Source organism: Mesomycoplasma ovipneumoniae (assembly GCF_038095995.1).
Lineage (GTDB): Bacteria > Bacillota_I > Bacilli_A > Mycoplasmatales > Metamycoplasmataceae > Mesomycoplasma > Mesomycoplasma ovipneumoniae_F.
On sequence record NZ_CP146005.1, the window covers coordinates 576,716 to 807,401 of the forward strand.

The following is a 230,686-nucleotide window of genomic DNA, read 5'->3' on the forward strand; positions in this document are numbered from 1 at the left end:
TTCAACTCCAGAAGATACAATAAATTTTCACCCCGGAGTTGTTCTAGGATTTTTCAACATTGGCGGATCACATCAGCGTCAAATCATGGAAAAAATGATCAAAACTGGTGAAATTCACAACTTAATTGATGTTGATATTAATAAAACAACATACAGAAACAATGTCGAAAAATCAATTTTTTCACCGAAATTTACGGGATTTTTTAAAATTCAGCCAACTAATTTTACCCAGGATTGTGCCCATATTTCGGCAATTTTACAAAACACAATTATCTGAGGTCCTCCTGGAACTGGAAAATCTCAGACAATTGCAAACATTATTTCCAATGTTATTGCACTAAATCGAACTGCGCTTGTTAGCTCGCAGAAAAAAATTGCTCTTGTTGTTTTAAGAAAAAGACTAAAAATGATGTCATTTTTCTGTCTTTTTGTCATTAATGAAAAATTGGAAAATTATAAAGATTTTTACAAGCCAATTGAAGAATATATTGAAAATATTGAAAATTTCAATATGGAATCAAAACTTAAAGAAATTAAAGTTTTTTCCGATGATGATCGCCAATATTTAGAACTCTTAGAAAAAATTTTCCCTAAAATTGAAACTTTAACAAATACACTTGATGCCTATAAAACAATTGAAAAAGCAAACAATTTTTTTAAACTAAGTATTGCTGAAACTCTTTTTAAACTAAATAAATCGATTAATATCAATCCAAAAAGATCGCCACATTCAAGAACTAGTCTAAAATTACATATTATTGAGTCCAAACTCAAACGTAAATTAAAAATTTATGAAAAAGCAATGCATATGGCTTCTAACGAACTTCGCCAAGATGTTGACTTAATTCTTGAAAACCTAGCTAATTATGATGACAATTTGGAAAACATCTATAACAAAATTTCAAAATTAGAAATTTCTAATTTTGAAAATCTCGAAAAGTTTCTCAATTTTGTAAAAAAACCAAAAGTTGAAGTTCTTGATGACAAAGCTTTATTTATTTTCCATGCAAAAAAAGTCTTTGAAGTTTTAGCAAAATTAAATAATGACCCTGAATTTCAACAGCTCTACACTCGCTTCAGACTTAGTGTTAAGCAAAAAAAGAAAATGTCTCCTTACAAGTTTTTACTAAAACATGCCGAAATTATTAAGATTTTGTTCCCAGTTATTATTACAACTCCTGACATTGAACTTGTAATGTTTGAAAAACGTTATTTTGATTACATTATTATTGATGAAGCTTCACAAATGTTTTTAGAAGAAGCACTCCCACTTTTATTTTACGGAAAAATTAAAGTTCTTGTTGGTGACCACCAACAAATGCAACCAATTCGTTGGTTTGCTTCAAAAATGAATGATGAATCAGAAGATGATGCCTTTGCAAATATTGAATCAATTCTCGAATATGCTCATTCCAAAGGTGTTTTTAACATTATGTTAGACAAAAATTACCGTTCACATCATGCTTCCTTAATGTCTTTTAACTCCCGTCATTTTTATGATTCAGAGCTTAAAATTGCCAATAATCATAATTTTGAAGGCAATGATGTAATTGAAGTTCATAATGTTAATGGTCAGTGAGACGGTCAGCAAAATATTGTTGAGGCAAAAGCGGTTGTTGATATTGCCCAAAAAAATATCAACAAGTTTTCGACAATGATAATTTTGGCTTTTAACAAAAATCAGCAAAATGCAATTGAAAAAATAATTTTTGAATCCTATCCAGAAATTGAAAAATTAATCTATACTGATAAAATTATTGTAAATAGTCTTGAAAATATTCAAGGAGATGAGGCTGATTTAGTAATTGTCTCAGTTGCCTACGACCAAAGTGCAAAATTTGGTTCAACTTATATAGCGCGAAAAGGTGGAAAAAACGCCCTAAATGTTGCTACCTCTCGTGCCCGTCAAAAAATGATAATTTGCAAGTCAATAAATGCTGACGAAATTCAAAATACTTCTAACTCTGACGATCTAGAAATTTTTAAATCATGAATTAATTTCCTTGACCTTGATGTTCAATCACAAATAAATTATTCACGTAAAAATAAAGTACAACTTTCACTTTCAGAGTTAAAAAATGTTGCAAAATCAAGCTTTTTTGCTGATTTTCAGCAAGAATTTGCCGAAGAATTTTTAGGACTTTTCCCAAGTTTAGAGTTAAAAACCAACTATGTTGTCGGAACCGAGCAAATTGATGTTGCTATTTTTGATCAAGGCAAATTTTTACTTGGAATTTATTTAGATTCGCTTGAATATCGCAAACCTAAAGAGTATATTGAATATTTTGATGCAATCAAATTCATTCAACAAAAAAAATATCCAATTATTATAATTAATTTTGTTGAATGAAAACTCAATAGAAATAAAGTAACCGAAAAACTCAAAAAAGAAATTATCAATTTGAAGGAAGATGATCTTGTTTAAACCGGAATTATATCAGGCTGATGATTTAGTAATTGGCTGTGATGAGGTCGGTGTTGGCGAGTATTTTACAAATTTAACTGTTTGCTGCGCTGTTTTTTGCCAGTCAGAAATTGAAGGACAACTTATTGAAAAAATTGTTGACTCAAAACTTTTAAATGAAAAGAAGATTAGTGAACTTTTTGAAATTTTGGACCAAAAAATTACTTATAAATTTATCTCTTTAGAGATGAAGGACTATAATGATCTAATCCAAAAAGGACTAAACTCGCATGAAATCAAAGCTTTTTTGTATTTTAAAGTGCTTAGAGAGCTAGTTTTAATTTTTAAAGATGTTCCAATTGATAAAATTTTCATTGATGGTTTTGTCTCGGCGCAAAAATTTAGTCAATATTTTGCTAAAATAAGTAAATTTTTCAATATTGAGCCATGAAATTTTGAAAAATATCCCTTAATTTTAGAGAAAAAAGCCGACACAAAAATTAAGCAAGTTGGAGCTGCTTCGATAATTGCAAAACATGTCTTAAGTCAAAAATTCAACAAACGGCAAGAAAAATGAAAAGCAATTTTTCCGGCTGGTTCAAATCAAATTGAAAAAATTGTTAATTTTTGCCTTGGGCAAATTCAGAAACACGGGACAATTTTCCTTGAAGAAAATGTAAAATTACATTTTAGCATTACTGATAAAGTCTATACGAAACTAAAGGAAAAAAATGGAAAAAATAGCTAAATTATTTCAAGAAAATTCAGAACAAATTATCTCAAATGTCGGTACAGCTGGCGGAGTTGGTCTTGGTGGCTGAATTGGCATAACTATTGGTGTTGGAATTATTTTATTTATTATTGGCGGAGTGATTGCCTTAATAGTCTCAAAAAAAATGTTTGAAAAACAAATCCGCGAAAATCCACCAATAACTGAAGGCATGATTCGCGCAATGTACATGCAAATGGGTCGAAAACCATCTGAGGCACAAATTAGAGCGGTTATGCGATCAGTAAAAAACGCTAAAAAGTAGGAAATAATGAAAAAGAAAGTTATTTTAATTATTATTGACGGCCTTGGATTGCGACCTGAAAGTCAAGGAAATGGTTTTGCACTTGCAAAAACACCGGTTTTTGATCACCTTTTTGACAATTATCCAAATAGTTTGATCGCCGCATCAGGTCAAGAAGTTGGACTCCCTGAAGGACAAATGGGAAATTCAGAAGTTGGCCATTTAAATATCGGAGCCGGATTTATTGTCTATACCGGAATTTCAATTATAAATAATGCTTTAAAAACCGGCGAGTTTTTCAAAAATGAAAAATTTATTAAGGTTTTTGAGCATAGTATCAAAACTGATACACCCGTGCAAATTATGGGACTTTTTTCTCCAGGGGGTGTTCACTCACATCAAGATCACCTTTTTGCCCTAATTGATTTTGCAGCCGAATTTGGTGTTAAAAAACTTAATTTACACCTTTTTGGTGACGGACGAGATGTTGCGCCTGAATCAATTAAGCCAAATCTTAATTTATTAATAAAGAAATTGAAAAATTTTGAAAATTACAAAATTGCTTCAATTTCTGGTCGTTTTTACTCAATGGACCGCGATAAAATGTTTAACCGTGTTGAATTAGGATATAATTCTATTCGCGGAAAAGCCGAAAATACCTTCACAAATCCAATTGATTATGTTGATTCTCAATATGAAAAAGGAATTAGCGACGAATTTTTACAACCAGCAATAAATTTGCAAGTTAATAAAAATGATTTTCTTAATGACAATCATGGTGTTATTTTTTTCAATTTTCGACCTGATCGCGCAAGACAACTTTCGCATTTAATTTTGCAAACAGATTTATATACTTTTAAACCAAAATATCCTGTAAAAATCGACACTTTTGTGTCAATGATGAAATATGAAGGGATAAATTGCGATATTGCTTTTGAGGAAATGAAAGTCAAAAATCCACTTGGAAAAGTAGCTGATGAGGCAGGATTAAAACAACTTCGACTCGCTGAAACGCAAAAATATGCCCATGTAACTTTCTTTGTTGACGGTGGCGTAGAACTTGAATTAAAAAATTCTGACCGAATTCTTGTTGATTCATTAAAAGTTGAGTCTTATGCTGATTATCCGCAAATGTCGGCCGTCGAAATTACTGATAAATTAATCCAAGTTGGGCAAAATTATGACCTTATTATCGTCAATTTTGCAAATCCAGATATGGTCGGACATACAGGAAACTTAAAAGCAACTATAAAAGCGGTTGAAATTTTAGATTCACAGATTGGTCGAATTCACAGCTGAGCAAAAGAAAATAATTTTCATTTTTTCATTACAGCCGACCATGGTAATGCCGAACTTACTGAGGATGAAAATAATAAACCCTCAACAAAACATACCGTATTTCCCGTTATGTTAATTTCAAGTGATAAAAGTTTGAAATTAAAAAATGGAAGATTGGCAAATATTGCCCCAACAGTTCTTGATTATTTAAATATCAAAAAACATCCTGACATGGATCATGAATCCTTAATAATTAAGCAAAACTAAACTTTTACAGACTAATTTTTCTTCTTTAAAACCAAAATCATTTTCCTTTTGATTTTGGTTTTTTTAAAAAGTTAATTGCCTATTTTAAAACCTGACAAAATCAATTTATGGATAAAATAAAAAACCATAAAAAAATGCAACTACTATTTAAACTCAATGCAAATAGAAAACTCGTTTTTATTTGCAGCGAGCCTAAAAAAACATATGAAGTTTTGAAAGAACAATAACCAAAAGCCCTAAATTTATAGATTTCTAAACGGGTAAATTTAAGGCATCCCATCATATTTAAAAATATAATGGATAATTCGCATTTGCTGATTTTTTTATGACAAAAAACATAATTAATTCCCCTTAATTCTAATTTCTAAATTTATTAACTATTCTTAAGTGAGCTTAATTATAACATAATTTTATTTTTGACCAAGCATTTTTTTTTTTTTTACAAAAGGTTAATTTAAAACTATAAAATTAAGATTTTAGCCTCAAAAAACCTGGATTTACGGGTATTTTTGTGTGTTTACCCCACTAAAAAGTGAATTTTTACCATCTAACTGTCAAACTAAGGTGCTTTTTTTAGAAAATTAAAAATTTATAATTTTTTAATATTTTTTAGTATTTTTTACGAATTCCTAGAAAATATTAAGAAAAATGGTATAATTTGTACTATTAAAATATTAAACAAAATAAGAGGTGTAAATGGCACGCAAGCTAACAAAATTAAGAAATTTATTTATCCTTTCGACCCCTATTGTTTTTTTAGTAGCAACAAGTTGTGGCGTTAGCCAAACAAACGAGGGAGAAAAAGAAGGTCAAAAACCCCAACAGATGAGCGAAAAAATCGCTGACAAATTAGGGTCAAGTCTAAGCTTTGACGTAAATGGTAATCATGTTTTTACTATTAAAAATGACAAATTCAAAGGTGCAACAGAAGTAGTGGCCCATTTTGAAGGTAAAAGCGATGATCCAGCTATTACTCTGCCAATAACTGCCGAAGTTAATGCAAGTATAAATAATTCAACCGCAACTTTTAACACAACCGGAAAATTACTATACGATTACAAGTGATCACTCAAAAAAATTAAAGTTGGTTCTGAAGAAATTTTGCAAGATCAATTCCCTGATGATTTAAAAGGTGACGTTTGGTTTGAGAAAAAAATTGCGATAGTTAAACAAGATGCTGCGCTTTGAATTGATCCTCAAATCCAACTTTTAAAAAATTGAATAAACACTAATGCAAATGTTGAGTTAAAAGCTGAATTTATCAAAAATAACGAGAGAAAAGTTGTAGATACCAATTTCAATAGTTCGTTAAATAAATTTCGAGCTGACTTACAAGAAGGTTATAAATTTAATAGAATTCTAATTCAATCTAAAAATAACTCCTTTGCAACAATTAGTTTACCTTATAAACCTTTGGAGCAAAAAGAAAACACACCGCAACAGATGAGCGCAAAAATCGCTGACAAATTAGGCGCAAGTCTAAGCTTTGACGTAAATGGTAATCATGTTTTTACTATTAAAAATGACAAATTCAAAGGTGCAACAGAAGTAGTGGCACATTTTGAAGGCAAAAGTGATGATCCAACTATTACTCTGCCAATGACTGCCGAAGTTAATGCAAACATAAACAATTCAACCGCAACCTTTAACACAGCCGGAAAATGACAATATGACTATAAGTGATCGCTCAAAAAAATTAAAGTTGTTAAAAATGGTAGCTCTGAAGAAATTTCGCAAGATCAATTCCCCGATGATTTAAAAGGTGACCTTTGGTTTGAGAAAAAAATTGAGATAGTTAAACAAGATGCTGCGCTTTGAATTGATCCTCAAATCCAACTTTTAAAAAATTGAATAAACACTGATGCAAATGTCGAGTTAAAAGTTGAATTTATCAAAAATGACGAGTCAAAAGCGAGAAAAGTTGTAGATACCACTTTCAATAGTTCGTTAAATAAGTTTCGAGCTGACTTACAAGAAGGGTATAAATTTAATAGAATTTTAATTCAATCTAAAAATAACTCCTTTGCGACAATAAGTTTACCTTATAAACCTTTTTAATATAATTTCTAAAATAATAAAAAAAGCAATTTCATTCGAGAAATTGCTTTTTTTATCTTTAAGTTATGAAGATTAAATTAAGTATTAAATTAATTCAAAGTGTTTTAATTGTGATTCTAATACATCAGCAGGAACATAACCTTCAAGACGATGTACAAGTTTGTGATCTTTATAAAATAATGTTGTTGGAGTTCCATGGATTTGGTTATCACGCGCAAATAAAATATTTTCACGCACGTTAACTCTAATTATAACTAGACCATTTACTCCGTATTTATCGTTCATTTGATCTATTGAAGGTTCATAAAGAACACAGGCTCCGCATCCAGGTTGGTGAAATACGAGAATTGCAGCTTTGCTTGTTAAAATTTTTTGATTAATGTCATCGGTTGAGTGAATATCAAAGATTGGCATAATACCTCCTTTTTTATATAAATGATACCACATTATTGTTTTTTTGCAAGATATAAATAGAAAAATTAATAGGATTTTGCAAATAAGACAAATTTAGTAGTTTTTTTACCGCTAAATATTGAATTAGCGCTTTTTGGTATATTAAATATTGAATTTTTTGGCAAAATACAACGAGCTGTTGCGGTAGTTTCATCTTGAATTTGTTGCTCTTTTGCTGAAGTCTCACTAAAAGGAGCAATAACAAATTTCCCTTTTTGTATTTCAGTTTGAAGCTCTTGATATGAAGTTACAAAAACTGTATTTTCAACTATGCGTGTTTTGGCTTTTTCAAACAAGTTTTTTTGAATTTCATCAAGAATTTTAGGGCATTTGCCTTTTAATTCATCAAGGCTAAAATAAATTTTTTGGCGGTTATCACGGCGAACAAGGCAAATTTGATTTTTCTTTACATCATTTGGCCCAATTTCAATTCGAATTGGTGAGCCAGAAACTTCAGACTTATTTATTTTAAAGCCAATTTGCTCGTCTGATTCATCTACTTGATAAGTAATTTTTCTTTGTTTAAGAATTCTAGCTACTTTTTTTGAAAAGTCTTTTACTTCTGGATGTTTTTTTGCAAAAAATTCAAGAATATCAACCTTATATGGGGCAATTTTTGGCGGCAAAACTAAACCATTATCATCACTATGAACCATTACAAGAGCGCCAATTAGACGGGTTGAAATCCCTCAAGATGTTTGATATGGCGTTTCAAATTCGTTTTTGTTGTTTTTAAACTGAATTCCAAAATTTTTAGCAAAATTTTGGCCTAAAAAATGTGATGTGGCTGATTGAAGTGCGCGGAAATTTTGCATCATTGATTCAATAGTGTAAGTTGTAACAGCGCCGGCAAACTTTTCACGATTAGTTTTTTTACCAAATATTGTTGGTATAGCAAGATAATTTTCTAAAAAGAATTTATAATATTTAGCTATTTTTTTGGTAAAATTTTGCGCCTCTAATTTATCTGAATGAATTGTGTGACCTTCTTGCCAAAGAAATTCAGTATTTCTTAAAAATGGATTAGTAGTTTTTTCTCATCTTAAAACTTGAGTTCACTGATTTAATTTTAACGGTAAAATGTTATTTGCAGCAATTTCATTTTTAAAATAATCAGCAAAAAGGAGCTCACTAGTTGGTCTTATATAAATATTTTCGGCTAATTTTTTTTGGCCTACATGAGTTATCGTTAATAATTCAGGTGCAAAACCCTTAATATGTTGTTTTTCTTTTTCTATAAAACTTTCAGGTATAAGAAGCGGGAAATAAACATTTTTTACACCTTGGGAAGCAAAAAATGCATCAACTATTTTGGTTATATTAGTTCAAATTGCATATCCAAAAGGTTTGAAGTAAAGCGTTCCTTTGATTGGACCGTAACTCATTAAATTCGCCTGAGTTATAACGTCAACATATCATTTTGCAAAATCTTCACTACTTGGCGTTATCTTTTCAGGTCGTTTCATAAAATAAATAAAAAAAAATGGTGAATTAACATTTGGCTGCCCCAGTTAGATTCGAACTAACGAATGACGGTACCAAAAACCGTTGCCTTACCGCTTGGCTATGGGGCAAAATGGTGGGGGGTGAGGGATTCGAACCCCCGAATCCGAAGAAAGTGGGTTACAGCCACCCGCATTTGGCCGCTCTGCAAACCCCCCGATCCGTTGCAGCTTTTTAATTATAACATATTTTTTTTGATTTGATAATTTTTTTTTATTTTTTTTTTTTTTTTCGGACTAGCGATATTTAGCCACGTCCTCAGTTACTATTTGGAAGACATCATTTACTAGTTTTTCTTGCTCTTCAATTGGAAGATTTGGGTCTAATTTAATTTGCTTATAAGCAAAAATAAAAGAAGGATGTAAAAAATTACCTAATGGACGTCCTATTTTGTAAAGTTCAATTCATCTATCTTTTAATTTTTTAGCAAGTTTTTCATCATCATGTCTTATTTTATATTCGTTTGCTAATTTTTGATAAGATAAAATTTTAAAAATAGCAAAAGTAAATCAAAAATTTTTAACAAATTCAGATCACTTAATAAGAATAAAAAATCCAAGGCCAAAAAAATAACTTAGTGCCGGAAACCAAAAAATATAATATAAAATTTGACTATAAGGATTTAATTGGGCTAAATTTTGACTAATTATTTCAGAATTAACATTTAAAACTATTAATTTATGGCTAAAAATCGGGCTAAGTAAAAATATTAATCTTACAATATAATTTAACAGTAAAAAACTTGAATCGGCAATATAATAAAAAAGTAATTTCCTTGGTTTGTTGCGGTTTTTTAAATTATTAAAATAAACTAAAGTTTGAATAATTACTAAAAATAGAACAAATGAGCCAACAAATGCTAAATACTGTCAGAATTGAAAATTATTAATTCCGGCAAAAAATAATCAAAAAATAAGCATTAACATCGAAACTAACAAGGTTGAAATTGAATAATAAATTGACTTTGCAGTAAAAGAGATATTATTTCAAAGTTTTTCAACAGGATTTATTTTAGTTTTGGTTCTTTTTTCATGCTTTTGAAAAATATCTGAATTAAGTTGGTAAAAACTTGAAGTTCAAGCTGAGTGCTTTTCGCGATATTGCATTTTTTTATTTAAATCACTAATTTCAGCAACAGCTCTTGAGTCGGACAAAAAGTAAAAAAACTGATTTTCGTCATCGTGCAAAAGTCATGAAAAATTAATTTGGTTAGATTTTTTTGGTTTTGTAACTTTTTGAAGTAAATTTTTTGACTCTTTTGTTTGCTCTTGGGTTGTTTCTGAATTTTGCTGTGATTTTAGATAATTAGGTTTATAACTAACGTATTTTTCTGGTTGCTGTTCATATTGAGGGCTATTTTGGGCCTGAATTTCGATGTCTTTTTGATCTACAAATGTTTGACTGTCATCTCCTTGAAATGGATTGGCGGTGTTAGTTTTTAAATCTTGACTGTGATTTGGTTTTTGAAAATTACTATAATGTTGATATTTGCGATCACGGGAAGCAAAATGCGAATTATGAGATTTGTTAGTGCCATAATTTTTTGAACTATAAAAATTAGACTGATTTTGGTCGTTTATTTTTTGATTATTTTTTTCTTGGTCATGATTTTGATTCATTAAATTCTCCTGGGTGACTATTTAACCTATTTATTTTACAAATTTAATTTAAATCTAAAAAGTTAATTTAATATTAGCACCTTTTTCAATTTCTTCATTAAATTTTACCAATTTATAACTAATATTAATTATTTTTTTCTTTTTAATTAAATAAGGTAAAAAAACGCATGTTTTTAATGATTCGGCATTTTTATTCTTATAAGAACTTATATTAATAAATTTAAAAATTTTACAATACAAAATTCAGACATCAAAAACACACTAATTATATAATATATAATAAGCAAAACAGTTAAGCTAAATTTTGCTTGTTTTGAGTCAATAAAATTGCATTTTTTGACAAATCTATAATTTAATTTAAAATTTTAAAAATAAATCATTATTTTAAAATTTTTTTCAAAATGCTGGTTTATTTTAGGAATTAATTTTAATAACTGAAATAATTTTTAATTTCACCATAAAAATACCCTTTTTAGCCCAAAAAAAATGAGCTTTTGATCATAAAAGTTGTATATTTTTTAAATTTTTTGTTGATTTTAGTAAAAATCACTCCCACTTCACTCCACTAATAAAATGCAAAAAATTTAAAAAATACCGCCTAAAAACCGTCATTTTTTTTCAAGTAAAAAATGATAAATAAAAAAAATTAATTTTTTTTTGTTTGAAATGGGATTTAGTGTATAATTGTGGTTGACAGTGGAGATAAAAAATGTTTGGAACTGTTTTCAGAATATTAGATGAAAAAAATAGAATTGTGCTACCTCCTGCTTTTCGTGATGAACTTGATGGTGACTTCTATATTTCAGCTAATTTGGACAAAATTCTCGAAATCAGAAGCCAAGCCGAATTTGATATTATTGCCCAAAAAATTGGAAAAGCAAACTCATTAGATCCACGACTTCGTGATTTTGCGAGATATTTTTTTGGAAATACCGTCAAAGTTTCTGTCGATAAGCAAGGTAGGTTTTTAATTCCCAAAAATTTACTTGACTTGGCCGCTGTCAAAAAAAGAATCTATTTATTAGGGGTTAATAACAAAATTGAAATTTGGCCTGAAGAAAGATACGATCAATTTTTTGCAAAGTTTTCTGACAGCAATGTCACCGCTGATTTAGAAAAAGAATTGCTAAAATCGGGAGTAGAATTATAAAATGCACATTCCAGTTTTGTTAGAAGAAGTTATCTTAGCTCTTGAAATTAATCCCGAAGGATTTTATGTTGATTTAACTTTAGGGCGTGGCGGACATTCCAAGGCGATTCTTGAAAAATTAACAACGGGAAAACTGATTGTTTTTGATAAAGATATCCAAGCCATAGACGAAACTAAATCTAAATTAACTGCAATTAGTCAAAATGTTAATTTTATTTGTTCAGATTTTGTAAATTTTGATTATCACTTAGAAAAATTGGGAATTGATTATATAGACGGGTTTATTGTTGATTTAGGTGTTTCTTCACCTCAAATTGATAATCCTGAGCGTGGCTTTTCTTACTCTAAAGATGGCAATTTAGATATGAGAATGGACACAAGTCAATCTCTTGATGCTTCTTGAGTTTTAAATCAATATTCTGAAGAAAAACTAGTTCAGATTTTTTACAAATACGGACAAGTAAAATTTGCACGGCAAATTGCAAAAGCAATCATTGAAAATAGACCTTTGAAAACCACTTTTGATCTTACTAAGATTGTCAAAAAAGTTATTCCAGCACTGGCGTTATCTAAAAAAAACTTTGTAAAAAATGTTTTCCAGGCTGTGCGAATTGAAGTAAATAACGAACTTGAATCTCTGCAAATGTTGTTAAAAAAGTTACCCAAATTCTTAAAGCACGGTTCAAAAGTTTTAATTATTAGCTTCCATTCGCTAGAGGATCGATTAGTAAAAGATGCATTTTTAAATTTAGTTAGCAAATCTAAGCAAGATTTTTTTAAAAAAGGCGATCCAGAATTCTCAACGAAAGTTTTTCGACCATCACCAGAAGAAGTTTTGCTAAATCCAAGAGCAAAATCGGCTAAATTACGAGTTTTAATTAAAAATTCATAAAAAAGAAAAAATTGAAAAATAGGTAAAAATACTATGGAAAGATGTAGTAAAATTATGCTAATGGGATTAGGTGATTTTGGATCTAAAATTGTTCAAAACATCAATTTAGATCAAGCTAGCTTTCCAAAATTTTTTATAAATTCACGCGATGAATATTCTAATTTCAATTTTAGTGATCAAAATTCACTAATTCTTAGTCAATCAAATTTTGGATATGACTGAAAAAAAGCAAACCAAGCAGTAAAAGATAAAAGTTTAGAAATTCAATCAATTCTTGCTGGGGTCAAAATTCTCTTTTTGATTGTAGGATTAGGCGGATCAACTGGATCAGGAGCAGTTTTAGAAGTAGCTGAAATTGCTCAAAAAATGAATATAATTATAATAGTTTTAGCAACAAATCCTTCTGAAAATGAGTCAAAATTTAGACGAGAAACAAGTTTTGACGTGCTTCAAAATCTAAAAAAAATTGTTGATTCATTGATTTTAATTTCACCAGAAGAAATAAGTTTAACTTTTCCGAGTCTTATGGTTGAAAATGTTCTTCAATTAATAGTCCTAACTATTCAAAAGAAAATTTCAATTCTAACAAAAGCTATTTGTCAACAAAATGCATTAATTCATGTTAACAGTTCAATAATCGAGTCAATTTTATCCAATAATAACTTTGTTTTTGTCGGATATGCAAGCGAAACTGGTCCAAATAGGGCAATAGTTGCAACTGAAAATGCCTTTAAAAACCATTTTGTCGAATTTGATCTCTCATCCTCCGAGGAAATGTTAATTACAATTAGTGCTAATAATTCAATTTTACAAACCGAAATTAACGATGTTCTTAATACAATTAGAAAAAATTTCAAACCAGACTTAAAATTTTCTTATGGCGTGTATACAAACACAAAATTAGATAAAGAAATTGAAATTGGTATAATTGCAAGTCAAAAAAAGCATAGTTATGAAAGCAAAAAAGCAGCAAAATTAAATCTTGCCTTCGATAACAAATTTAGTATTTTCTAAGCAAATTGATTTTGATTTAAACTTTTAGTAAATGCTTATAAAACACCTTTAAAAATTATAAAATTTAGTACGCAAACAAAATTTTATAACAAAAAGGTGTTTTTGTATTATTTTTTTTAAAAAATTTTTTTTATGGCCAAATCGACGGAAATATAGTATAATAATATTGTAGTTTTACTATTATTTTATCAACTAAATTATTATGTCAAAAATCAATAAATATATATCTGACTATTTTCTTGATAGTCAAAAAATACTTGCAAAATTTAATCCGAAAAATATTGTTATTTTACAGTTTTTCCAACGTAAGGATTTTGCCGTTATTGGCGGAATGGATGAAGTTTTAAATTTTTTAGTAGATAATACTGACTATAAAAAATATAAAATTCGTTATTTAAAAGATGGAACTCGTGTAAAAAAACGTGAAATAGTGCTTGAATTAGAGGGCCCTTTGCATCTTTTTGGTCATGTTGAAGGAATTATTGACGGAATTTTAAGCCGCTCAACTTCGATAGCAACTAATGCTTATTTATGCAAAAAAGCAGCAAATGAAAAAGAAATAATCTTTATGGCCGATCGTTCTGATCACTATTTGATGCATCAAATTGACGGAAAAGCAGCAAAAATAGGCGGTATTTCAATATTTAGCAATTTAGCTCAGTCAGGAAAAAGTGCTACTAAAAATTTTGGTTCAATGCCTCACTCTTTAATTCAGAATTTTGATGGCGATCTTATTAAAACCTCGCAAGCTTACCGTAAAATTTTCCCAGACCAACCCTTGGTAGCTTTGGTAGATTTTAACAACAATGTAATTGAAGAATCCTTAGCTGTTTTGGCTGAATTTGGACAAGATTTAGCCGGAGTCAGAGTTGATACTTCTTCAAATATTGCCGATCAAATGTTTGAAGATCCTAAAAAAGACGATTTTGGAATTAATGCAAAATTAATAAAAAAACTACGTGAAGAGCTAGATAAAAATAACGGTCAACACGTAAAAATTATCGCTTCATCAGGACTAAACCCTATGAAAATTAGAGAATTAGAAGAACAAAACGCCCCTGTTGACTTATACGGTGTTGGCGAGTATATGCTTCAAATTCGAAATCATTTTAGCGCTGATGCAACAGTACTAAATGGGAAAAAACTAGCTAAATTTGGTCGTTTTTATCGTAAAAATTCAAAATTAATAACTTTTGAATATGAAAAATAATCTTGAATTGAATAATTTGGGTTATAATGATGACCTTAAAATTTGACAAGACAAGACAAGCTTTAATTATTCAGTTGATACTATTTTGCTAGGAAATTTCATCACCTTAACTAAAAAAGTAAAACTAGCACTTGAAATAGGAACAAATAACGGTGCACTCGCAATTTTTGTTGCTCATCGAAAAAAAGACTTAATTATTGATGCAATTGAAATTAATGAAAAAGCCATTAATTTAGCTAAAAAAAACGTTGAAATCAATAAAAAAGAAAGTCAAATTAATTTAATTTGTGCTGATTTTAATCAGTTTTGAGTTGAACATAATAAAAAACAGTCACGAAAATACGACTTAATTTTTGCTAATCCTCCTTATTTTAAGGTCGGAACCAAAAAAATCCGCAATGTTAGTCCTGAGTTTAAAAATGCAATTTATGAATTTAGCCTTAATTTATCGCAATTAATTCTCGGGGCAAGCAAAATTATTCAACACAAAGGAAGACTATCACTAGTTTTACCAATCGAGAGATTTATTGATGTGATAGAATTTTTGCGTCAGGGTCGATTTGAGCCAAAGCGTGTTCAATTTGTAATGGCAAGAGTGGGATCTAGTCCCAAATTTGTTCTGATTGAATCAGATTTTAATGCTCAGTGAGGAACCCAATTCCTACATAATCTCTATTTACACCCTAATAATAAAAATGAACACGTTTATCGCAAAGAAATTCAGAAACTTTATGTAGCCCGAAAGGTTAAAAATGGCTAAAAAATTTTACATCACAACTCCTATTTACTATGCTAGCGGAAATCTCCATATTGGTCATCTTTATAGTTCGACTTTAGCATGAGTAGTCAGAAATTTTAAAAAAATGCAAGGTTTTGAGGCACTAATGCTAACAGGATCTGATGAACACGGTCACAAAATAAGTCGTCTAGCCCATCAGTCAGGTCTGGATCCCCAAAGTTTTGTTGATCAAAACGTTGAAAAATTTAAAATTTTATGGCAAAAATTTGGCATTGATTATGATTATTTTTTAAGAACAACTAGTCAAGCTCATAAAAATTTTGTTAAAAAAATTTTTTACAAAATGCATGAAAATAATGATATTTTTCAAGGTCAATATCAAGGACTTTATTCTGTAAGTGACGAAGAATTTTTATCTCAAGTTCAATGTATCGAAAAAAACAACGAATTTTTCCACCCAGTTAGCGGTGCAAAAATGGAATTAGTCGAAGAAAATTCTTATTTTTTTGCCATCAGTAAATTCCAAAAATGGCTAGAAAATTATTTAGATGCTAATCCTAATTTTGTTTCAGACAAAAAAATCGCAAACGAGCTAAGGCAAAATTTTTTCCAAAAAGGTTTAGAGGATTTATCTGTTAGCCGAAAAAATTTAAAATGAGGAATAAATCTTGAAAAATTTCAAGATCAAACTATCTATGTTTGACTTGATGCTCTTTTTAGTTATTTATCAATTTTTGACGACCAAATTAATTTTGACTCACCACAGAGTCAAAATTTTTGAAACCAGGCCGAAGAAATTGTTCATGTTGTTGGAAAAGAAATCGCCCGTTTTCACTGTATTTATTGGCCAATTTTTTTAAAATCATTAAATTTCCGATTGCCATCAACAATTTTGACTCACGGCTGACTCATAACTCCTGAAGGAAAAATGTCAAAATCAAAAGGAAATGTAATTAATCCTCTTGAATTACTTGATGAATTTGATGCTGAAATTATTAAATTTTATTTTGTAAGTCAAATAAGTGCCGAAAATGATAGTATTTTTGACAAAAAATTATTAGAAAGTCTATATAATTCATTTTTTGTCAACACATATGGAAATTTAATTAGTCGAACAATTGCGCTTGTTTTGAAATATTTTAATAATGGTTTAAAATTTAAAATTGAAGATTTAGACTGAACAGATATTAGTTATTATGAAAAAATTTTGGTAAGTTTTGACTCATTTTCCGAAAATTTGTCAAATTTTCAGCTTGAAAAGGGCTTTAAGCTAATAATTGAGCTAGCAAAAAATTTAAACGGTTATTTTGATATCAAACAATTATGGAATGAAAAAAACTTAGATAAATTAGGCGCAAGTTTACTTTTAGTTTTAAATGGAATTTACACGATTTCAGCGTGTCTAAACTCTGTTATGCCTAAAACCGTCGGAAAAATTATTGATTTTTTAGGGATAAAAACCACAAGTTTTGAATTAATTACAAAATTAGACAAATTTGACAATATTATTTTTGAAAAACTGGAAAAACCTTTTTTCCCAAGAAAAAAATCTTAATAGCCAAATTTTCAGCGAAAATTATGTTTATCGTTTAGAAATTGAATTAATGGCACTATGTTTATCAAAAAAAGTGAATAAATTGGAAATGAAACTGTTGATTTTAGAATTATTGGTGTTAAATAAAAGAAAAAATAATTTTCAATAAGTCTATCTCTTCCAGTTCGATTCAAGAAACGATTATAATATTGCACAAACGCAAACGGATGTCATAATCAACGAAAAATGAGAAAGCAAATACCAAGGACAAAAAGCGTTATTATTGCATTTTTAAATTTTTGAGTCGGTTTTTTTCAATATAAAATTACTAAAAATGTTGTAAATGCTAATAAAATAACACCAAAAATCCCTATTAATAAAAGCACTAATTTTTTATTAAAAAGTCTTTTTCAATCTTTTGCGACTCTTTGAATTTCAGACTCGCTCATAAAAAAATAAAAAATAAATACCGAAAAAGTTATTAAATAAGTTAAAATTAATAAGCAAATTAATACTTTTTTATTTTTATTTGCAAAATTAAAAGCCAGCGAGGAGAAAATTGCAACTAAAATCGGAACAATTCCATATTCTGGGGTTCAGAAAAAAACGCGACTTGTAAGCAAAAGTTTTCCAAAATCGAACGTAAAAGCAACAATCGCACCTTTGAACCAACTTAAAATTATTCCTATCAAAACGTAAAATGGAAGTTCAAATGCTATGTTAAATCTACGTGGAAGACTAGTTTTAAATATAAAAGCAATAACTAAAAACATCGCCATTAAATATCCTGAAATTACAAGTTCAAAGCTTGTAAATCGAAATATTTTATGGTTGACTCTGAAAAATTCTTTAATATTTGCTCTAAATGTTGTTAAATTCATTGTTTTAATGGTAAATTATAATAAAAATTTAGTATAAAATATTATAATTTAAAAATAAAAAAAAGGATTAAAAAAATGATGGAAAAAAACTCGTTTCAAGAACTTTATCCAGAAAGAATAATCAACATTCAAGCCTATAAATATAATGGGTTTTTGTATCGCCAATGATCAAATGCAAGAGTAATTTCAAATTCACTCACTCATGTTGTTGTTAGTTTAAATGGCAGCATTGTGAAAAAATATGGCACAAAATCATGACGCTTTTCTGAACCGACTATTTTTGTTTTTCCAAAAAAAACAATGCATAATGCAATTATTACTTTTAAACCGGGTCAACATTTTAGTTATCATTACTATATAAATTTAGCTTCAGATTTTATTTTTGAAGAAAATACAATCAAATTTGTTGATTTTGATATCGATATTAAAATTTATAATAAAAAAAGTTTTGATATTGTTGACCGGGAAGAATTCCTTGAAAATAAGGAAATTTTGAACTATCCGGCAAAATTAGAAGGCATACTTTCAAACGAAATTAGCAAGATATTTCTCCTATTTTTGCAGAAAAAATCATTCTTTAGTAACGAGTATCTTCAAGTTTTTATTGATCTGTGTCAACGGCAAAAATGTTGAGTGCGTTAGTTGCGGCGTTAAATTCTGCTTCTTTAATAGATTTTCCGTAGCCAATACCGTATTTTTTCTCTTCCCAAATTAGGTCAACACGAAAAGTTCCATCAGCAAGGCGAGTTGGTAAATAATTGATTTTACTAAGCGAAGAAAAAGACTGAATTTTCTCTTGAAAAATTGACTTTGGATCTTTATACTCTTTTTCGCATGCAAAATTTACACCATTATACAAATATTTTGCCAAAAATTCATTAAGCTTTTCAAAACCTTGATCAAGCAAAATTGCTGCTGAAAATGCTTCAAAAACATCGGCTTTCAACTTGTTATTTTCACGAATTTCAGATGCACCTTTACCTAAAAATACAAGCTCAATTAGACCTAAATCTTGGCAGACTTTAGCTAAATAATTTGTCGAGGTAAGTACCGCGCGAAGTTGAGTTGAATTACCTTCATTTTTATAAAAATTATCATAAATTGCCCGAGTTACAGCATAATGAATTGCCGAATCTCCCAAAAATTCTAACATTTCATAATGTGGTGTTGAGGGATTTGTAAAGTTGTAACTTTTATGTGTTAATGATTGAATATAAATATCTATTGAATTTGGTTTAATATCTAATTTTTGCAAAAATTCGTGAATTTTTTTATTAGATTGCATTGTTCTCCTTTTAAAATTACGGACAATTTAATATTTATTTTTTGAAGTTTAGCGTAAAATGTTGATCTTGAACTATGTGTGGTTGACTTGAATGAAAGTGGCCAAATTCGAGATGTAAAGTAAGTTTTTTATCTTCATCAAAAAATTTTGACATCATTGAAATAAAACTAACCTGTATTTTAGGGATATTTTCAGGCAAAGGTAAATCACTAATAGAGCTAAAATTAAGAATTTTATCTTTTACTAACTGTTTTATAACAAGATAATTAATTTCTTGATCTTTTAGACAATTTTTTGCGCCATTATCACAAGCAAAAGGAAATTCATCAACATTTTTGCTTTTAATTTGCTTAAAAATTTGCTGATATTTTGCTTTAAAGTCTGAATAAGAATAATTTTTATCAACAAGTTCAAGAAGATAAGGGTTTTTTTTGGGATTAACTTCATCCTGAAAACCAGGTTTTGAATTAATAGGACTAAATTCTATTTTAGTATCCCCGCAAGAAACTAAAAAACCTAAAGCCACAAAAGTCAAAAAAATGCTTTTTTTCATTAAAATACTTTCTCTTAATAATATATTAATAAAATAAAAAATTAACTAAATTTTACCATATTTTGGAATTTGATGTTTTATTTTGCCTCATATTCTATGTTTTATTTTTGTCTTTTTAGTATTTTTATATATAATTTATTAAATTATCCATTAATGTAAAAGGGAGTCATGACAAGGAAAAAAAAGATTTTATTTTCAATTTTTGCGTTATTTTTTCTAAGCGCAGCTTCAGTTACTGCTTTTTTGACCTACAATTATTTAAATCAACCGGCGGCTCCTGTAAAAAAAATTAGTGGCATTGATTTACTACTTGAATCAGACAAAGACAAAAAAGTTGACAGCGAAAACAAATTTAGCAAAGATTACTTAGCTGAACTTGACCAGTTTAATGATTTTTTTAGTGATCAAAATCAAGATTTAAGTCAAGAATATGGACAAAGAGAAAGTTTTTTTGAACAACTTTCTCTTTTAGATCTTAAAAAAATAACAGAAAATAAGATTATTTTTCCTGAAGGCTATGAGCGCTTTAAATTTAATACTGAAAATAACTTTGTCACAAAAGAAAGTGAAGAAAATTTTCTTGGCCCAAAAAATAATAATTTATTAGTTTATGACTTAAATTATCCTTTAGTTAATAATTTAATTGAAGAAAACAATAACTTTAAATCTAATATTTTGAATCAAAAATTTACAATTTTTGATTCAAAAGCACGAAATCAAATATTTAAACTTAATAGAATTGGCACATATGCCCAACCCTTAAATAATTCCAATGAATATGATTGAATTTACCAAAAAAACGTAAAATTTAAGACCGGAACTGCTGCAATATTAGATTCTAATAATGAAAAAACATTATTAATTACAAATAATCACGTTTTAAGACCACTGGAAAGTTATAAATACAACGATGAAAATTTCGAAATTAGAACCCAAAAAATAAGATTCTGAAATACCTTAGGCGGAAATTTTCTTGAATGATATCAAAATGGAAAAATTTATAGCATCGACAGGGATAATATAGCATTACTTTTTTATGTAAAAAAAATTTATGAGGAAAAAATTAGCAGCTTTGATCAAGTTCAAATTTTAGAATTTCTTATGAATTTCTATAATGATTATTTTGAAATTCCTTCTGATTTTGATAATCAAAAATTTGATGTTGGAGTTTTTTATTTTAAATACAAAAAGTTTATTGATGATTTAAGAAAATTAGCTACATTTTATAAAGAAAATAAAACCGATATTTTAGCAAAAATTCAACAAAATCAAACCATACCTGACCCTAATAGTGCTAAAAATAATTCAATTGAGTCAAAATTTGAAAATTTTCTAGCAACTTATCAAAATTTTATTGATTTCTGAGAAAAAATGGTCAAAGAAAAACCTGTTCAAATTTCAGAAAAAGTTTGAAAAAAAGGTGATTCAACCTATGATTTTAATGTAGGACTTTTTTGACCAAAGTCAAAACCTATGAAAAATAATTTCAAAGGCGTTTATGCCTCTGATCCACAGCAAAATTTTTCACGCTTATCATTGTACTTTTATACAAACAACGGACCTGGCGCTTCTGGTTCAGGAGTTTTTAACGAAAAAGGCGAACTCCAATTTATTAATGGATTTGGTTTAATTAACAATTTTTACGATAATAATTCACGAATAGAAAAAAATTATTACGACAAATTAAACACAAATATTTCATTATCAGGTGGAATCCCTCTTGTTACTGAAGATTTTAATTTAACAAAATTAATAAAAGAATTTTATCCTTCTAATCAAAAGAAGGGGTTTACCCCAATTCAAAACGATAAAATTATTGTAATAAATAAAAAAGCGTAAGTTTTTTTATTTAAACTTACGCTTGGTTTCATACCGGCGCACCGGTTGCTAGAATTATTATGAGATGGGAATTAAACCAATATTTTTAAAATATTTTTACTTATCTTAAAAATCTCATAATATATATGAAATCAATATTAATTATACCACAACTTTTTTAAAAAGAAGAAATAAAAAAAATGACTTGCGCAAGAAACAGTAAATTAGTGTATTTTTACTATTTTTCTTTTTTCAAAACGAAAAAATTGTTGTAAATAAAAAATAAAAAAGCGTAAGTTTTTAAATTAAACTTACGCTTGGTTTCATACCGGCGCACCGGTTGCTAGAATTATTATGAGATGGGAATTAAACCAACATTTTTAAAATATTTTTACTTATCTTAAAAATCTCATAATATATATGAAATTGATATTAATTATACCACAACTTTTTTAAAAAGAAGAAAAAAATAAAAAAAATAAAAATGACTTGCAGGAGCAACAGTAAATTAGTGTATTTTTACTATTTTTCTTTTTTTATTTTTGGTTCAAATTAAAGGAAAAAAGAAAATTTGCAAAATTATATTTGTAAACTTTATGTGGAAAAAGTAGCGAAAATTCCTTAATATGATATAATTTTTTTAATTTACAGGTGGTTTTTATGAGCAAAATAACTAAACAGCAACTTGGCGCAAAAATTTGAGAAGCTGCCAAAACGCTACGAAAAAATCTTGAGGCCTATGAATATAAGGACTATATTTTAGGCTTGCTTTTATATAAATTTTTATGCCAAAAACAAATTGAATATTTAATTGAAGATGGTGTTAGTAAAGATGATCTTTATCTTTTTGATAATAAATTAGATTTTACCAATTTCGATTTCGAAAAAACTAAAATCGAAGATAAAGATGAAATTGATAAAATTAGAGATTTAACTAAAGATTCAATTGGTTATTTTATTGAATATCATAATTTATTTAATTATTGAGTCGAGAATAAAAACGATTTTAATATTGATGTTTTTCAAAGAGCATTTAATGACTTTAATGATGCCGTTAATAAAACTGAGAAAAATAAATTCGGGCCATTATTTAAGAATTTATTTTCTAAATTTGAAAATGAATTGGACAAGCTCGGTAATAATACTGGAGAAAGAACTGATAATATCCTTGGGCTTATTGATATTATCAAAGACATCCCAACGACTAGACAAGAATATGATGTTCTTGGGTTTATTTATGAGTATTTAATTGCCCAATTTGCCTCAACTGCCGGGAAAAAAAGTGGTGAATTTTACACTCCTCATGAAGTTAGTGACTTAATGTCGCGAATTGTTGCATATCACCTAAGAGAACGCGATAAGATTACTGTTTATGATCCAACAAGTGGTTCAGGTGGTCTGCTTTTAAACATTGGTAAAGAATTTAAAAAATATAATAGTAGTAAAAGTCCAGTTACTTATTATGCCCAAGAAGTTAAGAGTGAAACTTTTAACTTAACAAGAATGAACTTAATTATGTCAAACATAAACCCCACCGAAATCAAAGTTCGCAACGCCGATACTCTTGAAGATGATTGGCCTGATTTTGATAACGGAGATCCTAACGCATATACATTATTACGTGTCGATGCTGTTGTCTCAAACCCTCCATATTCACAAAAATGAGACCCAGAAAAAGCAAGTCATAAAACAAGATTCGATGAATACGGTATTCCTCCCAAAAATAAAGCAGACTATGCATTTTTATTGCATGACTTATATCACATAGAATCTAACGGAATTGGTGCGATTGTATTACCACATGGAGTTTTATTCCGCGAAAATAAAGAAGGCGAAATTAGAAGAAAACTAGTTGAAAAAGGTCACATTGATGCTATAATCGGTCTTCCTGGAAATATGTTTTACGGAACCGGAATTGAAACTGTTATTATCATTTTAAAGAAAACGCTACGTGAGAATAGAGATATTCTTTTTGTTGATGCCTCAAATATGTATATTAAAGATGGCAAAAATAACCGCTTTAATAAATCACATATCAAAAAAATTGCCGATATTATTAACGAGCGCCGTGAAACTGAAATTTCAAAAATAATTAGTTTTGACGAAATAGAAAAAAATAATTTTAACCTAAATATTTCAAGGTATATTGAATTAAATCAAGAAAAAGATTATGACCTATTTTCATTAGTTTTTGGCCCAATTAGCAAAAAGGAACTAAAACGTTTTGATAACTTTTTCCTCAATTTCCCTAAAATCAAGGAAAAAATGTTTAAAGAAAGCCAGCAAAACAGCGATTATTATGATTTGCTTTCGCAAGACTATATAAATATTATTTATAATGACAGTGATTTTCAAAATTATCTTGAATCATTTCAAACTAAAGTGGTTGATTTTATTAATTTTTTCAATGATAAGATACCTAATATTAACTCAATTAAGGGTATTGACTTAGTTAAGTTTGAAAAAGATATAACTGAGTATGTTTTTTCATCTCTAAAATTTCCATTAATTGATATTTATGATGTTTACCAAATTGTAATTGATAATTTTGAAAATGTTCAAGAAGATTTAGAACTTTTGAAGGAAAAATTTGGTAATTCTGATAGTCTAAATATTAAAGAATTTCTAAAAGATCAAATTGAAGACTTGCCTGGTAAAAATAAGACTTGAAAATCAAGGTTTTTTAGTAACAATTTAATTGAGCAAAAATTTTTTCCAGATTCTTTTGCTAAATTAAATGAGATTCAAAGTCAAATCGATCAACTCCAATCAGAAGTAGAAGATCTTCAAAAAACAATTGATGACGAAGATAAAAACAACACTTATAACTATTGCAGTGGCGAAGACAAAACTTGCAAAATTTATAATGATAAAAAAGATGCTTTTGATCAAAGTTGTATTAAAAAATTAGCTAAAGAATTTAAAAACTTAAACGAATCATTTGCTCTAGATTCTTTTGAGTCAGTAATAATTCAAATTAGTGAAAAATATCCAGGTATCGAAAAGATCAAAAAAGATTTAACTAACATAAAAAATGAGTTAAACGATAAATCATACAAACAATATTTGAATTTGGATGAAAATAGTTTCTATGAGTTATTAATTTCAAAATGGTGAGATAATTTTATTAAGATTTTCAAGGAAAAAAACGAGGAATTCGTTGATGAGAAAATCTCAGGAATATCCGAAATGTTAAACAAATATAAACACACTTTTGGTGATATTCAAAAAAAAGTTTCTGATTTGGAAGCAAAAATGTGTACTTTTTTGGATGAACTTGAGGGAAATCCCGCAGACATGGAAGCTATTAAAACATTATCTAATATTTTGAAGGCAAATTAATGTCCAAAAATAAAAATATTCCTGAAATTAGAATAGGTGGATTTAACCAACCCTGAGTTAAAAAAAGATTGGGTGATGTTTTAAAACACGAACAACCATGAAAATATATCGAGTCATCAACTAAATATTTTAATTATGGAATTCCGGTTTTAACTCCGGGGAAAACTTTTGTGCTTGGTTATGCAAAAGACTCAAAAAATATTAAAAAAGCATCAGGAAATTCACCAATAATTTTATTTGATGATTTTACAACTCAATCTCGCTTTATCAATTTTGATTTCAAAGTTAGAAGTTCAGCGCTTAAATTTATAACTAACAAAAACTCAAAAGATAATCTTAAATTGGTAGAAAAATCTCAGACAATTAGTTTTTTACCTATGATTTTGATTACACCGCTTTTGTTAATTTTTTCTAGCATGTTCATTTTAAAAATTTGGACAAATAATTTACCTCATATAATAACTTGGAGTTTTATATGATAAGCAACTTTGAGGTCTTTCATAGTTATACCAATGAATAAATGAACTTATTTTTTGATAAGCAATAGCCACATTTTCAAAATTTTGACCCTCAATATTAATTAATTCGCGTTGAAAAACTGCATAAAAATATTCAATAGGGCGGTTTGCAAGAGCATTTCCTTTTGGTGACATTGATTGTTGGATACCATTTTGCTTCAAAAAATTAGCAAATTTGTAGTTTGCATATTCCACACCATGATCTGAATGGAAAAATTTTGGTTTAATATTATACTTTTTAATTGTTTGTTTCACTAAGTTTATAGTTTCTTCTGAAAATCTTGTTTTAGAAATCGAAAAATTGAGCAAGTAATTGGATTTTGTTTCAATAATTGAGTGTAGGTAAAATCATTCGTTGTTAATTTTGATAAATTTAATATCAGCAAACCATTTTTCACCAAAATTTTCTGAGGAAAATTCACCTTTGATATGATCTTCAGTCCAAATTCGTGTAAACTTTTTCTCTTTTGGCGCCGGTTTTCCTTGCCTTTTATAAGCAATTGATTTTAATCCTAAAAATTCGTAGTGTTTTTGAAACACGTACGTGCTTACATAATTTCCCTGATTTATGTAAATATTATATAGGATGTCTCGGCCTTTTACCTTTCGATTCAAATGGAAATTTTCACGAATTCACTCAAGTAATTTTTCATCATAAATCATTTTCTTTGGTGGTTTTTTTACCCTTATTTTCTCATAAATAGAAGTGCGATTAATGTTAAAAACACTACAAATTCTAGTGGAATTTTCGATTTTGTTTTTATCTTTTTCTTGCTCTTGTTTTCGTTTTTTGAGTTCCTCAAGAACAATTGCGGGGTCAATTCCGTATCTTCTAAGAACATTCTCCATTATCTCTTGATAAACTTCACGATCATTTTCAGAAAGGTCGTTAATTGTATATTTCTTCTTTGGTTTGCGTGGAGATTTGATTTTTCCACGAGTACTAATTAAACTTTTCATATCATTATTATAAAACTTTTTTTGCCAATTTCTTATCAAATTATTAGCGTATATATGCAACATTCATTCTTTATCCGCTTTTTTACTTTTAGATTTGTTTTTGTAAATTTCTCTAAATTCTTCTGCAAAATCCAAAATTGCGTTTTTTAAGCCTCTAGATTCGGCAATTTTGATGTATTTAAATTTCTCTTCAATTGTGAATTTGTATTGTTTCATTTTGACACACCTTTTTTCGAATAAGTCTGAAATTGGTGTACTAATTTACTCAAAAGATAATCTTTATTTTAATTATTTAATTCTACAAAAAATAAATTACAATGTGGGGCACCACGGACGTCACTGACTCCCACTTTTTGTTAATTTTGTATTTTTTCAACCTATTTATCTTGAGCAACAAAAAATTTCGCAACTTTTTGAAACTTTTGAAAATTTAGTTAATAAACTTGAAGAAACAATCCTCCTTCTGAAAAATCTTAAAAATGATTTTACTAACAAAATGTTTGCTAATTTTAGTTCAGATTTTCCTTCAATTAGATTCAAAGGTTTCAAATCAGCCTGAATTACTGATCAAGTTAAAAATTTATTTGAGCTTTCCCGAGGCCAATCACTAACCAAAAACCAAATAAAAACTAGACCTGTAGAAGAGAGAGAGAGAGAGAGAGAGACCGCGGATACATCTACCCGGTATATTCATCACAAACAGAGAATCATGGAATATTTGGCTATTACAACGAATATTTGGAGCAAAAAAGATAATTTTTTCAACTCACGGAAATCCTGGATCGGCTAAATTTATTGAAGAAAAATTTTTCGCTACCTCTAATTGTGGAATTTTGACTTCAAAAAAATATGCTGAAAGTACACTTTTTGCAATTCAGTTCGAAAAAAATTCCAAAAAATTTATTTCTCAAAGCACAATCCCGCATTTAATTAGCTCAAATGTCCTCAAAATTGAGCTAAAATTCACCATAGATGTTGGCGAGCAGCAAAAAATTTCGCAACTTTTTGAGACTTTCGACTCTCTAATTCTTGCCTATGAGCAAAAAGTTGCCTATTCTGAAAAAATTAAAAAAATTTTATTAAATAAAATGTTTATTTAGGTGATTATGTATTTTAAAGACGAATCAGAATTTGAACAAGAAATAATTAATCAATTACAAAAACATGGCTGAAAAGGTTTAATAGATCATTCTAACCCCGAAAAGGGTTTTTCTCATGTTTTAAATAATATAAATGAACAAGATTTAATAGAGAATTGAAAAAAAATTCTGTTTTATAATAATAGGGATAAGCTTAATGATATTAAACTTACCGATGAAGAAATGGATGAAGTTATTAGACAGATCCAAAAACACAAAGACTTTTATGAATTAAACACATTAATAACTAATGAGTTTATAAGTATCAAAAGAACATTCAATAAGCCAAGTGGTGAAAAAGAAATTAGAACAGTACAATTAAGAATATTTTCAAAACATGATATTGGTAAAGGGAATAACATTTACCAAATTGCACGTCAAATAACCGCTACCAGTACAAAATTTATAAAACATCGAGCTGATTTAATGCTTTTATTTAACGGGATGCCTTTAGTTCATATTGAATTAAAAAATCATAAACCAATTAATGACGCTATACAGCAAATAAAAAATTATGCCGATTCTGGATTTTATAATGGTATTTTTAAATTAGTGCAAATTGTGGTTGCTATGAAACCTAATGAAATGTTGTATTTGCCAAATACAACTAAAACTGAAAATATTAAAAAACAAAATTTTTTAAAATGAGCTAATAAAGATAATGAAGTTATAAATGATTATTCAGTGTTAATTGATAAATTTTTCAGTATTCCCACAGTCCATAAAATGATTGCTGACTACACAATCGCCGACAAAAATGATATGAATCTTAAAATTTTGAGAAGTTATCAAGTTCATGCGGTTGAGAAAATTAGAAAGAAATTCGAGCGAAAGCAATTTTTTAACAATTCAAGAAAAATCGACCAAGGCGGATTTGTTTGGCACTCAACCGGTTCAGGAAAAACACTTACTAGTTTTAAATTAGCAACTCTTATTTTACAAAAACAATTTAGTGATATTGTATTTTTTGTTGCTGATCGTATCGAACTGGTCAACCAAACTTCAAAAAAGTATGATAAGTGAAATCCTTCGAAAAAAATTGAGGTTAAAGTGCCAAAAACAACTAAAGATCTAATTGATGAACTTCGTGAAGATTCTATTAGTCATAAAATAATTATAACTTCAATTCATAAATTATCAAAGGCGGCAGAATCTTTAAAAACAAAAAATGACAAGGTGTCATCAAAAATTGCATCAATAAGAAAAACATTCATTTTTGATGAAGCGCACAGATCAACTTCTGGCGACATGCTTAATAAAATAAGGTCGGAATTTAAAAAAAATTCAGTTATTTTTGGCTTTACAGGAACACCAATTTTAACTAATAACACAAAAGAGGGCATAAGTACTCAGGAAATTTTTGGCTCAGAATTGCACAATTACAAAATGTCGGAAGCTATTAAAGATAATAAAGTGTTAAAATTTTATTGTCAATACCGTTTTTTGAATAATATACTTGCCCCAAGACTTGAAGAAATTCAAAAAAAAGTGGACGACAAGATTGAAATTAATGAGTATAACCAAGTTCTCAACGAAGATCCGAAAATAATTGAACTTGAGGAGAAAATTTTTACTGAGTTCGAAAAAAGGTATAATACTGGTTACAAAAAAGAGGTTGCAAAAGATATTTTAAAGCAATGAAAAAATATAAGTGATAAGGGTTTTTATTCAGCAATTTTTACCGTTAAATCAATTACTAGTGCTATTAAATATTTTGAAATTTTTAGAGATGAAATTAAAAAACAAGGATTAAATTTAAAGATTACCGCACTCTTTGATGATTTAGTCGATTCATCTAAGGATGATTTTTTATATCGAGTAGAAGCCAAAGATGAAATTTTAAAACAATATAATCAAGATTTTAATGCTAATATTAAATCTCCTGAGGAATTTAAAAAGGATATTCAGGAGAGGTTAGAAAAAAAACGACAGCGATCATCTGGATCAAAAGATAACACTGACCCATATCAATTAGATTTGTTAATTGTTGTTTATCAACTTTTAACAGGTTATGACTCAAAATACATAAACACCGTTTATTTTGATCGCGTTGTTGAAAATGAACATTTAATTCAAGCGGTTTCAAGAACAAATCGTATTGAAAACCCTAATTTTAAACCTCATGGAAATATAGTTTTTTACAACCGACCACATTATATGCATAGTGCTATGATGAAAGCTTTAAAATTGTATGATTGTGGTGATCCAAAAATGGTTGATCCTGTAAACATTGAACAACATTTAAATGAAATAAATGCCAATTTTAATGGTCTAAAGCAGCTTTTTATTAAATGAGATTGCGATGATTTTAACTGTGTTCCCGATTTAGATGATGATAATAAGGATGATTTTCGTAAATTTTTAGAATATTTTAACAAAATTCGCTACAATTTAAATATTGTCTTTATCCACAATTTTTCTTGGGAAGAAAACAAAAACAACCAAAAAATTTTGTTAAATGAAGAACAGTGGGAATTAATAAAATTCAGATATAAAAATGTTGATTGAAGCAAATTCATCGCTTCTAATCCTGGTCAAGAATATGAAGATCTTATTATTGAAAAAGAGGATATTCCCACAAGTTTTCATACTGTTACATATGAAACATACATTCAAGGTATGGACGATAATTTTTCATTAAGTTGGGATAAATTTTTACAAAAATATAAACACCAGCTAATAACTAATTTTGAAAAAACTGATCAAGAACTTGCAAAAGATTGCTTAAAGAAAATGTGAGAAAAAGGAAAATCTTTTGATATCAAAGATTGTGTTAAACAAAAACAAAGAGAGAATTTGGATAAAGAAATAATTGAGTTTACAAAATCAACGGGGGTCAATATCAATAAACTTAAAGAAATTATTAACGATAATGGAGATATTAATAAAAATAACCAACTTACTGAATTAATTCAAGTCGAATTGACTTATGAAGTAAAAAAGTATATCGCACAAAAGTTAAATAGGAAAAATATTGAAAATGTTAAACCGGTTAATCTTCGTGAATTAGTTAAAGAATTTATCAAAGAATGTCGAGCTAAAAAAGCTAAAATTTTAACTTAAAAAGCAAAATTATGAAATTTTTAAACTACTTTTTAGTTTAAAACACTGGCAAAAATCATAAAAAATATAACTACTATTTAAACTCAATGCAAATAGAAAACTCATTTTTATTTAAATTGAGCCTAAAAAAATATGTGAAGTTTTGAAAGAGCCATAATTAAAAGCCTTAAATTTGTAGATTTCTAAACGGTTAAATTTAAGGCATTCCATCATATCTAAAAATATAATGGATAATTCGCATTTTCTGATTTTTTAGACAAAAAACATAATTAATTCCCCCTTAATTCTAATATCAAAAATTTATTAATTATTCTTAAGTGAAGTTAATTATAACACAATTTTTTGCTAGACCAAGCATTTTTTTTTTTTCCGAGTTTCCCAGTTTTAAGACAAAAATTCACTTTTTAGTGAATATAAATATGAAGAAACACCCGTAAATCGGTGTTTTTTTAATGTAAAACCTTAATTTTATAAGTAGCATTTGGTAGCATTTTAAGTAATTTTATGGTATAATTATAAATTATGAAAAAACAAAAATTAACTAAGTTGGTTTAGTATCGATGTTGCAAAAATTAAGACAAAGGGTTGAATTTAACACTTTAGATCAGCAAATTATATTTAAAAAACACGATGGTGTCCCTAGCGATCCAAACATTTGAAATAGATATGATTTTTACTTTGATATCTTAATAAATCACTAATAAAATTGTAACCAACTTTTACCAAAAAACTTAAAAAAGTCCCTAAAACCGGATACTTTTTTAAAATTACCTTATGAAACTGGGAAACTCGGGATTTTTTTTTTTTTTTTTGAAAAAGGTTAATTTCAAAATAATAAAAATCCCCTTTAGTTCAAACTCAAAGGGGTAATTTATTTGTTTAATTAGGCTTTTTTTAAAATTATTTAAATTTACTAGTTTAAATAAGCATCTACAAAAGATTCTAATGTTTTATCACGAGCAACTTTAACTGCATTTTCATCATCGCCAAAATCAGAATTTTTTACAACCGCAAAAGCCTTAATTAAAACTTTTGCTTTTGAATCTGGGAAAATTGGCCTTGGAAAATCTGAATCACTGGGTTTTTCTACACTCACATCAGGATTAGGTCCAATTTGGAAATAATCAAGATTGTAGGTGTTAAATTTATTTGGTGAAGTTTTTCCTTGTTCATCTTTGTTAAAAATAGTTTTTGAATAAACCTTATCAAATTTAGGTCTTTGACTTGAAGATGAATATCCACTTACCTCTAAGGTTCCAGATCCATCGCTTTCTTTGTTCATTGAAATCTCAACAACAATTGTTGATCCATCTTGAATAAACTGGGTGTCTGATTCAAAGTTATTTTTCTGGTTAAATTTACGGTAAAGTAGTGATCGATTTTGCAAAGTAATTGTTGTCTCATCGCTGCTCTGTCTTGTTAGTTCGGCAAACTGATCGGGCTTAATTTCTTTTAGAACTTCAGGTGGTAAAATCAGGGCTTGTTGGGATCTGACGGGTTTGGCTTCTTCACCGCCGCCACTTGCAAAATTAAATTTAAAGTCATAATCAATTCCTAAAATATATGCAAATTGTGGATTTGCATTTTTGATTTCTTGAGCTTCAGAAACGGCTGGTGGGTTTGTTCCGCTGTCAGTTCCAGTATCGTTTTGTCTTAAAAAAGATCCTCTTGACCGAGTGTTTTTTACTCTTTGGACAAAAATTCCTTTACCTTCTTTTGATGAAACTAGGTAATGCTTGTTAAAATCGTTAATTCCGCTAATTTTAAAGGCCAAAAAGAATGAACCCTTGTCAATATTAGTTGGATTTTGTGGGGCTGTTTGTGAACCTGTTGATCCTAAAGGTGCTGATCCCGCTGCCCCCGAATCAGGAGTTGCACTAGTTTGACTAGGTTGGAATTTTATTGTTTTTGTGATTGAATATCCGTCATTTTCTTTAGTTATTTTCCCTTTAAATTTCAATTCGGGACGACCAAAATCACTAAGAATTGACTCGCCATCATCTTGAAGAACAACATCATTTTTACCGTCAATAAAAACTAAAGGATTAAATTCGCGAGTAATATCATAAGCAGTTTTTTCACTAAAAATATTGGAAATAACTATTTTTGAATCAGCTAGGTTTTGGCCGGTTTGTTTATCAATAAGACTAAAGTTTAACTCTAAAGCTTTTGAAAGTGGGGTTGAATTTAGTTCTAATTCAACATTTTGGGCATTGTTTTTTGCTAAAAGCAGTGTTTTTAGGATTGAAACACCTAGTCCAAAAGTTTTTTGACTGCCTGGGTTGTCAGTTAGTTGACTGTTTTCAGAATCAGAATTTTGGGGCTTAATTTCGGCGTCTTTTTTGATTTGTTCTTGTAAATCTTTGGTAAATTGCTGGATTTCTTCGGGAGTTCCAGTTTTTCCTTTTTCTAAAAAGTAAGTATTAGCAGCAACTTTTTCAATAATTTTGTCGTCTTGGTCTTCAGAGTTATTTTTAATTATATCAAAAATTTGGCTAACATATAAATTAATTTGAGTGGCCGTGATTGTCGGACTATTTTCAGGTTTTTGAAAGGAAAAATTAGTTGATTTTGCAAGACTTCCTTGGGCTTTTGCAATTTTGCGCTCAAGCGGTCTTAAATCAGGTTGAAAGTCTATTTCTAAGTCAAAATTTGGGACTTTTAGTGCTAAATTTTGATTTTTTGTCGGACTAACCTTAACTAAAAAGCGAACTTGTTGAGCCTTTAAAAGTTCATCTTTTTCAGAGTCGTCAACTTTTTTCAAAGAAGGTATGATTTCTAGATCCCAAATATCGCTATCATTTGCGCGGAATTTAAAAGATTTTAGGAAATTAGATTCAAAAAATGAACTAAAATTAAAGTCGCTATTTGCTTTTTGGTATAAAACTTCTGCTAAAGATTGATCTTTATTAATTAAATCAGCTTGAACTTGCGGTTTTAGTTTGAAAATATCTTGACCACTTTGGGCGATAAAAACAGATAAGTCTTCAAAAATTTGGGACAAATTGGAGAGTCCTTGAATTGGAAGTTCAAAATTTGTTTTTGTGTTTGTGTCTAAATTTTGAATTTCTAAATTTAGACTTAAAGTCGCTTTTGAATCATCAAGTGCTGAAAAACTAAGATTTTTGTCTTTTAAAACAGGAGTGATAATTTGCTTTGAATTTAAAAAAGTAGGCAAATTTTGTCCGTTAATTAGGTTTAGTCCGATATTGTTTTCAATAAAAGCACGTTCAAGTGCCCGAGCTGGACTTAAATTTTTCAAGAATTTTGAATAGGAGTCTTGAATTTTTGCTTTTAGTTCACTTGGGCTAACTAATTTTCTGGATTTTAAAATTAGTGAAGATTTTTTTGTGTCAATATCAAAATTTTCGAGCTGATTTGAGTCAGATTTTGTGCTAAATCCGGTTAAATTAATTTTTTTAGTAACTGTTGCATTAGTTTTAGGGTCGCTAACAAAAACTAAAACATCATTGATTGCGCTATTTTCAACCTTTACATCTTTTAGGTCAAAACTAATTTCAAAACCGTTATTTTTTAGTTCATCAAAGCTAAAAACTGTCGCTAAATCCAAACTATATAAAGGATTTGTTGCTAATTCAAGCGCTAATTTTGCTGATAAATCACTAAAATTAGTTTGAATTTTGACCTTATCTAGCAGTCCAAAAACTTGTTGTTTATCAATTGAACTAGCAGAATCAAGTTTGAAATCTTTAGGTTTTTCAGCAACTTTTTCAAAATATGATTTATTATAACTATTAAATCCAAGGGCAATACCGACAACCGTTGAAGCAAAAATTGTCGTTCCTAAGCCAATTGTTATTATTTTAATATGCTTTTTTGCAATCATTTTAATTCCTTATTTTAACTTTGCTCTGTGGTTTCTGGTGTTGAATCGCTTGAAGTTTGACTCGCGCTAACTTGTTTGATTACAGTAATATTGAATTTTTTTGAATAACGATATTTTTCTTCTTTTGGCTGTTCGATAGGTGGGGTAGCCGGAGTTTGCTCAGCTACTGGAGGCGCCGCTGGAGCTGGTTCTGCTGGGGTTTCTTCAGAAGTTAAAACTTGTTTTGTTTCAACAGTTTCAGAATTGGTTGATCCACCATCACCTTCTTGACTAGTTTGACCTTGATCTGAAGTGCTTCCATTATCTTCTTGTTGTTGACCAGTTTGGCTTTCTGCTGAAGTGCTTTCAGTATCACTTTGTTCTTGATCAGTTTTGGGCTGTTCTGAACTTGATTCATCATTTTTTTCTTTTTGATCAGTTTTTTCTTCGGCAGTAAGTTTTTCTAGATAAGATTCTGGAATTCCTACTTGAATTGTGATAAGTTTTTTATTTGGATCCTTTAAAATATCATCCTTAATTTCGATGTTAATTTTTAATTTAGGACTATCTTTTTCTGTTGAAGTAAATAAACTAGTGAAACTTTGTTTAAGAATTTGGCTAATTTCTGCACCAAATTTTGGTAATTTTTTTGTAAGTTCATCTTCTTCTTGTTGAGGTTCGACAGGGGTTTGAGTCTCAGTCTCAGCTTTAGTTGGCTGAACTTCTTCAGTTTTTTGTTCAGTTTCAGATTCTTGAGTTTGTTGTTCAGCTTGAACTTCTTGCCCTTGTTGAACTTGCCCAGTCTGTTCACCTTGTTGAGTTTCTTGAACTTGTTCAGTTTTATCAGTATCACTAAAAGGTTTTGCAAACGATTTTGATTCTAAAATTTGTGAAGAAAGAATAGAAACTAAAGCCGCTTGAACCGCAGCTACACCTGACCCACTTGTTGTCGTGCTATTTGCATCAGTTAATTTTTTAAAATCTTCTTCACTAAGGTGAATTGTTTGGTAAGAAACAGGAATTGCATCGATTATTTGGTCGAGTTTTTTAGTAACTTCGTTAATTTTTGCAGTTTTTTCGTCAATTGTTTTGAGTATTAGCATGGTTTTTGGGCTTTCAAAAAGTGGAGTGCTAATTCTTCCAAATTCATCCCTTATTCCTAATTTATAATAATAGTTAATAGCCTTATATTTTTTTGAAATATCTTTGCTTTGGACAGAAGGGTTTTGTTTTTTAATTTCCTCAAGATCGCTCAGTGAAATTTCATCATTTGGCTCAAAAATAATTTCTGAATCTAGAAGAGCAATTTCTGACCAATTTTGATAATTATTTAGGAGACCTGCTTTGTAATAAAAGGCACTAATTACATCTGCTAAAGTTTCAAAATTAGCGATATTTTCGTCAATTTTTTCAAATTTTGCAATTTGATCGCTTTTTTGGGCAAAAAGGTTTAGGCTTGTTAATGATTCAAGAATTTTTTCATCATTTTTTAAAGTTGAAATTTTGGACTTAACATCTTTAGGTAAAAATAATGTTGATACAAATCCTGAATTTTCAAGGTTGGTATATTGATTGTTAAAGCTAAATTTCTTAAAATTGCTTGAATTAAGTCTAACTTGTCTTGCACTTTCAAAAATTTTATTTCAATCAAATTTATAATCTCTATCAAGATCAACAAAATTAAAAATTAGACCTGATATTTTTAAAAAATCAACAAATGCTTGAACTACAAGTCTAGGATTTTGTTTTGCTAAAAATGAATAAAAAGCACCAGTTTCATTAGGATTTTGCAAAAACTGAGTCGAATCTAATGAAATTGTACCGGTTTTTTGCGCATGTAGTGAATTATCAGTCTTAAAACTATTTGCATAGTCAAATGGGAAAATTAATGTTCCGGTTCAAGCTTTGATTAGACTTTCATGATTTGAATAATTATAATTATAACCACTTATACTTTGAAGATGACGACTTAATTTTTCAAAATCATTATTTTGAATTAGTTGATCAATTTCTTTTTTACTATAAGGATTGTTAGAATCTAGTAAAAAGTATTTGTATTTTGGTTGTTTTTTGGTATGAGTATTACCTTCAGCTTCGGTAGTAGATTCGGTTTGAGTTGTTGTGTCAGATTGGGAAGTTGTGTCTGTTGCTGCAGGTTGGGTGGCTGTTGTAGATTGGCTTTCGGTGGAAACAGTATCATCTTGTACAGAAACTTGTTTTGCCTCTGATTCTTCAGTTTTTTCAGTTTTTTTAACTTCAGAAAGTTCTTTTTTATCCTTAGCAGTATCATCTTTTTTGAGCATTTTTAAATCAAAATTTTGATTTAAAAAAAGAAAATAGCGTCCATCGTCAATTTTTTGGTCGCTATTTTCATCAATAATGCTAAAGTTTTCTAGGTTAAGAACACCTAATTTTTCTTCAACTATTTCCGATGATTCTTTACCGTAAAATTTCTCAGAAATTTGAATTCTATAAGGTAATTTTAAGTCAAATTTACTGTCATTTTTAGAAATTTCAACATTAAAAGGATCAAAAACTAAATTAACACCTTGATTAGGTAATTTATTTGATGAATTTTTTAGTCCAATATTCAAAGGTTTTTCTAAAACTTGATTGATTATTTGAACGATTTCTTTATTAATTTTTTTGTTTTTTATGTCAAAGTTCGATAAGGTGAATTTTGTCTGTAATAAATTTAGAAAATCTAGAACACTAATATTGACTAATTTTTTAGATTCAGTATTTGATAACTCAATACTTTCTATTAAAGATTTTGAAGTTGTAAATAATGAGTTTCCTTCATTATCAACAATTCTAACTGGTTCAATTCAACTTTTAACTTCAGGAAAATCAAGTAGTTTTTGAGCTTCTAAACTAAATTCAGCTTTCAAAAATAAATTTAAAAAACCTCTACCATCAACAAAGGCATATTCATTTGTTAACTGATTTTTTTCAAAGGTAAAATTAAAGATTTTATTATTAGAATCAGGAATTAAATTTTCCTCACTATTGTATATATCAAATAAAATATGCTTGATTTGTGGTAATAATTTACTTATTTTATTTTCAAGCTCCTTTGAAGTACGGGCTAAATTCAAAAAACTTAATATATCCTCAGCTCGCCTTAGAAAAATGTTGTCATTTAAAGTCGCCTGGGTATTTCCCGAATCAGCTGAGAATTCTTTGGTTGAGTTTTTATCTTTTAGACTAGAAAATTTAGTTTGAAAAAGTTTGATAATTTTTTGTAATTTAGAGCTAAAATTTGATCGTAAAAATTGTGATTTTTGCAAAAAACTAATTTCTTGAGAATAAATATCTGATTGCACAAAACTTTGGTCAGGCAACTTTTGTTTAACTTGATATTTAATTTCAAAACTTCGACTATCATCATTTGCTGTAATATCAACAAATTTTAGGTGTGGTTTATGAATATCAACTTCATCAGTGAGATCAATTTTTTGGTTTAGATCATTTGTTTTTTGAAAAACATCAACAAGGCGACTAAGATCGAGATCCTTTTGTTTGTTTCCGTTTTCATCAAAAATTATGTTTTTTATACTATAATAATCATCATTAGCAGATAAATCACCTAATTTAAATGAGACTAAGTTAATTTTTTTGGCAAAATTTTGAACATTTTCTCGCGGATTACCCGAATAAGAAATCCGAGTAGTTAAAACGGCAGTAGCCGTAAAAACCCCAACTCCAAAAAGACTAACTGCTATTCCCGTTTTTGACAAAATATTTTTTCTCAAAACATTAAATAGTGATTTTTGTTTAGGTTTACTCATAATCATATAATTATACCTTAAAGTAAAATTAAATCTACATTAATTTAAAAAATTAAGCCCAATTTTTGCATTCAAATCACTATGAACGGCGTCAAACTGCAAACTCAAGAAAAATAACTATCAAAACAAAAACATTGAATTTTAAATCTAACACTCATGAATGCAAAATCTGCTTATTAATCAAACTAAAAAAGCTAAAATTTTAACTTAAAAAGCAAAATATAAAATTTTTAAACTGCTTTTTTAGTTTAAAACACTGACAAAAATCATAGAAAAATACAACTACTATTTAAACTCAATGCAAATAGAAAACTCGTTTTTATTTGCAGCGAGCCTAAAAAAACATATGAAGTTTTGAAAGAACAATAACCAAAAGCCCTAAATTTAAAGATTTCTAAACAGGTAAATTTAAAGCATTCCATTATATTTAAAAACATAATGGATAATTCGCATTTTCTGATTTTTTTATGCCAAAACATAAGTAATTCCCCCTTAATTCTGATTTCCAAACTTATTAACTATTCTTAAGTGAAGTTTATTATAACATAACTTTATTTTTGACCAAGCATTTTTTTTTTTTTTGCAAAATGTTAATTTTAAAATAATAAAAATTAAGATTTTAGGTCAAAAAACACGGATTTACCGTTATTTTTTAATATTTGTATTGAATAAAAAGTGAATGTTTTCCATCAAACTGGGAAACTCAGGAGTTTTTATATCGGCTAAGTTATTTACTCAGCTCTTAAAAAATAAATTGATAAAAAATTCAGGCAACTTTTGCTAATAAACAAAATTTTTCTAACAAAATATTTATTTTTGAATAAACAAAAATAAAAAAAGCTAAAAATTTAAAAAAGAATTTAAAATTTTTAGATTCGAAGTTTTTTGCCATTGAAAAGATCAGCAAACATTTTCTCATCATCGCGAGTTTTCTCGCTATAACCACCGCGAAAATCTGTTTTTGAAATTTCTTCAAAATAGTAATTTTTCTCTCTAGAATTTCAAGAAAAATCAAAGTGGCTTTCTAAAATCAATTTCTTTTCTTGCAGGGTATATAAATCCGAATTTTCTACAAAATCGTCAAAATACTTAAATTCATGAGTTGTTTCTTCTTGAAATTTTTTAAGGAAATGGGTGAAATTCACCCAGTGTCTGTGCTATAAGCCGAACGATAATACGGTTTAAACCAAAAAACTGGCTTTTTTGAGTCAAATTGGGAAATTATTTCATCAAAAAGTCCATATTCTTGTCCACCAAAGTAAAAAATTTCGAAATTTTCAAGTTTTAATTTTGCTCAGCTTGGCAAAATAAAATAATCAGGTTTAGCAAGATTGAGATTCTCAGTGTCCATATGATATCTAGGACCAAATAAAATTTGCAACAAATAGATAAATTCAATTTTATTTGTTCATTTATTCAAATTATCATAATAAAATTGACCGTTTTTACCAAAAAGGTTGATGCAAAATTTTCGATATTCCGGACCAAATTTATCAAATCAACTAAGAATAAATTTATCGCGATTTTCAATGTTTAAATCAAGCTTTTTAATCCCGTATTTTTCAAATTTTTTAAGTAAATTTTCGTAAGTTTCAAAAGTAAATACATTTTGAATTGGTTCAATTTGGGTTTTTTCGCAAAAATTATAACCCTGTTTTAACAACAAATTGTAGATATTTTCTACATTTTCTCCTAAATATTGTTTGTTTGTATCTACAAATTTTGAATTATATTCGTATCTTTTTGATAAAAAATCAAAGATTTTTTCATGGTAATTTGCTAAATTTTTTGGTTTTGCATAAGGAACACTTTCCTGAATTTCCTTAATAATTAGAGCTTCAATTTTTTTTAGTTCATCTTTTGATTTGAACATTTTTTTAAAAACCGCAGGAAAGGAAATTGAAAATTCACATTTTTCTTTGTCACCAAAATTTTCAAAAGCAACGATTAGTAGTCTAAAATCTTTAGTCTCATAGGGAGTGTCCGAAAAATAGGGTTCTCATTTATACTCATCACTTAGATTTTCTTTTTTTCGACAATAATCTTCGTCACCTCATCTACGCGACAAACACCTAATTTCATCATAAAAATCAAAGTGTTTCAGTTTTTTCGAAAAAAAGACTGTTTTTGGAATATCTTCCAGTCTTAAATTATAAACATAATCATCACGTTTGTAATCTAAGCCAATAATAGTTTCAATTGGATTGTCTGCAACCTCACAAAAATCCATGACATATACTCATAAAAAGTCTGGAATTGCTTCATATTTTTCATAGGGATCATAGGAAAAATCATTATCGGAAAATATGTCTTCAACTGAGCGATAAGTTTTAAAATCAATATCTAAATATTTTAGATTTCTTAATTGTTTTATTGATTGTTTTCTTAATTGTTTTCTTAATTGTTTTCTTGCTATAGACATCAAATCTAATTGGTTTTTCATATAAAATCCACCTTTTCAACATTTAACATTTTTATTATTAGTATACTGATTTATAAAAAAGAAGGTTTTTCAACACGAGTTTGATTTTGAAGTTCTCTAAAGTCAACAACATGAACTTTAAATTTTAGTTTTGGCACACCATTTTCAAAATAGAGCTCATTTTTTTGTTAACAAATTCAAGTGATAAACTATTTAAAATTAGCCGACCGTCTTGATTAATTTGAATTTCAATATCATCTGATTAGGAGGGACTGAATTAGTGCTTGTTTTGTTTAGATATGTTTGGGCTTTTTTAATATTTGCATTAATAACAAGCGAATTTTCATGGTTTTTGGTTGGAAAAATTTCGGCTAAATCACCAAAATTTAGTGATTTTTTTGAATTTAACAAATCTAAATAACGGGTTGTGAGTTTAAAATCTGAATAGCTTTTTGTACTTTGAAAATGTCAAAGTATGCTAAAAACACTTAGACTTAATAATCAAAAAGTAATAATATTAACAATGAACTTAAAAAGTTTCAGTTTTTTATTCATGTTTTCTCACTTTTTATATACTATATTCAAATTCTTTACTCAATGAAATTATAGCATACACTAAAACTTTTTAGGGAAAATTTCATTAAAAATTCAGCGTCTTAAAAAAATTGATAAAAATTCAAGCAATTTTTGCAAATAAACAAAATTTTTCTAACAAAATTTTTATTTTTGAATAAACAAAAATAAAAAACCTAAAAAATTTTAAAAAAAAAGAATTTAAAATTTTTAGTCTCGAAGTTTTTCGCCGTCGAAAAGATCAGCGAACATTTTCTCATCATCAAGAGCTTTCTCGCTATAATCACCGCGAAAATCTGTTTTTGAAATTTCTTCAAAATAGTAATTTTCGTCTCTAGAATTTCAAGAAAAATCAAAGTGCCTTTCTAAAATCAATTTTTTTTCTTGTTGGCTATATAAACTCGAATTTTCTACAAAATCGTCAAAATACTTAAATTCATGAGTTGTTTCTTCTTGAAATTTTTTAATTGCATCACGATATAAAATTAGTTCTTCCATAGAAGATTCAATTACATTTTTATTTAAATAATTTGATTTTGATGGAGAAGCAAAAACAAACTGCGGATCTTGGTTATTTCGCAGAAAAATATCTTGTTCAAGTTTAACTAATTTTTGTTTAAAATAATATTTTAAAATTTCGTATTTACCTTGGTAAATATCATCATATAAATTTGAATGGCCAAATCAGTAGTAAATTTTTTGCTCGTCAACATACAATAAAATGAAATTTTTTAATGCTATTGGGGAAATTCGGCCGGTGTTGGTGCTATAAGCAGAACGATAATTCGGTTTAAACCAAAAAACTGGTTTTTTTGAGTCAAATTGGGAAATTATTTCATCAAAAAGTCCGTATTCTTGGCCGCCAAAGTAAAAAATTTGGAAATTTTCCAGTTTAAGTTTAGTTCAGCTTGGTAAAATAAAATAATCAGGTTCATCAAGGTCGACATTCTCGGTGGGAAAATAATATCTAGGACCAAATAAAATTTGCAGCAAATAGATAAATTCAATTTTATTTGTTCATTTATTCAAATTATCATAATAAAATTGACCATTTTTACCAAAAAGGTCGATGCAATATTTTCGATATTCAGGACCGAATTCCCGAGTTTCCCAGTTTGATAAGGTAATTTTAAAAAAGCATCTGGTTTTAGGCAGTTTTTTAAGTTTTTTGGTAAAAGTTACTTACAATTTTTTTTAGTGATTTATTAAGATATCAAAGTAGAAATCATATCTATTCTAAATATTTGGATCGCTAGGGACACCATCGCGATTTTTAAATATCATTTGCTGATCTAAAGTGTTAAATTCAACCCTTTGCCTTAATTTTTGCAACATCGTTACTAAACCAACTTAGTTAATTTTTGTTTTTTCATAATTTATAATTATACCATAAAATTACTTAAAATGCAATTAAATGCATTAATAAAATTAAGGTTTCACGTTCAAAAAACACCGATTTACGGGTGTTTTTTCATATTTAGGTTCGCTAAAAAATGAATTTTTGTCTTAAAACTGGGAAACTCGGGATGCAATATTTTCGATATTCAGGACCGAATTTATCAAATCAACTAAGAATAAATTTATCCCGGTTTTCAATGTTTAAATCAAGCTTTTTAATCCCGTATTTTTCAAATTTTTTAAGCAAATTTTCATAAGTTTCAAAAGTAAATACATTTTGAATGGGGTTAATTTTGGTTTTTTTTACTAAAATTATAATTCTCTTTTAATAACAAATTGTAGATATTTTCTACTTTTTTGCCTAAATATGCTTTATTTATATCTAGAAACTTTGAATTATATTCATATCTATTTGATAAAAAATCAAAGATTTTTTCGTGATAATTTGATAAATTTTTTGGCTTTGCATAAGGAACACTTTCTTTGATTTCCTTAATTATCAGATTTTCAATTTTTTTTAGTTCATCTTTTGATTTGAACATTTTTTGAAAAACTGCAGGAAAGGAAATTGAAAATTCACATTTTTTTTGTCACCAAAATTTTCAAAAGCGACGATTAGTACTCTAAAATCTTTAGTCTCATAGGGAGTGTCCGAAAAATAGGGTTCTCATTTGCATTTATCACTTAGATTTTCTTTTTTTCGACAATAATCTTTATCAGTTCATCTACGTGACAAACACCTAATTTCATCATAAAAATCAAAGTCTTTCAGTTTTTTCAAAAAAAAGACTGTTTTTGGGATATCTTCTAGTCTTAAATTATAAACATAATCATCACGTTTGTAATCTAAGGCAATAATAGTTTCAATTGGATTGTCTACAACCGCGCAAGAATCCATGACATAAACTCATAAAAAGTCTGGAATTGCTCGATATTCATTATTACAATCATTGGGAAAATCTTCATCGGAAAATATCCGTTCAATTAAGCAATAACTTTTAATATCAATTTCTAAATATTTTAGTTCTTTTAATTGTTTTTTTGCTTTAGACTTCGAATCTAATTGGACTGCCATATAAAAAATGTACCTTTTCTACACTTAACATTTTATCCCTGTCTACATGTTTCTTTTTAAGCCTTACTCTTCTTACATGATAACTTGGGAAAAATTTTTGTATATGATTTTGGATTAGATTGTTTATCAGGAATCTCAAAAGCATTTTTAGGGTACTTTCAATCAATAGAATCATGAGCAAGTCCACTTCCAGTAACAAAAGGCCTTTAGTAAAATCGGGATCCTTATTTAAATTATTATTTTGTCTTCGTAGCCATCCGTTTCCTACAATCAAATTTGCTGTATCTCTTGTTTTTTCAGCCAAATTTATCATAACTCGTCAATTATATGAATAAAAATCAATAGGTTAATTTAGTTTCTTATCCATAATTTTAAGGTCATCAACATTTTTATTATTTTTTACTGAACTAGGCAAGAAAATATCAATAATAATTTTGGTTAATTCTGATTGGACTAGCAAACTTCCAACCGCTAAAAGTCAGGCGCATTTTTACAAGTAAACATAAATTCAACTAACAAAATTGCTATTTTTAAATAGATAAAAAAGAAAAACAGGTTAAAAATTTTAAAAATAAAGTTAAATCTTTTATCATTAAATTTATTAATTAACAAAAAGACCTACGATTTTCCTTTTATCTCAATAAATTTTTTACTTTTATGACCACGAAAATCTACTCTTGCAATTTCATCATAATATTCAGTCCAATCATCAGAATCTCAAGAAAAGAGAAGGTGTTGTTGTAAAATTAATTCTTTTTCTTGTTGGGTATATAAATTAGTATTTTCTAGAAAGCGTCTAAAATACTCAAATTCATGATCTGTTTCTTTTAGAAATTTATTCAAGGAATCTCGATATAAAATTAATTCTTCCATAGATGATCCAATCACATTTTTAGTTAAATTATTTTGCCTTGGTGGTCATGAGACATAGAACTCCGGATCCTTACCATCACGCAGAAAAATATCTTGTTCAAGTTTGACTAATTTTTGTTTGAAATAATATTTTAAAATTTCGTATTTACCTCCATAAATATCATCATATAAATTTGAATGGCCAAATCAGTAATAAATTTTTTGACCATCAACATTCAATAAAATGAAATTTTTTAATGCAATTGGCAAAATCCGTGCTTCACCAGCTCCATAGGCGGAATAGTAAAATGGTTGAAATCAAAAAACTGGCTTTTTTGAGTCAAATTGGGAAATTATTTCATCAAAAAGGCCATATTCCTGCCCGTCAAAGTAAAAAATTTCGAAATTTTCAAGTTTTAATTTTGCCCAACTTGGTAGAATAAGAAAATCAGGCTCATCGGGATAAAAATCTAGATCTTCAACTCAATATTTAGGACCAAATAGAATTTGCAACAAATAGATTAATTCGATTTTATTTGTCCAATTATTCGCAATATCATAATACGTTTGGCCTCTTTTACCAAAAAGTTCGATGCAATATTTTCGATATTCTGGGCCAAATTTATCAAATCAACTAAGAATAAATTTATCACGATTTTCAATATTTAAGTTAAGTTTTTTGATCCCGTATTTTTCAAATTTTTTAAGCAAATTTTCATAAGTTTCAAAAGTAAATACATTTTGAATTGGTTCAATTTGCGTTTTTTCACCAAAATTATAATTCTCTTTTAATAACAAATTGTAGATATTTTCTACATTTTGTCCTAAATATGCTTTATTTATGTCTAGAAATTCTGAGTTATATTCATATCTATTTGATAAAAAATCAAAGATTTTTTCGTGGTAATTTGCTAAATTTTTTGGCTTTGCATAAGGAACGCTTTCCTGAATTTCCTTAATAATTAAACCTTCAATTTCTCTCAATCTGCTTTTTGATTTAAATATTTTTCAAAAATAAGCAGGATAAGAAATTGAAAATTCACATTTTTCAATATCATCAAAGTTTTCAAAGACAACAACAACTTTTTTAAAATCTTTACCATCGCGTAAAGCAGATGCAGAATAAAGATCAGATTTATAAACAACATTTTCTTCTTCGTTTATTTCGCAATATTCAACGTGGTGACAGTCGCCAATTAAACACTTAATATCGTTATGAAATTGGAAATCTTCGAGTTTTTTGGAAAAAAACGAACTTTTTGGGATATCTTCCAGTTTTAAATTATAAATATAATCTTCTTGTTTATAATTTAAGCTAATAATTCTTTCAATTGGATTAGGATTGTAGGTTTCTTTAAGGTAATCGTATAAAAAATTTGGAAATGGATAATTCTTATAATAACAATCAGACGTTGAATCCACATCATCATCAGTCATATTGCCAATTGAACAACGACTTTTAATATTAATTTCTATATATTTTAGTTTAATTAATTGTTTTTTTGCGTTAGTTACTAAATCTAATTGCCTTTCCATATAAAAAATGCACCTTTTCAACATTTAACATTTTTTTTCTTGGTATAAATTCCGACTCAATACCCTTTTCCTCATCCCCTATCATTCTTAATCTCCTTACATGATAATTGGGAAAATATATTTTTATGTATGATGGTATTTTTTTATCTTTACTTTTATCAATATCAAACTCATTTTTAGGGTCGGTTCAATCAATAGCATCGCTAGCTAGGCCTTCTCCAACAACAAAGTGATCTTTAGTAAAACCGATATCTTTATTTAAATTATTATTTGGATCAATTGACCATCTATTTCCCACAATCAAATTTGCTGTATCTCTTGTTTTTTGAGCCAAAGTTCACATAACTGGCTCATTAAATGAATAAAAATCAATAGGGGACTTTAATTTTTCCTCCATATTTTTACGGTCATAATAATTATCATTAATTTCAGCTTTTACTGAACTAGGCAGGAAAGTATCAATAACAATTTGGGTTAATTTTGACTGCATTGTCAAATTTGAAACGGCTCAAAGTCAGGCAGCAGGTTCTGGGATTGCTTGTTCACTAATAACAAAATATGATTTTAAGCCTTTGGTGTGAAAATTAAAAAATCAAGCTGGATGGATTCCAGTGTATTGTCTTAATTTTGTCTCATCTTTTACAACAGAAAGTCTTAAAATCTTTATATTTGCCATTGCTTTAATTCTAGACTTACTTTTTCCTTTTGTCAATTTATCTAAATCAACTTCAATTGAGTCAGTATCTCTTCAAACAATAGGGTTATCATCAGCTGGCGCATGAACAGGGCTATAATCAGCTGGCGGATAGTAACTTTCACGGTTCCCAAATCATCTACCTACATCATCAACAACCTTTGGAAAAGTTTCCACAGCTACCGCAGCAGCTGTGGAAACTGCTACTGCGGCAATGGCAGCTGCGACAGCATTTGAAATAAATGGAATAAAAGGCAAGAGGAAAAAGAAGGTTTTTTCAACCCGAATTTGATTTTGAAGCTCTCTAAAGTCAAAAACATGCCCTTCTAATTTTAGTTTTGGTACACCTTCTTCAAAATAGAGTTCGGCTTTTTTGTTAACAAATTCAAGTGAAGCACTATTTAAAATTACCTCACCTTCTTGATTAATTTGAATCTGAATATCATCTAGATTAGGTGAGTCTGAATTAGTACTTGTTTTGTTTAGATGTGTTTTGGCTTTTTTAATATTTGCATTGATTACAAGCGAATTTTGTTGGTTTTTAGTCGAAACAATTTGCACTAAATCATCAAAATTTACCGGTTTTTTTGAATTTGATAAATCTATATCACGAGTTTCAAGTTTAAAATCTGAATAGCTTTTTGTATTTTGAAAATGTCAAAGCGGGCCAAAAACACTTAGACTTAATGATGAAAAAGCAATAATATTAGTTATAAACTTAAAAAGTTTTAGTTTTTTCTTCATTTTTTCTCCTTACTATTAAAATTCTTTAATATAAAATTATAACGTGTATTTGAGAATTTTTGTGAAAATTTCATTTAAAAAGAATAAATTAATACAAATTAGCACGCTAATTTTAGGCGTCTTCAAGAAGGTGTGTCAAAATCAAGCAATACAGATTCATAGTTCAAGACAAATTTAAGAACATTAAAATTGACAAATCTAAAGGTTAAAAATTGCAATTTTGCATTTTTAAGAAACAGTTTAATAAGAAATTGCCAAGAAAGTTTGATAAATCTATGAAAAATAAATCTCTGTTAGCACAAAAAGAAATAAAAAATTAAGGGTCTTTCTGAAAAATGATAGTGGAATTTATCAAGAAAAATGGAAAATGTTCTTAGAAAGACGGGTTGATGCTTAATTATTTGTGTCTGAATTTTTTTAGCAATTTGTTATTTAAAAAGATTTTTTTGTCTAGCTCTTTAAAACTGATAAAATATGGTCAATTTCAAGCTGATCAGTTGATGAAAATCAAAAATCAGCTTGATTAAATTCACTAAATTGATCCAAAGAAACAACAACTGATCTCATTTTTGCGCTTTTTATTGATAAAAACCCTGAAAGAGAATCCTCAAAGCCAATGCAATTTTCGGGATTTAGAGACAATCCTTCTGAAGCCAATAGAAAAATATCAGGCGCTGGTTTAGGTTTTTTGATTTTTTTAGGATCGGCAATATAGTCAAAAAAAGCAATAATTCCAAGTTTTTCTAAAATTAAAGGGGCATTAAGGCTACTTGAGGCTAGTGCAATTTTCAATTTTTTACTTTTTACACTTGTTAGTAAATCTAATATTCCTGGCAAAAGATGGTCTTTATTTAGATTTTCAAGTAATTTTAAGTAAATTTCATTTTTTTTAAAACAGAGATTGTCAATTTTTTGTTCATCTCAGGTCAGTTTTTTTAGTTCTAAAATTGCTTTTAGTGTTTCTTTTCTTGAGAGTCCTTTTAATTGGGCATTTTCAGTCTCACTAAAGTCAATATTTTCGGCTAAAAGTGATTGTTTTCAGGCTAAAAAATGTAATTGGGCAGTATCTGTTATTATTCCATCCAGATCAAATATTAGTCCTTTAATTTTCATGGTTTGTTGCAAAAAAATGCACGCTTTCTATAAGTTCTTCTTGATTATTTATTCAAATTTTTACAGGTTTTTTATTAAAATTTTCAACCCTAAAAGTCGAGTGATCAATTCTTACTTGTAAATTTGCACCTTGAAAACTAAAGTTATAAATTAATGAATTTCACTCTTTTGGTAAATTAGGTTTTAAATGAATTTTATGATCAAAATAAGTTAGACCACCAAAGCCAAAAACAACCATTTGTCAAATTGCAGCAAGCGATCCGGCATGAATTCCAGCATCAGAACTTTTCATGTTTTGGCCTAAGTCAATGTTAATTCCGTATTGAAAAAGTTGATAAGCTTTGTCGATTTTGTTAAGTCTTATTGCTTCAATTGCATAAGTTGCCGCCGAAAGTGAGGAGTCATGTGTTGTAATTTGTTCGTAAAAATCAAAGTTTTTTGCTCTAATTTCTTCAGAATAGCGCTCGGGAAATAGATATAAAAGTAAGACAACATCAGCTTGTTTAACTAGTTGAGATGCAAGAATTTTTTGTCCTTTTACAAGTGAAAAAAGTTTTTTTCCTGCATCACCAAGCATTTTAAACTCGCTAATATCATTTCGTTCTAGCTCTAAAAAGCTGTCATTTTCGGCGATAATTAGCTCTGAATTTGGCTTTTGTTGGACTAAATTTTGTCCAACAATTTTGATTTTTTCAAAATCAATTTTATAAGGAATTTTTTGAATTACTTGAGCAAATACTGGGCTATTTTTTATTTTTTCAAAATAAAAAAGTGCTAGATCAAGGTTATATTTTGCCATTGCATTAATATAGGCCGAATTGTTAATATTTCCTTTGTATTCATTTGGACCCATTACATCGTTAATTTCAAATTTTCCGTCAGTAGTTTTTTCAGCCCGGTTAGTGTAAAACCAAGCAGTATCAAAAATTATTTCATAGCCGTATTTTTCCATGAAATCTTGATCCAAAGTAACAACAAAATATTGTTGAATTGCATATGCAATGTCAGCTGAGACGTGAATTTCTTGACGGGCAGAGGCAATTGGGACTTGTTTTCCAGAAATTATATCAACCTGACCTCAAATTGGACAGACTTCACCATCTTTAGGAAGGGCCATCTCTCAGGGAAATTGGGCTCCTTCAAGGTTAGATTCTTGAGGTCTGAGTTTAACAGAAGCAGCTTTTTTTCGGGCAGCATCTAAGCCTTTATAACGATAAATTAATAAATTTCTGACAACACTGGGTTCAACAAAAAGATAATTAGGATTAATAAAAAATTCTGAATCTCAATAGGTATGACCTTGATATCCTTCGCCAGTTAAACCTTTGGCCCCTGCATTAATTTCGGTCGAATTTTTACGAAAAAGTCCATTTAGATGATAAAGGCCAAAATCAAGTCCTAGCTGGTCAAATTGGGAATTTGAATCAATTTTGACAAGAAATTTTTGTCATAAATTTTTGTCAAGAGCTTGGCTTGATTCTAAAAAAGATTCATGAAAATCGACCTCTAGTAAAGTTTTTAGTGTTAAATTTGCTTGTTTTTCGAGCTCAATATCTTCAATTAAATTTTCGGAGTCATCAATGGAAGTATGAACTGACATTAATTTTATCAGACTTATTTTTGTCCCTTTTTTGAATTTTCCTTTGATTCGAAACAGTATTAGTCGTCTTGAGGCATCAACTTGAAAATTATCATCTCCAGGTTTTATTCTTTGGCCGTCGACTTCAAAATGGCAAACTAAATTATGAATAACTAACAAATTTGAGCTAGTTGAACGCTGTTTTAACTGCAGAGCATTTTCAAAAGGGCGAAATTTTTCACCTTCGGCAAAATGTTGAGTTCCTGTGTTTGTGTTTTGGGCATTTATTTGTGGGCGAAATTCAATTTGAACATATTCATTTTCAGGGTTGACTTCAAGAATTTCAACCTCAATTTTTTGGGCATAAAAATTGAGGTTCTGATGTGAAACAAAACGAAAAGTGTCGATTTTTATAGTATTTTTTTGGCGGCTGAGTTTAACTGAACGCGAAAGAGATCCATTTTTTATATCAAAAACTTTTTGATATTGGTCCTCAGAATCAAGAATTAAGGGCTGTTCATTTATAAACATTGGGGTTGTAATTAAGTCAGCCAAATTACAAATTTCCGGAACTTCATGTTCAACATCTTTGTTAAAAACACCACTTACAAAAAATCCTGGTTTATTATAATAATCAGGTTCTTCGTCACTACTTCTGAGACCTAAATATCCATTTGTTAAGGCAAAAATTGATTCAGTTTTTCCTGTAAATCTTCGGTCAAAGCCATTTTGAATAACTAGTTTTTTCAAATTATCATATGTTAAAAATTGGTTAGTTTTCATTTTATTCCTTAATTAAAATTGACTCAAACGGGCGGAAAAAATCCTCAGGTTTTTTGAGATCCTGATATGAAGAAAGCAAGGGTTTTTGCTGAATTTTTTCGGCAAAAGGTAGTTCTTTTTTTGTTAAATTTAAGTAAAAAATTAATTTTTCACCTTTAAATTCACGGCTAATTTTGCAAATTCCGTCTTTGGTTATTTCTAGTTTTGCTGTTCCGTCAACAAGCAAATCTTTTAAGTCATTTTTATAAAGAAAAATTAATTTTTTATAAAAATTTAAGATTGAATTTTTATCTAAAACTTGAGTCTCAACATTCATTCGCGGGTCATCAAGGCTTGTGTTAATTCAGACTTTTTGGCTTGAAAATCCGTTGTTTTTACCTAAATTTCAGCGTAAAGGACCTCTTCCTGAATCGCGACTGTTAATATTTGCATAAATTAGCATTTCTGACTCAGAATAAATTTTTTCTCTGTCAACAAGTGAAGCAAAAGCATTTTTCATATCAATGTCAACAAAATCTTGTCTATTTTCAAAGTAAGAATTGGTCATTCCAATTTCTTCACCATAGTAAATTATCGGAATTCCGCGCATTGAAAAAAGTAAAAGAGCTAGCGATTTTGCTGATTCTTTCCAGAAAAATGGATAGTCTCCTCAACGAGAAATTGCCCTGGAAGTATCATGATTTGAAAGAAAATTGCTCATTAAACTCGGACTAATTTCTTCATTGTGTTGAAAAGGGATTTGGGCGTTAATAAAATCTTGATAGTCTCAATTTGGATTAAATCCGTTTCTACCAGTTTTGTTTGACCAGCCGATTCATCATCATGAAAAGTTAAAAAAATTGTTGGCCAAAGGTGACTTTCCAGCCCCATATTTTATTAATTCTTCAACAGTTATTCCGCTAGCCTCGCCAAAAGTGTAGGCATCAGGCTTATTTTCAAAGGCAAGTTCGTTAAATTTTTCAAGATATTCTTGGGCGCCTTTGCATCAGGAAAAATACGGATTTTGTTCAACATTTTCAAAATTTTTAGCAACATGTTTGATGGCATCAAGACGAAAACCACGAACTCCAAGGTCATACCAAAAATTAATAATGTCAACAAAAGCAGCTTGTGTGTCTGGGTGCGCTCAATTTAAATCAACTTGGTCTGTGCTAAAAAGGTGAAAATAATATTTTTGAACATCTGGCTGTCATTCTCAGGCAGATCCACCAAAAATTGAAGTTGCTTTTTGTTCTTCAGGGCTTAATTTTTCTCTTCAAATAAAATAATTATGCTCTTTATTTTCAGGAGATTCAATTGCCTTTTTAAATCAGGAATGCTGACTTGAGACATGATTTAAAACCACGTCAATTATTATATCTATATTTAATTCAGCGGCTTTTTTTGTCAGTTTAGCAAAGTCATTAAGACTACCAAATTTAGACCAAATTGACTTATAATCAAGAACATCATAACCCGCATCAACAAAATTAGTCTCATAAAATGGGGTTAGTCAAATTGCGTCAATTCCTAAATCACTAAGATATTCAAGTTTATTGTAAATTCCAAGAATATCGCCATTTCCGTCATTATTTGAATCAAAAAATGATCTGACAAAAATTTGGTATACTACTTTATCTTTTAAATTTGTTTTCATTTTAGTAAAAATTTATCCTTTTTGTTAGCAAAATAGACTGATGAGGTTGAATTAAATTGTTAATATTATTCAATTTTGAATTAAAAAGTATCTCAAAGTCATCAAAATTATACTCATACTGATTGTTTGAAAAATTGTGAATAATTTTAACGGCCTCACCTTCTAAGTCAATTTGATAAATAATTAATCCTTTATTTTTGTCAACAGTTTCAAAATTTAGACAATCTTTAATTTGCTGGTTTGTTTTTAGCCTAAAAAACTTGGTTTTTTGCCGAAATTCGTTAATTTTGGCAAAAAAATTAAAAATTTGTTCTTCTATTTGCTTATTTTTTAAAATATCAAATTTTAATCCGTTAGTAAAATCTGTTGTCTTATAAGAATTAAAATCAAAAAAATCAGCATTTAAAAACTCAAAAGGTGGATTTTTTTGATTTAAATTTGGATGGCAAGCTTGATAAGTTGCGCCAGAAAAATCGCAAACTTTTGAAAAGCAAAACTCACTTCCTGAACTAAAAAGCACTTTTCCTTGGACAAAAGAGACTAACATCAAGGCTTGTCGATAAGTTTCAATAAATTGTTTTTTTCCGATTTTTGGAGATGAAGATAAAATTTTATCAGCTAAAGTCGGCCCGTCATGACAGGTTAAATATGCTAAATTTAGGCTAATTTCATTAGCAAAAAGATCATAGCGTTTTTTAGAATGGTAAAAATCTTTAAAATCAAAATCAGCAATATTTCCTGGAATTGAAGAGACATAAGCGCCGAATTTTACAGCATTTTTTGATAAAATGAGACCTTTGTCATTTGGTGAATCACTACCTCGAACAGCGTTTCGAATTGTGTCATTAAAATATCCAAAGTCAAAATTATTACCTTCTTTTCCTTTTGTTAATCTTTTAGAAAAGGGCAAATCACTAAAATCTCAAGCTTCTCCGTATAATAAAATGTTAGGATTAATTTTTCTTAGCTCAGTATCGATAATTTTAAGTGATTTTTTATCTAAAAATGAAGCTAAGTCAAAGCGAAATCCATCAACTTTATAATATTTAACAAAAAAAATGAGTGAGTCTAAAATTAGCCTAAAAGCCATCGGTTTTTGGGAGTCTAAGGGCGCAAATCCAACTGGAAAAATTTCAGCATTTTCGCGATAAAAACGACCTGGGGCAACATTTTCAAAAACTGAATTTTTAAAAGTGTGATTATAAACAACATCGAGAATTATTCCAATATTGTTTTTGTGAGCCTGATCAACAAAATTACGGAATTCTACAATTTTTACATAAGGGTCTTGTGGATTTGTTGAAAAACTAGAATTAAGTGAAAAAAAATTAATTGGGTCATAACCCCAGTTATAAGCACTATAATGGCCTTTTCCGTCGCCTTGGTGGAGAATAGGAACACTTTTTTGGGCAAAAGTATAGCAAGAATGGAGTGGAAGTAATTGTAAAAAGTTTAAATTCAGCTTATTTAAGTAAGAAAAAATACCATTATCAATCGCTCCAATAAAAGTTCCAGGATATTGGACTTTTTTTGAAAGCGAACTAAAATCGCGAACATGGAGCTCGTAAATCTGGGCATCAATTTTGGGCTCAGCCTCAAATAAGTTAATATCTGAAGGCATTTGGCCGGTTTTTTCTGAAAAAATATCAATTAAAAAGGCTTTAGGAGTTTCATTTTTAGTTCAATCAAAAGGAGCAAGGCTGAATGCATATGGATCAAGTGCGAAAGTTGTTGTTGAATTAGAGTGTTCAACCTTCAAATTATATGAATATGATTCAAAATTTTTGCTAATTTTGCAAAACCAGGCTCCTTTTGTTTTTTTCATTTTTATTGTTTTAAGAGGGGTTGAATCTTCAAAATGTTTATAAATTAAAAATTCAACTGAAATTGCATCAGGAGATCAAAAATAAAAATGAAACTTTTCATCCTTCAAAAACAAGCCAAGCGGTCCTAGGTATATTTTTCCGCGCGAATTTTTGCGAATTAGACTTTTTTCATAGTCAAAAAGCATGTTTACACCTAAATAATAAAAAAATTTGGCAAATTATTGGCAAAAATTTAAATAATTTAATATAACTTGCCGAAAAATAAATGCAAAATTTAAATTTTTATATTTAAATAATAAAAAAATTGCATTCTACTATTTTAGCATAAAAAAATTCTTTTTATTTTTTTTTAATTATTTTTTCAGGCCGTCTCTAAACAATGATTGCTTGAGATATTTTTTTTAGCCGCCTTCTAAGCTGACCTAGAAAATACCATTCCTTAGATAATCAAATAAACCAAACTAAAAAAGCTAAAATTTTACTTGAAAAGCAAAATTATGAAATTTTTAAACTGCTTTTTTAGTTTAAAACACTAGCAAAAATCAAGTTATAACAAAATAACAAAAATCACAAAAAAATACAACTGCTATTTAAACTCAATGTAAATAGAAAACTCGTTTTTACTTACATTGAGCCTAAAAAATATATGAAGTTTTGAAAGAACAATAACTAAAAGCCCTAAATTTGTAGATTTCTAAACGGTTAAATTTAAGGCATACCATCATACTTAAAAATATAATGGAAAATTCGCATTTTCTGATTTTTTTATGACAAAACCATAACTAATTCCCCCTTAATTCAATATCAATTTATTAATTATTCTTAGTGATGCTTATTATAACATAATTTTTTCTTAGACCAAGCATTTTTTTTTTTTTTTTGCAAAAGCCTAAATTCAAAATAATAAAAATTATGATTTTAGGACAAAAACACGGATTTACCGGTATTTTTGCCTATTTGTATTCACTAAAAAGCGAATTTTTGCCATCAAACTGTCAAACTCAGGAAAAACTGGTTTTAATAGTTGCAATAATTATACATTAATTTTGCAAAAAATAAAGAAAAATATTGATTTTTCACAAAAAAATAATTTTATAAGAATTTTTTTGTATTTTTTGAATTTTTTAATAAAAAATTATTTTTTTTGATAAAATTAGAAAAGAGTACGTATAGACATATGACAAATTCAAAACCAACGTTAAAAACAAGGTTTCGGTATATTTTTTTAGGAAAACTGCCTCTTGAACGAAAGTACCGCCCTAAAATCATCGAATACTTTTATTTATTTATTGGAAATTTTGTAATTTCTACTTTTTGAGTATTAGTTTTATTAGCTTTTGGGAAATATGAGTGGAAAATTTCCCAAAATTGAAGTCTAATTTTATCTAACGAATTTAGTAGTTATTTTTGAAAATTCATAATATCTATTAGCATAACAGCTTGAGTTGTCAATATTTTCTTATGTATTCACTTGATTTACATTCTTTCAAAAACTGAAGATTATAAATGGGTAGTATTTTTGTCAATTTTCACTAATGTTTTTCCATTTTTTAGCTTTTTTAGCTTAATTATTTCAGTTTTTGGCTTTTATAAACACAAAATTGTTTTTAAATAGATGTAAAAGTGTTTTTTTTGAAAGGAATTATCATGAAGAAAATAACAAAATCAATTTTTGGAATGGTTTCTTTTAGCCCTATTGCCTTAATAGCTTGTGGGGGTCCTGTAAACGAATTTGCACATAATAAAGAAATTATTGTCGCAGTTGACCCAGCCCAGACAAATTATTGAAAACAAAATATTGAAGAATTTAACAAAACTGATTCAGCAACAAAAAACGGCTTTAAAATTAGAACTATTTCTAAAAATGTCTTTTCAGCACTAGATTTTTCAACAGTTGGACACACAGACACAAACAATACGCCCGATATTTTTTATGCACCTCAAGACCGAATTACCGACTTAGTCCAAGGTGGGGCAGTTTCTTATTTGAATGATTTTTTACCTAATTTATTTGACGAAATTACAGCTCAAATTGGTGCAACAGCAACAGAAAAAGAAAATATGAGAAATTTCGGGACTGTTTTTGGCCTAAAAAATAACAGAGTCCACTCAGAATTTGTTGGAATCCAACACAACAAAGAAGGAATTGTTCTAGCCTCAACAGAAAATGAAGACCAAACTCGGACAATTTTGTCAAATGCAGACACAGATTCACTTGCTGAGCTTGTTGAAAAAGGCGAAGGTCTGTTTAGAATCCAAGACTTCTGGTACGGAAATGGTGTTCTCGCCGGTGCGCTTGAAAAAATTGCTCAGCGTGAAAATTTAAAAGACGAAGACGGAAAACCCTTGAATTTAATGTCCAAATTATTATATACTAAAAATAATCAATTTACTTCTGGTCTTCTTCATAGTGATATTGATCCGGTTGTTGATTCGAATTTAAAACCGGAAAACAATGAATACCAGCAGTATTTCCGTGAAGCTTTTAAATCAGTGGCAAAAATTTACTACCCAGTTTTTAAAGCTGCTTATGAAAGTGAAGCTGATTATAAAAATTCAATTTGGTCGAAAAAAGGAATTTCACAGGCAGATTTAGCACAAATTATTAAATCTGATATGAATGTTACCCAAAATACAATTTTTCGGCTAATGAAAGAAAAGAAACTAAAATTTGCAATTATTGGAACTTGAGATGTGCAAAACTCAGAAAAATCTGCAAATGCCAAGTCTTTTTTTAACATCACCAAAGCAACTAATGAAACTGATTTTAAACAAGCCCTAGGTTCATGATCTTTTTTGATCAATTCACGAAATAATTCATCATCTCCTGAGCGAAAACAAGCCCTAAATGATCTTTTTAAAATAATGTTTTCGGCTAAAACAAACACCGCTTATTTCCAAGATGATTCAAAAATTCCGTTTGTAAAAGCCCTAACAAATCAAATCAAACAGGAAGTTGAAAAAATTAATCAACCTCTTAGTCTAAAATTTGAAACACTTAAAAAAGACTTAGGATATACAGACGATAATGAAATTGAAAATGCAATAAATGCCCAAATTCAAAAAACAGCAAATCCAAAATATATTAACCAAACAGTTGAGTCAAACTGAGATAAAACAACAAACCAAGATGCTAGCTCAGAAGAAAATTATCTCACTTTTGGTGCACGAATTGAAACAGAAAATCTTGATCCTAGTCTAGTTGAAAGTGCTAATAAAATTAACAGTTTAATTGAAAAATACCAAAAATTTGTCGCAATCCGTAATACTTTGGCAACAATTTTTGGCCAAACAGATTTATCTAAATTCACCGGAAATGGTGAGAGCTGACAAATTGATCAGAGTTTTTTCAAAGTTGGAATTAAAGATGCAAAAGCTGGAAAATACGATCTTGATATTTCCCAAAGTGATACTACCGCGCACGTACGTAAAGTTGAGGCTTTCCTTTTTGGTGCAAATGGTGATGAGCAATCTGAAAAAGACCAAAAAATTGAAAAATACAGTAAATTAATTCTTGAAAATAATCACGACCTTACAAAACTTGAGGCAAGTATTGCTGCTGAAATTAAAGAAATTCAAGAAAAAGCAAAATTAATTGCCAAAAATCCAGCTGCTGATGCAACAATTGAAAAAATTGCGCGTGCTTATTTAAATAATTATGTTAGTGCTGCCCTAATTCGCTCATTTGTTAGCCCTGAGACAATTAAGCAAACAAAAGCACAAAAAACTACCACAAAATCAGGTCAAACTGTTGACAAATACACCTTAGGTGATGCTGAAAAAATTATTAGTGAATACTTAAAATCAAAAAGTTTTGACAAAATTCTTAACGTAATTGACTCAGATAAGACAATTGAAAACCAAGGTGTTGGAATTCTTAATACCGATAATTCCCGTTTTGATCGCTCAAATCCACAATTTAGTTCAACAGTTTGGGGTGCTTGAAATGATCAAACTTTTGGTTCAGAAGTTTTCCACAAAAGTGTTTTAAGTAAAATTAAAAACGAAGAAGATTTTGCCAAAATATTTTTTGACAAAGTTGCAATTGAATACTACAAAAAAATTCTTCTTGCAAACCAAGGAACTAGCAGGGTTATTGTAAATTTTAGTTAAAAATGGGGCCTGTTTTTAAATTTAAGATTAACATACCAAAGGCACATTTTTATTTGCTAATTAGTTTAAGTGCTTTTTTATCAATCGCACTTATTAGTTGAATTTTAATCCCTTTTGTTTTTGGGACACATTTAGATCAAATCAGTAAAACAGATCAGGAAAATCAACGCGAAATTTTAGCCTCAAATTTAGCAGCCGGAAAATTAAGTGCTTATATTGGGACAAATTTATTTGTGATTTTCTTTGGGATTTACCTTTTTATGGCTTATTCAAAAGTAAAAATTGGCTATTTATTCTACTTTTTTTGGATTTTTGTCTTTTCTTCAATGGCTGGCTATCCTTTTTTCCAAGGAGCAGAAAAATTAAACAGTGCTGAATTAATAAGCGGAATTTTTATCTCTATTTTTTGTGGGTTGATTGTTCTTGTGTTGATTTATTCAGTCTACATTTACCGACTTAAACGAATTATTTCAAAATACAAATTAGCAAATGGCGGTTTTAATGCATAAATTACAACTCTATAATTATTATGGCAAGAAATTTGACACTATTATTGATATTGAAGCTAAAACGCTAAAATCTTATTATCATAGTGCAAAAATTACTCACTCAAGATTTTTAGATAAGATCAAAGTTCAAGAAAACATTGAAAAAGAGCTATTTTTACGGGCCCGGCAAACAATTCGCGATAACCTAAAACGCGAATTACATAGTCAAAAAATTGCCTTTAAAAATGAACTAAAAGTTCTCAAAGACGCTTATATTAAACTTAATTTTGCAGTTTCAGTTGAAAAATTGCTCAGTTTTGAAATTAAAAAAATCCAAAAAGAGCTTAAAAATCTTCGCAGTTGATTTAAAGATTTTTCAAAATCACTCAACCAAACAGAAGATAGCCCGCAGGTTAAAGTTGAATTATTTGAAAAAACAAAAAAATCAACCTTAGAATCTGAAGTTGACTTAATAAAAAAGCACTTTATTTTTCAAGTCTGCCTAAATTATGTTAGAAAATACCAAGATTTTGACTTTGATCTAAACAAAATTAGCCAATTTCTTGATGAAGACGGCAAAAAATTCTTAGCTCAGTCAAAACTAAAAAGTGATTTTTTTGTCAATTTTTATCAGCAAATTAAACAAAAACAAGAAGAACTCTTAAAAAAATCAGCTTTGGCTAAAAAAAATTATACTGAAACCAAGCAGTTACAAACTGACTTATATAAAAAAAGAAAGTCAAATTTAGAACTCAAAGCAAAACAAAAAATAATTTCGCTCGAATATAGTTATAAAAATGCAATTGATTTCCTAAAACAGCAAGCAAATCAGCAAAATGCAGCCCAAAGAGAATTAATTAGCGAAAAAAAGCAAGAAATTATCGCTTTTGAGTCCAAAAATATTAGCAAACTAAATGAATTTAAGCACGAAATTAATTCCCAAATTAGTAAAATTAGTGCTCAAAAGCAAAAATATCTTGCCTTTAGTTTGTCCCAGACAAAAATAAATTTCCTTGATCAGGCGATTAAATTATTTTACGCCATTGAAAAAAATGAAAATTTTGAAATTCCAGATTTAGATATTCCCCTTGAGAATCACAGCCAAATTTTAAAAGACAAACTAGATTTTTTTAATAAATTAAAAGATGAAAATCAACAACTTTTTGATTTAATTAAAAGTCATTATTTTGGTTTTTATGGTAGTTTTTTGATAAAAAAACTGGCAAAATCAAGTCTAAAATGGCAAATTTTGCTCCAAAAAGCTAAATATTTAAAACAATATTCATACAAAGGCCATTATCTTCAGGATCTTGGCTGGGCAACCAGAGAAAAAACAATTGAAGACTTTAAGACACGGATAAAATTTATAAATGAAAAAATTCTTGCAAAATACGAGCTAAAAGTTTTAAAATCAAGTCCAGATTTTAAAACTCAGCAAGAAGAAATTAAAACAAAAATCAGTGAAATTAAGCAAAATTATGTTGAGAGTGTTGCCAAAAACAAAAAAAGGCTCCAGCAAAACGAAATCGCCAAAACAGCCTTTAAAAATTTGCAAAAACAAGCCAAAATTGCAAAAACTGACCAAAAAAAAACACTGTTTTTGGGTTCAAAAATAACAAAATTCAAACAAATTCTCAAAACAAATAATTACCGTTATTTTAACGAGCTAAAAGTTAACAAAAAAATTTATGAATCAAAAGCAAATGAAGCACTAAAATCTTATCCTGTTGAGACAATAAAAAACGTCCGTTTTATTAGCTTCTTTTTGAATTTAATCTTCCCAGGACTTGCTGAATTATTTGTATTTCGCCAGTTTATCAAAGGTTCTTTACTTTCAATTGTTGGAATAATTTGTTATGCTTTTATAATTCCCTTTTCATTTGGGGCTTACTGGTCAAAAATGGGCGGAATTCCGGGCTTTGCTGACTTAGGAGCAAATTTACACTCGCCCCGGGATGGTATTTTTACTGATGCACGTTTTTACCTTTTTGGTGGCGTCCTGTCGGTAATTTTAATGGCTTTTGTGCTAATTTACTTTCTAATTGGGGCAATTTCGGCCTGAAGAATTGCAAAGGCAATGGAAGCTGGCGTTGTTCCGGGAAAATGACTCTATTCAAAACAGTGACTACAGACTACCGGATTTCCGTGAATGATTTCACTAATTGGCCATGCTTTAATGATTTTTATCGTTGCTGCACCAATAATTACTTCAGTTTTAATTTCTTTTACTGACTATGGTTATAATCATGCCGCCCCAGGTCAGACAGTTAATTGAGTTGGACTTAAACAATGAGGAAAATGGTGAGATTATCGCCAACTTGGACTGTTTCAATCACTAGCTTCAGTTCTTGGTTGAACAGCAATTTGGACAGTTTTATCAACACTTTTTCCGATTGGTTTAGGAATTTTAATTGCAATTTTAACCAATTCTTCCCGAATTAAAGGTAAAAAGATTTTTCGCTTAATATTTATTTTACCCTGAGCAGTGCCTGCCTTTGTTTCTTTGTCTTTTATTCGTTCAATGTTTGCTGCTGATTCAAAAGGTTATATTAATTTAATTTTAATTAATTTAGGACTTATTAAAGACGGAATTTCTTGACTAAACCAAATTGGTACGGCTCGAGTTTTACTGATTGTTGTTCAGACTTGAATTAGTTATGCCTTTATTTTTATGCTTGTTACCGGAAATCTACAGGCAATTTCGGGCGAAATTTACGAAGCAGGCGCCGTTGATGGGGCTTCAAAGTCACAAATTTTCTGAAAACTAACGCTTCCACAGCTACTTCTGGGAATTGCGCCAATGTTAATTGGACAATTTGTCGGCGCCTTTAATAACTTTACAACAATTTCAATTTTTACAGGCGGCGGTCCTGCTTATGCAAATGCCTCCCCATTTGGTGAGGCCTCAACAGACATTATTATTTCTTGGGTCTTCAAACTAACAACTCAAGGAATAAAAATTGACGGACACCAAGCTTTTGCCGCCGCACTTTCAACACTGGCAGCGCTAATTAGTATTAGTTTTGCCCTTCGTGGTTTTATAAAATCAATGCAAAGGAGATAAAATTATGAACTTATTAGTGTCAAAAATTGCTAGTTATGAGTTTGTTGCCAAAAATGCTAGTCCAAAAAAACGTCTAAATTTAAGTGATGAGCGCGATATTAAGCCAATTGAGTTACTTTGAATTTTTCTTAATTATTTAATTTTAATTTCTTGGTCTGTTGTTGTTTTATTCCCAATAGTTTCGCTAATTATTGCCACTTTTAATGTTGCTAATACTCGACTTATTACAATTACGCCGTTTGTTTTTGGTTTTGATAATTTCACTTATTTATTTACTTCTGAACGGTCTTATTTTTTCTCTTGGTACGGAAATACGCTAACAATTGCGCTTTTAACGATGGTTATTTCAACTACTACCGTTGCTTTAAATAGTTATGCTTATTCACGTTTTCGCTTTAAAGGTTCAAAACATTCTTTGACAATAATTATGTTATTGCAAATGATTCCGGCAACTTCTTCGTTAATTTTTCTCTATATTTTAGTCCAAATTGGCCAAATTGGCGGAATTTCACCAATATTTATGTTAGTGATTATTTACTCAGGTGGGGCAGTTTCTGGACATACTTTCATGCTCAAGGCTTATTTAGATAGTATTTCCCGCGAACTTGATGATTCAGCAAAAATTGATGGCTGTTCAAATTTTGGTGTTTTTTTCAAAATTTTATTACCAGTTTTACGACCTGCAATAATTATGGTCGCACTTTGATCTTTTTTAACACCATTTACCGATGTTATTTTGCCAAGATTTGTGCTTTTCAATATTCAAGACTTAACTCTTGCTGTTGGGCTTGAAACATTTATTAATGTCGAGCCAAAACATGTCAATGCTGGTGCTTATGCAGCTGGGGCTCTACTTGCAGCTCTTCCTGCGCTTGGTTTATTTATGTATTTACAAAAATACATAATTGGCGGACTTTCTGAAGGAGCTGTTAAAGGTTAATTATGGAAAAAAATAAAAAACTTTTTGAACTTGAAGATCTTAATTTAGATTTAAATCAAATTGATTTAAATAAAATGGTTGCAAAAATTGGCCAACAACAAGAAGAAACAAAAGGCGCCAAAATTGTTCTTAATAATGTCTCAAAAAAATATGAAGGTAATGACAAATATACACTCGAGGCAATTGATCTTACAATTGAAAGTGGTAATTTTTGCATCTTTTTAGGACCTTCAGGTTCAGGAAAAACAACGCTTTTAAGAATGATTGCCGGTCTAAATTCAATTACTCAAGGTGATTTAATTTTTAATGGCAAACGATACAATAACCTCCCGCCCCATCAGCGAAATATTGCAATGGTTTTCCAGTCTTATGCCCTTTATCCGCATTTGAATGTTTATGATAATATTTCTTTTGGACTCAAAATTGCAAAAGAAAGACGCGACATTATTGACTCAAAAGTAAAAAATGTTGCCCAAATTTTAAAAATCAGCGACTATCTATACTCAAAACCGCGTGATCTTTCTGGTGGTCAACGTCAAAGGGTTGCAATTGGACGGGCAATTGCTCGTGCACCGCAAGTTTTTTTAATGGACGAACCACTTTCAAATTTAGATGCAAAATTGCGTGAATCAATGCGCCGTGAAATTGTAAATATTCACAGAATGCTTAAAACTACAAGTATTTATGTAACTCATGATCAACTTGAGGCAATGACGATGGGAAACCAAATTGTAGTTTTTAATGACGGTAAAATTCAGCAAAATGGAACAGGAAAAGAATTATATTTTAAACCTAAAAATACTTTTGTTGCCACATTTATCGGTTCGCCAACAATGAATTTATTTGATTGTGTTGTTGAGAACAACCAAATAAAGGCAAAAAAGGCGCCAATTTGATTTGAAGTTGATCAAAAATTGGCAAATTTATTAAGTCAAAATCAAGAATTACAAGTCGGTTTTCGTTCAGAAGATATTTATCTAAACCAAAATCAAGCCCAATTTGACGGTATTATTACTAATGTTGAGCTAATTGGTAAAGATCAACTTGTTGCAATTAAAGTCAGCGATCAACTTGAATTAATTTCCAACCAGAACAATATTTTTGAATACTTTTTAGATCAAAAAGTTAAAGTTAGCTTTAATTTAGAAAGGATTCACATTTTTGATGCAATAACAAAGGAGCGAATTGATCTTGATAACTAATTTAGAATCACGAAGTGCCAAAATTTACTTTTTTATTGCACCCTATTTTACTCGTAAAGTTTTACAATTAATAAGTAAAATTTTGCTTTTAATAATTATAATTTTCTCATTTGTGCAAATTTGGCAGTTTCTTGAACGAATCGATTGGGAAATTGATTTTGTTTCAAAAGGTAGTTTTTCTAATTTAACAACTCAAGAAATTACTGAAATTGCTAGAAGCAAATCAACTTCATTGCCACTTTGACCAATTTTTATTAGTCTAATTTCACTTGTTATTGTTTTTGGTTTTATTCTGTTCTTTTTAATTTTAACGCAACATATTTATTTATGAAAACAATTTGGCGATCTCAAAGGATTTTATAAATTTATTTTTACTTTATCCATAATTATTTTTATTTTAAGTTTCTTTATTGTCGCCCTTCAACCGGCTCAAGTTGAGCAAAATGTTAGTGTAAAAATTGGCGAAACCACCGTCACAGATTCAATTTTTTCTGATTTTCCTAATTATACAAAAATGTGAATAAGTCTAATTTTTAGCTTTTTAATTTTGATTTTACAAATAAGTGCAAAATCAAAATTTGGTGCTCTTGAAAAAGACAAAACTTTAGCAAAAAAGCCTTTTGAAACAAAAAGTCTTGAAGCAAAAATAAACCAAATTATCCAAAAAAATTCCAACAGCTAATTGTATTTTAAACATTTTCCCGAGTTTCTCAGTTTGATGAGATAATTTTAAAAAGGCGTCCAGTTTTTGGGCGCTTTTTTAACTTTTTTTGGAAAAAGTTAATTACAATTTTAAAACACTGGCAAAAATCAATTTATTGATAAAACAACAAAAATCACAAAAAAATACAACTACTATTTAAACTCAATGCAAATAGAAAACTCATTTTTATTTACATTGAGCCTAAAAAAATATGTGAAGTTTTGAAAGAGCCATAATCAAAAAGCCCTAAATTTATAGATTTCTAAACGGTTAAATTTAAGGCATTCCATCATATTTAAAAATATGACGGATAATTCGCATTTTCTGATTGTTTTATGGCTAAAACATAACTAATCCCCCTTAATTCAATATTAAAATTTATTAATTCATTCTTAGTGAAGATTATTATAACATAATTTTATTTTAGACCAAGCATTTTTTTTTTTTTTTTACAAAAGGCTAATTTCAAAATAATAAAAATTAAGATTTTAGGTCAAAAAACACGGATTTACCGGTATTTTTGCATATTTGTATTCAATAAAAAGTGAATGTTTTCCATCGAACTGCCAAACTCAAGAATATACTAGCTTAGATCTAATATTTAAAAAAATCACCAAATGGCGATTTTAAAAATATCTGTGTGTTACATTTATATTCTTAATTTGAGAAAATACGACTAGATTTTATCTAATCGTCTTTTTTATGAAAGTATTTTTCATTTACTTCATCTTCAAATTTCTTTATTAAGTTTTGATGATTTTTTAAAAACCATTTTTTGTGATTTTCAAGATATTTTTTTCTAATACTAGAATCATTTAAATCGTTAGGCACCCTTTTGATTCTTTCATCTTCACTATCAAAACCTGTAAAATCTTCTTCTAATCTTTCCTTACACATTTGAACATACTCTTCATTAATTTCTATACCTATACCTCGTCTATTAGTTTGCTGGCAAACTCTAAGCATTGTTCCGCTACCAACAAATGGGTCAAGTACAATATCATTTTCATTCGATGAAGCTAAAATCATTCTTTCATACAAGGCTTCTGGTTTTTGTGTGGGATGTTTTTTTCTATTCTTATTACAATAATGCATATGAGAAAATTGCCATACATTTCCCGGATTTGAACCCCTCATATTATTTATTGAACGGTAAAATTTTTGTGGAACTCTTATATCATCTAAGTTAAAGGTAAATTTACTTTTATGCTTGGTAAACATTAGTATATCATCGTGTCTAGGAGAAAACCCTTTTGTTTTCCCTATTCCTTGTGTATAAAACCAAGTTATCCAAGAATTAAAATGCATATTCAACTCTTTTTCAAGTATGCTATAAATATATGATATATATCTCATACCCATAAAAATATATATAGTTCCATCATCTTTTAGTACTCTTTTTGCTTCGGTAAGCCACACTGTCTTAAAAATTCTAAATACTCTTCAAATTCCAAATTATCTTTATTATTTCCATAATCTTTATTCAAATTGTATGGCGGATCTGTGACAATTAAATTAATACTTTTAGATTCAATTTTTTTAAGTTCTTCAATTGCGTTTCGCAAATTATTTTTAAATTTTTATCCATTTATTTTTAATTGCCTCTCTATAGAAATCTTCAAATGTTCTTGTGCTACTATGTAAATATTTTTTATCTAATAATTGACACATTTCCCAAGTAGTTCTTCTTTTAAAACTAACATGATGAATATCTTTTATTTGTATTTGACCAGTACCTAGAGCTGGATTATAGCTTATGTCATTATCTCCTATAAATTTTAAGTCATACGCATTAAAGTCAACAACTTCCATAATGCCATCCATCAATTGTGTTCGTTCATTTCTTTCTGAATAAACTTTATGCTTAATCGACAATACTATAAACATATAATCAGGATCAACTACATAAGCTGTCCTAATCCTAGAAAAAGAAGTAATATTAGGACCTTTCCCACTATCAACAATATCATTCGCAGTCGCCTTTACATCAATATTTCCTGTAAGAACTTTAACATTATCTTTCTTAAACTCAAGTATAATATCTGCCATTCCTAATCTTTCTTGCACTTCTACATTTATTAAATTGTATTTATTATTTCGAACATTTCTAATGTCGACAAAAACCTCATTTGCCCAAACTTCGATCATAGGACCTGCAATTTTGTTTATATTTTCTAATGATAGTCCTAATTTTAAATTTGTATTTATTATAATCTTATCATCACCAGAATTTTTTCGTTCTTGTAATATATTTATTATTTGTTCAATAACAAATTTTGAATCTTTTTCATATTCCTTAGACTCTATAGGAATTTTAAACTCTAAATCTTCATATCTCATAATTGTTTTTTCCTCCATTTTAAATAATTTTAATAACATCTTCAATTTTACAATTTAATTCTTCACATATCCTTTCAATATTTTTAAGCGATATATATTCCCGAGTTTCCCAGTTTGATGAGATAATCTTAAAAAGTTTCGGGTTTTTCGTGGTTTTTCCCGAGTTTCCCAGTTTGATAAGGTAATTTTAAAAAAGCATCTGGTTTTAGGCACTTTTTTAAGTTTTTCGGTAAAAGTTAATAACAATTTTATTAGTGATTTATTAAGATATCAAAGTAAAAATCATACCTATTTCAAATATTCGGATCACTAGGAACACCATCTCGATTTTTAAATGTTATTTGCTGATCTAAAGTGTTAAATTCAACCCTTTGCCTTAATTTTTGCAACATCGTTACTAAACCAACCTCAGTTAATTGATTGTTTTCAAATAACTTGTTATCACTAATATGTTTGTTGATTTTAAATATTATAGTTTTTAAAATAACTAGTGAGATAAAACACAAAAGTGTATGAGCTAGAATGTGCTCGTCAATTCTTAAAAATACGGGCCGAATATTCAACAAACCTTTTAGACTTCTAAAATTAGCTTCAATATTCCACTGTTTTTGGTATTTTTCAACTATATCTAAGACATTTAAATTCAGTATATTTGTTTCATAAACATAGTAGCCATCAAATTGTTTGTCTTTGTCAATTTTACTTTGATCTAATTCAAATTTCATGTTTGAAATTTCCTTAAAATATTTAGGTTTTTTACCAAACAATTTGTTTACTTCAATAAAACCGTCTTTATTTTGTTTTTTAATAAAACTTTCGATTTGCTCTTCACGAGCTTTTCTGTCTTTTATCGCTCTTTTTGTACTGTAAGTAATAATTCTTCTTCTAATATTTTCAGTGTATCTTTTATTTTTATAAGATGAATAAAATTCTTCTTTTTTATACTTAAAATCCGCATTTACATCAACATAATCCCTTGGATCTAGTAAATAATTTTTGAATTTTTGAGTCCCTACCTTTGCACGATATGAAATAATAAAATTATAGTTTCTTGATTCAAGAAATCGAATATTTGCAGCAGTTGACATGCCGCGATCAGCGATTATTGTCATATTTTTGATATTATATTTGGATTCAACATCTAATACAAAAGGGATTAATGTACTAGAATCGCCGGTATTTCCTTTAAAAACTTTAATATGAAAAGGAATACCATTTTTATCACACGCTAAGCCAATGACAATTTGGTCTTCTTTGAATTTAGCATCTTTAGAATAGCCAGGAATTCTTAATCCATTTCTTTCAAATGTCTCAAAATAGATTGTTGATGAGTCAAAATAAAATTCACTGTCCCTTTTTCCAAGTTCGCTTGTTACCATTTTGTTGACACTATTTAAAAGTTGATTTTGTGACTCAAAGACAAGATCTAGGAGTCTATAAAAGCTATTTTTGGAAGCATTTATTTGATTTGAGTAGTCATCCTTTTTATCAAAAGCATTAATAATGCTGCCAGGATCAGTGATCCGTTTTGAAATTAAGTAGTTAAAAATTTCTTTCATATTTTTATGTCTACTTTTAGGAAGTGACTCAAAAATATTGTGCTTTTCAATAAGTTTTTCAATTAATTCCCCACCAACAAAAACCGAACCTTCGATTATTGCGGAATTTTTAATAGAATCAAGTAAAATAGCCTTGACTTTATCTTTGTCATCTAAATTTGAAAACAATTTCAATTTTTCTTTGATAATTTGAACAGCATTTGGATTAATTTTTTCCAAATTCCGCTCATTTCCTAAACTAAATCAACGTTTTGGACCTTTGGAATAACCTTGTGTTCAGCCAACATATTTATATGGTTTATCTTTTGAAGATCCTCAAACACTAAATAAAAACAAATTTTGTTTTTTCATAATGTATAATTATACCATAAAATTACTTAAAATGCTACCAAATGCTACCAATAAAAATTAAGGTTTTACATTCAAAAAACACCGATTTACAGGTCTTTTTTCATATTTATATTTACTAAAAAGTGAATTTTTGCCTTCAAACTGGGAAACTCGGGACAATTTAATTCTTCACATATCCTTTCAATATTTTTAAGCGATATATATTCCCGAGTTTCCCAGTTTGATGAGATAATCTTAAAAAGTTTCGGGTTTTTCGTGGTTTTTAAACTAAAAAAGCAAAATTATTAAATATTTAAACTGCTTTTTTAGCTTAAAACACTGACAAGAATCAATTTATGGATAAAATAACAAAAATCATAAAAAAATACAACTACTATTTAAACTCAATGCAAATAGAAAACTCGTTTTTATTTGCGTCGAGCCTAAAAAAACATATGAATTTTTGAAAGAACAAAAACCAAAAGCCCTAAATTTATAGATTTCTAAACGGGTAATTTAAGGCATACCATCATATTTAGAAATATAATGGAAAATTCGCACTATCTGATTTTCTTAGACAAAAAACATAATTAATTCCCCCTTAATTCAATATCAAAATTTATTAATTTATTCTTAAGTGATTGTTATTATAACATAATTTTTTCTTAGACCAAGTATTTTTTCTTTTTTTAATAGTTGAAAAAATTCATACAACTAATTTTTACCTATGATTTTAATTGTTCAACTTTTGTTAATTTTTCTGTTAATTCATTTAGTTCTAGGACTTAAATTTTGTTGCTTAATTATAAAAAAACCTCGTTTTTACGAGGATTTTTTATAATTAAAATTTGTGATTATACATATTCGGATCTAAATTTTTCAAAAAGTTTATTATATTCTTCTTCACTTTGAGGTGTGTCAAATAAAACAAAACCTTTAAAGGTGATTCCAGTTTCAGATGTTCTTAAAGGTAGATTGTCAATTTGTTCTTGAAGTTGTGATTTGGTAGTTCCAAAAGTAAAACCTTTTTCAAAATTTAATTTTGCACCTTCTGGTATATCGCGGCTTCAGGTAAAAATCGGTTTTTTAGCATCATCAGATTCACTAGAATAAAACTTCATATTCATAACAGATTTGCTATCTTTTTTTTCAATATCTACACGTAAAATAATAGTGGATTCAGAATTATTAAGAAAATCTTGAAGTATTGAGAGACGATTTTTTGGATCAAGTTCCAAGCTAGGTTCAATGGTTTCTTCACTACTTTTTCCTAATTTTAATTCTAATTTACCATTATATGTTGATTGAAATCCTGTTTTTTTGTTGTTAAAATTTATACTATGCCCGGGCTTGGGGTTAGGTTTAGGAGCAAATTCAGCACCAATTTTAAAAACACCTTGGACAAGGAATTCCTTTTCAATAACTAAGTTAAAATCATTTTCTTGTTCACCTGTTTTTAGTAAAAAATATTGAAGAACATCTATCTGAGGTAATTTACTTGGTTTAAAAGCATAAAGCAAGGAAGTGCCGTCTTTTAATTTTAGATCTGTATTGTTATTTACAGTTTTGTGCAAGGAAATGCCACCTTCAGCTAGATAAATGCCTTGTTCCTGTTCATCTATATGTACTTTTTCTTTTGATATTTTTGAAGGCGCTTCGTTTGCATTAAACCTTAAATTTGGATTATTAACAGCTGAAATTGATTTTAAAACTTGCTGTTTTTGGCCATCTTCTAAATATTGTTCTTCTGTTTCAATATTAGTTTTTCAATCTAAAAATAGGTGTGTTTTTACGGTATCAGAAAAAGATTTATAAAGTTTATTATCTTTATTTACATCATCAACTTCAACTGTTAAATTTCTTTCAATTCCATTAGGAGTTTTAATCTTAAGATTTATTTCATAGGTTTCATCTTGATGATTTGCAGAAATAGAAATAGAAGTGCCCTCAGGAAGATTAGATTTTTCAAGATTTCCAAGAAGTTTTCTTAGGTAATCACCTAAAGATTGATCACTTGGAGGGGTTGGAGAAGGGGCAGGAGTTGGTTCTTCTGTATCTTGGAATAAGGTCGGTAAAGCACTAACATTTGTATCAACAGTTGTAGAAGCATCTGAGCTATCAGCGTCCTGTTCAGTGTTTGAAACTATTGGGGTTTGAGTAATTTTGTTACTTTTTGTTGCAAAAAAATTAAGAGCATCGAAAAAAGGGGCTAGCTGGGTTGTTATATCTTTTATATCGTAAGTTCTATTTAAAAAAGGTCTGATTTTATCATCAATTGTTGAAGCAAAAACTGTAATTGGCAAATTTTTCTTGATTTCAAAGCTTAAATTGTCAATATCTTGTGATCCTTGTTGGTCAAAACTCTCGATTGCGTTTTTAAAATATGCGCCATAAATTTCCTCGTTTGCATCAAATTCTAGTTCAAAATTGAAAGTATAGGTATTATTTTCGCCAAGTTTTAGACCTAAAGGAAGTAATGTTTCATCACTAAAATTACCTTCAATATTTAGTCCAACATTGACAATATTAGAATTTTTAGGGTCATTTTTGTTTTCTTTTACTGAAAAAGTGACACTTTTTGGGCTAAAATTAGGGATTAAATCTTTAATATCTTCTAGAAATGTTTCATTTTCATTTTCATTTGAACTTGAAGTAAATCAAGAATTAAACTGCTCAAGATTTAAATTTTGAGGATTTTGGGCAAAATATTCTGATACACTAAGATTGTTTTGCACTAAATGTTTAGAAATAGTTGAGTTAAATTTATAATTTTTTTTAAAAATTTTTAATAATTCAGAAGATTTTTTTTGATCTGTTTTCTTAGGTACATCAACAAAATTAAGTGTTAATTTGCTACTTTTTTGTGTTTTTTTATCAAATAAACTTAATGCTAAGCCAATTTTATTATTAACATCATCAACATTTGTAAAATTTAATTTTTCATCTTGCAATTCGGGTTTTATTTCAAAATTGGAAGGAAAAACAAAAACCGGCTCAGAATTTATGTTGAACGAAATTCCGCCAAATTTAGAAAATGTTGCAAACAGTGCTGAACTTGAATTTTTTGTTTTTTCAAAATTTTCCTTAAATTCATTATAAAACAAAATAGCAATTTCGGTAGCGGTTTTTCCTTCTAAAGAATCTTGATTTAGAAGACTAATTGATGCACTCAAATTTTGAGCTGAAAAATTCAAGGTTTTATCTTGATCTGAAAAATCTAAGTCAAAACTTGCTGTATAATTTATACTTTTACTTGAATTTGAAATATTAACAGCAAGATTTTTTATTTTATTTGACTCAATTTTTACTTCTGATTGACTCCTTGGAACAACCAATCTGAAATTGAAATCTGGATATTTTTGACTAATTTGGCTAAAATCAATTGCATTATTTAAGTCAAAATTATATGCAGTATCAAAATGCAAATTTAGTGCATCAGAAGCGCTTAATTTTTTAGCAAATTTTGACTTAAGTTTTAAGTTAGCAACTAAACTATCAAATTCAGTCGTGTTAAATTCTGAATTAACGTTTAAATTTGTAGCATTTGCTAGTTTATCGTCAAATTCCGATAATTTTGAATTATTAAGTTAATATATTAATTTCAGACACATTCAAAAAAGGTGTGTCAAAATGAAACAATACAAATTCACAATTCAAGACAAATTTAAATACATCAAAATTGCCGAATCTAAAGGCTTAAAAAATGCAATTTTGGCTTTTGCAGAAGAATTTAGAGAAATTTACAAAAACAAATCTAAAAGTAAAAAAGCGGATAAAGAATGAATGTTGCATATATACGCTAATAATTTGATAAGAAATTGGCAAAAAAAGTTTTATAATAATGATATGAAAAGTTTAATTAGTACTCGTGGAAAAATCAAATCTCCACGCAAACCAAAAAAGAAATATACAATTAACGATCTTTCTGAAAACGATCGTGAAGTTTACCAAGAAATAATTGAAACTGTTCTTAGAAAATACGGGGTTGACCCCGGGATTATTCTTGAGGAGCTCAAAAAACGAAAACAAGAACAAGAAAAAGATAAAAACAAAATCGAAAATTCCACTAGAATTTGTAGCGTTTTTAAGGTTAATCGCACTTCTATTTATGAGAAAATTAGGGTGAAAAAACCACCAAAGAAAATGATTTATGATGAAGACTTACTTCAGTGAATTCGCGAAAATTTTATTTTAAATCGAAAGGTAAAAGGCCGAGACATCCTATATAATATTTACATAAATCAGGGAAATTATGTAAGCACGTACGTGTTTCAAAAACACTACGAATTTTTAGGATTAAAATCACTAGCTTATAAAAAGCAAGGAAAACCAGCACCAAAAGAGAAAAAGTTTACGCGAATTTGGACTGAAGATCATATCAAAGGTGAATTTAGCTCAGAAAATTTTGGTGAAAAATGGTTTGCTGATATTAAATTTATCAAAATTAACAACGAATGATTTTATCTACACTCAATTATTGAAACAAAATCCAATTACTTGCTCAATTTTTCAATTTCTAAAACAAGATTTTCAGAAGAAACTATAAACTTAGTAAAACAAACAATCAAAAAGTACAATATTAAACCAAAATTTTTCCATTCAGATCATGGCGTGGAATATGCGAACTACAAATTTGCTAATTTTTTAAAACAAAACAATATCCAACAATCAATGTCGCCAAAAGGCAATGCCCTTGCAAACCGCCCTATTGAATATTTTTATGCAGTTTTTCAACGAGAATTGCTTAATATTGAGGGCGAAAATTTTGAAAATGTGGCTATTGCTTATCAAAAAATAAGTGAATTTATTGATTGGTATAACAATGAAAGGCCTCAAAGTTGCTTATCATATAAAACTCCAAGTTATTATATGAGGTAAATTATTTGTCCAAATTTTTAAAATGAACATGCTAGAAAAAATTAACAAAAGCGGTGTAATCAAAATCATAGGTAAAAAACTAATTGTCTGAGATTTTTCTACTTATTTAAGTAAACAAATCCCTTAAATTAGTTAATAAACAAACATTTTAGTGATAAAACTTGTTTTTAAATTTTTAAAATATTGGGCTTTTTGTTCATAAGCGGCAATTAGTGAGTCAAAAGTTTCAAAAAGTTTCCAAATTTTCTCTTGCTCAAAAGTATCAGCAACTTTTATAAAATAATTTTCAATTTCATTAAGCCGAAAAATATGTCTAACAGATTTGTTTGTACTTTTTAGCATTAATTTTTTAAAAATCTCAGTCTTAAATCAGATCAAAAAATAATCAGAATTATAGTCTTTTTTGAGCCTAAAAACTTCATACATCGGGCTGATTAAACCAGGTATAGAATTTTTATATAACGCTAGCGAACCAACTTGAATTCTTGATGGATTAAATGCAAAAGAATTTTTTGTAATTATTTGTGAGTTGTCTTTGTTTGCAAAAACAGCTTTTCCACCTTTTTTAAAAAGTTCTTTTTGACTTACAAATCCAAGTTTATTTGAAACTGAGTAACTTATAAGCTTTAAATTATTTGAATTTTTGTTTTTATAAGTTTGAAAAAGATCACTAATTTGCTCAGTTTTTCAGGGTTGACTCAGCCCCTTAAATCTAATTGAAGGAAAATTTGAGCTTAAATCAGTAAACATTTTTTTAGTTAGACTATTTTTAAGATCTTTCAAAAGATGAATTTTTTTTTCAAGTTTGTTTAGTAGGTTTTCAAAAGTCTCAAAAAGTTGCGAAATTTTTTGCTGCTCGGTAATATCTGGAGTGAATTTTATCTCAATTTTGAGTACATTTGAGCTAATTAAATGCGGGATTGTACTTTTAGAAATGAATTTTTTGGAATTTTTTTCGAACTGAATTGCAAAAAATGTACTTTCAGGATACTTTTTTGAAGTCAAAATTCCACAATTAGAGGTAGCAAAAAATTTTTCTTGAATAAATCTAGCCGATCCTGGATTTCCGTGAGTTGAAAAAATTATTTTCCCTTGCGCCAAAAACTCGTTATAATAGCCTAAAATCCCGTGATTTTCTGTTTGTGATGAGTAAACCGGATAGATGTAGCCGCGGTCTCTCTCTCTCTCTCTCTCTCTCTCTCTCTGTGTGTGTGTGTGTCAATCTCTACGGGTCTAGTTTTTATTTGGTTTTTGCTTAACGTTTGTCCTCGGGAAATCTCAAATAAATTTTTAACTTGATCACTAATTCAAATTGAATTGAAGTTTTTGAATTTAACTAGCGGTATAATTGGCTTTTTATTCATTAATTAGTCCTTTAAATATTCTAAATTATAATAAAAAATCCACCTTTAAATAGTAAAAGTTGGGTTTTTTTATATTTAAAAATTTTAGTAGTCTAAATTAAGATGAAGAATCTGAAGAGGATTTAATACTTATCTCACGCAAGGCAAATTTACCTCTCGAATTTCCCAGTTTGATGAGATAATCTTAAAAAGTCTCCGGTTTTCACGCTTTTTTAATTTTTTTGGCAAAAGTTAATTGCCTATTTTTTACTTATTTATTAAAATATCAAAGTAAAAATCATCTTATTTCAAATATTTGGATCACTAAGAAGGTGATCAAACTGTCAAACTCAAGAAAAATAACTATCAAAGTAAAAACACTAAATTTTAAATCTAACACTCATGAATGCAAAATCTACTTATTAATTAAAAAAAGTAAACTAAAAAAGCTAAAATTTTAACTTAAAAAGTAAAATTATGAAATTTTTAAACTACCTTTTTTAGTTTAGAACACTGACAAAAATCAAAAAAATACAACTACTATTTAAACTCAATGCAAATAGAAAACTCGTTTTTACTTACATTGAGCCTAAAAAAATATACGAAGTTTTGAAAGAACAATAATCAAAAGCCTTAAATTTGTAGATTTCTAAACGGTCAAATTTAAGGCATCCCATCATATTTAAAAATATAATGGAAAATTCGCAGTATATAATTTTTTTATGACAAAAACATTCTTGATTCCTCCTTAATTCAATAGCAAAATTTATTAATTATTCTTAGTGAGGTTAATTATAACATAACTTTATTTTTGACCAAGCATTTTTTTTTTTTTTTTGCAAAAGGTTAAATTTACAATAATAAAAATTAAGATTTTAAGTCAAAAAACCCCGATTTACGAGTATTTTTACATATTAGCATTCAATAAAAAGTGAATTTTTGCCATCAAACTGGGAAAATCAGAAATATTCTAAATTAAGATGAAGAGGATTTAACACTTATTTCACGCAAGGCAAATTTACCTTGTGATGCTTGTTTTTGTCTTAGGTCTTTAGTTTTTTCTTGATAAAACTTAATTAGATCTTGTTTAATTTGTTCAGAATCGACAACAATTTTACTAAAAGGATAAGCGTTATTTACTGATTCAACAAAGGCTTTGAGTTGTTCTTTTGCATCTTCACTAAGATTTCCGCTTATATTAAATGTAACATTTTGCTGATTTTGGCCAGTTTGATCACGAAAATAAATTCGCCCAGTAGGACTGTCATAACGCTCAGAAATTCCACTTAATTTGTCGGTATATTTTGAGCCTTCAAAGTCTGAAACATTAGCTGAAAAAGTTAGACCTAGATTAGTGCTAGATCCAGAATTAATATCGACGGCAAAATAAATATCAGTAAATCTTAGCTTTTTAAAGCCTTCATAATCTTGAGATGCATATTTATCTTCTTTTCAGTTTTTAATGTTATCATTAAAAATTCGGTCAATTTCGTCAAATTTAAGGTTTTTAATTGTTTTAATATTTGTTTCAGAAAAATCTAGTTTTGGAGGATAGCCACCTTTACCACCATGGCGACCTTGGAATGGACGTTGGTAAATTTTGGAGCCAAAAGCTAATTTTAAACCTTCGGTGATTTTAGCTTCATCGTCTCCTTTATCCCAACGGAGTGTGTCAAATAAAATTGATCCAGGAATTTGCTCATCAGGCGTGTTTTTGTGAAAATCAGCGGCATTATTATAATCAAAACTAATAAAATCAACATCAGCAACGGCATTTGGATTAATTGCTCAGTTATCGGCGATTGCTTTTTCGTTAGAATAGAGTTCTAATTCTTTAAGTTTTTTGCCTCGAAGTGCTGACAGACCATTTATTGCTTTTTGGTCATCTAAAAATAAAGTTAGTTTTTGGACATTATTTGGTAAGGCTTGCAAAATTTTATCGATATTTTGGTCTTTATTTTTTGTGCCGACATTTTTAAGAACAACAGCATCAATTTTGTTAACGACATTTGATTTTAGAAAATCTTGGAATTTTTCAAAAGCATTTTTGTCATTTGCATCAATTGAAACAGCAATAATTTGGGACTTTACAGCTTTATGTTTATTTTGGGCATTTTGAGTATATCGGTAAACTTTTATTGATCCAGAACCTGAACCGGCAACTTTGTCAATTTCGGCTTTTCATTCATCATTAGAAGAAATATCGGCTTTGTCTCAACCCTCATAGTTTTGATTAGCAATTCCGTGTGGATTACGTTGAACTCAACCTTCATTACTTAAAAGACGATTTTGGTTTCGTTGACGATAAAGTCCATTTTTTCCTGTAATTGGATTGTCATCAGGATTTACAAAAATTCAGCCGTGATGGTCATTAGGATCAACAGTCATTCCTCGCTCAATTGATTTGTAATCAATCTCAGAAAATTTTGGGCCTTCTATTGCTTGCTGTTTTAAAAATTTTAAGTAATTATCTTCTCTAGTTTTGTAATTATTTGCTACTCAAATTTGGTATCTTAGACTTTCTTCAAATACTTTTTTTTGTTCATCGGTACCATTAGGGTAATAACGCTTAAATTCATGCTTTAACTGGCGTTCTAGTTCGGCAATTTCAGCTACTCGTGCGGCAATATTTACTTCAGTTCTTCGTGTTGAAGCAGCCAGACCTAAACGCCAGTTGGCTTTTGCTTGCTCGACTGCTCCGGGCGAAACATTAACAGATTGAGATTGTCTTGGCGAAGTTTGGACTCTTTGGGTAGTGGTTGCTGTGCTATGAACAGGTGAACTTGCGGTTCTTGAAACACTTGGAGCTGGGATTGGGACGGTTGATTCAACTCGACTAATTATTCTTCTTGTTATTTTTGGAGCAGGTTGAGGCTTAGGAGTAGCAATAGCAATTTTTTTAACTTGTTTTGGAATTTCAACTTTTGGTGGGATTTTTTCAACTTTTTGCGGTTGGACTACCGGGGCATCTGATTCAATTTTTTTAGGTTCAGGTTTTTGGACTGGTATAAATTTAGAATTTGTAACTGGCGAATTAAAAGCGGTATCATTTGGGATATTTTTAAGAATTATTGATGGCGCTTCTGGCGAATAAGCAACCAAAGGAGATTCTCAGTTAAAATTATTTACTACTTCATTTAATGCAAAGGAAAAGCTAACGGCAATAGCGCTTGCTGCTGCTCCTATTAGATATTTTTTGCGCTTTGAGACATAAAAAATTTGCATTTTAACCTCCTAAAAACAAAGAAACAAAATTAGGCAAATTTTGAATTTAAATTTTAGCTAATTTTGTTTTTAGATAGATTTAGAAATTATTATAAATGATTTTTTAAAAAAACAAAACTTTTTGTCCAAAAAATTTTTAAGGATTTTTTGGGGCGTTTCAGTCTCAATCGGTAACCCTTCCAAGTTTCACAGTTTGATGAGATAATCTTAAAAAGTGTCTGGTTTTTCGTGGTTTTTTAACTTAAAAAGCAAAATTATGAAATTTTTAAACTAGCTTTTTTAGTTAAAACACTGGCAAAAATCAATTTATGATAAAACAACAAAAATCACAAAAAAAATACAACTACTATTTAAACTCGATGTAAATAGAAAACTCGTTTTTACTTACATTGAGCCTAAAAAAAATATGAAGTTTTGAAAGAACAATAAAAAAAGCCCTAAATTTATAGATTTCTAAACAGGTAAATTTAAGGCATTCCATCATATTAAAAATATAATGGATAATTTGCGCTACCAGAACACATTAGACAAAAAACATAACTAATTCCCCCTTAATTCTTATTTCAAAATTTATTAATTATTCTTAGTTAGGTTTATTATAACATAATTTTCCCGAGTTTCCCAGTTTCATAAGGTAATTTTAAAAAAGTATCCGGTTTTAGGGACTTTTTTAAGTTTTTTGGTAAAAGTTGGTTACAATTTTATTAGTGATTTATTAAGATATCAAAGTAAAAATCATATCTATTTCAAATGTTTGGATCGCTAGGGACACCATCGTGTTTTTTAAATATAATTTGCTGATCTAAAGTGTTAAATTCAACCCTTTGTCTTAATTTTTGCAACATCGATACTAAACCAACTTAGTTAATTTTTGTTTTTTCATAATTTATAATTATACCATAAAATTACTTAAAATGCTACCAAATGCTACTTATAAAATTAAGGTTTTACATTAAAAAAACACCGATTTACGGGTGTTTCTTCATATTTATATTCACTAAAAAGTGAATTTTTGTCTTAAAACTGGGAAACTCGGGAGGCATTCCATCATATTAAAAATATAATGGATAATTTGCGCTACCAGAACACATTAGACAAAAAACATAACTAATTCCCCCTTAATTCTTATTTCAAAATTTATTAATTATTCTTAGTTAGGTTTATTATAACATAATTTTTTTCTAGGCCAAACATTTTTTTTTTTTTTTGCAAAAGGTTAATTCTAAAATAATAAAGATTAAGATTTTAGGTCAAAAAACACGGTTTTACCGATATTTTTTCATATTTATATTCACTAAAAAGTGAATTTTTGCCATTAAACTGTCAAACTCAGGAATATTCTAAATTATAATAAAAAAATCCACCTTTGAATATTAAAAGGTGGATTTTTTTATATTTAAAATTTTAAGTATTTTTAGGATGTTTTAGTTTCAATCGGCAATCCTTCAAGTGAGCCACTAAGTTGGGAAGCCAAAGAAGAATCAACTTGGATTTTACTAAAAGAATTTACCCGTTTTGCCGCTTTAAGGAAGTATTCTAAATCAGCTTTAGCACTTGCAGAATAATTTCCTTTAAGAACTAAAGTTGCACCCTGAACTTGTTTTCCGTCTTTGTCTTTAATGAAAATGTTTGAAAACTCAACAGGTCCAAAATTAAGTCTTTTTTGGAATTGGCCATCAAATTTATCGAGCTCAACGGTATAAGTTTTTGGTCCAGAAGTAGAACCATTAGAGTCAATTCCAAAGGAAATGTCTCGGAACTTTAAGAAAAAGTTAGCTTTTTCTGGTTCACCTGTATCGGTTTTTCATGTTGATATTTGGTCGTTAAAGTCTTTGTTAGCTTCGTCAAATTTAATACCACTAAAAGTTTTTATTTCAGTTTTAGAAAAATCAAGGTTAGGTGGATAGCCCCCACGGCCACCAAAAACTCCTTGGAAAACTCGCTGATTAATTTTTGATCCAAAAGCGATTTTTAGTCCTTCGTTGATTTTGTCAGGACTTCCTAGCTCTTGCGTTCAAATAAGTGTATCAAAACGAATTGAACCAGGCAATTTTGCTCCTGGATTATAAAGATTTATACTTGCCTTATCAACAAAGTCTCATTTAATAAAGTCAACATTTTTAAGCCCGTTAGGATTAATAGATCAAGTTCCGGTTTCTTTTTGGGCATTTGAATAAAGCGATAATTCAGTAAGTTTATGATTTTCTAATTTTGAAAGAGCCTCAAGTCCTTTGTTGTCTTCAACAAAAAGGCGCAAGGAGGTAATTGAAGCAGGCAGTTTAGAGATAATTTGTTCAATTGTTGAGGTATATTTGCCTTTGACATTTTGAAGGACAACTTCTTTTAGGTCAGATTGGGATTGGGCTAGAGTTGCAAGAATGCTGTCGAATTTTGACAGGGCAGTTGGATCTGAAGAGTCTAGATAGAGCGATTTGAATTGGGTTAGACCATTAGTTCCAGCGGTGTTATCGGCATTTTTCTTGTATTGGATTAAGCGAATAGCATTGGTACCATTAGGAATGCCGGCAGTTAAGAGAGCTGAATTAAAATTGCTATCCTTTACATGTGAACTAGGATCATTCAGTCCGCCAGATCAACCTTGACGTGATAGGCTACTTAAAACTGTTGAGTCTTGGTTTGGCCATGGGCTATCATAAGGTGCAATTCCTCTTGCATTATCAGCTTTAATTGCTTTTTTAACGATATTATTTCTAGGTTCTCATCCGTCAGTATCTCTATCGGGAGTATAACCTTTTTCAAGCAGACCAATTTCTTCTTTAGTTAGGCGTCCTTGTTCAAAACGGGCTCTACGTTCAGAGTGGTACTTTAAGTCATATTGTTGACGTTCAAGTTCATATTTTTTTTGGTTAATTTGGTAATTATAGCTTTCATTTCAAACTTTAAGGCGGTGATTATATTCTTCTGTGCCTTCCGCTTTTGACCCTGATCAGTAAACTGACAAATGTTCTTGATTTTTCTGTCTTTCTAATTCTTTAATTTCAGCGGTTATTCTTGAAATATTTGAATTAGCAGTAGTTACATTAGTTGAAGCCCGAAATTGAAGGTTTTGGAGAGCTTGACCATATTTTCCAGTATCAACTTGTTGATAAGTAGCTGAAGGAGTAGGAGCAGGCGGGGTAAAAGTAGGAGTTACCGGTCGACTTTGGACTGCTGGGGTAGTAACTGTTTGAACTGTTCTTACTCTTTGAACCGGACGAGGAGTTGGGCGGGCGATAGTTCGAATTGAGGTAACGATTGGTGAGATTGGTCTTGGTTTTGCTTTTGGTGTTGACTGGGGAACAGGGTTGTCAATTTTTTTAACTGTTGGGGGTTGGACAGTTTCAACTGGTTTTGGGACAACTATTTTTGGTCCTGGACTTGGAATTGGCGCTTCAGGTAGATTTTGTTTTTTAGGCGGGTTGATAAAATTTGTATTTGCCACAGGAGAAAAATTAACATCATTTGGGGTGTTTTTTAAAACTGTTGAAGGAGTTGATGTTGAATAAGAAACTTCTAAAGGATCAAAAATACTACCCGAAAAAACACTCGGAATATAAGCTGCACTAGCAACAGAAAGTCCGAGCAATGAAACGGCAATTATTTTTTTTCTTTTTGATAAATACAGTACCATGATATCTCCTTTTGCAAATTACTTTGTTTAACTTTGCTTAACTTATTTTACTTTCGCTTTGTTTTACTTATTTAATTAAATTATAATATAAATTATAAAAAAGGTGCTAAAAAATTTAAAAAAATTGGGCTAATTTTTTCAGTTTTGCTTTGATAAATATTGGTGAATTTTTTCAACATAATCAGTCTTTTCAAAGCTAAGATCAAGATCATCGCGACCAAAATGTCCATAAACTGCAAGATTTTGGTAAATTGGCTTTCACAGTCCAAGTTGACTAACTAAATTAGCAAGTCGAAGATCAAAAACATCTCTAATAATTTGACTAATTTGATCCGTGCTAAATTTAGAGTTTTTAACATAAGTAATATTAACTAAATCAGGAAATTCAGAGCCAATTTGGTATGAGAGTTGAATTTCAATTTCATCTGCTAAATTAGCAGCAACTAGATTTTTTGCAATATAACGGGCAATATAAGCCCCACTTCGATCAACTTTTGTATAGTCCTTTCCACTAAAAGCTCCACCGCCATGATGAGCTGCATCTCCGTAGGAGTCAATAATTATTTTTCGCCCAGTCAGACCACTATCACCAATTGGCCCACCGATTGTAAATTCACCAGCTTGATTAATGAAAGTTTTAAAATCAGAATTTAGACCATATTCTTTGGCAGTTGGGATCATAATTTTATTTAGTACAAAATCGCGAAAGCGAGTTATGTCATAATTTTTTAAATGCTGAATTGACATTAACATTTTAGTTATTTTTGGTTGGCTGTTTTGGTCATAGATAACTTCGACTTGGGATTTCATGTCAGCGAGGGCTTCTAAAAACTGGCCATTTTTACGGTAAAATTCAGCTTTTTGAACCAAAGAGTGGGCAAGGCTTTGGGCAAGAGGCATAAAATTTTTAGTCTCATTAGTGGCAAAACCATAAACAATCGACTGATCACCTGCGCCAAGGCTATTTTGAGAACGATTTACAAGACTAGAAATTTCCTTTGACTGGTTATTTACATTCGAAATTATTGTAAAATCATTTTCGGTATAGCCAATTTCAAACAGAATTTCCCAAGCAGTTTTGACAAAATCAACATAGCCTTTTGTCGAAATTTCACCGCCGATAATAATAAGTCGATTTGAAGCCATTACTTCAATTGCCGCCCTTGAGTTTGGATCTTGATCTAAAAGTTTATCAAGAATTGAGTCAGCAATTTGGTCACAAATTTTATCAGGATGACCTTTTCCAACAGATTCGGCGACTGAAATTTTCGATATTTTCATTTTTTTCCTTTGGTTCTAAAATTAATAGCTATGAATTAAGCAGTTTTTTGTTTTGCTTGCAGAAATTCTTCAAAAGAGAGTGATTTTTGCCGTTTTGTTGTCAGTTTTCCGTTATTTATTTTGATAATTAAGTCGGCAAGAGGTTCCATTTGGGGATCATGAGAAACCATGACAATTGTTGTTTTATATTTTTTATTAATGTATTTAAGAATTCTTAAAACTATATTTGTGTTATTTTCATCAAGAGCACCGGTTGGCTCGTCAGCGAAAATTATTTTTGCGTTTTTAACAAGAGCTCTTAATATTGAAATTCGCTGTTGTTGACCACCGGACATTTGTGATGGGAATTTAAATTTTATATCATCTAGTTCAAATTCAGTAAATAAATCCTGGATATCTAAAAGTTTTGTTTTATCACCTTGAAGATAAGCGCCAACTTGAACATTATCATACCCATTTATATTTCCAAGAAGATTATATGATTGGAAAATAAATGAAACTTTTTGACGACGGAATTTTGTAAGCTCTGAATTTTTAAGATAGGCTAAATTAACCGAGTCAACAATTATATCACCTTCAGTTGCCCTATCAAGCCCTGACATTAAATTTAATATTGTTGACTTTCCTGATCCGGATTTACCATTTAAAATAGCAAAATCACCCTCGGCAATACTAAAACTAATATCTGCAAAAACTTTTGTAACAACAGAGCCAAAAAGATAATATTTTGATACGTTTTTAAAATCTATTATCGAACCAGGTAAGTTAGCGTCTTGAATTTTACCAACTTTAACTCGTGGAGTATCATTTGCTCAGCGAATTAATTTTAATTGCTTTGCTGATAAATTTTCTGACTCAGTTTCTTTAATTATTTTTAAGGCTTGTGTTTGTCTTTCAACTTTTTTTGCCTTTGAAAAAAAACTTAATGACATATTTACTCCTGTAATTGCTAGTTCAACTAGTTTTTATAATATATTTAAACTTTTACATTAAAGGCTAAATTATAATACAAAAGTTAAATTTTAAAAGATATTTTAAAATTTAATGCAAAAAAGCTATTAAACTAAAATAAAAAAAGTGAATTTTAGAAGAGTGAAAAACAAGCCATGCCAGGGATAAAACAAACTAATTTTAATTCTTAATTTTCTATTCTTATTGAGTATATTTATTATACCAGAAAATTTTAATTTTGGTAATAATTTTTTTTCCCGAGTTTCCCAGTTTCATAAGGTAATTTTAAAAAAGTATCTGGTTTTAGGGACTTTTTTAAGTTTTTTGGTAAAAGTTGGTTACAATTTTATTAGTGATTTATTAAGATATCAAAGTAAAAATCATATCTATTTCAAATGTTTGGATCGCTAGGGACACCATCGTGTTTTTTAAATATAATTTGCTGATCTAAAGTGTTAAATTCAACCCTTTGTCTTAATTTTTGCAACATCGATACTAAACCAACTTAGTTAATTTTTGTTTTTTCATAATTTATAATTATACCATAAAATTACTTAAAATGCTACCAAATGCTACTTATAAAATTAAGGTTTTACATTAAAAAAACACCGATTTACGGGTGTTTCTTCATATTTATATTCACTAAAAAGTGAATTTTTGTCTTAAAACTGGGAAACTCGGGATTTTCTATTCTTATTGAGTATATTTATTATACCAGAAAATTTTAATTTTGGTAATAATTTTTTTTTATTTTTTTAAATTGTTTTTTAAGGTAAAATTTAATTAATTAAATAGCAAATAAAAACCAAATGGAGGTAAAAATGACAGAGGTTTTATATATAAAGTCACATTTAAACCAAAATTCAACTTCTAACAATGTTGCAAAACTTTTTATTGAACATTATAAAGAGCAAAATCCTGATGCAATTATTAGTGAATTTGATCTTAATGATTATAAAGTTGGACAAATTTCCCTAAATTCAGAAAATTTTTCAAGTTTTTGAAAAGAAGTTGATGCTGATTTTTGAATTGAAAAACTAAAACAAGCCAAAAAAGTAATTATTTCATCACCGATAATAAATTGAGGCTATTCAGCCCAAATTAAAAATTTTTTTGATGCAGTTTGTCTTGCTGATCGTACATTTTCTTATAAATATTCAAAAAAAGGTGGAGCAATTGGTCTTCTTGATAATATTGAAAATGTCCAAATTATACTAAGCTCACATTCAAAACAAGAAGAACTACCAAGTCCAAATCCAGCTGAGACAATCATTGGTACTTTTAATTTTCTTGGTGCTAAAAAAATTAATAATCCCCTTATTATTGAACAGTCTTATAAATATAAAGAAAATGGCTTTGATGAGACTCTTGTAAATCAAATCAAAGATACAGCCAAAAGTTTTTAAAAAAATAAAAATAGGAAAATTATGAATATTCTAGTTTTAAAGTCATCAGTTAATGAAAGAAAAGGATCATATTCTTCGACTCTTTCAGATCTTTTTGTTAAATTTTATAGGGAATTTAATCCTGAGGATCAAATCGAAGTTCTTGATCTAAATAAATTTGCGATTGCTAACATTAATTTAACAGAAAAAAATTTTCAAAATGGTAGTTTTTACCAAAATGCACAAGCAGAGTTTTGAATTGATAAATTAAAAAAAGTAGATAAAGTTGTTTTTTCAACTTCAATGACAAATTTTAATTATTCAGCCACAACTAAAAACTTTTTTGATGCAATTACAATCCCAAATCAAACCTTTAGTCTTAATAAAGAAACTGGCGAGTATCACGGATTATTAGATAATATAAAAAATGTACAAATTCTTACAGCCCAAGGAGCCCCAATTGGTTGATATCCATTTGGAAATCATACTGCCTTAATTAAACAAATTTTTGAATTTTTAGGTGCTAAAATTGTCTCAAGCCCTTTTGTTCTTGCTGGAACAAAAGTAGTGCCAGCAAATCAGCTATCAATTAGCGATTTTGTTGAGCAACATCAGACTGAAATTAAAAAATTAGCACAAAATTTTTAAAATATAGAAAAACAAGTATAATTTTATAATTGATTTAAAAAAAATTATAAGGACTAACATGAAAAAAAATATCCATCCTGTTCAACACGATTTAGCTCTAACTTGTTCAACTTGTAATTCAGAATTTACTATCAAAACAGTAGTTGATAAATTTACAATTGATATTTGTTCTGGTTGCCATCCTCAGTTTACTGGTGATAGATCACTTAGTCGAACTACCGGAAGAATTGAAAGATTTCGTCGTATGGCAGCAAAAGCGCAAAAAAATCCTGTAAAAAAATAGTTAATAATTTTAAATATGATTACAAAATTAAATAAATTACAAGCAAATCTAACTGTTTTGTATACTAATTTGAAAAATTTTCATTGAAACCTACAAGATGTAGATTTTTTAGTTATTCATAAATATACAGACAAATTAGCAAAAAAAACAATTGAATTTGTTGACGAAGTCGCTGAAAAAATCCGTTCACTAGGACAAGTTGCAATTTCAAGTTTTGATGAAATTAGTCAAAATTCAGATTTAGAAATATTTAATTCAAAAATTTGAACTTCTGAAGTAGCACTTGAAAAAATTGGCAAACAAATCAAGCTAATTCTTGAAGTTTGCAAAAATATCCAACAAGACGAGTCAAATTTTGAAATTCAACATTTAATTTTCCCGTTAATTGATGAACTGGTTCTTTACTATCATAAAGAACTTTGAATAATTCATGCACAAAAATCAAATAATTAATCTTATTTATGATTCAGAACCGATAAGAATTGATATTTTAGTTGCTAAATTAACTAATTCTTCGCGGGCTATTGCTCAAAATTTAATTTCAAATAAAAAAGTTTTAATTGATAATATTGTAACTTCTAAAAAAAATTTAGTTGTAAAATCTGGACAAACTATTATGATCATAAATGATTATATAAGTCCACAACCATCATTAAAAGCTGCTAAAATTGATTTTGAAATTATTTTTGAAGATGAAGATATTCTTTTAATTAATAAGCCAAAAAATTTAGTTGTTCATCCTGGTGTTGGTAATTGAGACGGAACACTTGTAAATGGAATTATTAATTTTTTAAAAAATAATCTCAGTGATCTTGATAAAGTTCGACCAGGAATTATCCATCGCCTTGATAAAGATACAAGCGGTCTTATTTTAGTAGCTAAAAATGCAAAATCACATTCATATTTTGCTGATCAATTAGCAAAAAGAGAAATTCAAAGATTTTATAAAGCAATAGTGGTTGGAAAAATACCTCATAAATTTATTAAAATAAATTTACCAATTGCTCGTGATTCTAAAAATCCCTTAAAAAAGACAGTTAGTTATTTTAATTCCAAACAGGCAATAACTAATGTTGAATTAATTAAGCATTTTGTTTATAAAAATCAAAATTTTAGCCTAATAAAATGCCAACTTGAGACTGGCAGAACTCATCAAATTCGCTTACATCTTGCTCATATAGGTTTTCCAGTTTATGGCGATCCAATTTATGGAACCAAAGTTGATAATTTAGGCCAAAGATTGCATGCTTACAAATTAATTTTTAGACACATTGACGGAAAAGAACTTGAATTTAGCACTGATCTGCCAAAGGAATTTATGATTGCCTTTAATGAAAAAATCTAAAAATTTTATTATCTTAGAGTATTTCATTAAAAAAAGAAACAAAGAAAAATTTTAAGCAAAAATTTACTATATAATAAGGATATCCCTAGTTTCCCAGTTTGATGAGATAATCTTAAAAGAGTGTCCGGTTTTGGGCGCTTTTTTAACTTTTTTGGCAAAAGTTAATTACCTATTTTTTACCGATTTATTAAGATAACTGGAAAACTCAGGACAAGTAACTACCAAACGAAAAACACTGAATTTTAAATCTAACACTCACAAAAGAAAAACCTACTTATTAACCAAAAAAGCAGGCTAAAAAGCAAAATTATGAAATGTTTAAACTACCTTTTTTAGTTAAAAGCTGACAAAAACAATAAAAAAATACAACTACTATTTAAACTCGATGCAAATAGAAAACTCGTTTTTATTTGCATCGAGGCTAAAAAAACATATGAAGTTTTGAAAGAACAATAACCAAAAGCCCTAAATTTGAAGATTTCTAAACAGTTAAATTTAAGGCATTCCATCATATTTAAAAAATGATGGATAATTCGCATTTTCTGATTTTATCATGCAAAAAACATAATCAATTCCCCCTTAATTCAATATCAAAATTTATTAATTCATTCTTAGTGATGGTTATTATAACATAATTTTTTCTTAGACCAAACATTTTTTTTTTTTTTTTGCAAAGCTTATTTTAAAATAATAAAAATTAAGATTTTAGCCTCAAAAATCGCGGATTTACGGGTATTTTTGCATATTTATGTTCACTAAAATTGAATTTTTGCCATCAAACTGGCAAACTCAGAAAAAAAGAAACAAAGAAAAAAATTTGAAAGCAAAAATTTACTATATAATAAGTATATATAGTAAATTTTTTTACTTCAAAGAAATGGGGTGATTTATGAAAATAAATAACAAAAATATTAAAAAAATTATTGGTCTAAGTTCATTAACCAATTTAACATTTGCTAGCTTGTTGATTAGTGTTCCAGTAATTACACCCGAGTTTCCCAGTTTCATAAGGTAATTTTAAAAAAGTATCCGGTTTTAGGGACTTTTTTAAGTTTTTTGGTAAAAGTTGGTTACAATTTTATTAGTGATTTATTAAGATATCAAAGTAAAAATCATATCTATTTCAAATGTTTGGATCGCTAGGGACACCATCGTGTTTTTTAAATATAATTTGCTGATCTAAAGTGTTAAATTCAACCCTTTGTCTTAATTTTTGCAACATCGATACTAAACCAACTTAGTTAATTTTTGTTTTTTCATAATTTATAATTATACCATAAAATTACTTAAAATGCTACCAAATGCTACTTATAAAATTAAGGTTTTACATTAAAAAAACACCGATTTACGGGTGTTTCTTCATATTTATATTCACTAAAAAGTGAATTTTTGTCTTAAAACTGGGAAACTCGGGAAAATAAATAACAAAAATATTAAAAAAATTATTGGTCTAAGTTCATTAACCAATTTAACATTTGCTAGCTTGTTGATTAGTGTTCCAGTAATTACAGTTGTTTCCCTGAAAAATTGGCATCAAAAAGATTCAACAAGTCTGACTTATAATGAAGAATTTAATAATTTTTTAGATACAGAAGCTAATAACGTTATTAGCCAATTGGAGCAAAATTCTAGCGTTAATTTTTTAAATGTTCAAGATGTTGACCAGGAAGCACGAAAAATTGGCAATCTTGGTAGATTTAAAAAAGATTTCAATAATTTTATTAATAAAGTAAAAGCAAATCCAAGGGCAAATCTTGAAAAACTTGCAAAAGATACTTTAGCTACAAAAGGCATTAATTATGACCAATTAAAAAAACAATATCAACACAAAGTCAAAATGCCAGCAGTAACATTTTCATACAAATACAAACCACAAAACCGTTGATCTATGGGTAATGTCCCATTCCCTTGAGATCCTAGAAAAATAAGCTTTCGCAGAGTACCAGCCTCCGGAGTTCCACAAAACAATGATACTTATAATAGATATTCAGCCGGAGTATGAAGGTCACATGTAAAAACTGCTTCATTTGCAGCAATAAATTTTGGACTAGCCGTGGCTTATGGTTTTGCTCTTAATTTTGTTGCTGCTGTTTCAGCCGGTGCAGCAGGGTCAATGCTTAGTTATCTTTCAGTAAAATACAAAGAACTTTATGATCAACTACAAAAAGCTAAATTAGTACACCAATTTCAGACTTATTCGAAAAAAGGTGTGTCAAAATGAAACAATACAAATTCACAATTGAAGAGAAATTTAAATACATCAAAATTGCCGAATCTAGAGGCTTAAAAAACGCAATTTTGGATTTTGCAGAAGAATTTAGAGAAATTTACAAAAACAAATCTAAAAGTAAAAAAGCGGATAAAGAATGAATGTTGCATATATACGCTAATAATTTGATAAGAAATTGGCAAAAAAAGTTTTATAATAATGATATGAAAAGTTTAATTAGTACTCGTGGAAAAATCAAATCTCCACGCAAACCAAAGAAGAAATATACAATTAACGACCTTTCTGAAAATGATCGTGAAGTTTATCAAGAGATAATGGAGAATGTTCTTAGAAGATACGGAATTGACCCCGCAATTGTTCTTGAGGAACTCAAAAAACGAAAACAAGAGCAAGAAAAAGATAAAAACAAAATCGAAAATTCCACTAGAATTTGTAGTGTTTTTAACATTAATCGCACTTCTATTTATGAGAAAATAAGGGTAAAAAAACCACCAAAGAAAATGATTTATGATGAAAAATTACTTGAGTGAATTCGTGAAAATTTCCATTTGAATCGAAAGGTAAAAGGCCGAGACATCCTATATAATATTTACATAAATCAGGGAAATTATGTAAGCACGTACGTGTTTCAAAAACACTACGAATTTTTAGGATTAAAATCAATTGCTTATAAAAGGCAAGGAAAACCGGCGCCAAAAGAGAAAAAGTTTACACGAATTTGGACTGAAGATCATATCAAAGGTGAATTTTCCTCAGAAAATTTTGGTGAAAAATGGTTTGCTGATATTAAATTTATCAAAATTAACAACGAATGATTTTACCTACACTCAATTATTGAAACAAAATCCAATTACTTGCTCAATTTTTCGATTTCTAAAACAAGATTTTCAGAAGAAACTATAAACTTAGTGAAACAAACAATTAAAAAGTATAATATTAAACCAAAATTTTTCCATTCAGATCATGGTGTGGAATATGCAAACTACAAATTTGCTAATTTTTTGAAGCAAAATGGTATCCAACAATCAATGTCACCAAAAGGAAATGCTCTTGCAAACCGCCCTATTGAATATTTTTATGCAGTTTTTCAACGCGAATTAATTAATATTGAGGGCGAAAATTTTGAAAATGTGGCTATTGCTTATCAAAAAATAAGTTCATTTATTCATTGGTATAACTATGAAAGACCTCAAAGTTGCTTATCATATAAAACTCCAAGTTATTATATGAGGTAAATTATTTGTCCAAATTTTTAAAATGAACATGCTAGAAAAAATTAACAAAAGCGGTGTAATCAAAATCATAGGTAAAAAACTAATTGTCTGAGATTTTTCTACCAATTTATCAACTACAAAAAGCTCCTTTTGATATTAGCGATAAAATCAAAGGACAAATGGCAAGCCATGCAAATGCAATTGGTATTGCAGGTAGCGTTAACAAATGACTTCGAGGAGTTTTAACTCTTGCAAATAATGTTAGAAAAATACAAACAACTGTTAGACCAGCATTATTAGCTTCAAGTGTTCTTTCAAATGCTGGCGCTATTATTTCATTAATCGATTTAACTCAAGGACTCATTAGCGAACTTATAGACCGTCTAGTGATTATTGATAATTAATTTGAAATTTTTAGGAAATAGTAAGTAAAAAATCAATATAAACTCAAAAAAAGCCACTTATTTATTTAAGTGGTTTTTTTGAGCTTAAAAAATTAATTTATTATATGGTGCTCTCGACAAGACTTGAACTTGCACCCGTTTCCGGATTAGAACCTCAATCTAACGTGTATACCAATTTCACCACGAGAGCTTATATGGCGGATCAGACAGGATTTGAACCTGCGCGGGTTTTTTTCAACCCCTAATACGTTTCCAACATATCCTCTTAAGCCTCTTGAGTACTGATCCAAAGTAACATAAGATTTACACTATAATTATACAACAAAAAAGGATTACTATTAATTTAGATTCAAATTTTTAAACTTCTAAATTAAAGGAAATAAAAGTTCAAAAGAACGGCTCCTAAGAATAAATGATTAGCAAAGGGTTAAGTTTTGAATGAACAATATATCTAAAAATTCATTAATGATTTTTTGTTATTCATGATAATTATAACACAAAAAAAATTTTTAGTAAAAAATTTTTGAAATATAACCATCACGAAAGAAAAATCTACTTAACAGTCAAATAAAGCAAACTAAAAAAGCTAAAATTTTAGCCTAAAAAGCAAAATTATAAAATTTCTAAACTACTTTTTTAGTTCAAAACACTGATAAAAATCATAAAAAATACAACTGCTATTTAAACTCAATTTAAATAGAAAACTCGTTTTTATTTAAATTGAGCCTAAAAAATATGTGAAGTTTTGAAAGAGCCATAACCAAAAGCCATAAATTTATAGATTTCTAAACGGTTAAATTTATGGCAATCCATCATATTTAAAAACATAATGGAAAATTCGCAATATCTGATTTTCTTAGACAAAAAACATAACCAATTCCCCTTAATTCAATATCAAAATTTATTAATTATTCTTAGTGAATCTAATTGTAACATAAATTTTTTTTAGACCAAGCATTTTTTTTTTTTTGTAAAAGGTTGATTTTAATGTATTATGCAATATTTTAAAACATAGTTCAAAATTTGAATTATTTGATTTTATTAGGCAAAAAACATATTTAATCCCTCCTTAATTCTAATGTCAAAATTTATTAATTATTCTTAGTTGAAGTGATTATAACATATTTTTTTCTTAGACCAAGCATTTTTTTTTTTTTTTTGCAAAAGGCTAAATTTAATGCATTCTGGCATATTTCAAGCATAGTGCAAAAATTCGCATTTTCTGATTTTTTTAGACAAAAAAAATAACTATTCCTCTTAATTCTAATGTCAACAATTTATTAATTCATTCTTAGGTGAGGTTTATTATAACAGAATTTTTTTCTAGACCAAACATTTTTTTTTTTTTTTTGCAAAAGGTTAAATTTAAGTCCTTGCTAATTCCAATATCAAAATTTATTAATTCATTCTTAGGTGAGGTTAATTATAACAGAATTTTTTTCTAGACCAAACATTTTTTTTTTTTTTTGAAAAAGGCGAAATTTAAAATAATAGAAACCCCCTTTGGTTAAAACCAAAGGGGTAATTTATATTTGTTTGATTAGTGTTAAATCAAAAACAAGCTGATTCAATTGCTGATGTTCCTTTTATAGTATCATACATAAAAGTCTTTCCTCCTATTGGTAATGATTTATCAATTGAATCAAATTCAAATCTAGTTTTAATTGATACAAAAACTCAAACTTTAACTTTTAATATTTCAAATCTTGAACCAGGAGCAATTTATAGAGTAACCGAAATTATTCCTTATGATCCAGCAATTAAAGAAAGTCATAAAATTGAAAAGTTTGAACATGATAAACAACTTTTAGAATTTCTTAAAGATGTTGATGGCCTACCAGTTAAAAGTGCTTCTAAAAGCGGATCAAAATTCAACGACATCTATTTTGCTCCTCTCAACGTTCCTGTTAGTCTTGAGGCAGCCTGATCTCACCCACTAAGATATGACTATTATGAAGGTGAGCAAGTCTATGTTAGATTTAACGAGCAGGCGGGGACTGTAATAACTGAGGATTGACTAAAGAAAAATCTTGAAGTTACATTAATCCCTCATAGAACTCATCAAAACAACCAAGTAACAAACCAAAATCCTGTTAAAAAGGAATTAAGTAGTGTAGGTCAATATACTCCAAAGAGTAAAGGTGAATTTTCTAATGATGTTACCTTATCCGACTTAAAATGAGATCCTCAAAGTGTAACGGCAACATTTAAGTTGCAACCAAAAACTTTAAAGTCAATTGTTGGTGCGCAAATTAAAGTCACAATGAAGGATATAAATAACTATCAAGTTGATCCTAGTCAGGCTGATAGTACTAATGGTAGTCCTGGTACTCAAGGTACTACCTCTGGTGTCGCCAGTCAATCTACCCCCGCTAAATCCCAATCCATAACATTTAGACTCCAATCTAGTGCGGCAATTGTTACCCCAACTAATGTCGACTATATGAACCCAGGGCTAATGGGCTTTAGTTATGCAATTTATGATCCACTTGATTTGATTCAAAAAACTGGAAAAGATTATAATCCTTTTGGGGATTTTGCCCACTTGACTCCTTATGATGAACAGGATTGGCTGAAAGTTGTTATTAATAAACAATTTGGTCATTCAGTTAGCCAGAAGCGAATTGGTATCCCTGATAGTCAAATTTTTAATAACCCAAGGTGGGATACTGGTCAGCCAGTTCAGGATATTGAAGTTCCCGAAGAGCCAGTTGCAATTAGAACCAAAACCGATGCTGGCTTTGGGATAAAATATGTGACACTTTACTGAAGAATTAATACAAATTTAGGTACTTTCCAACTGCCGCCAAAGTTTGCAAATGCAAAGCCGCTCTGATACCCAGCCGGTAAAGTTGTCAATTTGCCAATTTCACTCCAATTCAAAAACCCAGATATAACTAGCCCAGCTTCGACTTATTCTTTTGTTTTGAATTCACCTTATGCTACCCCTGGGCATATAATGCCGTATGCAACTACCTCTAACCCTCATGATGCTTTGTCGATAGTAACCGAAGGATCAAACTACTGAGGAAGATGAAATAGAACTTGAGGCGATAAGAATGACGATACTCACGTACTTCCTCGAATCAATAAATTCCCAAAAAATATTTCGAAAGTATTTTGGTCCGCACCTTCGGTTGAATGAACAACAAATGATGGTCACCTTAATGATATTTTTTATTTAAATAGAGCAATACCTAGACTAAGCGGTAATCCAGGCCTTTCAATAAACACTGGACTTCCGAATGGTGGTACTCAATATAGAGGTGGGACCTGAACAATTTTATATGTAAAAAATAAAGAAGGATCCAAAAACAAACCTGATTTATCGAAAGTGAATCTTACCTTTAATTCAGGTCAACAAAATTTTAACGCCCCACAATTTGTAAACCAACAAGGCAGATCTTCTTGAATAATCTCCATTAACCCACAAGGTTACTGGTCATCCACTATTATACGACCCACTTAATTACTATGCAATGTTAGGTCCATTCAAACCACCCGAACTGCCAGAATAATTCTAATAGCATAAAAAAAGATAAAGAGATAAAAGAACAGCAGGCATGCTGTTCTTTTATAAATAGATAACAAATCTAAGTTAATATACCCGAGTTTCCCAGTTTTAAGACAAAAATTCACTTTTTAGTGAATATAAATATGAAGAAACACCCGTAAATCGGTGTTTTTTTAATGTAAAACCTTAATTTTATAAGTAGCATTTGGTAGCATTTTAAGTAATTTTATGGTATAATTATAAATTATGAAAAAACAAAAATTAACTAAGTTGGTTTAGTATCGATGTTGCAAAAATTAAGACAAAGGGTTGAATTTAACACTTTAGATCAGCAAATTATATTTAAAAAACACGATGGTGTCCCTAGCGATCCAAACATTTGAAATAGATATGATTTTTACTTTGATATCTTAATAAATCACTAATAAAATTGTAACCAACTTTTACCAAAAAACTTAAAAAAGTCCCTAAAACCGGATACTTTTTTAAAATTACCTTATGAAACTGGGAAACTCGGGATAGATAACAAATCTAAGTTAATATATTAATTTCAGGCACATTCAAAAAAGGTGTGTCAAAATGGAGCAATACAGACTTACAGTTGAAGAGAAATTTAGATATACCAAAATTGCCAATCTATCGGTTAAAAATGGTAATTTTACATTTTGCAGAAGAATTTAGAGAAATTTACAAGAAAATTGAAAAGTAAAATTACACATAATGAATTAATTTTGCATATATATGACAATAATTTAATAACAAATCGCCAAAAAAGCTTGATAAATCTAAGAAAAATATATCTCAGAGCAAATCAAAAAAATAACAATTAACACCTTTTAAAAATGATCGTGTAATTTATCAAGAAATAATAGAATATGTCTTAAAAAGTCAGAATTATTGTACAATCTTTCTTGAGGAAATCAAAAAAAGGAAAACAAGAAAAAGATAAAGAAAAATTTGAAAATAGTGGAAGAATTTTTAGTATTTTAAGCAAAGACAATGTCAGGCGCCAATTCTATTGAATTTCTTTATGCCCATTTTGCAACGAAAATTGATTATATTAAGAATAAAAATTTCGAAAATATAACAATTGCTCATCAAGAATAATCTCATTTATTGATTGGTATAATAATTCAAGACTCCAAAGTTTTTTGTCATGCAAAAGCCAAGTTTTATATATGGCGAATTATTTATTCAGATTTTTTTTAAAAATTAACAAAAGTGGTGCAATCAATATCATAGATAAAAAACTAATTGTCTGAATTTTTTCCGCTAATTTACTGGGAAACTCAGGAGTAAATATTTTTCCCGAGTTTCCCAGTTTTAAGACAAAAATTCACTTTTTAGTGAATATAAATATGAAGAAACACCCGTAAATCGGTGTTTTTTTAATGTAAAACCTTAATTTTATAAGTAGCATTTGGTAGCATTTTAAGTAATTTTATGGTATAATTATAAATTATGAAAAAACAAAAATTAACTAAGTTGGTTTAGTATCGATGTTGCAAAAATTAAGACAAAGGGTTGAATTTAACACTTTAGATCAGCAAATTATATTTAAAAAACACGATGGTGTCCCTAGCGATCCAAACATTTGAAATAGATATGATTTTTACTTTGATATCTTAATAAATCACTAATAAAATTGTAACCAACTTTTACCAAAAAACTTAAAAAAGTCCCTAAAACCGGATACTTTTTTAAAATTACCTTATGAAACTGGGAAACTCGGGAGGAGTAAATATTTTTAATTTTTAAAATTAGTAAAAGAACAGCGTGTCCGCTGTTCTTTTTTTGTTTTTGTATTTATACCCGAGTTTCCCAGTTTTAAGACAAAAATTCACTTTTTAGTGAATATAAATATGAAGAAACACCCGTAAATCGGTGTTTTTTTAATGTAAAACCTTAATTTTATAAGTAGCATTTGGTAGCATTTTAAGTAATTTTATGGTATAATTATAAATTATGAAAAAACAAAAATTAACTAAGTTGGTTTAGTATCGATGTTGCAAAAATTAAGACAAAGGGTTGAATTTAACACTTTAGATCAGCAAATTATATTTAAAAAACACGATGGTGTCCCTAGCGATCCAAACATTTGAAATAGATATGATTTTTACTTTGATATCTTAATAAATCACTAATAAAATTGTAACCAACTTTTACCAAAAAACTTAAAAAAGTCCCTAAAACCGGATACTCCCGAGTTTCCCAGTTTTAAGGCAAAAATTCACTTTTTAGTGAATATAAATATGAAAAAACACCCGTAAATCAGTGTTTTTTGAACGTAAAACCTTAATTTATATTAATGTCATTTAATTGCATTTTAAGTAATTTTATGGTATAATTATAAATTATGAAAAAACAAAATAAAGATGGTTTTATTGAAGTAAACAAATTGTTTGGCAAAAAACCTAAATATTTTAAGGAAATTTCAAACATGAAATTTGAAACAAGTTATTTGGAAACAATCAATATTTTGATATCTTAATAAATTACTAATAAAATTGTAATTAACTTTTACCAAAAAACTTAAAAAATTGCCTAAAACCGGATGCTTTTTTGAAATTACCTTATCAAACTGGGAAACTCAGGATTATTAGAAGTTTATAAAAACGAAAATAATTTTTAAAATTACTAAAAGAACAGCATGTCTGCTGTTCTTTTTTCTTTGTGTTTATATTATTGAAATTATTCAGGTAGTTCAGGCGGTCTGAATGGACCTAACATTGCATAGTAATTAAGCGGGTCGTATAATAGAGGATTTCCACCACTACTAGTAATGGAGATTATTCAAGAAGATTTGCCTTGTTGGTTTACAAATTGTGGGGCGTTAAAATTTTGTTGACCTGAATTAAAGGTAAGATTCACTTTCGATAAATCAGGTTTGTTTTTGGATCCTTCTTTATTTTTTACATATAAAATTGTTCAGGTCCCACCTCTATATTGAGTACCACCATTCGGAAGTCCAGTGTTTATTGAAAGGCCTGGATTACCGCTTAGTCTAGGTATTGCTCTATTTAAATAAAAAATATCATTAAGGTGACCATCATTTGTTGTTCATTCAACCGAAGGTGCGGACCAAAATACTTTCGAAATATTTTTTGGGAATTTATTGATTCGAGGAAGTACGTGAGTATCGTCATTCTTATCGCCTCAAGTTCTATTTCATCTTCCTCAGTAGTTTGATCCTTCGGTTACTATCGACAAAGCATCATGAGGGTTAGAGGTAGTTGCATACGGCATTATATGCCCAGGGGTAGCATAAGGTGAATTCAAAACAAAAGAATAAGTCGAAGCTGGGCTAGTTATATCTGGGTTTTTGAATTGGAGTGAAATTGGCAAATTGACAACTTTACCGGCTGGGTATCAGAGCGGCTTTGCATTTGCAAACTTTGGCGGCAGTTGGAAAGTACCTAAATTTGTATTAATTCTTCAGTAAAGTGTCACATATTTTATCCCAAAGCCAGCATCGGTTTTGGTTCTAATTGCAACTGGCTCTTCGGGAACTTCAATATCCTGAACTGGCTGACCAGTATCCCACCTTGGGTTATTAAAAATTTGACTATCAGGGATACCAATTCGCTTCTGGCTAACTGAATGACCAAATTGTTTATTAATAACAACTTTCAGCCAATCCTGTTCATCATAAGGAGTCAAGTGGGCAAAATCCCCAAAAGGATTATAATCTTTTCCAGTTTTTTGAATCAAATCAAGTGGATCATAAATTGCATAACTAAAGCCCATTAGCCCTGGGTTCATATAGTCGACATTAGTTGGGGTAACAATTGCCGCACTAGATTGGAGTCTAAATGTTATGGATTGGGATTTAGCGGGGGTAGATTGACTGGCGACACCAGAGGTAGTACCAGGACTACCATTAGTACTATCAGCCTGACTAGGATCAACTTGATAGTTATTTATATCCTTCATTGTGACTTTAATTTGCGCACCAACAATTGACTTTAAAGTTTTTGGTTGCAACTTAAATGTTGCCGTTACACTTTGAGGATCTCATTTTAAGTCGGATAAGGTAACATCATTAGAAAATTCACCTTTACTCTTTGGAGTATATTGACCTACACTACTTAATTCCTTTTTAACAGGATTTTGGTTTGTTACTTGGTTGTTTTGATGAGTTCTATGAGGGATTAATGTAACTTCAAGATTTTTCTTTAGTCAATCCTCAGTTATTACAGTCACCGCCTGCTCGTTAAATCTAACATAGACTTGCTCACCTTCATAATAGTCATATCTTAGTGGGTGAGATCAGGCTGCCTCAAGACTAACAGGAACGTTGAGAGGAGCAAAATAGATGTCGTTGAATTTTGATCCGCTTTTAGAAGCACTTTTAACTGGTAGGCCATCAACATCTTTAAGAAATTCTAAAAGTTGTTTATCATGTTCAAACTTTTCAATTTTATGACTTTCTTTAATTGCTAGATCATAAGGAATAATTTCGGTTACTCCATAAATTGCTCCTGGTTCAAGATTTGAAATATTAAAAGTTAAAGTTTGAGTTTTTGTATCAATTAAAACTGGATTTGAATTTGATTCAATTGATAAATCATTACCAATAGGAGGAAAGACTTTTATGTATGATACTATAAAAGGAACATCAGCAATTGAATTAGCTTGTTTTTCATCTTTTAGTTTTACACTAAGATTTACAGTTGTGGTTGAAATTGGCTTAAGGGTTAGTGCGTTTGAAGTTGCTAAATTTAATATTTTAGCTGTTGTTCGAAACTCTCGTAAATCTTTTTTTGCCCCTAAGGCAATTTCGGGAGCAAATGCAACAGTTAAATCTTGGGCAAGTTGGTTTTGGGTTGAGGTAGAACCTCCAACGCCTCCTGCTCCTCCAGTGCCTCCTCCACTTTTTTGTAATGTTAGAGTTATATTATTATACTCGGTAAATTGATCTAAAGAAGAAACTTTAAAGGTAATTTTATTATCGACAGGAGGGTTAGAAGTTTCTTTACGTCCCTCTTTGGTACTGCTATTAGTTGTACCAGTTCCGGCGGGCTGTGGAGGTTGCGGTGAAGTAAGATTCTTCTCAGTAACAGTAAATTTAGGACTAAAGCCAGCATCTTGGATATCTTTAGTTCAACCTTCAAGTTCGATTGTAGCATCATTATCATTAATTTGTGTTTTAACAATATTTGTTATTAAAGGTTGAGTAATAAAATCAAGGATGACTTGGTTAGTTCCTTGTCCTGCCCCGGTTGAGCCAGAGCTTGAGGAGCTTGAACTTGAACCACCAGCAGTATCAAATTTTCAACCTTGAGTTAAATTAGGATTAACAGCTTTTTGAGACTCATCAACTTTAAGATCGACAGTTTTTGATGTCAAGGCATTAATTTTGTATTTTCTTCCTGGCTCAAGGATATTTAAGAATTTAAAGGTAGCTTGTAGTTTATCTTGTGGATTACCACCGCTTCCAGTAGTAATAGTAGTTGTTGCACCAATTGATTGGGATTTATCACCTTTTTCAAGATACAAGGTAACAAGATCGTCTTTTAAGAAAGCATCATTTTGGTCAAATTCTAGCGTAATTGTTGCTGAATCGGTTGTTACCTCTTTAATTTCAGTTTTAATTAATCTAGTATTTTCAGCTGTTGAGTAAAACTTACGTTGTAATGCACCTTCGTTATTAATTGGGGTGTCGAAAGCGATAGGCTGTCCACCTTTTTTAATTGATTCAATAATATATTGTTTTGCTTTTTTAAGGCCAGAATTAATTTGAAATTGTAATGTTGAAGGAGTTGTTCCGCCTGTTGGAGTTAAACGGGCTGATTTAGTTACTGTTTTGTCATTTTGTCTTCAAGAACTAGGGATATATTTATTTCCAAATTCTTCGTCAATTTTGGCTTTTAGCTCTAAATTTTGATTATTTAGTTCACCATTGTTGTTGTAGAATTCAACATCAATATTTGTTTGACCTTCTGAGACAGCCTCATATTTAATTGCTTTAATTGCGTTTTTAGTTTTTAAGTCAATTCTTGCATTAGCTGGCGGAGTTACTTTTAATTTTTGTGGTAAACGAACAGCATATTGATTCTGAACACCTTGTTTTAGATTAAATATATAATTTCTAATTGTATATTTATCCCCAGGAATAAGACCTCTGGCCTCAAGAACAATTTGTCTTTTATTACCAGGTTTAGGACCAGATGTAGTTACACTTGATTCTTCTATTTGTTTTGATTCGGTATAAAAAACTCTTCCTTCAACTGATTCAAGTTCAAGTTGAATATTATATTTATCTTTTAAAAAGGTTCAATCTCCATTATCAAGCTCAATTTGGAAATAACCACTTGTAAGTTCCGGAGTGTTTTTTGGTTGACGGTTTACTATTATATTTGAACGTGGTGTTGTTGAACTTGTTACACTTCTAATTGTTGTTGTTTCAACTGTTGTATTAACAATGGTTTGTCATTTTTCTGACTCAGATGTTTCTACTCTTTTGTCAAGAGGTTGCAATTTTTCTTTGTCAATATAAAGACTCAATGGTGTCGGGTTTTGCCCTCTAGCTGCAAGACTAATTTCTTCAATTAAGTACCAATTACCTTTTTCAAGCCGTCCTAGTTCAAATTCTAAAAAGGTAATTCCAAAATTTTCTTCACTGTCTTGTTGGGCTTGAATTGCTGGACTTTGTTGTCTTTGAGGCATTCTAACTGTGACTGAATCAATATTTTGGTTTGAAGATGGGTCTCTAGCACTTTTCGTTGTTGGATCTCACCAACCATATTGAGTATTTTTTCTACGAAGTTTCTTGAATTTAATAATAGCCCTATGATTACTAAAGTCTAATTTTTGTGAGTTTTCAACAGCTAAATTTAGTTTAATACTTGTTTCACTTGGAACATAAGTCATTTTTGTAATCAGTGGGGCGGTATTAAAACTAAATGAAGACTGGACACTTGATTGAGAAGAAAAATTAACAGCAACTGGGGCATTAGGATCAGGAACAATAATTTTAATTTGTTGGGCTGCATCTTCAAGACCAATTATTGTATATTGCGCTCCTGCATCTAAATTATCAAGATCAAATTCATAATAATAATGAGCTTGGGTAGGTTGATTGTTTAGTCAACCTTGAGTAGATTGGGCTTGAGTTGTCAATAAATTAGCCTGAACAGAAGCTGTTGTTGTATTAGAAATTCCTTGTTTTGAAGATTTATAAACTAATTTTAGTCTTGTTGATTTTTCTTGAAGTGGTTTGTCTTGACTTGCGAAAAATACTCTAACTTTTGCTTTTTGTCAAGGCTTAGCAGTTTGGCCACGCCGAGCCTTGTCTAATTGATAAGTAATTCCTAGAGCGGTAGCAGATTCAAAAGTTGTTTTAAATTGTTTTTCTTGGCCGGGAGTTGCTTGTTGGCCTGAGTCTTGCTGTGCATTTTCCTGGATTTTTTGGTCGTCAAATTCAATTGTTTGCTGATTTTGGAATTGAGTCTGAGCACCACCAAGGTTTGCCTGAGTTTGATTTTGGGCTTGATCAAAAACTAATGAAGTAATACTATAGTCAGTATTTTTGTCAAGATTTTTTAACTGGAAGACAACTTTTGAAGTTTTTTCAATTTGATCAGCAATAATTGTGCCAGGTTCTTCCATTGTCCTATTAGTATTATATGTAAAAGTTCCTTTTACAGCTTTCCCAATAAATGAACCATTTGGATCTTCAATTACTAGCTCAATTGTTGCACTTGTTTCTGAAATTGCTTTTTTACGGATTGCAATTATTTTTGTATTTGTATAAAAACTACGTTTTGCAATAGTAACCGATTCTTTAATTGCAATTGGTGGAACTTCAAGACCTGACAACAAAGGAGAAGCTTTTAAATCTTCATGTTTAATAAAATCAAGTGATTCAACAACATATTTTCCTGGTTCATTAATATTATTAATGGTTACTTCAACAGTTGGCTCTTGACCACTCGTATTTAGTGTTGAATTAAAACTGTCTTTGTCAATTTCAACACTTTGACCTATACTTTTTGGACTTTTATAGTTGACTTTAATTTTTTGGTGTGTTTCAAGAAAGGCTTTGAATTTTGGATCAAATTTAATTGTTAGTTTTGCATTATTTTGACTAAAATCAGGTTGAATTTCAATTGACTTTACATCAACTTTGGCAGGATAAGTTAAAAATGCCCGTTTTTCTTCAGCTTGAGGTGAGAAATTGAAGAGTCCTGAATTTTGATCACCATTAGTTTCGGTTTTAGTAGTTAAAACGCTGTCTAATTGATTGTTTGTGTCATAAGCAATTTTTGTTATGTAATATTGAGCAAAGGGATCAAGTCCACTAAGCGTAAATTTAAATGTTGTACTGTCTTGAATTGACTCGTCTGCTGACTTTTGACCTTGGCCTGTTCCTGCTCCAGAAGTACTTTGTAGTGTTGCTAATACTTCTTGGATTGTGTCTTTTGCCTCATTACCATCAACAACTTTTTTAAACTGAATTTTTGCTTTTATTGATTGGCCGGCTTGAGTTTGTTTAAATACATCACCTGTATCTTTAAGGTTTAAAATAAAATCATAATTATCAGGGTTTGCATCATTACGGAACTGTAAAATTGAATTAACAATTGGTAAGGTAGCAAATTTTTTGGTTTCCTCAGTTACTTTTGTATCAAAAACAAAATTTAATGGTTTAGCTGAAGTTGTGCTTCGGCGACGTCTTGAGGACTGAGCTGCACCTGCTTGTTTGATTCCTAAAACACGAAATCCGGTACCTTTTTCAAGTTTAGTTAGCTCGGCTTTAAATTTAACATTATTTTGGTCGGCAGCATCAAGAGTCAATGGGGCAGTTTTTTCAACAGTTGAACCTGTTTGGTAATAAACTAGCTCTAATTTGTCTTTATAGTCAACGTGTTTTAAGTACTCATCAGTTTTATCAAAAGTTAAAGCAATTGTTGCACTATCAACTTTTTTGTCATCAATTTGAATTTGACTTATTTTAGCTGATTCAGGCTTGATAATAAAGTTTTCACCAAATTGAATTTGACCATTTCCAGCAACATTTCCTTCAATTTGTGAATTTGTACCTGGATCGCTAACTTTAATTGCAAAATCTGAAAATTGCTGTTGTGTGGTTGGAGTAGTTTTTGTAGTTGGGTCAACATCGAATCGAGTTGCGGTAGAACCAGGAATTTGTTGCTGTGTTTGTTTTGTATCAGCTCAAGTTAGACTTAGGACTTTATAAATAGCATTTTTTTCTAAATTGTCAAGTTCGAAAGTAAATTTAGAGTTTTTAATTTTTGCTTTTTGGGTAACATTATAAACTGTCTGATTTTGAAGGTCTGTTCCGTCTGGCTCAAACATTTTTTGTAGTTTTATTTCAACATCACGGCCTTCAAATCCCCCATTTGTGATTGCTCTTCCAGCAAGTGGGTCTCTAATTGTAAAGTTAGCAAGATATTTTGTCTCAGAAATTTTATCAATTGAATAAGCAATTACTTCTGGTTTAGTCGCAAAATAAAGTTTTGATAAAACTTCAGGAGTTGTGGTAGCAGCTTGATTTTGGGCTCCTTGGGCTGGCTGAGGATCACTAAATTTGAAAGTTTTTAGTCTTTTTGGTCCACCTTCAACTTCAGGAGTAATATCTTCCACTTTTGTAAGAACATATAAATTTCCAGGACTAACTGAATCAAGACTAAGGTCAATTGTCGGCTTTGTGCCTTGACCTTGATTATTGTTTTCAAATTCTTTTTGAGTAGTTACTTGTTGGCCGCTTTGGGCATCTTGGAAAGTAAATTGAAGTTTTCTTTTTGTATTAGCACTACTTTGGTATAAAAATTGCTCATTTTGGGCAAAACTAACTCTAATATCAGCACTTGTATTATCAGATTTATAACTAATATCAGTAATTGTTGCTGATTCGGCATCAAGTACAAATTCTTTAGTTACTTGTTGATCTGGTTGGGTACCTGGTTGGGTGCCTGGTTGGGTAGTAGCAGCAGTACTATCAAAACCATCAACGACTTCTCCACCTTGGATTTGATTAGTTTGAGGCTGAGCCGGCAAGCTATCAAGAACTTTTAGCTCTTCAATTTCATATTGGCCAGCTTTTTCTAGACCGCTAATGTCAAAAACTGCATTTCCGTTAATTATTTCAGCACTATAAACAGTTGGAATTGAAGGTTGAGGAACTTGGTTGCCTCTTGATTTAATTTTAATTTGTAAAAATTTATTATTTCAATTAGCACCATTGTCATTTAATTTAACATTAATTTGAACAGAAGTCTCAGAAGTTGAAATTGGCTTAATTTGGGCTAAACTTGGTCTTGGTGAGAAAAATTGCTTTTCAAAACCAGCCTGAGTATTTGGTGAGTTATCAAATTCAAATTTAAATTCTTGTTTTTTTAGATCAAGTTCATTTCGTACTTGGGTTGAGTCTTCTTTTAGCTTAATATTTTCAATTTCGTATTTATCTCCAGGAGATAAATTGCTTAATTGGAAAGTAATTGTTTTGGCTGATTGATCGACAGTTGCTTCAACGTCTTGAAAAGTACTTGTGTTTTGTGATAAATTTCTGTAGGTTAATTGAAGTTTTTGTCGTCCTAAATAGTCATCAACATTATCAAGAGTAAGTTTAACATTTAAAGAAGTTGTCTTGATTGACTCAGTTTCAATTTTGACAATTTTTGCAGTTTTAGCTGTTGTAACAAATGATTTTTTGTCCTCAAGAGTTGTATCGGTTTCAAGTAGATCAATTTCTTCTTCTTGAACTCCGCTTTGGGAATCAACATTAATTAAAACTGGATCTAAACTACGCTTAGAACGTCTTGAAGAGAAAGTTGCAACACTAGGATTAGTAGCAGGAGCGGTTTCTTTTTCAAACTTAACTGATTTAATTTTGTATTTTGTTGCCTTTTCTAAATTTAAAAAGGTAAAATCATAAATTCCATTAAGACTTGTTCCACTTAGGATTAAATTGTTTTGGGTTTGACCTTGAGCTTGACCTTGAGCTTGAACCCCACCAGCTGTATCAATTTTTTCTAACTCAACAATTAATTTTTTACCGGCAGTATATCTTCCATCATCTTTGAGTTCAAGTCGAAGACGTGCTTGGGTTTCAACTTCAGTATCAAATTCAATTTTTTTAATTACAGCTGCAGTAGCAATTATTTGGTCTTTGTAAAAATCAAGGTCATCTAAATAAATATCAACTTTTGGTGTAGTTTGTTGACTAGCATCATCTTGGACTTGTTCAAAGCCAAGAATTACATATTGTTGACCGTTTTCAAGACCTGTTAGTTCAAAAGATGTTTTTTGACTACCAACTTCAGTTTTTGCCTCAACAATTTGCTCTTGTTCTTGGCCACCATATTTTTTAAAGCGAACTTTGAGTTTGTTTTTGTTAAGAAAATCATCAAGCTTTTCGGTGGTAGTTGCCTGAGCATTTTGGTGATTTGGGACAAAATCTTTTCCAAATTCAATTTCAAATGTAGCTGTGTTTTTAGTTCGGTCTGTTAGCTGAATTTTTGTAACATTAGCAGTTTTTGGAATAGTTTGGAATTCTGATTTTTCTGGTGAATCAAGCAACTTATCTTTAAAAGGAATTAGAGCCGGGCTAGTATTAGTATCGGCAAATTGAGCAAGGGAACGACGGACTCTCGCGCCTGTCTGAACAGGAGCAGTAGCCTGAGAATTTGTTGCACCTTCAATTTCAAGCGAGTTTTTATCTATTTCATAAAGACCTTGTTTGTATAGGTCGGTAATATCAAATAAAATACGTGCACTATTTACTTTAGCACTAATTTTTCCTTCTTTAAAGTTAGCATTTGTAGCTTGTGTAACGTCGCCATTTTTTGCTTTTAGACGGTATTTTAGTGTTGCTGTCTTACCATTATAGACACCTTTTGCATCAGCTAAAATGAAAGTAGCAATTACACGTTGCTCGTAAGAATTATCATAACCTACTTCAATAATTGCACTCTGAGTGAAAAATGAAGACTGGCTTGAGTCAAATTTGTGATCAGCATCACCAAATAAAATATTTCTTTCAGTAAGTACTCTGTTTGTATCTTGATTTAGTTCAACTTCTTTTGTAAGAACAATAGAATTAATATTGTATTTTGAACCAATTTCAAGATCTTTTAGCTCAAAAGTTAAAGAATTACCGGTATTTGGGTTAGTATTTGGAGTCTGCTCTGCAAAAGCTGACAAAAGTTTTGATGAGCCTGCAAGAGAATAGTAAATTTTTACCTTGTCATTTCCAATTGCCTTAACTGTCTCAGGGCTAAAAGTTACTTTTAGTTTGGCACTTGTTTGTTTTTCTTCGACATTTTCAATTTTAGTTAACACCAAAGGAGCATGAACACCAAATATTTTCTGAGCCGGAGTTATTGTTTTTGAAACTGCTAGAATATCTGAATCACCTTTTGATGATCGATAGTCATCAATTTCAATTTTGTCAATTAAATAATTTTGTCCTTTTGATAGTGAATTTATCTCTAAATTGGCAATTATTGAATTATTTTCAATAATTGCATCAATAGTCTTGGAAGTCCCACCAGGTATTAGTTCTTTATAAGTTATTTTTGCTTCTTTTAGTGACTCTAGGATATTTTTAAAGGCAATATTAAGTTCAACTGCAGTGTCAGATTTTGTTGTATAAGTAATTGAACTAACAGCCGGACGGGTAGTTCAGGTTAGTTTATTTGTACTAATATTAGGCCCAAAATTTAAAAATAATTTATTGACAAATTCATTAGTTGAGTCAGCAATTCCGACTGAGTCAATTAAATAATTAGTTCCGGGCTCAAGATTAATTAAATCCCAACTAAGAACCAATTTATTACCATTAATACTAAAAGCTTGTGCCTGAGATTTAATTAAATTACTTGATCCAGCCACTTTAAAGTATAGGGTTGCAATTTTATCTTTAATAAAATCATCAACTGAATCAAGAATCATGCTAATGCGACTTTGATCTTCGCTAATTCGGTCAACAACCACTGATTCAACCATTGCACTTGTTGCATTAGTAAAGAATTTTTTCTGTTTTTGGTCAAAATTTTGAGCAAAGAAAATTTGACTAGTCTGGGGCTGACCATTTTCATCAAAATTTGTGGCATTTTCAACAATTTCAAGTGATGAAATTGTAAAGTGTTTTTCTTTTGGTAAATTTTTTGCTAAGGAAAATAGTTTGTTTCCAACTACTTGGGCTGAACTTGACAGCATTTTAGTTGGCTGGTCATCAGCGAAGAAATTAATTTTTACTTCTTTACCATTTAACATTAATGACTGGTCATTGAATTTAATATCAAAACTTGAGGTATTATTTGCATCAACAAAAGTTCTAATTCGGGCAATTTCAGGTGCAGAAATAAATGAAAGATTATTATTTGTTGAAATTGCTAGTGAGCCAGAGTTATTCCAAATTCGTGAAATTCAGAATTTGGTTCCACCAGGAATTTGTTTTAAATCTAAATTAGCAAAAACTTTATTGTTTTGGACTACTAAGCTAACATCATTTGCAACGCCAAATTGGAAATTGTCTAGTTCGTCTTTGTAATAATATTCTAAATTAATTTTTTCATTTGGATTAATTTTAATATTTTTGTTTTCAAAAGCTAGCGAAATCTCAAGCAAAGCTGAATTTAGACCATAGGCTTTTTGGCTAAGATTTAAAATTTTACCAGCAATTGGGCTTGGGGCAAAATAACGATTAGCCAAAGGCGAAATTGCCAAATCAAAAAGCTGATCAGGATCGTCAAAGTAATATTTTGTGCCAACAATTTCGTATTTTTGATTGCGATCTAAATTTCTGAGCACAAAACTAGCTTGTTTTTGGTCATTTTTGGCAACAAGTTGACCTTTTGCCTCAAGAATTTTATTTGAACCAATTTCTTTGTAGTACAAAATTAAATTAGCTAAATCAAGTAAATTTTGTGAGTCAAATAAATCAAGATCTAAAATTGTATCATTTTCAATATCATAATGACTAAATTTTTCAACTTGATTTTTTGTTGAAAAAAACTGCGAAGTTTTTGAAAAACTAAAATAATAACGCGGATTATTTGGGGCTACAAGTTGTAATTCATAAATTGAACCACCAAGCAAATTATCGGCATAAGTATGGAAAGTGTCAGTTTTTGGGTCATACTCGACTTTAGTTTTAACACTATAACGTGATTTTTGACTAATATAAACAAGTTCAAGATCAGCTTTTTTTGCTCAGTCAGTATCTTGTTTTGTTTTACCTTGGAGTTTAAAACTAAAATCACCTGAATTAGGACTTACATTGTCAGCAACAAAATTTTGGACATAGATTGTTTTTGGAGTAATTACTTTGGCAAGATAAGGCGAGAGCGAAACAATAGCACCAGTTAAAAAACCGCTGCTTGCAAGTAATTTTTTACTAAGATGATTGTTAATTGTTTTATTGTTTTGGTATTCTTGATTTGCTTTTTTCATAATTATCTCCTTTAATTGGTTGAAATAAACTTTTTACTTATTTAAAAATAATGATTAATAAGTAAGTCTAAGTCAGGCTTTATCATGTGATACCCATGGGACAAAATAAGGATTTTCAGCATCGACTTGGAGTCCATCATAGCCTTTTACTGGAAAGAGGTACTTGTGGCCTGGTCCAGTTCCACCATTAGGTCTAAAGACTTTATATTGTTGATTTTCAACATAATGATTAGCACCAACATCATTCCTTAAAGCGGGATTTTGGGTAAAGTTTGGCGGTAAATAAGGGAAAACTAGTAGACCCATGAAATTTAAATTTGTCCCGGGTTTTGGAAGTTCTTGTTCGGATCAATTAGGTGGAGCTAAATTTATTCAAAGAGTTTGGTCATTAACGTTAATATCATCTTGTAATTTGATAGGAACCCCATTTTTATTTCCAAACAAATAGATTTTACCTGCCTGATCAACAAAAGCTGCATAAGAAACAGTTGGCAAGATTTCCTGGAGCTTTACACCTCATTTAATTTTATTTTCCGGATTGTTAAATTGAATTTTTAGTCATTTTGCTGCTGAATCATATTCAGCGGATTTTATACCAAAAGGATGACGAGTTTGTTTTGCTCAAAGCTCGTTAAGCCAAGTAGCCATATCTTTACTCGTATAATTAGTTCCATAAATTTGACCAGCTATATTGGGATCGGCTACACTTGGGTTCTGATTAGTCCCAGTAACAAGACCTTTAACAGGTCCAGTTGGGCCGATAAAAAAGGTTCTAGAATGGTCTACTCTGTTGTTACCAGCTCTGTCATGAAAATCATTATACATTTTTTGAAAAATTGATCTTCCAAAGGCATCAATAATTTGACCTGTTTGACCCCTACTTTTATCATATTGTCTAACTTCTGATCCATGCCAAACATTTCCACTTGGATTTGCCCAAAAGTTACCTCAATATGGATCTTCTTTTTGAATTATTGGCGAAGTCATAAATGTAAGATTTACATTGGGCGAAAAAACAGGTACTAATGGTTCGTAATCATTGTGTTGATTTTCTGATTTTCATGTTGAATTTGGGTTTAATAATTTTGGATAAATACTAATAATTTTTTTAGCAAAGGCTTGAGGATTTGTCCAATGATAAGTGATTATTAAACCAATTGTTGTTTTTGTATCTGAAACATCAACTTTTGCTAGTCTAATGGCATAAAATTTCTCATGAGTCGTGTTGACTTTTGGTTGTTGCCTTGGTTCTAAAGTTTTAGGGATCTGTTGAGTTAGCTCAATATATTCTTTATTTGGATTAGTTAAGAGACTAGCGAATGGATTGGAAAGATCATAGTCATAACCTTTTAGATCAAAATCAAGATTATAAATAGTACCTCCATCCCGCCTAAAACTATTATATTTGATTACGTTGCTTATTCCATTATCATTCGATCCATCAACTTTATATAATTGTTGTCGAGTTGGCGTTGTTGAATCACGAATTAAGGTTGTTTGAAGATTGAAAAAAATATTACTTGATAAATTAACTCAACTACCTAAATCATCTACGCCTCTAATTTGAGCTCTGCTAAATTGATCCTTTAATGGTGCTAAAAGTTTTTTTGGATCTTCAAATTCCATTTCAATATAAGCACCAATTTGGTTTAGTGGCTTAATTTCAGATTTTTTTAGCAAAATTCTGTTTGTATATTTGGCAAAATCATCAAGTTCGATTGTTTGAATTCTTGACACACTACTATTTTGAGCAGAAAAAGTGCCATCAGAACCAGTATAAGCTTGAGTGTTTGTATTATTGTTTGCTGTTTGATTGGTATTAATATTAGTTATAAGTTTAGAAAATTCTGATGCTTCACGGGTTTCATTGTCTTTGAAATATTTATACTGAATAGCAACACGCATCTTGTAATATATTAGCCAAGATGCATCACCTTTAAGAGTAAAGGCAAAATAACGATAAGAGTTTGGGTTTGTTAAGTGTGGACTGGATTTAAATACGTCTGATCTATATTTTGTTAAAACTTGAATTCTATTGAGTTGTGCTCTGTGATGTCTTAATCTTTCTAAACGTTGGGCAATAGCTTGTTTTATTTCAGCACCTTGTCTTTGAAGCTCGGCTTCATAATTTCCCTTATTACCACTAGTTGCAAGTTCTTTGATCAAATTAATCCGAATTTGATCTTGTTGGTCAAAGTTTTTTATTTTGTTTTCTATTGTTTGAATTTGTTTGTCAACTTCAGCTTGCTGAATTAAAAGTCGCTGTAACTCAGGACCTTCTTCATATTCAGTTGGTGGCCCAGCTAGTTCACGTGGATTATATAATTCAATAAAGGAATCTGTAAAATTTGGTTCATATTTTGCCACTTGTATTCAACTTGAAGCATCCTGAGGATTATTCCCTTTATCTTTATCCTCGCTCCCCTCAAGAATTAATTTTCAATCCTTCATTGATGCCTCATCAATTGCTCGATAAGGATCATCAAAGGCAAAGTAAATGGTTTGTTCAAAAGTGTCTTCTTTTCCTGAATGATTGTAGAAATTAGTAATTCCGGCCTTTACTAATGGAGGTTGAGCTAACTGAGTTGTAAACTCAAGATTATTTTTGTTAGGAGTAGTAGTTTGGGTATCATCAAGATTTAAAGTAATTTGACTTGAAACATCAGCATCAACTGTTTTAATTTGACTAATTTTATAAGTTGTTGAAGGATAAAGATTTTGGTCATTAGCATCGGTTACTTCTTTATTACTTAGATTTGCAACAAGCACTTTTTTGCTGCTATTGTATGTAACATTAAATTCGTATTCTTTTTCGGCTGCATTGTCGCCTGATGTTAATGGCTTACCTGCAGGGTCAAGTGCTTTAAATTTAACTTTAATTCTTTTATTATTTAGTGATCACATTTGAACTGGATCTAAATTTAGAGTTAAATTTTCAGGAGCATATTCAGGCTTAGGACTAGTACCTGTGGCACCATAATTTCTAGGTGCTTGAGTTAAAATAATTCTTTCAGGTGAAAGCTCGGTAAAAGGAGTTTTGAATATTTTTTCACCTGTACTAGCATCTTGTTGAGCTGAACCAGGTTGCTCCAATTTAAGTCTGTAATTTTGCTCACCAAAAGGAATTTCAAGATCTTGACCTTGAAGTTTTAAAATTTTGTACTCAACATTTGGGATTAAATTGTCTAATTCATATTCAATTTCAAATATTGATTCATCTTGAAATCTTGTAACTTGTGATTGGGTAATTAAAGTAATTGGAATTTTATTTGCTGTTTGTTTGTTTGGATCAGGTTGAATAGATAAAACGATTGGATTTTTAACAACACGCTCAAAGTTAGCAGGATCACCTTTTAATTTAATTTTTAATTTTGCACTTGTGTCTTTAAGTTCAGACACAACCAAAGACTCAATAACAGTTGGGATAATAACTTCTGATTCCAATATAGGGGCATAATCTAAATTATATTGTCTTTCAGGAACGGCAACTACAATATCCTCAGGTCTTCTACCTTTAAGATCAGTATCGCTTGAAACACTTTTGAGTTTAAATTCAAAACCAATTTTGGTTCCTGGTTGGATTCTATTTTGGGTGTTTCTATCTAAATCAATTTCAACTTTATAAGGTGTTGCTGTTTTTGTCGTATCTTTTTGTACTTGTAGACTAGGAATTGTAACTATATCAGTATTATCATTTTTGTTTTTAATTTTAACTTCAAATGTTGCACCTTCTAAAAATGAATTATCATTATCAAAGTAAAGACTTACATTTCCAAAAACTTTTGACCCATCTTCTTTTGTAGGATTAAGTCCCGCTGAAGCTTGAGCAAAGGCTGGAGTTCCAGTAGTTCCAGTTTTTAAGCCAGTAACCTCTAAGTCAGCGAGGAAAATTTGTTGAACTGTTGGTGTAAATTTTAAATTTGTTGAACTAGCTAAATGATCAATTTTAACTCCACCAATTTGAAAGTTTTTAATGTCATAAGTGTGGAATCTATCAAGGTTGTTTAATTTAAAAGTAACCCTTCCAGTTGCTGGGTCATATTGAGATTCGGAAATAAAACTAATTTCTGATTGATCTGCCAGAGTTCCAGAGGCAACGCCTGGTGGCGTAGTTGCTGTATTAGCATCTGAACGAATAATAGTAATTGTTGCAAAACTTCTTGGAATTTGTAAAAAGTGTTTATTAAAATTAAATACTAATGTCGCTGATCTTCCGTCAGCATCTGTATTATCGTCTTGAGAGAAATTAGTTGCTTCTTGATATGCAAATTGAGCCTTAGTTTCAAAAAATGGAATTTTTTGATTATCAGGAGCCTTTTTGACCTCAACTGAGTCAAATTTGGCAACTTCCATTTGACCTGTACCTAAAGTTGTTGGATTAGCTTGATTTCTGGCATCAACAGTTTTAATTCTTAAATTACGATTTGAAGTTGATAGTCTACCTGCCCCTGGAGGTGGTGAGGTAGCTTCTTTAATTGTAAATTTAGTAATTTCATAAGTTTTATTTGGGGACAAACTAGCTTGACTTGTAGCTTGTGAACTAATATTATCAATTGTTACTCGTGAAATTGGTCCATCAGGAATAAAACTAAATTTAGTTACTGGTGGAGTAGCAGCTCTAGCCCCGCCAGCTGTTTGGTCAAGTTTTTCGGTAATTTCCAGTTCAACTTTGTGTTTGTTTCTTCAAAGATATTCGTCTTTTTCGTCAAATTGGAAAATAACATTAGCTGCCTTATCTTGATAAGCTCCAACTTGGGAAAAATTAGTAAGTCAAGCTTTTTTTCCTGGAGTTGTAAACTGAGTTTTGTCAACTCTTTGGGTTTTATACTCAGAGAGTTCAATTTTTTGATCTTTATAAGCAAAAAATTCAATATTATAAAGTGAGGCTTTATTTAAGTTAGTTTCAAAGGTAGCAACATAAAAATGTGAGCTGCCTGTTTGTCTTCCTGAATCATTTAATTTTTTAATTGAACTAGCTTTTCTTATTTGTTCATATTTTTTAAGAGACTCATTGTATAGTTGTACTCTAAAATTATTTTTATCACTATCTTGATCTGATAGATCTTCTGAAGAAATAAAGTATGCATAAATTGTTGCATCAATTCCTGAAAACTTATCTTTTTCTTCAACATAAATTAACTGATCATACAAGGCAATTGGACTTGTTTGAATAATTGATGTTTCATTAATTGCTTGGTTGCCTTGTGAAGTATCTCTATCAAAAGTCGCTAAAGAATTATAATTTGAGTTAAAATCAACAAGGTTTGGACTTGAAGTTGCAACACTTCGTTTTGCCCGACCAGAGGTTGAGTTTGGCTTTTGAACTAGTTCAACTTTTGTGATTTTATAATTATAAGTTTCAAATAACTTGTTTTGATCAATTCTCTTGTCTTCAGTAGAAATGCTTCGTTCAATATCACGAGGTTTAGTTGAAAGTGTATTAGTTTGAGCATCAACTGTTAGTCTTGTTGAAGCTTCAGGTATAATAAGTCTTTTTTGATTTGCGTCAGTATAATTACCACTAAGCTCAACGCTAACAGTTGAGTCAGAATTAATTATTCCATTAACACTTGCGACTGTTGTGTTTGAGCTTGTCTTATCAATCCGTTGGTATGAAACTCTAACGGTATAATTTTCTAAATATTGGGCAACTTGATCATCGAGGGTAATTTTAACATTAGCTGTTTTTTTGCTTGAATTATAAGCTGATTCAATTTTTTTAACACTAAAGCTTGTCGGGGTTGTTCGAAATAGTTTGTCTTCGTATTTAACTGACTCATCATCAAAGGCAATTACTTGTTCAGCATTGTTATTATCTGCATAATTAACTGAAACAATTTGGTAATAATTTAGTGTTTTTAAATTATTTGCTCTAAAAGTATATTGTGAAGTACTTTGACCTGCTGCAGGACGACCAATTAGGTTTGCCTTGTGTTCTTTACCATCGGTAATGTCAATATAATGTAATTTAATTGTTGGTGACTGAGCATCTAATAATAAAGTTGAATTTAATGTAATTCTTAATTCAGCATTAGTTCCTGAAAGATTAACTTTTTCAACTGCACTAATAAATGAAGCTGTATCAAAAGTAGTCTTAACTGCAGGAGCTGGGACAGAGGCAGGCACTGTTGGATCTTGAAGCGGACTTGTTGAGATATTTACATCTAAAAAGTTAGTATTAGCTAGAGTTGCCGCTTGAGAATCAGCAGGGGAACCTGCAGGAGCCGGAGCAGCCGGGGAAGCTACAGCACCCGCAGGACCTGAAGCTTGAGAACTATCTTGGAACTGGCTAGCACCAGAAGAAGAACTATCAAAAACGCTAAGACTACGACGAGAACGAGCCAAAGGAACAAGATTTGAAGACTGACTTGCTGAGTGTGTTTTGGTTGAATCAGTTGAAGTTATTGTGTTTAGCGGGAAATATTTAACTACTTTTTGGTTTGAATCAACATCTGGAATAAACTCAAGTTTAGATATTTCAAAACGACTTCCAACGGGAACTTTGTTTGCTAAATTATCCTTATTAATTCGAAAGACAGCAAGACCATCTTGGTCAACAGTTGTCTCAACACTAAGATCAGGATCGTCGGCACCTGCGGCTTGGAATTTTTTAAATGTTAGTCTAACTTTATTGTTAACTAAAAATCAGTTTTTATTAATATCAAAAACCATTCTTAGAACCGCACCATGACGTTTAAATTCAGTTTGGGCAATATAATTAGGAGTAACGTCCCGTGCTGTTGTTGCAAATTCTTTTTGACTTTCAGTAAGAGTATTTAAAAATCCAAGGCGAACGCCGTTGACAAAAATATCAACAATTGAATAAACTGTATACTTTTCTAGATCTTCTAATAAAAATTTAACAGTAGCTACGTTTGACGCTTCGTCAAAACTAATTTGGGCACCTGCCTGAGAAATTGCCCCGGTACGATTTGACTTTACAACTAATTTAATGTCTTGGGCTGCATTATTGGTTTTAGATCCGCTACCAACATAATCTTTGAAAAATTGTTTTGGATCTTTAATTTTAAGCTCAATACCAGCTTGAGTATCGGTTAAATTGGTCTGCTCAAGGGTTAGAGTAGGCTGTGTTGCTGTTAGTTTTTGTTCCAATAAAGTCTTGTCAATTTTAATTTCAGAAATTAAAGACTTTGTTGAAAAGAGTTTTTTGTGTTTGTCTTCAACTTCAGTTTTGTCAAATACTACATTAATATTGTTTGCAACCGGACTTGCCTCAGGAGCTGAACGCCGACTACGACGCAGTGAACGAGTATTACGAACTTGTACCTTTTTTGATAATTTTAAATCCTTAACTTCATAAGTACTTGCTTCATCAAGACCATCAATTGTAAAAATTGCCTGATTATTTGAAACAATAACTTTGCTTGTTTTTTTAAGCTCAGTGTCTTTAGTTTTTAGAACATATTCAAGTTCAGCTTCAAATTGTTCATTTAAAATATCATCATTAACTGAGTCAAAAAAGACTGTAAGTTCAACGCTTGTTTCTGATACATCAACATAAGAAATATTTTTAACACTAACAGTGGTTAGTTGAGTTACAAATGTCTTAGGATCGCTTTGTATATTTGCCGCAAAAGGAATTGAATAAATACCATTTGGCCGAACAACAGAAATTGAACTAACTTCATATTTTGTTAGTTTTTCTAAATTATTATTAAATTCAAATTCAACTGAAGCAGAAGTCTCAGCTTTTTGGCCAGCAACTGAATTTTTAGCTTGAATTTTTGCTGAAGCAAGTACTATTTTTCCAGTTTGTTTGTTAATAAGTGTTAATGTTGCAAGTTGGTCATTTTTTAGTTTTAGTATTTCATTATTTGAGTTAGAAAATTCAACTTTAATTTTTGCTGACTGTTGTTTGTCAATTCTAGCAGTTGAATCAGCCGGGTTGAATTCAATATTTGAAACAACAACGTCAGTTGCAAATTTTAGAGTTTTTTGGTTTGACTCAGCAGTAATTTCAGCTGCCCTTGAAGTTGTAGCATCACCTTGGGCTAGAAAATCATTAACTATTTTAAATTTAGGACCGCTTTGAGTGTTTTCGGCATTTGTTTTTACATCAGATTTGTTGGCTAAAGTTAATGTGGCAATTTTAAAGTCTCTACCTTCAGCAAGACCTTCAAAAACAATTTCAGCTCTTAGCCGTCCGTCGTCAAGTCTTTTAATTTCAACTGTTTTTTTAATAGTTGAATTTTGTGCAGTGGCATCAACATTAACCAGTTGGGCAACCGGATCACCATCTTGCTGAATTTCAACGTCAATACTTTTACCAGCTAAATAAGAGTCTCTAATTGGGTCAAAATAAATTTCGGCCTTAACTGAGTTTTGTTTGATATCTGAATAGACAAGATTTTTAACTTCAATGCTGTCAACATTTACAACAAAAGTCTTAGAACTATCTTCTTTAAAATTACTTTTATCTTTAAAAATTAAATAATCTGGACGAGAATAGTCATTTACTGAAACTAGTTCATATTTTACTGCTCGATCAAGATTTGAAAAAGTAAATTCTGCTTCGACTTGACCAGTTTTTTCTTCTGCTTGAGCACTTGAGGCAACAATTGCGTTAGTTTGGGTGTTTTTTAATAAAAGGGTTAGCTGTTTTGAGCCGTTAGAAACTTTTTGTAACAGTAATTTTTGGGCGTCAGCAAAAGTTAACTTTACTTTAACAGTTTCATTTGCATTTGAAACAACACTAAAAGTCTCTAGCTCAGGAGATGAGTAGAATTTTTCAGACGCAATACTTGTTTTTTCAAGATTTGGGCTGTAATTATCAACACTTTTTTGGAATAAAAAGCCAACTGAAGTTTGAATATCTTTATTTTTTGTCTCGTTAGTAATACTTAAAATTGAATATTCTGAACCAGCCTCAACTGAATTTTCAAAATTTAATTTTAGTACTAAATTTTGGTCTACAGTCCCACTTGCTTCAACAGTTTTATTGTCTTTTGAATTTTGAAGAACAACTTTGATACTGTCGCCGTTCAAAAAAGTATCGCTAACTGGGTCAAATGATAACTCAACTGCCATTTGATTGTGGCTCTGGGCAGTTTGGACTACTTTGATAATTTTTGCCGTACTTGCTACGGTAGCAAAATTACGCTGTGCGGCTGATTCTTCTTTTAATTGCTCAGCAAATTCAATTTTTTGGCCGTCAAGCAAAATCTCACTAACTGTATAGTGGCTTAATTTGTCAAGATTTTGAACATTAAATTCAACCTTGTTAAGTCCGTCTTTATATTCAATTTGATCAGCTGAAGCTGAGGCAACCGTTCCGGTTGCATTATTTTTGAGGAAAATAACGGCTTTTTTTAGTGAAGAATTTGCTCTTTTATTATAGTCTGGATCTTTTGTGGTAAAGCTAACAGTCAATTTTGCACTGTCTTGGGTAGGCTCAGCTGAAATTGAAGCAATATCACTAAGAGTATAAAAATGAGGTAAGTCATCTGTTTCTTTTTGGTTTAGATCAATAAATTTATACTCTAAATTATCAAAAGCCTCATCTTGATTTGGCGCTGGATCTAATTTGAAAAAAGTATATTTTTTCCCAGGACTAAGTTTGTCTAGTTTAACTGAAAGGATGTTGTTTGTAAGAACTGAATAACCAAGATTTGAATTTGTATCTAAAGGTAAAGATTTAACTTCTTGGCCGTCTTCAGATTTAAAAATTGCATTAAATTGTTTACCATTTAAATAACGGTTGAAATTTGGATCAATATAAATTGAAGCCTCAGCACTTTTTAGGCCAATTGACTCAAAGTTGGCACCGATTATTTTAACTTTTTGGAAGGTAGTTATAAATCTTGCATTTAAGTCAAGAATACCTTCTGAGCTAAAAAAGTCAGTTTTCCCGAGTATTTCAACATCAGCAACTTGGTACTCAGTTTTAGGATCAAGATCTTTAAGATCAAAATACATAACAAGTTTGTCATCTTGTAGCTCGTGCCGAGTCGGGCTAAGAGCAGCAGAACCTGCCTGGCTAACAGGAACTTGCTTTGCCAAATCTGCAAGATTTAAATTAATTGTTTCTGTTAGATTAGTAAAGCCGGGCTGACCAAAGACGATTTTGGCATTTAAGTCTAGATTTGCTTCTTGGATATTTTTAAAGTCTCCAGCAATTGTTACCTTGGCGACTGCACTTGTCTGGTCAACGTTTTCAAAGCTGATGTCTGAAACATAATATTTGACAAAAAACTCGTCCAGCGGTAAGTTTTGCTGTGTTTTTTTGTTCGGATCAAAATTGATTGCAACAGCAACCTCTGGATAGTCAGAAATGACAATTTTCTCAAGTTTATAAGTTGTTGAGCTCTCAAAGTTTTCAAGTTCAAATTTAATCTCAGAGCCCTGAGGAATACTTGCTTTTGATTTATAGACTTTTTGAGGCTCGTCTTTTTTGTGATAGTATAAATAAAGCTCTTTGTCGTTTAAAAAAGATGAATCAAGACCAAAGCCAAAAGTATATTCAACTTTTGAGGCAAGAATTTTTGGCTCTAATTTAATAAAAGTCTTTAAATCTGAAATTGAAGTAATAAAATTACGACTTGCTGAGCCAGTCTCGAGGCTGTTGTCTCAAGCTAAATTTAAGTAGTCATACCCATCTCTGTTTTTGTTAAAAACAGAATTTGGATTTAGCCCATCAAAAACAACCTTGCTAAGACCGTATTTTGTTTTATTTGTAAGACCCTTTGGCTCAAAACTAATTTGGTAAGAATTTGGCTGATCTGTTTTTCTAAAAACACCACTAACTGGCAGAATTGAACTGTCATCTAAATATAGATGAGCCTTAGTTCCTTCTAAATTATCAACTGAGACAACAGATAAGTCAACTTTGGCGAATGTCGCACCGGTTGCAATTTTTGACTCAACAATTGCCGCTGGGCTATGAAAGTTTTTAATGAAAGTTTGGCCAAATTCAACCTTTGAAGACTCGAGTTCAAAACTCTCGATTTGGTAAGATGACCCAGGAGCTAAATTGTTTAGGTCAAAGCTTGCTAAATTAGCGGCAAAAAATGAACTTACACTGAATTTTTGGCCTGTTTGAATATTTGTATAGTTTAGCTTGATTGGCTTGTTTTCCAAATTAGGACTTGAGTTTAGAGTTGAAAAATTAACTGTAAGTCTTTTTGAGTCAAAACTTAAGTTTTGGTCAATTAAAGACTCAGCACGATAATTATATTTGCCTGTTGTTGCTTCAAAAAGTTTTTCTTTTTGGGCATCTTGTTCGTAGTTAATCTGTGGAGCTAGGGCAATTTTTTGCATTGGCACAAGCGGGATGTCACTAGCTGAAACAGAACTGTCAACATAACGAATTGCACTAATTTTATAATCCATTCCCGGGTGAAGATTTTCGAGGCTAAACTCAGCCACTCCGTTTTTAACGGTTGCTGAATCAACATAAGAAGTGTGAATTTCCTGGGAATTACTGAGTGGATCAACATTGGCTGATTGATTTTTTAGGACATAATAATACTCTAGGGCAACTTTTTTACCCTCAAGATTAGCAGCCTCATCGGCAAATTTTAGTGAAACTGAGGCACTAGAAGGAGTTTTGGTTTGAAAGTTAATTGTTGAAACTGCAGGCGGAGTATCGACAAAATTGGTAACATTTTGACCAAAGGCAATTACTTTTTTGGCAGAAAATCTTTTTTGCTTTTTATCATCAAGATAAACTTTTAGATAGTATCTTTTTCCAAAACTAAGACCGTTATAATTTGAAGATAGCCGTCAAGTTCGACTAAATTCATCATAAATGGCTTTGTGTGAAACAATTACGTCTTTTCCTTGCTCATCAGCTGTAAAGTCAACATTTAAATCTTGATAATTTAGTTTATATGAATCTAAATCACTTAGGGCAAATTCAAGTTCATAACCAATATTATCACGATTAATATGTTTAAAATCAACAATATTATATTGAAGTGTATTTCAAGACTTTAAAAGGAAAGGAAGAAAACTGAGCGAACCAATACTAAGACCACCAAAGGCAAGTAGTGAAAGTATGATTGCACGTTTTTTAGTTACTTTCATTAATTTTTTCTCTTTTTTTGTTAGATTTTCAGCCATAATTACTCCTCTTTTTATATAATACAGATTTTGTTTTAATTTTACCATTTTTTTGTCTATTAATGACAAGAAACAAAGCTTGAAATTATTTCAACTTTGTTTCTTTAAATAAAAAATAGATAGGTAAAATAAATTTTAGACTTTACTAGATATTTCAATAGTATGTCTTAATTATACAAAAATGTTTTAAAATTCAAAGAAAATATTAAAATATTTTTAGTAATTAAACATTTTAATAGAATATCTCGATAAGTATGACCTTATTATACCAAAATATTTTAAGATAAAAGAAATTAAAAAAATTTTTTTGGTAAGCAAAGATTTTAGGCAAAAATTACTAGGCAAAAAAATTTTAAAAAAATGCTTGGTCTAAGAAAAAATTCTGTTATAATAAACTCACTAAGAATAATTAATGAATTTTATATTGAATTAAGGGGGAATTAGTTATGTTTTTTGTCTAATGTGCTCTGATATTGCGAATTTTCCGCCATATTTTTAAATATGATGCAATGCCATAAATTTAACCGTTTAGAAATCTACAAATTTATGGCTTTTTCTTTCGGCTCTTTCAAAACTTCACATATTTTTTTAGGCTCAATTTAAATAAAAACGAGTTTTCTATTTGCATTGAGTTTAAATAGTATTTGTATTTTTTATGGTTTTTGTCAGTGTATCCATAAATTGATTTTTTACAGTGTTTTAGCTAAAAAAGTAGTTTAAAAATTTCATAATTTTGCTTTTTAAGGTAAAATTTTAGCTTTTTTAGTTTGTCTTATTTTATTAATAAGTAGATTTTGCATTCGTGAGCGTTAGATTTAAAATTTAGTGTTTTTGCCTTGATAGTTATTTTTTCTGAGTTTGCCAAAAAAGTTAAAAAAGTGTCCAAAACTAAACCAGGACACTTTTTTAAGATCATCTCATCAAGCTGGGAAACTCGCCAAAATTAATCCGCACAAAATTTTTAAAAAAATGCTTGGATCAAAATAAAAATATTGTATAATATCAATACTTTGGTTTTATTATGGGTTCTTTCAAAACTTAATAAAGGTTAGTTTCAAACTTTGAGCGCGTTTTTTGCTATTAACAGTTCTTCGTTTGTTTTGATTACGAAAATGTCAAGATCTGATTCTGGTGCTGAAATTTTTTCAATAGCGGCAAATTCTGGAATTGGTCTTGAATTTAGTTCTTGATCAAGAACTAAATTCAACTTCGGTAATTGAATTTTTGCAATTACCGAAGCGCGAATTAGTGCTGAATTTTCGCCTACCCCACCGGTAAAAACTAAAGCTTTAATGTTTTTACCAACCTTATTAATATAATTAATTAGATAGTCGACAATTTTTTGCACATAAACTTCAAGGGCAAAACTTGCATCTTGATTACCGTTATCTGCAGCAGAAATGACATCCCGAAGGTCAGAAGAAACGTTTGAAAGTCCTAAAAGTCCTGATTGTTTGTTTAAAAGTGTGTCTAAATCAGTGAAGGAAAAATGAGCTGTTGTGCCTAGGTAGGTTAAAATTGAGGGGTCTACATCGCCGCTTCGGGTTCCCATGGCAACACCTGCAAGTGGCGTCATTCCCATTGAAGTATCAACTGAAGCCGAATCTTTAACAGCGCACAAAGAAATCCCATTCCCAATGTGCATGTTTACAAAATTAACTGAATCAGAATTATAGATTTTTTCAACTTGTGTTGTTATATATTTGTGAGAAATGCCGTGAAATCCGTATTTTCTTATTCCGTACTTGTTTGCTATTTGGGCATTAATTGGATATGTGTAATTAACTTTAGGGATACTTGCATGAAAAGCGGTGTCAAAACTTGCTGATAATTTTGCTCAAGGAAGTAATTTTTTAATAGCACTAATAGTTGCGAGCGCCCCTGGGTTGTGTAAAGGTGCAAATTTTGCTGCTTCTTGAATTTTTGCTATCGCTGAATCATCAAGGCGAGCTGGAGCATTGAAACTTGCACCCCCATGAACAATTCGAAATCCAACAAGCTCAAATTCTTCTAGGTTTTGAACTAAATTATTGTCTTTTCAAAGTTGAATTTGACTCTCTAAGGCATCAGAATGAGTTGGAAAATCTTTGCTCAAGTTGTAGCTTTTCTCGTCAAATGTCATTTTGATTTTGCCTTCTTGAAGTCCAATTCTTTCGATTAGACCAACTCCGAGCAAATCTAATGTATCTTTTTCAAAAATTTGTCATTTAATTGAGGATGAACCAGCGTTTATAACTAAAATTTTACTCTTCATTATTTATCCTTTTCAACTTGAAGTGCGCTAATTAGTGCGGTGTAAAAAACGTCTTCGACCGTTGCTCCACGTGATAAGTCATTAATAGGAGCGGCAATTCCGGTGATTATTGGTCCTATTGCCCCAAAGCCACCAAGTCTTTGAGCAATTTTGTAGCCAATATTTCCGGCATCAAGATTTGGAAAAATTAAAACATTCGCATTTGTAGCAACATTTTCACCATATTTTTGGCGACGTACCTTATAGTCAAGAGCTGCATCTAGTTGAATTTCACCATAAGCTTCAATTGGTGAGGTTGCATTGAACATTTTTACAGCTCTAGATACGGCATCAGATTGAGGTGATTTGGCTGATCCTTTTGTTGAAAATGATAAAAAAGCCGGTTTAGGGTCAAATCCAAGTTGAATTGCAAAGTCAAGTGCGTTTTTAGCAATATCAGCTAATTGAGTTTCGTTTGGTAAAATATTTACCGAAATATCACTAAATAAGTATTTTTCATCACCTCGATGCATTATCATTACGGAAGAAATTGTTTTAATATCTGGTTTTGGTCCGATAATTTTGAATGCAGCTCGAAGAATTTCTGCAGTTGGATAATTAAGTCCGCCTATTACAGCGTCAACTTTTTTGTTTCGAAGAAGCATTGTCCCGTAAAATGCATTAGAATCAAATTGGGCGACAGCTGATTCTAATGTTTCTTTGTTTTTACGGATTTTTAAAAATTGCTGTATAAAAGTTTGTTTTTCTTCTTCGTCAACTAAATATTGGTCGATTTCAAGATTCCCATATAATTCGTCAACAAGTAAAATTGGTCTAACTAAATTTTTAGCTTTTAATTGCTGAGCGGCTTGAATTGCCCGTTCATCATGTCCGTCAATAATTAAAACTGAACGTAGACTTTTAGTTTCATTTTGTTGTTTTAGTCGTAATTCAAGATAATTTTGGTATGTCATTTTTTCCTTTCAAAGGTCAGTTTTGATCAACTAGATTTAATTTTACAAAATTTTTTTTATTTTACTAAAAAAAAGATCAATAAATTAGTGGAGAATAACTAGTTATTTTAATTTTTTATTAGTTTGGCAAAAAAATATATTTCAAGAACATATATTTCAAATAAATAAGAATTTAAAAAATGAAAGTTAAGAATTTTAAAAATAAACTTAAATCTTTTGTCTTTAAATTCATTAATTAGCAAAAAGATCTACTATTTCCCTTCTATCTCAATAAATTTTTTGCTTTTATAACCACGAAAATCTACTCTTGCAATTTCATCATAATATTCAGTTCAATCATTAGAATCTCAAGAAAAGAGAGCGTGTTCTTGTAAAATTAATTCTTTTTCTTGTTGACTATATAAATTAGTATTTTCTAGAAAGTCTGTAAAATACCCAAATTCATGGTCTGTTCCTTTTAGAAATTTATTCAACGCATCCCGATATAAAATTAATTCTTCCATAGATGATCCAATCACATTTTTAGTTAAATTATTTTGCCTTGGTGATCTAGAAACAAAGAACGCCGGATCCTTGCCATCACGCAGAAAAATATCTTGTTCAAGTTTGACCAATTTTTGTTTGAAATAATATTTTAAAATTTCGTATTTACCTCCATAAATATCATCATACAAATTTGAATGACCAATTCAGTAATAAATTTTTTCACCATCAACATTCAATAAAATGAAATTTTTCAATGCAATCGGCAAAACTCATGCATCGCCTGCTCCATAGGCAGGGTAGTAATATGGTTGAAATCAAAAAACTGGCTTTTTTGAGTCAAATTGAGAAATTATTTCATCAAAAAGCCCGTATTCTTGACCGTCAAAGTAAAAAATTTCAAAATTTTCAAGTTTTAATTTTGCTCAGCTTGGCAGAATATAAAAATCAGGTATATCGGGATAAAAATCTAGTTCTTCAATTCAATATTTTGGACCAAATAAAATTTGCAACAAATAGATTAATTCGATTTTATTTGTCCAATTATTCGCATGATCATAATAAGTTTGGCCGTCTTTACCAAAAAGTTCGCTACAATACTTTCGATATTCTGGACCAAATTTATCAAATCAACTAAGAATAAATTTATCACGATTTTCAATGTTTAAATTAAGCTTTTTAATCCCATATTTTTCAAATTTTTTAAGCAAATTTTCATAAGTTTCAAAAGTAAATACATTTTGAATTGGTTCGATTTGGGTTTTTTCGTCAAGATTATAATTCTCTTTTAATAACAAATTGTAGATATTTTCTACATTTTGTCCTAAATATGCTTTATTTATATCTACAAACTCTGAATTATATTCATATCTATTTGATAAAAAATCAAAGATTTTTTCGTGGTAATTTGCTAAATTTTTTGGCTCTGCATAAGGAACACTTTCCTGAATTTCCTTAATAATTAAAGCTTCAATTTCTCTTAATTCAGTTTTTGATTTAAATATTTTTGAAAATACAGCCGGATAAGAAATTGAAAATTCGCATTTTCCAATATTATCAAAGTTTTCAAAGACAACAACAACCTCTTCAAAACCTTTACCATCGTGCAAGCCATATGAAGAATAAAGTTCAGAGATAAGATCAAGATTTTCTTTTCCATTTTTATCACAATATTCATTGTTTGCTCAACCACCAATTAAACACCTAATATCATTATAAAAACCAAATTTATTGAGTTTTTTGGAAAAAAATGCACTTTTTGGGATATCTTCTAGTTTTAAATTATAAACATAATCTTCTTGTTTATAATTTAAACTAATAATTCTTTCAATTGGATTAGGATTGAAGCGCTCGGAAAGGTAATTGTACAAAAAAATTGGAAATGGAAAACCATCATTATCATATTTACAATCAAGCGATAATTTAACATCATTCACAATCATGTTTCGAATTGAACAACGACTTTTAATATTAATTTCTATATATTTTAATTTAATTAATTGTTTTTTTGCCTTGGTTACTAAATCTAATTGCTTCTCCATATAAAAAATGCACCTTTTCAACATTTAACATTTTTTTTCTTGGTATAAATTCATTCTCTTCGAATTTTCCTTCTATCATTCTTGCTCTCCTTACATGATAACTGGGAAAATATATTTTTATGTATGATGGTATATTTTTATTTTTATTTTTATTTTTATTTTTATTTTTATTTGGATCATCAATATCAAACTCATTTTTAGGGTTAGCTCAATCAATAGCATCGCTAGCTAGACCTTCTCCAACAACAAAGCGATCCTTAGTGAAACCAATATCTTTATTTAAATTATTAGTTGGATCTCATGACCATCTATTTGCCACTATCAAATTTGCTGTATATTTTGTTTTTTCAGCCAAACTTTTCATAACTGGTTCATTATATGAATAAAAATCAATAGGTGAATTTAGTTTGTTTTCCATATTTTTACGGTCTCCTTTATTTTTATTCATTTTATCTCTTACTGAACTAGGTAGCAAGCTATTAATAATAATTTTGGTTAATTCTGATTGGGCTAGCAAACTTCCAACCGCTCAAAGTCACGCGGCAGGTTCTGGAATTGCTTGTTTACTAATAACAAAATAAGGTTCTAACTCTTCACCGTGAAAATTAAAAAATCAGGCGGGGTGTATTCCAGTGTATTGTCTTAATTTTTCCTTTTCTTTTGCTTTTACAATAGAAAGTTCTAAAGCCGCTATATTTGCTATTGATTTAATGCTAGGCTCACCTTTTGCTTTTGGCAATTTATCTAAGTCAACCACAATTGAGCTTTCAGTTCTTCAAGTAACAGGGTTATTATTAGTTGGCTCATGAACAGGGGTATAATCATCTGACGAATAGTAACTTTCACGGTTCCCAAATCATCTACCTACATCATCAACAACCTTTGGAAAAGTTTCCACAACTACCGCAGCAGCTGTGGAAACTGCTACTGCGGCAATGGCAGCTGCGACAGCATTTGAAATAAATGGAATAAAAGGCAAAAGGAAAAAGAAGGTTTTTTCAACCCGAGTTTGATTTTTAAGCTCTCTAAAGTCAAAAACATAACCTTCTAATTTTAGTTTTGGTATACCTTCTTCAAAATAGAGTTCAGCTTTTTTGTTAACAAATTCAAGTGAAGCACTATTTAAAATTACCTCACCTTCTTGATTAATTTGAATCTGAATATCATCTAGATTAGGTGAGTCTGAATTAGTGCTTGTTTTGTTTAGATGTGTTTTGGCTTTTTTAATATTTGCATTAATAACAAGCGAATTTTGTTGGTTTTTAGTTGAAACAATTTGGACAAAATCATCAAAATTTACCGGTTTTTTTGAATTTAATAGATTTATATCACGTGTTTCAAGTTTAAAGTCTGAATAGGTTTTTGTATTTTGAAAATGTCAAAGCGGACCAAAAACGCTTAGTGTCAGTGAAGTGAAAGCGAAAATATTAGTGATAAACTTAAAAAACTTTAATTTTTTCTTCATGTTTTTGACTTTTTTCAATTAAATTTATTAGTATTAAAATTTTAACATATACTAAAAACTTTTTAGGAAAAATACCTAAAAAGATTGTATTTTAAAAGAATAAGTTATTATGTTAATCAATTGCTAAAAATAAATTACACTAAAATTCAGACACATTTCCTGAGTTTGCCAATTTAATGGCAAAAATTCACTTTTTATTGAATATAAATTTGCAAAAATACCGGTAAATCCTTGTCTTTTGACCTAAAATCTTAATTTTTATTGTTTTAAAATTGATCTTTTGCAAAAAAAAAAAATGCTTGGTCAAAAATAAAGTTATGTTATAATCAACCTTACTAAGAATAATTAATAAATTTTGATATTGAATTAAGGGGGAATGAGTTATGTTTTTGCCATAAAAAATCAGAAAATGCGAATTATCCATTATATTTTTAATATGATGGAATGCCTTAAATTTAACCGTTTAGAAATCTTCAAATTTATGGCTTTTAGTTATTGTTCTTTCAAAACTTCATATGTTTTTTTAGGCTCAATGTAAGTAAAAACGAGTTTTCTATTAACATTGAGTTTAAATAGTAGTTGTATTTTTTTATGGTTTTTGTCAGTGTTTTAAACTAAAAAGCAGTGTTTAAAAATTTCATAATTTTGCTTTTTTAGTTAAAACACTAGCAAGAATTAAGACAGAGGGTTGAATTTAACACTTCAAAGCAGCATTTTTGCAAATAAACATAAATTCAACTGATAAAATTGCTATTTTTAAATAGATAAAAATGAAAAACAGGTTATGAATTTTAAAAATAAACTTAAATCTTTTGTCTTTAAATTCATTAATTAACAAAAAGATTTACGATTCACCTTCTATCTCAAGATATTTTTTACTTTTATAACCGCGAAAATCTACTCTTGCAATTTCATCATAATATTCTGTTCTATCATCATTATCTCAAGAAAAGAGAACGTGTTGTTGTAAAATTAATTCTTTTTCTTGTTGGCTATATAAATTAGTATTTTCTAGAAAGCGTCTAAAATACTCAAATTCATGGTCCCTTTCTTTTAGATATTTATTCAACGCATCCCGATATAAAATTAATTCTTCCATAGATGATTCAATCACATTTTTATCTAAATCAATTTGCCTTGGTGATCTAGAAACGAAGAAGGCCGGATCATTGCCGTCACGCAAAAAAATATCTTGTTCAAGTTTGACCAATTTTTGTTTGAAATAATATTTTAAAATTTCGTATTTACCTTGATAAATATCATCATACAAATTTGAATGGCCAATTCAGTAATAAATTTTTTGACCATCAACATACAATAAAATGAAATTTTTCAATGCAATTGGCAAAATTCATGCATCGCCATCCCCATAGGCGGACTTGTAATATGGTTGAAATCAAAAAACTGGCTTTTTTGAGTCAAATTGGGAAATTATTTCATCAAAAAGGCCATATTCTTGTCCACCAAGGTAAAAAATTTCGAAATTTTCAGGTTTTAATTTTGCTCAGCTTGGCAGAATAAGAAAATCAGGTTCATCAGGATAATAAAAATCTAGATCTTCAATTCAATATTTTGGACCAAATAAAATTTGCAACAAGAAGATTAATTCGATTTTATTTGTCCAATTATTCGCATGATCATAATAAGTTTGGCCGACTTTAGCAAAAAGTTCGATGCAATACTTTCGATATTCTGGACCAAATTTATCAAATCAACTAAGAATAAATTTATCGCGACTTTCAATGTTTAAATTAAGCTTTTTAACCCCGTATTTTTCAAACTTTTTAAGCAAATTTTCATAAGTTTCAAAAGTAAATACATTTTGAATTGGTTCGATTTGGGTTTCTTCGTCAAAATTATAATTCTCTTTTAATAACAAATTGTAGATATTTTCTACATTTTGTCCTAAATATGCTTTATTTATATCTACAAACTTTGCGCCATATTCATATCTATTTGATAAAAAATCAAAGATTTTTTCATGGTAATTTGTTAAATTTTTTGGCTTTGCATAAGGAACACTTTCCTGAATTTCCTTAATAATTAAAGCTTCAATTTCTCTTAATTCGGTTTTTGATTTAAATATTTTTCAAAAAATAGCCGGATAAGAGATTGAAAATTCGCATTTTCCAATATCATCAAAGTTTTCAAAGACAACAACAACCTCTTCAAAACCTTTACCATCGTATGAATCACATGAAGAATAAAGTTCAGAGATAAGACGAAGATTTTCTTTTCCATTTTTTTCACAATATTCAATGTTTGCTCAACCGCCAATTAAACACCTAATATCATTATAAAAATGAAAATTATTGAGTTTTTTGGAAAAAAACGCACTTTTTGGGATATCTTCTAGTTTTAAATTATAAACATAATCTTCTTGTTTATAATTTAAACTAATAATTCTTTCAATTGGATTAGGATTGAAGCCGTTGTTAAGGTAATTGTATAAAAAAATTGGAAATGGAAAATTATCATATTTACAATCAAACGATAAATCAACATCGTACTTAATCATGTTTGGAATTGAACAGCGACTTTTAATATTAATTTCTATATATTTTAGTTTAATTAATTGTTTTTTTGCCTTGGTTACTAAATCTAATTGCTTCTCCATATAAAAAATGCACCTTTTCAACATTTAACATTTTTTCTCTTGGTATAAATTCCTTCTTATCGAATTTTCCCTTTATCATTCTTGCTCCCTTACATGATAACTGGGAAAATATATTTTTACGTATGATGGTATATTTTTGTTTTTATTTGTATTTGTATTTGTATTTGTATCTTTACTTGTATTTTTATTTGGATCATCAATATCAAACTCATTTTTAGGGTCAGCTCAATCAATAGCATCACTAGCTAGACCTTCTCCAACAACAAAGCGATCTTTAGTAAAACCGATATCTTTATTTAAATTATTATTTGGATCAATTCACCATCTATTTCCTACCATCAAATTTGCTGTATATTTTGTTTTTATAGCCAAATTTTCCATAACTGATCTATTATATGAATAAAAATCAATAGGTGAATTTAGTTTCTTATCCATATTTTCGTGGTCTTTTTCATTCATTTTATCTTTTATTGAACTAGGTAGTAAGTTTTTAATAATAATTTTGGTTAATTCTGATTGGGCTAGCAAACTTCCAACCGCTAAAAGTCAGGCTGCAGGTTCTGGAATTGGTTGTTCACTAATAACAAAATGAGGTTCTAAGTCTTTACTGTGAAAATTAAAAAATCAGGCAGGATGGATTCCAGTGTATTGTTTTAATTTTTCCTTATCTTTTGCTTTTACAATAGAAAGTTCTAAAGCCGCTACATTTGCTATTTCTTTAATACTAGGCTCACCTTTTGCTTTTGGTAATTTATCTAAGTCAACCACAATTGAGCTTTCAGTTCTTCGAGTAATAGGGTTATTATCAACTGGTACAGAAACAGGGGCATAATTATCTGACGAATAGTAACTTTCACGGTTCCCAAATCATCTACCTACATCATCAACAACCTTTGGAAAAGTTTCCACAGCTACCGCAGCAGCTGTCGAAACTGCTACTGCGGCAATGGCAGCTGCAACAGCATTTGAAATAAATGGAATAAAAGGCAAAAGGAAAAAGAAGGTTTTTTCAACCCGAGTTTGATTTTGAAGCTCTCTAAAGTCAAAAACATAACCTTCAAATTTTAGTTTTGGTACGCCTTCTTCAAAATAGAGTTCAGCTTTTTCGTTAACAAATTCAAGCGAAGCACTATTTAGAATTACCTCACCTTCTTGATTAATTTGAATCTGAATATCATCTAGATTAGGAGAGTCTGAATTAGTACTTGTTTTGTTTAGATGTGTTTTGGCATTTTTAATATTTGCATTAATAACAAGCGAATTTTGTTGGTTTTTGGCTGAAACAATTTGGACTAAATCATCAAAATTTACCGGTTTTTTTGAATTTGATAAATCTATATCACGAGTTTCAAGTTTAAAATCTGAATAGGTTTTTGTATTTTGAAAATGTCAAAGCGGCCCAAAAACACTTAGTGTAAGTGAAGTGACAGCAAGAATATTGGTGATAAACTTAAAAAACTTTAACTTTTTTTTCATGTTTTTCCTTTTTTTAATTAAATTTTTAGTATTAAAATTTTAACATATGCTAAAAACTTTTTAGGAAAAATACCTAAAAAAACTGTAGTTTAAAAGAATAAGTTATTATGTTAATCAATCGCTAAAAGAAATTACACTAGAATTCAGGCACATTTTTGCAAGCAAACATAAATTCAACTGACAAAATGCTATTTTTAAATAGATAAAAATGAAAAACAAGTTATGAATTTTAAAAATAAATTTAAATCTTTTGTCTTTAAATTTATTAATTAACAAAAAGATCTACGATTTTCCTTCCATCTCAAGATATTTTTTACTTTTACGACCGCGAAAATCTACTCTTGCAAGCTCTTCATAATATTCAGTTCTATCATCATTATCTCAAGTAAAGGGGCCGTGAACTTCTAAAATTAATTCTTTTTCTTGTCGGGTGTATAAATTAGTATTTTCTAGAAAGGGTTCAAAAAACCCAAATTCATGGTCTATTTCTTTTAGATATTTATTCAACGCATCCCGATATAAAATTAATTCTTCCATAGATGATTCGATCACATTTTTGTCTAAATCAATTTGCCTTGGCAATCTAGAAACAAAGAAGGCCGGATCCATGCCATCACGCAAAAAAATATCTTGTTCAAGTTTGACTAATTTTTCCTTAAAATAATATTTTAAAATTTCGTATTTAGGTAATGTTAAATATTTTGTGTTTTTAAAGTAAATTTATTTTGATAAAATTTATTATGAAGGACCAAAATATGAAAAAACAGCAAAAAACATTATCCCCATTTGAGTTAGAAGCTAAAAAACTTGTTGACAAATACGCTGATTATAAAAAAATAAAAAAAGAAGATTTTCACAACGAAATTTCGCATATGTTTAAAACTTTTACTGAGGCGCTCTTAAGGGCGGAATTAAGCCAACATTTAGGCTATGAAAAAAGTAACCGAAGCAAAAAAGGCGTGCATAGGCCAAATAAGCGAAACGGATTTTCGGACAAAACTGTGAATTATAATCATAATAGTTTTCGTCTAAAAATACCAAGAGATCGAAATGGCACTTTTGAGAACAAATTACTCGGTAAATACGAAACAAATTTAGGCGATATCGAAGAGCAAGTGTTTTCACTTTTTGCATCAGGAATGTCATATGAAAATATTGTTAACACAATAAAAAGTATCTATAAAAAAGAAATAAGTAATGCCTGAATTTCTTCAGTTACTGACAAATTATTGCCTGAAATTGAAAAGTGAAAATCGCGAAAAATTGAGAATTCCTATCCAATTTTGTACATTGATGGGATGTTTTTTAATGTTAAAGAAAACGGTGTTTTTGTCAAAAAATCACTTTATCTTATTCTTGCAATTGATTGGGACGGAAATAAAAAAGCACTGGGATTTTGGATTAAAAATACCGAATCAGCAAGTAATTGACTTGATGTTTTTAACGAACTAAAAACTCGCGGGCTGGAAGATGTTCTAATAATTTCTTGCGATAATCTAAGCGGAATTAGTCAAGCAATTGAAGCGGTTTTCCCGCAAACAGATGTTCAAAAATGTGTTGTTCACCAAATTAGAAACTCGCTTTTAAAAGTTTCTAACAAAGACAAAAAAGAGTTTGTCCTTGATATGAAAAAGATTTATCAAGCGGCTAATCAAGAATTTGCAATGCAAAATCTTGATAAATTTGCGGAAAAATGAGGCCAAAAATATCCTTCAATTATCAAGTCTTGGTATACAAATTTCGTTGAACTAACGACATTTTTTAAATATCCATATGAATTGAGGCAAGCAATTTATACGACAAATTTAATTGAGTCAATGAATAGAATAATTAGGAAAAATACAAAAACAAAAGGCGGAATTCAAAGTGTAAATTACCTTTCAAAAATAACTTATTTAACTCTCCAAAACGCATCTACAAAATGACAAAAGGTAAGAAATTGATTCATGATTAAAAAACAATTAGAAATTATTTTCCCTAATCGGTTAAATAATGTAAAATTAAATTAGATTACATTTCTATTTGAAAAATCCATAAAAATTTAAAACACAAGATTATGAACACACCCCGTATTCATAAATATCATCATACAAATTTGAATGGCCAAATCAGTAATAAATTTTTTGATCATCAACATACAATAAAATGAAATTTTTTAATGCTATTGGCAAAATTCATGATTCTCCCGCACAAAAGGCGGACTTGTAATATGGTTTGAATCAAAAAACTGGCTTTTTTGAGTCAAATTGGGAAATTATTTCATCAAAAAGGCCATATTCCTGCCCGTCAAAGTAAAAAATTTCAAAATTTTCAAGTTTTAGTTTTGCCCAACTTGGCAGAATAAAATAATCAGGTACATCGAGGTAAAAATATAGATCTTCAAATTCATATTTAGGACCAAATAAAATTTGCAACAAATAAATTAATTCGATTTTATTTGTCCAATTATTCACATTATCATAATAAGTTTGGCCTCTTTTACCAAAAAGTTCGATACAATATTTTCGATATTCTGGGCCAAATTTGTCAAATCAACTAAGAATAAATTTATCGCGATTTTCAATATTTAAATCAAGCTTTTTAATCCCGTATTTTTCAAATTTTTTAAGCAAATTTTCATAAGTTTCAAATGTAAATACGTTCTGAATTGGTTGAATTTGGGTTTCTTCGCCAAAATTATAATTCTCTTTTAATAAGAAATTGTAGATATTTTCTACATTTTGACCTAAATATGCTTTATTTATGTCTGCAAACTCTGAATTATATTCATATCTATTTGATAAAAAATCAAAGATTTTTTCGCCATAATTTGTTAAATTTTTTGGCTTTGCATAAGGAACACTTTCCTGAATTTCCTTAATAATTAAATCTTCAATTTCTCTCAACCTGCTTTTTGATTTAAATATTTTTCAAAAATAAGCCGGATAAGAAATTGAAAATTCGCATTTTTCAATATCATCAAAGTTTTCAAATACAACTACAACTTTTCTAAGAGCTTTACCATCCCGTAAAGCAGGTGCAGAATAAAGATCAGATTTATAAACAACATTTTCTTCTTCTTCTTCTTTTATTTCACAATATTCAAGGTGGCGACAGTCGCCAATTAAACACTTAATATCATTATGAAAATGGAAATCTTTGAGTTTTTTGGAAAAAAACACACTTTTTGGGATATTTTCTAGTTTTAAATTATAAACATAATCTTCTTGTTTATAATTTAAGCTAATAATTCTTTCAATTGGATTAGGATTGTAAGTGTGTGTAAAGTAATTGTATAAAAAATCTGGAATTTGATAATACTTATAAAGACAATCGGACGTTAAATCAATATCATACTTAGTCATGTTAGCAATTGAACAATGATTTTTAATATTAATTTCTAAATATTTTAATTTTTTTAACTGTTTTTTTGCCTTAGATACTAAATTTGCTTGGTTTTCCATAAGAAACACTCACATTTTGGATATTTAACATTTTTTATTATTAATATTGTAATTTATAAAAAAGAAGATTTTTCAACACAAATTTGGTTTTGCAGTTCTTAAATTCAACAACATCCCTTTCAAATTTTAGTTTTAGCACACTTTTCAGAATGTAGTTCACTTTCTTTGTTAAGAAATTCAAGTAAAGAGCTATTTAAAATTAGAAGGCATCTTGATTAATTTGTGTTTTAATATCATCTAAATTAGGGGTTAAATTAGTGCTTGTTCTGTTTAGATGTGTTTGGTTTTTTAATATTTGGATTGACAACAAGCGAATTTTGTTGGTTTTGGCTAAAAAAATTTGACTAAATTATCAAAATTAGTGGTTTTTTGACTTTAATAAATCTAAATCACGGACTTTTACTTTAAAATCTAAATAGCTTTTTCTATTTTAAAAATGCCGAAGCAACCCTAAAACACTTAGGTTTAATCAAGAAAAAGCGACAAAATTAGCATAAACTTAAAAAACTTTAACTTATTCTTCATGTTTTTCCTTTTTATATACAATATTAATTCTTTATTACTATAATTATACCATATATTAAAAATTTTTTAGGAAAAAATACCTAAAAAATTGTTTTTTAAAAGAATAAGTTATTATGTTAATCAATCGCTAAAAATAAACCGCGCTAAATTCAGGCATATTTTCCTGAATTTCCCAGTTTGATGGCAAAAATTCACTTTTTATTGAATGCAAATATGCAAAAATACCGGTAAATCCATGTTTTTTACAACAAAGCTTTAATTTTTATTATTTAGAAATTAACCCTTAGCAAAAAAAAAAAAATGCTTGGTCTAAAAAAAATTTCTGTTATAATTACACACACTAAGAATAATTAATAAATTTGGATTTTAGAATTAAGGGGGATTTAGTTATGTTTTTGTCGTAAAAAAATCAGACAGCGTGACTTTTCTGTCATATTTTTAAATATGATGCAATGCCTTAAATTTGACCGTTTAGAAATCTACAAATTTATGGCTTTTAATTATGGCTCTTTCAAAACTTCATATATTGTTCTTTCAAAACTTCATATATTTTTTTAGGCTCAATGTAAGGTAATGTTAAATATTTTGTGTTTTTAAAGTAAATTTATTTTGATAAAATTTATTATGAAGGACCAAAATATGAAAAAACAGCAAAAAACATTATCCCCATTTGAGTTAGAAGCTAAAAAACTTGTTGACAAATACGCTGATTATAAAAAAATAAAAAAAGAAGATTTTCACAACGAAATTTCGCATATGTTTAAAACTTTTACTGAGGCGCTCTTAAGGGCGGAATTAAGCCAACATTTAGGCTATGAAAAAAGTAACCGAAGCAAAAAAGGCGTGCATAGGCCAAATAAGCGAAACGGATTTTCGGACAAAACTGTGAATTATAATCATAATAGTTTTCGTCTAAAAATACCAAGAGATCGAAATGGCACTTTTGAGAACAAATTACTCGGTAAATACGAAACAAATTTAGGCGATATCGAAGAGCAAGTGTTTTCACTTTTTGCATCAGGAATGTCATATGAAAATATTGTTAACACAATAAAAAGTATCTATAAAAAAGAAATAAGTAATGCCTGAATTTCTTCAGTTACTGACAAATTATTGCCTGAAATTGAAAAGTGAAAATCGCGAAAAATTGAGAATTCCTATCCAATTTTGTACATTGATGGGATGTTTTTTAATGTTAAAGAAAACGGTGTTTTTGTCAAAAAATCACTTTATCTTATTCTTGCAATTGATTGGGACGGAAATAAAAAAGCACTGGGATTTTGGATTAAAAATACCGAATCAGCAAGTAATTGACTTGATGTTTTTAACGAACTAAAAACTCGCGGGCTGGAAGATGTTCTAATAATTTCTTGCGATAATCTAAGCGGAATTAGTCAAGCAATTGAAGCGGTTTTCCCGCAAACAGATGTTCAAAAATGTGTTGTTCACCAAATTAGAAACTCGCTTTTAAAAGTTTCTAACAAAGACAAAAAAGAGTTTGTCCTTGATATGAAAAAGATTTATCAAGCGGCTAATCAAGAATTTGCAATGCAAAATCTTGATAAATTTGCGGAAAAATGAGGCCAAAAATATCCTTCAATTATCAAGTCTTGGTATACAAATTTCGTTGAACTAACGACATTTTTTAAATATCCATATGAATTGAGGCAAGCAATTTATACGACAAATTTAATTGAGTCAATGAATAGAATAATTAGGAAAAATACAAAAACAAAAGGCGGAATTCAAAGTGTAAATTACCTTTCAAAAATAACTTATTTAACTCTCCAAAACGCATCTACAAAATGACAAAAGGTAAGAAATTGATTCATGATTAAAAAACAATTAGAAATTATTTTCCCTAATCGGTTAAATAATGTAAAATTAAATTAGATTACATTTCTATTTGAAAAATCCATAAAAATTTAAAACACAAGATTATGAACACACCCCAATGTAAATAAAAATGAGTTTTCTATTTTCATTGAGTTTAAATAGCAGTTGTATTTTTTTATGATTTTTATCAGTGTATTAAACTAAAAAAGCAGTTTAAATATTTTATAACTTTGCTTTTTTAGTTTGCCTTATTTTATTAATAATTAGATTTTGCATTCATGAGTCTTAGATTTAAAATTCAGTGTTTTTGTTTTGATAGTTATTTTTTCTGAGCTGGCCAAAAAAGTTAAAAAAGTGTCCAAACTAATAAACCAGGACACTTTTTTAAGATTATGTCATCAAACTGGGAAACTTGGGAGGCACATTTTTGCAAGCAAACATAAATTTAACTAACAAAATTACTATTTTTAAATAAATAAAATGAAAAAAGGTTAAATAAATTTCTCAATAGATTTGATTTTTATTCAGCTTTTTCAATTTTAGCTGAGTCAAAATTATCAAACAAATCAAATTTATCAACTTTAGAAATTAAGAAGTAATTAATATAAGGGAAAGAAACAAATATTAATATTTGTGTAATAAAAATTAGAAAACTACCGATATTTGTAAGCATTAAACCATTATCAGCAAAAACTCCGGCACCAGAAGAAGAATGAGCTTGTGTTGCAACGGCATAAATTTGTGAATAAATAAAGGCGGCAACGGCAATTAGAATTAAACTTGAAGAAATTATTGCTGAAATTCAATATAATTTTGGGTTAATTTTACGCTCAATTGAATTAGGATACTTTATTTTTTTGCGTGAATAGGCGACAATAATTGCCATATATACACCAAAGAAAATTAGTGAAGGGAAATTGGACATCGAATCAACAATAACATCACTACCAAATCCAATTCCTGTTCCATCTTTTTTTGGAAGTTTAATGGCTAGCGAAGGAATATAAATAACAAGCGCCCAAAACACTAATGTAATAAAAAGATAAAAAATTGTAACTTTTTCGTTAGAATATTTCTTTTTTAAACTATGAGCGCCAACAATTGCATTTAATTTTACAAGGTCTCTAACTTGATTTACAAATGCAGCATTTAAAGAATTAGCTACACCGTATGTTGAAATCAAAAGGAAAACAGCCACAAAAATAGTAATGCCACGGGCTGCATTAGCCGGGAAAACGTCACTAATTAGACCTGAAATTGTTCCCTTATTATGCAGCGCTGATGATAAACCAATAAGAGTGTAAACGCTAGCAATTAAAATCATCCCCGCTGTAATAATCAAAGGGACTCTTTTACTTGCTTTTTGAACTTTATTATGAATTGAACCAACTGAAAGAAATGAATCATAAGCAAACAAAACCGCTGGAAGTGCAAGCACTAATTTTGAAAAATCAAAACTATTTTTTTCAGTTACTACAAAAGCACTAGAACCACCAGCATTATGAGTTGTTGGAAAAAAAATCCCAGCAAAGACAGCAATAATTAATGGAACAAATTTTAAAACTGTTGAAACAAGTGCAACATATCCAGAAAATTTAACAGAAACATAATTTGTTGTTACAAATAAAATAGTAAAAAAAGCACCTAATAATATGTGAGCCCAAAACGGAAATGAAAAACTAGAGCCACTAGCTGTCTGAAAAAACCAAATTGTAATTTCAGACGAAAATATTCCTAAAATTAGGCTTAGCATCCCTAAATAATAAAATCCGTAACTAAATAAGACAAAATAACCACTTTTTTTGCCACCAATTTGGTAAGACCAGTTTGCTAGCCCATTTAGTTTGGTTTGTTTTAAAAAGCTAATTTCAGAAAAACTAATTGCAGCAAAAAGCGAAATTATTCCTCCAATAATTCAAGCAAAAAGTCATGCATAACCATTATTATTAGTGGTTGCGGCGATGCTGTTATTTTTGAAAAAAATTCCGATTCCGACAACTGAGCCAACGAGCATCGATAAGGCTGCAAAAAAACCAAGTTTTCGGGCGCTTTGAATTTTCATGAGATTCCTTTTTGATTAATTGTAAGTTGATAAAATTTTAAATATTTAAAAATTATATTGTATAATTTACAAAATCAAAGCAATTTTTTCAATTTAACATCTAAAAAATTGCTGTTTTATAATTAATAGAGAGATATATTATGAAAAACTTATCAAAATATCTGTTTTATTTAGGTTTTCTAAGTCCTTTTGTAGTTATAAGTTGCACTTCGCAAATTCAGTTCGTAAAAAATAATCCGCCAAAAGTTGGAAATAATTCGCCAGAAATTGAAACTAATCCACCCAAAGTTGGAAATAATTCGCCAGAAATTGAAACTAATCCGCCCGAAATTCAAACTAATCCGCCCAAAGTTGAAGATAATTTACCCAAAGTTGAAACTAAACCACCCGAAATTCAAACTAATCCGCCCAAAGTTGAAGATAATTTACCCAAAGTTGAAACTAAACCACCCGAAATTCAAACTAATCCGCCCAAAGTTGAAACTAATGAAGATAAGAAAAAACAGCCAGAAAAAATTGATTCATTAAAGCCGGATTCTAAAATAACAACTGACACGGAAGTTAAAACTGAAACCGGAAATGATATTGAATCAGATGAACAAAATCAACCAATTTTTGATTTTGTTCAAGTAAACAATAAATCAATTCGCAATTTCCGCACAGATTTATTATCAAATCTTACAGAAAATGATTTTAAAGCCTCAAACAATCAAGTTTCAAATTATAGCCGCTATTTTCTTAGAAATTGGGAAAATGTTGTTAAAAAAGAAAACCAGAACACCTTTCTTGGGCAGAAAAATGATAATTTAAAAGTTTATTTGCTTAATAAAATGAATCCAAATTTAGTTGCTAGTATTGCGGCTAAACAAAATCATTTTGCTTATTTTAACCGCCCCGCTTTAGGAAATTATTATAATTTACCTTGATTTGGATTTAATTCTGATAGTCTTGAGCAAAAAAGATTTTCCAATATTTTTACAAGAAACATGCGTTTTGCGTCTGGGACAGGCATTTTTTTAAATGCAAATGCCGAAAAAGCAGCTTTTTTGACTAATGCTCACGTTATTCATGTAGGAAATAGCAAAATACCTTTTTGAAAATTAATGAATAAAAAGGTTGGCCAAAATCAACTAAATGCAAAACTAATTAAATTTTTACAATATTATGATGATTTTAAGATAAAAGAACTGGATAATCGCATTTTATTTCGCCTTTTTGAACAAGAAGAAAAAATAAAAAAAGGAGTACCTAACTTACCATTTAGTTTCCAAAATAATGCAGAAATTAATCAATATATGGAGGATTTGTATCAAAATTATTTCGAACTGGCTGAATGAGACAATTACGACTTTGACATTGCAGTTTTTTATTTTAATTATTCAAAATTTATAAACGATGTTGATAAACTTATAAAATTTTTTAGTGACCACCAACAAAATTTTATAAATTCAACTCACTCGCTTAATAATGGGAAATTCCAAAATTTTATCAAGGATTTTGCTGAATTTAAAAAATATTGACAAAAAATTTCAAAATTTCCACCGTTGAAAATTTCAGACCGGATTTGAGAGGATGGTGATTTTGACTATACAACAAAAATAGGGATGTTTTGGGCAAATAATTTATTTTCAAAAAATGTTTTTAAAGGTATAAATTTCCGCCGAGATGCTAATGACCCTCGTTTAGTTGCCGCTAATTTTTTTGCAACAAACGGACCTGGAGCTTCAGGAAGTGGAATTTTTAATGCAGATGGCAGCCTTGCTTTTATTAATCGTTCAATTTTAACTGTAAATGGCAATGTTCATTCGCTTTTTTATGATCAATTCGGGCTGACATCCCACTTAACTTCCGGAATTGCCTTAAGAGCAAGAAATTATAATTTAGTTGAAAGAATTTTGAAACTTTACGTAAAATAAAATTCAGCTTTTTTTTGAGGTTCAATTCCAACCTGAATTTGACAGTTAGATGGCAAAAATTCACTTTTTAGTGAATATAAGTAGGCAAAAATACCCGTAAATCCGGGTTTTTTACCTATTAAAATCAACCTTTTGTAAAAAAAAAAAAAAAATGTTTGGTCTAAAATAAAATTATGTTATAATTAACGACACTAAGAATAAATTAATAAATTTTGATATTAGAATTAAGGGGGAATTAGTTATGTTTTTGCCATAAAAAAATCAAAAAATGCGAATTATCCATTATATTTTTAAATATGATGGAATGCCTTAAATTTAACCGTTTAGAAATCTATAAATTTAAGGCTTTTAATTATGGCTCTTTCAAAACTTCACATATTTTTTAGGCTCAATGCAAATAAAAATGAGTTTTCTTTTTGCATTGAGTTTAAATAGTAGTTGTATTTTTTTTATGATTTTTGTTGTTTAGTCCATAAATTGATTTTTCCAGTGTTTTAAAATAGGTAATTAACTTTTGCCAAAAAAGTTAAAAAAGTGACCAAAAAAATCGGACACTTTTTTAAGATTATCTCATCAAACTGGGAAACTCGGGAAGAGCAAAAAATTATAATTTAGTTGAAAGAATTTTGAAAGTTTATGTAAAATAAAACTCCCCTTTTTGAGATATAACTCAAAAAAGGGGAATTAGTTATTACTATTCTTCTTTTTTATAAAACGGAATAATGTGAATGTGTGTGTGAAAAATTGTTTGTTTTGCATCTTTTTCGTTATTAACTTGAAGTCTAAAACCAGTTGCGCCAAGCTGCTTAACTTGTTCTAATGCTAATTTTCTTGCAATTTTTATTAAATAAGTAAGATCTTCATCAGAAATGTGAAACAAATTTCGTGAATATTTTTTAGGCACAACTAAAAAATGACCAGGTGAAACCGGAAACTTGTCGAAAAAAGCGATAACTTGATCATCTTCAAAAATAATTTTTGCTGGTGATTTTTTTGCAATAATATCTAAAAATAATGTTGTATTTTCCATTTTTTCCCTAAAATTTTCTAACAATTAACTAATTTTTACAATTGGATCCTTAGATTCGATTTTATATCCAATTGATTCAAAAAAGTTTTTAGCATCACGGAAAATTCCGCCTTGATCAGCAAGATATAATGAATAAGCTAGTTTTGTTTTTTGTTCTTGGGTATTTCAAGGTGTATTTTCAAGCGAAAAGTAGACTTGTTTTGTGTTATTTTCTTCAACTATTTTATCATATAGAGGAGCTAATTTGTTATAATATTTGACCGATATTTTGGACAAATCAGAACTAACCGCCGCAATTCCATTATCAATTTTTGGTAAATTTTGACCTTCAGCATTTATTTGAGGATTATAAAAGACTTTATTTTCATCCCAACTAACATCAACATTGTAATAAAATTTTGATGAATTTATGCTAATTTCGACAAGAACACCAACAGCAAATTTATTAGCATCATTATCTTTTGTCGGAATTACGTTCTTAATTTTATATGATATTCCTGGAATCTGAGCAGGAATTTTGATCTCAAAGTCAGAAATTTGGACTTGATCTTTAGTTTTTTTACGGTCAAAATTTGGACTTAGCTCAACAGGATACATTTTTGCTTGATTAATTAAGTTAAAATTCTGGAAATCCTTAGCTGACCAAAGAAGATTTGAAGCTGGATCTAAAAAACCAGATTTAGTTTGACCTTGAATTCTCAGATCGTTAAATTGGAAGGATAAATCACCTAAAGAAGCATTTTGACGGTATAAAATTCCGGCATATCCAAGCAATAATGTTGTATCAATCTCGTCATTTTTTCCAAGTTTTTCAAATTGTTGCTCTTTGCGAGTTAATCTAGAATTAATATTTTCACTACGTAAAAGTGTGTTAAAAGTATTAGTATCTTTAATTTTTAGTTGTGAAAAAGTACTTATACTATTTGGGTCGCTTGATTCAAATTGCCAAACTTGAACCGGATTTTTTGTTAACATTAAGTGAATTAGAAAGAAATCTGGTGAATTTGGATCAATATTTTGAAAAATTTGCCGTGATGTAAAGGATGTTCTTGTTGAAATACCATCTTTGTAAATTTGAGAATCTTTAATTAAATTTGGCTGATCAAGTTGAGTTAAATAAGCCTTAACTAGCAACATTTTATTTATTTCACGGGCAATTCCGGTTGAAAAATTATTGTATAAAACAATAAAAGCTTGATCATTAAAAGTCTTATTATAACCAGCCTGAGGTGATAAAAGTGCAAAATCACTTGCTGAAATTGCATTAGTACTTTGTAATTGGGCAATTAATTTTAAACTATAAGTTGGATCCAAACTAATTTGGTAGTTTTGGTAAAAATCAAAAGCTGCTTTTGCTTGGGTAAAAAATTGCGAATTTGTATTTGTAAATTCGCTAGCAAGTGAATTTGAGCCTGTTTTGAAAATATTTTGGGCTAAAATATTTTCAACAAAGGCATTTTCAACAAAATTCTTAACATCATTTGAACTTAGTTTTCGATCTTCATCAAACCTTTCGGAGGAATTAACACTAACGGCGCAAGAAACTAAAGTGCTAAAAGATGTACCTAAAACTAAGAAAAACGGTAATTTTTTTAAAAATTTGTTTTTTTTGGGGTGATTTTTCACAAATTTTCCTTTCAACTAGTGATTAAATCGAAAAAGACTTTCAAGTTTGTCAATTATCGCCTGGCGCAACTCTTTTGATGGATCGGCTTTCAATTCTCAACGTTCTTTTTGATTATTATATCAAAAATCTGCGCTTAAATCGTTTAAAGTTGCATTGGAAATATAATCTTGTAACTTTTGGTTAATATTTAAAACTTGAGAAAGAACGTAAAAATTCAAAAAATTTTCTGACGATTGTAAAACTGAATTTAAAAAGTTGGTTTTTTCTTGCTCAACTGTTGTTTTTTTTGACTCTAAAAGTTGTTTTTGATAATTTGCATCACGAACTAACAGCGACTGAATAAAATTATTATTCGAAATATCGGCAAAAAGTTGGCTCATGTTTATTGTTGAATTTTGTTTTGAGTCAACTTGATTATTAGCACTTAATTGCAATTGGTGCGAAATTATTTTGTTAAATTCTTCAAGACTGCTAATTTTATTTAAACTCAAAACTTTCATCCCTTTTGAATCAAGCACTAATTTCAAATTATCACCTAAATTATAAACTAAATGAGTACGATTATCATTTTCATCTGCACCAAAAGTTTCTAAAAATGCCTTTCCTGCCTGAGCCAGTTCATTATCAGAAAGCCCTTGAATGTATGAATGAAGACGTTGATTTAAACTTCTAATTTCACTAATTGGCTTAGAATTTAGCTCAGATGGATCAACAAGCAAACTTTGGGCATTTTTAAAGAGCAAATCTTTAAGTTTTTCCATTAAAGTTTTGCTAAAAAGTTTTTGTTTTGGTCCGCCTGAGGTTGAATTTTCTAAAAAAGCAAAAATATAACCAGCTTCATTATTTGTTAGAGTTTGGCTAAGTGAAGCAATCGGAAGTTGTCCTAAAATTTCAGCACTTTTTTTGTTATTTTCATAATCCAGAGTAGAAAGTAGAATTTTATCTTGATTATTTTGAGTTGGATCAGTAGAATTTCCACCTTTAAAATTTTCAATTAATTCCAAATTATTGCTAACTTGCTCAGCAAGTGATGATTCAGAACTTGTTTTTAAAACTTTATAAGTTAAAAGTTCTTGGAGAGTTTTTTTATCAACAGTTCACGGAGATTTTGCATCTTTTGTATTTGGTTTTGCATTAATTGAAATTTGTGAAATTTCAAAAAAGTTGAAATTTCCGGCCAAAGGTGCTTTTGGATCAAAATAAATTTCGTTAATTATTTTAGTCGGATTTACATATTCTTTAATAAAAGAGTTAGTAATAAAAGCAGAAATTTTAGGATCATTTGATGCTGAGGTCGGATTTGGACTAACAATATTTGGCCCAAAGCCGTTTTTGCCAATCTCAATTAAGTTAGCAAATAATTTTTCGCCTTTTTTATAAACTACTTGTCCTTTTTCGTCCTTAATATCATCTTTTAAAATTCGATCTTCGATATCACTTTTAGTAAAATTTTTATTAATTCCCAATTTAAAACGGGCAAAAGCGACATTTTGTGCTGCATTAATTGAAAGGGCTTCAACTGCTTGATTAATATTAACGGCATTATTAAAACGTGGATCTGAATTTAAATACTTATTGAATTCAGTTTCTCAATTATTAAAGCCAAAAGTGGTTTGGTATCTACTACGCTCATCATTAAGAAAATTTCGTTGGGATTGACGTATTTCTTCAAAGGATTGCAATGTAAAGCGGCGGGAATTTCCTTGAGTTTTGTCAGTGTTTGTGTTTTCCCAGGCTGCTTGAAAAACTTTGGATGCTTCATATTCTTGATTATATAAAAATTCAATTAAATATTTTTGAGCTTCACGGAGATCATCGCGCTGTTTTGAATTGTCAGATTTAAAAACACTCAATAATTCTTCAACTTTGATATTTTTGTCTGCAATAGGGGACTTAAGAATTACTATATCGGATTTAGGATCGCGGATTTCTAGATTAGTTTTAGAACCACTTGAATAAGACAAAGGAATTCCAACCCCAAGGCCAATTACAGTTAAAAAACCGGCAGTCAAAGTAATTGGAATTCAAACTTTTTTAGCCTTAGCTGGCGCTTTTTCTTGTGGTTTTTTTCTTGAATCTGAATTCAAATTGGCAATCTTTTGAAATATATTTTGCTTTTTCATAAATAAATCCTTAATTTGTACTAAAACTCAAAATTATATTATAATTTAGTAATATTAAAAAACATTTTTTCAATTAGAAAAAACACTTATTAAAATATTATATAATTTTAGCATTTTTTATATAATTTTGCTGAAAATATTGCAAATTTGGTTTAAATATGTTCTATAAAATTGCTTTTATCGATCTTGATGGTACCCTTTTAGACATTGGAAAGGGCAAAAATGCCCAAATTTCAGATACAAATTTGCATTCAGTAAGAAAATTATCTAAGGAATGTAAAATTGTAATTTCAACAGGAAGAAAATTTTCAATTGATATTATTAATATTGGCAAAAAAATTTCTGCAAATTTTTATGTCTGTCAAAATGGCGCTGAAATTTATGACCAAAATTTAAATTTAATCTTTGAATCCTCCATTAATCAAAAAATTGTAGAACAAATTCTCGCTTTTGCAAAAAAATGAAATGTTTCAATTTCATTTGATTCAAAAGTTATTTTTTCGCCTTCAAAAAGTTTTTTGCATTTTCTTTCAAAATTTTTTTCAAATTTTGAAGTAAAAAACATTAATAAAGTTGACTTACCAAAAAGTGTCAAAAAAATTTTGATTATTTCACCTAATATTTTTAAAATAAGTAAATTTAGAACATTACTTGAAGAATTTTTTTCTGAAAAAATCCAAGTTTATACTATTGAAAAGGGATTTGTTATTGAAATTACCGATTTTAATGCCTCAAAAGGTCAAGCCGCCGTTTTTATCTCAAAAGTTACTAATATCTCGCTAAATTATTCATTTCATATTGGTGATTCTGAAAACGACATTTCAGCAAAAAATGTTGTCAACACCTTAATTTTGATGAAAAATTCACCCAGAAAACTAAAAAAACACGCTCATATTATCGGCTATAAAAGGAAATTCGGGGTAGCAAAAGCGCTTGAAAATTTCATTTTCAAGCCAAAATCTATTGCCATAGTTGGGTTTTATGCAAGTGGAAAAACAACTTTTTTGAAGGAAGTTGAAAAATTTGGATATTCTGTTTTGTATACAGATGAATTTTATTTTAAGTGTTTTTTAGAAAATAACCCTTGTTTTGAAATAATTAAAAAGTTTAAACCTGATTTTATTCATGACAACATCCTAGATAAAAATAAACTTCGTGATTTTATGGTTGAAAGTCAGCAAAATCGTGACTTTATTGAACAGAAAATCTATCCAATTTTAGAAGAACATTTAAAAACCAATTATTACCATTTTGTCGAAATACCTAATTTATGGACAAAAAATGCCGATTTTCAGGCGTTTTTTTGAAAAACTGTCTGAATTAGCGCTTCGAGGAAACAACTACTTTTAAACATTAAATCCAAAAAGGTCAAAAAAGAAGTTTGAGAAAAAAACCAGGCATTAAATGGCAATAAAATAAAATTTTATAATGTCAAAATCTCAAATTCAAGGTGAAAAAGGCCATCATTTTTCCCAAAATTTTTCACAAAAATTTTTAAATAGGGCTACAATTTCACTTTGCTATGCATTCCTGTTATGTAATTTCAAATTCTGATATTGATCAAAATGATTTAAATAATTTGTTATATTTTTATTTTCCTGTTGTTAAATTTCAAGGTTATCTTTTGTTCCAATATTTTTTAACTATCAAAAACGCAAACGAGCCAATTAACTTTGATTTTTTGGACAAAATTTACAGCATTAGTCTTGATAATTTTAATAAAACTCGTGAAATTTTGGAATGTTTAAATTTAATTCAAACCTTTTATGATTCCCAAAAGGAAAAATATTTAATTGAAATAAAAAAACCTTTAAATTCAGAGCAAATTGACAAAAATCCTTATTTAAAACCACTAATCACTGAAAAAATTACTGATAAAAGATACTTAAGCCTGATATCAAAATTTAAAAATAATTTCGAAGAATTTGACACTAGGCAAATTAAGACTGACAATTTCCATAATCTTTCAAAAAAATTTTATGAAATTTTTGGACAGAATAACCAAAACATTTCAACTATTTTTAATTGTGTTAAAAATACTGACAACAATGAAGCAAAAAAAGAACTAAACTTTGAAAAATACCACTTGTTTTTAACTGGATATTCAATGAAACCTCGACTTCGAAATTCATTATTAAAATATGTCGAAGAAAAAAGTTTTTCTAATTGAGCGATTAATAATGTTATTGAATATTGTTTTAAAGTTGGTAATCAAGTAAAATTTAACTATATTAAAAAGATTCTTGATAGTTTGTGAGATGATCAAATTATTAGTGGCGCAGATGTTGAACTTGAACTTGAAGAGATTTTTAGAACAAAAATAAAAAATAAAAATAAATCTGAAAGTGCAAAAACTAAAAAAATAACTAACATTGAATCAAGTCCTAAAAAAATCTCTAAGCCAAAAAGTTCTAAAAAATCAAAAGTTGAAACATCTGAAATGATAAATGCAATTTCCTGATTTATTGATGAAAATGAAATTAATTAAAAACTAAGTAAAATATGACAGAAATTCGCCCAAAAACTAAAAAAACAACTAGCAGTAATTCCAACAACAAAGAGATAGCAAAATCACTTATTAACGTTTTAGAAAAAATTTTAACTAATGATGATCATGATAGTCCTAAAAATAATGAAGTTATTAAAAATGATAAAAAAGACCTTAAAAATAGTCAAATATTAGCAAATTTAGATAATAAATTTTTAGACTTAACTTATGAATCAGCTCTTAAAAATCCAAAATTCGCCAGTTGAATTAAACAGCTCAAAATTGATAAAAATGAGTATTACGAAAATTTAGACCTTTTTTGGCGCGCAACTGAGTGAGAAAAGTTTCCTAATTACAAATTTGAAATAATAAGGGCACCTGAAACAAGAAAACTTGAAGAAAAATGTGTTTTTCTTTGATCAGAAGATAATAAAAAATGAGCTGAATTTTTACTTTTGCCAGAAATAAGTTTTCCTAAATTTAAAGATTTTGTCAAAATTATGAAACAACTTAATGTTGGGAAATTCGGCGCAATTTTACCTTTATTAGAAAAATTTAAAATTTATTTAAACAAAAACAAAAACAGCGAAACTTTGGTTTACTGAACTAATTGAGATAGTGTTTCACAAACCTTACTTTTGAAATGTTTTACTGTTTTTTTTGCACTTCGAAAAATTAATGTTGGCTACTTTAACTTGTCTGAAATTTGCCAATTTATTACCGAAAACAAGACAAAATTAACACAAAAATTAAAAAATGTTGATGTTCTAATTGTTGAATTAGATATAATTAGTAATTTTACAACTTGATTTTTAGCTGAATTAGAAAAAATTATTGCCGAAAGAATAATCACAAATAAACTTACAATTATAAGTTTTGATTCTGATTTTTATAATAAAAGTGGCAACCAAAAAATTGCTAGCCTTATTAAGTATCACGGAATAAATGGCTTTGACTGACTAAATGAAAACAATTAATTGTTTTTCCTGAGTTTGACAGTTTGAGGCAAAAATTCACTTTTTAGTGAATATAAACATGCAAAAATACCGGTAAATCCGGGTTTTTTGGCTAAAATCTTAATTTTTATATTTTAAGATTAACTTGTTGCAAAAAAAAAAAAAAAATGCTTGGTCTAAAAAAATTTCTGTTATAATGTGAGTTACTAAGAATAAATTAATAAATTTTAATATTGAATTAAGTGGGAATTAGTTATGTTTTTTGTCTAATAAAATTAGATAGTGTGAATTATCCATTATGTTTTTAAATATAATGGAATGCCTTAAATTTACTCGTTTAGAAATCTTAAAATTTAGGGCTTTTGGTTATTGTTCTTTCAAAACTTCATATGTTTTTTTAGGCTCGATGTAAGTAAAAACGAGTTTTCTTTTTACATTGAGTTTAAATAGTAGTTGTATTTTTTATGATTTTTGCCAGTGTTTTAAACTAAAAAAGCAGTTTAAAAATTCATAATTTTACTTTTTAAGTTAAAATTATAGCTTTTTTAGTTTGTTTCATTTGATTAATAAATAGATTTTTCTTTGTGAGTGTTAGATTTAAAATTTAGTGCTTTTTTTGCTGTGACAGTTATTTTTCCCGAGTTTGGCAGTTAAAAAACTTGAAAAGGCGGCTAAAACTGAACCATTTTTAAGGTATCTGATCAAACTGGTAAACTCAGATTAATTGTTTTTTTGTTTAAAAAACAAAAAAACATGTGGAAAATTCACATGCTTTTTTAATTTTGGATAAGATATTTAAAATTTGACTAAAAATCGATATTAAATATTTTTTTACCTAGACGAATATACTCATCAATTTGACTTTCAAGAACTGAAAAGGCTTGACGGTACATTCCTGGATCGCTAAGATCAACTCCAGCATTTTTGAGAATTTCGCTTGGTCAATCAGATCCGCCTTTTGAAAGGAAATTTTCGATGTAATTTTTTATTGCTGTTTTTCCTTCTTTTTTGTATTTCTGGAAGAAAACATTAGCAGCAAGATAACCAATTGCATATTTATAAACATAATACCCATAATAATAATGAGGAACAATTACGCTATAAATAAAGGATTTTTCGTCAATTTCATCATCATTTGGTTTGTATTTTTTAATTATTTGTTCGTAAATCTTAACAAAATCATCATATGAACCAGTTAGCTCACCACTGTCCATTTTTTTATATAAAGTAGCCTCATAATCAGCCCAAATAACTTGGCGTTGAACTGTTGAAATAAAGGTTGAAATTTTTTGGAAAACAATATCGAATTTGAGTTTATCATCATCTTGATTTTTCAAAAGATAATCATCAACCATTAATTCGTTAAAGATTGAAGCTATTTCGGCAAGAAAAATTGGGTATGAACTGTTGTGATAATCTTGGTGTAAATCAGAATAATAAGAATGAAGTGAATGTCCTAATTCATGAGCTAAAGTATGAACTGAATTAATTGTAAAATCAAAGTTCATAAGAATATATTTTTTTTCAAGACCGTAAGATCCACCAATTGAATATGCTCCAGAACGCTTAGAAGGCACGTAGTGATAGTCAATTCAACGATCTGAAAAGGATTTCTTAACAATTTCTACATATTCTTCGCCCATTGGTTCTATAGATTTAAGGACAATTTCTTGGGCATCTTCAACAGAATAATTATCTTTAATCTCAACAAGTGGAACTAAACGGTCTCAATGGTTCATTTTTGTTCCAAATTTTGCTTTATAAAATTGTTTTTGGGCATGAAAAAATTTATCAAATATTGGAAATGCAGCGGCGACATTACTAAATAAGTTTTGTAAATTATCTTCTAAAAACCGATCAGAAGACAAGCAAGCTTGAATTAATGAAGGATAATTTCTTGTCTTTGCATCAACTGAGGCAGATTTAATATGTTGATAAAATAAATTTGCAAAAGTATTTTTATGTTCCAAATAAGCTGAATAATAATTTTGATAGGCTAATTGACGAACATGAGGACTTCCGGTTTTTAAATAATTAAAATAATTTGTCGAATTAAGCGGTAATTTATCACCTTTTTCATCAATAATATCAGCAAATTTAGTTTCTGAATTTGAAAGAATTGAAAAAATTTTATAAACTGAAAATTCACCAAAAGATGTTTTTGTAAGATATTCCTCAACTTGATCATCAAGTTTGTGTTTTTTATTATCAAGTCGATAATTTAAATCTTTTAAATAAGGTTTTACGCGCTCATCATTTATTCAGCTGCGAATTTTTTCTTCATTTTTGTAAAAAATAACATCAAGTGAACCTAATTTAGACTCAAATTCTGACATTAAGAAAGAAAATTTTTCATTAAGTTGGCTAAAAACAGGGCTAACAACATTTGTGCTTATGTTGTTTGAAATGTAATTATAAATTTTGTTATATTTAATTCCAAAGTCTTCTTCAAGTTTTTTAAAATGAAGAAAATTTTCAACATTATCAAATTGTTGGTCCTTCATTTGAATTAATTTTTGCGAAATTTGGACTATTTCGGCAAAATTCTCCTCAATTGTTTTGCCTTCAAGTAAGACTTCTAGATCAAAACGGTGCTTTTCGGGAATTTCTGAGTATTTTTTAAATTGCATTTCTTCTCCTTTGCTTTTGTAAAATTTCGCCCTTAACTTCAAATATTACATATATATAATATAATTTAAGCAAAAATTAATTTTAGAATATAATTGTACCTTATTTTTTCAAAATTCCAATCCTAAAAAATAAAAAAATGTTATAATTAACTAAAAAAATGTTATAATTAACTAAAAGATACACTTGGAGGGTGACAATGATTTTTTTGACCAAAAGAGGCAAAATTGTTCTCTTGACTGCCACGCCTATAATCATTATTCCGGTCGCTAGCGCTCTTAATCAATATTTAACAGCGCTAAATTTTCCGGCTTTTGAAAACACATATTCAAACTCAAGTCCATCAACAATTGCCAAAAACGAAATCGATAAAGATCTAAAATTCAATTCTCCAGTTACAAATGCAATTTTTAAGCAAAAAGAAGAAAATAAACCTAATCAAACTCAGAAAATTGAAGATACAAAACAGCCAATTATAATAAAAAATCCCGAAAAAGTTGAACAAAAAAAGCCAGAAATTGCCGCTCCACAACAAGCTCCAACTTTAAAGCCAAAATTTGCACCTCAAAGCGCAACTTCAGGTTCAAATTTAATAGTTGGTACTGAATTAAGCCGGCTCACCCAACTTGCCTTACAACGAAAAGCATCTGGATTTAGTGCAGAAATTAAAAAACTCGAATCACGTATTGCTAATATCGATGCCCAAGTAAAAGAAATAAATCGCTATTATGACGAAGAATACAATAAAAATAATGGTGATGATGCCCCTGGTTCACGAAGAAGTTGAGAAGAAGGTCGCCGACTTAGTTTGTATTCCTGTGAACCATCAATTGATTGTCCAGCAATTCGGCTTGATCAAAATAAAGCTGAATTAGAGCGTTTAAGACGCGAAGCAGCTAACCCAAAACCCTTAACTGCTGAGGAAATTAATCTTATAAAACAAGGTTTATTACCTGATCCTAACAATCCTTATGCTTGAGGTTATGATGATGAGGCTAAAAATCCAACACTAAATCGGCTAAAAGCTGAAAATCTTAGCCGAGTTTTTAACACTCCAAGTTATTATTCTCGAGTTTCAAGTTCAATTTCGAGCCTTGAATACACTGGTTGGACAAAAACTGATGTTTCAAATGATTTTGCAAACATTTTTACAGAACACGGTGTCTCAGGTAATTCAATCCAAATTTACGAATACACTCCAAATGAACAAAACGAAGACCGTGCTAATCGAAGTCCGATAAAAGCAATTGTTCTAAATGCCGATGATTCTAATGCTTTTGACAAATTTCAAAAAATTATGAACCAAGCAATCAAGCAAGATAATAAAATTCAAGCTGTTGTTCTTAAAAATGTCGGTTCGCTTAATTCATTACAAAATATTGATCCAATTCTAAAAGCAATTCCTTCTTCAGTTATTAAGTTGACTTTATTTTTAAATAATCCAGCGGCAACTCGCGGACTAAGAGGACTTGAAAATGTCAAATTAAAAGAATTAGAACTCTATTCAGATTCAAATGCGGTTTCACAACATTGATCAATTAATCCAAATGCACTGAAAAACGTTGATTTTATTAGTTTTGACTATCAAAATCAGTTTAACGTTACAAAAAATTCGGGCGAAAAACTACCTTCTTCAATAATTTTTAACACACTTCGGTTTGACAAAGGCGATGATGTTGCTAAAATTAACGAAGGTCTTGAAATTGTTTTTAATTCTAAAATTAACCAACGTGTTTTTCAAGGTAATTTTGGCGGCAAAGGTGGTTGACCGACTTTTTTAGATTTTTCTGATACTAATATCAAAACTCTAAAAGGAATTTGGTTTGACGAACTTAACCGTGTTTATAATATAAATGTTGAAAATTGACCCGAACCTTTTGCAAAAGAAAATTTTAAAGGCAATCGAACTCTAAAATTCAAGCGAATGATATTTCAGCCCGACACTGTTGGCGGGTCAGATGCTTATGTTGTTAATATTTCTGATTTTGATGGCGCCCAATTTAGCCAGCGGTTAGCCTTTGGCGATCCACCGCCACCACCAACTGAAATTCAATTTAAGCGAAATGGTCAGGATATTTACGGAATTCCCCTTTATTTAAAAGGTCAAAATTTAACCGGTGATGCAAAAAGCCAACTTGAGTCTTTTATTAGAGCGGCAAATGCTAATGGCCAAAGACGAATTACCCAAATTTATGTCGAAAGTGATGGACTAAAATCCCAACTTGGCGGTCAAATTGGAAATGTTTTAATTCAAACTAAAATTGCTAACCAAAACAGTCAACAAGGAGGAGATAGCGATGAAATTGAGGTCTAAAATTCTATTTTTATTACCCAGCATTTTACCAATTATTGCTATTTCGTGCGCTAATACTGATTCTAATTTAAAAAGCATTAGTGATGTTGAAAAATCTTTAACTGATCTAAAAAATAAATTCGACTCTTCGCAAAATAGTAGTTCAGAAAACCTAAATAATTTACTTACAAAAATTAACGATGAAATTCAGAATTTAAAAAAAATTTTAAATTCTGACAAACTAGGTAAATTCAACCAAGAATCAGAAAAAATCCTATCAAAACTAAGCACTTTTTCTGATAATGACTTGCAAAATCAAGAAAAAAATGCGGAATTTCAAAAGACTTTTTCCGAGCTTGTTAGTTTAGTTCAAAATCAAAAAGACACTCCAAAACCGCAAAATCCAAGTCCAATTCCTAATCCAAATCCAGGTGCAAATCCAAACCCAGGTCAAAATCCAAATCATCCTCGGCCTGAGCCAGTTTCGCCTGAAAAAATTTCAACTCTAACGCCACAAGGTCAAACTTTTTCGATCTGAAGAGATAACAAACGTATTGTTGAAGACCAATATAAATACGATGACCCTAAAAAAGAGCTAGAATACCATCGAAGTTTAAACAATATTTCTAGTCAAGGTGGATTTACTACCGCAAGTGTTTTACAACCTCGTCCTGAAAGTTTCAATCTTCCAAGTTCATCTGTCCTTGAAAAATTAAACCAACAGGCAAAGAATGCTAATCAGCCTTACTATCAAAATGCTCAATTACGTGGATTTTCTTTGCCTGAAATTGGGACTGATGGTCAAATCAAAGGTATTTTAATCAATAATTTTGTGCAACCTCCAGCAGTTCCGGCTTATTGAGGAAATGAAAAGTGAACCGGCGGATCAAATCGCAACGGTTTACCGCGAGTTTTACCAAATGATACTTATCGAAAAATAGCAAAAAATTCGTTCTCTTTTGGAATAAGAAACGGTAAACAACGCGATCCTAATGACAATATTGAAAATCCTGATGCAACAAAACGGGTAGTTCGTTCAGATATGTCTTTTGGAACAGCAGCAATTCTTGACTTTGAAAAAACAGAAAATGGATCTTATCCTCTAAAGTGATTTTTCATAACAAATGCTCACGTTGCCGGAAGTTTGCGACTTGCAAACGACGTGCCGACTGATAAAACCCAAGTTTGAGGCCGGGATGAGTCAAATTATAGTGAACAGTTTCGACAATATAACACTTGAACAATTACTCTGAGAAAACTAAAAAATACAACGCCAGTTCATTCAAAATTGCCAACATCAATTGGCGAAGGATTCGAGACTTATTATGACAGCGAAGAAGTTCGCGTTAAAGAATTAGAGGGAAATTTATATAATAACGGTCGCGATGGCCAATATGAACGCGACTCACTGCTTGTGCATGAAACGCCAAAAAAACCTTTAAATGTCCGTACAATTGTAATTGGAACAAACGCGCTAAAGTCTTCACCAAAAGACTTTTCTTCACAAAAGGTGTACCAAAATATTGAAGAAGTTCTTGATTTTGCCGTTGTTGAAGTTAATTTTGACAATGAAACTCAAGCAAAAAAAATGACTCAAGACTATTATGAAGCTGCCCAGCAACAAAATCATTATCAAGGCCGTGAAGAAAACTTTCTTGATCCTAAAGTTTATGAAAAAATTCCGCCAACTGATTTCTACGGCTTTGGTTGGCCTTCAACACAAAATGAAAGTCAAAGAACGCTTGATCGTTATGAAAATGCAGCTGATTTTGCCACCAGACGCTTTCAAGTTTCACCTTGATTTAATAAATCTGAAGATCTTTATTTTAATAATAACCCTCAAGACAAACGTTGAGAAAAAGGTGGCGAATTTGCCTGAACTCGCTCATACCGTTCTTTTGTAAATTTACCCGGAATTACCGACTATTTTATTACAAATCCAACACTAACAAGTTCATATTTTGAAATTCAGCACGCACCTAATGAAAAAGGCGATGTTTCAAGTCCTTATTTGATTTCAGGACAAGGCTTTTTAATTGATAATTTTGCCTCTGGTGGTGGAGTTAGTGGAACTTCAATTCGCGACAGCAATGAAAAAGTCTACGGACTCCAATTTGCTTCTGATAATACTGCCTCAGCGGCTTTTGTTCTGGCTTTACGTTCTTATGGATATGACTATAAAGGTTATTATGGAAAATATAATTTACCTTCTTATGATATAATTTATGGTTCAAAAAACCAATTTAAGTCCTATTTTGATGCAATGTTACAACTTTATGGCAATAAATCTGACAAAAAATTAAAAACTAACTTATTTCCAGATGGCTTTAGCGAATCAACACGAAAAGACGTTTTTGCCTCAAAGGCTGATGTCGTTAATTTGCCAGAAGATATCCAAAAACGCACATATTCACGGGTTGTTTCAAAAATTGAAGAGGGCAACTAGGCTTTAAACTAAAAAATTTTCATTATAAATTAGATATGATATTATTAATTTTTTATAAAGTTGGATTTTCATGAAAATAGCAAGACATTCTGTCATTTTGAACAATTACATTAAGTTTTCAAATTCTTATTTTATTAGAAAGGGAGAAAAAGGACTGCAAATTCTTATACTTTTAATAATTTCAGTGGTTTTTCTTATCATTTTTGCAATAGGGGCTGGCCTACTTTGAGACAAAAATATATGATGAGTAGGTCCTGCAGCATTTTGACCCTTACCTTTTGTCTGAATTTATTTTGTTTTAGGTCTTTTTCTTAAGAAAAAATTTGTTGACTATTTTGATAATAATTCCATTGCTAAATCTATAAAATTTTTAAAATTATTTTTAATAAGCCGCTTGAGTTTTGGACTTTTGCGCAAATTAAAAGATGAAAATTTTGACAAATATTATAAAAAAGCCAATGAATTAGCAAAAATTAACCCTTTAATTGTTTTTTGCGGGCCTTTTGCCGAAAGTATGACTTTTTTAAAATCTGTTGAAATTAACGATGTAGATTTTTGTACAACTTCTAATTTGCGTTTTGATTTAGGGGCTAAAAAAACAAAAGTTCTTGATAATAAACAAATCACTGACCCTTATGATATATCAATTAAAAGTGAAGAATTTAGTTTTATTTTTGTACCAAAAAAATATCAAACAACTGTTGAAAATTTAACAATAACCTCACCAGTTTACCAAATTGCAAATAAAATTAACAAATTTGTATTACTTTCAAATATAAAGAATTTAAGTCAAAATTATGAAATTGAATTCAAAAATACTATAAATGATTTAAAAGAAATTTCCAAATTTAATTTACCTTTTACAAAAGCTAAACTTTCCCAGTGCTATTTTGATTCCATTTTGCAAAAAAGCCAATATATTTTTGTTTTAGATCAAGACAAAATATTGAATAATATTCAAAAAATTGATTTAAATTTACTCATTGAAAATTTAACTGAAAACATCGAGTTAACCTTGGAAAATCCGTTTTCAAACTATGGAAAACCTTTCAAAATTTCAGTTTTGGAACTAATAAAAGAGCTTGAGAATGACGCTAAAGTTAAAAATTTACGGCTTGCGTTTGATAATGATTTTTATAAATTTTTTAACGACATAATTTTACCCGATCCTCACTATAAATCTGACTCGCCATTGCTCGAATTTAGCTCAAAAGACGAGTTTAATATTTTCAAAGAAAAACTCGGAATAAGCAATTTATCATTAAATTACTTAAGTCCAAATTTAGTATTTTCATACAAAAATGGTCACAGCATTGATATTAGACATATTTTTGCAATTTTTATTGCTAAGAAATTTAAGGAATTAGAAGAAAATGAAAAATAATTATAAAAAAATTTCCTTATATTATAAATCGACAAGTACCTTTACGTACATCATTTTTCGTTGATTTATTTTAGCAATAGTTGTCGGACTAATAGCTGCTGGAATTTTATTTTGGAATCTTTATAACCTTCCGGTTCCTCCATATATTTATATTTTTATTCCCCTTTGCATTTTGGTAGTTCCTTTGTTTTTACAAACATTAATAAATTCTGTTTATTTTTTTGTTAGTCCAAAAATTCTTGGCAAGCTATTAGAAAAAAATTGGTTTTTGTGACTAAGTAGAAAATTAATGAGAAAATCTTGGGAAAATATGGCAGAAATTTTACACTACGCTGACTAAAAAATTTTTAAATAGCTTAGTTTAACAGTTTATGGCAAAAATTCACTTTTTATTGAATATAAATAAGCAAAAACACCGGTAAATCGGTCTTTTTTGATGCTAAAATCTTAATTTTTATTATTTTAAATTTAGCCTTTTGCAAAAAAAAAAAAAAATGTTTGGTCTAAAATAAAGTTATGTTATAATTAGCATCACTTAAGAATAATTAATAAATTTTGGTATTGAATTAAGGGGGGATTAATTATGTTTTTTGTCTAAAAAATCGGAAAATGCGACTTTTCCGTCATATTTTTAAATATGATGCAATGCCTTAAATTTGACCGTTTAGAAATCTACAAATTTATGGCTTTTAATTATTGTTCTTTCAAAACTTCATATGTTTTTTTAGGCTCAATGTAAGTAAAAACGAGTTTTCTTTTTACATTGAGTTTAAATAGTAGTTGTATTTTTTTATGATTTTTGTCACTGTTTTAACTAAAAGAGGTAGTTTAAATATTTCATATTTTGCTCTTTAAGTTAAAAATGCCGTAAAACTGGAAACTTTTTTAAGATTATCTCATCAAACTGGGAAACTCGGAAAAAATTGGTTTTTGTGACTAAGTACAAAATTAATGTCAAAACATTGGGTAAATAAGGCGGAAATTTTACGCTACGTTGACTAAAAAAATTTTCGATAAAAATACTTATTTATTATAAAAAAAGTTATATAATTATTTATGCAAATAATTATATACGAGGTCATTATATAAAAATGAAAGCATTAGTTTATCGTGGCGATCACAGTATTGCCCTCGAAGATGTTGACAAACCAGTTATACAAAAACCAACAGATGCAATTGTTAGAGTTACCAAAACAACTATTTGCGGTACAGATTTAGGAATTTTTAAAGGTAAAAATCCCGAAGTTGCCTCAGGTAGAATTTTAGGTCACGAAGGTATTGGTATTGTTGAAGAAATAGGTTCAAGTGTTTCTAATGTTAAAGTAGGTGACAAAGTTTTAATTGGCTGCATAACTCCATGTGGTAAGTGTGACAACTGCCGTGTACAGTTATATTCTCACTGCCGTGAAGCAGAAGGTGGTTGAAAATTCGGTTACATGATCAACGGAACCCAAGCCGAATATGTAAGAGTTCCTTTTGCCGATAATAGTTTATATAAATATCCTGATACAATTTCTGACGAAGTAGCTGTTATGTTATCAGACGCACTTCCAACTGGACACGAAATTGGTGTTCAATATGGTCAAGTTTCACCTGGTAAATCAGTAGCAATTATTGGTGCTGGACCAGTGGGAATGGGAGCGCTTTTAACTGCCCAACTATACTCACCAGCTAAATTAATCGTGATTGATTTTGACAAAAACCGTTTAGAAAAAGCTAAAGAATTAGGAGCAACTCACACACTAGTTCCTGATGAGACATTATTAGACAAATTACACGAAATTGTTGGTCCTGATGGTGTTGATGTGGTAATTGAAGCTGTTGGACTTCCACAGTCATGAGACACTTGCCAAAAAATTGTTAAACCAGGTGGAAATATTTCTGTAGTTGGTGTTCATGGTAAAAAAGTCGACTTTAATCTCCAAAATCTCTGAATTAAAAACATCACCGTTACAACCGGACTAGTAAATACAAACACACTACCAATGCTAATTAACGCAGTTTCAACCGGAAAACTCCCAGTTGATGGACTAATTACCCACCGCTTTAACCTTTCTGATATCATGAAAGCTTATGATACCTTCTTAAATGCATCTGACAATAAAGCAATGAAAATTTTCATTGACGCGACAAAATAAAGTTATTATTTTCGTTTTATTATTTGTAAATTGTTTTGTAAGACTCGCTGCTTTAAAAGTGCGAGTCTTATTTTTTTATTTTAAATTTTTAAAATAAAAAAAATTCATTATACTTAGACTTGCTAAGAATGAATTAATAAATTTTTAGATATTAGAATTAAGGGGGAATTAGTTATGTTTTTTGCTAAAAAACTCAGAAAATGCGAATTTTGGATTGTGTTTTAAAGATAGTGCAATGGCTTAAAATTAACCGTTTGCAAAAAAAAAAAAAAAATGCTTGGTCTAAAAAAATTTTCTGTTATAATAGAGTCACTAAGAATGAATTAATAAATTTTGATATTGAATTAAGGGGGAATTAATTATGTTTTTGCCATAAAAAAATTAGATAGTGCGAATTATCCATTATATTTTTAAATATGATGGAATGCCTTAAATTTAACCGTTTAGAAATCTATAAATTTAAGGCTTTTGGTTATTGTTCTTTCAAAACTTCATATATTTTTTTAGGCTCAATGCAAATAAAAACGAGTTTTCTATTTGCATTGAGTTTAAATAGTAGTTGTATTTTTTCTTTCATTATGGTCAGATTTAAAATTCAATGTTTTTGCTTTGATTGTTATTTTTCCTGGATTTGTCAGTTTGATGACAAAAATTAAGACAAAGGGTTGAATTTAACACTTCAGATCAACAAATCATGTTTAAAAATCGCTATGGCGTTCCCTGTGAACCAAACCCGAGTTTCCCAGTTTGAAGGCAAAAATTCACTTTTTAGTAAATATAAATATGAAAAAAGACCTGTAAATCGGTGTTTTTTGAATGTAAAACCTTAATTTTTATTGGTAGCATTTGGTAGCATTTTAAGTAATTTTATGGTATAATTATACATTATGAAAAAACAAAATTTGTTTTTATTTAGTGTTTGAGGATCTTCAAAAGATAAACCATATAAATATGTTGGCTGAACACAAGGTTATTCCAAAGGTCCAAAACGTTGATTTAGTTTAGGAAATGAGCGGAATTTGGAAAAAATTAATCCAAATGCTGTTCAAATTATCAAAGAAAAATTGAAATTGTTTTCAAATTTAGATGACAAAGATAAAGTCAAGGCTATTTTACTTGATTCTATTAAAAATTCCGCAATAATCGAAGGTTCGGTTTTTGTTGGTGGGGAATTAATTGAAAAACTTATTGAAAAGCACAATATTTTTGAGTCACTTCCTAAAAGTAGACATAAAAATATGAAAGAAATTTTTAACTACTTAATTTCAAAACGGATCACTGATCCTGGCAGCATTATTAATGCTTTTGATAAAAAGGATGACTACTCAAATCAAATAAATGCTTCCAAAAATAGCTTTTATAGACTCCTAGATCTTGTCTTTGAGTCACAAAATCAACTTTTAAATAGTGTCAACAAAATGGTAACAAGCGAACTTGGAAAAAGGGACAGTGAATTTTATTTTGACTCATCAACAATCTATTTTGAGACATTTGAAAGAAATGGATTAAGAATTCCTGGCTATTCTAAAGATGCTAAATTCAAAGAAGACCAAATTGTCATTGGCTTAGCGTGTGATAAAAATGGTATTCCTTTTCATATTAAAGTTTTTAAAGGAAATACCGGCGATTCTAGTACATTAATCCCTTTTGTATTAGATGTTGAATCCAAATATAATATCAAAAATATGACAATAATCGCTGATCGCGGCATGTCAACTGCTGCAAATATTCGATTTCTTGAATCAAGAAACTATAATTTTATTATTTCATATCGTGCAAAGGTAGGGACTCAAAAATTCAAAAATTATTTACTAGATCCAAGGGATTATGTTGATGTAAATGCGGATTTTAAGTATAAAAAAGAAGAATTTTATTCATCTTATAAAAATAAAAGATACACTGAAAATATTAGAAGAAGAATTATTACTTACAGTACAAAAAGAGCGATAAAAGACAGAAAAGCTCGTGAAGAGCAAATCGAAAGTTTTATTAAAAAACAAAATAAAGACGGTTTTATTGAAGTAAACAAATTGTTTGGTAAAAAACCTAAATATTTTAAGGAAATTTCAAACATGAAATTTGAATTAGATCAAAGTAAAATTGACAAAGACAAACAATTTGATGGCTACTATGTTTATGAAACAAATATACTGAATTTAAATGTCTTAGATATAGTTGAAAAATACCAAAAACAGTGGAATATTGAAGCTAATTTTAGAAGTCTAAAAGGTTTGTTGAATATTCGGCCCGTATTTTTAAGAATTGACGAGCACATTCTAGCTCATACACTTTTGTGTTTTATCTCACTAGTTATTTTAAAAACTATAATATTTAAAATCAACAAACATATTAGTGATAACAAGTTATTTGAAAACAATCAATTAACTGAGGTTGGTTTAGTAACGATGTTGCAAAAATTAAGGCAAAGGGTTGAATTTAACACTTTAGATCAGCAAATAACATTTAAAAATCGAGATGGTGTTCCTAGTGATCCGAATATTTGAAATAGGTATGATTTTTACTTTGATATCTTAATAAATCACTAATAAAATTGTTATTAACTTTTACCGAAAAACTTAAAAAAGTGCCTAAAACCAGATGCTTTTTTAAAATTACCTTATCAAACTGGGAAACTCGGGACAAATCATGTTTAAAAATCGCTATGGCGTTCCCTGTGAACCAAATATTTGAAATAGGTTATTAACTTTTGCCAAAAAAGTTAAACCCGAGTTTCCCAGTTTTAAGACAAAAATTCACTTTCCCGAGTTTCCCAGTTTTAAGACAAAAATTCACTTTTTAGTGAATATAAATATGAAGAAACACCCGTAAATCGGTGTTTTTTTAATGTAAAACCTTAATTTTATAAGTAGCATTTGGTAGCATTTTAAGTAATTTTATGGTATAATTATAAATTATGAAAAAACAAAAATTAACTAAGTTGGTTTAGTATCGATGTTGCAAAAATTAAGACAAAGGGTTGAATTTAACACTTTAGATCAGCAAATTATATTTAAAAAACACGATGGTGTCCCTAGCGATCCAAACATTTGAAATAGATATGATTTTTACTTTGATATCTTAATAAATCACTAATAAAATTGTAACCAACTTTTACCAAAAAACTTAAAAAAGTCCCTAAAACCGGATACTTTTTTAAAATTACCTTATGAAACTGGGAAACTCGGGAAAATTCACTTTTTAGTGAATATAAATATGAAGAAACACCCGTAAATCGGTGTTTTTTTAATGTAAAACCTTAATTTTATAAGTAGCATTTGGTAGCATTTTAAGTAATTTTATGGTATAATTATAAATTATGAAAAAACAAAAATTAACTAAGTTGGTTTAGTATCGATGTTGCAAAAATTAAGACAAAGGGTTGAATTTAACACTTTAGATCAGCAAATTATATTTAAAAAACACGATGGTGTCCCTAGCGATCCAAACATTTGAAATAGATATGATTTTTACTTTGATATCTTAATAAATCACTAATAAAATTGTAACCAACTTTTACCAAAAAACTTAAAAAAGTCCCTAAAACCGGATACTTTTTTAAAATTACCTTATGAAACTGGGAAACTCGGGATTAACTTTTGCCAAAAAAGTTAAAAAAGTGCCCAAAACTAAACCAGGACAGTTTTTTAAGATTATCTCATCAAACTAGGAAACTCGGAATAAAAAAATTTCCCCTAAACTTAAGGTGAAATTTTACTTTGTGATTTGAAGTTTTTAGACTTCCTTTTTAGCAAGATCATCAACTGAGCCGATGAAGGCGAATTCTGATGGGGAAATATCTAAAAATTCACCATCAATAATTCGAATTACTGAGTCAATTGTTTTTTCAAGTGGAACATAAACTCCAGGTTCTTTAGTAAAGGCAGCGGCCATAAAGAAATTCTGGGTGAAAAAGTTTTCAAGTTGAAGCGCTTTACGAACAATTATTTTACTTTCAGCATCAAGTTCATCGAATCCAAGAATCAAAATAACATCTTCTAAATCTTTGTATTTTTTCATAATTGACTTAGCGGCAATAATTGCATTAAAATGTCTTTCACCAATAACGTTTACCGAAACTGAGTTTGAGGTTGAAACTAAAGGATCGAAAGCTGGGAAAATATTTCTTGACATTTTATCACGCGAGAGCACAAATGAAGAATCAAGGTGAGTAAAGAGCGAAATAGCCGCTGGATCAGAAAGATCGTCCATTGGTAAGAAAACAGTTTGGAATGAAGTAATTGAACCATTTTCATTTTTATAAAGGCGATCTTCAATAAAAGAAACATCAGAGTCCATTGTTGCATGGTAACCGCCGATTGAGACATTTTTTTCAAGGGCACTTGAGACTTCATTAGTAGCTTGAATAAAACGGTAAATGTTGTCAATAAATAAAAGCACATCTTCTTTTTCGTAGTCTCGAGCATATTCAGCGGCTGTAACTCCCATTGGCACAATCATTGAACGTGCGCCAGGAGTTTCGTTCATTTGGGCAACAAACATTGTTGATTTAGACATTAAATTTGACTCTTGAAGTTCTAAAAATAGCTCAAGACCTTCACGGGAACGCTCACCTGAACCGACAAAAATTGACGAAACTTTTTGTCTTTGTTTTGAAACGTTAAAAATTATTTCCTTCATCAAAACAGTTTTACCAACTCCGGCACCACCAAAAATTCCAATTTTGTAACCTTCAAAAATAGGAACAAAAAAATCAAGTGCTTTAATTCCGGTTTCGAGTAATTTGTGACGAACATTAAAATTCTCTTTGGTAACATTAACTGTTGAATTAATCGGAATTGTTTTTGGTTTGTATTGGGCATTATTTTGTGACTGGGCTAAAATGTTAAAGACTTGATTTTTAGCAGTAGGACCAACTGGAACCTGTAAAAAAGTGAGTGTATTGACAACTTGGTGACCAACGGCAATTGGCTGAGATTTAGCAATAACAATTGCCCGAACTGTATTTGCATCTAAAATTTTTTTAATAACCAAAACTGTTGTGTTTTGGTGCATTGTTAGAGCTTGTTCAAGTTGAATTTTATCAAGATCAGTCTGAAATTTAATTTCAGCAACATTAGTTCAAATTTGGGAAACAAAGCCAATCATTTTTATCTACCTCCGATATTTTGGGCTTTTTGCATTATTGAATCAAGTAATGACTGCTCCATTTTTGGAAATGCAAGCGGAACTTCGAGTTGAGTATTTGTTGTTTTTTCCAAAAATTGGTTAACTACTGTTGCAAAATATGAACCAGCGAGCTGATCGTCAATAAATTCATTATTTGTGTATTTAGCAAAAATTTGTTTGGCAAACGGATCAGTTTCAATTAAGGCCTGAACAAAATTCACGACTTTAGTTGGATTAGCTACATCTTTTAAAAGACCTCAAGAAATTATTTTTATTCCCATTAAAACACTTGTTGGTGAATAATAAGAATAACCTTTTTGAACTAAAAACTGCTCAACTTGTGATCCTTTAAAAAGTAAATCTGAAGTTTCTTTATTAAGATCATAGTCTAATTTTGCCAATTTAATTTGCTTTTGGTAGTTATAATATAATGATGAAATTTCTTTGGAAATTGCGCGAATATTTTTAGCTTGAACTGATGAACCTGTCCGCGAAACACTAAGTCCAATATTTACTGCAGGAATTTTACCTTCGGCAAAAAGCGCTGAAGAAGTAATAATTTGACCGTCAGTAATTGAAATTACATTTGAAGAAACAAGCGCAGTAATATCATTGTCAACTGTTTGAAGAATTGGTAAGGCTGTAATTGATTTTCGTCCAATAAAACGACCTGAACGCTCTAAAAGTTTTGAGTGGGCAAAGAAAATATCAGCCGGGAAAGCTTCTTTTCCAATTGGCTGATTAGTTAAAAGAGCTACCTCACGCCAAACACTTGCATGTTTAGAAAGATCATCAAAAACAATAACAACATCGTAATTATAACTAAGATTTTCAGCGTGTGCCATTGCAAAATAAGGAGCTAAATATTGGTCAAATGGACTTGTTGAAGCTGCATGAAGAACAATTGTGTTATTCATTGCCCCATTTTTTAATAAATCATGGTATAAAGAGACTAAATTTTGCCGTTTTTGACCAATTGAGACATAAATACATTTTGTTGTTGGCGAATTTTTCTGGTTAATAATTGTGTTAATTCCAATATGTGTTTTTCCAGTTTGACGATCCCCAACAATAAGTTCACGCTGTCCAAATCCAATTGGGTTAAAAAGATCGATTGACAAAATTCCGGTATAAACTTGACGATCAAGCAATTGACGTTGTAAAACACCGGCGGCAGTTGCAAAAGCTGAATGGCGATAAGTTAAAAAAGTTTGCGGTCTGACTGATTTTGGCTCAATTATATTACCAGAAAGATCGATAATTTTCCCAAAAAATTCCATCGAAGTGGCCACCCGGTCAAAATCAGGCAGCTCAACAAGTTCGTCATTAATTTCAACTTTACCTTTTTGATTGTTAAAAAGTAAATAAGCTTGCATGTATGAGGCTTGAATTACTACCGCTTTAATTTCGGGTTTATTTTTAATTTGAAAAAATTGCTGCTCTTTTCAGTTGTATTGTCCTTTAACTAAAATAACATAGTCTAAAACTGAGGCGACACGTAATGACATTATTTTTCTCCTTGTTCTTGATTTTCAGAATTATTTTCAACTTTTTTTAATTGATTTTTTTTATAAACTAACAATCTTGAAATTACAGCAATTGAGACTAAAATTACTGAAAGTGTCCCCACTATTAAATAAGCAAGATTATTTGCTAACCATTGACTTTGCTGTTCGCTGTTGAATTGCTCAATAAGTGCTGAAAAATTCTGAATTGGATCAGAGTTTTGTTGAGAATTATTTATTGAAGAAGATCCTTGATTTGCCTGAGGTTTTTCGTCAAAGTAAGCAACATGACCTAATATTTGGTTTAAAAGATTGATCTGGCGTCCGAGTTTAGTCATTGCCACAAATTGATTAACTAAATTAGAACTTATTTTGTTAGACTCATTATGAAAAAGGGCAACTTTTTCGTGTGCCTGGGCAAAATAACGGTTAATATCTTCGCGAGTTAAATTCAATTTTTTGAGATTTTCGTCAAATTGTTTTTCTTTTTGCTCGGCAGCTGCTTTATCAACTGCATTTGGTTTTGCCAAATATTGGAAAAATTTATCTTGAAGAACAATTAGGTTCAAAAAATAAATTAAATAATAATGAGATCAAGCTTTATTATTGTCAATTTCTGATTTTTTTAAGTAAGACAAAAACTGAAATTGTGAAGCTGAAAAAACTGTTGCATTAGAAGAATTTATATAATCTTGGGCCAATTTTTTCTGAGCATCAAGAAAATCTTGGTTATAAAAAACTTTAGTTAATAAATAAAAGAAATTATAAATTGTTGTCTGAGAACCTGGAGAATAATAACGAATTTGGTCAAAACTAAACTGGTCTTGAATATTCAATGTTGAAAAAAACTGGTCAATTACAGCAGTTACACCTAAATTTGAATTATATAAATTTGTTGTTATTGCTTGTTTTTGAGCCGGAGTTGCCCCTTCAGGAAAATCAGTATAATGGGGGGTATCATAGACTTTTTCGGCTTTTGACTTATCAGCCGGGTCACGAACTTGATTAACAAAGTCAACAATTTTTACTTTTGCATTAATTTTGTTCCCGGCCGGATCAAGCGAAACTGATTCAATAAAATATTTAAAACGTGAATTTAGCGGATTTAAGAAGAAAAAAATGTTATTTTTTTCTTCTGCTGATGCTGAATTATAGAGGTTTACTACTTGTTGAAGCGGCATACCTGCATATTGAGGAGCAATAATTGGCGGCAAATCAGGGGCAATTCGCACTTCAAATTCAGGTTTTTCGGCCACATCAGGTGGATTTTGGTTGGTAATTTTTTTAATTGCAAAATTAATTTGTTCCTGGGCTGATTGAGATGAACTTGGATTTGGCAGTTGATTTAAAGTAAAATCAAGTAAAAGTGACTGTTTTTCAAAGTAGTTTTTAATTCAGTCATTTCAAGAAGTTATTCCTTCTTTGCCAATTGGCTTACTTGCTAACAAAAGGTTTTCTTCAGTATCAGATCTTTCGGAAAATTTATCAAGGTTAAAATTCTTTTTATAAACAGGAAATTCTTCTTCTTTAAAAAGATATTGTTTATATTGGGATGTAAGTCCTTGAAAATAAGTTTTAATTCGATTTTCAAAATCTTTGCCTTTGAGCGTGTTTGGAACTTCTGTTACTTTTGAGGTTTTAACATTATTTATTTTTTCATAATTATCATCATTGTTAGTTCCTCATTCAAGACCTTGGTAGTTTTCTTTGTCAAAACTAACATCACCACGTTTTAGTTTTAGATTATTGGCAAAAGCAAAAGGACTAATAATATTAAGGCCAAACTCACTAGGGTTCTTTTTTAGACCTTCACGGTTTCGTTTAAAATAATCACGAAGTTGAATTCAAAAAAAACTTTGCTGTAGTTTTTCTTCAAGATTATCGCGAGTTTTTGAAGCAATATCAGCAAGTTTAATTTTAATATCTTCATCAACTTTATCAATAAATTGGTCAATTAATGATTCTTTTTGAGCTTCTCAGTAAGCTTTATTTTGCCTTAGATCTTCTTCAGTAATTGGCTCGGCCTTTTTTTCACTTGTACCTGCTGAGGCTTGTCCGCCAGCATTTTGTCCAGGATTTTGGCCAGGATTTGCTGGTGGACTTGCAGGAGCAGGGGCAGTTTGTTGAAATTCAACAACAGCAGGACTAAAAGTTGAAGCTGATGAAAGGAAAAATAAAGAAGAAATTGAAAAGACTGATAAAATAGGCGCAAAAACTAGTTTATTTTTTAATTTTTTAGACATGATTCACCTCGGTTTGAACTAAAAAAAACAGTTGCATCAAACGGTTTTGTTCATTTTCTTGTTTGGCAAGCATATAATTATTATACAATTCTAAATTTGAGCTTAGCTCTAAATTTGCTTGCATTTGCAATTTGTGCAAAAGTGTGTTTTTGCTTTTTTGATTTGATTTTTTCTGAATATAATATTCTTTTTTATCAGTTTTATAAAAAATCAAATCATCATAAAGTCGGATAGAAGCGCTGTTTTCTAAGGAAAAAAGTAATGACTTGTGGGCAAAAAAATAAAAAACCCCGGAAGAAATTTCGATTTTTATGAGCGAAAAATCAAGATTTGAAACAATAAATGGTTCAAGTGGTGCAAAATATTTTTCCTGTTCGATGTTAATGTATATTTTGCAATCTTTAAAATTTATAGTTTTATTTTCAGGGGTCAAAATTCGGAAATTTCAAAGTTGTGATTCCATTTAAAAAATTCCTTTCGGTTTGCTCTTAATCAAGTTTAGCTCCTCAATTTCTAGCTCACGTTCAATTTTTAAAATTGTTGTCTTAAGACGTAAAATTTTTTCCTCGATTTCCTTTAAAAGGGTATTTTCGTGAATAAGTTTATTTTTATAGACGATAAATTGGGACTCAAGTAGTAAAACTTGTACTGATGTTGCAAAATATGTTTGAATTTGGGTTTGGTAAAATTCTTCAAAATTAGGGAAAAAACGAACTTTATCAAGGTTAGCTTTGAATTTGTCAATTGTTTCTTGAGTTGTTTCCATTTTAAATTCAAATTGGTTTAAAGGGAAAATTGTTGCAATAAAATTAGGGATTTTATTTGAATAAACGGCCATTTTTACTGATGAAAACTGACGAGTTTTGAGTCCATATTCAATAACTTGACCAATTTTTACTGAATTTTCAAAGGAATTGTCTAAATTTTCAAAACTAGTTATGATTTTCATATTGTTTTTCTTTGCAAAATTAATTGCCCGAACACCAAGAGGAACAATAAAATCTTTTTCAGTATAGTTTTCTAAAATTTTAGCTTCAATTTGATCAAAAAAGTTTTGCGTATATTTTTCATTTGATGAAGGATAAATTCAAAGATTTATATTTTGACGGGCAAAAGCTTTTTTTGTCAGTAGTGACAGTTTTGCGCTAAATGGTCTTTTTGGACTAAATTGGGCAAGTAAAAACTGGCCAATCAAGAAAAATTCATAAACATTTCTTATTGTTCTTAAAAGAAGATTAATTTGGATTAGAGAAATATTTCGATTTAGTGACACTAAATCATAAATTTTGATGAAATTGTCTCTTTTTTCCTTTTTTTCATTTATGTTCATAATTTAGACTCCCAAATTAAAGTGTTTATCCTTTTTTATTTGGTTGGTTTTGCTCTTCTAAGCTTGATGCCAAAGAAACTTCGCTGAAAATAACTTTAAGTGTTTTTGTTTGCGGATCTAAAAAAACAATGCATCCTTCGACAACTTCAACAAAACGGCTTTTGTTGGCAATAAAATCTCAAGCAAGTGTGTTTAGATTCCCAAGAAGTGCTGAAAATCTTGAATCAGAACTATCGGAATAAAAATTACTTGCTCTAACATTTGAAGATTCAACCTGAGCAATTATCGGAACAAGCCCTTTTGAGCCAAAACGACTTGAGCGCTGTCAAGAAATAACAAAATTTTTAAATACTAACTCTGTGGTTGACTTATAAGAGTCAACAACTTTTTTTTGGTATTTTTCCTTCATTGATGATTTTGCTTTTTGCGAAGATACAAGCAGAGTTAAATTCATTAGTGCATCAAAACTAATAAAATTGGGATGATTAATTAAATCATAATAGTCGCGAAATTCTGTTTTTGTATCAATTTGTGTTGGATTTGCTTGCTTTTTCTTTCCTAAAATTTTCATGATTTGTTCCTTATTTTTTAACTTTTAGATTTGGAAGTCTTAGATCTAAGATGAACCTATTTTTTCATTTTCCACTTTTTCTTTTTGATCTTGAGATGATTTGTTTTTTGTTGTTAGAATTAAAGTATTTTTACCAATTGCAACAAATAAATTTGTCAAAACAAAAATTGCTAGTAAAAGCGTTAAAATCCCAAGAAAATAAAAACTATAGTCAATATAAAAAACTGATACTAAATCTTTTTGGTAGTCTTCTGGCTTAACCTGCGAAACGGTTGATGTATAAATATCAATATTTAATAAATAAATGAAATTAAAAATTGTGTATAAAATAATGAAAAAACTTACCATTAATTTCATCCAAAGCGGAAATTCGGGTTTAATTCTAACAAGAGCAAAATAAATGGTAAGGAAAAATACTAGCTGAGTTGAGTTTATTCAAATTGTTTCATAAACTGAATAACTTAAATATGAGACAACAAAGCTCACAATAAAAGATAGTAGAATAAAAATGAATGGAAGAGTATTTAATTGATAATCCTTAATTTTGTTTTTTAAACGGGTAAGATTTAAAACAAAATAAAGAATTAATAAAACAACATGAATCGAAATACCAATTATTGTCGGTAAATAATTGGGCACAATATTATTTCCAAAAGGAAGAAACTGAACGAAATTACTTATCGAATAAACAGTTATATAAACACTATAGATAAAAATACCAATAGCAATAAAAATTAAGACCGAAAGTGCTGGCGTATATTTTTTAAGTCGAATAAAACTTTGACGGTAAAAATAAATTTGCGGACTATAGTATAATAAGGCTAATACTAAAACTCCCATTAAAATTGCAATTAAAATTAACGAATTAGTTAGTTTTGCAACTTCTGTGATAAAAGTATAAATTCAATTTGCAACTGGATTGTCATAAGTTACGGTCGAAACTGATGAGTTTTCAGGGGTCGAAAAGACCATTGAGGCAAAAATTCCAAATAAAGTACCTGATGTAACAATGGCAGACGCTAAACTTATATGCTTAAAAGTAAAAAGCTTTTTATAGTCATAGTTAATTTTGTCATCTGTTCGCCCTAGCCAAAGTCAAAGGGAATAATCAAGTAAAATATAAATAAAAATTTGGGCAGAAATGCCAAGAATATGGCTCCATTCTGTCGTTAGTCAAGCAAAATAAACAACTAAATTGACTAATGAAAGGAAAAAATAGACTGATAAAATTATGTATTTATGCGTCTTATTTTTAAGGCCTAAAAATTTTAAACCTTTAAATAAAAAGATAATACTAAAAAATAACAAAAAAACTGATCTTGCAACTCTTGGAGCAATAAATTCGCGAATTTCATCATCAATAGGATTAAAAATTAGCGAAATACTTGAAACCCTTGAAATCGGGGCATTTTGGTCAATATCTACTATGTTCAGGAATGATCGACGGGCGTCAAAGAAAATTGCCGTGCTTAGTCCAAGCAAAAATAGAATAAAAAGGACGCGAAGAAAAATACGCACTAAATTCTTCTTGTCTTTTTTAGCTGGTTTTGCATTTAAACTATAAGCCTCAGCACTAACCGCATTCATTTTGACCTCCTTTTTCGTGTTGAAATGCTAACATTATAACCTTTTTTTTTTTTTTGTTGACAAAAATGCAAAAAAAATTGCCTAAAAAAATATCTAATTTAAAATAATTTTTGTTTTTAGTGTTTTACTTTATAATTTTAGAACCGCATTCATTTTGACCTCCTTTTTCGTGTTGAAATGCTAACATTATAACCTTTTTTTTTTTTTTGTTGACAAAAATGCAAAAAAAATTGCCTAAAAAAATATCTAATTTAAAATAATTTTTGTTTTTAGTGTTTTACTTTATAATTTTAGAAATGGTTAAAAAATTAATATTTAGTGATATTGACGGAACTCTTTATTGCGGTGATTTTTCCGTTGATAAGGAAACAATTGATTTTCTAAAAAATAATAAGGATAGCTTTACCTTAATTTTAAATACAGGTAATCCTTTGGGCTCAAGAATTTTGCAAACAGCAAAACTCTTAGAAATTCGCTATGTTTTAACATCTAATGGTGCTTTGTTTAGTGATTTAAAAGAGGACAGACATACTTTAATTCATGGACCAATTTCACAAAAATCGCAAGATTTTGTTTTTAGAATTGCCAGAGATTTAGATATGCAACTAAATTTTTGAACAAGCCAAAAATATTTTAGCTTTAATTTTAAAGAGCAAAATTATTCCTATTTTAACTACCCACTTTTGGATCCTGAAAATGAGGTATTTTTTACTGATAGCCCACAAAAAGATGTAATAAAATTAGAATTAATTGGCCCAAGCCAAACTTTAGAAAAGGCTTATAAATTATTAGAAGAAGATGGCGATCTTGAAGGCGTTTTAATTAATAATATAAGTATTGAAATTGGTAAAAAAGGGACAAATAAAGGAAGTGCTGTTGAATTTGTGGCAAAAAGTTTCGGGATTGACGTCCAAAAAACAATGACAATTGGTGATAGTCCTAATGATATTTCAATGCTTGAAAAAACTAATTTTTCTTATGCAATGGCAAATGGCTATGAAATTGTTAAAAAAACAGCAAAACTCAACACAAGCGCTTGTGATCAACAAGGGCTAGTTTATGCAATTAAGGACTTTTTATATCGAACAAAATTTGATTAAAAAAATTTGACTAAAAAAGTCTTTTAGTCAAATTTTTTGTTAGTTTTTTTGTAATTAAAATAATTAAAAAGTTTAAATTCAATTAATTTTAAATGGTTTTTTCTGTTGTTTGATTTGATAAAAATAAACAACAAGTTGGACTGCTGAAACCAAGAAACCGATAATTTGAAAAATGAATGACGAAAGATAAGCGTCATTTTTTTCAATAACAAGTAGCAAGAAAAAGTAGATTAATCAAGCAAAGTTTAAAAGAAATAAATTTAGCAAAAAAGTAAGTGGAATAAATTTAGTTGTTTTGTTTTTAATACCTAACAAAGTTTGTGGTAAAAAGGCAATATTTACGCAAAATCCGGCAAAAATTCCAAGATAAAGAGCATAAGAAGCGAGATTGCCTAAAGAAATTTTGGCCCAAAAGAAAATTCCAAGTAGTAAAATCAGTAGAAAAACTGTTAATGCCCAAGACAAAAAAGTGAAATTTATTAGCTGTTTTCTTGTTGTTTTTGCTTTAAAAGTATAAACTTGAGCTAAAAAGATGAAAGTTAAAAGTCCACTAAATACTTGTGGAATAAAAAGTTGTAAATCACGGATTGCAAAGCCTAAAAGTGCAAATCCAAAAATTCCTAAATAGTAAATTCATCAACTTAATAATGAAACTTTTGGTGGTTTTTTTGCTAAAAAAGTATTTATTACTAAAGGTAAACCGATTATCGAAGTTAAAGAAGCTGCAATTCAACCAATTATTGTTATATATGTCATATCTCCTGCCTAAAAAATGAACATTATACTACAATAATAGAAAAATAATAATTGTTACTCCAAAAAATATTAAAGTAGAAATTGAGTCTGTTACAGTTGCTAAAATTGGCGCTGACATAACAGCAGGATCTCTTTTTGTTGCTTTTGCAATCATTGGAATTATTGCACCAAGAATTTTAGAAAAAATAATTACAGTTAAAAGTGAAAATGATGAGGCAAAAGAAATAATTAAAACATAATCGCGAATCGTTAAATTTGAAATTGAATTTTCGGGAATTTGCGAGTTTTTAATCTCGCCTGAGAGAGTAAAATAAATTACTAACCGTATAAAGTTAAGAACCATCAAAACTGTACCAACAATAGCTCCAACGCCAATTTCTTTTAAAAGGACTTTGGAAAAAAAGTTAGAACGATTAATTTCTTTTAGTGAAATCGAGCGGACAATTGTTGTTGCTGATTGGGAGCCAGCATTTCCGGCCGATCCAGAAATTACCGGAATCATTGAGACAATTGTGGTAATAAAAGATGAAAGACCAATTGATTTAATTGAATCATTTTCGCTAATTGCATCAGTGAATTTTTGAATAATAAATTGTGACAAAGTTGAACCAAACATTAAAATTATTAGTCAAAAAACACGTGATTTAACAATTTGGATTATTGTGGTTTTAAGATAGGAATCTTCAACTTCTTGTGGTAAAATTCCGGCTAATTTATAAATATCACTTGTTGCTTCTTGTTTAACAATATCAATAATATCATCACTTGTAACCATCCCAATTAATCTTTGGGCGGTGTTTACAACCGGTAAAACCGAAAAATCATTTTTAGCAAAAACTTCAGCGGCATCCTCTTTTTTGTCAGTTGTTACTAAAAAAGGAACTTGAAAAACTATTTTTCCAATATTTAAATTAGGATCAGAAAAAACTATATCTTCAAGTGTGGCAGCGCCAATCATTTTTTTTTGCGAATCAACAACATAATAATAATGCACAAGTTCAGAAATGTCTTTATATTTACGGATTTTTTCAAGCGCTTGGGCACAAGTTAATTCATTTGAAAGATAAACAATATCAACCGACATAAAAGAACCAATTTGATTTGAATTATATTGTAAAAGTTGGTTAACTCGTTTTCTTGTATCTGGATCAATATTGCGCAAAATTCGTTTGGCAACATTGTCAGGAACTTCATCTAAAAGCTCGACAATTTCATCAGCATAAAGTTCATCAAGAAGTTGATCCATCATTTCATTTGGCAAACTGATGACTAATTCTGATTGAATTTCAGGTGAAAAAAAGGTAAAAATTTCGCCGGCAGTAACGGTGTCTAACATTCTAAAAAATAAAAGACGCTGAAACTGACTAAATTTAGATACTTCTTCAGCTACTTCTGAAAGTGGTTTTTGGTTTGTGTATTCACGGACTTGATTAATTTTTTTATTATTTACTAAATCAATTAACAAAGAACTTTTTGGTTCAAAATTTTGCATTAAATATTATTTTTTAGCAGTATTTGTTTGACTTGAATTTAGTTCTTTTGTTAAAACTTCAGTAAAAGTTTCAAGATTTGTAACCTTAAAAAAATTTGCATCACGAACAATCACAACCTCACCACTTTGTTCTGAAACAACAACTGTTATTGAATCAGAAACCTCAGAAATACCTAAAGCAGCCCGGTGTCGGGCGCCATATCGGTCTTCAAGTGTTGATTCAGAAACCGAAAAATATGTTGAGGCATACAAAATTCGGTCATCAACAATAATAACTGCCCCATCATGCAATGGCGAACTTTTTTGGAAAATAGCGATTAAAAGCGAGGAATTTATTAAAGAATCAATTTTTACCCCGTCAGTACGGAGACTATCAAGAAGAATATTACGTTGCAAAGTGATAATTGCACCAACTTTATTTTTGGACAAATATTTAACTGCAAAATAAAGTTCATAAACTATTTTTCTTTGTGTAGATATGCCTAAATCAACAAAACTACGACTAACCTTGTTTTTATGCAGTGTTTTTATATGATTGTAAACAAAAAAGACTGCAAAAAAAAGACCTAAAACTAGGGTTAATGCTGAAATTATCAAAACAACAATATCTAAATCCATAATAGCCCCTTTTTTACTTTATTTAAAATATTATATATTAATTTTTTGTTTTTGACAAACAATTAATTTTAATTATTTTTTACAGCTTTTTACTCCCGAGTTTCCCAGCTTGATCAGATAATCTAAAAAATTGTCTGGTTTTGGGGACTTTTTAAGACTCACGAAAAAAAAATCTACTTGCTAATCCAAATAAAGCAAACTAAAAAAGTTAAAATTTTGACTTAAAAAGCAAAATTATGAAATTTTTAAACTGCTTTTTTAGTTTAAAATACTGACAAAAACCATAAAAAAACAACTACTATTTAAACTCAATGCAAATAGAAAACTCGTTTTTACTTACATTGAGCCTAAAAAAATATATGAAGTTTTGAAAGAACAATAATCAAAAGCCTTAAATTTATAGATTTCTAAACGGGTAAATCTAAGGCATTCCATCATATTTAAAAATATAATGGAAAATTCGCACTATCAAAGCACATTAGACAAAAAACATAACTAATTCCCCCTTAATTCTAATATCGATTTATTAATTATTCTTAAGCGAGATTTATTATAACATAATTTTATTTTAGACCAAGCATTTTTTTTTTTTTTTGCAAAGTGTTAATTTCAAAATTATAAAAATTAAGATTTTAGCTAAAAAAACCCGGATTTACCGGCATTTTTGCCTATTTGCATTCACTAAAAAGTCAATTTTGCCATCAAAGCCAAACTCAGGACAAACAATTATTTTTAATTATTTTTTTTAGTATTTAACTTTTTAAAAAAAATATAAACCCCTTTTTCCTAAAAATTTTTAAGAAAAAAGGAGTTTATATAAAAGATTAAACAATGTAAATTTTTTAAATAATACCAGCACCGTATAAAATAAACATAATCACAACAACAAGAATTACAGCAATCAAGGCAAAAACGATAAATCATAAAACATAAGAAGGAAGACCTCAAATTGTTGATTTTTCGGTTGCAACGATAATAATTTCTTCATCTTCATCCACGCTTGAAGTTGAAGCGGCAATTACGCGGGTAGCCTCATCAACACTTAAGTCACCAAGTCCAACTGAAAGTCCGCCAGATGATTGGACATTATAACCACCAAAGCCACGTTTTGTGTTAAATAATTCATCATCAACGATTGAACTGTGATCACTACGGTTAAGATCTAGGAAAGCTTGATAGACAATTCCTTGGAATAATGGGATAATTGCTGGAAATTTATTTAGTTCAAAAGTCCCAATTTGTGGATAATAAGGGTGAATTTTGACTCAAGAATAATCAAGAACTGGCTCAACTATTTGCGGAATTTCAACTATTTCAATCCGGGGAGGCTCGACTATTTCAATTTTAGGAATATCAACTATTTCAACAATTTTTTCATGAACAATTGGGCGTCCGTGTTTTAAAACTGAAAGTGGATCGATGTGATTGAAACTATCAGGGTGATTTCAGAAATTAATTACTTTTAGTAAATAGTCAATTGAAATTCCTTTTTTGGCAAAAAGGTATTTACATGCTGGACAATTTTTGGCCTCAAGTAAAAAAGTACGATACTTTTGACAAAAACGGCAAGAATAAACATGTAAACAAGAGGAACAATTTTGATTAAAAAGTGAATCTGACTCAAATAAATTATATCTTAAAAGTGCTCGAGATTCATAATAAGGATAAAATGAAAGTTCAGCAATTTTTTGTTCAATGTCGATATTTTTGCTTTTAAGAATTAGCTGGCATGCTTGACATTTTCGGGCTTCACGATAATAAGCAGCTAATTTTCGACACTTTGGACAGAAGAAATTATGATTGCAAGCCGGACAAGGTGAATTATAAGTTTGCTGTCAAATTAATGAGGTTAATTTTTGGAGATCATTTGTTCTTAGTTCTTTTAATTTTTTCTCAAGGTCAAAGTTTTGCTGCTTAAATTTAGCAAGGCAGGCTGGACAATTTTTGGCCTCAAGTAAATAAGTTGCATATTTTTGACATCACTGACAAGATGCATTATGAAAACAAGCCTTACATTTGATATTATTTGCTAAATTATTATTATAATATGAATTGCTTCGGAGTAAATTTATTTTAGCATCAAGGTCAAAATTTTGCTCCTTAAATTTAGCAAGGCAGGCTGGACAATTTTTGGCCTCAAGTAAATAGGTACGATATTTTTGACACCAAGGGCAAGTCGCATTATGGTTGCAAGCTTTGCAATTTACAGTTAATTTTAATGAAGCTAAATGACTAAAATATGAATTATCACGAAGTAAATTTAGTTTAGCGTCAATGTCAAAATTTTGCTCCTTAAATTTAGCAAGGCAGGCTGGACAATTTTTGGCCTCAAGTAAATAGGTACGATATTTTTGACACCAAGGGCAAGTTGCATTATGGTTGCAAGCAACGCACTTACTAAAATAAGGGTTTTTTAATAAATAAGAGGGATAGCTCGGATGTGAAAGTTCACGAATTTTTTGGCTAATACTAATATTTTTAGCTTCAAAAAGTGCCTTACATTTAGGACAATTTTGAGCCTCATTTAAATAAGTGCGATATCTTTGACACCAAGAACAAAGGGCATTATGAACACAAGTTTTGCAAATTTTTGGTTCTTTTTTGGAATAACTAAGACTTTTTTGGGCTGGAAGTCTTAGTTGGGAAATTTTTTCAAGATAGTCAAAATTTTTTTGCTTAAATCTATCAAGGCAAGCTGGACAATTTTTGGCTTCAATTAAATAAGTACGATATCTTTGACATCAAGAACAACTTTTATTATGTCCACAAGTCTGACAAGAATGAGATGAGTCTGAATTTTCAGGAGAAAAATCGCAATATTCTGAATGAATTTGGTGATTTTCTTCTTGAGCAAAATTATTAGTTGTTTTTGACGAATAAATTTGATCTTCGGACTGATCATGATCAGAGTGATTATCTTTTTCTAAAAGTTCATCTTCAAATTCATGGTCACTGACTTTTTCAACTAATGCTTGACTTACTGAGTCAACTTTTTCAAGCAGTTCATTGTCAAATTCATCAGAAATATCTTGATTAAAAAGTAAATTTGGCGAAATTTTAGGTAAATTTTGCTCATCTCCTTCTGATGAATTAAGGTCATCTTCTTGGTCCTGGTTTTGGTCAAATTCTTCTAAAGTTTCAGAATCTTCTTCTAAATTAGATTCGTCAGTCTTTTGTGCTGAAATTTCTGAGTTTTCTAAATCTAAATTAACTAAAGAAGAATTTTTGTCATCTTTTTGGTCTAAATCATCTACTGATTCAATAATTTCAAGCTCAACTAAATGACAAGGACATTCGCTATTAAGTTCTTCAAGATGATTTTCATCATCACAAACTGGACACTCAATTGGATGATCGGTGTTATTTTGCTTTAATGCATAGAGAATTTCTTCAATAGTTTTCTCATTTTCAGTAATTAAAATTTCGGTTTTTGGTTTTTCTTTGTTAATTTTAGATTTTAAACTTTGTAAATCAAAATCTTGTGATTGGTCCAAAGTTAAATTTTTAGGTTGACTAGTTTTTTGATTTGGCTGAGTTGATTCATTTAGATTGAAATTCGGGTCATCAGCCAAAATTTTAGCTATAAATTGTTCTTTTTTTTCTTGACTAAGTGACCTAAAATTAATCGCTAAAGGAAAGGAAATTACAGATCCAAATTTCTTATTACGCAAAACTCAAAGTCGAACTGGTGTTTTAAGACTTTCAATTTTTAGAAAAACATCAACTAGAGAGTTAAAAAGACCAACGGTTTCCTTTGCGAATTTTAGCCTATAATAACAGTCTTTTTCATTGTGAAACTCGTCACAAATCTCTGTGAGATAAAATCTTAACGTTTTGGTTTTGTTCATTTTTCTAGCGACTTCTTTTTAATCTTTATATTTAAAGTAATGTAAATTATAGAGTAAAATTTGTAATTATACTAATAAAAAATAAATTTTGCTTTTGAACAAACGCAAAATCTATTTCAATTTTAACATAAAACGAATAAATTTTAATGTTATTTTCACAAATTTTTCTGTTTTTACATTTTAGTTTTGATTTTTTGCCTTTTTGAAAATTATACTATAATTTTAAAGCATAATTTAATTTTTTATATATTATTTTTTGCATTTTTTTTCATTTAGCAAAAAAAATTGCAAAAATAAAAATTAAAGGGCTTATAAGACAAAAAAAGCTATAAATTCATAGCACAAAATTTATTTTTAGGTTTTTTAGATATATTAATTTATTAGTTTATCACGAGTTTCCCAATTTGATGAGATAATCTTTTAAAAAGGTGTCCAGTTTTGGCATTTTTTAACATTTTTGGCAAAAGTTAATTACCTATTTTAAAACACGGCAAAAATCAATTTATCAATAAAATAACAAAAACCATCAAAAAACATAACTACTATTTAAACTCAATGTAAATAGGGTAATGTTAAATATTTTGTGTTTTTAAAGTAAATTTATTTTGATAAAATTTATTATGAAGGACCAAAATATGAAAAAACAGCAAAAAACATTATCCCCATTTGAGTTAGAAGCTAAAAAACTTGTTGACAAATACGCTGATTATAAAAAAATAAAAAAAGAAGATTTTCACAACGAAATTTCGCATATGTTTAAAACTTTTACTGAGGCGCTCTTAAGGGCGGAATTAAGCCAACATTTAGGCTATGAAAAAAGTAACCGAAGCAAAAAAGGCGTGCATAGGCCAAATAAGCGAAACGGATTTTCGGACAAAACTGTGAATTATAATCATAATAGTTTTCGTCTAAAAATACCAAGAGATCGAAATGGCACTTTTGAGAACAAATTACTCGGTAAATACGAAACAAATTTAGGCGATATCGAAGAGCAAGTGTTTTCACTTTTTGCATCAGGAATGTCATATGAAAATATTGTTAACACAATAAAAAGTATCTATAAAAAAGAAATAAGTAATGCCTGAATTTCTTCAGTTACTGACAAATTATTGCCTGAAATTGAAAAGTGAAAATCGCGAAAAATTGAGAATTCCTATCCAATTTTGTACATTGATGGGATGTTTTTTAATGTTAAAGAAAACGGTGTTTTTGTCAAAAAATCACTTTATCTTATTCTTGCAATTGATTGGGACGGAAATAAAAAAGCACTGGGATTTTGGATTAAAAATACCGAATCAGCAAGTAATTGACTTGATGTTTTTAACGAACTAAAAACTCGCGGGCTGGAAGATGTTCTAATAATTTCTTGCGATAATCTAAGCGGAATTAGTCAAGCAATTGAAGCGGTTTTCCCGCAAACAGATGTTCAAAAATGTGTTGTTCACCAAATTAGAAACTCGCTTTTAAAAGTTTCTAACAAAGACAAAAAAGAGTTTGTCCTTGATATGAAAAAGATTTATCAAGCGGCTAATCAAGAATTTGCAATGCAAAATCTCCCAAATTAAAAATATAAATGCAACACATACGTATTTTTAAAATCGCCGTTTGGCGATTTTTTTAAACCTTAAATCACCAAGTTATCATTAAAGACCTCTAAAGCGGATTTTCAATTAAAAATTTCCCTAGGCATTGAGTTAATTTTACTGATTGTATTTTGCAAATCATCATCGCTGATTAGGTTGAAATCAAAACCTTTTGGATAAAACCTTCTAATTAATCCATTGGCATGCTCGTTAGAACCTCTTTGAAATGAAGCATATGGCTCTGCTTTATAAACTATTATTTTTAACCAATATGCCAATAATGCAATTTGCTCAAATTCAAATCCATTGTCGCAAGTGATTGTTTTGATATATAAATTATTTTCATTTGCAAGATCTTTGATGGCTTTATTGATGACTCTGGGATTTTTATTTCGTACTTTTTTAGCAAATAATTTTCTGGTTTTTCTTTCTACTAAGGTAAGGATACTATCGTGTCCGCTAACTTTTTTGCCAACTACTAAATCTAGCTCTCAATGTCCAAAATCTTGCCTTGAATCTATGGATTTATCCCGTGCTCAAATGGGTTTTACATAACCTGATGGAACTAATCTTTGCACGACATTTCTGGTTCTTTTTCCACCTTTTTTGTAATATTGTCTGAGTCTGTCACTCCTAACTATTACCCATTTATTAGTTTTGATTCAGTTAAAAACAGTCTTTAAAGAAGGTCTTTCAATGTTCGGAAAATTTTCCGCTATATAAAAATATGTCGCTTTAACTCCATGAACTTTTTTGTCATATTTTACTGCAAAAATTTTGCTAAATTCCTCGTATTTTCCTAGTTCAACAAATCTAAAATAATACCTATGATAATATCTTTTTCGTCTTTTTGTTATTGCCAAATTAGCTTCATAAATTCCATATTCATTTAGATTTCTTTTAATTTCTCTTGAGACAGTTGAGGGTGCAACATTAAGTTGTTTAGCGATATATCTAATACTTTTATTGTTCTGCAATAAAAACTCAATTTTTACTAAATCTTCGAAACTAAAATGTTTAAATTTTCTTTTTTCCATGATACTTCCTAAATAAAAAAATGCAACAATAATATTATTATACCATATGTTGCATTCTTATCTTCTATTTAGGAGAATTTGCAATGCAAAATCTTGATAAATTTGCGGAAAAATGAGGCCAAAAATATCCTTCAATTATCAAGTCTTGGTATACAAATTTCGTTGAACTAACGACATTTTTTAAATATCCATATGAATTGAGGCAAGCAATTTATACGACAAATTTAATTGAGTCAATGAATAGAATAATTAGGAAAAATACAAAAACAAAAGGCGGAATTCAAAGTGTAAATTACCTTTCAAAAATAACTTATTTAACTCTCCAAAACGCATCTACAAAATGACAAAAGGTAAGAAATTGATTCATGATTAAAAAACAATTAGAAATTATTTTCCCTAATCGGTTAAATAATGTAAAATTAAATTAGATTACATTTCTATTTGAAAAATCCATAAAAATTTAAAACACAAGATTATGAACACACCCTTAGGCGATATCGAAGAGCAAGTGTTTTCACTTTTTGCATCAGGAATGTCATATGAAAATATTGTTAACACAATAAAAAGTATCTATAAAAAAGAAATAAGTAATGCCTGAATTTCTTCAGTTACTGACAAATTATTGCCTGAAATTGAAAAGTGAAAATCGCGAAAAATTGAGAATTCCTATCCAATTTTGTACATTGATGGGATGTTTTTTAATGTTAAAGAAAACGGTGTTTTTGTCAAAAAATCACTTTATCTTATTCTTGCAATTGATTGGGACGGAAATAAAAAAGCACTGGGATTTTGGATTAAAAATACCGAATCAGCAAGTAATTGACTTGATGTTTTTAACGAACTAAAAACTCGCGGGCTGGAAGATGTTCTAATAATTTCTTGCGATAATCTAAGCGGAATTAGTCAAGCAATTGAAGCGGTTTTCCCGCAAACAGATGTTCAAAAATGTGTTGTTCACCAAATTAGAAACTCGCTTTTAAAAGTTTCTAACAAAGACAAAAAAGAGTTTGTCCTTGATATGAAAAAGATTTATCAAGCGGCTAATCAAGAATTTGCAATGCAAAATCTTGATAAATTTGCGGAAAAATGAGGCCAAAAATATCCTTCAATTATCAAGTCTTGGTATACAAATTTCGTTGAACTAACGACATTTTTTAAATATCCATATGAATTGAGGCAAGCAATTTATACGACAAATTTAATTGAGTCAATGAATAGAATAATTAGGAAAAATACAAAAACAAAAGGCGGAATTCAAAGTGTAAATTACCTTTCAAAAATAACTTATTTAACTCTCCAAAACGCATCTACAAAATGACAAAAGGTAAGAAATTGATTCATGATTAAAAAACAATTAGAAATTATTTTCCCTAATCGGTTAAATAATGTAAAATTAAATTAGATTACATTCTATTTGAAAAATCCATAAAAATTTAAAACACAAGATTATGAACACACCCGTAAATAGAAAACTCATTTTTATTTACATTGAGCCTAAAAAAACATATGAAGTTTTGAAAGAACAATAACCAAAAGCCCTAAATTTATAGATTTCTAAACGGTTAAATTTAAGGCATTCCATCATATTTAAAAATATGACGGAAAATTCGCGTTTTCTGATTTTTTAGCCAAAGAACATAAGTAATTCCCCCTTAATTCAACACAAAATTTATTAATTTATTCTTAGTCAGGATTATTATAACATAATTTTTTCCTAGACCAAGCATTTTTTTTTTTTTGCAGAATATTAAATAAAATCGGCATAAGACAAAAAAGCTATAAATTCATAAAACAAAATTTATTTACAGTTTTTTTAGATATATTAATTTATTAGTTTATAATTCTAAGCGTAACATTAATTTTTTTTAAAGGAAAATAATAAAGAATGATACCAACCTATAAAACTAAAAAATTTATTGATGAAATTAAATTTTTTAATAAAAAAGTTCTTTTACGTGTTGATTTTAATGTTCCAATTCTTGAAGGGAAAATTACTTCAACAAAAAGAATTACCGCGAGTTTAAAAACCATTGAGAAAATTGTTACTGATGGTGGTAAACTTATAATTTTATCACACCTTGGTAGGGTTAAAACCCCTGAAGATTTGAAAAAAAAGTCACTACGAATTGTTGCCGAAGAATTAGCTAAAATTTCACAAAAAGAAGTCAAATTTGTTGCTCAAAACCGAGGCAAAGAAGTTGAAGAAGCAATTGATCAACTTGAAAACGGACAAATTTTAGTGCTTGAAAACACAAGATTCCAAGATCTTGAAAACAAAGCTGAATCAAAAAATAATCCAGAACTTGGAAAATACTGAGCTTCATTAGGTGATGTTTTTATAAATGACGCCTTTGGAACACTTCACCGTGCTCATGCATCTAATGTCGGAATTGCAACTCACATCAAAGAGTCAGCAATTGGTTATCTTGTAAAAGAAGAACTTGATGCACTATCAAAAATTGTTTTTGAACCAGAAAAACCTTTTTATGCAATTATTGGTGGGGCAAAAATTTCTGACAAAATCGGGATAATTTCAACTCTACTTGAAAAAGCTGACAAAGTTTTAATTGGTGGAGGAATGGGCTATACATTCAAAAAAGCCCTTGGATACAAAATTGGAAAGTCAATTGTTGAAGAAGACAAAATTGATTTAGCCCTAAGTTTAATTAAAAAGTACACTGATAAATTAATTTTACCGCTTGATGCTGCTTTGTCTGAAACATTTGAAGATGTAGCCCCAGTTTATAACGAAAAAAATCCACTTGAAATTCCAGATCACCTTGAAGGTTTAGATATTGGTCCAATGACTATAAAATTATTTGAATCACATTTAAAAGATGCAAAAACTATTTTGTGAAATGGGACTCTTGGTGTTGCTGAGTTTTCTAATTTTGCCACCGGAACTCGTGAAATTGCGAAAGTAATCTCAAAACTTGAAAATTGCTACAGCGTAATTGGTGGTGGTGATTCAGTTGCCGCAATCGAAGCTGAAAAATTAGGTGATGCTTTTAGTCATGTTTCAACTGGTGGTGGTGCTTCAATTAGTTTTATTGAAAAAGGCGATCTAATCGGCCTAGGCCCAATTCAGGAAAAAGCCTAAGAATTTATAGTATTTTTTTAATTTTCTCACTTAACAAGTCCTGTTTTTTAAGTCAAAAAAACAGGACTTGTTCATTTTTTATTTTATAAGTAAAGTAGATTAATTTTTATGAAAAGTGTTTTCTTTGACGAAAAAATTGTTGAATCTCTAACTAAAACTGAAAAAATTATTATTAAATTGGCAGAGGAAAATCCACAATTTTTCTATCAGTCCAATCTAAAATCATTAGCAAATAAAACCCAATCTTCAATAACGCTCATTTCAAATTTAGCAAAAAAATTAAGCTTTTCGAGCTTTAAAGAAATGCAGTTTCATGTTTATTATTTATTCCTTAATTCAGAACAAATTTCAAATAAAGTTAAAAATCAGCAAAAAACAGATAAAAACAAGCTAATTATCGAACAACTTTATAAATATTATCATAATTCATTAGTTCAAACATTAGAGCTTGTTGATCTTGAAAAAATACAGGATTTTGCCCGTAAAATTATCGAGAGCAAAAAAATTTTTATCTATGGGGCTGGTTCTTCTTCAATTGGGGCCAGCGAACTAGCGATTAATTTGCAAAAATTAGGACTAAATTCAGTTAGTTTTCGTGATTTTCATAATTTTTTATTAGTTAGTGTTCAATCTCAAGCCTTAAAAATTTTGTTTTCAAAATCTTGTAAAACAAAGGAAATTAATTTTGTTATTAAAAAGTTTATTGAAAATAACGACAATTTTATTGTAATAACAGCAAAAAAACAAATCGATATTCCCAAAAAAAATTTAATTTTTTACCAAACACTCGAGCAAAAAAACCGTTTTATTTCGATCTCATCGAAAATTAACCAACAATTTATTTCTGATGTTATTTTTTTCAGTGTTGCTAATTTAATTTCTGAGCAATACGAAGAAAATTACAAGAAAAACCTTGAAATTCTTAAAGAATGAAACGAGTAGTTGAAAAACATTCATAAAAAACTTCAAATTTGCAAAAATTTTTTTATTTTTCTTTTATTTTTAACTAAATAATGGATTATTTAAGTATATAAAATTAAAAGAAAGGAAGGTTTTTATGAGTATTTTTTCTAAAGATTTTATTTTTTTAGACCAAGATCTTAATTCAAAAGAAGAAGTTTTTGAATTTATTGCTCAAAAAGCAGTCAATCTTGGAATTGGAACTGAAAAAAATAAAATCTTTGACGATCTTTTGGCTCGTGAAAATGAAATCTCTACTGGACTTGAGTCAAATTTTGCAATCCCTCATGCTCAAAGTAGCGCTATTGAAAAACCGGCCCTGCTGTTTTTAAGTCTAAAATCTGGGCTTGATTGGCAAAATTTTGATGATTCTAAGGCAAAATTTATTTTTTGCATTTTGTTGCCAAAGTCTGGTTTTGAACAAAATCAAGTTGAAATTTTGGCAAAAGTTGCACGAATTATTCTTAATCCCGAAATTAAAGAAATAATTTTATCCAAAGATGAAAATGTTATTTTTAATAGCATTTCAAAGTTTATTTTTGAAAAAGATCAAGTGGAAAATCACGAGACAAATTCCCAAAAAATTCCCATAAATGCAAAAAAAGTTGTTGGAATCACATCTTGTACCGTTGGAATTGCTCACACTTATTTAGCAGCTGAAAAATTAGAAATGGGACTAAAACAAAATGGCTATATCCCTAAAATTGAAACTCGAGGGTCAGTTGGTCCTAAAAATGTTTTAACAAAAGAAGATATTGAAGAGGCCGAATTTGTCATAGTTGCCAGTGATCTTGAAATTGACAGCTCAATTTTTGACCAAAAAAAGGTCTATTTTACAAGCACTAAAGCCGCAATCCATGAAACTGAAGATGTAATCCAAAAAGCAAAAAAAGCACCAATTTTACATAACAAACAAAAAAAACAAACCCAAAATCAGGAAAATCGAACTAGCATTGTTAAACATATTATTACCGGAATTTCATACATGATTCCTTATGTTGTCTTTGGTGGAATTATGATCGCCCTTTCGCTAGGAATTGGAAAAGCCATTTATGGAAATGCTGAGGCAGCGCCAAAAGGTGATTTTCTCTGATGAATGCTCGAAATTGGGGTAATTGCCTTTAAATTAATGATCGGTGTTTTAGGTGGCTACATTGCCTACTCAATTGCCGGACGGGCCGCTCTTGCACCAGGATTTATTGTTGCAACTGTCGGTAATACGAACGATTTATTCTATGGTATTGGCGGAATTTCTGTTCAAACACCGATGGGATTTATTGGTGCGGTAATTTTTGGAATTCTTGTTGGTTACAGTGTTAAATTTATTAACTCCCTAAAAATTCAAAAATCTTTAAGCGCAATTTTACCAATTTTTGTAATTCCAATTGGAGTCAGTCTATTTTGATCATTAGTCGTAATTTTCTTAATTGGTGCTCCTATTGGTTGAGTGCTTGACAAATTAATCGCTGGATTAAAGCATGTTTTTGAAAACAAAGACGGAATTGGCCTTGGTGTTGCCTTTCTTCTAGGTCTTTTACTTGGTGGAATGGCAGGATTTGACATGGGTGGTCCAGTAAATAAGGTTGCTTTTTTAACCTCAACAGCGCTAGTTTCAACTCAAGTTTATGAACCAATGGGAATGATGGCAGCTGCAATACCGGTTGCGCCAATTGGAATGGGAATTACAACCTTAATTTGACGGAGAAAATTTACAAAAGAAGAAAAATCACTCGGACTTTCAGCAATAATAATGGGATTTATTGGAATTTCTGAAGGTGCTATTCCTTTTGCAATCGCTGATCCAAAACGGGTAATTAGTGCTAATGTTATCGGTTCAGCAGTTGCTGGTGGACTTGCTGGACTTCTTGCTGTTACAAATCAAGCCGGACATGGCGGACCAATTGTTGCAATTCTTGGTGCTGTTGGTTCAATAAAACACGGAATTGGCCTTGGAATTGCCTTTTTCTTCTTGTCAGTTATTGTCGGAAGTTTTACTACTGCACTAATTTATGGGCTTTGAAAGGATCGTAACTTTAATATTTTTAGCAATTTAGCACGAAAAAATCACAAAAAAGGAGCTAAATAATGAAAATTAAGAAAATAGATAATAAAAAACTCTTTTATATTGTGATTTTTTTGGCCTTAGCTGTCCTTATTTTTGGAATTATCCTTATTAGTTTAAATATTACCGCACACCAAGAATTTATTAACGCAACAATTGCAAAAAAAGAAGCACTACCAAGTCAAGGTTTTGTTTATGGCGTATTTTTACTAGTTATGGGAATTTTAGGACTTATTTTATCAGCATTTATCGGAAATGATGTTTTTAACAAAAAATTAGGTCAGTCTAACTAAATGAAAGATTATTTTGTTTTTGTTGAACCATACCAAAAAAATACTTTATGAGCGGGGCAAAATTTACAAAATCAGTTAAAATCTAGCCAAAAAATTGGCGAACTCTGACTAATTTCAGCACAAAAACACGGTATTTCGCGTGTTAGTGGGCAAAATTTAGACGAATTTTTTGCCCAAAACCGCAAATTTTTTGGCTTTTATCCACATAAAACTTACCCAAATCTTCATAAAATTATTGATGCTGGTCAAAAACTGAGTCTCCAAGTTCATCCTGATAATAAATTAGCAAAAAAATTGAATTCTTTTGGCAAAGATGAGGCTTGACTTGTGCTAAACAAAGGCGATGATCCTTTTATAATTGGTGCAAAATCAAATGATTTTGCTGAGAAAATTACAGAAATTAACAACGAAAATATCGACAAACACTGTAATTTTTGTAATCTTGAAAAAAATGATTTCGCCTATATTAGCGCCGGACTTATTCATTCTATTCCACAAGGCGCCCTTGTTTATGAAATTCAGCAAAATTCAGACTTAACTTTTCGAATTTTTGACTTTGACCGACTTGACACTAACGGACAAAAAAGAGAACTTCATTTTGAACTTGCAAAGGTAGCAATAAATCCAAAATTAAGTCCAAAAATTATTCATGACAACAAAAAAAGTCAACAATCACTAGTTAAAAATAAATTTTTTAACCTTGAAAAAGTAAAAATTAACCAAAAATTTTTACTTTTTCCCCAAAATGATGTTTTTTGGTACGAAATTATTATAATTTCTGGTCATGGAAAAATTAATGATGCTCCTTTTAAGCCATTTGATGCCATATTAATATCAGGACAAATTGAAAAACCAATTGAATTCCAAGCAGAAAATGCACTAATTTTAATAAACAAAATAATTTAATTTTTTCTTGTTTTACCCGAGTTTGCCAGTTTGTTGAGATAATCTTAAAAAGTGTCCATTTTTTGGGCACTTTTTTAACTTTTTTAGTAAAAGTTAATTACCTATTTTAAAACACTGGCAAAAATCAATTTATGGATAAAACAGCAAAAACCATCAAAAAATACAACTACTATTTAAACTCAATGCAAATAGAAAACTCGTTTTTATTTGCAGCGAGCCTAAAAAAACATATGAAGTTTTGAAAGAACAATAACTAAAAACCTTAAATTTGGTGATTTCTAAACGGTTAAATTTAAGGCATACCATCATATTTAAAAATATAATGGAAAAATTCGCATTTTCTGATTTTTTTATGGCAAAAACATAATTAATTCCCCCTTAATTCAATATCAAAATTTATTAATTATTCTTAAGTGAAGTTTATTATAACATAATTTTATTTTATGCCAAGCATTTTTTTTTTTTTTGCAGAATGGTAATTTTAAAATAATAAAGATTAAGATTGTAGTGTCAAAAAACACTGATTTTAAACTAGGACAAAGAAAAGTAACACTAAGGTGTTGGCTTTTTTTGTCCGATTTTAGGAGAAAGCTAGCACTCAAAGTGTTAGCTTTTTTAAATTTTCAAATGCAACAAAAAGGAGAATACTAATGTCAAGACACTTTAAAAAAGACGAGTTTGATATGATTTATAAAATTTACAATGAATTTGGATTAAAAAAAACAATAAATTATATTAATGATATTTCGCCAGATACAAATTTTATAACCAGAGATCAACTAGTTCGAAGAATCAAAAAAATTATTAGATATTATAATAATGGTATGCAAGACCAATTATTAGATAAAAAGGGTGCAAGAAGAAAGCCAGGGAGTGGCAAACCTAAAAAACAAATTGAACCCGATTGAAACGAATTTACAAAACAAGAATTAATAGAAATAGCTAAGAGATATTACGAAACCAACAAAGATAAATCAAAATCAGGAAAACTTAGTGAAGCCAAAACACTAAATATTCCCTACAGCAAATCTGCAAAAATTTTTAATGTATGCAGACAATCAGTGGCAAAATCTAAAACTAGAGTTATAAAAGTAAAGGAGCACAAAAATGACGCAATAATTAAAAAATCCTTTCTTGACAACAAAGGTAGATATGGTCGCCTAAGGTTGAGTGCTTATATTTCTATGAAATATAATATTGACATTCACCCTCGAACTCTTGGAAGACATTTAAAAAGATTGAATTTAGTATGCAAAATTAGAAAACGAAGAAGAAAGAGCGAAATTAAGAACACCAAATTCGCACTTCCGGATATTGTTAAACGCGACTACAATGATAAATTAAATAGAAATATTTTTGCTACTGATGTTACATATATAAAAGCTCCCAGAGATGTTAAGGAAAACCATGTATTTTTGTCTGTGATAATTGAGCATAAAACTAAAAAAATCAGAGATTTTAAATTATCACTAAGCAATGATCTTAATTTAGTTATGGATAATATAAAGACATTCAGGACTATAGATAAAGATTTTGTTATTCATTCAGACCATGGATTTCAATACACTTCAAAAGTCTATATTGACAAAATAAATAAAATGGGAGGAACTGTTTCGTTGTCTCGCATAGGAAATTCTTTGGATAATAGGGAGGCTGAATATTGATTTTCAATTATAAAAAGTGAATGCTTAAACGAGTTAAACTACAGTAAAATAACTTTTGAAGATCTGAAAAAAATAATTGCAGATTATATATTTTGATACAACAATTATAGAATTCAATCGATTTTAAATTGAAAAACACCACAGCAATATGCTATGATGTTATAATAATATTAAACTGTTAATTTTCTTTGCCCTAGTTTATTTACCGGTATTTTTTCATATTTACATTCACTAAAAAGTGAATTTTTGCCATCAAACTGTCAAACTCAGAATTTAATTTTCCTTATTTTTTGCAAAAATAAAAACCGCTAAATGCGGCTTTTATCTTTAAAAACTTTGAAATTTTACTCAATTGCTTGAAAAGTATCTCTACTATTTTCAACATGTTCTGGTTTAAAAACAATTTTTTCTGAACCATCATCTTTTCAGAAAATAAATGTGTAAAATTTACCTTTTTCTAGTTTTTGATCTTGCTCATCTCAGTTAAAAACTAACGGAAATTCAATATTATCACCTTCAATTGCGGTTGTACGAGCCACCTTAACTTTCAAAGGATCAACTAAAGTATTGTCATTTAATGATTTTACCTCACTAGCATAGGCACTTCATTTTCCTGTAACTCCTTTTACCGGTGAGTGATGCAATTGGAAACGGAAAACACCTTGACTATTTAGCCTATTTTCACTTCTTGCAGCTGGAAATAATAAGGTTCGAGTTTTGACATTATCTTTTTTTGGAATATTAAATGGAGCAGAATGAAAGTCGATTGTTTGATTGGTTTTTCTAGTTGTTGTTTTTTCTTTTTGAGTGTCCATTTTTACTGGTTTAGTTTTGTCTTCTTGGCTAGATTGGGAACCTTTTTTAGTTTCAGGAGCTGTTTGGTTATTGTGTTGGCATGATAAGACAATAAAAACTGGCAGCACAGAAGCTATTGGAAGAAGCCTTAATTTTGCAATTTTTTTTATATTTTTGAACATTTTTTTCCTTTCTTGGTCTGTTTTTTATTTTTTTGCTTTGAAAAACAAAGAATTTAAATAAAGCAATAAGATTTTACAGACGCCTTAATTTAAATTTGAAATTACAATATTATACTATTAATTTTTAAATTATTAATGCAAAAGTGCAAAAAAATTTTATATTTTTGGATTTTGAAAATTTACATGGTATATTTATTGTAAAATCAAAGGAAAAAGTGCAATAATTACTAATAAATTACTAGAAAAAATTGATAAAAATGGTAAAATCAAAACAATAGATAAAAAAACTAGCTGACTGAATTTTTCACTAATTTAGCCACTTTTTAGCTATTTTTATTGGAAAATAACTAAAAAGTGGATTAAAAAAGAGTATTTTATAATAATTCCTTTTAAAATTGAACCAAGGAGTAAAAATGAAAATAATAAATGATTATTTTAAGTTTGAAGACTATAAAAACAAGGCAAAAGAGGAATTTCGGCCTAAATTAGACGAAATTATCAAGAAAAAACATTCAACTACTCTTGAAAAACTTGCTGGAATACAAGGTGTGGCAAAAACACTTAATATTGTCTCGTCAATTTCATTCGTTTTAACTGTGATTGCTATGTTTGTTGCTCTCAGTTACGAGCTAGGAATTGGTGGTATCATTTTAGCAGTTATCCCCGGAATAGTTGCAATTGCTTCTACTTTTTATTTAGGAGTCAAAAAAAGGGAAATTAGGAAAATCACCGATGAAGTTTCAAAAGATGTCCTAGATAGTTTTCAGCCAGAAGTTGCTTACAAAGCTGCCTATTCAATTTTAGATAAAGGAATGGATTATTTAGGTTTTAATCACCAAGCTAGCAACATTCTAATTTCAAAAAATGAAATTAGCAGATTTACTCCTGTTGAAATAATTGGCTCATCAAAGGCTTGAATTAGTGAACTTAGGCCTCTGAAAGAATTATTGATTGATGAAAAATTCCATGTTAGTTTTACAAATGTCCGCTGACAATGAAAAGAATGAAGAAACAAAGAAACTGTGATAAGGGAAAGTTTTACTGGAATTTTAAAGATTGATACTTCAATTTTAGGTGAAAAGGCATTTGATTTTAAACTTCTAAAACCAAGGGGCTGATTTTCTCAAAATGACAAAATCAAACTTGAAAACGAAGAATTTAACGAGGTTTTTAATCCAGAATCCAGTGACAGATTTAAAATCAGAAAAATGTATACACCGCTTGCAATGGAACTTTCGCTAAAAAGATATTTTGACCGTGAAGGTGTTAAGGTTAGGGATGTTACCATTGAATCTTCAGGAAATGCGATCTATTTTACTTACAGATGTGACTGAAATTTTATGTACGTTGATTTTCCAACACACATAAAAACGGCGGACGACTTTATTAATCACATTTTCAAAGATTTTTTGCTTGACATTTACAGTTTGTATTATCTTTTGTGTCTTATTTACGTTACTTTGTATTTGGATTAGTTAAAAATATGATGTTTTTGAAAAAAAATATGGTATAATTTGTAATTTAATTAATATTTAAAGGAAAAAAATGTCAAATTTATACAACCCTAAAAATGCTGGAAATATCGAAGGATTTGAACCTCGAATTGATAATGACTCCAAAAAACCGACTGTTTCAACGGCGGCTAAAGTTGCATTTTGAACTTTAGGGACTCTATTTTTATTTATTGGTCCGATTTATTACATTTCGCAAAAAAATAATTTTATGCGTCAACAGAATTTAATCAATGAATCAGCAGGTACAATCGAGGTTCAACTTGAGCAACGTAGTGCAACTTTATTGAAATTAGCTGACCAAGTTCGTTCCTATCGTGAATATGAAAAATCAATTTTAAGCGATATTACAAGATTACGAAGTTTAAAATCAAACATAGAAAATGCCCAAGAAATTGAAAATTTAAACAATTCATTATTTGGTAGACTAATTGCAGTAAGTGAAAATTACCCAGAATTGCAAGCATCAAAAATTTATCAAGAATTAATTGAGCAAACTTCCTATTTAGAAAGAGAATTGGCGGCTGCAAGACGACTTTATAATAGCAATGTTAATTCTTTTAACACCGAAATTTTTGTTTTTCCTTCTTCAATTGTTGCATCTTCGATGAATTTAACAACCTACCCAATGTTTAGCACAAGCAACCAAAATCGTCAAGATGTATCATTCAAAGATTTTTAATTTCTTATTAAAAATTAAACACGTAAAAAAGCATCCTAAAAACAGACATAATTTCTCAATAAATTTACAATTCAAACAATATAAAATTTAAAAAACACACTTTTAGACAAATAATGTCCTTTTAAATCTAAGAAATATTTGCTTAAATTAATTCTTTAGATTTTTTTGAGATTATTTGTCTTATTTTTTTATATTAATTTTAATTAGATTAGTTCACTAATTTTGGTTAGCCAAACTAATAATAAACTACATTTTAAAAGTCTAAAAAAACTCCCGAGTTTCCCAGTTTCATAAGGTAATTTTAAAAAAGTATCCGGTTTTAGGGACTTTTTTAAGTTTTTTGGTAAAAGTTGGTTACAATTTTATTAGTGATTTATTAAGATATCAAAGTAAAAATCATATCTATTTCAAATGTTTGGATCGCTAGGGACACCATCGTGTTTTTTAAATATAATTTGCTGATCTAAAGTGTTAAATTCAACCCTTTGTCTTAATTTTTGCAACATCGATACTAAACCAACTTAGTTAATTTTCCCGAGTTTCCCAGTTTCATAAGGTAATTTTAAAAAAGTATCCGGTTTTAGGGACTTTTTTAAGTTTTTTGGTAAAAGTTGGTTACAATTTTATTAGTGATTTATTAAGATATCAAAGTAAAAATCATATCTATTTCAAATGTTTGGATCGCTAGGGACACCATCGTGTTTTTTAAATATAATTTGCTGATCTAAAGTGTTAAATTCAACCCTTTGTCTTAATTTTTGCAACATCGATACTAAACCAACTTAGTTAATTTTTGTTTTTTCATAATTTATAATTATACCATAAAATTACTTAAAATGCTACCAAATGCTACTTATAAAATTAAGGTTTTACATTAAAAAAACACCGATTTACGGGTGTTTCTTCATATTTATATTCACTAAAAAGTGAATTTTTGTCTTAAAACTGGGAAACTCGGGTTGTCTTAATTTTTGCAACATCGATACTAAACCAACTTAGTTAATTTTTGTTTTTTCATAATTTATAATTATACCATAAAATTACTTAAAATGCTACCAAATGCTACTTATAAAATTAAGGTTTTACATTAAAAAAACACCGATTTACGGGTGTTTCTTCATATTTATATTCACTAAAAAGTGAATTTTTGTCTTAAAACTGGGAAACTCGGGAATAAACTACATTTTAAAAGTCTAAAAAAACTTTGACTTTATAAATAAAAAACAAAAAAACCTTGTAATTTATAGCGTTTTTTAGTTATTTTAATTGGAAAACAACTAAAAAAGTGGAAAAAAAAGAGTATTTTATAATAATCCCTTTTAAAATTGACCAAGGAGTAAAAATGAAAATAATAAGTGATTATTTTAAATTTGAGGACTACAAAAACAAGGCAAAAGAGGAATTTCTTCCCAAATTAGATGAAATTGTCAAGAAAAGAAATTCAAGCTCACTTCAAAAAATTGCTGTATTACAAAAAGATTCAAAAAAACTTATCATTATTTTTTCAATTTCATTATTTTTAACTTTTATTATTGTTCTTAGTATTTCCTTGGCCGAAGTTGCATATATTACCTTAATTTTTGCAATTATTCCGGGAATAATTGCTTTTTTCTCTGCTTTTTACTTTTGAATGAAAAAGAAGGAAATTTGGTCAATCACAAATGAAATTTCAAAAGACGCCATAGTTAATTTTAGACCAGAAGATGCTTATAAAACTGCCTTTTCAATTTTAGATAAAGGAATGGATTATTTAGGTTTTTATGACCAACTAAACAACAATTTTCTAATTTCAGGAAATGAAGTTAGAAATTTTACTCCTGCAGGAACTATTGGCTCAGCAGATGCTTGAATTAGCGAAGTTAGACCTGTCAAACAATTATTAATTGATAAAAAATTCCATGTTGCCTTTACAAATATCCACTGAGAATGAGAAGAAGAAATAGAAGACGAAGATGGAAAAGTTAAAACTGTGATAAGGCATAGTTATACTGGATTTTTAAAAATTGATACTTCAATTTTGGGCGAAAAAGCATTTAATTTTAAACTTTTAAAAGCAGGCGGCTGACCTTTTCAAAGAGACAAAGTCAAACTTGAAAACCAATTATTTAACAAAGTTTTTAGACCAGTATCAAATGATCAATTGAAAATCAGAAAAATGTATACACCGCTTGCAATGGAACTTTCGCTAAAAAGATATTTTGACCGTAATGGTGTTAAAGTTTCCGATATTTCCATTCAATCCTTTCAAAATGCGATCTATTTTACTTACAGCTGCAACTGAAATTTTATGTATTTTAATTTTCCTAGGTCAATAAAAAGCCCTGATCATTTTATTAATCGAATTTTCAACGATTTTTTGACTGACACTTACAGTTTGTATTATCTTTTGTCTCTTATTTACGCTACTTTGTATTTAGATTAGTTAAAAACATAATATTTTCAAAAAACCCTGTAATTTATAGCACTTTTTAGCTATTTTTATTGAAAAATAACTAAAAAGTTGGAAAAAAAGAGTATTTTTATAATAATTCCTTTTAAAATTGAATCAAGGAGTAAAAATGAAAATAATAAGTGATTATTTTAAATTTGAAGACTATAAAAACAAGGCAAAAGAGGAATTTCGGCCTAAATTAGACGAAATTATCAAGAAAAAACATTTAAAGACTCTTGAAAAACTTGCTGGAATACAAAGAGTGGCAAAAAAACTTGATATTGTCTCGTTAATTTCATACATTTTAACTTCGGCTGGTATTTATGTTGCTATCAAATACAAGCTAGTGATTGGTGGCATCATTTTTGCAGTTATTTCCGGAATAATTGCAATTGCTTCTACTTTTTACTTAGTAATCAAAAAAAGAGAAATTAGGAAAATCACCAATGAAGTTTCAAAAGATGTCATAGATAATTTTAGACCAGAAGATGCTTACAAAACTGCCTTTTCAATTTTAGATAAAGGAATGGATTATTTAGGTTTTAATGACCAACCTAGCAACAACATTCTAATTTCAAAAAATGAAATTAGCAATCTTACTCCTGTTCAAATCATTGGCTCATCAAAGGCTTGAATTAGTGAAGTTAGACCTCTGAAAGAATTATTGATTGATGAAAAATTCCATGTTAGTTTTACAAATGTCCACTGACAATGAGAAGAAAGAAGAAAAAAAGAAACTATAACAAAGCAAAGTTTTACTGGAATTTTAAAAATTGATACTTCAATTTTAGGTGAAAAGGCATTTGATTTTAAGCTTTTAAAACCAAGTGGCTGACTTTCTCAAAAAGACAAAATCAAACTTGAAAACGAAGAATTTAACAAGGTTTTTAATCCACACTCCAGTGACAGATTGAAAATCCGAAAAATGTATACACCGCTTGCAATGGAACTTTCACTAAAAAGATATTCTGACCGTGATGGCGTTAAAGTTTTGAATGTTACCATTGAGTCTTCAGGAAATGCGATCTATTTTACATACAAATGCGACTGAAATTTTATGTATGTTGATTTTCCAACATCAATAAAAACCCCTGATGACTTTATTAATCACATTTTCAACGATTTTTTGCTTGACACTTACAGTTTGTATTATCTTTTGTGTCTTATTTACGTTACTTTGTATTTGGAGTAGTTAAAAACATAATATTTTAAAAAAGCTTGTAATTTATAGCATTTTTCAACTTTTTTAATTGATTTTTAATTTAAAATATCATTAAAAATCAATTAAAAATACTAAACAGATAAAATTTTTTCCGTTTTGTAGTTAGGTTTATATTCAACCAAATTTTTTAAAAAAATACCTTAAAAAGCATATAAATTGCTAAACTTGTTTTTATAGTGTTTGTCCCGAGTTTCCCAGTTTGATGAGATAATCTTAAAAAAGTGTCCGGTTTTACGGCGTTTTTAACTTAAAAACCAAAATATGAAATATTTAAACTACCTTTTTTAGTTAAAACACTGACAAAAATCATAAAAAACACAACTACTATTTAAACTCAATGCAAATAGAAAACTCATTTTATTTAAATTGAGCCTAAAAAAACATATGAAGTTTTGAAAGAACAATAACCAAAAGCCCTAAATTTAAAGATTTCTAAACGGATAAATTTAAGGCATTCCATCATATTTAAAATATAATGGATAATTCGCATTTTTTGATTTTTTACACAAAAAACATAACTAATTCCCCTTAATTCTAAAATCCATATTTATTAATTATTCTTAAGTGATAGTTATTATAACATAATTTTATTTTAGACCAAACATTTTTTTTTTTTTTTGCAAAGGGTTAATTTTAGAATAATAAAAATTAAGAGTTTAAGTCAAAAAACACAGATTTACCGGTATTTTTCGTATTTGTATTTACTAAAAAGTGAATTTTTGCCATTAAACTGTAAAACTCAGGAACACACTCAAAAAAGCATATAAATTACTAAACTTGTTTTTATAGTATTTTTTGCTGTTTTAAATTTTAATATACTTTATATTTTTAAATTTAATCGCTTTTTAAAATGCAATTTTATGGTATAATAGCTATTATTTCAAGTTTAGGAGGCGGTAAGATGATTAATGTTAATGAATTTCGACCTGGAATCACCTTTGAATTTGAAGGTGAAATTTTTGTCGTAATTTCAGCACAACATTCAAAACAAGGTCGCGGACAAGCAAACGTAAAAGCAAAAGTTAAAAATCTTCGCTCAGGAGCAACCACTATCAAAACATTTTCAGGTGGTGAAAGAGTTCAAAAAGCTCGAATTGACAAAATTACAATGGTATTTCTTTATAATGAAGGTCAAAATAGTGTTTTAATGGATGATTCAACTTATGAGCAAATTAGTATTGATAATGAAAAAATAGCCTGAGAACTCAATTTTTTATCTGAAGGTGTTAAGGTAAAATTGCGTAAATTTAATGATGAAATTTTAGATATTGAACTTCCGCCAAAAATTGAATTAAAAGTTGCCTCAACATTTGATGCCGTAAAAGGTAATACAACAACAAATCCAACAAAAAGAGCAACATTAGAAACTGGTTTTGAAATTGATGTTCCTTTATTTATTAAAGAAGACGAAATTATAGTAGTCTCAACTGAAGAAGGAAAATACGTTTCAAGAGGAGGACAATAAAATGAATAACGACACTAAAATAACTAATGCAGCAGAATTGGAATCAAAAGAAAAAGTTGATAAATTCAAAAAAAAGTTTAAACATCTTGAAGAGTTAAGTGTAAATTCTCTAAGAATTCACAGTAACGAAGCAATAAACAAGGCAAATTCTGGTCACCCTGGTGTTGCAATTAGTGCTTCAAAAATGATTTATGCTCTTTTTCGTGATCATATAAATTTTGACATCAGTGATCCACATTGAATTAATCGCGACCGTTTTGTTTTGTCTGCAGGTCATGCATCTTCGCTTTATTATTCACTTTTATATAGTTTAGGTTTATTAAAAAAAGAAGATCTTGAGAATTTTCGGCAAAAAAATTCAAAAACACCTGGACATCCAGAATACGGTCACACTGTTGGAATTGAAGCGACAACTGGCCCACTCGGTCAAGGAATTACAATGGCCGTCGGAATTGCCCTTGCTCAGTCACATTTAAATGCAAAATTCAAAGAAATTAACCACTACACTTATGTAATTTGCGGGGATGGTGATCTTCAGGAGGGAATTTCCTATGAGTCACTTTCACTAGCAGGACATTTAAAACTTAAAAATTTCATTGTTTTGTATGACTCAAATGATATTCAACTTGACTCACCAGTAAGCGTTGTTTTTAGCGAAAATATGAAACAACGAATTGAATCTCAAGGTTTATTTTACCAATTGGTGCCAAAAGATGATGTAAAATTAATCTCCAGGGCGATTTCTAAGGCAAAAGCTTCCCGAAGACCAAGTTTTATTGAAATCAAAACTGTTATTGGTCAAGGTTCATCTAAACAAAACACTACCGAAGTTCACGGTGCTCCACTAGGAGGCGACATTGTTAATTTAAAGAGAAATCTTGAATGAAAACACGAAGAAGATTTTTATCTTGACCCAGAAATTAGCAAACATTGGCAAAAAACACTTGTAAAAAGAACTCAAGCTAAAAAAGAAGCTTTTAAAATTTCACCAGAACTTGAAGAATTTTTACAAAAAGGGCAAAATATTAATTTGGAAATTGATTTAGACCTTCCTAAAAACCAGGCAACCCGGGCAACTTCGTCTTTAATTCTTGATTATATTTCCAAAAAAGTTCCTTATTGAATCGGTGGGTCAGCTGATTTATCAGTTTCAACAAAAGCAAAAGGTTCAGATGGTTATTTTAGTGACCAAAATTATCAAGGTCGAAACTTAATGTTTGGTGTTCGCGAATTTGCAATGAGTGCAATTGCAAACGGAATTGCGCTTCATTCAGTTTTACGTCCTTTTGTTTCAACATTTTTTGTCTTTGCTGACTATTTAAAGCCTGCTTTAAGACTCTCATCATTAATGAAATTGCCAGTAACTTACATTTTTACTCACGACTCCTTAATGGTTGGCGAAGATGGACCGACTCACCAGCCAATTGAACAACTTGCAATGCTTAGATCAGTTCCTAATTTTGCTGTCTATCGTCCTGGTGATGAAAATGAACTAAAAGGAGCTTACGAACTTGCTCTTGAAAGCAAAGATAAACCTTGTGCAATAATTTTAACTCGCCAAAATATCAAATCATTTGCTGAATCAAAAGATAATTTCAAACTTGGAGCCTACTTAGCTCAAAAAACTAAATCCAAATGAGCAATTATTGCCACCGGTAGTGAGTTAGGACTAGCAAAAGAAGTCACTCAAGAATTAGACCTCAATTTAATTTCTTTATCAAATTGACAAAACACACCAATTTGAGATCCAAATTTTGCAATTTCACTTGAATTAGCTTCTACTTTTGGTTGAAAAGCACATGCAAAATATAATTTTGGTCATGATACCTTTGGAATGTCGGCTCCTGCAGAAGACATTCTTGATGAAATTGGCTTTCGAAGCAAAGATCTTGTTGAAAAAATTAAAAAAATTATTGCCTAATTTTTTTAATTAGCATATTAATATCTGACACATTCAAAAAGGTGTGTCAAAATTAAACAATACAAATTCACAGTTGAGAATAAATTTAAATACATCAAAATTACTGATTTAAAGGGTTAAAAATTCCAATTTTGCATTTTGCAGTGGATTTTAGACAAATTTAAACATATATATGATAATAATTTAATAAGAAAATCAAAGTAGACGGTAAAAAGTTTACAAGTAACATTGATTTGATCAGCCTTTTTAATATAATTATAATATAATTTTATTTAATTACAAATTTAAGGAGGCTTTAAATGCTTAAATTATCCAAATTTAAAATTATCCTTGGAATAACAACCTTTACAACAGTTGCTACTTTACCTTTTTTAATATTAAGTATTAATGAAAAAACTGTTGAAAATCATAAAAATATATCTGACATAACTTTCTCTAAAGTATTAAAATCCCAATCTCTGGAAGTAATTTCGGCTTTAAGACAAAAAAATGCCGAGTCCTTTTCTTCTACTAACGAAAATACTGAAGCACAGATTAAGGATTTTTCAAAATTTGAAAAAGATTTTCAAGATTTTATCGATGAAGTTTCACAAAACCCGAATTTAAACTTGGAAAAACTTGCTAAAGAAAAATTACTAAAAAAAGGTGTTACCGCCGATAATATTGAAAAAATATTCGCTTCAAAAAATTCAAAAAATTCAAAAAATGATAAGATTCAAAATCAAGATTTACTTGTTAAGCCTCAATCCTTTTCTTCTAAGAGTTCTCCTAATTTAAAAATGAAAGAATTTGCGGATAAACTTTTGCATGAACACATTCTTACTGCCACGCTTGCTGCTGTAAATTACGGTCTTGCAGTGGCTTATGGAGTTATTTGAATGTGGGGATCAGCATTTGCTAGCACTATTGCAGGCGGGATCTTAACATGGCTTTCAGTTGAATACAAAAACGCTTATAATTCTCTTGTGTATGACAAAAATTGAAATGCTATTAAAGGAATATATTTACCTGACCTTCTTTCCAGAGTATCGTCGTATGTTGGTCTTGGATTAACGGGGCGAGAAATATGGAAACAAATGGGTAGATTAAGAAAAGTGCAAGTAGCAGCAACTGCTGCCCTAAAACCGGTAAGATGGGTAAACCCCAAAATTGTAATTGTATTAGCTACAATAGATCTTTTCCAAACAATTATTTCCTTAGGTTAATTAATAAAATGAACTTTTGGTCAAGAGCTGAAAAATTTTTAAATCTTAAAATACCAAAAAAATTTTCAATAATCCCGATTTTGTCTAATCTTGTGTATTTTTGACTTTTTTATTATTTAGTTTATCGGTTAAACCCTAACAAGAAAAGAAGACATTATTTTTTTCTTGTTTTACTTTACTTAATAAGCTACCCCTTTCCTTTTTTTGTACTTGTTTCTGTACTGAGTTTAAGTCATAATGGTGACTTTTTAAGAGTTTTTTATTTGAAAATTTTTAACAAGTATTTTTTAATGCATTTGTTTGAAATAATTACTTACTTAATTTTTTATTTCCCTTATTCATATGTTTGTAGTTTTTTACAAAAAATGTTCCGTTTTTATTTAACAAAAAAAGTGAAACAAAAATTAGGTCTACTAAACCCAGAAAATAAATTCGATTTTTTAACTAACTTTGATTATGATAAATATTATAAATTTGCGTGTCAAAGAAAACTTTATGATCGCTATGTTGAACAGCAAAATTGGTATAAACCTGATCAAAATGTTGAAAATATTATTAAGTCAATAAACAATTATAACTGACACCAAGGCTATGTAGCGAGATATTATTGCCATATAATCTTACAAATTTTTTTGTTTAATTCCGAAAGTTCAGAATTAAAAATCAATCAAAAAAACTGAAAATATTTTTTAATAATCTATTTTATTTTTACAACACTACATTTCATATTTTCATGATACTCTATATGACTATTTTGGGGATATTTTCTTTGAAGCAAGCCAAATACTGAAGATCTTTATAAACAACTTTTTGAAAGTGGAGTCGTTTTTCTTATAGCATTAATGTTTGCTGGGATGGGGTTTACTTTTATACCTCAACTTTTTTATTATCCAAAGACGTGAGTAACATATCGACTATTTGAAAGTTAAAAATTACTTTAAGTGAATTTTAAGCGGCTTAAAAACGAAAATTATAAATAAATCAATATAGTTTTTTAGGCTTTTTATATAAATTAGTGCTACTTTATTCAAGGAAATTTAAAATGAACTTTTGGTCAAGAACTGAAAAATTTCTAAATCTTAAAATACCAAAAAAATTTTCAATAATCCCGATTTTGTCTAATCTTGTGTATTTTTGACTTTTTTATTATTTAGTTTATCGGTTAAACCCTAACAAGAAAAGAAGACATTATTTTTTTCTTGTTTTACTTTACTTAATAAGCTACCCCTTTCCTTTTTTTGTACTTGTTTCTGTACTGAGTTTAAGTCATAATGGTGACTTTTTAAGAGTTTTTTATTTGAAAATTTTTAACAAGTATTTTTTAATGCATTTGTTTGAAATAATTACTTACTTAATTTTTTATTTCCCTTATTCATATGTTTGTAGTTTTTTACAAAAAATGTTCCGTTTTTATTTAACAAAAAAAGTGAAACAAAAATTAGGTCTACTAAACCCAGAAAATAAATTCGATTTTTTAACTAACTTTGATTATGATAAATATTATAAATTTGCGTGTCAAAGAAAACTTTATGATCGCTATGTTGAACAGCAAAATTGGTATAAACCTGATCAAAATGTTGAAAATATTATTAAGTCAATAAACAATTATAACTGACACCAAGGCTATGTAGCGAGATATTATTGCCATATAATCTTACAAATTTTTTTGTTTAATTCCGAAAGTTCAGAATTAAAAATCAATCAAAAAAACTGAAAATATTTTTTAATAATCTATTTTATTTTTACAACACTACATTTCATATTTTCATGATACTCTATATGACTATTTTGGGGATATTTTCTTTGAAGCAAGCCAAATACTGAAGATCTTTATAAACAACTTTTTGAAAGTGGAGTCGTTTTTCTTATAGCATTAATGTTTGCTGGGATGGGGTTTACTTTTATACCTCAACTTTTTTATTATCCAAAGACGTGAGTAACATATCGACTATTTGAAAGTTAAAAATTACTTTAAGTGAATTTTAAGCGGCTTAAAAACGAAAATTATAAATAAATCAATATAGTTTTTTAGGCTTTTTATATAAATTAGTGCTACTTTATTCAAGGAAATTTAAAATGAACTTTTGGTCAAGAACTGAAAAATTTCTAAATCTTAAAATACCAAAAAAATTTTCAATAATCCCGATTTTATCTAATCTTGTGTATTTTTGACTTTTTTATTATTTAGTCTTTCGAATGAACGGGTGTGTTCATAATCTTGTGTTTTAAATTTTTATGGATTTTTCAAATAGAAATGTAATCTAATTTAATTTTACATTATTTAACCGATTAGGGAAAATAATTTCTAATTGTTTTTTAATCATGAATCAATTTCTTACCTTTTGTCATTTTGTAGATGCGTTTTGGAGAGTTAAATAAGTTATTTTTGAAAGGTAATTTACACTTTGAATTCCGCCTTTTGTTTTTGTATTTTTCCTAATTATTCTATTCATTGACTCAATTAAATTTGTCGTATAAATTGCTTGCCTCAATTCATATGGATATTTAAAAAATGTCGTTAGTTCAACGAAATTTGTATACCAAGACTTGATAATTGAAGGATATTTTTGGCCTCATTTTTCCGCAAATTTATCAAGATTTTGCATTGCAAATTCTTGATTAGCCGCTTGATAAATCTTTTTCATATCAAGGACAAACTCTTTTTTGTCTTTGTTAGAAACTTTTAAAAGCGAGTTTCTAATTTGGTGAACAACACATTTTTGAACATCTGTTTGCGGGAAAACCGCTTCAATTGCTTGACTAATTCCGCTTAGATTATCGCAAGAAATTATTAGAACATCTTCCAGCCCGCGAGTTTTTAGTTCGTTAAAAACATCAAGTCAATTACTTGCTGATTCGGTATTTTTAATCCAAAATCCCAGTGCTTTTTTATTTCCGTCCCAATCAATTGCAAGAATAAGATAAAGTGATTTTTTGACAAAAACACCGTTTTCTTTAACATTAAAAAACATCCCATCAATGTACAAAATTGGATAGGAATTCTCAATTTTTCGCGATTTTCACTTTTCAATTTCAGGCAATAATTTGTCAGTAACTGAAGAAATTCAGGCATTACTTATTTCTTTTTTATAGATACTTTTTATTGTGTTAACAATATTTTCATATGACATTCCTGATGCAAAAAGTGAAAACACTTGCTCTTCGATATCGCCTAAATTTGTTTCGTATTTACCGAGTAATTTGTTCTCAAAAGTGCCATTTCGATCTCTTGGTATTTTTAGACGAAAACTATTATGATTATAATTCACAGTTTTGTCCGAAAATCCGTTTCGCTTATTTGGCCTATGCACGCCTTTTTTGCTTCGGTTACTTTTTTCATAGCCTAAATGTTGGCTTAATTCCGCCCTTAAGAGCGCCTCAGTAAAAGTTTTAAACATATGCGAAATTTCGTTGTGAAAATCTTCTTTTTTTATTTTTTTATAATCAGCGTATTTGTCAACAAGTTTTTTAGCTTCTAACTCAAATGGGGATAATGTTTTTTGCTGTTTTTTCATATTTTGGTCCTTCATAATAAATTTTATCAAAATAAATTTACTTTAAAAACACAAAATATTTAACATTACCGAATGAACCCCAACAAGAAAAGAAGACATTATTTTTTTCTTGTTTTACTTTGCTTAATAAGCTACCCGTTTCCTTTTTTTGTACTTGTTTCAGTGCTGAGTTTAAGTCATAATGGTGATTTTTTAAGATTTTTTTATTTGAAAATTTTTAACCTGTATTTTTTAATGCATCTGTTTGAAATAATTACCTACTTAATTTTTTATATTCCATACACGTATTTTTGTGGCTTTTTACAAAAAATATTCAGTTTTTACTTAACAAAAAAAGTGAAACAAAAATTAGGCCAACTGAATCCAGAAAATAAATTCGACTTTTTAACTAACTTTGATTATGATAAATATTATAAATTTGCATGTAAAAGAGAACTTTATTCACGTTACTTTGAACAGCAAAATTGATATAATCCTGATCAAAATGTTGAAAATATTATTAAGTCAATAAAGAATTCCAACTGATACACCGAAGGCTATGTAGCCAGATATTATTGCCATATAATCTTGCAAATTTTTTTGTTTAATTCTGAAAATTCAGAATTAAAAATCAATCAAAAAAAGTGAAAATATTTTTTAATAATCTATTTTATTTTTACAACACTACATTTCATATTTTCATGATACTCTATATGACTGTTTTTTGGATATAGTCTTTGAAGCAAATCAAATGCCGAGGATCTTTATAAAGAACTTTTTGAAAGTACTCTCGTTTTTGTTATACCATTAATGTTTCTTGTGACGGGGTTTACTTTTATTCCTAGACTTTTTTATCATCCAAAGACGTGAGTAACATATTGACTATTTGAAAGTTAAAAATTACTTTAATTGAATTTTAAGCTGCTTAAAAAAGCAAATTACAAATAAATCAATATAGTTTTTAGACTTTTTATAAAAATTAGCACTACTTTATTCAAGGAAATTTAAAATGCATTTTTGATCAACAGTTGAAAAATTTCTAAATCTTAAAATACCAAAAAAATTCTCAAAAATGCCGTTTTTGACTAATGCTTTGTATTTTAGACTTTTTTCATTTTTAGTTTTTAAATTTAATCCTAATAAGCAAAAAAAGCATTATTTTTTACTTGCATTACTTTACTTGATAAGTTTTTCGCCACCTTTTTTTGCAGTTGTTTTAGCATTAATTTTAAGTCCTAATATTGATTTTTTAAGGGCGCCATACCTTAAAATTTTTAATAATTATTTGATTACACTAGCTTTTGAAATAAGCACTTATTTAATTTTTTATATTCCATACACGTATTTTTGTAGGTTTTTGCAAAAAGTATTCCATTTTTATTTAGCAAAAAAAGTAAAACAAAAATTAGGCAGACTAAATCCGAAAAATAAATTTGATTTTTTAACTGACCTTGATTATAATAAGTATTATGAATTTGCTGTAGGGCGTGTAACTTACTTTAGATCTGGGGTAAGTAAAACTGATAAAAATGATCCTAACAAAATTATAAAAAATATTCTCGCAACATTTGAAAGTAGAGTTAACATATTTATTCCTGGTAGAATTTTTTCTAGATATTATGCTCAAATAGTTTTGCAAGTTTTTTTATTTAATAGTCAACATCAAACATTAAAAATTGATGAAAAATACTGAAAAGTTTTTCTTTTTATCCATTTTATATACTTTTTTATTGATTATGGTTTACTTTTATTCATATTTTGATTAGGTGTTGAATTTTTTAGAGCCACTATAATAGTTGATCTTGAATTTAATAGATTTTTATTGTTTTCTTCTTTCCCCCACATTGTTCAACTTGCTTTTTTTATAATTGTATATTCTATAAAACCTTTGGGCTATGATGCCATTTTCAAAAGTATGAGTTAATGATTCTAAAAACATGGTGATAAATTAGTCTTTTTTATTATTTTTAGTTTAGATTTATAATACTTAAAATTCCTAAATCATTAGAGATTTTAATTATTTTTTATTAAACTTGTGATTGGCTCTTGACAAATTTAGAAGGTTTCTTATTTTCCCGAGTTTCCCAGTTTGATGAGATAATCTTAAAAAAGTGTCCGGTTTTTCGGCGTTTTTAATTAAAAAAGCAAAATTATGAATTTTTAAACTACTTTTTTAGTTAAAACACTAACAAAAATCATAAAAAATACAACTGCTATTTAAACTCAACGTAAATAGAAAACTCGTTTTTACTTACATCGAGCCTAAAAAAATATATGAAGTTTTGAAAGAACAATAATTAAAAGCCATAAATTTATAGATTTCTAAACGGGTAAATTTAAGGCATTCCATCATATTTAAAAATATAATGGAAAATTCGCATTTTCTGATTTTTCTATGCAAAAAACATAACTAATTCCCCCTTAATTCAATATTAAAATTTATTAATTATTCTTAGTGATGTTTATTATAACAGAAATTTTTTCTAGACCAAGCATTTTTTTTTTTTTTACAAAAGGTTAATTTTAAATTAATAAAAATTAAGATTTTAGGTCAAAAAAACGGATTTACGGGTGTTTTTACATATTTATACCCTATAAAAGGTGAATTTTTGCAATCAAACTTGCAAACTCAGGATTAGCAAAATGAATTTTATCTTTCTAAATAATTCTTGTACAATTCAAAAAAAGTAAAAAAGTAAAAAAGTAAACTAAAAATGCTAAAAAAGTTAAAAAAATACCGTAAATAATGTATAATAAATAAAATAATCAAATTTTCTCTATAATTTATTTGATTTATCGAAAAAATTGCAACTCTAATTAAAAAAATAATCTAAATGATAAAATGATGATCACAATTAATGGTCTTGAAGCATTTCATTTTTTTAATATTAAAAAATAAAAAAAGATATTTATAATCAAGGAACTTATGGAAAATACTAAAGACATTTTAACAGAGAGAGAGAGAGAGAGAGAGAGCAAGGCGAACTTGCTCTTCAATTAGAGTTTTATAAAACATATCTTCCAAGAGTTGATAAAAATCTTTCAATTGATCAAATCCAAAATTATTATACCGACGGAATTATTAACGGAAATATTCTGGAATTTAAGGTAAAAATTAATAATTTAAATGCAGTTTTATTTCAGACAATAAAATATTTATCAAGAATGAGAATTAAAGGAATTCCGGTTCCTAAAAATATTCTTTTAATTTCATTTAGTACATTTAGTAAAAAACAAGCATATATTTATAATTCCAGCGACTTTTTAGACCACATTGAAAAAGTCTATATCGGTGCTGCAAGCATTAATAATTCTGACTTCCATACAGATAAACAACCAAAAAAATTAAACCTAAATTCAGCAGCAGATCAAGAAGAATTAATAGCTCTGCTCAAAGAAAAGCATTACACAAAAATAAATATCGATGAAAACTGTATTGTCGGCTGGGCTAATAAATTTTTTAGCGAAAATCCCGGAAAAACTAAACAAGATTTTATCGGCGATAATACCGGAAAAACTAGAACTCTAGGTGAAATTCGTGATCCTAATATTTTTGCTAAATATATAAATCCTTATAAAAAAGATTCAAATGTTCGCTTTGAATATTTAATGGATCAACTAAACACAAAAATTCAGCAAAAAAATTTAGGAGCTTTTTATACGCCAAAGCCTTATGTAATTAAAGCTTATAAACTGCTCAGGGCGGCAATTTCGGAAGTTCCTGAAGGGAATGACTATATAATTTTAGACCGCTGTGCTGGGACAGGGAATTTAGAAAAATGACTAACAGACGAGGAATTATCTCATGTTATTGTCTCAACTTACGAGTATTATGAATATAAAGTTTTAGTTGAACTACTGGGAGACAAAGTAAGACATATTATCCCTCCAATTGAAAATGATAACACTTTTCAGCAAGGTTTTGTAAATGGAGCTAATGCACTTAGTGAAGAATATATTAAAAATGAAACGCTACTAAAATATATTAATGACCCAAAATGTTCAATAATTGTTTTTGAAAATCCGCCTTATGTTGAACCCACCTCAATGGAACAACAAAAACTTAAAACAGCAAAAGAATCCCGTGAAAGTTGAAAAAACTATTATGTGGTTCAGAAAATCAAAGAAGAAAGCAAACTCAAAGGTAGTGAATTTAATGAACTTGCAAATTATTTTATTTTATCAGCATTTGAATATTACATTCGCCAAAAAGGTGATGCTCTTGTTGTCTTTAGTCCGGTAAAATATTTTAAATGACAAAATGCTGTTAGTCGAAAAATTGGTGGTGGTTTTGGTTTTAACAGAAAACATTTTCACGCAGGGCAAGATTTTGTCTCTTGTATTTGGTGAAAATTTGAAAAAGAAGAATTTGATCAAATCGAAGTTGAAGTTTTTGACATTGATACAATAACTGATGAACTTATTTATATTAATAAAGCAAAAATAAAAAAAGTTCATACCTTACTTAGCAAAAGTGTTTATAAATACAAAAAAGCAGATCCCCAAAGAGTAGACCCGGATTTAGGACTTGCATGTGATTATAATGGACTTTTTACAAAAAAATCAGGAAAAAGTTTAAGAGGATTGCCAAGAAATTTAGATGATTCAAATTTTATCGGGTATATTCAAACAAAAAGTTTTTCACTTCATTTTGGATCAAGCGCTTTAATACGAGCTAAAAGTTACGATGAAAATGGATTTTGAATTAACAAAAATAATTTTCTTGTCGGTCTGCTTGCTTTTAGTAGTGCTATTTATAAAACAATTGATAATGATTGAGCAAAAAATTATCTAGCAAAAACTGGCGATGGCTTTAGTCGTTTTTTATCAGATCTTGAGACCCGTGCAGAACTAAAACAATTTTTACTTAAAAATTTATTTTTTGTTTCCTTAACAAATTGAAATCACATTCGAAGTCTTGAGGATCCCAGAAATAAAGACAAAATTTATTTAAACGAATTAAGCCTTGATAATTTAGATCAAAAGCCAACATTAGCTCTAAATACATTAAAAAATTATAAGCGCACTGATGAGGAATCAGAAATTGAAAATTTGTGGTTTAGGATTCTTGACTCGGCAAGCAAAACTAGCAATTATCGGTCTGATTTTAAATATGGCTTATACCAAATTATTGAAGAACTAAACACAAAAACACTAATAGGCAGCGCAAAATCAAATAAATATATTTATGACTATCCTGAATTAAACGGAAATATCGAGGCTATCAAACAAAAGCTTAAAAAATATTATCTTGAAAAAATTGCTCCTATTTTATTTGAATATGAATTTTTAAAATAGTTATTTCTTTAAAAATAAGTATAAATTTTTAGTACACTAAAATTTAAGGAATTTTATTTTGAGCTAGAATTATAAAAATTAGAAGAAAATCACAAATTTTAATAGGTCAAAAATTAGAACAAAAAATAATTTTTTTGGTTTTGCACTTAAATTTTGCTGCTCAATTATAAAAAAACCTCCTTTTTACGAGGCTTTTTTATAATTAAAATTTTTGATTAGATATATTCAGATCTAAATTTTTCAAAAAGTTTATTATATTCTTCTTCAGTTTGAGGCGTGTCAAATAAAACAAAACCTTTAAAGGTGATTCCGGTTTCAGATCTTGAAAGTGATAGTTTGTCTAATTGTTCGTCAATGTGTTTTTGACGTTCTGATTTAGTGGTTCCAAAAGTAAAACCTTTTTCAAAATTTATTTTTGCACCATTTGGTATTTCACGACTTCAAGTAAATCTCGGTTTTTTAGCATCATCAGATTCACTAGAATAAAACTTAATGTTCATAACTAATTTATTGTCAGCTTTTTTTTGAACATCCACACCTAAAATAATAGTGGATTCAGAATTATTAAGAAAATCTTGAAAATCTGAGTGAGGATTTTTTGGTTGGAATGCCACTCCAGTTTTATTACCTTCTTTAAAAACTATAATTACACCGTTATATGTTGTTTGAAATCCTTCTTTATTGGGATCAGAAGCTTTAGACGGTGGCTTAGGGACAAAATCAGCACCAATTTCAAAAACATCGTCCAGATAGCGATCCTGTTCAATAAGTAAGTTAAAATCATTTTCTTGTTCACCTGTTTTTAATAAAAAATATTGGAGAAATTTTATTTTTGGCATTTTAGTTGGTTTAAAAGCATAAAAGAAGGAAGTGCCGTCTTCTAATTTTAGATCTGTGTTGTTATTTACAGTTTTATCCAAGGAAATTCCACCTTCGGCTAAATAAATACCTCGTTCTTGTTCATCAATATGGACTTTTTCTTTTGATATTTTTGAAGGTGCTTCATTTGCCTTAAATCTAAAATTCGGATTATTAACGGCTGAAATTGATTTTACAACTTGCTGTTTTTGACCATCTTCTAAAGATTGTTCTTCTGTTTCAATATTAGTTTTTCAATCTAAAAATAGGTGAGTTTTGACAGTATCAGAAAAAGATTTATAAAGTTTATTTTCTTCATTTACATTATCAAGTTCAATTGTTAGATTTCTTTCAACTCCATTAGGGGTTTTAATCTTAAGATTAATTTCATAAGTTTCATCTTTATAATCTCTAGAAAAATAAATAGAAGTGTCTTCAGGAAGATCAGATTTTTCAAGATTTTCAAGAAGTTTTCTTAGGTAATCGCCTAATAAAGATTGTTGAGTTGGGGAGGTAGTTGGGCTTGGAGCTGGGGCTGGAGGAGTTGACTCTGAACTTGTGGAAGAATCTGAACCTGATTCTGATGTTTCTTGGAATAAGGTCGGTAAAGCACTAACATTTGCGGGAACAGCCACAGAAGTATCTGAACCATTAGAGGTCTGATCAGTGGTCTCTTCAGTGCTTGAGACTATTGGAGTTTTAGTAACTTTATTACTTTTTGTTGCAAAAAAATTAAGAGCCTCGAAAAAAGGGGCTAGTTGGGTTGTTATATTTTTTATATCGTAAGGTTTATTTAAAAAAGGTTGGATTTTATCATCAATTGTTGAAGCAAAGACTGTAATTGGCAAGTCTTTCTTGATTTCAAAACTTAAGTTGTCAATATCTTGTGACCCTTGCTGATCAAAACTCTCAATTGCATTTTTAAAATATGCGCCATAAATTTCTTCGGCAGCATCAAATTCTAGTTCAAAATTGAAAGTATAAGTATTATCTTCACCAAGATTTAGACCTAAAGGAAGTAAAGTTCCATCACTAAAATTACCTTCAATATTTAGCCCAACATTGACAATATTAGAATTTTTAGGATTATTTTTGTTTTCTTTTACTGAAAAAGTGACACTTTTTGGGCTAAAATTAGGGATTAAATTTTTAATTTCTTCGAGAAATGTTTTATTTTGATTTTCACTTGAATTTGAAGTAAATCAAGAATTAAACTGTTCAAGATCTAAATTTTGAGGGTTTTGGGCAAAATATTCTGATACACTAAGCTTATTTTGTGCTAAATGTTTAGAAATTGCTGAGTTAAATTTATAATTTTTTTTAAAAATTTTTAATAATTCAGAAGATTTTTTTTGGTCGGTTTTCTTAGGTATATCGACAAAGTTAAGTGTTAATTTGCTACTTTTTTGTGTTTTTTTATCAACTAAACTTAATGCTAAGTCAATTTTATTATTAACATCATCAATATTTGTAAAATTTAATTTTTCTTGTTGCAATTCAGGTTTTATTTCAAAATTGGAAGGAAAAACAAAAACCGGTTCAGAATTTATACTAAAAGAAATTCCACCAAATTTAGAAAATGTTGCAAACAGTGCTGAACTTGAATTTTTTGTTTTTTCAAAATTTTCCTTAAATTCATTATAAAACAAAATTGCAATTTCGGTCGCAGTTTTTCCTTCTAAAAATTGTTGATTTAGAAGACTAATTGATGCGCTTAAATTTTGGGCTGAAAAATTCAAGGATTTATCTTGATCTGAAAAATCTAAGTCAAAACTTGCTGTATAATTTATACTTTTACTCGAATTTGAAATATTAACGGCAAGGTTTTTTATTTTATTTGACTCAATTTTTACTTCTGATTGGCTCTTTGGAACAACCAATCTGAAATTGAAATCTGGATATTTTTGACTAATTTGGCTAAAATCAATTGCATTATTTAAGTCAAAATTATATGCAGTATCAAAATGCAAATTTAGCGCATCAGAAGCACTTAATTTTTTAGCAAATTTTGACTTTAGTTTTAAATTAGCAACTAAGCTATCAAATTCAGTAGTGTTAAATTCGGAATTAACATTTAGATTTGTAGCATTAGCTAGTTTTTCGTCAAATTCCGATAATTTTGAATTATAATTTTTTGACTGTAAGGAGATTAAATACGGAACACTGGCAGAAATACTAACGACCGAGCTAACTCCAATAATTGCAAAAATTATATGATTTAATTTAAGTTTTTTCATAATAATTCCCTTTATAAGCTTATTATTTTAATAATAGAGAGCTTGTATGCTCCATGATAATAACGCGGATAGGCTGACTTGAGAAATTTTTAGGATTTTTTTATCATAAAGATATAAAAATAAATTGTGTTGAACTGGGCTAGCCGGGTTAGTAATTTTCTCAAGTATACCGGTAGTATCAACGTCGTTAGTTTGCATTGATGTTTCTACTGTGCCTGTTGTTTGACTCGGTTTTGCTTTTTTTATTGCATAAAAGCCTAAATCTATATCTTTGTGTTCAAAGGTTAAATAACTACTAAAAGGCAGTTTTTCGACTTGTTTATCAACAGATACTGGCTCGTTTTCCTTTGATTTTGAGATGGCAACTTTGATTTGAGATTCAAAATCCTCAAAATCTTTCTTGGTTAAGAAAACAATTTGCGAATTTGGTGAAAAAGTTGAGACAATTTCATCTAATTTATCAACTTCATCACTTAAAAGTTTATTATCAGGGTTGATTTTTAGTTCAATTTCTGATTTTTTTGTTTGATAAATAACGCTAACTAGATCACCGTTTTTATCAACTGGACCAATATTGTATCAATATTTTACTTTTAAATTTTCAGTTTTTGATTTTTCTAAAGCATCAACATTTGTTAAATTAGGTTCCAGACTAAATTGAATTTTATAATTAAAATCCTTACCAAAATTACCTGTAAAAAGTTTTTGGCTCTTTTGTTTTGAATAAGCTAATGAATAAAAAGCTGCAAGAAAATCGGTAAGATTTTCAATATTATTTTTATTTTCTGTGCTTGAAAAATCAGGTTTAGTGATTTTATTTGATTGTAATTCAATCTGTTTTATAAAATATTCAGGACTAAAAGATGAATTTGTTTTCATCAAATTAAGAGTATTTTTAAGCTCATTACTAATATAAAAACCATTTTCAAGGGGTTTATTTAAATCTAAAAAACCATAGTTAAATGAAAAAAGTCAAACTGTTGGGTCACCAGCTTCATCACCAATTTGACCACGCGGTTGTTTTGTAGGCTTAATTTTAATTTCACTTAATTTTTTAAATAATTCATTACTATTAGAATTTTCTGGTCAGTTTGCTTTATCTTCTATTAATTTAAAATGTTTAAGATAATCAAACCAATATTTTGCGACAAAACTAATGTCTTGTTTTGATAAAAATGACAAAAATTGTGAAATTTTCTCATCACTATTAAAATAATTAGAAAAAATCGATGTTATTCCTTTAGAAGCTGCATCATCAACATTTGAATTTTTAACTAAATCTTCAACAGTTGGTAAATTATAACTATCAACCATTGATTTTAGTTGACTTTCATCAAATCTAAAGCCATAATAGCGAGAATTTTGAAGAACTTTCTTTAATTTATCAAAATTATTTGCCTGAATTAGTGCCAATAATTCGTCTTTTAGAATTCCTTTTTGGTTTTCTTTTCTAACAAATTCTTGGACATTTGGCACAATAGTCAAACTACTATTCTTAACTGAAGCTGCAAAATCAGGATCATTTTGAGCTAATATTTCAAAATTTTTAATACTTTGAGAAAATTTTTTTGTAGCAACAATTTTATCGTTTCTTTTATCTTTTATAACAATATCGCCATTAATTTGGGCAACAACATTGTTATCTTTAAAATCTAAATTAACCTGTTCAGTATCTAATTTTATTTGAACATCTAAAAATTTTGAAATTTGGTTAAAGTTTAAATTTTCTAGTTTATTTTGGAATCTAACTTTTGATATTAGTGGTGTTTTGACAATTTTTTCAATAAGTGAATTAAGAAAATCGGCACGATTTTCTTTGGTTGCAAAAATTTCATTATTATAATAATTTAGAAAATCTCACCCTGTAATTAAAGTCGAATTATTTTGACTAAAATTATTTATTGCAAAATAATCACTGTCAGAAAATTCGCTTAAAACAATATCATCACTAATTGACTTATCAAGGAAAGAATCACTTAAATTGAGTTGAGTTGTAAGGAAAAATTTGGAATTCTTATTAATATCAGCGGCAATTTCCTTTGAAAAATCAGAAGAAAACTGGGCAACAAAGGTTAATTTATAAACCCCTGGAGTTGCAGTTTTTACTAAATATCGATCAGTTATAATTTGATCTTTTACCAAATTTATATCATAGCGAGGTTTTTGAATGCCACTGTCAGATTCAAAGTAAAAACTTTTATTACTAAAAATTTGTGAAATTGTCTCATCAAGGTTAAAATATTTACTAATAATTTCTCTAGCTTCGGTGTCATTTTTTGCGCTATTGACTTCTTTTTGGAAATCTTCAACTGAAATTAACTTTGTCAGTTCTTTTTTAAATGAAAAATTAACCTCACTATCTGTGTAAGGTCTTAATTTCTTGAGCTGATCTTCTGAATAAGTTGAAAAATTAGAAAGCGAATAATCTGGAACATAATTATAAGCAACTTTTTGTTTAAATAAGTCAGAAATTGCTGTTTTATTGTCATCTAATTTTTGTGAAACTCGTCAGTAAACCTCAAATGTTTGCTCATTATCATCAGGTTTGATATCAAAAATTTCCAGTTTGAATGGTTTTCAATTATGATCGGTTGAAAAATTAACGGGAATGCTAGAGTTATTGGTCTGGTAAAAATCAAAAAAATCTGTTAAATCAATGTCAGTTTTTTTGGTGTTATCGTCATTTAAAAGTTTCTTTTTTAGATCTAAATAGTCTGAATTAGCATTTAAATATTTATCCTTTATACTAATGAAAGAAATTGATTTTGCTTGGTTTTGCACATCAATTCGCGGGTTTTTTAGTTCTAAATTTGCAAAAACAACTAGCGGAACGGCAATAATTGCTCCACCAGCAAGAGTGCTTAGCCCTAAAAGAAAAATATTTTTTTTAGTTAGTAGTTTTTTAGTGATTGTACTTTTCATCACCTTTCCTCCTATGTTTTCTATAAAAAATTTTAACAAAAAAAAAAAAAAAAGGAAAGAAATTCCTTAAATTACTTAATAAAGAAACTTTTTTATAATAAAATTTTTTTAAATTTTTAAAATAATTACTTTTATCATAGGCAAGAATTTGTGAGTCGAGAGCTTAAAAGCGCAAAACACTAACCAGCAAAAATCATTATTAATTAGGAAACTCGATTTTTATAAGATAATCAAAAAATAAGTTTTAAAGCACGAATTCATCCAGAATTAACTAAAAGATGAGTTATTTATTGCACTAAAAATTAACTATAAATCAAGCAAAATTTATCTTGTACTATTTGGATTTTCATAGTTATCAGGATAGGTTCCATCATGAATTTGTTGTAAAACTTGGTCTCTTAATTTAGGCTGGCCGGTAACTTTAGAAAATCGATTAGCTTCTAAATTATAATAAATCATTGTTAGCATATCATTTAATTTTACATCAGAAGATGAATATCAAGATGTGCCTCATCAATGCGTGGATTTGGCAGGATTACCTATTATTTTATCGATGAAATTTTTATAATCGTTATCTTTTGTATTGTTTGTATTAGATTGTTCACCACTTTGTAGCGATGCACGTATTACCTCAGATGCAGTATAGGAAGACAAAAGACCACCGTAAAATGCTGAGGATCGAACTCAAGATCATTGTTGAGAAATTCTTGATTCGTATGTATAAAAAAGAAGAATTAACACTAATCTATAAAGAAATCTCCCTTTTGGAGTACTCTTAAAATTTTCAATTGATATTTTTGTCTTTGCACTTTCAGAATACCATATTTTGTGAAATAACTTCGAAATTGCGTCTAATTGAGAATCTTTTCCACCAGATCCACCATTTCCACTAGATCCACTATTGCCGCTGGATCCATTTCCGCCGGATCCAAAAACTTCCTTTAGTGAAATTCCGGTGTATTTTATGTTATTTAATTCATTTAGAATTGGAGAGTTTTTATCTTTATTTGCAGAATTTCATTTTGGTGAGGTGAGGAAAAGTGTATCAAAAAATTCGGCAAATAACTGTGTCGATATTTTTTGGTCTTTTGGTGTTTTTATTGATAAATTCGTCTCATCTATCAAGTTTTGTGTTTCTGTTTGCTGAGTTTGTGGGGTAGAATCGCCAATTTTTGGTTCAATTTTGACAACTAAATCAAGATTGAGAACTTTTGAAAGGTCTAATTTATTAAATAAGGTTTCAAAAAAACTTTTTGCTTGTTGGCTAGTATCTGATTTTTTAATTTCATCAACAATTTGATCCAGAATGCCAGAAATAAGGGGATTTTCAAGACCTAAACCAATAAATTCTCTTAAAAATTTTTTTAGCGTTTCTCTTGGATTTTCAATTGTAAAACCAGAATAATCCTTATTATCTAAATTTAGCTTTAAATATGAAGCAATTACGTCAATCACTAAATCAGAAAATTTATCATTTTTTACTAAAAAATGTACCACGTATCATAAATATGATTTTAAAAACTCACTATTATTTTGTACTTCAGATTGGTTCTGACTTTGGTTGTTTTGGGTTGATGGTTTATCATTTAAAAAATTAGCCAAAAGTGAAGAGAAAGTTTTTACACCTTTAAAAACCATTGGATTTTTATTTATATAGCTCAAAAGTCTAAAAATTAAAGCTTTGTTTGCAGAATCTGGTAAAAATTCCAACAACAATTCTTTGAGTAATGGCTCAATTTCCTGTCTTTTTTCTTCTGACAAATTGCTAAACAATGAAAAACTACTTACATCACCAATAGCTAAGGAATTAATTTTATCTTTAAAAAACTTAGATTGGAAAATTTTAGTTATAACTTTTCAAAGATCATTTTTTTCAGAGTCTTGAATTTTATTATAAACTGATGCAACTTGCTTAATAAGTTCAACAATAAATTCTTCTTTTGCAATTTCAGATTCTAAAAGCAAATTTAAATCTGAAGCTGAAAAATCACCGCTAGTGAACTTGCCTAAAATTGAAATAAACTTTGTAAGTAATGCATTTTCTTTTGTATAAATTGATTCTAATTGAATTGAGTCTGATTGATTTGAAGCAGAAGTTGATGTAGGATTTTGGCCAACATTAGGTTCTGTATCACTAAAAAGTTGAGTCTTTGCTGGCGCTTCGGACAAATCCTGACTTACATTAACGGTAGCGGCTTCCGGAATCAAAAGCTCCTTTGGATCACTTTCGTTCTTGTAAAAATTATCAATATTGTTCTGTATTATTTCTTTGACTAATTTAAAAAGTGGCTGGAATTCAGTTTTTTCGAATTCAGTTTCAAATATTTTTCCTGCTAGTTTTCCAAAATTATCAATTAAAGTTTCATTTTTTTCGTCTAATTTAACAATAAATTCACCAATAATTTTATTGAAATACTGTTTTTCAAATAATGTTTTAATAAGTGAAAAATTATCTAAAGGTTTTTGGATTTTTGCTTTTGCAACTATTTTAAAGTAGGAATTAAACAAATTTTTTAGTTCTGGTGATTTTAAAAATCAATCAAAAATTGGGGTAATATTGTCAAGATAGTCTTGTGGAACATTTTTTAGACCTGCACGAATTTGCTCAGAAATTGGATCGCTACTAATAATTTCAGAAATCAAAGTTGAAATACTATTTTGAGAAATTTTGCCTTGATTTTCGCTATTATCTAGATTATTTGATTCCTCAGTTGAATAATAATTATTTGCAATATCGACACTCAAACTGTCAAATAAAGTCTCAAGAACCGGTTTTTTAGGGGTAGAATTACCTGAAATTGCATCAAATATGATTGAAATTAATGCTTTTATTATTAATGGGGAATGAGTTTTTGTTTGATCATTAAAATCTAAAGTTGAATCTCTTAATTTTGAAAAAATATCGCGAACTAAATCCAAAATTGTCTGAACTGAATTATCTGACAATTTTAAGTTATATTCTTGCAAAATTATTTTTAAAAAGTCAGAAATTGAATTTCAGGTTGAAGAATCTCCTAGAAAGAGTCTAAAAACTTCCTCAATTAGTGGAGTGTTTTCTTTGAGAAAATTTTCAACTAGTGAGTTAAAGTTTGGATGTGATTGAAATTTCTTTTCGTCAAAAAAATACTTAATAAGTTCTGAAAGTAATTTCTCAACTTCCTTTGATTCAAAAAAGTTTGTTAAAATGCTTAAAAGTGAGTTTTGGATTTTAGGTTTGCTAAAAAAACTATTTTGGTTTAATTTTTCAAGAAGTTGTTTGTGCAAAAATGATTGTCCAAAAAGATTTTTGAAAAATAAAACTAAATTGTCATCTGAAATTTTAGTTTTAAAATTAAGGCTTGCAAGGTTTTTTAAAAGTTTATAAATTGTATCTTGACTAAAAAAATTATTTAAAAAGTATGATGAAAAATTTTGAAAGGATAATGTTTCATCAAGTGAAGCCATTTTGTGAGAATATTGTGCAATTTCAACTGCTTTTTGTTGTTTTTCGGCCTCTTCAAAACGCAATTTTGCTGAATTATATTCGTCAAAATTTTCTTTAGTAAAAGCTTTGAAATTTTCTAAGGCTGACTTTACAAAGGTAAAAATTAAATTATCAGTTGGGCTTGTATTGTCTTCTTTTCAAGCTTGATATTTATCTCGAAAATCTTGAAAAATTAGCTCTATTATTGATGTAAAAGTCTCAATTGATTTTTCATTTAATCCTTGTGAGATTAATGAATTTGAAATTAAACTACTAAGATTGGTTAAAAATTCACCATTTTCTACGTTTCTGGCGATAAATTCGTAAATATTTTCCTCAAGTTTTGGCAAATTATTAGCTAAAAACTGAAAACCAAAACGATTTAAGTTGTCAATTTGCTGATATATGCTTTTATTTACTAAAAAATCATCAATGGCTTGATTTACAATGTCAGCCAGTGGTTTAAATGAATTTGAAGACAAAAAATCTTTAGCCGAATCTAAAAAGAATGAAAAACTGGCAAAATTAGGGTCTGAATCATCAATAAAATTAGTTATGTCAAATTTTGTTAAAACTGGGTAGAATTTAGTGAGTAATTTTTTTAGTGAATCAATTTGGTTTTTACTCAAATCAAAACTTAGTAGTTCGTGAAATAAATCAAGTAGATTTTTTGAATCTTTAAAAAAGGATGAGTAATTTGTATAAATTTGCTCTGAAAAAATTGAGGCAATATTTTTAGCGATATCAGTAGTTTTGATTCCTTTAATTACACCTAAGAAATTTTTGGCTGCTTGATCATTTAGTTTAGCCCAAACATTAGTGCGAACAACAACATCAGCAATTGAAACTAAAAGATTAACAATCGCATTCTGATCTGCCTCGTTCAAATTAAACTCGAAATTATCGTTAATAATTGATACTAATAATTTAACAGAGTCATGATGTTTTAGTGTTTCAGAGATAAAATTGCGAATAAAAATAACATTATCATTGTCATTGTCAGGATTTTCTAAATAAGTACGGATTATTTCGTGAAAATTTTGTGCGTTTTTATATTCGCTTGATCGAAGATGATAATCAGTAATTATTTTAGAAAATAATTTTCTTATTGAATCAAAAGTAAAGACAACTTTTAAATCTTCTTTATTTTTAAGGTCGATTTTGATAATATTATTTATTAGCAAATCTTGGATTATTGTTTGGCCAAAAATGGATGAAAAAATTAATTCTTTAATTTTTTCAGGATTTTTATCTGCAAATTCAGAAGTTACAACAGTATTTAAAACATCAATTATTTGTTTTTCGTCAAAATCAGCAAAAATATAATTAACAAGGTTAGAAATTGTTGCTTTTTCTCAGTCTTTTTTATTAGTTACATCTTGAACATAAGTCTGAAAACGTTTGATAATTTTGCTAAAAAAGCCACTTGAGTAAATTTTTTGCAAAATTTCGGAAAAAGAAGCACCTGAATTTTGATTTTCTTGTCAAAAATCAGTTAAAACTTTTTGCACGCTTGAATTATTTTGAACAGCTAACTGCATAAAACGGCTTAAAAACGCGCCAAAATTATTATTTAGTATCACGTTTATAAAATTTTCTATCGGTGATTCTGTTGATTTTTTAACATTTTGAGTGGTTAGCTTTTCAATTTCAGAGTCTTCTGAAATAAATTTTTCAGGTGAATTGTCAACTGTTAAAGCGTTAAAAATTTCTAAATTGTTACCTAAATTTAGAATTCGACGGTAATAATTAGTGTCTTTTTGGACATAATTTTCGCCCCATTGTAATTTAGTATTTGCTTCGTTTTTGAACTCGAGGTCTTGTTGAAAAGCTAATTTAAACAACAAATCCTGGGCCATTTTTTTATAACCCTTAGTTGATGGGTGGATATCTAGGTCGTTTGTACTAAATTCAGAGGTTTTTGCTTGTCAAATTGATTCATTGTATAAATCAACATAATTTACTTTTTGGCTTTTTGCGGCTTTTTTGATTGTTGAATTCAAACGTTTTATTACTGAATCAACATAATTTTCTGGAACACCGATTTCATTTGTGAGCATTTTTTCAAAAAATTTAATGATTTTTGAAGACAAAGAGTTATAGCCAACTAAAACTATTTGTAAATCAGGGTTGATTTTTCGCAAACTTTGAATTAGTAATTGTAAATTTCTGTAAATTTTTTGGTTTACAATTTCAATATTTTGGGCAAATTCAAAATTTGCCTCACCTTTTGAAGCAAGTTTTTGCATCGGCTTAGCAATTGTGCGAAAATCAATGGATTCCATTAAATCATTTGCACCTAATGAAAGAGTCAACAAATTAGAATCTTTGATTTTTTTATATAATTTTGGATAGCTATTTGAATTAAAATCACCAAAAACTTCACGAATTTGCTGTCCATATGGTGAGTCTAATTTTTTGTCTAAATGATAATTAAAATTAAAATGCGTCTTATCAGAATGTTTATAGAACTGATTTTCGGGATTAAGCAAGTAAAGTCAATCGCTAATTGTTGTTCAAGAAAGCGCCAAATTATCAAAGGATTTAAGTGCATTTGGTTTTATTTTTTGAATAAAACTGGCAAAAAAAGCAGGATATGAGAGTCCATTAATTTTGTTGTTTTCATCAATTTTTCCGCGGAGGTCAACAGAATAATCTCAATTAAAACCAGCAGAAATTGAATCGCCTATTGATAAATAGTTAATTTGATCTAAAAGTTTTTCGGTTTGCTGGTCTGAATGGGTTATTGGTATATTGATGTGCTCGGTTTTATCGCGATTTTTTATCCCAATCAAAGTAATTCCAGAAATGGCCAGAGATAAAGTACCAAAACTTAAAAATATTTTGAATGCTTTAGTAAAATCAGGTTTGGAGATATTTTTTTTCATCATTTTACCCCGCTTCTTTTTGTTATTCCAGATTTTTTTTATACAAATCGATTAGATTGGTCCAATTAGATAAGGAGCAAACTAGAAAAATTAAATTAAATTATACACTAAATTAACATAAAAAATCAGATAATTATCTTTTTTCTATATTTTATTTTAAATTGGGCTGTTATTTCTTTATAATTTGTTAATTTTTTTCAAAAAGACCCTTAATTTGTATTTCCTTTTTGTTTTGCTAGAGATTTATTTTTGCCATGGGGCTTGTCAAATTTTTTGCACATTTTACAAAGTTTTTTTGTCAATTTCTTATTGAGTTATTGTCATATAGACGTTTAAATTTGACTAAATTTGTCTGAAAAATGCAAAATTGTGATTTTTAAGCCTTTAATAAATTCAGCATTTTGATGTATTTAGTTTTTTAAACCTTAATTTATATTGTTTTATTTTGGCACACCTTTTTGGCTGTACCTGAAACTAATATACTAGTGTAATGAAAAAACTCCGCGGTTAACGGAGTTTTTTCATATGGTGGAGGTGCGGGGATTCGAACCCCGATCCAATTAAAATAATTTAGTGGAGTCGACAGTTTAAACTAAAAAATCTAATTATAAAGGTATAAAAATATAATAATTTATAAAAAAGAATTAATAATTTATAAAAAAGAATAAGAATTAAAGAATAAGTTAATAAAAAGAATAAGAATTAAGAATAAGAATAAGAATTAAAGAATAAGAATTAATAAATCAAAGGAGTTAAATAGTCCTGTATTTTAAAATGTATTTGAAAACCAAAAACAAATATTTACTAATTATTTTAGTATTTACAGGGAAAACTTAATATATTGAATTAAGGAAGATATATTATGTTATTTATATTATTGAAATAAAAAACTGATAGGTTTTATTATGAATTAAAGTGTTGCAAAATTTAATTGGGTATTCATCATTGCAAAATTAAATGTTGCATCGTCTTTAGCTTTAATTGAATCTTTTGCGTTTAGATTTACATGGTATTATGGTCTACCAAACCACTGCATCCAAAAAATTTTTTTAATTGTCAAAACCAGAGTCACCCCCATTTATGTTATAGCTATTTCAAGGTATTTATAGAAATAGCTATAACACATTATAACATATTTTTTAATTGCTATATAAAAAAAAAAAAAATAACTACATGGATAAATTGGTAGAAAAATCTCAGACAATTAGTTTTTTACCTATGATTTTGATTACACCGCTTTTGTTAATTTTTTCTAGCATGTTCATTTTAAAAATTTGGACAAATAATTTACCTCATATAATAACTTGGAGTTTTATATGATAAGCAACTTTGAGGTCTTTCATAGTTATACCAATGAATAAATGAACTTATTTTTTGATAAGCAATAGCCACATTTTCAAAATTTTGACCCTCAATATTAATTAATTCGCGTTGAAAAACTGCATAAAAATATTCAATAGGGCGGTTTGCAAGAGCATTTCCTTTTGGTGACATTGATTGTTGGATACCATTTTGCTTCAAAAAATTAGCAAATTTGTAGTTTGCATATTCCACACCATGATCTGAATGGAAAAATTTTGGTTTAATATTATACTTTTTAATTGTTTGTTTCACTAAGTTTATAGTTTCTTCTGAAAATCTTGTTTTAGAAATCGAAAAATTGAGCAAGTAATTGGATTTTGTTTCAATAATTGAGTGTAGGTAAAATCATTCGTTGTTAATTTTGATAAATTTAATATCAGCAAACCATTTTTCACCAAAATTTTCTGAGGAAAATTCACCTTTGATATGATCTTCAGTCCAAATTCGTGTAAACTTTTTCTCTTTTGGCGCCGGTTTTCCTTGCCTTTTATAAGCAATTGATTTTAATCCTAAAAATTCGTAGTGTTTTTGAAACACGTACGTGCTTACATAATTTCCCTGATTTATGTAAATATTATATAGGATGTCTCGGCCTTTTACCTTTCGATTCAAATGGAAATTTTCACGAATTCACTCAAGTAATTTTTCATCATAAATCATTTTCTTTGGTGGTTTTTTTACCCTTATTTTCTCATAAATAGAAGTGCGATTAATGTTAAAAACACTACAAATTCTAGTGGAATTTTCGATTTTGTTTTTATCTTTTTCTTGCTCTTGTTTTCGTTTTTTGAGTTCCTCAAGAACAATTGCGGGGTCAATTCCGTATCTTCTAAGAACATTCTCCATTATCTCTTGATAAACTTCACGATCATTTTCAGAAAGGTCGTTAATTGTATATTTCTTCTTTGGTTTGCGTGGAGATTTGATTTTTCCACGAGTACTAATTAAACTTTTCATATCATTATTATAAAACTTTTTTTGCCAATTTCTTATCAAATTATTAGCGTATATATGCAACATTCATTCTTTATCCGCTTTTTTACTTTTAGATTTGTTTTTGTAAATTTCTCTAAATTCTTCTGCAAAATCCAAAATTGCGTTTTTTAAGCCTCTAGATTCGGCAATTTTGATGTATTTAAATTTCTCTTCAATTGTGAATTTGTATTGTTTCATTTTGACACACCTTTTTTCGAATAAGTCTGAAATTGGTGTACTAATTTAAATAACTACATGGATTCAAAATTGGTACTAATTAATAGTTTTTAAATTATAAATTAGGGTTATTTTTATTAATTTCGTCAATTTTTTCAGCTATTTTAGTAATTTTAAATGCATCAATTTTTTGTGTTAATTTATTTAAATAGTCATCAACAATTTTATTAAGGTTCTCTTGAATTTCGCTTGCATCCTTGATAATTCTTTCTGCTAATGATCTACTTCTTTCTGCTTTAGTGTTAATTTTGTTTATTGATGCTTTTAGTGTTTTTTCTTTTCATTCATCAAACTTTTGAATGATTTTACTTGCATCTTCAAGACTTTGACTTTGAATCTCTAATTTATTTTCTTTTAGAATTATTGATTTTAAAAGCATTAAAAGCGCTAAATAAAAATGCGGACGGCAAATGAAAATTTTTTCATAATTAGGGGCAACATCAATTGTAAAGTATTTCTCAGGCTCGAGTTCTGTTACTAAAATTGCATAGCTAGCTTTTTTCTTTATACGGTCTGCCTCAATTTTTTTGAAAAAATCTTTGTTTTTTTGTTTTCCAGATTTTTCTTTTGATTCAGATTTTGCTTCTAAAATGATTTTTGTTTCAACATTGCGGCTTTGATCATTAATTGTAAAAATAAAGTCGGATTTTGTTGCTTTTTCTCCTGGTTCATCCTTAATATTTACAGTATCTTTTTTTAGTTCAACAACAACTGAATCATTGTCGTCTTTACCAAAAGGGAAAACGTCTCTATACCTTTCTAAAATTCAGTTTTCAAGATTTTCTCCTATTTGTTTTGAACTAATATTTTTATATTTATATTTATTTAATTCATCATTTAGGTCGTTTATTTCGGTATCTTTTGCCTTAAGGGAGTCTTCATATCATGTTTTTGCATCAGCAATTCTTTTTTCTTGTTCTTCAGTTATTTCTTTTCGCAATTGTTCTCGCAATTGTTTCTCAGTATCTTGCTTAAATTGCTCATTTACTTTAGATTGAGCAAGTGAAAGATCTGCTTCCTTTTTCTTAATAATGTTATCCTGGTTTTCTTCCATACCTTTAATTTTTTCTTGCAATTGTTTAATTGTCCCTTCCATTTCAGCAATTGCAACTTCTTTTTGAGTAATTTCTTCCGAATGTTTTAAACTTAAGTCTGCTTTTACCTTATCATTTTGGCCTTTTAATTTTCCAATTTCCTCTCTAAGATTTTTATTTTCCTCTTTTATTTTTTTAATTTCAAGATCATTTGCATAAATATCGTTGCGGATTTGGACAGTATATTCACTTAATTTCTTTTTTGTTTGATCGTCTATATAATTTTGAACTTCACTTACAAGGGAAAATCAATCGCCTTTTTTGGCATCCTCTAGAAGTTGGTATGTTAGTGTTTCTTTATTAATTAATTTGACTTTTATTTCATTGTTTTTCTTTATTTCCATAACAAATTAATTTTAACACATATTTAAAAATAGGCAAATTTTACAAATTGAATAAAAAAATTAAAAATGTGGTATAATTAAATTTTAGTTAATTTAAGAACGACCTTAAATTAAAATAGTCAAACTAATTATCTTAAAATGAAAATTAAAAAGAAATCAAAAGAAATTCACTTTGCTGAATGGGATCAAATATTAGATTTAACTCAAAGTCAAAAAAATAATATTTTTTCAAATTTTGATTTTGATGATAAAATAAGTTTTGACTTTCACGGTTTAGACACTCAAAAAACAGTAGCAATTGTTGAAAATTTAATGTTTGAATTTAGAAAATCCAATAAAAAATGTATAAATCTAATTTGTGGCGTTGGTTTAGGACATGTTCGTGAGCAAATTTTGGATAATTTATCATTTTATTCTAACGAATTTCTAATTGGGTTTGAAAATCAAGGTCTAATTCGTGTTTGCAAAAAGTAAATTTTCGAAAAAACTAAAATTTTGTTAAAATTTGTTTTTATTTAAA

142 protein-coding genes, 4 tRNA genes and 6 pseudogenes (1 of these 152 only partly in view) are annotated in these 230,686 nt (G+C 29.1%); 79 read left to right on the top strand and 73 right to left on the bottom strand.

What is annotated here, in order from left to right; genetic code table 4:
- The 5 genes from V3249_RS02175 to V3249_RS02195 all read left to right on the top strand — a co-directional run.
- Positions 1-2,425 carry the 3' portion of an ATP-binding protein gene (locus tag V3249_RS02175; protein WP_341517434.1) on the top strand. The gene continues 770 nt to the left of window position 1, outside the view, so the window shows 2,425 of its 3,195 coding nt (coding positions 771-3,195); its start codon lies off the left edge, out of view; its stop codon occupies positions 2,423-2,425.
- Positions 2,412-3,152, top strand: coding sequence for a ribonuclease HIII (locus tag V3249_RS02180; RefSeq protein WP_337902423.1), 741 nt, complete (start codon positions 2,412-2,414; stop codon positions 3,150-3,152). The genes V3249_RS02175 and V3249_RS02180 overlap by 14 nt, the downstream gene beginning before the upstream one ends.
- Positions 3,136-3,438 carry a YneF family protein gene (locus V3249_RS02185; protein WP_080684852.1) on the top strand — a complete coding sequence of 101 codons (303 nt, stop codon included), beginning with the start codon at positions 3,136-3,138 and terminating at the stop codon, positions 3,436-3,438. Before V3249_RS02180 ends, V3249_RS02185 begins: the two co-directional genes overlap by 17 nt.
- Before the next feature lie 6 nt (positions 3,439-3,444).
- Positions 3,445-4,962: a 2,3-bisphosphoglycerate-independent phosphoglycerate mutase gene (gpmI, locus tag V3249_RS02190; protein WP_341517435.1), complete on the top strand. Its 1,518-nt coding sequence runs from the start codon at positions 3,445-3,447 to the stop codon at positions 4,960-4,962.
- A gap of 696 nt (positions 4,963-5,658) precedes the next feature.
- A complete protein-coding gene (locus V3249_RS02195) occupies positions 5,659-7,020 on the top strand; it encodes a hypothetical protein (RefSeq protein WP_341517436.1) in 1,362 nt (453 codons plus the stop codon).
- Between the two features lie 84 nt (positions 7,021-7,104).
- Here V3249_RS02195 and V3249_RS02200 read toward each other — a convergent pair whose 3' ends face one another.
- The 5 genes from V3249_RS02200 to V3249_RS02220 form a co-directional block, all read right to left on the bottom strand.
- Complete coding sequence (locus tag V3249_RS02200) at positions 7,105-7,434, bottom strand: thioredoxin family protein (protein ID WP_044284236.1); 330 nt, start codon at positions 7,432-7,434, stop codon at positions 7,105-7,107.
- 65 nt (positions 7,435-7,499) lie between these two features.
- The gene (proS, locus tag V3249_RS02205) at positions 7,500-8,939 is read right to left on the bottom strand and encodes a proline--tRNA ligase (protein ID WP_337895783.1); all 1,440 of its coding nucleotides are present in this window, start codon (positions 8,937-8,939) and stop codon (positions 7,500-7,502) included.
- Positions 8,940-8,972: 33 nt separating this feature from the next.
- A tRNA-Gln gene (locus V3249_RS02210) sits at positions 8,973-9,047 on the bottom strand.
- 3 nt (positions 9,048-9,050) lie between these two features.
- Positions 9,051-9,134: transfer RNA gene (locus tag V3249_RS02215), tRNA-Tyr, on the bottom strand.
- Positions 9,135-9,212: 78 nt separating this feature from the next.
- Positions 9,213-10,595: a hypothetical protein gene (locus V3249_RS02220; RefSeq protein ID WP_341517437.1), complete on the bottom strand. Its 1,383-nt coding sequence runs from the start codon at positions 10,593-10,595 to the stop codon at positions 9,213-9,215.
- Between the two features lie 709 nt (positions 10,596-11,304).
- Between V3249_RS02220 and mraZ the strand changes: the two genes are divergently transcribed.
- From mraZ to metG, 6 genes are all read left to right on the top strand, one after another.
- Positions 11,305-11,745 (top strand): division/cell wall cluster transcriptional repressor MraZ, encoded by a 441-nt coding sequence (mraZ, locus tag V3249_RS02225; protein ID WP_044286005.1) that lies wholly within the window; start codon positions 11,305-11,307, stop codon positions 11,743-11,745.
- 1 nt (position 11,746) lies between these two features.
- Positions 11,747-12,637, top strand: a complete 891-nt coding sequence (gene rsmH / locus V3249_RS02230; RefSeq protein WP_252262633.1) for a 16S rRNA (cytosine(1402)-N(4))-methyltransferase RsmH — start codon at positions 11,747-11,749, stop codon at positions 12,635-12,637.
- Between the two features lie 33 nt (positions 12,638-12,670).
- Entirely contained in the window at positions 12,671-13,651 is a 981-nt protein-coding gene (locus V3249_RS02235; RefSeq protein WP_044284240.1) for a cell division protein FtsZ, read from the top strand.
- Between the two features lie 202 nt (positions 13,652-13,853).
- Positions 13,854-14,861 (top strand): nicotinate phosphoribosyltransferase, encoded by a 1,008-nt coding sequence (locus V3249_RS02240; RefSeq protein ID WP_044284241.1) that lies wholly within the window; start codon positions 13,854-13,856, stop codon positions 14,859-14,861.
- On the top strand, positions 14,851-15,621 hold the full coding sequence (locus V3249_RS02245) for a tRNA1(Val) (adenine(37)-N6)-methyltransferase (protein WP_318053565.1): 771 nt from the start codon (positions 14,851-14,853) through the stop codon (positions 15,619-15,621). Before V3249_RS02240 ends, V3249_RS02245 begins: the two co-directional genes overlap by 11 nt.
- On the top strand, positions 15,614-17,155 hold the full coding sequence (gene metG, locus V3249_RS02250) for a methionine--tRNA ligase (protein ID WP_341517438.1): 1,542 nt from the start codon (positions 15,614-15,616) through the stop codon (positions 17,153-17,155). The genes V3249_RS02245 and metG overlap by 8 nt, the downstream gene beginning before the upstream one ends.
- Here the strand turns inward: metG and V3249_RS02255 are convergent.
- A complete protein-coding gene (locus V3249_RS02255; protein WP_341517439.1) occupies positions 17,152-18,015 on the bottom strand; it encodes an ECF transporter S component in 864 nt (287 codons plus the stop codon). The genes metG and V3249_RS02255 overlap by 4 nt on opposite strands.
- A 78-nt stretch (positions 18,016-18,093) precedes the next feature.
- On the opposite strand from V3249_RS02255, the gene V3249_RS02260 reads away from it, so the two are divergent.
- Complete coding sequence (locus V3249_RS02260; protein ID WP_337895778.1) at positions 18,094-18,657, top strand: DUF402 domain-containing protein; 564 nt, start codon at positions 18,094-18,096, stop codon at positions 18,655-18,657.
- On the opposite strand, the gene V3249_RS02265 is transcribed toward V3249_RS02260, so the two are convergent.
- Complete coding sequence (locus V3249_RS02265; protein WP_252262629.1) at positions 18,617-19,300, bottom strand: ribonuclease III family protein; 684 nt, start codon at positions 19,298-19,300, stop codon at positions 18,617-18,619. The genes V3249_RS02260 and V3249_RS02265 overlap by 41 nt on opposite strands.
- A 34-nt stretch (positions 19,301-19,334) precedes the next feature.
- Positions 19,335-19,853 (bottom strand): hypothetical protein, encoded by a 519-nt coding sequence (locus V3249_RS02270; protein WP_252262628.1) that lies wholly within the window; start codon positions 19,851-19,853, stop codon positions 19,335-19,337.
- Between the two features lie 168 nt (positions 19,854-20,021).
- On the opposite strand from V3249_RS02270, the gene V3249_RS02275 reads away from it, so the two are divergent.
- From V3249_RS02275 to V3249_RS02285, 3 genes are all read left to right on the top strand, one after another.
- Positions 20,022-21,692 carry an Mhp366/Mhp367 family surface (lipo)protein gene (locus V3249_RS02275; RefSeq protein ID WP_341517440.1) on the top strand — a complete coding sequence of 557 codons (1,671 nt, stop codon included), beginning with the start codon at positions 20,022-20,024 and terminating at the stop codon, positions 21,690-21,692.
- A 639-nt stretch (positions 21,693-22,331) separates the two neighbouring features.
- The gene (locus V3249_RS02280) at positions 22,332-25,013 is read left to right on the top strand and encodes a type I restriction-modification system subunit M (protein WP_341490668.1); all 2,682 of its coding nucleotides are present in this window, start codon (positions 22,332-22,334) and stop codon (positions 25,011-25,013) included.
- A complete protein-coding gene (locus V3249_RS02285) occupies positions 25,013-25,495 on the top strand; it encodes a hypothetical protein (RefSeq protein WP_341517441.1) in 483 nt (160 codons plus the stop codon). Before V3249_RS02280 ends, V3249_RS02285 begins: the two co-directional genes overlap by 1 nt.
- Here the strand turns inward: V3249_RS02285 and V3249_RS02290 are convergent.
- Positions 25,460-26,707, bottom strand: a complete 1,248-nt coding sequence (locus V3249_RS02290; protein ID WP_332976865.1) for an IS3 family transposase — start codon at positions 26,705-26,707, stop codon at positions 25,460-25,462. The genes V3249_RS02285 and V3249_RS02290 overlap by 36 nt on opposite strands.
- 103 nt (positions 26,708-26,810) lie before the next feature.
- Here V3249_RS02290 and V3249_RS02295 point away from each other — a divergent pair, with 103 nt between their 5' ends.
- The 4 genes from V3249_RS02295 to V3249_RS02310 all read left to right on the top strand — a co-directional run bounded on the left by V3249_RS02295 (position 26,811) and on the right by V3249_RS02310 (position 31,394).
- Positions 26,811-27,281 (top strand): hypothetical protein, encoded by a 471-nt coding sequence (locus V3249_RS02295; protein ID WP_341517442.1) that lies wholly within the window; start codon positions 26,811-26,813, stop codon positions 27,279-27,281.
- A gap of 4 nt (positions 27,282-27,285) precedes the next feature.
- A complete protein-coding gene (locus tag V3249_RS02300) occupies positions 27,286-27,591 on the top strand; it encodes a restriction endonuclease subunit S (RefSeq protein WP_341517663.1) in 306 nt (101 codons plus the stop codon).
- A gap of 6 nt (positions 27,592-27,597) precedes the next feature.
- The gene (locus V3249_RS02305) at positions 27,598-30,693 is read left to right on the top strand and encodes an HsdR family type I site-specific deoxyribonuclease (protein ID WP_337897093.1); all 3,096 of its coding nucleotides are present in this window, start codon (positions 27,598-27,600) and stop codon (positions 30,691-30,693) included.
- 560 nt (positions 30,694-31,253) lie between these two features.
- On the top strand, positions 31,254-31,394 hold the full coding sequence (locus V3249_RS02310; RefSeq protein WP_252263094.1) for a hypothetical protein: 141 nt from the start codon (positions 31,254-31,256) through the stop codon (positions 31,392-31,394).
- Between the two features lie 212 nt (positions 31,395-31,606).
- Here V3249_RS02310 and V3249_RS02315 read toward each other — a convergent pair whose 3' ends face one another.
- From V3249_RS02315 to V3249_RS02370, 12 genes and pseudogenes are all read right to left on the bottom strand, one after another.
- Entirely contained in the window at positions 31,607-34,540 is a 2,934-nt protein-coding gene (locus V3249_RS02315; RefSeq protein WP_341517443.1) for a P110/LppT family adhesin N-terminal domain, read from the bottom strand.
- Between the two features lie 14 nt (positions 34,541-34,554).
- Complete coding sequence (locus V3249_RS02320; protein WP_341517444.1) at positions 34,555-38,316, bottom strand: P97 family adhesin; 3,762 nt, start codon at positions 38,314-38,316, stop codon at positions 34,555-34,557.
- A gap of 863 nt (positions 38,317-39,179) precedes the next feature.
- Positions 39,180-40,753: pseudogene (locus V3249_RS02325) on the bottom strand (hypothetical protein).
- Between the two features lie 198 nt (positions 40,754-40,951).
- Entirely contained in the window at positions 40,952-41,287 is a 336-nt protein-coding gene (locus V3249_RS02330) for a hypothetical protein (RefSeq protein ID WP_069099682.1), read from the bottom strand.
- A gap of 228 nt (positions 41,288-41,515) precedes the next feature.
- Positions 41,516-42,406: pseudogene (locus V3249_RS02335) on the bottom strand (hypothetical protein); the annotation flags it as partial.
- A 415-nt stretch (positions 42,407-42,821) separates the two neighbouring features.
- Positions 42,822-43,778: pseudogene (locus V3249_RS02340) on the bottom strand (hypothetical protein); the annotation flags it as partial.
- Between the two features lie 618 nt (positions 43,779-44,396).
- A complete protein-coding gene (locus tag V3249_RS02345) occupies positions 44,397-46,166 on the bottom strand; it encodes a hypothetical protein (RefSeq protein WP_337896774.1) in 1,770 nt (589 codons plus the stop codon).
- Entirely contained in the window at positions 46,138-47,604 is a 1,467-nt protein-coding gene (locus tag V3249_RS02350; protein ID WP_303535873.1) for a hypothetical protein, read from the bottom strand. The genes V3249_RS02345 and V3249_RS02350 overlap by 29 nt, the downstream gene beginning before the upstream one ends.
- Before the next feature lie 450 nt (positions 47,605-48,054).
- On the bottom strand, positions 48,055-48,717 hold the full coding sequence (pgmB, locus tag V3249_RS02355; RefSeq protein WP_337896773.1) for a beta-phosphoglucomutase: 663 nt from the start codon (positions 48,715-48,717) through the stop codon (positions 48,055-48,057).
- Positions 48,707-51,079, bottom strand: coding sequence for a glycosyl hydrolase family 65 protein (locus tag V3249_RS02360; RefSeq protein ID WP_341517445.1), 2,373 nt, complete (start codon positions 51,077-51,079; stop codon positions 48,707-48,709). Before V3249_RS02360 ends, pgmB begins: the two co-directional genes overlap by 11 nt.
- A 1-nt stretch (position 51,080) precedes the next feature.
- The gene (locus tag V3249_RS02365) at positions 51,081-52,715 is read right to left on the bottom strand and encodes an alpha-amylase family glycosyl hydrolase (RefSeq protein ID WP_337896771.1); all 1,635 of its coding nucleotides are present in this window, start codon (positions 52,713-52,715) and stop codon (positions 51,081-51,083) included.
- Position 52,716: 1 nt separating this feature from the next.
- Entirely contained in the window at positions 52,717-54,726 is a 2,010-nt protein-coding gene (locus tag V3249_RS02370; protein WP_337896770.1) for an alpha-amylase family glycosyl hydrolase, read from the bottom strand.
- A 727-nt stretch (positions 54,727-55,453) separates the two neighbouring features.
- Between V3249_RS02370 and V3249_RS02375 the strand changes: the two genes are divergently transcribed.
- From V3249_RS02375 to V3249_RS02405, 7 genes are all read left to right on the top strand, one after another.
- A complete protein-coding gene (locus V3249_RS02375; protein WP_337896769.1) occupies positions 55,454-55,585 on the top strand; it encodes a hypothetical protein in 132 nt (43 codons plus the stop codon).
- Positions 55,586-56,188: 603 nt separating this feature from the next.
- Entirely contained in the window at positions 56,189-58,654 is a 2,466-nt protein-coding gene (locus V3249_RS02380; protein ID WP_341517446.1) for a hypothetical protein, read from the top strand.
- A 2-nt stretch (positions 58,655-58,656) separates the two neighbouring features.
- Positions 58,657-59,163, top strand: coding sequence for a hypothetical protein (locus V3249_RS02385; protein ID WP_337896766.1), 507 nt, complete (start codon positions 58,657-58,659; stop codon positions 59,161-59,163).
- On the top strand, positions 59,156-62,206 hold the full coding sequence (locus V3249_RS02390) for an ABC transporter permease subunit (RefSeq protein ID WP_341517447.1): 3,051 nt from the start codon (positions 59,156-59,158) through the stop codon (positions 62,204-62,206). Before V3249_RS02385 ends, V3249_RS02390 begins: the two co-directional genes overlap by 8 nt.
- Positions 62,207-62,210: 4 nt before the next feature.
- Positions 62,211-63,146 (top strand): sugar ABC transporter permease, encoded by a 936-nt coding sequence (locus tag V3249_RS02395; protein ID WP_337896764.1) that lies wholly within the window; start codon positions 62,211-62,213, stop codon positions 63,144-63,146.
- Between the two features lie 2 nt (positions 63,147-63,148).
- Entirely contained in the window at positions 63,149-64,348 is a 1,200-nt protein-coding gene (locus V3249_RS02400; RefSeq protein ID WP_044284268.1) for an ABC transporter ATP-binding protein, read from the top strand.
- Positions 64,338-65,030, top strand: coding sequence for a hypothetical protein (locus V3249_RS02405; protein WP_044284269.1), 693 nt, complete (start codon positions 64,338-64,340; stop codon positions 65,028-65,030). Before V3249_RS02400 ends, V3249_RS02405 begins: the two co-directional genes overlap by 11 nt.
- 708 nt (positions 65,031-65,738) lie before the next feature.
- Here V3249_RS02405 and V3249_RS02410 read toward each other — a convergent pair.
- The 6 genes from V3249_RS02410 to V3249_RS02425 form a co-directional block, all read right to left on the bottom strand.
- Complete coding sequence (locus V3249_RS02410) at positions 65,739-66,470, bottom strand: site-specific DNA-methyltransferase (protein ID WP_337896763.1); 732 nt, start codon at positions 66,468-66,470, stop codon at positions 65,739-65,741.
- Entirely contained in the window at positions 66,440-66,616 is a 177-nt protein-coding gene (locus V3249_RS04220; protein ID WP_337896762.1) for a DNA methyltransferase, read from the bottom strand. Before V3249_RS04220 ends, V3249_RS02410 begins: the two co-directional genes overlap by 31 nt.
- A 7-nt stretch (positions 66,617-66,623) precedes the next feature.
- Entirely contained in the window at positions 66,624-67,391 is a 768-nt protein-coding gene (locus tag V3249_RS02415; RefSeq protein ID WP_341517448.1) for a restriction endonuclease, read from the bottom strand.
- A gap of 19 nt (positions 67,392-67,410) precedes the next feature.
- Entirely contained in the window at positions 67,411-67,569 is a 159-nt protein-coding gene (locus V3249_RS04225; protein WP_425355591.1) for a helix-turn-helix domain-containing protein, read from the bottom strand.
- Positions 67,570-67,642: 73 nt separating this feature from the next.
- A complete protein-coding gene (locus tag V3249_RS02420; protein WP_252263002.1) occupies positions 67,643-69,301 on the bottom strand; it encodes an IS1634 family transposase in 1,659 nt (552 codons plus the stop codon).
- Positions 69,302-70,134: 833 nt separating this feature from the next.
- A complete protein-coding gene (locus V3249_RS02425; protein ID WP_341517664.1) occupies positions 70,135-72,852 on the bottom strand; it encodes a P110/LppT family adhesin N-terminal domain in 2,718 nt (905 codons plus the stop codon).
- Between the two features lie 58 nt (positions 72,853-72,910).
- On the opposite strand from V3249_RS02425, the gene V3249_RS02430 reads away from it, so the two are divergent.
- A complete protein-coding gene (locus tag V3249_RS02430) occupies positions 72,911-74,158 on the top strand; it encodes an IS3 family transposase (protein ID WP_341517449.1) in 1,248 nt (415 codons plus the stop codon).
- A 132-nt stretch (positions 74,159-74,290) separates the two neighbouring features.
- Here the strand turns inward: V3249_RS02430 and V3249_RS02435 are convergent, their stop codons facing one another.
- The 7 genes from V3249_RS02435 to V3249_RS02465 all read right to left on the bottom strand — a co-directional run bounded on the left by V3249_RS02435 (position 74,291) and on the right by V3249_RS02465 (position 85,079).
- Positions 74,291-75,322 carry a restriction endonuclease subunit S gene (locus V3249_RS02435; RefSeq protein ID WP_341517665.1) on the bottom strand — a complete coding sequence of 344 codons (1,032 nt, stop codon included), beginning with the start codon at positions 75,320-75,322 and terminating at the stop codon, positions 74,291-74,293.
- A gap of 1,154 nt (positions 75,323-76,476) precedes the next feature.
- Positions 76,477-78,726, bottom strand: a complete 2,250-nt coding sequence (locus V3249_RS02440) for a putative immunoglobulin-blocking virulence protein (protein ID WP_341517450.1) — start codon at positions 78,724-78,726, stop codon at positions 76,477-76,479.
- 704 nt (positions 78,727-79,430) lie between these two features.
- Positions 79,431-79,571 carry a hypothetical protein gene (locus V3249_RS02445; protein ID WP_252263094.1) on the bottom strand — a complete coding sequence of 47 codons (141 nt, stop codon included), beginning with the start codon at positions 79,569-79,571 and terminating at the stop codon, positions 79,431-79,433.
- A 569-nt stretch (positions 79,572-80,140) separates the two neighbouring features.
- Entirely contained in the window at positions 80,141-82,357 is a 2,217-nt protein-coding gene (locus tag V3249_RS02450) for a putative immunoglobulin-blocking virulence protein (protein ID WP_341517451.1), read from the bottom strand.
- 129 nt (positions 82,358-82,486) lie between these two features.
- Positions 82,487-83,638: a methionine adenosyltransferase gene (gene metK / locus V3249_RS02455; RefSeq protein WP_341517452.1), complete on the bottom strand. Its 1,152-nt coding sequence runs from the start codon at positions 83,636-83,638 to the stop codon at positions 82,487-82,489.
- 35 nt (positions 83,639-83,673) lie between these two features.
- A complete protein-coding gene (locus V3249_RS02460) occupies positions 83,674-84,570 on the bottom strand; it encodes an ABC transporter ATP-binding protein (protein ID WP_069099624.1) in 897 nt (298 codons plus the stop codon).
- Positions 84,571-84,938: 368 nt separating this feature from the next.
- Positions 84,939-85,079, bottom strand: a complete 141-nt coding sequence (locus V3249_RS02465; protein ID WP_252263094.1) for a hypothetical protein — start codon at positions 85,077-85,079, stop codon at positions 84,939-84,941.
- Between the two features lie 331 nt (positions 85,080-85,410).
- Between V3249_RS02465 and V3249_RS02470 the strand changes: the two genes are divergently transcribed.
- The 6 genes from V3249_RS02470 (at position 85,411) to V3249_RS02495 (ending at position 89,265) form a co-directional block, all read left to right on the top strand.
- On the top strand, positions 85,411-85,995 hold the full coding sequence (locus V3249_RS02470) for an FMN-dependent NADH-azoreductase (protein WP_337902609.1): 585 nt from the start codon (positions 85,411-85,413) through the stop codon (positions 85,993-85,995).
- 21 nt (positions 85,996-86,016) lie between these two features.
- Positions 86,017-86,622 carry an FMN-dependent NADH-azoreductase gene (locus tag V3249_RS02475; protein WP_337897040.1) on the top strand — a complete coding sequence of 202 codons (606 nt, stop codon included), beginning with the start codon at positions 86,017-86,019 and terminating at the stop codon, positions 86,620-86,622.
- A gap of 58 nt (positions 86,623-86,680) precedes the next feature.
- The gene (rpmE, locus tag V3249_RS02480; protein WP_044283875.1) at positions 86,681-86,905 is read left to right on the top strand and encodes a 50S ribosomal protein L31; all 225 of its coding nucleotides are present in this window, start codon (positions 86,681-86,683) and stop codon (positions 86,903-86,905) included.
- A gap of 15 nt (positions 86,906-86,920) precedes the next feature.
- The gene (locus tag V3249_RS02485; protein WP_044283876.1) at positions 86,921-87,358 is read left to right on the top strand and encodes a Dps family protein; all 438 of its coding nucleotides are present in this window, start codon (positions 86,921-86,923) and stop codon (positions 87,356-87,358) included.
- On the top strand, positions 87,336-88,250 hold the full coding sequence (locus V3249_RS02490) for an RluA family pseudouridine synthase (RefSeq protein ID WP_337897039.1): 915 nt from the start codon (positions 87,336-87,338) through the stop codon (positions 88,248-88,250). Before V3249_RS02485 ends, V3249_RS02490 begins: the two co-directional genes overlap by 23 nt.
- A gap of 889 nt (positions 88,251-89,139) precedes the next feature.
- On the top strand, positions 89,140-89,265 hold the full coding sequence (locus V3249_RS02495) for a hypothetical protein (protein ID WP_337896799.1): 126 nt from the start codon (positions 89,140-89,142) through the stop codon (positions 89,263-89,265).
- Between the two features lie 66 nt (positions 89,266-89,331).
- On the opposite strand, the gene V3249_RS02500 is transcribed toward V3249_RS02495, so the two are convergent.
- Positions 89,332-89,472 (bottom strand): hypothetical protein, encoded by a 141-nt coding sequence (locus V3249_RS02500; protein ID WP_252263094.1) that lies wholly within the window; start codon positions 89,470-89,472, stop codon positions 89,332-89,334.
- 159 nt (positions 89,473-89,631) lie between these two features.
- Here V3249_RS02500 and V3249_RS02505 point away from each other — a divergent pair, with 159 nt between their 5' ends.
- The 3 genes from V3249_RS02505 to V3249_RS02515 all read left to right on the top strand — a co-directional run bounded on the left by V3249_RS02505 (position 89,632) and on the right by V3249_RS02515 (position 92,098).
- On the top strand, positions 89,632-90,537 hold the full coding sequence (locus tag V3249_RS02505; RefSeq protein WP_337896800.1) for a hypothetical protein: 906 nt from the start codon (positions 89,632-89,634) through the stop codon (positions 90,535-90,537).
- Complete coding sequence (locus V3249_RS02510) at positions 90,468-91,715, top strand: IS3 family transposase (RefSeq protein ID WP_341517453.1); 1,248 nt, start codon at positions 90,468-90,470, stop codon at positions 91,713-91,715. The genes V3249_RS02505 and V3249_RS02510 overlap by 70 nt, the downstream gene beginning before the upstream one ends.
- Positions 91,716-91,798: 83 nt before the next feature.
- On the top strand, positions 91,799-92,098 hold the full coding sequence (locus V3249_RS02515; protein ID WP_337897134.1) for a hypothetical protein: 300 nt from the start codon (positions 91,799-91,801) through the stop codon (positions 92,096-92,098).
- 105 nt (positions 92,099-92,203) lie between these two features.
- On the opposite strand, the gene V3249_RS02520 is transcribed toward V3249_RS02515, so the two are convergent.
- Both V3249_RS02520 and V3249_RS02525 read right to left on the bottom strand, forming a co-directional pair.
- Positions 92,204-92,288: transfer RNA gene (locus V3249_RS02520), tRNA-Leu, on the bottom strand.
- A gap of 5 nt (positions 92,289-92,293) precedes the next feature.
- A tRNA-Ser gene (locus V3249_RS02525) sits at positions 92,294-92,386 on the bottom strand.
- A 1,255-nt stretch (positions 92,387-93,641) separates the two neighbouring features.
- Here V3249_RS02525 and V3249_RS02530 point away from each other — a divergent pair.
- The 5 genes from V3249_RS02530 (at position 93,642) to V3249_RS02550 (ending at position 98,103) form a co-directional block, all read left to right on the top strand.
- Positions 93,642-95,567 (top strand): hypothetical protein, encoded by a 1,926-nt coding sequence (locus V3249_RS02530; protein ID WP_341517454.1) that lies wholly within the window; start codon positions 93,642-93,644, stop codon positions 95,565-95,567.
- Positions 95,568-95,896: 329 nt separating this feature from the next.
- Positions 95,897-96,037 (top strand): hypothetical protein, encoded by a 141-nt coding sequence (locus tag V3249_RS02535; protein WP_252263094.1) that lies wholly within the window; start codon positions 95,897-95,899, stop codon positions 96,035-96,037.
- Between the two features lie 1,074 nt (positions 96,038-97,111).
- Entirely contained in the window at positions 97,112-97,252 is a 141-nt protein-coding gene (locus tag V3249_RS02540) for a hypothetical protein (protein ID WP_252263094.1), read from the top strand.
- A 363-nt stretch (positions 97,253-97,615) separates the two neighbouring features.
- Positions 97,616-97,756 carry a hypothetical protein gene (locus tag V3249_RS02545; RefSeq protein WP_252263094.1) on the top strand — a complete coding sequence of 47 codons (141 nt, stop codon included), beginning with the start codon at positions 97,616-97,618 and terminating at the stop codon, positions 97,754-97,756.
- A gap of 212 nt (positions 97,757-97,968) precedes the next feature.
- Entirely contained in the window at positions 97,969-98,103 is a 135-nt protein-coding gene (locus V3249_RS02550) for a hypothetical protein (protein WP_286673274.1), read from the top strand.
- A gap of 200 nt (positions 98,104-98,303) precedes the next feature.
- Here V3249_RS02550 and V3249_RS02555 read toward each other — a convergent pair whose 3' ends face one another.
- The 9 genes and pseudogenes from V3249_RS02555 to V3249_RS02595 all read right to left on the bottom strand — a co-directional run.
- Complete coding sequence (locus V3249_RS02555) at positions 98,304-110,033, bottom strand: hypothetical protein (protein ID WP_341517455.1); 11,730 nt, start codon at positions 110,031-110,033, stop codon at positions 98,304-98,306.
- A gap of 54 nt (positions 110,034-110,087) precedes the next feature.
- Positions 110,088-122,114, bottom strand: a complete 12,027-nt coding sequence (locus tag V3249_RS02560; RefSeq protein ID WP_341517456.1) for a hypothetical protein — start codon at positions 122,112-122,114, stop codon at positions 110,088-110,090.
- 1,048 nt (positions 122,115-123,162) lie between these two features.
- A complete protein-coding gene (locus tag V3249_RS02565) occupies positions 123,163-124,368 on the bottom strand; it encodes an acetate/propionate family kinase (RefSeq protein WP_337902449.1) in 1,206 nt (401 codons plus the stop codon).
- Complete coding sequence (locus V3249_RS02570) at positions 124,368-125,321, bottom strand: phosphate acetyltransferase (RefSeq protein ID WP_337902450.1); 954 nt, start codon at positions 125,319-125,321, stop codon at positions 124,368-124,370. Before V3249_RS02570 ends, V3249_RS02565 begins: the two co-directional genes overlap by 1 nt.
- Positions 125,322-125,572: 251 nt before the next feature.
- Positions 125,573-127,345, bottom strand: coding sequence for a hypothetical protein (locus V3249_RS02575; RefSeq protein ID WP_341517457.1), 1,773 nt, complete (start codon positions 127,343-127,345; stop codon positions 125,573-125,575).
- Positions 127,296-128,810 carry a hypothetical protein gene (locus V3249_RS02580; protein WP_341517458.1) on the bottom strand — a complete coding sequence of 505 codons (1,515 nt, stop codon included), beginning with the start codon at positions 128,808-128,810 and terminating at the stop codon, positions 127,296-127,298. The genes V3249_RS02575 and V3249_RS02580 overlap by 50 nt, the downstream gene beginning before the upstream one ends.
- Positions 128,811-129,654: 844 nt before the next feature.
- Positions 129,655-131,427, bottom strand: a complete 1,773-nt coding sequence (locus tag V3249_RS02585; protein ID WP_341517459.1) for a hypothetical protein — start codon at positions 131,425-131,427, stop codon at positions 129,655-129,657.
- Positions 131,428-131,499: 72 nt separating this feature from the next.
- Entirely contained in the window at positions 131,500-132,903 is a 1,404-nt protein-coding gene (locus tag V3249_RS02590) for a hypothetical protein (RefSeq protein ID WP_341517460.1), read from the bottom strand.
- Positions 132,904-133,185: 282 nt separating this feature from the next.
- Positions 133,186-133,587 (bottom strand): annotated as a pseudogene (locus V3249_RS02595) (hypothetical protein); the annotation flags it as partial.
- A gap of 71 nt (positions 133,588-133,658) precedes the next feature.
- Between V3249_RS02595 and V3249_RS02600 the strand changes: the two are divergent.
- A complete protein-coding gene (locus V3249_RS02600; protein WP_341517461.1) occupies positions 133,659-134,912 on the top strand; it encodes an IS256 family transposase in 1,254 nt (417 codons plus the stop codon).
- 63 nt (positions 134,913-134,975) lie between these two features.
- Here the strand turns inward: V3249_RS02600 and V3249_RS02605 are convergent.
- Positions 134,976-136,346, bottom strand: a pseudogene (locus tag V3249_RS02605) (hypothetical protein); the annotation flags it as partial.
- Positions 136,347-137,510: 1,164 nt separating this feature from the next.
- Between V3249_RS02605 and V3249_RS02610 the strand changes: the two are divergent.
- A complete protein-coding gene (locus tag V3249_RS02610) occupies positions 137,511-138,764 on the top strand; it encodes an IS256 family transposase (protein ID WP_341517461.1) in 1,254 nt (417 codons plus the stop codon).
- 463 nt (positions 138,765-139,227) lie between these two features.
- Here the strand turns inward: V3249_RS02610 and V3249_RS02615 are convergent, their stop codons facing one another.
- Complete coding sequence (locus V3249_RS02615) at positions 139,228-140,769, bottom strand: APC family permease (RefSeq protein WP_313359033.1); 1,542 nt, start codon at positions 140,767-140,769, stop codon at positions 139,228-139,230.
- Between the two features lie 140 nt (positions 140,770-140,909).
- Here V3249_RS02615 and V3249_RS02620 point away from each other — a divergent pair, with 140 nt between their 5' ends.
- Entirely contained in the window at positions 140,910-142,685 is a 1,776-nt protein-coding gene (locus V3249_RS02620; RefSeq protein ID WP_337896913.1) for an Mhp366/Mhp367 family surface (lipo)protein, read from the top strand.
- 694 nt (positions 142,686-143,379) lie between these two features.
- On the opposite strand, the gene hinT is transcribed toward V3249_RS02620, so the two are convergent.
- Genes hinT through V3249_RS02635 form a run of 3 tightly spaced genes read right to left on the bottom strand, consistent with a single transcriptional unit; the run spans position 143,380 to position 147,465 of the window.
- Complete coding sequence (gene hinT / locus V3249_RS02625; protein WP_044283894.1) at positions 143,380-143,715, bottom strand: histidine triad protein HinT; 336 nt, start codon at positions 143,713-143,715, stop codon at positions 143,380-143,382.
- A gap of 24 nt (positions 143,716-143,739) precedes the next feature.
- Positions 143,740-145,341 (bottom strand): HinT-interacting membrane complex lipoprotein P60, encoded by a 1,602-nt coding sequence (locus tag V3249_RS02630; RefSeq protein WP_337896882.1) that lies wholly within the window; start codon positions 145,339-145,341, stop codon positions 143,740-143,742.
- A gap of 15 nt (positions 145,342-145,356) precedes the next feature.
- Positions 145,357-147,465: a HinT-interacting membrane complex protein P80 gene (locus tag V3249_RS02635; protein WP_337896881.1), complete on the bottom strand. Its 2,109-nt coding sequence runs from the start codon at positions 147,463-147,465 to the stop codon at positions 145,357-145,359.
- Positions 147,466-147,623: 158 nt separating this feature from the next.
- On the opposite strand from V3249_RS02635, the gene V3249_RS02640 reads away from it, so the two are divergent.
- From V3249_RS02640 to V3249_RS02650, 3 genes are read left to right on the top strand one after another with little or no spacing between them, the layout of a single operon-like run.
- Positions 147,624-148,967, top strand: coding sequence for an HAD-IIB family hydrolase (locus tag V3249_RS02640; RefSeq protein WP_337902523.1), 1,344 nt, complete (start codon positions 147,624-147,626; stop codon positions 148,965-148,967).
- Positions 148,968-148,987: 20 nt separating this feature from the next.
- Positions 148,988-149,953: a DnaD domain protein gene (locus tag V3249_RS02645; RefSeq protein WP_337896879.1), complete on the top strand. Its 966-nt coding sequence runs from the start codon at positions 148,988-148,990 to the stop codon at positions 149,951-149,953.
- Between the two features lie 14 nt (positions 149,954-149,967).
- A complete protein-coding gene (locus V3249_RS02650; protein ID WP_081311134.1) occupies positions 149,968-150,930 on the top strand; it encodes a hypothetical protein in 963 nt (320 codons plus the stop codon).
- Between the two features lie 785 nt (positions 150,931-151,715).
- On the opposite strand, the gene pepF is transcribed toward V3249_RS02650, so the two are convergent.
- Positions 151,716-153,539 (bottom strand): oligoendopeptidase F, encoded by a 1,824-nt coding sequence (pepF, locus tag V3249_RS02655; RefSeq protein ID WP_337896878.1) that lies wholly within the window; start codon positions 153,537-153,539, stop codon positions 151,716-151,718.
- A 197-nt stretch (positions 153,540-153,736) separates the two neighbouring features.
- Between pepF and V3249_RS02660 the strand changes: the two genes are divergently transcribed.
- The 9 genes from V3249_RS02660 to V3249_RS02700 all read left to right on the top strand — a co-directional run bounded on the left by V3249_RS02660 (position 153,737) and on the right by V3249_RS02700 (position 165,293).
- A complete protein-coding gene (locus V3249_RS02660) occupies positions 153,737-155,851 on the top strand; it encodes a putative immunoglobulin-blocking virulence protein (RefSeq protein ID WP_341517462.1) in 2,115 nt (704 codons plus the stop codon).
- Positions 155,835-158,276, top strand: a complete 2,442-nt coding sequence (gene mip, locus V3249_RS02665) for an Ig-specific serine endopeptidase MIP (RefSeq protein WP_341517463.1) — start codon at positions 155,835-155,837, stop codon at positions 158,274-158,276. Before V3249_RS02660 ends, mip begins: the two co-directional genes overlap by 17 nt.
- 70 nt (positions 158,277-158,346) lie before the next feature.
- Positions 158,347-159,660: a hypothetical protein gene (locus tag V3249_RS02670; protein ID WP_341517464.1), complete on the top strand. Its 1,314-nt coding sequence runs from the start codon at positions 158,347-158,349 to the stop codon at positions 159,658-159,660.
- Between the two features lie 1,091 nt (positions 159,661-160,751).
- Positions 160,752-161,798, top strand: coding sequence for a zinc-dependent alcohol dehydrogenase family protein (locus tag V3249_RS02675; RefSeq protein ID WP_337896874.1), 1,047 nt, complete (start codon positions 160,752-160,754; stop codon positions 161,796-161,798).
- Between the two features lie 631 nt (positions 161,799-162,429).
- Entirely contained in the window at positions 162,430-162,570 is a 141-nt protein-coding gene (locus V3249_RS02680; RefSeq protein ID WP_337902708.1) for a hypothetical protein, read from the top strand.
- A gap of 115 nt (positions 162,571-162,685) precedes the next feature.
- Positions 162,686-164,344: an IS1634 family transposase gene (locus V3249_RS02685; protein WP_252263002.1), complete on the top strand. Its 1,659-nt coding sequence runs from the start codon at positions 162,686-162,688 to the stop codon at positions 164,342-164,344.
- Between the two features lie 100 nt (positions 164,345-164,444).
- Positions 164,445-164,627: a hypothetical protein gene (locus V3249_RS02690; RefSeq protein ID WP_341517465.1), complete on the top strand. Its 183-nt coding sequence runs from the start codon at positions 164,445-164,447 to the stop codon at positions 164,625-164,627.
- Between the two features lie 123 nt (positions 164,628-164,750).
- Positions 164,751-164,891, top strand: coding sequence for a hypothetical protein (locus tag V3249_RS02695; protein WP_252263094.1), 141 nt, complete (start codon positions 164,751-164,753; stop codon positions 164,889-164,891).
- Positions 164,892-165,152: 261 nt separating this feature from the next.
- Complete coding sequence (locus V3249_RS02700; RefSeq protein WP_252263094.1) at positions 165,153-165,293, top strand: hypothetical protein; 141 nt, start codon at positions 165,153-165,155, stop codon at positions 165,291-165,293.
- 237 nt (positions 165,294-165,530) lie between these two features.
- Here V3249_RS02700 and V3249_RS02705 read toward each other — a convergent pair whose 3' ends face one another.
- The 7 genes from V3249_RS02705 to V3249_RS02735 are packed head-to-tail and all read right to left on the bottom strand — an operon-like array spanning position 165,531 to position 174,161.
- A complete protein-coding gene (locus tag V3249_RS02705; protein WP_044283903.1) occupies positions 165,531-166,904 on the bottom strand; it encodes an MSC_0618 family F1-like ATPase beta subunit in 1,374 nt (457 codons plus the stop codon).
- Positions 166,905-166,906: 2 nt separating this feature from the next.
- Positions 166,907-168,433: an MSC_0619 family F1-like ATPase alpha subunit gene (locus tag V3249_RS02710; RefSeq protein ID WP_337902674.1), complete on the bottom strand. Its 1,527-nt coding sequence runs from the start codon at positions 168,431-168,433 to the stop codon at positions 166,907-166,909.
- Positions 168,433-170,673, bottom strand: coding sequence for an MSC_0620 family F1-like ATPase-associated subunit (locus tag V3249_RS02715; protein ID WP_337902675.1), 2,241 nt, complete (start codon positions 170,671-170,673; stop codon positions 168,433-168,435). The genes V3249_RS02710 and V3249_RS02715 overlap by 1 nt, the downstream gene beginning before the upstream one ends.
- Entirely contained in the window at positions 170,666-171,136 is a 471-nt protein-coding gene (locus V3249_RS02720) for an MSC_0621 family F1-like ATPase epsilon subunit (RefSeq protein ID WP_044283906.1), read from the bottom strand. Before V3249_RS02720 ends, V3249_RS02715 begins: the two co-directional genes overlap by 8 nt.
- On the bottom strand, positions 171,137-172,003 hold the full coding sequence (locus tag V3249_RS02725; protein ID WP_252262895.1) for an MSC_0622 family F1-like ATPase gamma subunit: 867 nt from the start codon (positions 172,001-172,003) through the stop codon (positions 171,137-171,139).
- Positions 172,004-172,028: 25 nt separating this feature from the next.
- Complete coding sequence (locus V3249_RS02730) at positions 172,029-172,574, bottom strand: DUF2714 domain-containing protein (protein WP_337897069.1); 546 nt, start codon at positions 172,572-172,574, stop codon at positions 172,029-172,031.
- Between the two features lie 45 nt (positions 172,575-172,619).
- Positions 172,620-174,161: an MSC_0624 family F1-like ATPase-associated membrane protein gene (locus V3249_RS02735; RefSeq protein ID WP_337897070.1), complete on the bottom strand. Its 1,542-nt coding sequence runs from the start codon at positions 174,159-174,161 to the stop codon at positions 172,620-172,622.
- A gap of 296 nt (positions 174,162-174,457) precedes the next feature.
- On the opposite strand from V3249_RS02735, the gene V3249_RS02740 reads away from it, so the two are divergent.
- Positions 174,458-175,261, top strand: a complete 804-nt coding sequence (locus V3249_RS02740; protein ID WP_337897071.1) for an HAD family hydrolase — start codon at positions 174,458-174,460, stop codon at positions 175,259-175,261.
- A gap of 72 nt (positions 175,262-175,333) precedes the next feature.
- Here the strand turns inward: V3249_RS02740 and V3249_RS02745 are convergent, their stop codons facing one another.
- The 4 genes from V3249_RS02745 to V3249_RS02760 all read right to left on the bottom strand — a co-directional run bounded on the left by V3249_RS02745 (position 175,334) and on the right by V3249_RS02760 (position 181,975).
- Entirely contained in the window at positions 175,334-176,017 is a 684-nt protein-coding gene (locus V3249_RS02745) for a hypothetical protein (RefSeq protein ID WP_252262899.1), read from the bottom strand.
- A gap of 28 nt (positions 176,018-176,045) precedes the next feature.
- Positions 176,046-177,509, bottom strand: a complete 1,464-nt coding sequence (gene mgtE, locus V3249_RS02750) for a magnesium transporter (RefSeq protein ID WP_337897118.1) — start codon at positions 177,507-177,509, stop codon at positions 176,046-176,048.
- 6 nt (positions 177,510-177,515) lie between these two features.
- Complete coding sequence (locus V3249_RS02755; RefSeq protein ID WP_044286159.1) at positions 177,516-178,127, bottom strand: diadenylate cyclase; 612 nt, start codon at positions 178,125-178,127, stop codon at positions 177,516-177,518.
- Positions 178,128-178,969: 842 nt separating this feature from the next.
- Positions 178,970-181,975, bottom strand: a complete 3,006-nt coding sequence (locus V3249_RS02760; RefSeq protein WP_341517466.1) for a hypothetical protein — start codon at positions 181,973-181,975, stop codon at positions 178,970-178,972.
- Between the two features lie 635 nt (positions 181,976-182,610).
- Here V3249_RS02760 and V3249_RS02765 point away from each other — a divergent pair.
- Positions 182,611-183,540, top strand: coding sequence for an IS256 family transposase (locus V3249_RS02765; protein ID WP_341517467.1), 930 nt, complete (start codon positions 182,611-182,613; stop codon positions 183,538-183,540).
- 59 nt (positions 183,541-183,599) lie between these two features.
- Here the strand turns inward: V3249_RS02765 and V3249_RS02770 are convergent, their stop codons facing one another.
- Entirely contained in the window at positions 183,600-184,595 is a 996-nt protein-coding gene (locus V3249_RS02770) for an IS30 family transposase (RefSeq protein WP_337898502.1), read from the bottom strand.
- A gap of 72 nt (positions 184,596-184,667) precedes the next feature.
- Between V3249_RS02770 and V3249_RS02775 the strand changes: the two are divergent.
- The 8 genes and pseudogenes from V3249_RS02775 to V3249_RS02810 form a co-directional block, all read left to right on the top strand.
- A pseudogene (locus tag V3249_RS02775) lies at positions 184,668-185,023 on the top strand (transposase); the annotation flags it as partial.
- 47 nt (positions 185,024-185,070) lie between these two features.
- On the top strand, positions 185,071-185,997 hold the full coding sequence (locus V3249_RS02780; RefSeq protein ID WP_341517468.1) for an IS256 family transposase: 927 nt from the start codon (positions 185,071-185,073) through the stop codon (positions 185,995-185,997).
- 483 nt (positions 185,998-186,480) lie between these two features.
- Entirely contained in the window at positions 186,481-187,695 is a 1,215-nt protein-coding gene (locus V3249_RS02785; protein ID WP_044286161.1) for a phosphoglycerate kinase, read from the top strand.
- A gap of 108 nt (positions 187,696-187,803) precedes the next feature.
- Entirely contained in the window at positions 187,804-188,637 is an 834-nt protein-coding gene (locus V3249_RS02790; protein ID WP_333503577.1) for a MurR/RpiR family transcriptional regulator, read from the top strand.
- A 115-nt stretch (positions 188,638-188,752) separates the two neighbouring features.
- Positions 188,753-190,741 carry a fructose-specific PTS transporter subunit EIIC gene (locus V3249_RS02795; RefSeq protein ID WP_337895539.1) on the top strand — a complete coding sequence of 663 codons (1,989 nt, stop codon included), beginning with the start codon at positions 188,753-188,755 and terminating at the stop codon, positions 190,739-190,741.
- Entirely contained in the window at positions 190,741-191,010 is a 270-nt protein-coding gene (locus V3249_RS02800) for a hypothetical protein (RefSeq protein ID WP_258824917.1), read from the top strand. Before V3249_RS02795 ends, V3249_RS02800 begins: the two co-directional genes overlap by 1 nt.
- Positions 191,011-191,916 (top strand): type I phosphomannose isomerase catalytic subunit, encoded by a 906-nt coding sequence (locus V3249_RS02805; protein WP_303536559.1) that lies wholly within the window; start codon positions 191,011-191,013, stop codon positions 191,914-191,916.
- Between the two features lie 650 nt (positions 191,917-192,566).
- Positions 192,567-193,745, top strand: coding sequence for an IS3 family transposase (locus tag V3249_RS02810; RefSeq protein ID WP_341517469.1), 1,179 nt, complete (start codon positions 192,567-192,569; stop codon positions 193,743-193,745).
- 179 nt (positions 193,746-193,924) lie between these two features.
- Here V3249_RS02810 and V3249_RS02815 read toward each other — a convergent pair whose 3' ends face one another.
- Complete coding sequence (locus V3249_RS02815) at positions 193,925-194,557, bottom strand: hypothetical protein (protein WP_069099524.1); 633 nt, start codon at positions 194,555-194,557, stop codon at positions 193,925-193,927.
- Between the two features lie 413 nt (positions 194,558-194,970).
- On the opposite strand from V3249_RS02815, the gene V3249_RS02820 reads away from it, so the two are divergent.
- Together V3249_RS02820 and V3249_RS02825 are read left to right on the top strand one after the other, a co-directional pair.
- The gene (locus tag V3249_RS02820; RefSeq protein WP_341517470.1) at positions 194,971-196,032 is read left to right on the top strand and encodes a DUF3137 domain-containing protein; all 1,062 of its coding nucleotides are present in this window, start codon (positions 194,971-194,973) and stop codon (positions 196,030-196,032) included.
- A 70-nt stretch (positions 196,033-196,102) separates the two neighbouring features.
- On the top strand, positions 196,103-196,750 hold the full coding sequence (locus V3249_RS02825; protein ID WP_044283922.1) for a LemA family protein: 648 nt from the start codon (positions 196,103-196,105) through the stop codon (positions 196,748-196,750).
- A gap of 365 nt (positions 196,751-197,115) precedes the next feature.
- Here the strand turns inward: V3249_RS02825 and V3249_RS02830 are convergent, their stop codons facing one another.
- Together V3249_RS02830 and V3249_RS02835 are read right to left on the bottom strand one after the other, a co-directional pair.
- Positions 197,116-197,256, bottom strand: coding sequence for a hypothetical protein (locus tag V3249_RS02830; RefSeq protein WP_252263094.1), 141 nt, complete (start codon positions 197,254-197,256; stop codon positions 197,116-197,118).
- Positions 197,257-197,376: 120 nt separating this feature from the next.
- Positions 197,377-197,517 carry a hypothetical protein gene (locus V3249_RS02835; RefSeq protein WP_252263094.1) on the bottom strand — a complete coding sequence of 47 codons (141 nt, stop codon included), beginning with the start codon at positions 197,515-197,517 and terminating at the stop codon, positions 197,377-197,379.
- 575 nt (positions 197,518-198,092) lie between these two features.
- On the opposite strand from V3249_RS02835, the gene V3249_RS02840 reads away from it, so the two are divergent.
- From V3249_RS02840 to V3249_RS02870, 7 genes are all read left to right on the top strand, one after another.
- Entirely contained in the window at positions 198,093-199,172 is a 1,080-nt protein-coding gene (locus V3249_RS02840; protein WP_341517471.1) for a DUF3137 domain-containing protein, read from the top strand.
- Positions 199,173-199,308: 136 nt separating this feature from the next.
- Positions 199,309-200,373, top strand: a complete 1,065-nt coding sequence (locus tag V3249_RS02845; RefSeq protein WP_341517472.1) for a DUF3137 domain-containing protein — start codon at positions 199,309-199,311, stop codon at positions 200,371-200,373.
- Positions 200,374-201,304: 931 nt separating this feature from the next.
- The gene (gene efp, locus V3249_RS02850; protein ID WP_044283931.1) at positions 201,305-201,868 is read left to right on the top strand and encodes an elongation factor P; all 564 of its coding nucleotides are present in this window, start codon (positions 201,305-201,307) and stop codon (positions 201,866-201,868) included.
- Between the two features lies 1 nt (position 201,869).
- Entirely contained in the window at positions 201,870-203,789 is a 1,920-nt protein-coding gene (locus V3249_RS02855; protein WP_341517473.1) for a transketolase, read from the top strand.
- 299 nt (positions 203,790-204,088) lie between these two features.
- The gene (locus tag V3249_RS02860) at positions 204,089-204,994 is read left to right on the top strand and encodes a hypothetical protein (RefSeq protein ID WP_303571779.1); all 906 of its coding nucleotides are present in this window, start codon (positions 204,089-204,091) and stop codon (positions 204,992-204,994) included.
- A gap of 392 nt (positions 204,995-205,386) precedes the next feature.
- On the top strand, positions 205,387-205,923 hold the full coding sequence (locus tag V3249_RS02865) for a hypothetical protein (RefSeq protein WP_313363028.1): 537 nt from the start codon (positions 205,387-205,389) through the stop codon (positions 205,921-205,923).
- A 497-nt stretch (positions 205,924-206,420) separates the two neighbouring features.
- Positions 206,421-206,957, top strand: coding sequence for a hypothetical protein (locus tag V3249_RS02870; protein ID WP_313363028.1), 537 nt, complete (start codon positions 206,421-206,423; stop codon positions 206,955-206,957).
- A 298-nt stretch (positions 206,958-207,255) separates the two neighbouring features.
- Here V3249_RS02870 and V3249_RS02875 read toward each other — a convergent pair whose 3' ends face one another.
- Positions 207,256-208,509, bottom strand: coding sequence for an IS256 family transposase (locus V3249_RS02875; protein ID WP_341517461.1), 1,254 nt, complete (start codon positions 208,507-208,509; stop codon positions 207,256-207,258).
- Positions 208,510-208,845: 336 nt separating this feature from the next.
- Here V3249_RS02875 and V3249_RS02880 point away from each other — a divergent pair, with 336 nt between their 5' ends.
- The 3 genes from V3249_RS02880 to V3249_RS02890 all read left to right on the top strand — a co-directional run bounded on the left by V3249_RS02880 (position 208,846) and on the right by V3249_RS02890 (position 213,786).
- Complete coding sequence (locus tag V3249_RS02880; RefSeq protein WP_337897088.1) at positions 208,846-209,385, top strand: hypothetical protein; 540 nt, start codon at positions 208,846-208,848, stop codon at positions 209,383-209,385.
- 112 nt (positions 209,386-209,497) lie between these two features.
- Positions 209,498-210,412: a hypothetical protein gene (locus tag V3249_RS02885; RefSeq protein ID WP_303571771.1), complete on the top strand. Its 915-nt coding sequence runs from the start codon at positions 209,498-209,500 to the stop codon at positions 210,410-210,412.
- A 1,241-nt stretch (positions 210,413-211,653) separates the two neighbouring features.
- Positions 211,654-213,786 (top strand): hypothetical protein, encoded by a 2,133-nt coding sequence (locus tag V3249_RS02890; protein WP_337897089.1) that lies wholly within the window; start codon positions 211,654-211,656, stop codon positions 213,784-213,786.
- Positions 213,787-214,001: 215 nt separating this feature from the next.
- On the opposite strand, the gene V3249_RS02895 is transcribed toward V3249_RS02890, so the two are convergent.
- From V3249_RS02895 to V3249_RS02915, 5 genes are all read right to left on the bottom strand, one after another.
- Positions 214,002-216,881, bottom strand: a complete 2,880-nt coding sequence (locus tag V3249_RS02895; protein WP_341517474.1) for a P110/LppT family adhesin N-terminal domain — start codon at positions 216,879-216,881, stop codon at positions 214,002-214,004.
- 27 nt (positions 216,882-216,908) lie between these two features.
- Positions 216,909-219,803: a P97 family adhesin gene (locus tag V3249_RS02900; RefSeq protein WP_341517475.1), complete on the bottom strand. Its 2,895-nt coding sequence runs from the start codon at positions 219,801-219,803 to the stop codon at positions 216,909-216,911.
- A gap of 324 nt (positions 219,804-220,127) precedes the next feature.
- A complete protein-coding gene (locus tag V3249_RS02905) occupies positions 220,128-226,154 on the bottom strand; it encodes an SGNH/GDSL hydrolase family protein (protein ID WP_337896953.1) in 6,027 nt (2,008 codons plus the stop codon).
- A 1,287-nt stretch (positions 226,155-227,441) separates the two neighbouring features.
- Entirely contained in the window at positions 227,442-228,689 is a 1,248-nt protein-coding gene (locus V3249_RS02910) for an IS3 family transposase (RefSeq protein WP_332976865.1), read from the bottom strand.
- A gap of 94 nt (positions 228,690-228,783) precedes the next feature.
- The gene (locus V3249_RS02915; RefSeq protein WP_337897053.1) at positions 228,784-230,166 is read right to left on the bottom strand and encodes a DUF2130 domain-containing protein; all 1,383 of its coding nucleotides are present in this window, start codon (positions 230,164-230,166) and stop codon (positions 228,784-228,786) included.
- Between the two features lie 138 nt (positions 230,167-230,304).
- Between V3249_RS02915 and V3249_RS02920 the strand changes: the two genes are divergently transcribed.
- Positions 230,305-230,640, top strand: a complete 336-nt coding sequence (locus V3249_RS02920; RefSeq protein WP_258824900.1) for a hypothetical protein — start codon at positions 230,305-230,307, stop codon at positions 230,638-230,640.
- Positions 230,641-230,686 lie beyond the last annotated feature (46 nt).